Source organism: Pseudomonas sp. B21-047, from assembly GCF_024748775.1.
Lineage (GTDB): Bacteria > Pseudomonadota > Gammaproteobacteria > Pseudomonadales > Pseudomonadaceae > Aquipseudomonas > Aquipseudomonas capeferrum.
On sequence record NZ_CP087169.1, the window covers coordinates 3,757,806 to 3,988,491 of the forward strand.

At 62.5% G+C, this 230,686-nt stretch carries 199 protein-coding genes, 6 tRNA genes, 7 pseudogenes and 1 riboswitch (1 of these 213 running past the window's edge); of the genes and pseudogenes, 99 read left to right on the plus strand and 113 right to left on the minus strand.

The features are described from left to right. Window positions 1-1,632: the 3' portion of a TonB-dependent receptor gene (locus LOY26_RS17090; protein ID WP_258713914.1), read on the plus strand. The gene continues 798 nt to the left of window position 1, outside the view; only the last 1,632 of its 2,430 coding nucleotides appear in the window; its start codon lies beyond the left edge, outside the window; it ends in the stop codon at window positions 1,630-1,632. A 24-nt stretch (window positions 1,633-1,656) separates the two neighbouring features. Here LOY26_RS17090 and thpR read toward each other — a convergent pair whose 3' ends face one another. Beyond that, a complete protein-coding gene (gene thpR / locus LOY26_RS17095; RefSeq protein ID WP_186654877.1) occupies window positions 1,657-2,202 on the minus strand; it encodes an RNA 2',3'-cyclic phosphodiesterase in 546 nt (181 codons plus the stop codon). Between the two features lie 157 nt (window positions 2,203-2,359). Between thpR and lpxO the strand changes: the two genes are divergently transcribed. The 3 genes from lpxO (at window position 2,360) to LOY26_RS17110 (ending at window position 4,462) form a co-directional block, all read left to right on the plus strand. After that, entirely contained in the window at window positions 2,360-3,259 is a 900-nt protein-coding gene (lpxO, locus tag LOY26_RS17100; RefSeq protein ID WP_033698934.1) for a lipid A hydroxylase LpxO, read from the plus strand. A gap of 212 nt (window positions 3,260-3,471) precedes the next feature. Continuing rightward, the gene (locus LOY26_RS17105; RefSeq protein WP_033698936.1) at window positions 3,472-3,816 is read left to right on the plus strand and encodes a carboxymuconolactone decarboxylase family protein; all 345 of its coding nucleotides are present in this window, start codon (window positions 3,472-3,474) and stop codon (window positions 3,814-3,816) included. Window positions 3,817-3,892: 76 nt separating this feature from the next. Next, window positions 3,893-4,462 carry a GNAT family N-acetyltransferase gene (locus LOY26_RS17110; protein WP_186654880.1) on the plus strand — a complete coding sequence of 190 codons (570 nt, stop codon included), beginning with the start codon at window positions 3,893-3,895 and terminating at the stop codon, window positions 4,460-4,462. A gap of 69 nt (window positions 4,463-4,531) precedes the next feature. Here the strand turns inward: LOY26_RS17110 and LOY26_RS17115 are convergent, their stop codons facing one another. After that, window positions 4,532-5,278, minus strand: coding sequence for a porin family protein (locus tag LOY26_RS17115; RefSeq protein WP_258713915.1), 747 nt, complete (start codon window positions 5,276-5,278; stop codon window positions 4,532-4,534). Window positions 5,279-5,535: 257 nt separating this feature from the next. Here LOY26_RS17115 and LOY26_RS17120 point away from each other — a divergent pair, with 257 nt between their 5' ends. From LOY26_RS17120 to LOY26_RS17145, 6 genes are all read left to right on the plus strand, one after another. Continuing rightward, window positions 5,536-6,702: a DUF1624 domain-containing protein gene (locus tag LOY26_RS17120; protein ID WP_258713916.1), complete on the plus strand. Its 1,167-nt coding sequence runs from the start codon at window positions 5,536-5,538 to the stop codon at window positions 6,700-6,702. Window positions 6,703-6,730: 28 nt separating this feature from the next. Continuing rightward, window positions 6,731-6,924: riboswitch (cobalamin riboswitch) on the plus strand. 127 nt (window positions 6,925-7,051) lie between these two features. Beyond that, window positions 7,052-8,059 (plus strand): ABC transporter substrate-binding protein, encoded by a 1,008-nt coding sequence (locus LOY26_RS17125; protein WP_047581045.1) that lies wholly within the window; start codon window positions 7,052-7,054, stop codon window positions 8,057-8,059. After that, complete coding sequence (locus LOY26_RS17130; RefSeq protein ID WP_033698945.1) at window positions 8,059-9,075, plus strand: iron ABC transporter permease; 1,017 nt, start codon at window positions 8,059-8,061, stop codon at window positions 9,073-9,075. The genes LOY26_RS17125 and LOY26_RS17130 overlap by 1 nt, the downstream gene beginning before the upstream one ends. Continuing rightward, window positions 9,072-9,860 carry an ABC transporter ATP-binding protein gene (locus LOY26_RS17135; RefSeq protein ID WP_258713917.1) on the plus strand — a complete coding sequence of 263 codons (789 nt, stop codon included), beginning with the start codon at window positions 9,072-9,074 and terminating at the stop codon, window positions 9,858-9,860. The genes LOY26_RS17130 and LOY26_RS17135 overlap by 4 nt, the downstream gene beginning before the upstream one ends. Window positions 9,861-9,877: 17 nt before the next feature. Beyond that, on the plus strand, window positions 9,878-10,312 hold the full coding sequence (locus LOY26_RS17140; protein WP_186654897.1) for a pseudoazurin: 435 nt from the start codon (window positions 9,878-9,880) through the stop codon (window positions 10,310-10,312). Next, entirely contained in the window at window positions 10,309-11,646 is a 1,338-nt protein-coding gene (locus LOY26_RS17145) for an OprD family porin (RefSeq protein WP_186654900.1), read from the plus strand. Before LOY26_RS17140 ends, LOY26_RS17145 begins: the two co-directional genes overlap by 4 nt. Window positions 11,647-11,670: 24 nt before the next feature. Here the strand turns inward: LOY26_RS17145 and LOY26_RS17150 are convergent, their stop codons facing one another. Together LOY26_RS17150 and LOY26_RS17155 are read right to left on the minus strand one after the other, a co-directional pair. Beyond that, window positions 11,671-11,994, minus strand: coding sequence for a hypothetical protein (locus tag LOY26_RS17150; protein ID WP_033698953.1), 324 nt, complete (start codon window positions 11,992-11,994; stop codon window positions 11,671-11,673). 132 nt (window positions 11,995-12,126) lie between these two features. Next, entirely contained in the window at window positions 12,127-12,624 is a 498-nt protein-coding gene (locus LOY26_RS17155) for a GNAT family N-acetyltransferase (protein WP_186663161.1), read from the minus strand. A 130-nt stretch (window positions 12,625-12,754) separates the two neighbouring features. On the opposite strand from LOY26_RS17155, the gene LOY26_RS17160 reads away from it, so the two are divergent. The 7 genes from LOY26_RS17160 to LOY26_RS17190 all read left to right on the plus strand — a co-directional run bounded on the left by LOY26_RS17160 (window position 12,755) and on the right by LOY26_RS17190 (window position 21,034). Beyond that, the gene (locus LOY26_RS17160; RefSeq protein WP_186654908.1) at window positions 12,755-13,240 is read left to right on the plus strand and encodes a hypothetical protein; all 486 of its coding nucleotides are present in this window, start codon (window positions 12,755-12,757) and stop codon (window positions 13,238-13,240) included. Window positions 13,241-13,327: 87 nt separating this feature from the next. Then, window positions 13,328-14,905 carry a diguanylate cyclase gene (locus LOY26_RS17165; protein WP_186663162.1) on the plus strand — a complete coding sequence of 526 codons (1,578 nt, stop codon included), beginning with the start codon at window positions 13,328-13,330 and terminating at the stop codon, window positions 14,903-14,905. Window positions 14,906-15,027: 122 nt separating this feature from the next. Next, window positions 15,028-15,804: a ParA family protein gene (locus tag LOY26_RS17170; RefSeq protein ID WP_033698961.1), complete on the plus strand. Its 777-nt coding sequence runs from the start codon at window positions 15,028-15,030 to the stop codon at window positions 15,802-15,804. 125 nt (window positions 15,805-15,929) lie between these two features. After that, on the plus strand, window positions 15,930-16,337 hold the full coding sequence (locus LOY26_RS17175) for a DUF2946 domain-containing protein (protein ID WP_258713918.1): 408 nt from the start codon (window positions 15,930-15,932) through the stop codon (window positions 16,335-16,337). Window positions 16,338-16,405: 68 nt separating this feature from the next. Then, the gene (locus LOY26_RS17180; protein ID WP_258713919.1) at window positions 16,406-18,556 is read left to right on the plus strand and encodes a TonB-dependent siderophore receptor; all 2,151 of its coding nucleotides are present in this window, start codon (window positions 16,406-16,408) and stop codon (window positions 18,554-18,556) included. 117 nt (window positions 18,557-18,673) lie between these two features. Further along, the gene (locus LOY26_RS17185) at window positions 18,674-19,441 is read left to right on the plus strand and encodes a hypothetical protein (RefSeq protein ID WP_186654924.1); all 768 of its coding nucleotides are present in this window, start codon (window positions 18,674-18,676) and stop codon (window positions 19,439-19,441) included. Between the two features lie 255 nt (window positions 19,442-19,696). Continuing rightward, window positions 19,697-21,034, plus strand: a complete 1,338-nt coding sequence (locus LOY26_RS17190) for an MFS transporter (protein ID WP_258713920.1) — start codon at window positions 19,697-19,699, stop codon at window positions 21,032-21,034. A 32-nt stretch (window positions 21,035-21,066) separates the two neighbouring features. On the opposite strand, the gene LOY26_RS17195 is transcribed toward LOY26_RS17190, so the two are convergent. From LOY26_RS17195 to LOY26_RS17205, 3 genes are read right to left on the minus strand one after another with little or no spacing between them, the layout of a single operon-like run. Then, window positions 21,067-24,213 (minus strand): CusA/CzcA family heavy metal efflux RND transporter, encoded by a 3,147-nt coding sequence (locus LOY26_RS17195; protein WP_258713921.1) that lies wholly within the window; start codon window positions 24,211-24,213, stop codon window positions 21,067-21,069. Window positions 24,214-24,229: 16 nt separating this feature from the next. Beyond that, on the minus strand, window positions 24,230-25,429 hold the full coding sequence (locus tag LOY26_RS17200; RefSeq protein ID WP_258713922.1) for an efflux RND transporter periplasmic adaptor subunit: 1,200 nt from the start codon (window positions 25,427-25,429) through the stop codon (window positions 24,230-24,232). 30 nt (window positions 25,430-25,459) lie between these two features. Beyond that, entirely contained in the window at window positions 25,460-26,695 is a 1,236-nt protein-coding gene (locus LOY26_RS17205) for a TolC family protein (RefSeq protein ID WP_408980741.1), read from the minus strand. 224 nt (window positions 26,696-26,919) lie between these two features. On the opposite strand from LOY26_RS17205, the gene aroQ reads away from it, so the two are divergent. Then, complete coding sequence (aroQ, locus tag LOY26_RS17210; protein WP_186654935.1) at window positions 26,920-27,369, plus strand: type II 3-dehydroquinate dehydratase; 450 nt, start codon at window positions 26,920-26,922, stop codon at window positions 27,367-27,369. Then, window positions 27,366-28,214, plus strand: a complete 849-nt coding sequence (locus LOY26_RS17215; protein ID WP_047581061.1) for a shikimate dehydrogenase — start codon at window positions 27,366-27,368, stop codon at window positions 28,212-28,214. The genes aroQ and LOY26_RS17215 overlap by 4 nt, the downstream gene beginning before the upstream one ends. Before the next feature lie 54 nt (window positions 28,215-28,268). Here the strand turns inward: LOY26_RS17215 and LOY26_RS17220 are convergent, their stop codons facing one another. Both LOY26_RS17220 and LOY26_RS17225 read right to left on the minus strand, forming a co-directional pair. After that, window positions 28,269-28,805 (minus strand): thioredoxin family protein, encoded by a 537-nt coding sequence (locus LOY26_RS17220; protein WP_033698975.1) that lies wholly within the window; start codon window positions 28,803-28,805, stop codon window positions 28,269-28,271. After that, window positions 28,795-29,070, minus strand: coding sequence for a DUF2790 domain-containing protein (locus tag LOY26_RS17225; protein ID WP_186654937.1), 276 nt, complete (start codon window positions 29,068-29,070; stop codon window positions 28,795-28,797). Before LOY26_RS17225 ends, LOY26_RS17220 begins: the two co-directional genes overlap by 11 nt. 219 nt (window positions 29,071-29,289) lie before the next feature. Between LOY26_RS17225 and LOY26_RS17230 the strand changes: the two genes are divergently transcribed. From LOY26_RS17230 to LOY26_RS17240, 3 genes are all read left to right on the plus strand, one after another. Then, window positions 29,290-30,030 carry a response regulator gene (locus tag LOY26_RS17230; RefSeq protein WP_033698977.1) on the plus strand — a complete coding sequence of 247 codons (741 nt, stop codon included), beginning with the start codon at window positions 29,290-29,292 and terminating at the stop codon, window positions 30,028-30,030. Beyond that, window positions 30,027-31,313, plus strand: coding sequence for a HAMP domain-containing sensor histidine kinase (locus LOY26_RS17235; protein ID WP_258713923.1), 1,287 nt, complete (start codon window positions 30,027-30,029; stop codon window positions 31,311-31,313). Before LOY26_RS17230 ends, LOY26_RS17235 begins: the two co-directional genes overlap by 4 nt. Window positions 31,314-31,461: 148 nt before the next feature. Continuing rightward, window positions 31,462-31,956, plus strand: coding sequence for a DoxX family protein (locus tag LOY26_RS17240; RefSeq protein WP_258714920.1), 495 nt, complete (start codon window positions 31,462-31,464; stop codon window positions 31,954-31,956). A 60-nt stretch (window positions 31,957-32,016) separates the two neighbouring features. Here LOY26_RS17240 and LOY26_RS17245 read toward each other — a convergent pair whose 3' ends face one another. The 7 genes and pseudogenes from LOY26_RS17245 to LOY26_RS17275 form a co-directional block, all read right to left on the minus strand. Next, window positions 32,017-32,727 (minus strand): DUF2063 domain-containing protein, encoded by a 711-nt coding sequence (locus LOY26_RS17245; RefSeq protein ID WP_258713924.1) that lies wholly within the window; start codon window positions 32,725-32,727, stop codon window positions 32,017-32,019. After that, the gene (locus LOY26_RS17250) at window positions 32,708-33,544 is read right to left on the minus strand and encodes a DUF692 domain-containing protein (protein WP_186654954.1); all 837 of its coding nucleotides are present in this window, start codon (window positions 33,542-33,544) and stop codon (window positions 32,708-32,710) included. The genes LOY26_RS17245 and LOY26_RS17250 overlap by 20 nt, the downstream gene beginning before the upstream one ends. A gap of 105 nt (window positions 33,545-33,649) precedes the next feature. Further along, window positions 33,650-33,919, minus strand: a pseudogene (locus LOY26_RS17255) (EF-hand domain-containing protein); the annotation flags it as partial. 165 nt (window positions 33,920-34,084) lie between these two features. Continuing rightward, window positions 34,085-34,636, minus strand: coding sequence for a DUF4174 domain-containing protein (locus tag LOY26_RS17260; protein WP_186663171.1), 552 nt, complete (start codon window positions 34,634-34,636; stop codon window positions 34,085-34,087). 225 nt (window positions 34,637-34,861) lie between these two features. Beyond that, entirely contained in the window at window positions 34,862-39,385 is a 4,524-nt protein-coding gene (locus LOY26_RS17265; RefSeq protein WP_258713925.1) for an NEL-type E3 ubiquitin ligase domain-containing protein, read from the minus strand. Window positions 39,386-39,465: 80 nt separating this feature from the next. Continuing rightward, entirely contained in the window at window positions 39,466-41,826 is a 2,361-nt protein-coding gene (locus LOY26_RS17270) for a DNA polymerase II (RefSeq protein ID WP_258713926.1), read from the minus strand. A 103-nt stretch (window positions 41,827-41,929) separates the two neighbouring features. Further along, window positions 41,930-43,120, minus strand: a complete 1,191-nt coding sequence (locus tag LOY26_RS17275) for an MFS transporter (RefSeq protein WP_186654964.1) — start codon at window positions 43,118-43,120, stop codon at window positions 41,930-41,932. Between the two features lie 119 nt (window positions 43,121-43,239). Here LOY26_RS17275 and LOY26_RS17280 point away from each other — a divergent pair, with 119 nt between their 5' ends. Next, on the plus strand, window positions 43,240-44,145 hold the full coding sequence (locus LOY26_RS17280; protein WP_186654966.1) for a LysR family transcriptional regulator: 906 nt from the start codon (window positions 43,240-43,242) through the stop codon (window positions 44,143-44,145). Here LOY26_RS17280 and LOY26_RS17285 read toward each other — a convergent pair. Then, window positions 44,130-45,050 carry a LysR substrate-binding domain-containing protein gene (locus tag LOY26_RS17285; protein ID WP_033698993.1) on the minus strand — a complete coding sequence of 307 codons (921 nt, stop codon included), beginning with the start codon at window positions 45,048-45,050 and terminating at the stop codon, window positions 44,130-44,132. The genes LOY26_RS17280 and LOY26_RS17285 overlap by 16 nt on opposite strands. A 159-nt stretch (window positions 45,051-45,209) precedes the next feature. On the opposite strand from LOY26_RS17285, the gene LOY26_RS17290 reads away from it, so the two are divergent. The 8 genes from LOY26_RS17290 to LOY26_RS17325 all read left to right on the plus strand — a co-directional run bounded on the left by LOY26_RS17290 (window position 45,210) and on the right by LOY26_RS17325 (window position 50,835). After that, window positions 45,210-45,986, plus strand: a complete 777-nt coding sequence (locus tag LOY26_RS17290; protein WP_033698995.1) for a YqcI/YcgG family protein — start codon at window positions 45,210-45,212, stop codon at window positions 45,984-45,986. A 2-nt stretch (window positions 45,987-45,988) separates the two neighbouring features. Next, complete coding sequence (locus LOY26_RS17295) at window positions 45,989-46,615, plus strand: LysE family translocator (protein ID WP_033698997.1); 627 nt, start codon at window positions 45,989-45,991, stop codon at window positions 46,613-46,615. Window positions 46,616-46,641: 26 nt separating this feature from the next. Continuing rightward, window positions 46,642-47,736, plus strand: a complete 1,095-nt coding sequence (locus LOY26_RS17300) for a hypothetical protein (RefSeq protein ID WP_258713927.1) — start codon at window positions 46,642-46,644, stop codon at window positions 47,734-47,736. 150 nt (window positions 47,737-47,886) lie between these two features. Continuing rightward, window positions 47,887-48,588, plus strand: a complete 702-nt coding sequence (locus tag LOY26_RS17305; RefSeq protein WP_033699001.1) for a hypothetical protein — start codon at window positions 47,887-47,889, stop codon at window positions 48,586-48,588. A gap of 102 nt (window positions 48,589-48,690) precedes the next feature. Continuing rightward, on the plus strand, window positions 48,691-49,392 hold the full coding sequence (locus LOY26_RS17310) for an AzlC family ABC transporter permease (RefSeq protein ID WP_186663174.1): 702 nt from the start codon (window positions 48,691-48,693) through the stop codon (window positions 49,390-49,392). Next, window positions 49,389-49,703: an AzlD domain-containing protein gene (locus tag LOY26_RS17315; protein ID WP_047581077.1), complete on the plus strand. Its 315-nt coding sequence runs from the start codon at window positions 49,389-49,391 to the stop codon at window positions 49,701-49,703. The genes LOY26_RS17310 and LOY26_RS17315 overlap by 4 nt, the downstream gene beginning before the upstream one ends. After that, window positions 49,700-50,533 carry an AraC family transcriptional regulator gene (locus tag LOY26_RS17320; protein ID WP_186654976.1) on the plus strand — a complete coding sequence of 278 codons (834 nt, stop codon included), beginning with the start codon at window positions 49,700-49,702 and terminating at the stop codon, window positions 50,531-50,533. Before LOY26_RS17315 ends, LOY26_RS17320 begins: the two co-directional genes overlap by 4 nt. 74 nt (window positions 50,534-50,607) lie before the next feature. Then, entirely contained in the window at window positions 50,608-50,835 is a 228-nt protein-coding gene (locus LOY26_RS17325) for a hypothetical protein (protein ID WP_033699008.1), read from the plus strand. A gap of 33 nt (window positions 50,836-50,868) precedes the next feature. Here LOY26_RS17325 and LOY26_RS17330 read toward each other — a convergent pair whose 3' ends face one another. From LOY26_RS17330 to LOY26_RS17350, 5 genes are all read right to left on the minus strand, one after another. Then, complete coding sequence (locus LOY26_RS17330) at window positions 50,869-51,357, minus strand: copper chaperone PCu(A)C (protein WP_186663176.1); 489 nt, start codon at window positions 51,355-51,357, stop codon at window positions 50,869-50,871. Further along, window positions 51,357-51,965, minus strand: coding sequence for an SCO family protein (locus tag LOY26_RS17335; RefSeq protein ID WP_033699010.1), 609 nt, complete (start codon window positions 51,963-51,965; stop codon window positions 51,357-51,359). The genes LOY26_RS17330 and LOY26_RS17335 overlap by 1 nt, the downstream gene beginning before the upstream one ends. Window positions 51,966-52,171: 206 nt before the next feature. After that, a complete protein-coding gene (nfuA, locus tag LOY26_RS17340; protein ID WP_012271640.1) occupies window positions 52,172-52,756 on the minus strand; it encodes a Fe-S biogenesis protein NfuA in 585 nt (194 codons plus the stop codon). A gap of 58 nt (window positions 52,757-52,814) precedes the next feature. After that, window positions 52,815-53,849, minus strand: coding sequence for an acyltransferase (locus tag LOY26_RS17345; protein ID WP_258713928.1), 1,035 nt, complete (start codon window positions 53,847-53,849; stop codon window positions 52,815-52,817). Between the two features lie 153 nt (window positions 53,850-54,002). Then, on the minus strand, window positions 54,003-56,303 hold the full coding sequence (locus LOY26_RS17350; protein ID WP_047581147.1) for a fatty acid cis/trans isomerase: 2,301 nt from the start codon (window positions 56,301-56,303) through the stop codon (window positions 54,003-54,005). Window positions 56,304-56,468: 165 nt separating this feature from the next. Here LOY26_RS17350 and metH point away from each other — a divergent pair, with 165 nt between their 5' ends. Beyond that, window positions 56,469-60,176 carry a methionine synthase gene (gene metH, locus LOY26_RS17355; RefSeq protein ID WP_186663177.1) on the plus strand — a complete coding sequence of 1,236 codons (3,708 nt, stop codon included), beginning with the start codon at window positions 56,469-56,471 and terminating at the stop codon, window positions 60,174-60,176. Window positions 60,177-60,283: 107 nt separating this feature from the next. Then, window positions 60,284-60,502 carry a DUF2970 domain-containing protein gene (locus LOY26_RS17360; protein WP_033699015.1) on the plus strand — a complete coding sequence of 73 codons (219 nt, stop codon included), beginning with the start codon at window positions 60,284-60,286 and terminating at the stop codon, window positions 60,500-60,502. A 297-nt stretch (window positions 60,503-60,799) separates the two neighbouring features. Here the strand turns inward: LOY26_RS17360 and LOY26_RS17365 are convergent, their stop codons facing one another. Continuing rightward, window positions 60,800-61,876, minus strand: a complete 1,077-nt coding sequence (locus LOY26_RS17365; protein WP_033699017.1) for an ABC transporter substrate-binding protein — start codon at window positions 61,874-61,876, stop codon at window positions 60,800-60,802. A gap of 215 nt (window positions 61,877-62,091) precedes the next feature. Here LOY26_RS17365 and LOY26_RS17370 point away from each other — a divergent pair, with 215 nt between their 5' ends. Both LOY26_RS17370 and LOY26_RS17375 read left to right on the plus strand, forming a co-directional pair. Further along, entirely contained in the window at window positions 62,092-63,744 is a 1,653-nt protein-coding gene (locus tag LOY26_RS17370; protein WP_047581084.1) for a nitrite/sulfite reductase, read from the plus strand. Further along, complete coding sequence (locus LOY26_RS17375; RefSeq protein ID WP_033699021.1) at window positions 63,728-64,222, plus strand: DUF934 domain-containing protein; 495 nt, start codon at window positions 63,728-63,730, stop codon at window positions 64,220-64,222. The genes LOY26_RS17370 and LOY26_RS17375 overlap by 17 nt, the downstream gene beginning before the upstream one ends. A 72-nt stretch (window positions 64,223-64,294) precedes the next feature. Here the strand turns inward: LOY26_RS17375 and LOY26_RS17380 are convergent, their stop codons facing one another. Then, window positions 64,295-69,532, minus strand: coding sequence for an NEL-type E3 ubiquitin ligase domain-containing protein (locus LOY26_RS17380; protein ID WP_258713929.1), 5,238 nt, complete (start codon window positions 69,530-69,532; stop codon window positions 64,295-64,297). A 100-nt stretch (window positions 69,533-69,632) separates the two neighbouring features. Further along, window positions 69,633-73,682, minus strand: a complete 4,050-nt coding sequence (locus LOY26_RS17385; protein WP_258713930.1) for a leucine-rich repeat domain-containing protein — start codon at window positions 73,680-73,682, stop codon at window positions 69,633-69,635. A 238-nt stretch (window positions 73,683-73,920) separates the two neighbouring features. Between LOY26_RS17385 and dkgB the strand changes: the two genes are divergently transcribed. Both dkgB and LOY26_RS17395 read left to right on the plus strand, forming a co-directional pair. Continuing rightward, window positions 73,921-74,724 carry a 2,5-didehydrogluconate reductase DkgB gene (gene dkgB, locus LOY26_RS17390; RefSeq protein ID WP_186654992.1) on the plus strand — a complete coding sequence of 268 codons (804 nt, stop codon included), beginning with the start codon at window positions 73,921-73,923 and terminating at the stop codon, window positions 74,722-74,724. 162 nt (window positions 74,725-74,886) lie between these two features. Further along, the gene (locus tag LOY26_RS17395) at window positions 74,887-75,351 is read left to right on the plus strand and encodes a DUF1348 family protein (protein ID WP_033699026.1); all 465 of its coding nucleotides are present in this window, start codon (window positions 74,887-74,889) and stop codon (window positions 75,349-75,351) included. A 14-nt stretch (window positions 75,352-75,365) separates the two neighbouring features. Here LOY26_RS17395 and LOY26_RS17400 read toward each other — a convergent pair whose 3' ends face one another. Both LOY26_RS17400 and LOY26_RS17405 read right to left on the minus strand, forming a co-directional pair. Next, window positions 75,366-76,721 carry an ATP-binding protein gene (locus LOY26_RS17400; RefSeq protein WP_186654997.1) on the minus strand — a complete coding sequence of 452 codons (1,356 nt, stop codon included), beginning with the start codon at window positions 76,719-76,721 and terminating at the stop codon, window positions 75,366-75,368. Continuing rightward, window positions 76,718-77,428 (minus strand): response regulator, encoded by a 711-nt coding sequence (locus LOY26_RS17405; protein ID WP_186655011.1) that lies wholly within the window; start codon window positions 77,426-77,428, stop codon window positions 76,718-76,720. The genes LOY26_RS17400 and LOY26_RS17405 overlap by 4 nt, the downstream gene beginning before the upstream one ends. A gap of 168 nt (window positions 77,429-77,596) precedes the next feature. On the opposite strand from LOY26_RS17405, the gene LOY26_RS17410 reads away from it, so the two are divergent. The 3 genes from LOY26_RS17410 to LOY26_RS17420 are packed head-to-tail and all read left to right on the plus strand — an operon-like array spanning window position 77,597 to window position 79,803. Further along, complete coding sequence (locus LOY26_RS17410; RefSeq protein WP_258713931.1) at window positions 77,597-78,364, plus strand: VacJ family lipoprotein; 768 nt, start codon at window positions 77,597-77,599, stop codon at window positions 78,362-78,364. Further along, window positions 78,357-78,599 (plus strand): hypothetical protein, encoded by a 243-nt coding sequence (locus LOY26_RS17415; RefSeq protein WP_258713932.1) that lies wholly within the window; start codon window positions 78,357-78,359, stop codon window positions 78,597-78,599. Before LOY26_RS17410 ends, LOY26_RS17415 begins: the two co-directional genes overlap by 8 nt. A gap of 55 nt (window positions 78,600-78,654) precedes the next feature. Continuing rightward, window positions 78,655-79,803, plus strand: a complete 1,149-nt coding sequence (locus LOY26_RS17420) for a M14-type cytosolic carboxypeptidase (RefSeq protein ID WP_258713933.1) — start codon at window positions 78,655-78,657, stop codon at window positions 79,801-79,803. 16 nt (window positions 79,804-79,819) lie between these two features. Here the strand turns inward: LOY26_RS17420 and LOY26_RS17425 are convergent, their stop codons facing one another. From LOY26_RS17425 to LOY26_RS17455, 7 genes are all read right to left on the minus strand, one after another. Further along, window positions 79,820-80,788 (minus strand): spore coat U domain-containing protein, encoded by a 969-nt coding sequence (locus LOY26_RS17425; protein ID WP_186655022.1) that lies wholly within the window; start codon window positions 80,786-80,788, stop codon window positions 79,820-79,822. Further along, window positions 80,785-83,082 carry a fimbria/pilus outer membrane usher protein gene (locus LOY26_RS17430; protein ID WP_258714921.1) on the minus strand — a complete coding sequence of 766 codons (2,298 nt, stop codon included), beginning with the start codon at window positions 83,080-83,082 and terminating at the stop codon, window positions 80,785-80,787. The genes LOY26_RS17425 and LOY26_RS17430 overlap by 4 nt, the downstream gene beginning before the upstream one ends. A gap of 108 nt (window positions 83,083-83,190) precedes the next feature. Beyond that, window positions 83,191-83,967 (minus strand): molecular chaperone, encoded by a 777-nt coding sequence (locus LOY26_RS17435; protein ID WP_186663184.1) that lies wholly within the window; start codon window positions 83,965-83,967, stop codon window positions 83,191-83,193. Between the two features lie 39 nt (window positions 83,968-84,006). Continuing rightward, the gene (locus tag LOY26_RS17440) at window positions 84,007-84,510 is read right to left on the minus strand and encodes a spore coat U domain-containing protein (protein WP_186655027.1); all 504 of its coding nucleotides are present in this window, start codon (window positions 84,508-84,510) and stop codon (window positions 84,007-84,009) included. 3 nt (window positions 84,511-84,513) lie between these two features. Continuing rightward, on the minus strand, window positions 84,514-85,047 hold the full coding sequence (locus LOY26_RS17445; RefSeq protein WP_186655029.1) for a spore coat protein U domain-containing protein: 534 nt from the start codon (window positions 85,045-85,047) through the stop codon (window positions 84,514-84,516). Window positions 85,048-85,065: 18 nt separating this feature from the next. Continuing rightward, window positions 85,066-85,602: a spore coat U domain-containing protein gene (locus LOY26_RS17450; RefSeq protein ID WP_258713934.1), complete on the minus strand. Its 537-nt coding sequence runs from the start codon at window positions 85,600-85,602 to the stop codon at window positions 85,066-85,068. A 30-nt stretch (window positions 85,603-85,632) separates the two neighbouring features. Continuing rightward, a complete protein-coding gene (locus tag LOY26_RS17455) occupies window positions 85,633-86,160 on the minus strand; it encodes a spore coat U domain-containing protein (protein WP_258713935.1) in 528 nt (175 codons plus the stop codon). Between the two features lie 295 nt (window positions 86,161-86,455). Between LOY26_RS17455 and LOY26_RS17460 the strand changes: the two genes are divergently transcribed. From LOY26_RS17460 to LOY26_RS17470, 3 genes are read left to right on the plus strand one after another with little or no spacing between them, the layout of a single operon-like run. Further along, window positions 86,456-88,705, plus strand: a complete 2,250-nt coding sequence (locus tag LOY26_RS17460; protein WP_258713936.1) for an ATP-binding protein — start codon at window positions 86,456-86,458, stop codon at window positions 88,703-88,705. A 15-nt stretch (window positions 88,706-88,720) separates the two neighbouring features. Beyond that, a complete protein-coding gene (locus tag LOY26_RS17465; RefSeq protein WP_186655050.1) occupies window positions 88,721-89,182 on the plus strand; it encodes a response regulator in 462 nt (153 codons plus the stop codon). Between the two features lie 13 nt (window positions 89,183-89,195). Further along, entirely contained in the window at window positions 89,196-91,583 is a 2,388-nt protein-coding gene (locus LOY26_RS17470; RefSeq protein WP_258713937.1) for a hybrid sensor histidine kinase/response regulator, read from the plus strand. 126 nt (window positions 91,584-91,709) lie between these two features. Here LOY26_RS17470 and LOY26_RS17475 read toward each other — a convergent pair. Beyond that, window positions 91,710-91,784: transfer RNA gene (locus tag LOY26_RS17475), tRNA-Gln, on the minus strand. A gap of 272 nt (window positions 91,785-92,056) precedes the next feature. On the opposite strand from LOY26_RS17475, the gene LOY26_RS17480 reads away from it, so the two are divergent. Both LOY26_RS17480 and zapE read left to right on the plus strand, forming a co-directional pair. After that, the gene (locus LOY26_RS17480) at window positions 92,057-92,299 is read left to right on the plus strand and encodes a hypothetical protein (protein ID WP_186655053.1); all 243 of its coding nucleotides are present in this window, start codon (window positions 92,057-92,059) and stop codon (window positions 92,297-92,299) included. Between the two features lie 114 nt (window positions 92,300-92,413). Beyond that, the gene (gene zapE, locus LOY26_RS17485; protein WP_047581101.1) at window positions 92,414-93,487 is read left to right on the plus strand and encodes a cell division protein ZapE; all 1,074 of its coding nucleotides are present in this window, start codon (window positions 92,414-92,416) and stop codon (window positions 93,485-93,487) included. A 34-nt stretch (window positions 93,488-93,521) separates the two neighbouring features. Here the strand turns inward: zapE and LOY26_RS17490 are convergent, their stop codons facing one another. Continuing rightward, on the minus strand, window positions 93,522-95,411 hold the full coding sequence (locus tag LOY26_RS17490; protein ID WP_186655072.1) for a propionyl-CoA synthetase: 1,890 nt from the start codon (window positions 95,409-95,411) through the stop codon (window positions 93,522-93,524). A 180-nt stretch (window positions 95,412-95,591) separates the two neighbouring features. Here LOY26_RS17490 and LOY26_RS17495 point away from each other — a divergent pair, with 180 nt between their 5' ends. Beyond that, the gene (locus LOY26_RS17495; RefSeq protein WP_186655077.1) at window positions 95,592-96,458 is read left to right on the plus strand and encodes a LysR family transcriptional regulator; all 867 of its coding nucleotides are present in this window, start codon (window positions 95,592-95,594) and stop codon (window positions 96,456-96,458) included. Here the strand turns inward: LOY26_RS17495 and LOY26_RS17500 are convergent. From LOY26_RS17500 to LOY26_RS17520, 5 genes are all read right to left on the minus strand, one after another. Next, window positions 96,432-97,589 (minus strand): HPP family protein, encoded by a 1,158-nt coding sequence (locus LOY26_RS17500; protein ID WP_258713938.1) that lies wholly within the window; start codon window positions 97,587-97,589, stop codon window positions 96,432-96,434. The genes LOY26_RS17495 and LOY26_RS17500 overlap by 27 nt on opposite strands. A 225-nt stretch (window positions 97,590-97,814) precedes the next feature. Further along, window positions 97,815-99,134, minus strand: coding sequence for a sensor histidine kinase (locus LOY26_RS17505; protein WP_186655083.1), 1,320 nt, complete (start codon window positions 99,132-99,134; stop codon window positions 97,815-97,817). Further along, window positions 99,131-99,799, minus strand: coding sequence for a response regulator transcription factor (locus LOY26_RS17510; protein WP_033699056.1), 669 nt, complete (start codon window positions 99,797-99,799; stop codon window positions 99,131-99,133). Before LOY26_RS17510 ends, LOY26_RS17505 begins: the two co-directional genes overlap by 4 nt. Further along, window positions 99,800-100,114 carry a PepSY domain-containing protein gene (locus LOY26_RS17515; RefSeq protein ID WP_186655086.1) on the minus strand — a complete coding sequence of 105 codons (315 nt, stop codon included), beginning with the start codon at window positions 100,112-100,114 and terminating at the stop codon, window positions 99,800-99,802. Continuing rightward, entirely contained in the window at window positions 100,114-100,419 is a 306-nt protein-coding gene (locus LOY26_RS17520; protein ID WP_186655089.1) for a PepSY domain-containing protein, read from the minus strand. The genes LOY26_RS17515 and LOY26_RS17520 overlap by 1 nt, the downstream gene beginning before the upstream one ends. Before the next feature lie 132 nt (window positions 100,420-100,551). Between LOY26_RS17520 and queD the strand changes: the two genes are divergently transcribed. Continuing rightward, complete coding sequence (queD, locus tag LOY26_RS17525; protein ID WP_033699061.1) at window positions 100,552-100,908, plus strand: 6-carboxytetrahydropterin synthase QueD; 357 nt, start codon at window positions 100,552-100,554, stop codon at window positions 100,906-100,908. Window positions 100,909-100,970: 62 nt separating this feature from the next. Here the strand turns inward: queD and LOY26_RS17530 are convergent, their stop codons facing one another. After that, on the minus strand, window positions 100,971-101,450 hold the full coding sequence (locus LOY26_RS17530; protein ID WP_186655091.1) for a DUF1289 domain-containing protein: 480 nt from the start codon (window positions 101,448-101,450) through the stop codon (window positions 100,971-100,973). A 404-nt stretch (window positions 101,451-101,854) separates the two neighbouring features. On the opposite strand from LOY26_RS17530, the gene acnB reads away from it, so the two are divergent. After that, the gene (gene acnB / locus LOY26_RS17535) at window positions 101,855-104,464 is read left to right on the plus strand and encodes a bifunctional aconitate hydratase 2/2-methylisocitrate dehydratase (protein WP_033699063.1); all 2,610 of its coding nucleotides are present in this window, start codon (window positions 101,855-101,857) and stop codon (window positions 104,462-104,464) included. A 128-nt stretch (window positions 104,465-104,592) separates the two neighbouring features. Here acnB and prpD read toward each other — a convergent pair whose 3' ends face one another. The 6 genes and pseudogenes from prpD to LOY26_RS17565 all read right to left on the minus strand — a co-directional run bounded on the left by prpD (window position 104,593) and on the right by LOY26_RS17565 (window position 112,905). Next, on the minus strand, window positions 104,593-106,077 hold the full coding sequence (gene prpD / locus LOY26_RS17540) for a 2-methylcitrate dehydratase (RefSeq protein WP_258713939.1): 1,485 nt from the start codon (window positions 106,075-106,077) through the stop codon (window positions 104,593-104,595). A 68-nt stretch (window positions 106,078-106,145) separates the two neighbouring features. Then, on the minus strand, window positions 106,146-107,336 hold the full coding sequence (prpF, locus tag LOY26_RS17545; protein ID WP_186655095.1) for a 2-methylaconitate cis-trans isomerase PrpF: 1,191 nt from the start codon (window positions 107,334-107,336) through the stop codon (window positions 106,146-106,148). Window positions 107,337-107,396: 60 nt separating this feature from the next. Continuing rightward, window positions 107,397-109,986: pseudogene (gene acnD / locus LOY26_RS17550) on the minus strand (Fe/S-dependent 2-methylisocitrate dehydratase AcnD). A gap of 77 nt (window positions 109,987-110,063) precedes the next feature. After that, window positions 110,064-111,191: a 2-methylcitrate synthase gene (prpC, locus tag LOY26_RS17555; RefSeq protein WP_033699070.1), complete on the minus strand. Its 1,128-nt coding sequence runs from the start codon at window positions 111,189-111,191 to the stop codon at window positions 110,064-110,066. A gap of 110 nt (window positions 111,192-111,301) precedes the next feature. After that, the gene (prpB, locus tag LOY26_RS17560) at window positions 111,302-112,192 is read right to left on the minus strand and encodes a methylisocitrate lyase (protein ID WP_033699071.1); all 891 of its coding nucleotides are present in this window, start codon (window positions 112,190-112,192) and stop codon (window positions 111,302-111,304) included. Next, a complete protein-coding gene (locus LOY26_RS17565) occupies window positions 112,189-112,905 on the minus strand; it encodes a GntR family transcriptional regulator (protein ID WP_050506083.1) in 717 nt (238 codons plus the stop codon). The genes prpB and LOY26_RS17565 overlap by 4 nt, the downstream gene beginning before the upstream one ends. Before the next feature lie 293 nt (window positions 112,906-113,198). On the opposite strand from LOY26_RS17565, the gene LOY26_RS17570 reads away from it, so the two are divergent. The 5 genes from LOY26_RS17570 (at window position 113,199) to LOY26_RS17590 (ending at window position 118,596) form a co-directional block, all read left to right on the plus strand. Next, window positions 113,199-113,735 (plus strand): ATP-dependent zinc protease, encoded by a 537-nt coding sequence (locus tag LOY26_RS17570; protein WP_033699072.1) that lies wholly within the window; start codon window positions 113,199-113,201, stop codon window positions 113,733-113,735. A gap of 5 nt (window positions 113,736-113,740) precedes the next feature. Continuing rightward, a complete protein-coding gene (locus LOY26_RS17575) occupies window positions 113,741-115,276 on the plus strand; it encodes an inactive transglutaminase family protein (RefSeq protein ID WP_033699073.1) in 1,536 nt (511 codons plus the stop codon). Further along, entirely contained in the window at window positions 115,276-116,256 is a 981-nt protein-coding gene (locus tag LOY26_RS17580; RefSeq protein WP_033699074.1) for an alpha-L-glutamate ligase-like protein, read from the plus strand. The genes LOY26_RS17575 and LOY26_RS17580 overlap by 1 nt, the downstream gene beginning before the upstream one ends. Window positions 116,257-116,414: 158 nt before the next feature. Next, window positions 116,415-117,758 (plus strand): aminodeoxychorismate synthase component I, encoded by a 1,344-nt coding sequence (pabB, locus tag LOY26_RS17585; RefSeq protein WP_258713940.1) that lies wholly within the window; start codon window positions 116,415-116,417, stop codon window positions 117,756-117,758. Window positions 117,759-117,861: 103 nt separating this feature from the next. Further along, complete coding sequence (locus tag LOY26_RS17590; RefSeq protein WP_033699077.1) at window positions 117,862-118,596, plus strand: phosphoadenylyl-sulfate reductase; 735 nt, start codon at window positions 117,862-117,864, stop codon at window positions 118,594-118,596. A gap of 39 nt (window positions 118,597-118,635) precedes the next feature. On the opposite strand, the gene cysB is transcribed toward LOY26_RS17590, so the two are convergent. From cysB to LOY26_RS17605, 3 genes are all read right to left on the minus strand, one after another. Then, complete coding sequence (cysB, locus tag LOY26_RS17595; protein WP_033699078.1) at window positions 118,636-119,610, minus strand: HTH-type transcriptional regulator CysB; 975 nt, start codon at window positions 119,608-119,610, stop codon at window positions 118,636-118,638. Between the two features lie 128 nt (window positions 119,611-119,738). Further along, the gene (locus tag LOY26_RS17600; protein ID WP_033699079.1) at window positions 119,739-120,236 is read right to left on the minus strand and encodes a universal stress protein; all 498 of its coding nucleotides are present in this window, start codon (window positions 120,234-120,236) and stop codon (window positions 119,739-119,741) included. Between the two features lie 104 nt (window positions 120,237-120,340). Further along, the gene (locus LOY26_RS17605; protein WP_186663193.1) at window positions 120,341-121,288 is read right to left on the minus strand and encodes a putative 2-dehydropantoate 2-reductase; all 948 of its coding nucleotides are present in this window, start codon (window positions 121,286-121,288) and stop codon (window positions 120,341-120,343) included. A gap of 234 nt (window positions 121,289-121,522) precedes the next feature. Between LOY26_RS17605 and LOY26_RS17610 the strand changes: the two genes are divergently transcribed. Next, the gene (locus LOY26_RS17610) at window positions 121,523-122,599 is read left to right on the plus strand and encodes a 3-deoxy-7-phosphoheptulonate synthase (protein ID WP_033699083.1); all 1,077 of its coding nucleotides are present in this window, start codon (window positions 121,523-121,525) and stop codon (window positions 122,597-122,599) included. A gap of 52 nt (window positions 122,600-122,651) precedes the next feature. On the opposite strand, the gene LOY26_RS17615 is transcribed toward LOY26_RS17610, so the two are convergent. After that, entirely contained in the window at window positions 122,652-122,933 is a 282-nt protein-coding gene (locus LOY26_RS17615; RefSeq protein ID WP_033699084.1) for a GNAT family N-acetyltransferase, read from the minus strand. A 504-nt stretch (window positions 122,934-123,437) separates the two neighbouring features. On the opposite strand from LOY26_RS17615, the gene oprI reads away from it, so the two are divergent. Then, window positions 123,438-123,689, plus strand: a complete 252-nt coding sequence (gene oprI, locus LOY26_RS17620) for an outer membrane lipoprotei OprI (RefSeq protein WP_003259780.1) — start codon at window positions 123,438-123,440, stop codon at window positions 123,687-123,689. 123 nt (window positions 123,690-123,812) lie between these two features. Here oprI and LOY26_RS17625 read toward each other — a convergent pair whose 3' ends face one another. The 3 genes from LOY26_RS17625 to LOY26_RS17635 all read right to left on the minus strand — a co-directional run bounded on the left by LOY26_RS17625 (window position 123,813) and on the right by LOY26_RS17635 (window position 125,855). Next, entirely contained in the window at window positions 123,813-124,790 is a 978-nt protein-coding gene (locus LOY26_RS17625; RefSeq protein ID WP_186655126.1) for a L,D-transpeptidase family protein, read from the minus strand. Between the two features lie 119 nt (window positions 124,791-124,909). Further along, window positions 124,910-125,191, minus strand: coding sequence for a hypothetical protein (locus tag LOY26_RS17630; protein WP_033699086.1), 282 nt, complete (start codon window positions 125,189-125,191; stop codon window positions 124,910-124,912). Between the two features lie 58 nt (window positions 125,192-125,249). Continuing rightward, window positions 125,250-125,855: an arylesterase gene (locus LOY26_RS17635; RefSeq protein WP_186663194.1), complete on the minus strand. Its 606-nt coding sequence runs from the start codon at window positions 125,853-125,855 to the stop codon at window positions 125,250-125,252. Between the two features lie 10 nt (window positions 125,856-125,865). Between LOY26_RS17635 and LOY26_RS17640 the strand changes: the two genes are divergently transcribed. Both LOY26_RS17640 and LOY26_RS17645 read left to right on the plus strand, forming a co-directional pair. Then, window positions 125,866-126,549 (plus strand): ABC transporter ATP-binding protein, encoded by a 684-nt coding sequence (locus LOY26_RS17640; RefSeq protein WP_258713941.1) that lies wholly within the window; start codon window positions 125,866-125,868, stop codon window positions 126,547-126,549. A gap of 5 nt (window positions 126,550-126,554) precedes the next feature. After that, window positions 126,555-129,062 (plus strand): ABC transporter permease, encoded by a 2,508-nt coding sequence (locus LOY26_RS17645; protein WP_186663195.1) that lies wholly within the window; start codon window positions 126,555-126,557, stop codon window positions 129,060-129,062. A gap of 36 nt (window positions 129,063-129,098) precedes the next feature. Here the strand turns inward: LOY26_RS17645 and greB are convergent, their stop codons facing one another. From greB to LOY26_RS17660, 3 genes are all read right to left on the minus strand, one after another. Next, window positions 129,099-129,572 (minus strand): transcription elongation factor GreB, encoded by a 474-nt coding sequence (greB, locus tag LOY26_RS17650; RefSeq protein ID WP_258713942.1) that lies wholly within the window; start codon window positions 129,570-129,572, stop codon window positions 129,099-129,101. Window positions 129,573-129,583: 11 nt separating this feature from the next. Continuing rightward, on the minus strand, window positions 129,584-129,892 hold the full coding sequence (locus LOY26_RS17655) for a hypothetical protein (protein ID WP_095063653.1): 309 nt from the start codon (window positions 129,890-129,892) through the stop codon (window positions 129,584-129,586). A 183-nt stretch (window positions 129,893-130,075) separates the two neighbouring features. Next, complete coding sequence (locus LOY26_RS17660; protein ID WP_258713943.1) at window positions 130,076-131,482, minus strand: transglycosylase SLT domain-containing protein; 1,407 nt, start codon at window positions 131,480-131,482, stop codon at window positions 130,076-130,078. A gap of 158 nt (window positions 131,483-131,640) precedes the next feature. On the opposite strand from LOY26_RS17660, the gene LOY26_RS17665 reads away from it, so the two are divergent. The 3 genes from LOY26_RS17665 (at window position 131,641) to LOY26_RS17675 (ending at window position 134,508) form a co-directional block, all read left to right on the plus strand. Then, entirely contained in the window at window positions 131,641-132,438 is a 798-nt protein-coding gene (locus LOY26_RS17665; protein ID WP_258713944.1) for a TatD family hydrolase, read from the plus strand. Window positions 132,439-132,572: 134 nt separating this feature from the next. Then, entirely contained in the window at window positions 132,573-134,051 is a 1,479-nt protein-coding gene (locus LOY26_RS17670) for a methyl-accepting chemotaxis protein (protein ID WP_186663200.1), read from the plus strand. 88 nt (window positions 134,052-134,139) lie between these two features. After that, window positions 134,140-134,508: an Mpo1-like protein gene (locus LOY26_RS17675; protein ID WP_047581122.1), complete on the plus strand. Its 369-nt coding sequence runs from the start codon at window positions 134,140-134,142 to the stop codon at window positions 134,506-134,508. A gap of 18 nt (window positions 134,509-134,526) precedes the next feature. Here LOY26_RS17675 and LOY26_RS17680 read toward each other — a convergent pair whose 3' ends face one another. From LOY26_RS17680 to LOY26_RS17690, 3 genes are all read right to left on the minus strand, one after another. After that, window positions 134,527-135,324 (minus strand): acyl-CoA thioesterase II, encoded by a 798-nt coding sequence (locus tag LOY26_RS17680; protein ID WP_186655154.1) that lies wholly within the window; start codon window positions 135,322-135,324, stop codon window positions 134,527-134,529. Between the two features lie 116 nt (window positions 135,325-135,440). Continuing rightward, a complete protein-coding gene (locus LOY26_RS17685; protein ID WP_095063659.1) occupies window positions 135,441-136,208 on the minus strand; it encodes a CHAD domain-containing protein in 768 nt (255 codons plus the stop codon). 14 nt (window positions 136,209-136,222) lie between these two features. Beyond that, window positions 136,223-136,501 carry a hypothetical protein gene (locus LOY26_RS17690; protein ID WP_027593946.1) on the minus strand — a complete coding sequence of 93 codons (279 nt, stop codon included), beginning with the start codon at window positions 136,499-136,501 and terminating at the stop codon, window positions 136,223-136,225. Between the two features lie 162 nt (window positions 136,502-136,663). Here LOY26_RS17690 and LOY26_RS17695 point away from each other — a divergent pair, with 162 nt between their 5' ends. Further along, a complete protein-coding gene (locus tag LOY26_RS17695; RefSeq protein ID WP_033699102.1) occupies window positions 136,664-137,704 on the plus strand; it encodes a patatin-like phospholipase family protein in 1,041 nt (346 codons plus the stop codon). Window positions 137,705-137,770: 66 nt separating this feature from the next. Here LOY26_RS17695 and LOY26_RS17700 read toward each other — a convergent pair whose 3' ends face one another. The 11 genes from LOY26_RS17700 to LOY26_RS17750 form a co-directional block, all read right to left on the minus strand. Then, complete coding sequence (locus LOY26_RS17700) at window positions 137,771-139,642, minus strand: SurA N-terminal domain-containing protein (RefSeq protein ID WP_186655158.1); 1,872 nt, start codon at window positions 139,640-139,642, stop codon at window positions 137,771-137,773. 181 nt (window positions 139,643-139,823) lie between these two features. Next, entirely contained in the window at window positions 139,824-140,096 is a 273-nt protein-coding gene (locus LOY26_RS17705; protein WP_016485887.1) for an HU family DNA-binding protein, read from the minus strand. Between the two features lie 152 nt (window positions 140,097-140,248). After that, window positions 140,249-142,645 (minus strand): endopeptidase La, encoded by a 2,397-nt coding sequence (gene lon, locus LOY26_RS17710; protein WP_258713945.1) that lies wholly within the window; start codon window positions 142,643-142,645, stop codon window positions 140,249-140,251. 169 nt (window positions 142,646-142,814) lie between these two features. Then, window positions 142,815-144,098 (minus strand): ATP-dependent Clp protease ATP-binding subunit ClpX, encoded by a 1,284-nt coding sequence (gene clpX / locus LOY26_RS17715; RefSeq protein WP_033699106.1) that lies wholly within the window; start codon window positions 144,096-144,098, stop codon window positions 142,815-142,817. Between the two features lie 108 nt (window positions 144,099-144,206). Beyond that, a complete protein-coding gene (gene clpP, locus LOY26_RS17720) occupies window positions 144,207-144,848 on the minus strand; it encodes an ATP-dependent Clp endopeptidase proteolytic subunit ClpP (protein WP_186655164.1) in 642 nt (213 codons plus the stop codon). Window positions 144,849-144,939: 91 nt separating this feature from the next. Then, window positions 144,940-146,253 carry a trigger factor gene (gene tig / locus LOY26_RS17725; protein ID WP_033699108.1) on the minus strand — a complete coding sequence of 438 codons (1,314 nt, stop codon included), beginning with the start codon at window positions 146,251-146,253 and terminating at the stop codon, window positions 144,940-144,942. Between the two features lie 247 nt (window positions 146,254-146,500). After that, a complete protein-coding gene (locus LOY26_RS17730) occupies window positions 146,501-146,800 on the minus strand; it encodes a DUF6388 family protein (RefSeq protein ID WP_033699109.1) in 300 nt (99 codons plus the stop codon). Window positions 146,801-147,034: 234 nt separating this feature from the next. Then, window positions 147,035-147,110: transfer RNA gene (locus LOY26_RS17735), tRNA-His, on the minus strand. 49 nt (window positions 147,111-147,159) lie between these two features. Then, window positions 147,160-147,244, minus strand: a tRNA-Leu gene (locus tag LOY26_RS17740). 55 nt (window positions 147,245-147,299) lie between these two features. Then, window positions 147,300-147,375 (minus strand) — tRNA-His (locus LOY26_RS17745). Window positions 147,376-147,415: 40 nt separating this feature from the next. Then, window positions 147,416-147,492, minus strand: a tRNA-Arg gene (locus tag LOY26_RS17750). A 270-nt stretch (window positions 147,493-147,762) separates the two neighbouring features. Between LOY26_RS17750 and folD the strand changes: the two genes are divergently transcribed. Then, the gene (folD, locus tag LOY26_RS17755; protein ID WP_258713946.1) at window positions 147,763-148,617 is read left to right on the plus strand and encodes a bifunctional methylenetetrahydrofolate dehydrogenase/methenyltetrahydrofolate cyclohydrolase FolD; all 855 of its coding nucleotides are present in this window, start codon (window positions 147,763-147,765) and stop codon (window positions 148,615-148,617) included. A 97-nt stretch (window positions 148,618-148,714) separates the two neighbouring features. Here folD and LOY26_RS17760 read toward each other — a convergent pair whose 3' ends face one another. Genes LOY26_RS17760 through LOY26_RS17785 form a run of 6 tightly spaced genes read right to left on the minus strand, consistent with a single transcriptional unit; the run spans window position 148,715 to window position 154,632 of the window. Next, complete coding sequence (locus LOY26_RS17760) at window positions 148,715-150,454, minus strand: ABC transporter substrate-binding protein (RefSeq protein ID WP_033699112.1); 1,740 nt, start codon at window positions 150,452-150,454, stop codon at window positions 148,715-148,717. Window positions 150,455-150,491: 37 nt separating this feature from the next. Further along, window positions 150,492-150,764 carry a DUF2160 domain-containing protein gene (locus tag LOY26_RS17765; RefSeq protein ID WP_047581170.1) on the minus strand — a complete coding sequence of 91 codons (273 nt, stop codon included), beginning with the start codon at window positions 150,762-150,764 and terminating at the stop codon, window positions 150,492-150,494. A 12-nt stretch (window positions 150,765-150,776) separates the two neighbouring features. Continuing rightward, the gene (locus LOY26_RS17770; protein ID WP_033699115.1) at window positions 150,777-151,577 is read right to left on the minus strand and encodes a carbohydrate ABC transporter permease; all 801 of its coding nucleotides are present in this window, start codon (window positions 151,575-151,577) and stop codon (window positions 150,777-150,779) included. 3 nt (window positions 151,578-151,580) lie between these two features. Beyond that, window positions 151,581-152,444, minus strand: a complete 864-nt coding sequence (locus LOY26_RS17775; RefSeq protein ID WP_033699117.1) for a carbohydrate ABC transporter permease — start codon at window positions 152,442-152,444, stop codon at window positions 151,581-151,583. Next, window positions 152,441-153,538, minus strand: a complete 1,098-nt coding sequence (locus LOY26_RS17780) for an ABC transporter ATP-binding protein (RefSeq protein ID WP_258713947.1) — start codon at window positions 153,536-153,538, stop codon at window positions 152,441-152,443. The genes LOY26_RS17775 and LOY26_RS17780 overlap by 4 nt, the downstream gene beginning before the upstream one ends. Beyond that, window positions 153,538-154,632, minus strand: a complete 1,095-nt coding sequence (locus tag LOY26_RS17785) for an ABC transporter ATP-binding protein (RefSeq protein WP_186655173.1) — start codon at window positions 154,630-154,632, stop codon at window positions 153,538-153,540. Before LOY26_RS17785 ends, LOY26_RS17780 begins: the two co-directional genes overlap by 1 nt. A 223-nt stretch (window positions 154,633-154,855) precedes the next feature. Here LOY26_RS17785 and LOY26_RS17790 point away from each other — a divergent pair, with 223 nt between their 5' ends. Further along, window positions 154,856-156,643, plus strand: coding sequence for a sigma-54-dependent Fis family transcriptional regulator (locus LOY26_RS17790; RefSeq protein ID WP_227696249.1), 1,788 nt, complete (start codon window positions 154,856-154,858; stop codon window positions 156,641-156,643). Between the two features lie 22 nt (window positions 156,644-156,665). Here LOY26_RS17790 and LOY26_RS17795 read toward each other — a convergent pair whose 3' ends face one another. The 3 genes and pseudogenes from LOY26_RS17795 to LOY26_RS27110 all read right to left on the minus strand — a co-directional run. Then, window positions 156,666-158,354: a bifunctional diguanylate cyclase/phosphodiesterase gene (locus LOY26_RS17795; protein WP_033699123.1), complete on the minus strand. Its 1,689-nt coding sequence runs from the start codon at window positions 158,352-158,354 to the stop codon at window positions 156,666-156,668. Window positions 158,355-158,366: 12 nt separating this feature from the next. After that, window positions 158,367-159,365 (minus strand): methyl-accepting chemotaxis protein, encoded by a 999-nt coding sequence (locus LOY26_RS27105; RefSeq protein ID WP_371856383.1) that lies wholly within the window; start codon window positions 159,363-159,365, stop codon window positions 158,367-158,369. Window positions 159,366-159,602: 237 nt separating this feature from the next. Then, window positions 159,603-159,998, minus strand: a pseudogene (locus LOY26_RS27110) (PAS domain-containing protein); the annotation flags it as partial. A 200-nt stretch (window positions 159,999-160,198) separates the two neighbouring features. On the opposite strand from LOY26_RS27110, the gene LOY26_RS17805 reads away from it, so the two are divergent. The 5 genes from LOY26_RS17805 (at window position 160,199) to LOY26_RS17825 (ending at window position 164,647) form a co-directional block, all read left to right on the plus strand. Further along, on the plus strand, window positions 160,199-160,513 hold the full coding sequence (locus tag LOY26_RS17805; RefSeq protein WP_033699126.1) for a helix-turn-helix domain-containing protein: 315 nt from the start codon (window positions 160,199-160,201) through the stop codon (window positions 160,511-160,513). A gap of 249 nt (window positions 160,514-160,762) precedes the next feature. Next, on the plus strand, window positions 160,763-162,073 hold the full coding sequence (locus LOY26_RS17810; RefSeq protein WP_033699127.1) for a C4-dicarboxylate transporter DctA: 1,311 nt from the start codon (window positions 160,763-160,765) through the stop codon (window positions 162,071-162,073). 45 nt (window positions 162,074-162,118) lie between these two features. Beyond that, the gene (locus LOY26_RS17815) at window positions 162,119-162,823 is read left to right on the plus strand and encodes a FadR/GntR family transcriptional regulator (RefSeq protein WP_033699128.1); all 705 of its coding nucleotides are present in this window, start codon (window positions 162,119-162,121) and stop codon (window positions 162,821-162,823) included. 16 nt (window positions 162,824-162,839) lie between these two features. After that, window positions 162,840-163,520, plus strand: coding sequence for a GntR family transcriptional regulator (locus tag LOY26_RS17820; RefSeq protein WP_033699129.1), 681 nt, complete (start codon window positions 162,840-162,842; stop codon window positions 163,518-163,520). A gap of 77 nt (window positions 163,521-163,597) precedes the next feature. Next, window positions 163,598-164,647: a hypothetical protein gene (locus LOY26_RS17825; protein WP_371856384.1), complete on the plus strand. Its 1,050-nt coding sequence runs from the start codon at window positions 163,598-163,600 to the stop codon at window positions 164,645-164,647. Between the two features lie 18 nt (window positions 164,648-164,665). On the opposite strand, the gene LOY26_RS17830 is transcribed toward LOY26_RS17825, so the two are convergent. After that, window positions 164,666-165,094, minus strand: coding sequence for a PACE efflux transporter (locus tag LOY26_RS17830; RefSeq protein ID WP_033699132.1), 429 nt, complete (start codon window positions 165,092-165,094; stop codon window positions 164,666-164,668). A 104-nt stretch (window positions 165,095-165,198) separates the two neighbouring features. Here LOY26_RS17830 and LOY26_RS17835 point away from each other — a divergent pair, with 104 nt between their 5' ends. Then, window positions 165,199-166,077, plus strand: a complete 879-nt coding sequence (locus tag LOY26_RS17835; protein ID WP_033699134.1) for a LysR family transcriptional regulator — start codon at window positions 165,199-165,201, stop codon at window positions 166,075-166,077. A 139-nt stretch (window positions 166,078-166,216) separates the two neighbouring features. Further along, window positions 166,217-168,103: a methyl-accepting chemotaxis protein McpA gene (gene mcpA, locus LOY26_RS17840; RefSeq protein ID WP_258713948.1), complete on the plus strand. Its 1,887-nt coding sequence runs from the start codon at window positions 166,217-166,219 to the stop codon at window positions 168,101-168,103. Between the two features lie 68 nt (window positions 168,104-168,171). On the opposite strand, the gene LOY26_RS17845 is transcribed toward mcpA, so the two are convergent. The 3 genes from LOY26_RS17845 to LOY26_RS17855 form a co-directional block, all read right to left on the minus strand. Next, entirely contained in the window at window positions 168,172-169,236 is a 1,065-nt protein-coding gene (locus LOY26_RS17845) for a hypothetical protein (RefSeq protein WP_258713949.1), read from the minus strand. A gap of 82 nt (window positions 169,237-169,318) precedes the next feature. After that, window positions 169,319-169,693, minus strand: a complete 375-nt coding sequence (locus tag LOY26_RS17850) for a RidA family protein (RefSeq protein ID WP_186655217.1) — start codon at window positions 169,691-169,693, stop codon at window positions 169,319-169,321. A gap of 12 nt (window positions 169,694-169,705) precedes the next feature. Next, window positions 169,706-170,842 carry an FAD-binding oxidoreductase gene (locus LOY26_RS17855; RefSeq protein WP_186663215.1) on the minus strand — a complete coding sequence of 379 codons (1,137 nt, stop codon included), beginning with the start codon at window positions 170,840-170,842 and terminating at the stop codon, window positions 169,706-169,708. Between the two features lie 115 nt (window positions 170,843-170,957). Between LOY26_RS17855 and LOY26_RS17860 the strand changes: the two genes are divergently transcribed. Next, window positions 170,958-171,563, plus strand: a complete 606-nt coding sequence (locus LOY26_RS17860; RefSeq protein WP_033699140.1) for a helix-turn-helix domain-containing protein — start codon at window positions 170,958-170,960, stop codon at window positions 171,561-171,563. 132 nt (window positions 171,564-171,695) lie between these two features. Further along, window positions 171,696-172,481 carry a sulfite exporter TauE/SafE family protein gene (locus tag LOY26_RS17865; RefSeq protein WP_186655227.1) on the plus strand — a complete coding sequence of 262 codons (786 nt, stop codon included), beginning with the start codon at window positions 171,696-171,698 and terminating at the stop codon, window positions 172,479-172,481. Between the two features lie 16 nt (window positions 172,482-172,497). On the opposite strand, the gene LOY26_RS17870 is transcribed toward LOY26_RS17865, so the two are convergent. Continuing rightward, complete coding sequence (locus LOY26_RS17870; protein ID WP_258713950.1) at window positions 172,498-173,046, minus strand: histidine phosphatase family protein; 549 nt, start codon at window positions 173,044-173,046, stop codon at window positions 172,498-172,500. Between the two features lie 382 nt (window positions 173,047-173,428). On the opposite strand from LOY26_RS17870, the gene LOY26_RS17875 reads away from it, so the two are divergent. Beyond that, window positions 173,429-173,722 carry an aminotransferase class I/II-fold pyridoxal phosphate-dependent enzyme gene (locus LOY26_RS17875; protein ID WP_258713951.1) on the plus strand — a complete coding sequence of 98 codons (294 nt, stop codon included), beginning with the start codon at window positions 173,429-173,431 and terminating at the stop codon, window positions 173,720-173,722. A 569-nt stretch (window positions 173,723-174,291) separates the two neighbouring features. Here LOY26_RS17875 and LOY26_RS27115 read toward each other — a convergent pair. The 9 genes from LOY26_RS27115 to LOY26_RS17915 all read right to left on the minus strand — a co-directional run bounded on the left by LOY26_RS27115 (window position 174,292) and on the right by LOY26_RS17915 (window position 181,502). Further along, window positions 174,292-174,483, minus strand: coding sequence for a rubredoxin (locus LOY26_RS27115; protein ID WP_186657488.1), 192 nt, complete (start codon window positions 174,481-174,483; stop codon window positions 174,292-174,294). A gap of 30 nt (window positions 174,484-174,513) precedes the next feature. Further along, complete coding sequence (locus LOY26_RS17880; RefSeq protein ID WP_186657487.1) at window positions 174,514-175,464, minus strand: LysR family transcriptional regulator; 951 nt, start codon at window positions 175,462-175,464, stop codon at window positions 174,514-174,516. An 86-nt stretch (window positions 175,465-175,550) separates the two neighbouring features. Continuing rightward, complete coding sequence (locus LOY26_RS17885) at window positions 175,551-176,414, minus strand: DMT family transporter (RefSeq protein WP_186663220.1); 864 nt, start codon at window positions 176,412-176,414, stop codon at window positions 175,551-175,553. A gap of 40 nt (window positions 176,415-176,454) precedes the next feature. Continuing rightward, on the minus strand, window positions 176,455-177,678 hold the full coding sequence (locus LOY26_RS17890; RefSeq protein WP_258713952.1) for a cation:proton antiporter: 1,224 nt from the start codon (window positions 177,676-177,678) through the stop codon (window positions 176,455-176,457). Window positions 177,679-177,723: 45 nt separating this feature from the next. Next, complete coding sequence (locus LOY26_RS17895) at window positions 177,724-178,956, minus strand: ATP-grasp domain-containing protein (RefSeq protein WP_186663222.1); 1,233 nt, start codon at window positions 178,954-178,956, stop codon at window positions 177,724-177,726. After that, a complete protein-coding gene (locus LOY26_RS17900) occupies window positions 178,953-179,831 on the minus strand; it encodes an iron-containing redox enzyme family protein (protein ID WP_186663224.1) in 879 nt (292 codons plus the stop codon). Before LOY26_RS17900 ends, LOY26_RS17895 begins: the two co-directional genes overlap by 4 nt. 9 nt (window positions 179,832-179,840) lie before the next feature. After that, the gene (locus LOY26_RS17905) at window positions 179,841-180,287 is read right to left on the minus strand and encodes a DUF3291 domain-containing protein (RefSeq protein ID WP_186657462.1); all 447 of its coding nucleotides are present in this window, start codon (window positions 180,285-180,287) and stop codon (window positions 179,841-179,843) included. Next, a complete protein-coding gene (locus LOY26_RS17910; protein WP_186657460.1) occupies window positions 180,287-180,742 on the minus strand; it encodes a VOC family protein in 456 nt (151 codons plus the stop codon). The genes LOY26_RS17905 and LOY26_RS17910 overlap by 1 nt, the downstream gene beginning before the upstream one ends. 13 nt (window positions 180,743-180,755) lie before the next feature. Then, complete coding sequence (locus tag LOY26_RS17915; protein WP_186657446.1) at window positions 180,756-181,502, minus strand: ArpA protein; 747 nt, start codon at window positions 181,500-181,502, stop codon at window positions 180,756-180,758. Between the two features lie 330 nt (window positions 181,503-181,832). Between LOY26_RS17915 and LOY26_RS17920 the strand changes: the two are divergent. Both LOY26_RS17920 and LOY26_RS17925 read left to right on the plus strand, forming a co-directional pair. Then, window positions 181,833-182,025, plus strand: a pseudogene (locus LOY26_RS17920) (transposase); the annotation flags it as partial. A gap of 75 nt (window positions 182,026-182,100) precedes the next feature. Further along, window positions 182,101-183,444, plus strand: a pseudogene (locus LOY26_RS17925) (IS3 family transposase); the annotation flags it as partial. A 362-nt stretch (window positions 183,445-183,806) separates the two neighbouring features. On the opposite strand, the gene LOY26_RS17930 reads toward LOY26_RS17925, so the two are convergent. The 7 genes from LOY26_RS17930 to LOY26_RS17960 form a co-directional block, all read right to left on the minus strand. Then, window positions 183,807-183,882, minus strand: a tRNA-Gly gene (locus LOY26_RS17930). Between the two features lie 64 nt (window positions 183,883-183,946). Then, window positions 183,947-184,507, minus strand: coding sequence for a CDP-diacylglycerol--glycerol-3-phosphate 3-phosphatidyltransferase (gene pgsA / locus LOY26_RS17935; RefSeq protein WP_033699146.1), 561 nt, complete (start codon window positions 184,505-184,507; stop codon window positions 183,947-183,949). Between the two features lie 33 nt (window positions 184,508-184,540). Beyond that, entirely contained in the window at window positions 184,541-186,364 is a 1,824-nt protein-coding gene (gene uvrC, locus LOY26_RS17940) for an excinuclease ABC subunit UvrC (protein ID WP_047581216.1), read from the minus strand. Window positions 186,365-186,369: 5 nt separating this feature from the next. Further along, complete coding sequence (gene uvrY, locus LOY26_RS17945; RefSeq protein WP_027916239.1) at window positions 186,370-187,008, minus strand: UvrY/SirA/GacA family response regulator transcription factor; 639 nt, start codon at window positions 187,006-187,008, stop codon at window positions 186,370-186,372. Window positions 187,009-187,071: 63 nt separating this feature from the next. Beyond that, entirely contained in the window at window positions 187,072-187,461 is a 390-nt protein-coding gene (locus LOY26_RS17950; protein WP_186657444.1) for a helix-turn-helix domain-containing protein, read from the minus strand. A 121-nt stretch (window positions 187,462-187,582) separates the two neighbouring features. After that, window positions 187,583-188,008: a GNAT family N-acetyltransferase gene (locus LOY26_RS17955; protein ID WP_258713953.1), complete on the minus strand. Its 426-nt coding sequence runs from the start codon at window positions 188,006-188,008 to the stop codon at window positions 187,583-187,585. A gap of 19 nt (window positions 188,009-188,027) precedes the next feature. Then, a complete protein-coding gene (locus tag LOY26_RS17960; protein WP_258713954.1) occupies window positions 188,028-188,414 on the minus strand; it encodes a DUF488 domain-containing protein in 387 nt (128 codons plus the stop codon). A gap of 128 nt (window positions 188,415-188,542) precedes the next feature. On the opposite strand from LOY26_RS17960, the gene LOY26_RS17965 reads away from it, so the two are divergent. Further along, window positions 188,543-190,159 carry an inorganic phosphate transporter gene (locus LOY26_RS17965; RefSeq protein ID WP_186657434.1) on the plus strand — a complete coding sequence of 539 codons (1,617 nt, stop codon included), beginning with the start codon at window positions 188,543-188,545 and terminating at the stop codon, window positions 190,157-190,159. Between the two features lie 51 nt (window positions 190,160-190,210). Here the strand turns inward: LOY26_RS17965 and LOY26_RS17970 are convergent, their stop codons facing one another. From LOY26_RS17970 to LOY26_RS17980, 3 genes are all read right to left on the minus strand, one after another. After that, on the minus strand, window positions 190,211-190,906 hold the full coding sequence (locus tag LOY26_RS17970) for a glutathione S-transferase N-terminal domain-containing protein (protein ID WP_258713955.1): 696 nt from the start codon (window positions 190,904-190,906) through the stop codon (window positions 190,211-190,213). 87 nt (window positions 190,907-190,993) lie between these two features. Next, the gene (locus tag LOY26_RS17975; protein ID WP_186657428.1) at window positions 190,994-191,491 is read right to left on the minus strand and encodes a PaaI family thioesterase; all 498 of its coding nucleotides are present in this window, start codon (window positions 191,489-191,491) and stop codon (window positions 190,994-190,996) included. 199 nt (window positions 191,492-191,690) lie between these two features. Next, on the minus strand, window positions 191,691-193,073 hold the full coding sequence (locus tag LOY26_RS17980) for an amino acid permease (protein WP_033699163.1): 1,383 nt from the start codon (window positions 193,071-193,073) through the stop codon (window positions 191,691-191,693). A 257-nt stretch (window positions 193,074-193,330) separates the two neighbouring features. On the opposite strand from LOY26_RS17980, the gene gcvA reads away from it, so the two are divergent. Further along, window positions 193,331-194,227: a transcriptional regulator GcvA gene (gene gcvA, locus LOY26_RS17985; protein ID WP_033699165.1), complete on the plus strand. Its 897-nt coding sequence runs from the start codon at window positions 193,331-193,333 to the stop codon at window positions 194,225-194,227. Between the two features lie 133 nt (window positions 194,228-194,360). Next, window positions 194,361-195,605 (plus strand): aspartate aminotransferase family protein, encoded by a 1,245-nt coding sequence (locus LOY26_RS17990; protein WP_258713956.1) that lies wholly within the window; start codon window positions 194,361-194,363, stop codon window positions 195,603-195,605. 3 nt (window positions 195,606-195,608) lie between these two features. On the opposite strand, the gene LOY26_RS17995 is transcribed toward LOY26_RS17990, so the two are convergent. After that, on the minus strand, window positions 195,609-195,911 hold the full coding sequence (locus LOY26_RS17995; RefSeq protein ID WP_033699169.1) for a hypothetical protein: 303 nt from the start codon (window positions 195,909-195,911) through the stop codon (window positions 195,609-195,611). Between the two features lie 183 nt (window positions 195,912-196,094). On the opposite strand from LOY26_RS17995, the gene LOY26_RS18000 reads away from it, so the two are divergent. After that, window positions 196,095-196,520 (plus strand): hypothetical protein, encoded by a 426-nt coding sequence (locus LOY26_RS18000; RefSeq protein ID WP_033699172.1) that lies wholly within the window; start codon window positions 196,095-196,097, stop codon window positions 196,518-196,520. A 73-nt stretch (window positions 196,521-196,593) separates the two neighbouring features. Next, window positions 196,594-198,705 (plus strand): elongation factor G, encoded by a 2,112-nt coding sequence (fusA, locus tag LOY26_RS18005; protein ID WP_258713957.1) that lies wholly within the window; start codon window positions 196,594-196,596, stop codon window positions 198,703-198,705. Window positions 198,706-198,876: 171 nt separating this feature from the next. Here fusA and LOY26_RS18010 read toward each other — a convergent pair whose 3' ends face one another. Then, entirely contained in the window at window positions 198,877-200,319 is a 1,443-nt protein-coding gene (locus LOY26_RS18010; protein WP_258713958.1) for a SulP family inorganic anion transporter, read from the minus strand. Window positions 200,320-200,403: 84 nt separating this feature from the next. Continuing rightward, entirely contained in the window at window positions 200,404-202,125 is a 1,722-nt protein-coding gene (locus LOY26_RS18015; protein ID WP_258713959.1) for a S8/S53 family peptidase, read from the minus strand. Between the two features lie 146 nt (window positions 202,126-202,271). Here LOY26_RS18015 and LOY26_RS18020 point away from each other — a divergent pair, with 146 nt between their 5' ends. The 16 genes from LOY26_RS18020 (at window position 202,272) to LOY26_RS18095 (ending at window position 222,695) form a co-directional block, all read left to right on the plus strand. Then, on the plus strand, window positions 202,272-203,006 hold the full coding sequence (locus LOY26_RS18020) for a secretin N-terminal domain-containing protein (protein ID WP_033700171.1): 735 nt from the start codon (window positions 202,272-202,274) through the stop codon (window positions 203,004-203,006). Between the two features lie 490 nt (window positions 203,007-203,496). Next, window positions 203,497-204,822, plus strand: coding sequence for an isocitrate lyase (gene aceA / locus LOY26_RS18025; protein WP_033699180.1), 1,326 nt, complete (start codon window positions 203,497-203,499; stop codon window positions 204,820-204,822). 721 nt (window positions 204,823-205,543) lie between these two features. Next, window positions 205,544-205,957, plus strand: coding sequence for an NADH-quinone oxidoreductase subunit A (locus LOY26_RS18030; RefSeq protein ID WP_003251427.1), 414 nt, complete (start codon window positions 205,544-205,546; stop codon window positions 205,955-205,957). Window positions 205,958-205,967: 10 nt separating this feature from the next. Further along, window positions 205,968-206,645, plus strand: coding sequence for an NADH-quinone oxidoreductase subunit B family protein (locus tag LOY26_RS18035; RefSeq protein ID WP_012313769.1), 678 nt, complete (start codon window positions 205,968-205,970; stop codon window positions 206,643-206,645). 79 nt (window positions 206,646-206,724) lie between these two features. Next, entirely contained in the window at window positions 206,725-208,506 is a 1,782-nt protein-coding gene (gene nuoC / locus LOY26_RS18040; RefSeq protein WP_033699182.1) for an NADH-quinone oxidoreductase subunit C/D, read from the plus strand. 2 nt (window positions 208,507-208,508) lie between these two features. Beyond that, a complete protein-coding gene (gene nuoE / locus LOY26_RS18045) occupies window positions 208,509-209,006 on the plus strand; it encodes an NADH-quinone oxidoreductase subunit NuoE (protein ID WP_027592810.1) in 498 nt (165 codons plus the stop codon). Further along, window positions 209,003-210,382: an NADH-quinone oxidoreductase subunit NuoF gene (gene nuoF, locus LOY26_RS18050; RefSeq protein ID WP_033699184.1), complete on the plus strand. Its 1,380-nt coding sequence runs from the start codon at window positions 209,003-209,005 to the stop codon at window positions 210,380-210,382. The genes nuoE and nuoF overlap by 4 nt, the downstream gene beginning before the upstream one ends. Window positions 210,383-210,514: 132 nt before the next feature. Then, window positions 210,515-213,229 carry an NADH-quinone oxidoreductase subunit NuoG gene (nuoG, locus tag LOY26_RS18055; RefSeq protein WP_186657397.1) on the plus strand — a complete coding sequence of 905 codons (2,715 nt, stop codon included), beginning with the start codon at window positions 210,515-210,517 and terminating at the stop codon, window positions 213,227-213,229. Beyond that, entirely contained in the window at window positions 213,226-214,233 is a 1,008-nt protein-coding gene (gene nuoH, locus LOY26_RS18060) for an NADH-quinone oxidoreductase subunit NuoH (RefSeq protein WP_186657391.1), read from the plus strand. The genes nuoG and nuoH overlap by 4 nt, the downstream gene beginning before the upstream one ends. A gap of 11 nt (window positions 214,234-214,244) precedes the next feature. Then, complete coding sequence (gene nuoI / locus LOY26_RS18065; protein ID WP_027592814.1) at window positions 214,245-214,793, plus strand: NADH-quinone oxidoreductase subunit NuoI; 549 nt, start codon at window positions 214,245-214,247, stop codon at window positions 214,791-214,793. A gap of 10 nt (window positions 214,794-214,803) precedes the next feature. Further along, window positions 214,804-215,304 (plus strand): NADH-quinone oxidoreductase subunit J, encoded by a 501-nt coding sequence (gene nuoJ, locus LOY26_RS18070; RefSeq protein ID WP_012313764.1) that lies wholly within the window; start codon window positions 214,804-214,806, stop codon window positions 215,302-215,304. Window positions 215,305-215,307: 3 nt separating this feature from the next. Next, on the plus strand, window positions 215,308-215,616 hold the full coding sequence (gene nuoK, locus LOY26_RS18075) for an NADH-quinone oxidoreductase subunit NuoK (RefSeq protein ID WP_003251446.1): 309 nt from the start codon (window positions 215,308-215,310) through the stop codon (window positions 215,614-215,616). After that, window positions 215,613-217,466 (plus strand): NADH-quinone oxidoreductase subunit L, encoded by a 1,854-nt coding sequence (gene nuoL / locus LOY26_RS18080; RefSeq protein WP_258713960.1) that lies wholly within the window; start codon window positions 215,613-215,615, stop codon window positions 217,464-217,466. The genes nuoK and nuoL overlap by 4 nt, the downstream gene beginning before the upstream one ends. A gap of 40 nt (window positions 217,467-217,506) precedes the next feature. Then, window positions 217,507-219,039 (plus strand): NADH-quinone oxidoreductase subunit M, encoded by a 1,533-nt coding sequence (gene nuoM, locus LOY26_RS18085; RefSeq protein ID WP_033699192.1) that lies wholly within the window; start codon window positions 217,507-217,509, stop codon window positions 219,037-219,039. A gap of 7 nt (window positions 219,040-219,046) precedes the next feature. Beyond that, window positions 219,047-220,516 (plus strand): NADH-quinone oxidoreductase subunit NuoN, encoded by a 1,470-nt coding sequence (gene nuoN, locus LOY26_RS18090; protein ID WP_033699194.1) that lies wholly within the window; start codon window positions 219,047-219,049, stop codon window positions 220,514-220,516. Between the two features lie 127 nt (window positions 220,517-220,643). Beyond that, on the plus strand, window positions 220,644-222,695 hold the full coding sequence (locus tag LOY26_RS18095) for a TonB-dependent receptor domain-containing protein (RefSeq protein WP_258713961.1): 2,052 nt from the start codon (window positions 220,644-220,646) through the stop codon (window positions 222,693-222,695). A 37-nt stretch (window positions 222,696-222,732) separates the two neighbouring features. Here LOY26_RS18095 and LOY26_RS18100 read toward each other — a convergent pair whose 3' ends face one another. After that, window positions 222,733-223,290 (minus strand): NADPH-dependent FMN reductase, encoded by a 558-nt coding sequence (locus tag LOY26_RS18100; protein ID WP_033699197.1) that lies wholly within the window; start codon window positions 223,288-223,290, stop codon window positions 222,733-222,735. Window positions 223,291-223,446: 156 nt separating this feature from the next. Between LOY26_RS18100 and LOY26_RS18105 the strand changes: the two genes are divergently transcribed. Further along, on the plus strand, window positions 223,447-223,665 hold the full coding sequence (locus LOY26_RS18105) for a hypothetical protein (RefSeq protein WP_033699199.1): 219 nt from the start codon (window positions 223,447-223,449) through the stop codon (window positions 223,663-223,665). Here LOY26_RS18105 and LOY26_RS18110 read toward each other — a convergent pair. The 4 genes and pseudogenes from LOY26_RS18110 to LOY26_RS18125 form a co-directional block, all read right to left on the minus strand. Beyond that, window positions 223,649-225,898: an Orn/Lys/Arg decarboxylase N-terminal domain-containing protein gene (locus LOY26_RS18110; protein WP_033699201.1), complete on the minus strand. Its 2,250-nt coding sequence runs from the start codon at window positions 225,896-225,898 to the stop codon at window positions 223,649-223,651. The genes LOY26_RS18105 and LOY26_RS18110 overlap by 17 nt on opposite strands. 185 nt (window positions 225,899-226,083) lie before the next feature. Then, window positions 226,084-226,842: a DNA polymerase III subunit epsilon gene (gene dnaQ, locus LOY26_RS18115; protein WP_186657382.1), complete on the minus strand. Its 759-nt coding sequence runs from the start codon at window positions 226,840-226,842 to the stop codon at window positions 226,084-226,086. Between the two features lie 51 nt (window positions 226,843-226,893). Continuing rightward, window positions 226,894-227,340 carry a ribonuclease HI gene (rnhA, locus tag LOY26_RS18120; protein ID WP_033699205.1) on the minus strand — a complete coding sequence of 149 codons (447 nt, stop codon included), beginning with the start codon at window positions 227,338-227,340 and terminating at the stop codon, window positions 226,894-226,896. Window positions 227,341-227,353: 13 nt separating this feature from the next. Further along, window positions 227,354-228,128, minus strand: a pseudogene (locus tag LOY26_RS18125) (class I SAM-dependent methyltransferase). Window positions 228,129-228,214: 86 nt separating this feature from the next. Here LOY26_RS18125 and gloB point away from each other — a divergent pair. After that, a pseudogene (gene gloB, locus LOY26_RS18130) lies at window positions 228,215-229,000 on the plus strand (hydroxyacylglutathione hydrolase). A gap of 100 nt (window positions 229,001-229,100) precedes the next feature. Further along, on the plus strand, window positions 229,101-230,531 hold the full coding sequence (locus tag LOY26_RS18135) for a lytic transglycosylase domain-containing protein (protein WP_186657368.1): 1,431 nt from the start codon (window positions 229,101-229,103) through the stop codon (window positions 230,529-230,531). Window positions 230,532-230,686: the final 155 nt, after the last annotated feature.

Below are 230,686 nucleotides of genomic sequence, written 5' to 3' on the forward strand. Positions count from 1 at the left end.
TCCTGGGACCACTATGGCCTGCAACTGGACGCAGGCGGCCCATTGACCGCCGATGGGCGTGTGCGCGGTCGGTTTGTCGCCGACGAGGACCAGAGCGACAGTTTCATCGACTACCAGTGGAGCAAATCGCACTCGCTGTATGGCGCACTGGACATCGACCTGAACGACGCCACCACCGTGGGTGCCGGCATCAGCTACAACCGCCAGCAGTCGCGGCCGATGCTGCGTGGCATCCCTCGCTATGCCACCGGTGAACCGGTTGACCTGCCACGCTCGACCTTCACCGGCGCCCGCTGGAACCGGGCGCAGACTGACGTCACCACCTACTACCTGGACCTTGAGCACCGCTTCGACGACGATTGGACCTTCAAGGCTGCAGCCCTGCGTATGGGCGAAACCAACACGTCCACCCATCAACGGACGCAAACGGTGCTGGAAGGCCTGGAGCCTGACGGCAGTGGCCTCGAATATGCCGACTGGATCACAGACTTCCACTCAACCAAACTGGGCCTGGACATGAACCTGGTGGGGCACTTCGACACCGGCCCCCTGGCCCACGAGGTGACCCTCGGTGGCAACTACTCCAAGCTGACCACCGATGATGGTTACTGGCGCACCTTTGGTGGCAATGACAACATTTTCGACATCGACCATGATCGCCCCGAGCCCAGCCGCGACAGCTTGCTTGCAACCCCCTTCGGGCGTTCCGAACGCAGCGCCTATGATATTCGCCAAAAAGGCTTGTACGGTGCCTGGCGGGTCAAGCCGACTGACCGTTTGACGCTGATTCTGGGGGCGCGTGTCAGTTGGTTCGACTACAGCTATGCCACTACCACTTACCGCGGCCTCAACCCAGGCCAGGTCAACCCCACCAGCCACATGACCGAAACAGGGGAAGTGACACCGTATGCAGGATTTGTCTACGACCTGACCCGCGAATGGGCCTGGTACGCCAGCTACACCGATGTCTTCGTCCCGCAGACCGAGCGCGCCCTCGGCAATGCCCCTCTCAAGCCGGTGATCGGCAGCAACTACGAAACGGGCCTGAAGGGCGAGTTGCTGGACGGCCGCGTCAACGCCTCGCTGGCGCTGTTCCGCTACGACCAGGAAAACCGCGCGGTTACCGACGTGGCCTCGGGCTTTGCCTGTGATGGCGGGTACTGCTCCACCGCAGCGGGCAAGGTGCGCAGCCAGGGCATCGAGGCCGAGATCAGCGGCGAGGTGCTCAGCGGCCTGCAACTGTTCGCAGGTTATACCTACAACACCACCAAGTTCCTCGACGACCCAGATAACGAAGGCCGCGTATTCAGCCAGTGGACCCCCAAGCACATGCTGCGCGCCTGGGCCGACTACACCCTGCCGCTGGACGGCCAGCGCTGGAGCACCGGCCTGGGCTTCACCAGCCAAAGCCACACCTTGGGCTACGAGCGCACCTACACCGTGCCCGGCTACACCGTATGGAGCGCGCGCCTGGCCTACCAGCTGACGCCGGAAGTGAACCTGGCAGTGAACGCCAACAACCTGTTCGACAAGAAGTACTGGGTCGCCGGCTTCAACCAGCTCAATGGCAGCAACAACTACGGCGAACCGCGCAACTTCATGCTGACGGTCAAGTACACCCCTGAGTTTTAAGCAGCAGAACGTTCCGAGCAGGCGTCAGTCGGCCATCGGCCATTGCGCAAGCGGCCAGTAAACGCCCTTGCGCGACTCGTACAGGGTGAAATGCCGCGCGGCCAGGAAGAACTCCGGGGCGCTGGCGGCCTCTGGCGGCTGGCCGCGATAGTCCCTGGACAAGGTCAGGTGCGGGCGGTACTCGCGGCTCGCCGCCTCCAGGCCCAAGGGCAGCAGCGCCTGCTGCAAGCCATAGACCAGCTGCAACAAGGCCGGCGGCGTTTGTTGCGGCTCAAGCACCAGGGCGCCGGCGCGCGGCCACACCTGCAAGCGGTCAAGCAACAGGCGCGGCGGCGCAGCCGGGCGCTTGAGCACGTCGACCGCAGCGCAGATCGCCGGCACCAGGGCAGTGTCCACATCCCCCAAAAACAGCAGCGTCACATGGAAGTTGTCGGCCGGTACCGGCTTGCCGCTGCGCAGGTTCAAGCCGCGCCGCCACTGGGCCAGGGCACGGCGCTGGACATCGCTGACCGGCAAGGCGAAAAACAGCCGTTTGAAGGGGGCGCCACTGGCGCGAGCGTCCTGAACCATTTGATCTCCTTGGCGTGAATCGTTTGCGCAAGCGCTAGGCCATTACACCTAAGTCGCGCGGTAGTCACGTAACAATAAGTACAAACTGCCCCCATGATTGTTTATGCTGGCGAGCTTATGCCATGGCGCATGGCCATTTTTCGACAAGTAAACGTCCATGAAAATTGCACTCGTACTCCTTTTCGTTCTCTCGATCGCCTATGTTCACCTGCGCGGTCGGGTTCGTCACAAGCTGACTCGCCAACTGGGCGACCACTCCAGCTTCCTGGCGCCGGTCAACAGCTTCCTTTACCTGTTTTCCAAGCACCCGGCCAAACCTTACCTGCCGGTCGAGGCCTTCCCTGAACTGCAACCGCTGCAGGATCACTGGCAGGAAATCCGTGCCGAGGCTCAGCAGTTGCTGCACGTGGGCGAAATCAAGAAGTCCGAGAATTATGACGACGTGGGCTTCAACTCGTTCTTCAAGACCGGCTGGAAGCGCTTCTACCTGAAGTGGTACGGCGAAAGCCACCCGTCTGCCATGGCCCTGTGCCCGCGTACCACCGAGTTGCTGCAAGGTATCGGCACGGTCAAGGCGGCGATGTTCGCCACCCTGCCACCGGGCGCCAAGCTGGTGCGCCACCGCGACCCGTATGCCGGGTCCTACCGCTACCACCTGGGCCTGGACACGCCGAACGACGACGGCTGCTACATCGATGTGGACGGCGAGAAGTATTCGTGGCGCGACGGTGAGGGGGTGATCTTCGATGAAACCTACATCCACTACGCCGCCAACACCACCGAGCACAACCGCATCATTCTGTTCTGCGATGTCGAGCGCCCGCTCAAGTACCGCTGGGCAACCGCATTCAACCGATGGTTCAGCCGCAACGTCATGGCTGCCGCTGCCGCGCCCAACGATGCCAACGACAAGACCGGCGGCATCAACCGGCTGTTCACCCGCATCTACAAGATCCGCGAGCGCGGCAAGGCGCTGAAAAAGCGCAACCGCATGCGCTACTACCTGGAGAAGTGGGCGGTGGTGGCAGCGCTGGTACTGGTGTTTATCTACATCTGACGCTTCGCCGTGGGTGCTGTCATTGTAGGAGCGGCCTTGCGTCGCGAACGGGCTGCGTAGCGGCCCCTGGGTACTTGCGTGACGCTGAAATACAGGGGCCGCTACGCAGCCCGTTCGCGACGCAAGGCCGCTCCTACACAGACAGCACACAGGCATCCCTAACATCGACTAGCCTGAAAGCTCCACTCGCAACCCTTCCCAAGGTGAAGACGATGAGCATGATGGACTGGGACGCCTACCGTAAGCAGTTGATGGCCGGCATCGGCGACCTCAAGCAGTTGTCCCCCGACACCGTGGCCGGCTACATGACCGCCAGCGGTGCGGGCGCCAAGACCAACCACCTGGACGCCAAGACCCGTGAGCTGATCTCCCTGGCAGTGGCCGTGACCACCCGCTGCGACGGCTGTATCGCCGTGCACTCGCAACAAGCGGTGAAACACGGCGCCAGCCGTGAAGAGATCGCCGAGGCCCTCGGTGTGGCCGTGGCGATGAATGCCGGGGCCGCACTGGTCTACTCGGCCCGCGCCATGGATGCAGTGGGCAAGGCCACCGGCTGAGCCCACGCGGCGCATCGCCCTTGCGCGATGGCGCCGCGCCACCCAGACTTGGCGGCCAGCCATTGCAGGATCCACCATGAGCCACATCCGCCCCATGACGCTTGAGGACTTCGAGCGCTTCTGGCCCACCTTCCAGGCCATTGTCCAGGCCCGCGAAACCTACGCCTTCGACCCCGCCTTGAGCGTCGAACAGGCCCGGCACTTGTGGCTGGAGCTACCCCTGCATACGTGGGTGCTTGAGGACGCCGGTGAGCTGCTGGGCTCGTACTACCTCAAAGCCAATGCCGCCGGCCCCGGTGCCCATGTGGGCAACTGTGGCTACATGGTGTGCGAGGCCGCACGCGGCCGTGGCGTGGCCCGTGCTATGTGCGAGCATTCGCAGAAGCTGGCGCGTCAGGAAGGGTTTCTTGCGTTGCAGTTCAATTCGGTCGTGGCCAGCAACGAAGTGGCCGTGGCGCTGTGGCACAAGCTTGGCTTCGACACCGTCGGCCGCCTGCCCAAGGCATTCCGCCACGCCCGCCTGGGCCTGGTGGATTGCCTGGTGATGTACAAGTGGCTGGCGGATGAGCCCGTGGTGGAAAAACCCGCCTTGCTGATCGGGCGCAAGAATATCGAGGCCCGGGTGTCGCGGCGGCGCGGGCGTTAATCGCCAACCCCGGGGTAGGAGCACGCTTGCGCGGCTCCTACACGTACCACGGCGTTGGCCAATCGCGGCTTAGAACGCCAAGCCGACCTTGAAACCAAACTCGTCACGCTTGAGCTTGGTGTTGTCCGCCACGGGCGAGTCGCCATCGAGCTTGTATTCAGTGCGGGTGTAGTAGACCCCGGCCTGCACCGGCATGCCGCCCTGCTGGTTCATCAGCAGCGTTACCTCGGCATAAGGGTTGGTGCGGTCCTTGAGGTCCACGCTGTCACTGCCAAAATCATCCACCTTCAGGCGCGCCCGGCCATCGAGGGTATGCCGTGCCCCCACTTCCACGCGCAGGGTCGAGGCGTCGAACTGGTGGTTGTAGCCCAGCGCGGCCTTGGCGAAGGGCGATTTGACCGTGAGCTTGGTATCCAGGTCGTTGATTTCGGGCTCGAAGCGCGACCAGCTGTAACCACCGCCCACGGTCACGTCGACGAAGTTGCGGGCATCCAGCGCCGCACGCCAGCCGAGGTCGAGATCGGCCTGGGCTTCCTTGAGTTTGTTGTCGTTCTTCTTGCCGTACTTGGCCTCGGCGCCGACCTGATAGATGAAGCCGGATTCGGCGGTCATCTTGTTGCCGAAGGTAGCGAACACACCGCCCTGGCCCAGGTGTTCCTTGTCGGTTTCGCTGCCCCCTTCGAACTTGAAGTTGTCGTAGGCACCCAGCAGGCCGAAGGTGAACAGAGGGTCGGTGCTGGGCGCGGCGGTGGCCGCCAGGGGCGATGCCATAAGGGCAAGCAGGCAGGTGTGACGCAGCAGATGACGAGCGGACATGCGTGGAGTCTCCATGACTTGTGAATAAATGATGAACGATCGGTTCGAGACACACGCTGTCGAGAAAGTTCGAAAAGAAATCAGTTAGAACGCGCAATGCCATGTTTTTAAAAGGTATTTCTGGGGCGCCAAAAATTGACGCGCAAGGTAGTTGGTGGGGTGTATGCCTGAATTCCTAAACCGTCATTGCCGGAAACCCGAATAAAGATATAAGATAACATTTCATAACAACACTTCATTCCTACCAGCGACCCCTCATGACCAGCGCCAGCGCAACCCCCACTCTCCTCACCCAGCGCCTGCAGAGCATCGATGCCCTGCGCGGCCTGGTGATCCTGTTCATGCTCCTGGACCACGTCCGCGAGACCTTTTTCCTCCATCGCCAGGTCAGCGACCCGATGGCCATCGACGCCACCGACCCATCGCTGTTCTTCAGCCGCACCCTGGCCCACCTGTGTGCGCCGGTGTTCGTCCTGCTGACTGGCTTGTCGGCCTGGTTGTATGGCGAGAAGTATCAGGGCCGCAGCGACGTCTGCGCCTTCCTGTTCAAACGCGGGCTATTTCTGGTGGTGCTGGAGTTCACCTTGGTCAACTTCGCCTGGACCTTCCAGCTGCCCCCGAGCGTGGTCTACCTGCAGGTGATCTGGGCTATCGGCGTGAGCATGATCGCGCTGTCGCTGCTGGTGTGGTTGCCACGTGCGGCGCTGATCGCCCTGGGTGCAATCATCGTCGGCGGCCACAACCTGCTCGACCACCTGCACTTCGGCGCAGAGTCGGCCATGCACGTGCCGTGGGCGATCCTGCATGATCGCGGCTGGCTGGCGTTTTCCGACAACCTGCGCCTGCGCACCTCGTACCCTGTGCTGCCCTGGATCGGCGTGATCGCCCTGGGCTACGGCCTCGGCCCCTGGTTCGCCCGCAACAGCGATGCAGGTCAACGCCAACACCGGCTGTTGCTGGCCGGGGCGATCGCGCTGCTCGGCTTTATCGTGCTGCGCATGCTCAACGGCTATGGCGAAGCCCCCTGGAGCGGGTACCCGACGTTGACGCAGACACTGATGAGCTTCTTCAACATCACCAAGTACCCGCCCAGCTTGCTGTTCCTCGCCCTCACCCTGGGCTGCGGCCTGCTGCTGTTGCGCGGCTTCGAGCGCGTCGGCCAGGCGCGCTGGATCAGCGCCCTTGCGGTGTACGGCGCAGCACCGATGTTTTTCTACCTGCTGCACCTGTATGTGCTGAAGCTGTTGTACCTGGCCTGCGTCGCCCTGTTCGGTCACAACCAGGGTGATTATTTCGGCTTCGACGGCATCACCGCGGTGTGGCTGAGTGCCGCGTTGCTGGCCGTGTCGCTGTACCTGCCGGTACGCGGGTTCGCCCGTATGAAGGCGCGGCGGCGTGACATCACCTGGCTGAAGTACTTCTGAAAAGCGTTTTCACCCGGTTGCCTGATGGTCTACCATGCGGGCCGCCGGTTTCCACCACGGAATCAATAGGGAATCCCAGGCCCGTCACCGGGCCAAACGGAACTGCCCCCGCAACTGTAGGTGCCGAGCCTGCTCCATCAATGCCACTGGATCAATCCGGGAAGGCTGGAGCCGGGCCATGACGCACCAGTCAGGAGACCTGCCGGCGAAAATCCACCAACCGGCGGGGTGTCCGGGATGGCCATCTCCACCCGTTTGCGGGTGCTGCCCCCTGCCCTGCGCAAGGGGCATTGGCGATGCCTGTCCGTGCGTTCATGCCGTGAACCATTCGATAGGAGATCGCCCCACCATGCTGCCCCGTATTGCCGCCCTGATCGCTGGCCTCGGCCTCACTGGCCTGGCCCAGGCTGCCACCCACTACCCGCTCACGGTCGACAACTGCGGCATGCCACAGACCTTCGCCCACGCCCCCGAGCGTGCGGTCACCATCGGCCAGGCCGGCACCGAAATCCTCTATGCACTGGGCCTGGGCCACACGCTGGCCGGCACGTCGCTGTGGTTCAACAACGTGCTGCCCGAGTTCAAGGCCATGAACGACAAGGTCGAGCGCCTGGCCGACAACGACCCGAGCTTCGAGGCTGTGGTGGGCAAGCGTCCGCAGCTGGTGGCGGTGCAATTCGAGTGGATGGTCGGCGCTCAAGGCGTGGTGGGTACCCGCGAACAGTTCGACGAGTTGAAGATCCCGACCTACCTGTTGCCCTCGGACTGCGAAGGCAAGGACAACCTGGTGGGTGCCGATGGCACCCGCCTGCAGGCATTCCAGGTCGACAGCATCTATAAAAGCGTCAGCCAGCTGGCGGAGATCTTCGACGTGCAAGACCGCGGTGCGACGTTGAACGCCGACCTCAAGGGCCGCCTGGACAGCGCCACGGCGCAACTGGCCGGCAAGGACCTGTCCAACACCTCGGCACTATTCTGGTTCTCCAGCGCCGACCTGGATATCGACCCCTATGTGGCTGGCCGCCAAGGCGTCGCCGACTTCATGCTGCGCACCCTGGGCGTACGCAACGTGGTCGAGTCCACCGAAGAATGGCCGACCGTGGGCTGGGAAACCCTGGCCAAGGCCAACCCGACCTGGCTGATCATCGCCCGCATGGACCGCCGCCGCTTCCCCGCAGACGACTACCAGAAAAAACTCGAGTTCCTGCACAACGACCCGGTAACCCGCAACATGGACGCGGTGAAGCACGACCGCATCATCGTCCTTGACGCCGACGCCATGCAGGCCGGCATCCGCCTGTTCCGAGGCCTGCAGACCCTGTCTGCGGCGTTCGCCAGCGGTAAAGCGGCACAGTGATGAGCCGCTTGTTGCCTTACAGCGTCCTGGCCTTGGCAGCCCTGTGCGCCGCGCTGCTGGCCGGTACCGCGATCGGCGAGAGCGACCTGGCGCCGAACGTGGTCTACCAGGTGCTGGCCAATCACCTGTGGCAGGCCGGTTACCCGGTCGACCCGATCGACGCCGGGATCGTCTGGAACTACCGCCTGACCCGCACCCTGGTGGCGGCCGCCTGCGGCGCCGGGCTGGCCACGTGCGGGGTGATCCTGCAGGCGCTGCTGCGCAACCCGCTGGCCGAACCCTACCTGCTGGGGTTGTCCGCTGGCGCCTCGACCGGCGCGGTGCTGGTCGGCCTACTGGGACTGGGCAGCGTGGCCCTGAGCATGTCAGGCGGTGCCTTCATCGGCGCGCTGGCGGCTTTCACGCTGGTGCTGGTGCTAGCCCGCGCTGCCGGGCCGAGCAACAACAATGCTCAGGTGATCCTTGCCGGCATTGCCGGCTCGCAGCTGTTCACCGCCCTTACCGCCTTTCTCATCACCAAGTCGGCCACCGCCGAGCAAGCACGCGGCATTCTGTTCTGGCTGCTGGGCAACCTCAGCGGCGTGCGCTGGCCGTCGGTGTGGCTGGCATTGCCGGTGGCGCTGTTCGGGCTGGTGGTGTGCCTGTGGCATCGCCGCGCACTGGATGCCTTTACCTTCGGCACCGATTCGGCGGCATCCCTGGGGATCCCGGTGCGGCGTACCCAATTGCTGTTGATCAGTTGCGCCGCGCTGGTGACCGCAGTGATGGTGTCCATCGTCGGCGCCATCGGCTTTGTCGGGCTGGTAATTCCCCACGCCCTGCGCCTGCTGCTCGGCCCCGGGCATAGCCGCCTGCTGCCGGCCAGCGCACTGGGTGGAGCATTGTTTCTGATCACTGCGGATATCCTGTCGCGCACGCTGATCCCAGGCCAGGTGATCCCGGTGGGCGTGGTCACCGCGCTGATCGGCGCTCCGGTGTTCGCGCTGATACTGGTCAGCCGACGGGGGCGCCCATGACCGTCATGGCCAACCTGCAGATCGCCCCGCTTGCCTGCCAGGGCCTGGGCTTGCAGCTGGGCGGCAGGAGCGTGCTGCGCGACATCGACCTGGCCGCTATCCAGGGCGAAACGCTGGCCATCGTCGGCCCTAACGGCTCTGGCAAATCGTCCCTGCTAAAACTGCTGGCGGGCTTGCGCAAGCCTGGCAGTGGCCGTGTCGACCTGCTGGGTGAGCCCCTGGCGCAGCTGCCACGCCGGCGCATTGCCCAGGCCCTGGCACTGGTCGAGCAGCAGGCGGACACAGCTGATGCGATCAGCGTATACGACGCGGTTGCCCTGGGCCGTACCCCCTGGCTGTCGGCCCTGGCGCCGTTCGCCAGCCAGGACCGTGCCATCGTCGAGCAGGCCTTGGCCGACCTTGACGCCCTGCACCTGCGCACGCGCCTGTGGCATTCGCTTTCAGGTGGCGAACGCCAGCGTGTGCACATTGCCCGCGCCCTGGCCCAACGCCCGCAGGTGCTATTGCTCGACGAGCCAACCAACCACCTGGACATCCAGCACCAGTTGAGCCTGCTGCAACAGGTCCAGGCGCTGTCGGTCACCACCCTGGTGGCCCTGCACGACCTCAACCAGGCGCTGACCTGCGACCGCGTCGCGGTGCTCGACCAAGGCCGCCTGGTCGCCCTCGGCAAGCCGTTCGACGTGCTCACCCCCGAGCGCCTGCTGAGTACCTTCGGCGTGCGCGCCCACTACCTCACCGACCCCTTCGACGGCGCGCGCATTCTGCGTTTTCGCGCCCCCTGAACCAGGAAGTTCCCACCATGCTGTTGCGCCCTGTCGCCCTGCTGCTCGCCAGTACCCTGTTTGCCCCTGCCGTGCTGGCAGAGGTGCACGAAGTGAAGATGCTCAACCGTGGCACGCAGGGTGCGATGGTCTACGAGCCCGATCACCTGCACATCGCAACCGGTGACACGGTGCGCTTTCTACCGACCATGAGTGGGCATAACGCTGCCAGCGTGCCAGGGTTGCTGCCACAGGGGGCGCAGGCGTTCAAGAGCAAACTGAACCAGCCTTACGAGCACCAGTTCAGCGTGCCGGGCGTGTACGGCATCCAGTGCATTCCGCACTTGGCGATGGGTATGGTGATGGTCATTCAGGTGGGTGACGCGGCGCCTGCCGAATTGCCTGCCAACCTACCTGCACGGGCGCAAGCCCGCTTTGCTGCGCAACTGCAGAAGCTGGGGGCTGGGCAATGAAGCGCCTGTTGTTGGCGCTTCCACTGGTGGGGCTTACTCCTTTCGCGACGGCTGACTCTGCCCAGTCCAACAGCAAGGGCTTCATTGAAGACGGCAGTTGGAGCCTGCTTAATCGCAGCGTATTCGACCAGCGCGATTACCGGCACGGCGGGCGCAACAGCAGTGGCCGCAATGCCTACAAGCCCCGAAGCGAACGCAGCGGCAAGGCTGAGGAATGGGCTTACGGGCTGATGGGCACGTTCCAGTCCGGCTTCACCCAGGGCCTGGTTGGCGTCGGTGTCGATGCCCATGCCTACCTGGGCGTACAGCTCGACAGTGGCGGTGGCCGTGTCGGCAAGGCGCGTCTGCTGGGTGTCGACAACGATGGGCACCCAAAAAACGAATACAGCCGAGCGGGCGCTGCGCTGAAGGTGCGGGTGTCAAACACGGTGCTGTCCTACGGCGAGCAGCGGGTAAAGACCCCGGTGTTCAGTTCGTCCGACAGCCGTTTGCTGCCCGAGACCGCCACCGGCTTTTTCCTCAACAGTAGCGAGATCGACACGCTCCGGCTGGTCGCCGGCCACTTCAACGAAAGCACCGACCGCAACGCCTCAAGCCATGATCAGGGGTTCGTGGTGAACTACTCCAATGGCCGCCAGGGCAATAGCTTCGACCTGGCCGGCGTGGTCTGGAACCCCGGCGCGGCCTTCAACGCCAGCCTGTATACCTCACGTTACGAGGACAGCTGGAACCAGCACTACCTGGGCAGCACCCTCACCCACGCCTTGGACGAGCGCCGCAGCCTGAGCCTGGACCTCAACCTGTACCGCACCACCGACACCGGCAAGGCGCTGTCCGGGCGCATCGACAACACCACCTGGAGCCTGGTCTCGCGTTACAACCAGGGGCCGCACGGTTTCAGCCTGGGCTGGCAGCAGGTGGACGGCAATACGCCTTTCGACTATGTGACGCGCGGCGCGATCTTCATTGCCAACGCCGTGCAGATGTCGGACTTCAACGCGCCAAACGAGAAATCATGGCAGGCGCGGTATGACCTGAACATGGGCGCCTACGGGGTGCCGGGTTTGAACCTGACGGCGCTGTATGTGCGCGGGTTCGATATCGATGGCACGCATGTCGACCCCGCTGGCGGCTATGCGTACCTGGGCTACGGCAAGGGCGGCAAGCATTGGGAGCGCGACCTTGAGGCGCGGTACGTGGTGCAAAGTGGCAAGGCCAAGGGCACCACGTTCTCGATTCGCCATAATGCACACCGGGGCAACACGGCGCAGGCGGAGCTCGACGGTGATCAGATTCGCCTGGCAGTCGAGTGGCCGCTGGGGGGCGGGTTCTGACACGCCCTGAAGCAGGTCCCAGGGTCAAGGTGCCGCAGCGGATTGCGCCTGCAACCCCCACTCGGCCTTTTCCTGCGCCGTCATCGACACAAGCACTTCGGCAAACGTCTGGCCCAACTCTGCGCTGACATTGCCGAATGCCTTGTAGTTGGTCAGCAGGTAGCGCTTCACGGTCCTGGGCCAACGCCCTTCCTTGTGCGCCGTATTGATGATGCCCTTGGCGTCGTGGCGCGTGGCGCCCCGCCACAAGTCCATCAGCCTGTTTTCGAAGTGGCCGAATGACCATAGGTCCCTACGGTCTTCGAATTCATCGAGCAGTTTGAGCTTGTACAAGGCCATGTGTGGCATCGGCGATTCTCCCGCTTGTGCATGGTTCGAGCTGTGAGCGGGAAGGTAAGCAAGCTGGCGTGCTTTTGAAATGAACGCGTTGAGCACAGCAGAACGCCAGCTGTAGGGGGTTTCTGAACGGTTACGCGCAGCTCATGCCAGTTGCAATTGCATATGGGTGGTTTGCCACACCGGGTCCTGCTCCACATCGATCACCGCGAACCCTTGGCGCTGCCAGAACGTAATCGCTCCCGGCAGAAACGGGTGCGTGTGCAGGTACAGGCACTCGACGCCCGCCTGCTCGGCCGCCTGGCGCAACGCGGCGAACAACGCCGCGGCCAGCCCATGTCGGCGATACGCCGGCAAGACGAACAGGCGCACCACCTCGACCACGTGCATGCGCTGATACGCAAGCTGGGCAAAGCGATGGTCATAGGGGACATAGCCAATCACCGCCACCAGCCGGCCCTGATCGCGGGCTTCGAGGAACACGCCTTCGCCGTCCAGGTAGGTCTCGGCAAAACGAGCCAGGTCATGGGGCAACGGTGCAGCGGCGAGCAGGGGGAAGAGCTCGCGGCGGGCGCTGTCGACGAAAGCCACGACTTCGTCGATGGCTGCCTGCGGGACGGCTTGGATGATCCAGTTCGGCATGGGGGCAAAGGCTTTGGGAGTGAGGGCAAAGGTTCTACCGCAGCGGGCCGCCCCTGGCAAATTCAGGGGTCGTCGCGGTCTGGCCGACCTCGCTATAATCCGAGGTCTTGACCGCCCACCAGGCCATTCCATGCCCCGCTTCCAGACGTTGCTGCTGCCACTGCTACTGACCGCGGCCCTCGCCGCCTGCGACCAGAAACCCTCTCGCGAACAACAGATACTGGCGCAACTGCCACTGCAGGACGCCTATGAGCACAACATCGACCGCATGGCGGCGCTGCTGTCACGCCGCTACCCGCAAGTGCCTGAAGCGAGCATCCGGGATGTCCTGCGCAAGCACCTGACGGTCGACGACCAGCGCCAGGACTTGTTCAAGCTCTACAGCGAGAAGAACTTCAGCGACGCCGAATTCGCCAGCATCGTCGAAGCCATGCAGGACCCGGCCAAGGCCCGCGCCATGGAAGACACCGAGGCTGGCAAACGCCTGAGCGAGAAGCTGACCGCCCTGATGCGCGAAACCGCCCGTGACGCGAAGGTACAGGCACTGGTCGAGCAGCGCATGCAAGATGTCGAGAATGAGCTGGATGCACTGGCAAAGGAAAAGTCAGGTTCCTGATCGACGTTGCACGCGGCTGCGGCGACAATAGCCCACTACACCTATAAAAAGCAGGGTTACTCCCTTTTCGTACCAGCGAGGTCAGGATTGACACACACCAAGCATGGATTGCGCCTGGATCTACGCTCGCTCATTCTGGTTCTTTGCGCCCTGACCGCCTTGGTCATGCTCTGCGCCAGTTATTTCGCCAGCTATCGAGTTCAGCGCCAGTTGCTGATCGACCACGCCCTGGAGGCCAACCGGGTGTACGCAGCAAAACTGGCCTCGATCACTGAGACCTTCATCGCCAGCGCCTTGCGGCAGTTGGCGTTCAGCGCCGGGGTACAAGCCAACCAATTGGCCGATGCCGACGCCCTGCAGGCAGAAACCGATCGCGTGTTGCACCAAGGCATGGCCTTCAACTCGACCTTCGTGGTCGATGCCCAAGGCATCCTGCGGGCCATATCCCCTGCTACATTGCGCCACTACCTGAACACCAAGGTGCAGTCACCCGGTGTTCAGGAAGCCTTGCATGAGCGCAGGGCGCTGGTTTCGACACCCTACCTGTCAGCCGCCAACAACCTGGTGGTGGCACTGTCGCAACCCATCTTCGATAGCAATGGCCGCTACCTGGGGTACGTCGGCGGCAGCCTGTACCTGCGCGAGCGCAACATCCTCAACAGCCTGCTGGGCGAGCACTTCTACAAGGATGGCTCGTACCTCTATGTGGTCGACCGCAATCGCCGCCTGCTCTATCACCCGGACAGCCAGCGAGTAGGCACGGTGGTGGAAGGCAACGCGCTGATCGATCAACTGGCGACACTGGACAGCGGTACCCGCCAGCTTACCAACAGCCAGGGCGTGCCCATGCTGGCAGGCTTCGCCACGGTGCCGAGCGCTCGCTGGGGGGTGGTGGCGCAGCAACCGCTGGAACAGACCGTGGCACCGCTGAGCCGCCTTGTGCTCAACGTGGTGGGCACCTCCGCGCCGCTGGCACTGGTCGGCAGCCTGGTGCTGTGGTGGCTGGCAATGACCATCGCCCGGCCACTCTGGCAACTGGCGGCCGGGGCCAGGTCGATGGACCGCGCGGGCACCGCCGAGCGCCTGCATCGGGTGCCGGCCTGGTACTTCGAGGCGGCCGAACTCAAACGTGCGCTGCTATTCGGGCTCAACCTGCTGCAAGAGCGCATCGGCCGGCTGAACCGCGATGCCCAGACCGACCCGCTGACCGGGCTGGGCAACCGCCGCAGCCTGGATTTCAGCCTGTCGCTGCTGGAGGCCGAAGGGCGGGCATTTTCGGCCATCGTGCTGGATATCGACCACTTCAAGCGGGTCAATGATGGGCATGGGCATGAGGTCGGCGACCAGGTGCTGCAGCGGCTAGCCGAGCTCATGCGGCGTTGTTGCCGCGAAGGCGACCTGCTGTGTCGCACCGGCGGCGAGGAGTTTCTCATGCTGCTGCCGGGGGCCAGCCTGGAGGTTGCCGCAGCGGTGGCGCAGCGGCTGCGGGCGGCGGTGCAGGATACGCCGGTGGAACCGGTGGGGGCAGTAACCGTGTCGCTGGGCGTGGCGCATTGGCCTGGCCATGCAGGCAGCGAGCCTGGCGATGCATTGAGCAAGGCAGACCGGGCGCTTTACAGCGCAAAACAACAGGGGCGCAATCGGGTGTGCGTCGAGGGTTTATAGCGCTGAACCCATACAGCCCGCTCGCCCCCTGAGTTGTTACAAGCCTTGTCATAAAACTGTCGTGTTTCAGTCATAGGATTGACCCCAACCTGACATTTTCACTCTTCATGGATGAGCGTCTCATGCGTCGTGTGGTTTTCAATCAGAAAGGTGGCGTGGGCAAATCAAGCATTGCCTGCAACCTGGCGGCCGCCAGTGCCGCTGAAGGCTATCGCACCTTGCTCGTCGACCTCGACCCGCAGGCCAATGCCACCTACTACCTGACCGGGCTGGTCAATGACGCCATCCCCTCGGGCATTGCCGATTTCTTCCGCCAGACGTTGTCCCCCGCCACCGCGCACGGCAAGAAGCACCGCGTGGCCATCACCGAGACCCGCTACAGCAACTTGCACCTGATCACCGCCAGCCCTGACCTTACCGACCTGCAAAGCAAGCTGGAGAGCAAGTTCAAGATCAACAAGCTGCGCAAGCTGCTGGTGGAACTGGCCGAAGACTACGAGCGGATCTATATCGACACGCCACCGGCGCTGAACTTTTACACCTTCAGCGCGCTGGTGGCTGCCGAACGCCTGCTGATCCCGTTCGATTGCGACAGCTTCTCGCGCCAGGCGCTGCACAGCGTCATGGCCGAGGTGGAAGAACTGCGTCAGGACCATAACCCGACGCTGCAGGTGGAAGGGATTGTCGTCAACCAGTTCGCCGGGCGCACTGCACTGCATCAGACCCTGGTCGATCAATTGCGGGGGGAAGGCGTGCCGGTGCTGCCGGTGTACTTGAGCAGCTCTATCAAGATGCGCGAGTCGCATCAGGTGTCGGTGCCGTTGGTGCATCTGGCGCCGCGGCACAAGTTGACGCTGGAATTTGCCGACCTGCTGGATGTGCTGGAGCGGGCGGCTTGAGCGGACCTGGAACACACCCTACCTCGTTGCTTTAGTAGAGGACAGTGTGGGCAATTGCCTACAGACCCAGCATTTTGGGTGATCAGGGCTACCCGATCACTCATCCGGGTGATAGATTCGCCGCCATGAAAACCACCCGGCAGACCCGCACGCTGACCGCATGGACGCTCTATGCCAGCGTCCTGTTCAGCCTGTTGCTGTGCGGCCTGCACCACGGCCAGATGGGCGGCCTGCGCCTGGCTGGCCTGGAAGGTGGTTTCTGCTCGATCAGCACTGAGCATGGCCCGGCCATCGACCTGGATCACGCCGGTGGTGACCAGCACATGGCCCAGCTCGACTGCCCGGTATGCTCCTCGTTCGGCCTGGCAGTACCGCTTGCCCACACCAGCTGGGCGTTCATGCCCACCCAGGCCGGGGCCAACTCACCCATCGTCGTGCGCAGCTGGGCCCAACCGCCGCCACGCTACCTACGCCCCGCCCTCAACCCCCGCGCCTCCCCCGCTGTGCTTCACGCCGCCCTTCAGTTCGCCTGACCTCGACCCGGCGCGCCTCAGTGCGCGCGGGTGGTCAGCCATGACCTTTGCGTGGAAGACACGACAACATGATCCGCAATACCTCCCTGGTGCTCCTCATGGGCACTTGCACTTTCGCCTGGGCCGAAACCGCCCCGCTCGAACTCAACGCCACCACCATCGATGGCGAACGCGACACCCCCTCCGGCGTGCAACTGGACGAGCCGATCCGCACCGGCTCGCGCCTGGGCCTCAGCGCGCGGGAAACCCCCGCGTCGGTCAGCGTCTCGGACCGCCGCCTGATCGAGGCGCGCGACGCCAAGGACAGCCAGGACGTGATCAACGCCATGACTGGCGTCAACGCCTCGGCCAACCCAGGTTACGGCGGCTTCGTCGCCTACCGGGGTTTCACCCAGAACCAGGTTACCCAGCTCTACAACGGCATCAACCTGGGCTACAGCAGTGCCACCCGGCCCGTGGATGCCTGGGTGCTCGACCGGGTCGAGCTGATTGGCGGGCCGTCATCCTTCCTGCACGGCGCAGGTGCCGTGGGCGGCTCGATCAACTACATCACCAAGCTTGCCAGCCGTGACCAGCAGACCCTCGACGGGCGCGTACGCTATGGCAGTTACGATGACTCGGAGGTGGCCTTCGGCATCAATCAGGCACTGGCCAGCAACCCCGCCGATGCCCGCCACTTCATGCGCCTGGATTTCAGCCGGGGCCAGGGCAATGGCTACATCGACCGCAACCAGCGACACAGCGACAGCCTGGCATTCTCGCTGCTCAGCGACCTGGCGCCCAACCTGACCCACACCCTGGCGCTGGAGTATCAGGAAGACCGCGAGGACAGCCCCTACTGGGGCTCGCAGATCCTGCCCGGGCGCAGCACGATGAAAATCGACAAAAGCCGCCGCTTTGAAAACTACAACGTCGCTGACGGTCGCTACGAACAGCGGGTACGCTGGCTGCGCTCGATCCTCGACTACCAGCTCAGCGACAGCACCAGCGTGCAAAATACGCTGTACCACTACAATGCCCAGCGCGACTACCGCAACGTCGAACGCTACAGCTACACCCCTGATGGCAAGGTGCAGCGCAGCAGCCCCTACCTGCAAAGCCACGACCAGAACCTGCTGGGCGATCGCATCGAGTTGCGCCATGACAACACGCTGTTCGGCTTCGCCAGCCAGTGGTCGCTGGGGCTGGAGTACTCGCGCATGCGCCAGACCCTCTACCCGACGTCGAGCAGTTGGAGCGACGTCGTCGACGCCGACCATTTCGACCCCGGCAGTTTCGACGATATCCCAGGGGTAAATGCCGGGCTGACCAAACAGCGCCGCCACGAAGTCACCAACCGCGCGGTGTTCGCCGAAAACCGCCTGCAACTGACCGATCGCCTGGCTTTGCTGACTGCCCTGCGCTACGACTACCTGGACATGCAAGTGACCAACTATGGCGCGGTCTCGCCGACTTCGCCGGCGTTCTTCGAGCGCCGCTGGGAGCCGCTTTCCGGGCGCATCGGCCTGACCTACGCGCTGACCCCCACCGCCAGCGTATACGCCCAGTACAGCAGCTCTGCGGATTTGCCGGCCGGTTCGCTGGCGGCGGCGACCTATTCCAACGTGGGCTTGTTCGACTTGTCCAAAGGCGAGCAATGGGAAGTCGGCAGCAAGTTCGACTTCCTCGACGGCCGCGCCGCCGCCACCCTGGCGCTGTACCAGATCGTGCGCAAGGACTTTGCCGTGCGCGACTCCAACGATGCCAACCTGACGGTGCAGGCCGGCCAGCAGACCTCGCGCGGTGTCGAGCTGTCCGGGCGGTTGCAGGTCACGCCCAAGCTGCTAGCCGAGGCCAACTACGCCTACGTCGATGCGCAGTACGATGCGTTCAACGAAGCAGTCAACGGGGTATCGGTATCGCGCAAGGGCAATGCCCCGGTCAATGTCCCGGCCAACGTCGGCAACCTGTGGCTGACCTACAGCTTCACCCAGGCGTGGTCGGCAGGGGTCGATGGGCGCTACGTGGGCTCGGTCTATGCCGACAACGCCAACACCCTCAAGGCACCGGCCTACACACTGTTCGGCGCTTTCGCGCGCTACCGGCTGGATGAGTACACTACGGTCACCGGGCGGGTGCGCAACATGACCGACGAGGTGTATGCCAAGCAGGCCTACAGCAGCCAGTACTACATGGGTGCCCCGCGCACCTTCGAGCTGGCGCTGGATATGCGCTTCTGACCAACCGGCTCTGGCGCGGGGGTTACCTCGCGACAGGGCCGCCAGTGATAAGCTTCCACCTTCATGATCAGCCGGCTCACGAAGACACCCGGCTACCGCTTCAGCAAGGACGTTCACGTGTACAAGACACTGCCCCCCGCGCTTCTCGGCGCGGCCCTGATTACCCTGATTGGCTGCCAATCGTCCCCTTCCGCCGACCGACCGGCAGACGTCGATCCGCAAGCCCTGAAAACGTTCACCGTCAACACGCAGCAAGCCTTGCAGCGGAGCATCGCCCTGGCCCCAACCGGCGAGCAGATGGGCGCCGTTACGCTAAAGGTCACCTTCGACCGGCAAAGCGCGCCGGTCGCCTGCAAGGCCGAAAAAGCCCCGTTCAAGTATGGCGCGCTGCTGCCTGCCGATGTAACGCCCACCGACCATCAGGCGCTGGCGAACCTGGTCGAAGCCCTGTGCTGGAAGACCATCTACCCCGTCGTGCCGGCGGCGTTGTACAACGACGATGAAACCGTCGAAGTGCGGGCGCCGATCATCGTCCAGCTACCTCGCGCGGTTCAGGCCCCCGGCACCGCCCGCTACCGGGCCATTGCCCAACGCGAGTACTTCTGGCAACAACTGCTGCGCGATCTGCCGGTCACCAGCATCGGCAAGGCCTCGGTGTTCTACCAGGCCAACGCACAAGGCAAGGTCGACGGCTGCCTGGTGCAGCTTTCCCCCAACCCGCTGCGCGAGGACGCCTTCCGCCTGGACGGCAACCTGCAGGCGCAACTCAACAGCCGTTGCATGAAGCTCGACCTGAGCAAGATGCCAGGCTTCAGCAGCAACGAGCAGGGCAAGGCCGAAGGCTACAGCGAAGTCGACTATGCCCCGTGGATGGTGGGTTTGTAGGAGCGGCCTTGCGTCGCGAAAGGGTCGCGCAGCGGCCCCAGGTTGTGTGGCGCAGCAAAAATCGCCGGGGCCGCTTCGCAGCCCTTTCGCGACGCAAGGCCGCTCCTACAGAACGGTTGAAACAGGTATCCCGATGTCGCCCTCGACGAAGCACCCGCAGGCGCTCGCCGCTCTACTGGACAGCACAACAATGATGACGCGGCCCGACCGTGTCACGTTCATTCAGGCTGCCAATGGAAACCGGAGAGCATCCGCATGTCCACACCTCATGAGGTATCCCCCGCCACCCTGCGCCGGGTGATCGCCGCCTCGGCCATCGGCAACTTCGTCGAGTGGTTCGACTTCGCCGTCTATGGCTTTCTCGCAACCCTTATCGCCAGCCAGTTCTTCGCCAGTGAAGATGCCAGCGTGGCCTTGCTCAAGACCTTCGCCGTGTTTGCCGTGGCGTTTGCCCTGCGCCCGCTGGGCGGGATCGTGTTCGGCGCGCTGGGCGACCGCCTTGGGCGCAAGCGCATTCTGTCGTTGACCATCTTGTTGATGGCCGGCTCCACCACCTTGATCGGTTTGCTGCCGACCTATGCCAGCATTGGCCTGGCGGCCCCTGTCCTGCTAACCCTGGCCCGTTGCCTGCAAGGCTTCTCGGCAGGCGGCGAGTATGCCGGTGCCTGCGCCTACCTGATGGAACATGCGCCAAACGACAAGCGCGCGTTCTACGGCAGCTTCGTGCCGGTCTCGACCTTTTCCGCCTTTGCTTGCGCGGCGGTGATCGCCTATGGCCTGGAAGCAAGCCTGACGGCCGAGGCCATGAGCAGCTGGGGCTGGCGCGTGCCATTCCTGATCGCCGCCCCGCTGGGGTTGGTGGGCCTGTACCTGCGCTGGCGCATGGAGGAAACCCCGGCGTTCCGCGAAGCCGTGGCACAGGGCAAAGAACATGAGCATTCACCGCTCAAGGAGACCCTGCGCAACCATGGCCGGGCCATCCGCAACCTGGGGGCGTTCATCTCGCTGACGGCGCTGTCGTTCTATATGTTCACCACCTACTTTGCCACCTACCTGCAGCTGGTCGGCAACCTGACCCGCGCCCAGTCGCTGCTGGTAACCACCGTGGCCTTGCTGTTCGCCGCCGTCGGCTGCCCGCTGGCTGGGGCGTTTTCCGACCGGGTGGGGCGGCGCAAGACCATTGGCTTTACCTGCCTGTGGGTGATGATCTGCGTGTTCCCTGCGTATTGGCTGGCCAGTTCCGGTTCGCTGTTCGGGGCGCTGCTGGGGGTGATTCTGCTGGCGGTGGGTGCGTTGTGCAGTGGCGTGGTGACCGCGGCATTACTGTCGGAAAGCTTCCCGACGCGGACCCGCTACACCGCCTCGGCGATCACCTACAACGTCGCGTATACGCTGTTTGGCGGCACTGCGCCATTGGTCGCTACCTGGTTGATCGGGCAGACCGGCAGCAGCCTGGCACCGGCATTCTACCTGGTGGTGATTGCACTGGTGGCGCTGGTGGGCGGGTTGGCGCTGCCGGAGACGTCGCGGATTTCTCTGCATGATGAGGCAGGCGTCGACGGCGTGCAGGTTACAGCGCGTAGTAACGTTTGAGCGTATGGGGCCGCCTTGCGGCCCCGGCATTCTCAGCCTTCTTGCTCCTCATCGCGCCGATACGCCCACTGGTACAACGCCGGCAGCACCAGTAACGTCAACGCCGTCGACGACAGGATCCCGCCAATCACCACGGTCGCCAGCGGCCGCTGCACTTCTGCTCCGGTCCCGGTCGCCAACGCCATCGGAATGAACCCCAGCGATGCCACCAGCGCGGTCATCAGCACCGGCCGCAAGCGCGTCAGCGCGCCCTCTTCGACCGCCGTGCGCAAGGGACGCCCTTCCTCGCGCAGGCTGCGGATAAAGGCGATCATCACCAGGCCATTGAGCACCGCCACCCCCGACAGGGCGATAAAGCCCACCCCGGCCGAAATGGACATCGGGATATCCCGCAGCCACAACGCCAGTACCCCCCCGGTCAAGGCAAACGGGATACCGGTGAACACCAGCAAGCCATCCTTGAGGTTGTTGAACATCATCAGCAGCAGCGCCAGCACCAGCAGCAAGGCCACCGGCACCACCACCTGCAGACGCTCGGCCGCCGACTGCAACTGCTCGAACTGGCCACCCCAGCGCGTCCAGTAACCGGGCGGGATCTGTACCTGCTCGATCAGGGCTTGTTCGGCCTGGCGCACAAACGATCCAAGGTCGCGCCCGCGCACGTTGGCACTGACCACCACCACGCGCTTGCCATCCTCACGGCTGACCTGGTTCGGCCCCAACTGCAGGTTCAGTGACGCCACCTGCGACAGCGGGATGAAGCCGATCTGGGCAGCACCGGCTGCGCTGCTGGCCGGTACCGGAATCAACAGGCCAGAAAGCCCGTCGACATCGGTGCGCAAGGCCTCGGACAGCCGCACCACCATGTCGAAACGCCGGTCGCCCTCATACAACGTGCCGGCCGTGCGCCCGCCCACGGCAATGGCGATGGCGTCCTGCACGTCGCCCACGTTCAGGCCATACCGGGCAGCCTTGTCGCGGTCGATGTCAATGGTCAGCACCGGCAAGCCCGTGGTCTGCTCGACCTTCACCTCAGAAGCACCTGGTACGTTCTGCAGGCTGCTGGCGACCGCTGCGGCGGTACGGTTAAGCACGTCCATGTCATCGCCGAAGATCTTCACCGCCACATCACTGCGCACGCCCGAAATCAGTTCGTTGAAGCGCAACTGGATCGGTTGCGACAACTCGTAGTTGCTGCCCGGCACACTGGCGGCGGCGCGCTGCACCTCGGCAATCAATGCTTCACGCGATTTACCCGGGTCAGCCCATTGCGCATGCGGGCGCAACATGACGTAGGCATCGGAGATGTTCGGCGGCATCGGGTCGGAGGCGATTTCGGCGGTACCGGTACGGGCAAACACGCGCTCCACCTCCGGGACCTGGGCAATGATCGCCCGTTCCAGGCGCTGCTGCATGTCCACCGACTGCGTCAGGCTGGTGCCTGGCACACGCAGGGCTTGCAGGGCGAAGTCGCCCTCGCTGAGGCTGGGGATGAACTCGCTGCCCATGCGGCTGGCCATCACCCCGGACAACAGCACCAGCACCGCCGCCGCACTGAACGCCAGCTTGCGGCGGCCCAGTACCCAGCCCAGCACCGGTGCATAGCGCTGGCGCGCGGTGCGCATGACCAGGCCTTCTTCTTCCTTGACCTTGCCGGTCACGAACAGCGCAATTGCTGCGGGCACGAAGGTCACCGAAAGGATCATCGCGCCCAATAGGGCAATGACCACGGTGAAGGCCATAGGGTGGAACATCTTGCCTTCGACCCCGGTTAGGGCAAAGATCGGCAGGTACACCACCATGATGATCAACTGCCCGTAGATCAGCGGGCGGCGTGCTTCACGGGCGGCGGCGAACACCTCGTGGAAGCGCTCGGCACGGGTCAGCATGCGGCCATGGCGTTGCTGCGCGTGGGCCAGCCGGCGAATGGCGTTTTCGACGATCACTACCGCGCCATCGACGATGATGCCGAAGTCCAGCGCGCCAAGGCTCATGAGGTTGGCGCTGACCTTGTTGCTGAACATGCCGGTGAAGGTGAACAGCATCGACAACGGGATGACCATGGCGGTAATCAGCGCGGCGCGGATGTTGCCCAGGAACAGAAACAACACGGCGATGACCAGGATCGCGCCTTCGATGAGGTTTTTCTTCACCGTGGCGATGGCTTTTTCGACCAGGTTGGTACGGTCGTACACGGTGACCGCAACCACCCCCTTGGGCAGGTTGCGGTTGATCTCGACCAATTTGGCCGCAACCGCCTGGGAGACCGTGCGGCTGTTCTCGCCGATCAGCATGAACACCGTGCCCAATACCACCTCCCGGCCATTTTCGGTCGCCGCCCCGGCGCGTAGCTCTTGGCCGAGGCCAACCTGGGCGACATGGCTGACGCGTATGGGGGTGCCATCGACGCTGGAAATAACGATGTTGGCGATGTCTTCGGCGGAGTCCACCTGGCCCGGTGCGCGAATCAGCAACTGCTCGCCATTGCGCTCGATATACCCAGCACCGACGTTGGCATTGTTGCGCTCCAGCGCCGCGATCAGGTCATTGAGGGTGAGCTTGTAGGCGGCCAGGCGCTTGAGCTCGGGCGCGATCAGGTACTGCTTGGCATGGCCACCGATGCTGTTGACCTCGGCCACCCCGGGCACGTTGCGCAACTGCGGCTTGATGATCCAGTCCTGGATGACGCGCAGATCGGTCTGGGTGTAGGGCGTACCGTCGTCCTTGAGCGCGCCCTCCTCGGCCTCGACGGTCCACAGGAAGATCTCCCCCAATCCGGTGGAAATCGGCCCCATGCCCGCCTCGATGCCCTCGGGCAACTGCTCCCGCGCCACTTGCAGGCGCTCATTGACCAGTTGCCGGGCGAAGAACAGGTCGGTGTCGTCAGCGAAGATCACCGTGACCTGGGACAAACCCGAACGTGACAACGAACGGGTCTGCTTCAGGCCAGGCAGGCCGGCCATGGCCGCCTCGATGGCGAAAGTGATGCGCTGCTCGGTCTCAAGCGGTGAGTAGCCGGGCGCGGCGGTATTGATCTGCACCTGGACGTTGGTGATGTCCGGGACTGCATCGATCGGCAGTTGCTGGTAGCTGTGAATACCCACTGCGGCCATCAACAGCACGGCAAGCATCACCACCAGGCGCTGCTCGATGGCGAATTGGATCAGACGTTCGAACATGGGTGCGTTCCCGGTTTCAATGGCTGTGCTCGGCAGAACCTTTGCCAAGCTCCGACTTGAGGACGAAGCTGCCGGCGGTGGCAACCTGGGTGCCTGCCGCCAGCCCGGCGGTGACTTCCACCTGGCCTGCGTCGCGGCGGCCGGTCTGCACCGGGCGCGCTTCGAAGCCTTGCTCGGTGCGGACAAACACCACGGTCTGCGCTTCCCAGGTCTGCAGAGCGCTTTCCGGCACCACCACGGCGGCGCCGGCGCGCTCGACGCTGACCGCGATGTTCACGAACAGCCCAGGGCGCCAGGCGCCATTGGGGTTGGCCAGGGTGGCACGCACGGTGGCGGCGCGGTTCTGCTCACCGAGCAGGCTGCCGACATAGTTGACCTTGCCCTCGACCTCGGCCCCCAGGTCCGGTGCACTGACCGTGACGCTGCGGCCGGTGACCACTCTGTTCAAATCGCGCGGGGCCACGGCGAACGTCGCCCAGACACGGCTGAGGTCGGACAAGGTGAACGCATTGCTGGTCTCGTCGACCACCTCGCCCACGGTCAGGTGCTTTTCCACCACCACCGCATCGAAGGGGGCACGCAGCTCATAGCGGTTGCCGGCGCCGGCCGGGCCGACTGCCGCGACCTTCTGCCGGGCGTTTGCCAAGGCGATCTCGGCCTCTTGCAACGCCTGTCGAGCCTGCAGGTAATCTTGTTCGGCACTGATGCGTTCCTGCCACAGCTGTTGTTCGCGCTGGAAGGTCAGGCTTGCCAGCTCCAGGCGGCGCTGCGCGGCCTGTTGTTCGCTGCGCAGGTCGGAAATCTGCTGGCTGGCGATCACCGCCAGCACCTGGCCGCGCTTTACCGCCTGGCCAAGGTCAGCCTGCACCGACTCCACCACGCCAGGTACACGGGGTACGACGTGGGCGGTGCGGTCTTCATCGAAGCGAATTTCACCCGGGAAGTTGATGGCGGTGCCCAGCTCACGAGGGCCGGCCGCCGCCAACTGCACGCCTGCCGCCTCGATCTGGGCGCCGGACAGGTGCAGTTGGCCCACCTCGTCTTCGTGGTCTTCGCCGGCCTGTTCATCAGCGTGGCCGTGGCTATCTTCGCCAAGCGCGTCGTGTTGGGCTTCGCCGCTGCTGGCCTGGCCGAGGTTGCCGGTCCAGGCCAGGCCACCGAGGCCGAGCACGGCCAAGGCGACAGCCAGCATGGCAATCTTGCGTGGGTTATCCATTGTTGCTCCTGCTGTAGGATTTTTTGCGAATCACAAACTGCCTTCGAGGTCGCCATAGACCCGCTCGAGCTGGGCCCGCGCATCGGTCGCCGCGGCCAATGCAGCCAGATACAACCCGCGCGCCTCAATCAACGTGCGCTGGGCATCGAGCACATCGAGGAAGGCGAACTTGCCCATCTCGAAGCCGCGGGTGGCGGTGTCCACCGCCTGCTGCGCCGAGGGCAGGATGGTGCGGTCGTAGGCCTGCACCTCCTGCATGGCCGTGGCCCACTGGCTGAGGGCGCTGCGGGTTTCACTGCGCAAGCGCAGCTCGACAGCATTGCGCAGGTCACGTGCCTGGTCGGCCCGGCGCGCGGCCACCAGCACGTTGCCCTGGTTGCGGTCGAACAACGGCAGGGGCATGGACAGCCCGACCACATTGACCCGCTCGCGGTCCTCGCGGCTGTACTGGCTGCCAAGGCTGACGGTGAGGTCGGGGATGCGTTGGGCCTTTTCCGAACCCAGCGACGCTTCGCCGCGTTCGACCTGCGCCGCTGCCAGGCGCCACTCGGCGGTTTGCTCGACCTTGTCGAGCAGGGCCTCGGCCGTGGGCGCGGCACCCGGCGACAGCTTGGCGGCTTGCAGGTGGTCGAAGGTCGCCAGCGGGCTACCTGTCAGCCGCGCCAAGGCCTGGTAGGCCACGCTGCGCTGCGAAGCCGCGCGGCCTACCTCAGACTGTGCCTGGGCCAGTTGCACCTGGGCGCGCGTAGCCTCCACCGGCGAAGCCTGGCCGGCCGTAACACGCCCTTGCACCACACGCAGCCCACGCTCGGTCAGCGCCTGCGACTGCTGCGCGAGTTCCAGCGCCGTTTGCGCACGCAACGCCGTGTGGAAGGCCTGTACCACATCGGCGCGCAAGCCATTGCGCTGTCGCTCCAGTTCAAGCTGGGCGATGGCCTGCCCGATGGTGGCCACGGCGACGCGCGCCCCGCGCTTGCCACCCAGTTCAAATGGCTGGCTCAGGGTGACGGTGGTAGTGCGGGTATCGCGGCGAGTGTCCTCGGCCTCCCAGGACAGTTCCGGGTTGGGCAGCAAACCCGCCTGGTGCCGCTCGCCCTCGGCGACACCCACTTCACGGCCGGCGGCGGCGAGTTCCGGGTTATGCGCAAAAGCGGCGGCCAGCGCTTCAGGTAGGCTCAGGCCGGCATTGGCCTGGGCACTGCCGATGGCCGCCAATAGCAGGCTGAGCAAGGCGATCTTGCGGGGGATGGCATGGGTGCGGGGCACGAAACAGGTCCTCGTCGGCGAGCGTTGGCGAGGGACTGTAGGGTGGCGTGCTTATCGGGGTGGTGGCGGCAACATTACAATTCTGTCATCCGAAGAATGCCGGCCATGGCGCAAAACGTCCGGTTATCGCCCACTATCCGGCCACAGCGGCTCCATGCAATTGACGAAACTAACCAGGTGGTACAAATATAAGCGCAACCAAAAACAACAAAGCGATGCCTGTCATGAAGCCCCTTATTCTTGTGCTGAACGGCCCTAACCTGAACATGCTGGGCACCCGCGAGCCTACCCAGTATGGTCGCGAAACCCTCGCCGACCTCGCCCAGGGCTGCGCCGACAGCGCCCACACCCTGGGCCTGGATATCGAATTTCGCCAGACCAACCACGAGGGCGAACTGATCGATTGGATCCACGCGGCCCGTGGCCGCTGCGCCGGTATCCTGATCAACCCCGGCGCCTGGACCCACACCTCGGTGGCCATCCGCGACGCCCTGGTTGCCAGTGAACTGCCGGTCATCGAGGTGCACCTGTCGAACGTGCACAAACGCGAACCCTTCCGCCACCTGTCGTTCGTCTCGTCGATTGCCGTTGGCGTGATCTGCGGCCTCGGCAGCCATGGCTACCGCCTGGCCCTGAGCCATTTCGCAGACATGCTGCGGGAGCAGGCAGCATGAGCAAACAAGCCATCCTCGCCGGCCTGATCGGCCGTGGCATCCAGCTGTCACGCACCCCGGCGCTGCACGAGCACGAAGGCGACGCTCAAGCGCTGCGCTACCTTTATCGCCTGATCGATGCCGATCAGTTGCAGTTGGACGACAGCGCCCTGCCCGGCCTGCTCGATGCCGCACAGCACACCGGCTTCACCGGGCTCAACATCACCTACCCGTTCAAGCAGGCGATTCTGCCGCTGCTCGACGACCTGTCGGATGAAGCGCGCGGGATCGGCGCGGTGAACACCGTGGTGCTCAAGGACGGCAAGCGGGTTGGCCACAATACCGACTGCCTGGGTTTTGCCGAAGGCATGCGCCGCGGCTTGCCAGATGTGGCACGCCGGCAGGTGGTGCAGATGGGAGCTGGCGGCGCCGGTTCAGCGGTGGCCCATGCCCTGTTGGGTGGCGGCGTGGAACAGCTGGTGCTGTTCGAGGTGGACACTGCGCGGGCGCAAGCACTGGTCGACAACCTCAACGCGCACTTCGGCGCAGGCCGAGCAGTGGTCGGTACAGACTTGAGCGCGGCAGTGGCCGAGGCAGACGGGTTGGTCAATACCACGCCAGTGGGCATGGCCAAGCTGCCGGGGACGCCGTTGCCGGTGGCGCTGCTGCACGCACGTTTATGGGTGGCGGAGATCATCTACTTCCCGCTGGAAACCGAACTGTTGCGGGCAGCGCGAGCGCTGGGCTGCCGTACGCTGGACGGCAGCAACATGGCGGTGTTCCAGGCGGTCAAGGCGTTCGAACTGTTCAGCGGGCGCGAGGCCGATGCGGGGCGGATGCAGGCCCACTTTGCCAGTTTCAGCTGAACCGGCATCGGCAATTTCGCGGGTTTGCCCCGCGAAAGTGCCGGCACAGGCCGATCAAGCCTTTTCATCCAGCAATGCCTGTATCACCTGTTCCTGCGCGCCATAGTCCCCCTCGCCAAAATGCACATGGCGTACCTGCCCTTTGCGGTCGACAAAATAATGCGCCGGCCAGAACTGGTTGCCCCAGGCATTCCACACCTGATGGTCGTTGTCCACTGCCACGGGGTAAGCGATCCCCAGCATGGCCACCTTGTCGCGCAAGGTTGCAACATCATGCTCGTAATCGTATTCAGGCGTATGCACGCCGACCACGACCAGGCCCTGGTCGGCGTAGCGCCGTGCCCAGTCATTCACATGCGGCAGGCTGCGCTGGCAGTTGATGCAGTCCCAGGTCCAGAAGTCCACCAGCACCACCTTGCCTTTGAGTGCCGGCGCATCCAGTGGCGGGGAGTTCAGCCACTGGCTGGCGCCCACCAGCGAAGGCATGGCGCCGTAACTGTCGCCTGCATTCAGGTAACCGGCCAGGCCCAGGCTTGTCAGCGCCAGCGCCAGGCCGCCCACCTTCAGCGCCAGGCGCCGATCAATTCTCATGGCAGCCGCCGGTGGCGTAGGAGCGGTATTGCACGCTCCGCTGCTGCCCTTTGGAGTCGAGATAGTCCATGCGGGTGTTGACCAGGCCGCAGGTGTTGCTTTGATCATCCTGCACCGACAAGACTTTCTTCACATCCAGGTGATCACCGTAACGGTACTGCATGACACTGGCATCGTTCATCGGCGCCATGGCGGCCTGGGCGGTCAAGGCGCCGAAGCTGAGCACGGCAAGCAGGCTGGCGCTGGCGATGGATTTGAGGTTCATGGCAACTCTCCTGTGGAACGCTGGGGGTGGGGAGGATTGCTCCCCGGTCGAGAGCCATTACACGTCCGCCAGGTATCCCGTATGTGTCACCTGAGCCTGTGATCTGCTTCCTCCTGTATCTGTACCCGCAGCAGATACACTGCAATACAAAGCCCCGCAGGCAAGCCCGATAACGCTCGGTACACTGCGCCCACCCCCTTCCACACAGGAACGCTGCGCATGGAACACGTCGATCACATCCTGATCGTCGACGACGACCGCGAGATCCGCGAACTGGTCGGCAACTACCTGAAGAAGAACGGCCTGCGCACCAGCATCGTCGCCGATGGCCGGCAGATGCGCGCCTTTCTCGAAGCCAACAGCGTCGACCTGATCGTCCTCGACATCATGATGCCCGGCGACGATGGCCTGTTGCTGTGCCGTGAACTGCGCGCCAGCAAGCACCGCAACACGCCGGTGCTGATGCTGACTGCGCGCAACGATGAAACCGACCGCATCATCGGCCTGGAGATGGGCGCCGACGACTACCTGACCAAACCGTTCTCCGCACGCGAACTGCTGGCCCGCATCAATGCCGTGCTGCGCCGCACGCGCATGCTGCCGCCCAACCTGACCATCAGTGAAAGCAGCCGCCTGCTTGCCTTCGGCCCGTGGCGCCTGGACACCACCGCACGCCACCTGCTCGACAGCGAAGATACCCTGGTGGCCCTGAGCGGCGCCGAGTACCGGCTGTTGCGGGTATTCCTCGACCACCCGCAGCGGGTACTCAGCCGCGAACAACTGCTCAACCTGACCCAGGGCCGCGAGGCGGACATCTTCGACCGCTCCATCGACCTGCTGGTCAGCCGCCTGCGCCAGCGCCTGGGGGACGACGCCCGCGAACCTGCCTGCATCAAGACCGTGCGCAGCGAGGGCTATGTGTTCTCACTGCCGGTGCAACTGCTCGAGTCGCCCTCATGAAATGGCCACGTACCCTGGCCTCGCGCCTGGCGCTGATCTTCTTCACGGGCCTGGTGCTGGCCTATGGGCTTTCGTTCGGCCTGCAAGCCTATGAGCGCTACATCAGCAGCCGTTCGATGATGCTCAGCAACCTGGAGCAGGACGTCGCCACGTCGGTGGCCATCCTCGACCGCCTGCCCGCAGCCGAACGCGCTGCCTGGCTGCCACGCCTGGAACGGCGCACCTACCGCTACCACCTTGACCAGGGCCTGCAAGGCCAGGCGATGCCGACCAGCGACCCGCCCATGGCCGCTGAGTCGATCGTCAAGGCCATCGGCGACGACTATCGCCTTACGTTCCAGGAGATCCCAGGCCCGAATGCGCACTTTCAGGTGCACTTGACCCTGGCCGACGGCGCCCCCCTGACCCTCGACGTCACCCCGGCAAGCGTACCGGTGGCCCGCTGGCTGCCTGTGGTGCTGCTGATCCAGCTGGCCTTGCTGTTGCTGTGCACCTGGCTGGCAGTGCGCCTGGCCATCGGCCCGCTCACCCGCCTGTCGCAGGCGGTGGACAACCTCGACCCGGACAAGCCCGGTGTACAACTGGACGAAAGCGGCCCACGCGAAGTGAAGTACGCCGCCGTCGCCTTCAATGCTTTGCAAGCGCGCATCGCGGCCTACCTCAAGGAGCGCATGCAGCTGCTGGCAGCGATTTCCCACGACCTGCAAACCCCCATCACCCGCATGAAGCTGCGCGTCGAAGTGATGGACGAGGGGGTCGAGAAAGACAAGCTGTGGCATGACCTGAGCGCCATGGAGCACCTGGTACGCGAAGGTGTGGCGTATGCCCGCAGCATGGACATCAACACCGAGGCCCCGTGCCGGATCAACCTCGGCGCGTTCCTCGACAGCCTGGTGTTCGATTACCAGGACAGCGGCGCCCAGGTCGAACGCCACGGCAACGCCGATGGCCTGTTGGAAACCCGCCCACATGCACTGCGCAGGGTGCTGGTCAATCTGGTGGACAATGCCCTCAAGTTCGCTGGCAAAGCACAACTGGAGGTCAGCCGTGAACAGGGCTGCACCCGAATTCGGGTACTCGATGACGGCCCCGGTATCCCGGACGATGAGCTCAATGAGGTGCTCAAGCCCTTTTACCGGGTAGAAAGCTCGCGCAACCGCAGTACCGGGGGCACAGGGCTGGGGTTGGCGATCGCTCAGCAATTGACCCAGGCCATGGGCGGGCGCTTGACCCTGAGCAATCGCCAGGGCGGCGGACTGTGTGCAGAAATCGAGCTGCGGTGAGTTCAGGCCCTACTCCTGGCTTACACAATCGATAGCTACAGTCCGATACACACTGACGCATCCACCGACACACTGCCGATACGCCACCGCTACACACTCCTGGCCACACAATGGCACACCAGGAGTTACAGCGATGAAACCGCTAAGCATGACGGCAATCACCCACGCGTGCACCCGTATCGACCGTATCGGCAGCTGGAGCGCCGACCTGCCGCTGCGGCTGTTTCTGGCCTGGGAGTTTTTCGAGTCTGGCTGGGAGAAATTCACCGGCTACAACTGGTTCGGTCACCTGCAGTCGAACTTGCCGTTTCCCTTCAGCGCACTGCCGGCAGAACTGAACTGGCAACTCTCGATGTGGGCCGAATTGGTGCTGCCTGTGCTTCTGCTGCTTGGCCTGGGTACGCGGCTGGCCTCGGCGGGGCTCATGGTCGTTACTGTGGTGGCCATCGCGGCGGTGCACTGGCCGGCACAGTGGTCGGGCCTTGGGGAGCTGGCACAGGGGTATGCGATCACCGACCAGGGCTTTGGCAACTTCAAGTTGCCAGTGATCTACTTGGTGGCATTGCTGCCACTGCTGCTCCAGGGCGCCGGCCGTCTGAGCCTTGACCATTGGCTCCGGGCACGGCTCGCGGCCAGAGGCTGAATAGCAATGAAATGATTATTCAGGATAGGTTGGTAACCCCAACCCTATCCCCTGCCTGCCTCAGCCTGCCCCGGCAACCGTACCGATAACAACCCCTTGCGCGCGCAAGCTTTCCAGCAGTGCCAAGCCCTGCCCCTGGTCCGCTGCCAGTGCTTGCAGGCGCTCCCGCCCCGTGCCCCCCACCTCGGCCAGCAAGCGATAGGCCATGGGCGCCAGACGGGCGAAGCGCACCTGCAACCCGACATCTCGGTAGACCAGCAGCAACGTGGGCGCCTCAGGCACCGCCTGCGGCTGATAGCCAGGGCCGATACGCTCGACAGGCCAACGGTAAGCCAACACCCTGGCCATGCACGACAGCAGCGGCTCGCCCTGCAGCAGGTCCCCCTGCGGATCATGCGCCGGGTCCTGGGCATCGCTCAGGTACAGCTGGGCTTCGACCCACTCGTAGTGGGCGAGCTCCAGCTGCCACGGAGCATCGAGCTCGACACCCTGGAGGTAGTCGATGAACGTCTCGGCGATTTCGGTGAACAAAGGTGTCTGGCTGCGGTAGTTGGCATAAAAATCACGCACCCGGGCATGCCAGTGCGGCTCGCCCAGGGTTTGCCGCATCACCGGGAAGCTGCCGGCCAACAGACCCTCGATGGTGTCGTAGAACAGTTCACGGTAAACGTTCAAGCGGCGCGCTTCGATGCCAGGCGGTGGGGCATGCCGGGCCGGATCACGCAAATGCCGCGCCAGTGTGTACTGCTGTTCACGCAACACTTCGCGCATGCGCCACCTCCTGCTGCACAGCACGCATGCGGGCGAGTTCGTCGAGCAGTTCGGCCAATGGCGGGTAATTGAAGTCACGCTCAAGCACCGTCGGCTTGGCACCGAAACACTTGCAGGCCATCGCGAACAAGGCCCACACATCTTCTTTTACCGGTGCTCCGTGGGTGTCGACCTTGAGGTCGGGGGCCTCATCGTAGTGACCCGCCACATGCATGCCGATGACCCTCGCCTGTGGCAGCCCCTGAAGGAACGCCTGCGCATCGTAAGCATGGTTGCACGCGTTGACGAACACGTTGTTGACGTCCAGCAGCAGGTCGCAATCAGCCTCGTCGAGCACCGCACGGATGAAATCCAACTCGCTCATCGCCTGGTAAGGCGCTGCGTAGTAGCTGATGTTTTCCACGGCGATGCGCCGCTGCAGGTGGTCCTGGGCCTGTCGGATCCTGGCGGCAACGTGATGTACCGCCTCTTCGGTGAAAGGCATCGGCAACAGGTCATAAAGGTGGCCGTCATCGCTGCAGTAACTCAAGTGTTCGCTGTACAGGCGTACCTGGTAGCGATCGAGGAAGTCACGGGTCTGGTCCAGAAAGCTCCGATCAAGCGGCAGGCTGCCGCCAAGGGACAGGGACAGGCCGTGGCAGGCCAGGGCAAAGCGTTCGGTCAGTTGCGCCAGGCCTCGGCCATAGGCACCGCCGACAGCGATCCAGTTTTCCGGCGCACATTCGAGAAAGTCCACTGCGCCCTCTTCAAGGGTCAACAACTCGGGCATCAGGCCACGGCGCAGGCCAAGGCCTGTAAACAAGCGAGAGGTAGTCATCGATAAGTCTCCGCAACATGCACAACGCCCCACCTGACCAGCAGGCGGGGCGTTGTGGCATTTCAAAGATTGAAGTCAGGACTTACCGGTCACCTTGGCATCACCCGCCTTGCCAGCGGCGCCACATTTACCTTCACCGCATTTACCTTCGCCCTCGCTGGCCTTCTTGTCGCCACCGCATTTGCCTTCACCTTGGCTGGCCTTGTTGCTGCCCCCGCACTTGCCTTCGCCACATTTGCCCTCGCCGGCAACCTTAGCCGAAGCCAGTTGATAACCCTGGGACAGGGGCTCGACAGCGAACGCGCTGCTGCCAAAGGCCATGCTGCCGAGCAGTGCGGCGCCGAGCAGGCCGAGGGTGTTCCGTGCATGAGTCATGATGTTGCTCCACTGTGGTTGGGGTGTGGAGCCATTAGGCCGCGTGGGTGTGTCGGGGATGTATCGCCGATGTCCGAATTTTGTACAGAAATGGGTCTGCAGCCGTGCAGGATACAGTGCGATACAAAGCGCCCGCCCCTGCGGCCAGGGAGCGGGCGAAGGCGATCAGTCCTCCAGCGGTTTGGGCGGTGCAGCTGGCTTGACCGGTTTGGCCGGTTTGCTGTCCTTGCCCTTGGCTTCAGGCGCTGCCGCGACAGGCTCCGGCGCCGTCACGGCCTTCTCGCTCGCCGGCAGTTCATCGACCGCCTTGAGGATGGCCTGCGGGTCGATCGGCTCGCCGGTCGCGTCATCCTTGAGCATGTGCCGTTCACCGTCCTTGCCCACCAGGATCACCTTGGTACCCGCGCTCGCGCCGAGCTTGAGCTCGCGGATCAGGGCCATGGTGGTCTGCTGCTCGAGGTTCTTGTCCTCGCGCTTGCCCACCATTTTGGCCACGCTGTACAGCACCAGGCTGCGCTCCTTGAAGGCCGCCTGAATGGCAGGGTCTTCCAGTGCTTTATTCAACCCGCGCAGTGTCGGGTCGGCTGTACTGGGGGCGATGATCACCAAAGGCCGTGCCTTGCCCAACTCCTTGGCCAAAGGCGCGTCGCTGTCTGCGGCGAACAGTGGGCTGGTGACGGCGAGCAAGGTGGCGAGGGTCAGTGACCGAACGAGCATACACATCTCCTTAATATCTCGATAAACCAATGACTGCAGATCACGGAGAAAAATCCGACCTGGAGCCTAAACCACTTCAAACACTCGGTGTGTCAGGGAAAAGTAACGGGCAATTTCCAGCCATGCGTCAGAACAGGATGACGGCCTTTACCGAACACGCCGCCCTGTCACTGAGCATAGTCCAAAGCCGCTGCAGAGACGGCTGTGCCCTGCCAGTCGGGGCCATTACACATCGATACCCGCATCCGTGGGCCCGGCTTCGAGTGCCGCCAGCGTCATGTCGAGCATCAGCCCCCGCCGTGCTGCGCGCTGTTCGCCAAGAATGGCATCGGACTGTGCCTGTCTGGTCTCGTCGGTCAGCGCCTCATCATCGAGTACGCTGTCGAGCCGGCGCCGGAACGGCCTGTCGACTTGCGCGAAACGTTCCGGGTGAGTGCGTTCCAGGTGCGCCTGCCAGAAGGTCCGGTCCACCAGCGAACGGGCGACCTGCTCTTGCGTCTCGGCCTCAAGCACTTGCGCTTCGACCCGTGCAAGGTGCGCTTCAGTCACCCCTGCCAGTGGCCGAAAACTCATGTCTCCCACTTGAATGGGCAAGCCCAGACGATCACGCAATCCAAGGCGATAGGCGAGCCCCACCTCGCTTTCATCCGGGTTGCCACCGCGATCAAGAATGTCGCGCACGGCAAGGCGGTCGACTTCATCCAGACGCCACAAACGCCGCCCCAACGCCAGCAAGGCATGCTCCGTATTACCTTGCGCATCCGCACGGGCTTGCCACACCAGCACATTCAACTCAAGGTTGCTGAGGCACCAGGTAGCGCCATCCTGACAACCCCACTCGTCGTTGGCGATGTCCAACAATGCCTGACGCAGAGCGGGTTCCTTGGACATCGCCTGCAGCACAGCCAGTACCCGCTGCGAGAGTGCCTGGGGATTGATGTGAAAATCCGCAGACTGCAGCAACTGCTGCAGCACGCGAAAGAAACGCTCTGCAGGCTCGCCTACATCTACCGCCTCCCATGCAGCGATCAGCAGGCCACGGTGCTGCGGACCGATAGCATCCCCCCAAACCTCCCGGCTACGGACAAACTGTTCTCGCAGCAAGGCCTCGTCCAGCGGCACGAGAGGTGCCATGAACGAAGCCTGCAGACGCACCAGCTCGTCGCCTTCCAGCGGATTGCCGGCCAACCGGGTGCGCCGCCGAACCCCGGGCGGCAGTTGATAGAACCAGTGGGGGATCTGGGTAATGCGGTTTTCACGCATATCCATGAGAACCAGGTTTGAACGGCTGGCCATACCATGGGGAAAATGCGTCAGGCCAGTGTTGCGCAAGTTCAACCAGCGCAGCCTAGTCAACCCACTCAGGGTAAAGGTGCGCCCCAATGGGTTGTGGGACAGGTCGATGTACTCCAAGTTTGTGGCGCTTGCCAAGGTAGCCGCCTGGCTGGTGCTCAACACGATTCGGTTGTTGGTCAGGGTAAGCTGACGCAAGTACGGTAGCTGCAACAAGGGCTGCGGCAATTGAGTCAGGAGGTTCCCGCCCAGGTCCAGCATGCTCAGGTGCGAGAAGGCGAGCAGGAAACTCGCAGGAGCGTCTCGAAGTTCCAAGCGCAGCAGGGACAGATCGGAAACATGAGCAAAGCTGACCTGGGCCGGTATTTCCGGCAGCCCTTCAGGGTTCATGTTGTACAAGACCATGCGATAGTTGTGGTCGGTGTTGAGGTGGGTTTGCCCGGCGTCGGTGGTGCGCTGCCAACAATCGATCAGCGTGTCGCGCAAGCAGGCCCGGTCCTCCCTGGTTTCACCTACGGCCTCCCCAACCCATGCGTCCAGGCTGTTGCGCAGCGCCCTGTACTCTGTGCGCAGCGCGGCCAGTACCGCATCCAGCTGCCGACCCGAGCGCCGCACATTGTCGGCCCATACCGCCACCTGCTCATCACTGAACGACGGAAACAGGTCACGCACCATCGCCCCCAGCGCCCGCTCGGGCCGTCCAGGGCCACCCGAGTTGCTGCCGCCCAAGGGGTAGCCCAAACGGCCATCAGCCAAACGCTGCGGTAGCCGGAAAAAGCCCAGGCGCTGTACACCCAGCAGGCCTTCGACTTCAGCGTGCCGTCGCATGGCCTCACGCGCCAGCGTGACCCTCAGGTTATGGGCGAAAGGCTCGTTCACCTGCATGGCCGCGCGCTGATGCGGTGCATAGGCAGCAGTCATCACCTCGAACAACTCGCCGGTCTGACCTTGCGGTACGCCTTGCGAATCGAGCAATTGGAAGGCGCCATGCTGGTGCAAGAGATCGAAACCGTGAGTGCCCTCCTCAACCGATGACAGCAGTGGCCCACCGCGCTGGCCTTCGAAAAGACGCCAGCGTACACCTTGGTCAGCGCCAGGCAGGTACTTGAGCAACCCCAGTACCACTCGTGCCAGGTCGGCGTTCTGTGGGGTATCCAGGGTCAACGCTTCAAGCACTCGAACCCTGCGGATGTCCGAGACACTGCGCCTGGCCGCTTCGGCCAGGTTCAATGGCACGCGACCGCTTTGCATCAACCGCCGCCGATCATCCCCGTTGGCAGCCGCCAGCAGCGCTCGTGCGGCACGCGAATGCAGCCCCGGAAACACCTTGCGCAGCAAGACAGAACCGGGCGTGTCGCTGGGCTGCACGGCCTCATACAAGTGCCCCAGCAAGTGCCTGCGCTGGGCCCATGCCAGTTCGGCCAACGCCTGGTCTGACGCATCGGAGGCACCTTGCAGGCGCCGGGCATGCTGGAGCACGGTGAAATCCTCAACCTGCTCACCCGCGCGCAAATGGCTGACCACCTGGCGGATCCGCCAGTCAAGCCTGGAGCGCTCGGCGCTGTCGAGCATCCCCGGCTCCGGCGCACGCCCGTAAATATGCAGCGCCCGCAGGTGATCGGCGTTGAGCTCATGAAAGCCCAGCACCTGGTCGATCTGCTCGTCACTCATGCTGTCCAGCGGTGCGCCAAGACGGCGGAACATGCGGTAGGTGTCGTCCCATTGCGCGGGCTGCTCGGTCCATACCCGCCAGGCGCCAGCGCCGTTGTGGCGTAGCGCAGGCCCGTTGCCACCGCGTGGGCGAAGTTGCCATTGGCCATCGCCAGCCGGCTCGACCACAGGGTAGTGATGCCCGTCCATTTCGACCCAGGCCTGGCCACCGTAGCGCCGAATACCCAAGGCATCCTGGGCCGCCGCACTGCTCGGCGCGATGCTGCGATACGCTGCCAGGTCCTGCTGCCAGAGCTTGGTGCTACCGTCTTCAAGCCGCGCAGGCACCATCGCATCGACCACCGCCGAACGTGCCCACAGCCGCTTGGTCAGCGAGACGCCCGCCGCCGTGGCCGCGACAATTGCAAGGTCGGTGGCGACGTTGGTCAGGTGATCAAGTGCCTGTTGGGTGTCACCGTCATGCAGGGCCTCGATAGCGTGGTAGACCTCGCCCAGCAACTCCCATACGGTCACCGCGAGCACGACCAGCCCCAAGCCCGGTGCAAAGAACGACGCCAGGTTGAGCAGCGCCCACCCTTCTGCGGCCAGCCGTTCGTCATGGGCACGCTGAAGCTCGCGATCAAGCCGAGCCACCGGCACCGCGATCATCGCTGCGTCCTCCTTGATCTGGCGGATGCGCGCCTGCGCCAGGCTGTTGAACAGCGGTGACGGATACGCCTGCAAATACGGTTTCAGGTCAAAACTGGCCCAGTCTGGAAGGTCGTCAAAAGCCGGCACTACCCTGGCGAAAAATGCCTGGCTGTCGCGCCTGAGCACGAAACGGCTGAAGAACCGTTGATACGTCTTGAGGCGCAGGCGATGGCCCAGCGCGCGGTTAAGGTCATCGAGGCTGTCGAATGCACTCCAGGCCGCCACCGGGTCACCCGGCACATGCATCAACAACCGCCGGGTAGTGTTGAACAGGGGCCCTTGATCGATCACTTCGAGCACCACGACCTGCTCAATGGCGCACCCGAGCAGCCTCAGTTGCCTGGCCACCACCAGGTCACCTGCCAGGCGCAACAGCTTGCCCTCAAGGCACATGCTCACCAACAGTTTCAGGTCGCTGGCATCGAGCACCTCTTCTTGCCTGGCCTTGTACCCGTCCACCAACATGGCATAGCGGATTGCATCGACCAGCAGCGACTCGATGCGTTTTGGGTTCTCGTCGGGCTTGAGGATGGCATCCAGATGACGCTGATAGCCCTCGCCCAGGTCCAGCTCGCGGCACAATGCGGCAAAAGCGATGGCGGTGGGGAGGTTGTGGGTGCCTGCACGCGGTACCAGCAGCCGGTTGCCGACAGGCTGGCCGCCCGTGCTGGCCTGTTCGGCAGTGAAGTTACGCAGTACCACCTCGAGCAATGGTTTTTCTTCGTACACCACCTCGGTGAGGTGGGCCCCAACGGGTTGAGCGTTGATTACCGGCTCACGGCGCCCTTCGAGAAACGTCAGCCGGCGTGGATTGCCCGTGACGCCATAGCGCTCGGTGAGCGCGTTCTGCAGCGCTGATACGACGAAATGATCGATCCCGTCGATGCGCGCCAGCAGCGCGCCCAGTTGCTGACGGCACTCAAGGCTCTTGGCCAGTGCGCGACTGATCTCCGGCAGCTGCTCAACCGGCGCCTGGCGCAGCCAGCGGGGCAAGCGCTGGCCAATGATGTCATCCTGAAACGCCTCGCTGTCGCGCTGCAGCGTGTCCAGATGCGGCAAGCCTGACTCAACATCATTGCCCACGGTAGTGCCCATGCTCAAAGCCTCCTGTTCAGTGAAGAGGCCAGCCTAGGCAGAAGAGGTTGGTCGAGGCATTAGATAGCTAATGCCCGCACTTAGAACAACGCTAACTGGCTGCCCGTCAACGCCGCGAAATCATCACCGACAAAGGGCAGGATGGCATCGGCCACCGGCTGCAGTTGGCGGCTCAGGTAGTGCTCGTAGTCGATGGGCGCCTGCAGGTTCTCCAAGGGTTCAGGGCCGGCAGTGGTGATCAAGTAGCTGATCCAGCCACCGTTCTGGTACTGCCGTGGACGGCCGAGGCGGCTGTTGTACGCGTCGGCCAGGCGCGCCGCACGCACGTGCGGCGGTACGTTTCGCTGGTAGTCGGCCAGCGGGCGGCGCAAGCGCTTGCGGTAGACCATCAGCTCATCCAGTTCACCGGCCAGGGTCTGTTGCACGTACTGGCGCACGTAGTCGCGGTACGGTTGGCCGCGGAAGATACGCCCGTACAGCGCCTGCTGGAACTCCCGCGCCAGCGGCGACCAGTCGGTGCGCACCGACTCCAGGCCCTTGTACACCATCTGTTCACTGCCGTCGGCGCACTGTACCAGGCCGGCGTAACGCTTTTTGCTGCCCTCTTCGGTGCCGCGAATGGTGGGCATCAGGAAGCGTCGGTAATGGGTTTCGAACTGCAACTCCAGGGCGCTGTCCAGCCCCATCGAATCGTGCAGGTGCTGGCGCCACCACAGGTTCACTTCTGCCACCAACTCACGGCCGATGCGCGCGGCGGCGTCTTCGTCATGGGCGCCCTTGAGCCAGACGAAGGTGGAGTCGGTATCGCCGTAGATCACATCAAAACCACGCGCTTCGATCAATTCACGGGTCTGGCGCATGATCTGGTGGCCGCGCAGGGTGATCGACGACGCCAGGCGCGGGTCAAAGAAGCGGCAGCCGCTGGAACCCAGTACACCGTAGAAGGCATTCATGATGATTTTCAGTGCCTGCGACAGCGGCGCGTTACCCGCGCGCTTGGCCGCCTCCCTGCCCTGCCACACACGCTCGACGATGGCTGGCAGGCAGTGCCGGCTACGGGAGAAGCGAGCGCCGCGAAAGCCGGCCACCGAGTGCTGGTCATCGGGCTGGCGCAGGCCTTCGGCCAGGCCGACCGGGTCGATCAGAAAGGTGCGGATGATCGAGGGGTACAGGCTTTTGTAGTCCAGCACCAGCACCGAATCGTAGAGACCGGGGCGTGAGTCCATCACGAAGCCACCGGGGCTGGCCTCGTCGGGGCGGCTGCCGAGGTTAGGCGCGACAAAGCCCAGGCGGTGCATCTGAGGCATGTACAAATGGCAGAACGCCGCCACCGAGCCACCGCTTCGGTCCACGGCCAACCCCGTGACGCTGGCACGCTCAAGCAGGAATTCGAGTAGGCGGGTATGGGCGAAGATGCGCGTGACCAGTTCGCAGTCCTTGAGGTTGTAGCGTGCCAGCGACGGTTTGTCCTCGGCGAACATGCGGTTGATTTCGTCCATGCGCTGATAAGGTGTGCTGATGGCCTTGCCCTCGCCCAGCAGCGTTTGTGCCACGTTTTCCAGGCTGAACGAAGGGAAGCTCCAGGTGGCCGAACGCAAGGCTTCGATACCGTCGATCAGCAGCCGCCCGGGGGCATCGGCGAATACGTGACCGCCGCTGGCGTGAGCGCGCAGGGTCATGGGCGCGCCGTTGCGCCCCAGGGCCAAAGGCACCTGCAATTGCTTGGCGTGTTCGTGCAACAGGCGCAGGTCGAACTGCACCAGGTTCCAGCCGATGATCGCATCCGGATCGTGCCGGGCCATCCATTGGTTGAGGCACGCGAGCAGCGCGGCAGGGTCGTCGCAGTAATGCAGGTCGAAGTCCACGGCGCTGCTGTCGCCGTTTGCCGGGCCAAGCATGTACACCTGGCGCTGGCCGCAGCCTTCGAGGGCAATACTGTAGAGCTCACCGCGCTGGCTGGTTTCGATATCCAGCGACACCAGGCGCAGTGGCGGGCGATAGTCCGGCAGGGGCTTGAGCTGGGCATCGCAGAGCACGCCGTGGCCGTCGGGTTGGCCGGTGAACTGCACGGGGGCGGTAATGAAGCGCTCCATGAGATAGCGCTCGGGTGGGCGGATGTCCGCCTCGTACACCTCAACGCCGGCGTTGCGCAGGCGTTGCTCCACCTGCATCAACTGGCGATGCTGGCGGCAGTACAGGCCCAGCACCGGGCGCTGATCGAAGTCACGCAGTTGCAAGGGTTTGAGCTCGACGCCCGGCTCGTTGGCCAACAGCACGCGAGCATGCTCGGCTTGCGCCTGGGGGAGGAACGCCACCGACACCTGTGGCGCCAGGCGCAATTGCCGCGGCCCCTGATCGGTAGCCAGCCAGAACTCCACGCACGTGCCTTCGGGTGTGTCATGCCAATGCCGGGTCAGGACAAAGCCCTGCTGCAAATCCACCGCGTCGACCTCTGGTTGTCTGTTGTGCCTGAAGTGACGATTCTACCCTTTGCAGGGCAGCCTGTGGCTTTGCATGTCTTGCCGGGGCAACTCAGCGCTGTTTTCAGCGGGAACCGGCGACGAACCCGCTACGCCGCCCTGCCCACGCCAGCAGCCACGCCAAGCCGATCAACAGCAACGCCACTGGCGCAAACCACGCGACACCGGCCCCGGTCAGCAGCAAACCGCCAATAATCCCCCCCAACGCAATCGCACTGTTCCACACCGTCACCAGCATCGATTGCGCCACATCACCGCCCTCGCCCGCCGCATCCGCACAGGCCGTCTGCAACAGCGTTGGCGCGCCGCCGTACGTCACGCCCCACAGCGCAATGCTCAGGTACATCGCCCACGAAGACGCCTGCCCCAGCACCAGCGTGGCCACGGCAAACCCGGCGAGGCTCAGCAGCACCAGCTTGCGCAGATGCCGATCGACCAACAACCCGACCAGCCCGATGCCCGCCAGCGCCGATAGGCCGAACACCATCAACACCTGGCCAATCTCGGCGGCCATCCCCGCCGCCGCCAACAGCGGCACGATGTAGGTATAGAGGATGTTGTGGCCCAGGACCCAGGCCAGGATCACCAGCAGCACCCGCGCCACGCCCGGTGTGCGCAACACCTGCAACGCCGCAGGGCGCTTGCCGGCTACCTGCCCCGGGTAATCCGGAACCGCGCGCAATACCCAGACCACCAGCAACAGCGCCACCAGGGTGACCACGACGAAGGTGGCACGCCACCCCAGCATTGCCCCAAGCCAGGTACCAATAGGCAACCCGAGGGACAACGCTATCGGCTGCCCAAGCATGGCCACGGCCATCGCCCGCCCCTGCAAGGCCACCGGTACCATGCGCCGGGCATGGCCGGCGATCAGCCCCCAGGCCAGGCCGGCAGCGGCACCGGTGAAAAAGCGCAGCACCAGGGTAAGAGCGTTGGACGACGACAACACCGTCAAGCCGTTGAACAGCACAAAGCCGCCGATCGCCAGCAGCAAAGCGCGACGGCGATACCAGCCCTGGGTCAGGGTCACCAAGGGAATGGCAGTCAACAACGAACCGAGTGCATAGGCCGTAACCCATTGCCCGGCCATGGCCTGGCTGATGTGCATGCCACCGGCGATCTGGTCCAGCAAACCGGCAGGCAGGGTTTCGCTGAGGATGGCGATAAAGCCGGTCATGGCCAGCGCCAGCAGGCCACTCAGGGGCAGGCGCTCGGCGCGCTCAACCAATGGCGGTGCGCAAGATATCTGGGACATTGCAGGGTGCCTTGAAGTGGAAATCGAGGGCGACAGTGTGCACGGCGGCGGCATTACGGAAAAAGACGGTTACAATGCCGCTCACCCCGGACATCAATGTCCGCAATCAGGAACATGTCATGGACAGTCTCAGCGGCTTCGTGGTCTTCAACCGGGTTGCCGAAACCCGCAGCTTCGTCGCTGCCGGTCAGTCACTGGGCATCACTGCCTCGGCCGTGGGCAAGCGCGTGGCACGGCTGGAAAGTCGCCTGGGTGTGCGCCTGTTCCATCGCAGCACGCGCAGCATCACCCTGACCGCCGAAGGCACGCTGTTTCTAGAGCGCAGCCGGCGCATCCTGGCGGAAATCGAAGCGACCGAGCAGGCGCTGTCCCAGGCCAGCGAAACCCCGCGCGGCCGCCTGCGCGTGAGCCTGCCCCAGGTCACCGGGCTGGTGATGCCGGCGTTGGCCGAGTTCATGGCGCTGTACCCCCAGGTTGAGCTGGACCTGGAGTTCACCGACCGCATGGTGGATATCGTCGGAGAGGGTTTCGATGTGGTCATGCGGGGTGGCCAGCCGCTGGACTCACGCCTCAATGCCAAATTCCTCGGCCACTTCCAGCACCGCCTGGTGGCATCACCCGAATACTTGCGCGAGCGCGGCACGCCCAGCCACCCGCGTGACTTGAGCACACACGCCTGCCTACACTACCGCTTCCCCAGCAACGGCAAGCTGGAGGTCTGGCCGCTGCGCCAGGAGCACCCCGACCAAGGCTATGACATCCCCATTTCGATGGTGTGCAACCACGTCGAGACGCGCATCTGCTTTGCCCTAAACCACCGCGGCATCACCTGCCTGCCGGACTTCAGCGTGCGCCGCGAATTGGCCGCAGGCACACTGGTGAGCGTGCTCGAGAGTTTCATGGAACGGCGTGGCAGCTTCTACCTGCTGTGGCCGTCGGGGCGCCACGTGCCGCCCAAGCTGCGAGTGTTCATCGACTTCATGCTCGAACGGGTATTGCCTGGCGGCCCTCAGCCATACAAGTAGTTGATGTCCTTGTAGGCCAGCGGCGGTACCTGGCCGAACAGAAAATCACGCAGCTTGTGCATCTGCCGGGCCTTGGGGCTGGATTTGAGCCAGGTCATGTAATAGCCGTCGCCCGTGGCTACCGCGTACTTGAACGGTGTGACCAGGCGCCCTGCCGAAAGATCGGTCGTGGCCAGCACCAGGTCCACCACCGAGATGCCCAACCCTTGCTGAGCCGCCGAGATGCCCTGGTCGAGAGTGTCGAACACCTGCCCTTGGTCGATGCTGATGTCCAGCGCATCCATGCGCGCCAGCCAACGCCGCCAATCGCGTCGGTCCGGGGACGGGTGAAGGAACTCGCATTGGCGCAGGTCGCCCAGGTCGGGCTGCGGTTGTGCCATGTAGTCGGGGTGGCAGACCGGGATCAGCCATTCATCGAACAGTTTGAAGCTCTCGACGTCGGCGGGGAAACGCCCGTTGGCCAGCAGGATGGCGCAGTCGTAGGGTTCGGAATAGAAATCCACGCTGTCGATGTCCATCCACACGCTCGACAGTTGCACGCTGCAGCTGTCGTCGTTCTTCTTGAACCCGTCCAGTGCCCTGAGCAGCCAGCGCATGGTAAGCGTGGACGGGGCCTTGAGGCGCAGGCCGTAGCGGTCCTGACGCAGCAACGCGCAGGCATTCTCGATGATCTTGAAGCCGACCTTGAGCTCCTGGGACAACAGGCGACCGTGCTCGGTCAGGCTCAGTTTCGGGCCACGGCGCTCGAACAGGTCGCAGCCGAACATGGCCTCAAGGGTCTTGATGTGGTGGCTGACTGCCCCTTGGGTCAGTGCCAGCTCCTCCGCCGCACGGGTAAAGGAGCCATAACGAGAGGCCACCTCGAAAGCACGCAAGGCGTGCAGAGCCTGAATCCGTTCCGACATGGCGACGTCCGAAGCATGAGTAAGACTAATAGTAGGTCATAGTTCCACGCGTTTTACAACGTTAAGTCCGTCTCAGAAAATGCATGTAAATAATAAAGATAACCAAGATTCTGCCTGCATATGCCTGGAACGTTACTTAATTGGAAACCTGGGGAAATCATGTTTACGGGTTATGGAAACTGCTATCGCCTGGATGCGCTAGAGCTGGCCACTGAACATGTCCGGAACACGCAGCATTGGACGTACAAAACCATACAGCATTTTCGCGGCATTCTCGCCAGCCCCGACTTTCCGTGCCTGTTCGGGCGCAAGGCGGTCGCCAGCGAGACCTGCCACATCCTCTTCGCCCGCGCCGAGCAGCTGGCCGATGACATCGCTCAGGGCCTGGCCGACTATGTGCGCACCATCGCACCGATTCCGCTCAAGCAGCGCATCGGCAGCCCACTGGTGGTGTTTCTCGAAACCCCTGGCGACTACACCCTCGCCGAGCAACAGGCCTTGGCCTGGAAGGTGCTGCGTGGGGTCCATGCCCGCGACCCACATCCATGGCCGCAGGCCATACCCTCCGACCCGGACGATAACGGCTGGTCGTTCTGCTACGCCGGCATGCCGCTGTTCATCAACATGAACTTCCCGGGCCACCGGCAAATGAAAAGCCGCAACCTGGGCCCGCACATCACCTTCGTCATCAACCCCCGGGAGAACTTCGACGAAGTGGCCAACGCCAGCACTGAAAGTGGCAAGCGTATTCGTGCCCGCATCCGCGAGCGCGTGGCCCACTATAACGACGGCGTCATGCCCGACACCCTTGGCGCTTTCGGCGATGCCGACAACTACGAGTGGAAGCAGTACCAACTGCAGGAGGCAGGTTCGCTCAACCCGTCACGCTGCCCGTTCCACGCCCATGTACCCGCCGACACACTGATCGAGAATTGACCGTGAATACCGCACTGACCGCCACCTATGCACTGACCGTGCTGCTGCTGATCGCCACCCCTGGCCCGGTGGTAGCACTGATCGTCAACACTGCTGCCGCCTCCGGCTCGCGCAAGGCCATGTTCACCGCCGTGGGTACCAACTGGGCGTCCCTGGTACTGATAGGCGCGGCAGCCTGGATCATCCTGACCAGCGCGGCCATCGACAAGGCCTGGCTCAGCGGCATGAGCCTGATGGGCTGCCTGTTCATCGGCTACATCGCCGTGTGCACCCTCAAGGAAGCCCTGCAGGCGCCGGCGTCGGACGCGGCGAACGAGACACAGGGGCCTGGGCGCGGCGGCCTGCTGCAAGGCTTCATGGTGGGCATCTCCAACCCCAAGGACATCATCTTCTTCATCGCCTTTTTCCCCCAGTTCATCCAGATCACCGAGTCGTTCGGCAAGAGCATGGTGGTGCTGTCGCTGCTGTGGGTGGCCATCGATTTCGCCGTGCTCAGCCTGTACATCTTCGCCATCGGCAAGATCGCCTCGCAACGCAGCAACCGCCTGATCAGCCTGGCTTCGGGCGTCGCCCTGTTGCTGATCGCAGCGGGCGGCCTGCTTTACAACCTCAAGGAACTGGCGGCCTGAGCCAGCAACAACGCGAAGGAGTGCCCATGAGATCGACCGACACCAGCACGCCTGTCCCGGGCCCTCCTTCGCCGCTGCAACAGGACTACCAGCGCTTTCTGTTACTCGGCAACCACCGTGCGCCACACACCCTGCAGGTGCACGAGCGCGGTTATCGCTCCGGCACTATCAACACCGATGCCCTTGGCCTGCGCTACAGCCATTGTGCGGGCAAGCGTTTCTCGGCGGCCGAGCGCGGCGCGGCGCCGCGCATCAACTTGCTGGTGGGGGGCTCTACCGCCTTGGGTATCGGCGCCAGCTGCGACGAACATACGGTGGCTTCACATTTGTCGATGCTGACCGGGGAAGTCTGGCTGAACCTGGCCGGCTGCGGGCTCAATGCCGGCCAGGAGCTGCTGCTGTTCCTCACCCACCAGCATCGGCTCGGCCAATTGGGCCATGTGGTGGTGCTCAGCGGCCTCAATACACTGGCCCATGAAGCCCTTGGCGAAGTCCTCGCCAGCCCCCACGACCCGCTTCACGCCACGGCCCTGCGCGACACGCTGAACAGCTACAGCGACGGCATGCCGCCTGCTGTGGCCCCGCGCCCGCAATCGCTCTGGCGACGGCTTGGCCAAGCCTTGACCACGCGCCCGCCCGTAGCGCCTGTCGCCAGGCCATTATCGCCCCCTGAAAAGCGACTGGCCCGCGCGGCCGACACCATCGGCCGCACCTTGCGCCAATGGGAGCGTCTGCTGGCAGACAGCCATGCCACCCTCACCTTCATACTCCAGCCACTGCTGCCCTGGTGCCGCGAAACCCTGCCTGAGGGTGAGCAGGCCATGCTGACGGCGCTGGAGCAACAGCCGGCCAACTTCGACCGCCTGCTCGACGGGGTCTTTGACAGCCAGTTGCACATGGCCTTCTTTCGCCGCATCAAAAGCCAGGCCGACCCGGTACCCTGTTACGACATGAACAGCATGCTCAGCAGCTCGCCGGTATTCGGCGCCGACCTGTTCGTCGACCGCCTGCACCTCAACGACCTGGGCAACAATGCCCTGGCCAAGGTCATTACCGCCAAGCTGGGCCTGGCCCAGGAAAAACACGCTCAGCGCAAGGTCACGCCCATCAAGCTCGTCTGACAGTTGCCTGCTGGTCTTTCGGCGAGGGCCCTTGGGTGGCTAGAATACGTCGTCGTTCCGATCCGCCTGAGGCGCACCTGTACCTGTCATGAACATCGAAGCCGTCCATCAACAACTGGCCGCCTGCCGTGACTGCGCTTTTCACGAGGCATGCCTGTGAGTCGCGCGGTCATCCTGCCCCCGCTGTTGATCGCCCTGATGCCGTTGGCTGCGCAAGCGCTTGACGTGCGCATCGACCCTCATGCCGACCTGCTCTACCGCCAGGCCCTGCCGCTGCTGGAACAGGCCGACAGCCAAGATGACAGCGCCAGTTCACTGCGCACTGCCCTGGGCAGCGACCCGGAACTCACCCGTCAGGGCCAGGCCCTTGCCCACACGTTGCCTACCGCCGTGGCACTGCTGAAAAAGTCAGTGGCGCTGGGCCACCCGGTGGCGCAGTACCGGCTGGCGCTCTACTACATGACCTATTTGCCCGCCGGGCAGATCCCCGACGCGGCCTGCCCTTTGCTGGTAGCCAGCCTCAAGCAAGGCTTCGCGGCTCCGGCACCGGCCATCGCCACCTGGTGCCCGCCCTACAACGCCAGCGTGGAGTATCGCGCTGCACTGGAGGCGATCCCGAGCATGGCCACCCAGTACGCCCCCTACTACCCGCAACCTGCCACGCGACTGGCCTGTAGCCGCAGCCAGCCGCAGGGCCTGGAAATGCAGTGGGGGCGTCAGCGCGACTACCAGGCCGAGGTGTACCGGCTGCTGGCAGACCTGGACTCGCAACAGCGTCAGACCTTGCTGCAGAAGGCCGTGGACATCAACGGGTGCGTGACAGCGCAACACGGATTGGCCAGCCATCGCTAACGCCCTTGAGCCCGAACAGGGCCCAAACCAGCAAGATCGTTCAAGCCATCGCCATTACCACTCTGGCATGCTGCGCAACCGAGTACACGCGTTGCAGCCACCATGCCCCACAGCCCACACATTGCCCGCCAAGCCTTTCTGCGTGGCGCCATCGCCATCCTCCCGCTGTCCCTGGCCGTGGCCCCCTGGGGCCTTTTGGCCGGGTCCATGGCCATTGAAGCCAACCTCAGTGCCTGGGAAGGTCAGGGCCTGTCGGCTATCGTCTTTGCCGGTGCCGCGCAACTGGTGGCGATTGGCATGCTCAAGGGCGGCGCCAACCTGGCGTCGATCCTGCTCACCACCTTGCTGCTGACCTCGCAGCACCTGTTGTACGGCCTGTCCATGCGCCCCGTGCTGTCGAACCAGCCACTGCGCTGGCGGTTGGGCCTGGGCTTTTTGCTGACCGACGAATTCTTTGCCCTGACCAGCCATTACGACCAGCAACAGTTCAACCGCTGGTACGCGCTGGGCGTGGGCCTGACCTTCTATGTCGCCTGGAACCTGTTTACCCTGGCCGGCATCGTCCTTGGCCAGAACATTCCGCACCTCGATCAGTTGGGCCTGGACTTTTCCATTGTCGCCACCTTCGTCGCCCTGATCGCGCCCCTGGTGCGCAACCTCGCAACGGTAGTGTGTGTGGCCGTTTCGCTGTTCTGCTCGGTGCTGTTCAGTGCCTGGCACTGGGAAACCGCCTTGGTGGCGGCAGGCCTGCTCGGCATGAGCGCCGGTTTCGTTTGCCAGAAGTGCTTTGGAGGCCGTGCATGACTTGGTTACTGATATTCGCCATGGGCGCCATCGTGTTCCTCAACCGCTATGCGTTTCTCGAACCGCGCCTGCCTTTGCGCCTGAGCTCCAACGCCCGGCAGTTTCTCGGGTTTGCGGTGCCGGGCATGCTCACCGCCATCTGCGGGCCGATCATCTTCATGCCTGACCATCACCTGAACCTGAGCCTGCTCAACCCGTATCTGCTGGGCTCAGTGGTGGCCGTCGCCCTGGTGCTGTTGACCCGCAGCGTGTTGCTGAGCATGTTGGTGAGCATGTTGATCTTCTTCCTCCTGCGCAGCTGGCTGGCATGACCACGCCCCTGCGTGAACAGACACACCTGTGGCAGGCGCCGGCGCTGGGCGACGTCGAGATGCTGCACGCGCGGTACTTTCAGCAACGCTTCGCCCCGCACGTGCACGAAGGCTATGTGTTCACCGTGATCGAGTCCGGCGCCCAGCGCTTCTGGCATCGTGGCAGCGAGCACCTGGCCCCGGTCGGCAGCATGGTGCTGATCAACCCCGACGAGCTGCACACCGGCGCCACTGCCCATGAAGCCGGTTGGCGCTATCGCGGCTTCTACCCGGAACATGAACGGGTCACCGGCGTGCTGGAGGAGCTGGAGCTCGGCCGGCACGGCATGCCCAGCTTCAAGGACAGTGTGATCCAGGACCCGGCCCTGGCGCTGGCCTTCAGCCAGTTGCACCAGCTGTCCGAATCGGCTGCCAGTGCGTTGGAGCAGCAGACCGCCTGGCGCCATGCCGTGCTGGCCTTGGTGCAACGCCACGGGCAGTGCGCCGAGCCATCAGCACCCGGCCTCGAGCCCCTGGCGGTGGCGCGTGCGCGCGAATTGCTGGAGAGCCAATTGGCCGACCCGCCCTCGCTTGAAGCCCTGGCGGCTGCGGTCAACCTGTCGCCCTTCCACTTCGCCCGGGTGTTTCGCCAGGCCACCGGCTTGCCGCCGCATGCCTGGCTCAAGCAACGGCGCCTGGCCCGAGCCCGGGAATTCTTGAAAAGCGGCCTGGCGGCGTCCGAGGTGGCATTCAGCCTGGGCTTCGCTGACCAAAGCCACCTGAGCCGGCAGTTCAAGCAGGCCTATGGCGTGACGCCGGGGGCCTATCGACAGGCCTGCCTGCACAGCTAGGCAGGCCGCGGAACTGGCCGGGCAAACGGGTCAGGCACTGCTACACTGACAGGGCTGAATTGGAGGATCCTGCCATGTCCGAAAGAGAGCTCACCACCCTCATATCGCTGATGAACCAGCGTCAGGCCTGCCTGAGCAGTGCTTGCAAGGAGATCGCCGACTGGATCGACCGGCAGGGCGATGTGCCCGTCGCCGGCAAGATTCGCGCGAGCCTCAAGGCCCTGGAGGCCGACGAAGCCCAGGTACGCAAGACCTTGACCTCGCTGACCCTGGACAGGCCGCTGCCACGCTTTCGCAGCTGAATGAACTGGGGCCGCTATGCGGCCCCCGGTATTTCAGTGGTTCATGTGCATGTGGTCATGCCCACCGCCAGCCTCGGCGTTGAGCGGGCGCACCGGCGCCTGCACCTGCAGCGTTTGCTTGCCACCCTTGGCGTCTTCGATGAGCAGGGTCAGAGGCACCTGTTCACCCTCCTTCACCTGCTGCTTCAAGCCCATCAGCATGACGTGCAAGCCATTCGGGTCCAGGGTTACCGCCTTGCCAGCCGGCAACTCGACCGCCTTGACCTCACGCATGCCCATCACATCACCGTTCATGGTCATTTCATGCACCTGCACGGTCTTGGCCACTGGCGACTCGACCCCTACCAGCTTGCTGTCGCTGCTGGCAGTCAAGGTCATGAAGGCACCGGTGGACTGCTGGTGCGGCACGCTGGCACGGACCCAGGCATCACTCACGGTGGTCTCGGCCAACGCTGGCAGGGCAAGCCCCAGCAGGGCGATAGCGGCCAGGCCGCGCTTGAACGGTTGCAGTGAAACAGCCATTAGCAAATCTCCATCAGGGTGACCAGGTCTTCGGCGCATTCCTTGGCGTTCAGGGAATGGCCCAGGCTCAGGCGCAGAGTGCCACGTGTGTCGTAGACGTAGCTGGTGGACGAATGAGAGATGGTGTAGGTGTCACCGGCCGGGACCTTCTCGTAGAACACCTTGAATTCCTTGGCCACCTCGGCGATTTCCTCAGGGGTACCGGTCAGGGCGGTGAACGACGGGTCGAACGCCTTGACGTAGGCATCGAGCACTTCGGGGGTGTCGCGCTCCGGGTCCAGGGTGATGAACACCACCTGGAACAGGTCACGGTCACGGCCCTTGAGCATTTGCCTGATTTGCGCCGCGCGCGCCAGCGTGGTCGGGCAGACCGCCGGGCACTGGGTGAAGCCGAAGAAGATCATCGGCATGCTGCCGTAGAAGCTCGACAGGGTACGCGGGTTGCCTTGGGGGTCCTTGAGGTTGAACTTGCGCCCAAGGATTTCGTTGCTCATGTTCTTGCCGTACTTGAACTCGAGACCCCGGGCCGGGCTGCAGCCGGCCAGCAGGCCAAGCCCGAGAACGCCCATCCCAGCGACAACCGCGCGCCGGGTATACAGATCATTCATGGAACCATCCTTTACAGGCCATCCTTCACAGGAAAGGTGCCGACCCAGGGAGGGGCCGGTCGAAAAACCGGGGCATTCTTACATGACACCCCAAGTGCTTCTACCCGATGAAGGCGGTGTTGGCCTGCAGCCCTTTGAATACGGGCTGCGGCCTGTTGTCGCAGGGGTTGAATCCGTAACAGTTTGTTGCTAAGGACGCGTACTCGTCAGTAGTACGCGTTTTCCTTCTGGGTGTGGTCAGTCACGTCACGCACACCTTTGAGCTCGGGAATGCGCTCGAGCAGGGTGCGCTCGATGCCTTCCTTCAACGTCACGTCAGCCTGGCCGCAGCCTTGGCAACCGCCGCCGAACTGCAGCACGGCAATGCCGTCGTCGACCACGTCCACCAGGCTCACCTGGCCGCCATGGCTGGCCAGACCGGGGTTGATCTCGGTCTGCAGGTAGTAGTTGATACGCTCGTTGATCGGGCTGTCCTCGTTGACCATCGGCACCTTGGCGTTTGGCGCCTTGATGGTCAGCTGGCCGCCCATGCGGTCGGTGGCGTAGTCGACCAGCGCGTCTTCAAGGAAGGGCACGCTGACCGCATCGAGGTAAGCGGTGAAGCTCTTCAGACCCACGGCGGTGTCGTCGGGCTTCTCTTCGCCCGGCTTGCAGTAGGCAATGCACGTCTCTGCGTACTGGGTGCCTGGCTGGGTGATGAAAATGCGAATGCCGATGCCGGGCGTATTCTGCTTGGAGAGCAGATCGGCCAGGTAATCATGGGCGGCGTCGGTAATGGTTATAGCGCTCATGTAAGTTCCTCACAGACTTGCGGCCAAGTGTACGCCAACCTGGCCCCGGCACAAAGTCCTAGTATTTGACTCGGGAAAGCACGTAAGCCGGGGCCTGCCCCCGTGGGGCCGCCAGCCAGGCCTGCATTCGCCGGTACAAGCCACGCTCCAGCCACTGGTAGCTGAACCAGGACATTAGTCCAATGGACGGCACGCACAGGGCAAACACCAGATACGGGTTCAAGTGCAGCCGCTGGCTGGCAAACCAGCCGGCATACAGCACCAGCACGTGGATCAGGTACACCGAATACGAGCAGTCGCCCAGTGCCTTGAGCACCTGGTTACCCTTGAAGCAAGGTTCCAGGGCAATGAAGGCCAGCACCACCAAGGCGCTGGGCACGCCCCAGTGCAACAGACGTTGGGAAGCGTCCAGGTGATAGAGGGCGTACCCCGCCACCCCGAGCAACGCCAGCGGCATCCACACGCCCTCGCGAATCAGGCCCCGGCGATACAGCACACCCAGGCCGATGCCGAGCAGGAATTCATAGATGATGTCGTTGTTGTAGAAATGGCTGAGCACGCCCAGCCGGCCCAGCACTTCACTGACCAGCAACAGCGCCGCGCTCACCAGCCACAGGTGATGGCGCTGGCGCACCAGGAACGCCAGGCCGAACAGCAGGTAGAAGAACATCTCGAAATTCAGCGTCCAGCCCACGTTCAAGGTCGGGTAGAGCCCGTACCCCCCAGGGTTTTCCGCTGGCACGAACAGCAACGACAGCAACAGGTGGTGCCAGTCGAACTGCTGGTGCGGCATCCAGCGGCTGGCCGCCAGCAGCAGGCCCGCCATGAGCAAGCTGTAGAACCAATACGCCGGCACGATGCGCAGCACCCGGTTGAGCAGGAACTGACGCGGTTCGATGGTTTTGTCACGGGTCGACAGGTAGATCACCAGCCCACTGATGACGAAGAAGATATCGACGCCCACGGCGCCCCGGTCGGTAAGCAGTTGGCCGATCGGGCCGCTGGCGTGGAAGTCGAAGAAAATCTGCATGAAATGGTGGCAAACCACCACCCAGGCGGCGAACGCCCGCAGTGCCTGAAGCGAATACAGCATGGAATACCCTGCGATTGCCGGTGCATTGAGGCCGGTGACCGAGCGCAGAGGGGGCAATACCCGCGAAAGGCTGCCCAGCAGCCCCCCCTGCAGTCGATCAGGACCACCCACCGTTTCCGACCGCAGCTACCCCGGAAAGGTCAGGCCAACCGATCAGAGGTTCTCGTAGCGGTTCATGTCCAGCACACCCGCTTCCACCGGCTGGGTCTCCTTGATGTAGCTGTTCAGGTCATGGAAGTACTGCCAGAACTGCGGATGGCTACGGCGCACGCCCCAGCGCATGACGATGCGCTCGAACTTGCTCGGGTCATCACGCGCATACTCCATGTCTTCGACAAATTCCGGCACATCCTGGGTCGGTATGTTGAAGATGAAATTCGGGTAGCTGCTGAGTACGCCCGGGTACAAGGTCAGTGTGTCCAGCCCTGGCTGATAGCGGGAAGCCTCGCCCAGCAGGAAGGCGACGTTGCTGTGCGCACGGTTGCGCAGCAGGCTGTACACCTGGCGCTGACCGCCCTGCCCTTCGATGCGCAGCATGCTTGCCTCAGGCAGCTGGTTGATGACCTTGAGCCCCGCCGCCGGGCGCGACACCAGGCGGCTGAGCGACTGCTCGGCATTGCGGAACTCTTCGCTCATTTGCGGCCGTGAGCAGTAGGCACCCTGGCAACGGTTGATCGGGTCGGGCGCCGCATTCAGGCTGCCGGTGCGCTGCAACAGCTTGAGGCCGAAGTCGCGCTTGGGGTTGCCAGGGTCGAGCTTGATGCCGCTCGGGGTATCGGTGTCGATGTCTTCATAGTCGAGCCACATCTTCACTTTGCCGCTGGTCTGGTACCAGTCGCTGAGGATCGCACCGCGCTGATCGGCCGGCATCAGGCGCAAGAAATTGACCTCGGCACCGTTGCGGATCAGGTCGAAGTACAGGCGTGTCTGCAACTGGTGCGAGACGTTGCCGAACACATCGAAGTTGACCGCCAACTGGTAATAGGTGCGCTCCAGCAACGGGTAGTCGAACAGCCACACCGTGAGCGGCACATCGCCGACCAGGCCTTTGCTCACCGAGGCGCTGTCGAAGTGGCGGAAAATGCTCAGCAGCGCATTGTCGTTACCCGCCCACAACGTCGACCAGCCCGGCGCCGGCATTTCGGCATAGGCTTCGCGGCGCAGTTTTTCGTACTCGTTGCGCTTGTCGCGGTAGGCGTGCCAGAGGCTCAGCACACTGCCCACGTCATCGATCTGCCCCGGCATGGCCAGCAACGGGGTGGCGGCGCCGCGGTACTGGGCATCGGTGATGTAGCGATCATGGGCCGGCTCCTGGAACAGCGCCCAGAAGTTGTCGCGAATCACGTCGGTCGCAATCTGCCCACGGCACACCGGGCCGCGGATGAAGGTGCGCACGAAGTACTCGGCGTTGTCCAGCATGAACTGGTAGCGCGCCACCGCCGGGATCGCCTCGAAGGTCTCGAACGGGTTGGCCCGATGACGCGGGCCATAGCCGGGCAGCGCCGCAGCGTGCCAGTCACCGGCGTAAAACAGTTGCTTCACCCGCTTGAGCTTTTGTGGGCCCATTGGGTAGGTGATGTGCGTCTTGTGCACGATCACGCCTTGCACCGGAATCAGCCGGTAATAGAAGTCGGTGCCCGGTGGATCGTTGGGGCGACGGGTAGCGATCAGGTCGACCGGCTGGCCGCTGGGCGTGCGCGAACGCACCCATTGGAAGAAGTGGCCCTGCTCCCCGCCAACGAAGTAGATGTGCGCAAGGAACAGGTGCTCGTACAGCCAACGCCCGACCAGGGCTTCGGTGGAGCCCGGGCGGTTGAGCAGCTCTTCCCAGTCGGCAATCTGCCTGGCCTCGGCCGGGTTCGGCTGGACCGGCTGGTACTCTACCGGCGCCCCCGTGGCCAGCCAGCGTTGCAGCGTGCTGTACTCCTGGTCGGTCAGGCCGGTGACCGCCAGCGGCATGCCTTCCCTGGGGTGCGCGCCGGCGTAGGCGTCGAACTCATGGGGCAACGGGCACATGTTGTTGCGGCTAATCCCCAGGACGATGTCCTCGGGCAACTTGGCATTGGGCGTGAGCGGTGTCTTGTGCCCAAGTTCGAGCATGCGCGCCATCAGCGCCGCCTGGCTGCCCTGGCTGTCGAGCACCGAGTAGAAGCCCTTCTTGCGCCACTCGCCCTCGCTGTGGGCGTCGTAGAACAGCCGCGTGGTGGGCACCGCCTTGCTTCGGTCGCCCTGGTACACCGGTACCTTGGTGGCCCCGCGCACGGCCCCTTCGGGGCTTTCCAGCTTGAGCTGGCAGGCCGCATCGTTACAAGCGTGGCAGGCCACGCATTTCTCGGTGAAGATCGGCTGAATGTCCCGGGTGTAGGAAATGGCCGGACTCGACTGGGGGGCTTGCCCGAACGCCACGCCGCTGATGAGCAAGGCGAAGACGCCGGCAAGAATACGTTGCAGCATGTGCGAAAAGTCCTGGTTCCTGAAAGCCATCACGATTGCCTGGTCGCGCCTGGGTGCTTGTGCGCCAACATGAGCAAAATTCATGCAAATGGGCGATGCGCCTAAAAACCGCGCAGCTTTGTTATGATTCGGCACCTTCTGATATCGCCCGACCAGGTAGTTCCTATGTCCGACCGCAGCGCTCGTCTCCAAGCACTCCAGCACGCACTCAAAGAGCGCATCCTGATCCTCGACGGCGGCATGGGTACTATGATCCAAAGTTATCGCCTCGAGGAACACGACTATCGTGGCACGCGCTTTGCCGATTGGCCAAGCGATGTAAAGGGTAACAACGATCTGTTGCTGCTCAGCCGCCCCGATGTCATCGCCGCCATCGAAAAAGCCTACCTGGATGCTGGCGCCGATATTCTCGAAACCAACACCTTCAACGCCACGCAGATTTCCCAGGCCGACTACGCCATGGAGTCGCTGGTTTACGAGCTGAACGTCGAAGGCGCGCGCATCGCCCGCCAGGTCGCCGATGCCAAGACCCTGGAGACGCCCGACAAACCGCGCTTCGTCGCCGGCGTGCTTGGCCCGACCAGCCGCACCTGCTCGATTTCCCCGGACGTCAACGACCCCAGCTACCGCAACGTCACCTTCGACGAGCTGGTGGAAAACTACGTCGAGGCCACCCGCGGCCTGATCGAGGGCGGTGCCGACCTGATCCTGATCGAAACCATTTTCGATACCCTGAACGCCAAGGCGGCGATCTTCGCCGTGCAGCAGGTGTTCGAGGATGACCAGGTCGAATTGCCGATCATGATCTCCGGCACCATCACCGACGCCTCCGGCCGGACCTTGTCCGGGCAGACCACCGAAGCCTTCTGGAACTCGGTGCGCCATGCCAAGCCGATTTCCGTGGGCCTGAACTGCGCCCTGGGCGCCAAGGACCTGCGCCCGTACCTGGAAGAGTTGTCGACCAAGGCCGACACCCATGTCTCGGCGCACCCCAACGCCGGCCTGCCCAACGCCTTCGGCGAGTACGACGAAACCCCGGCCGAGATGGCCGCAGTGGTTGAGGAGTTCGCCGCCAGCGGCTTCCTCAACATCATCGGCGGCTGCTGCGGCACCACCCCGGGCCACATCCAGGCCATCGCCGAAGCCGTGGCCAAGTACAAACCTCGCGAGATCCCGGAAATCGCCAAGGCCTGCCGCCTGTCGGGCCTGGAACCGTTCACCATCGATCGTGAGTCGCTGTTCGTCAACGTTGGCGAGCGCACCAACATCACCGGCTCGGCCAAGTTCGCCCGGCTGATCCGTGAAGAGAACTACACCGAAGCCCTGGAAGTGGCCCTGCAGCAGGTCGAGGCCGGCGCCCAGGTGATCGATATCAACATGGACGAAGGGATGCTCGACTCCCAGGCCGCCATGGTCCGCTTCCTCAACATGATCGCGGGTGAGCCGGATATCTCCCGGGTACCGATCATGATCGACTCCTCCAAATGGGAAGTGATCGAGGCGGGCCTGAAGTGCATCCAAGGCAAGGGCATCGTCAACTCGATCTCCATGAAAGAAGGCGTCGAGCAGTTCAAGCACCACGCCCGCCTGTGCAAACGCTACGGCGCCGCCGTGGTGGTGATGGCCTTCGACGAGGTCGGCCAGGCCGACACCGCCGCGCGCAAGAAAGAAATCTGCAAGCGCAGCTACGACATCCTGGTCAACGAAGTGGGCTTCCCGCCGGAAGACATCATCTTCGACCCGAACATCTTCGCCGTCGCCACCGGCATCGAAGAGCACAACAACTATGCCGTCGACTTCATCGAAGCCTGCGCCTACATCCGTGACCACCTGCCGCACGCGCTGAGCTCGGGCGGGGTGTCCAACGTGTCGTTCTCGTTCCGCGGCAACAACCCGGTGCGTGAAGCGATCCACTCGGTGTTCCTGTTCCACGCCATCCGCAACGGCCTGACCATGGGTATCGTCAACGCCGGCCAGTTGGAGATCTACGACGAGATCCCGGCCGACCTGCGCAACAAGGTCGAGGACGTGGTGCTCAACCGCACCCCGGAAGGCACCGATGCACTGCTGGCCATTGCCGACGACTACAAAGGCGGCGGCGCCACCAAGGAAGTCGAGAACGAGGCCTGGCGCTCACTGCCGGTGGGCAAGCGCCTGGAACACGCCCTGGTCAAAGGCATCACTGCGCACATCGTCGAAGACACCGAAGAATGCCGCCAGCAATGCGCGCGGCCCATCGAGGTCATCGAAGGCCCGCTGATGAGCGGCATGAACGTGGTCGGCGACCTGTTCGGTGCCGGCAAGATGTTCCTGCCCCAGGTGGTCAAGTCGGCACGCGTGATGAAGCAGGCCGTAGCCCACCTGATCCCGTTCATCGAAGCCGAAAAAGGCGACAAGCCCGAGGCCAAGGGCAAAATCTTGATGGCCACGGTCAAGGGCGACGTGCACGACATCGGCAAGAACATCGTCGGCGTGGTCCTGGGCTGTAACGGTTACGACATCGTCGACCTCGGCGTGATGGTGCCGGCAGAGAAGATTCTGCAAACCGCACGCGACGAGAAATGCGACATCATCGGCCTGTCCGGCCTGATTACCCCGTCGCTGGACGAGATGGTCCACGTTGCCCGCGAAATGCAGCGCCAGGGCTTCAACCTGCCGCTGATGATCGGTGGTGCAACCACGTCCAAGGCGCACACGGCCGTGAAGATCGAGCCCAAGTACAGCAACGACGCGGTGATCTACGTCACCGACGCTTCGCGCGCCGTCGGCGTAGCGACCCAGCTGCTGTCCAAGGAGCTCAAACCCGGCTTCGTCGAAAAGACCCGCCTGGACTACGTCGATGTCCGCGAGCGCACGGCCAACCGCAGTGCCCGTACCGAGCGCCTGAGCTACGCCAAGGCGATTGCCGCCAAGCCGCAATACGACTGGGCCGGCTACCAGCCCGCAGTGCCCTCCTTCACCGGCGTCAAGGTGCTGCAGGACATCGACCTGCGGACCCTGGCCGAGTACATCGACTGGACCCCCTTCTTCATCTCCTGGGACCTGGCCGGCAAGTTCCCGCGCATCCTCACCGACGAAGTGGTCGGCGAAGCGGCCACAGCGCTGTACAAAGATGCCCGCGAGATGCTCGACAAGTTGATCGACGAGAAGCTGATCAGTGCCCGCGCAGTGTTCGGCTTCTGGCCGGCCAATCAGGTCGCCGATGACGATATCGAGGTGTATGGCGACGACGGCCAGCCGCTGGCGACCCTGCACCACCTACGCCAGCAGACCATCAAGCCCGACGGCAAGCCGAACTGGTCGTTGGCCGACTTCGTCGCGCCGAAGGGCAGCGGTGTCACCGACTACGTCGGCGGCTTCATCACCACCGCCGGCATCGGCGCCGAGGAAGTGGCCAAGGCGTATCAGGACAAGGGCGACGACTACAGCTCGATCATGGTCAAGGCCTTGGCCGACCGCCTGGCCGAAGCCTGCGCCGAGTGGCTGCACGAACAGGTGCGTAAAGAGCACTGGGGTTACGCCCGTGACGAACACCTGGACAACGAGGCGTTGATCAAGGAGCAGTACAGCGGCATCCGCCCTGCCCCAGGCTACCCGGCCTGCCCGGACCACACCGAGAAAGAAACCTTGTTCCGCCTGCTCGATGGCACGGCCATTGGCGAGACCGGCGCAAGCGGCGTGTTCCTGACCGAACACTTCGCGATGTTCCCGGCGGCGGCGGTCAGTGGCTGGTATTTTGCCCACCCACAGGCGCAGTACTTTGCCGTGGGCAAGGTAGACAAGGACCAGATCGAGCGCTACAGCGCGCGCAAGGGCCAGGAAGTGAGCGTGAGCGAGCGTTGGTTGGCACCTAACCTCGGGTACGACAACTAAGACTCTGCTGGCCCTTTCGCGGGTTCAACCGCGAAAGGGCCAGCAAAGCCAACTACCCTGGCATTGCCTACACTGTCCCTGATTGCCTCCGAAACCCAGGAGCCACCATGGACGACTCAAGCCAAGGCAAGCCCCCCACCTTCTGGCAAATGCTGCACAGCATCCTCGCCGCCGCCTTCGGCGTGCAAAGCGGCAAGAACCGCGCGCGCGACTTCACCCACGGCAAGGCCAGCCACTTCATTGCCATGGGCACGGTGTTCACCCTGCTGTTCATTCTGCTGCTGATCGGGTTGGTGCAACTGGCCATGCACCTGACGGCACGCTGACGTTCAGCCTGAATGAAAACGCCTGCGGGCATCCACCCCGCAGGCGCTCAGGCTGCATCACGGTCTGACGGGAAGTCTACTGGTGGCTGACCCAATACACGGCGGTAACGACCACCAGCACGATCAAGCACAGAATCGCCCAGGCATCGACACTGCTGTCAGCTTTGCGGACCTTGGTTGAGTTTCCCATTGCATTGCCTCTTGTAGTGGTTATGGGAATGCACTTCACCCAAAGCAGTAAAGACGAGCAATGCCCTTCCCTCAAGCAGGGTTTTTCGCCAGTCGCAGCCAGGCAGATCAATAGTCCACAGGGGATGTCAGGAAGGGGTACTGAAAATCGGATGGACGGCCTTCAGCGCTGTAGCGTCGAAAGTCGACGCCGTAGTCGTCACGTCCGAGCAGCTTGAGCCAGCGTCGGGCCTTGTCCGGGTCAATCGACTGCAGCACCGGCACACTGTGCTCACGCCGCCCGTCCCGATTGATCGGCAGCCCCTGCGCATCGTCATTGAGCATGACCATGGCCCAACCACCCAAGGTGAAATGCCCGCCCATGAGCACGCCCAGACGCCCGTCGATGCGCGCACGCAGCGCTTGCGGCGAGCTGTTGACGGCGCTGAATACCGCATCCCGCCCCGGTATTCGCCCGGCAGCCTCGAACGCCTGCATGGCGCCGAAGGCCATCTCGTCGTTGGCCGACCACACCAGGCGTGTGCCCGGGTAGCGCTGCAACAGCAGTTGCGCCTGCTCGAATGCACGCTGCCGGTTCCAGCCGCCATACACCACCTGGCGCAAGCGCACCTGGGGGAAGTCGGCCAAGGCGCGGCGCATGCCCGCTTCACGCAACTGCGAGGCGGGGGTGGTCTTGACCCCGGCAAACGCCACGAGGTCCACCGGCTCGTTGCTCGGCGGCAGCAGGGCGACCATCTCGTGCAGCATCTGGTAACCGGCTTGCTCGTCGTTGGTGATCAACGTGCCCAGTACCTGGGCATACTTCTCGGGCTGGGCCTCGATGCTCTGCGCCTGGCTGGCGGTCAGGCCGTTATTGACCAGAAACAGCTTGACCCCGGTGCCCTGGGACAGCCGGATGATTTCCGGCGCCACGTACTGCTCGTTGACCAGCACCAGGTAGTCCGGGCGCTGCGGGCCTTTGAGCAGCGCCCGTGCCTGGTTCAGCGCACGTTCGGCGCTGCGTTCGCTGTATTCCACCCGCAGCGTCAGGCCCAGGTCGTCGGCCGCCGCCTGCATGAAGCGCGAATAGCCAACCCAGAATGTCTCGTTCGAAAGGCCCGGGTTAAGGAACACGACTGAAGCAGCCTGCGCATTGGCTGCCAACGGCAGGCTCAGGCACAAGCTTTGGCACAGCGCCTTGAGCATGCGGTTACACCCCTTGCAACAAACCCGCGAGTATAAACCTACGACCCGCGTTGACGAACAAATGCCAGTCAGTCTCACTTAGTTCGTTTGGTTCTTTTCATATGCAAAAACATCACTTTAGCGCATAAACACACTCTGATATCGTTTCCCAGCTCCGAACCGGAGTGCGCGGCCGTGCGCGCGAATAGCTGCATGCAGCCTGAGACAGGACTTTTATGTACGTATACGACGAGTACGATCAGCGGATCATCGAGGACCGCGTCAAGCAGTTCCGTGATCAGACCCGCCGCTACCTGGCCGGTGAGCTGAGCGAAGAAGAATTCCGCCCTCTGCGCCTGCAGAACGGCCTGTATATCCAACGTTTCGCGCCGATGCTGCGCGTCGCCGTGCCTTATGGCCAGCTGAACGCCCGCCAGGTCCGCACACTGGCCAAGATCGCTCGCGACTACGACAAGGGCTACGCCCACATTTCCACCCGCCAGAACGTGCAGTACAACTGGCCGGCGCTGGAAGACATCCCGGACATCCTTGCCGAGCTGGCCACCGTGCAGATGCACGCGATCCAGACCAGCGGCAACTGCCTGCGCAACACCACCACCGACCAGTTCGCCGGTGTCGCCGCAGATGAGCTGATCGACCCGCGCCCGTGGTGCGAGATCGTCCGTCAGTGGACCACCTTCCACCCGGAATTCGCCTACCTGCCGCGCAAGTTCAAGATTGCCATCAACGGCTCGAAGGAAGACCGCGCTGCCATCGAAGTGCACGATATCGGCCTGGAGCCGGTGCGCAACGAAGCCGGCGAGCTTGGCTTCCGCGTGCTGGTGGGCGGCGGCCTGGGCCGTACCCCGGTGGTCGGCTCGTTCATCAACGAGTTCCTGCCCTGGCAGGACCTGATCAGCTACCTGGACGCCATCCTGCGCGTGTACAACCGTTACGGTCGCCGTGACAACAAGTACAAGGCGCGGATCAAGATTCTGGTCAAGGCGCTGACGCCTGAAGTGTTCGCCGAAAAGGTCGAGGCCGAAATGGTCCACCTGCGTGGCGGCAGCAGCACCCTGACCGAAGATGAAGTCCAGCGCGTGTCGCGCCACTTCGTCGACCCGGACTACCTGGCCCTCGACAACGTCGATTACAGTGCCCTGGACGCCGAATACCCAGGTTTCGCTCGCTGGCGCTCGCGCAACACCCGCGCCCACAAGCGCCCTGGCTACGTGGCCGTGACCTTGTCGCTGAAGCCCACCGGCGTTGCCCCTGGCGACCTGACCGACAAGCAGCTGGACGCCGTGGCGGACCTCGCCGAGCGCTACAGCTTTGGCTTCCTGCGCACCTCGCACGAGCAGAACATCATCCTCGCCGACGTCGAGCAGCGCCAGCTGCACGCCCTGTGGCAGGAGCTGCGTGAAGGTGGCTTCGCCACGCCGAACATCGGCCTGTTGACCGACATCATCTGCTGCCCGGGGGGTGACTACTGCTCGCTGGCCAACGCCAAGTCGATCCCGATCGCCGAATCCATCCAGCGCCGTTTCGACGACCTGGACTACCTGTTCGACATCGGCGAGATCGACCTCAACATCTCTGGCTGCATGAACGCCTGCGGCCACCACCACGTGGGCCACATCGGCATCCTCGGCGTGGACAAGAAAGGCGAGGAGTTCTACCAGGTGTCCCTGGGCGGCAACGCTGCGCGTGACGCGAGCCTGGGCAAGATCCTCGGCCCATCCTTCGCCCAGGACGCCATGGCCGACGTGATTGAAAAGCTGATCGCCGTGTACGTCGAACAACGTACCGAGGAAGAGCGCTTCATCGACACCTACCAGCGTATCGGCATCGACCCCTTCAAGGAACGCGTCTATGCAGCGAATCATTAAGAACAACCAGATCGTCGACGAAACCTGGCACCTGCTGCCCAAGGAAACCACCCTCGACGAGCTGAGCAACTGCGACGATTACATCGTCCCGCTGCAACTGTGGCGTGACCATGCCCACGTGCTCAAGGCCCGCGACGGCGGCCTGGGCGTGTGGCTGGACAGCGACGAGGAAGCGGAAGAGATCGGCGAGGACGTGCAGCACTTCCAGGTCATCGCCCTGAACTTCCCGGCCTTCACTGATGGGCGCAACTACTCCAACGCGCGCCTGCTGCGTGACCGCTACCAGTTCAAAGGCGAGCTGCGCGCCATCGGCGACGTTCTGCGCGACCAGCTGTTTTTCATGGCCCGTTGCGGTTTCGATGCGTTTGCCATCCGTGCCGACAAGGACCCGGAAGATGCACTGGAAGGTCTGAAAGACTTCTCGGTGACCTATCAGGGCGCCACCGATCAACCGCTGCCGCTGTTCCGCCGCCGCTGACCGCTGCAAGTACGGCCCACCACCCGGCGGGCCGTACCCTTTCTTCTACCGCAACCCACGCAACACCGCTTTTCAGCCTCTGCGGCCCCGGGGTTTCCTGCTCGCAGTGGCTTGCTGCTGCTCTAGCGCCCTGGCCCATTCGGCCTGCACCCGTGCCAGCGCCTCGCGTATTCGCTGCATGACCTCTTCGTTCAGCTGATTGTGTTCGAGATTGATCGTTTCCGGGTGGGCTTCGATCCAGTTCAACGCGTCCTCGCCAAGCGTCGCAATGCGGTTACCACGCAGGTCCACGACCAGGTCCGGGTAGCGCTGCATCAACGCCAGCGGAACACTGCGCAAGCCCGTTGCACGCAACGACACGTACTGCAGGTGAACGTTGTAGCGCAACTGAGGGGCCACACCCAACGGGTTTCCATCAAAGTCCAGGACTTCCAACCGGGAGAACCACTCCAGGCGCAACTGGCTTGCTGCATCGAGGGTTATCACATTGTCGTGCAGGTACAGCTGGGTCAGCCTGCCCAGATGATTCAAATGCTCCGGGACAGTGGCAAAGCGGTTCGCGCCAAGGTTGAGAATATTCAGTTGGGCAAGGTTGCCAAGGCTGCTGGGCACACTGCTCAGCAGGTTACCGCTCAACTGCAGGTTCTCAAGACTTGCCAACTGCCCGATGCGCTCATCGAGTACGTTGAGCCGATTGAACGAAAGGTCCAGGCTGGCCAATTGGGCCAACTGCTCGACTCCGGCCGGCAGTTGCTCCAGGTGGTTGCCACTGAGGTCCAGATCGGTCAGGAGGGTCAGGTGCTGCAACCCTGTCACCGTCTCAAGCAGATTTCCGCCAAGGTCCAAGCTGCGCAACTGCGGCAGGTGTTCCAGCCCGCCAAGCTCGGTCAGTCGGTTGCCAGACAGCTGCAAGACCTCCAGATTGGGGAAATGACGCAGGAAATCAGGCTCGATGGTCGAAAGCTGATGATTGCCCAGAGACAAGCCTCGTAGCCGGTCGAACATGATGCCGCCGGGCAGCACTGGCAAAGAACTGATGGTCATTCCCGTGCGGGTTGTGCCCAGGGACGGCCCGTCTTCGCGATAATTCGACTGCCAGAACGTGCGCAGTACATCCGCGACATGGGACCGCGCTGCATGCTCTGGCTCGCCCGGCAAACCGCGCCATAGCGCCAGGCTTGTTTCAAGCCGCCTCGACAGGTGCGCAAACGCCCGGGTGCCAGGCCCCTGGGGAGGGTGGAGCCGATACCATGTCCAGTAACTGCCGCGGGCCAGTGTCAGCGTCAGTGCCTGCTCCTCCTCCCGGCGCTGTTCGGTGATGCGCGCCAACGCTTCTGGCGCCCCCTGATCGTGGCCTTGGTCTGCGGCAAGTGCGGCTTGTCGTTCAGCGTAGGCCTGACGGATGACGGCAAACTGATCGTCGTAAGCAACCCGAACGTGATCTTCCCAGAACGCCTGCTGCGCCAGGAACTGGCTGAGCGCCTCGGACGTCTCGGCCTCGTACACAGCTGCTTCGGCCCCGACAAGATCATCTGGCGTCACATGCTCGATGTGCCTGAAACTCAAGTACGTCGGCTGGCCATAAATGCCCAACTGCTCTGCGAGCTGTGCCCGAAATGCCAGGTAGATCTCACTCGGGTTGAATGACACGGCGCGCAGACGCAGGCCGTCCATATGACGTGCAGCAAAGCGGTTCACCTGATCGAGCCTGAACAGTTCACGCCCAAGGCTACGCAGCTCACGCTCGATACGCCGGCCGTGCACCCCATCGGTACGCAATGCAACCTGCAACCTGATGATGAGGGCATCAAGGTCGACGCTGCTGCGAGGCACAGCCGCTTGCAGGAAAATTGCCTGTCGAATGTGAGCATGGTGGTACATGGCGCTTATCAACTCGCCTACCCGACGCCGCATCTCTGCGGGTTCAAGCGCAAACTTCTCGCTAGCCAGCAACGCATCGAGAAATGCGAAGAACCCGCCGCTGCCAGCCTCATGCTCTAGCGCCCGCCACTGGCTGCGATGCAGTGCCGCTTCGTGCTCGCTCACCCCTTCGAACCAGCGCTCACTGCTTCCTGCGCCCTGCTCGAGTGGTACTGCAGGCGCCCCCAGCGCCAGCCGCTCGCGTGCTACTGCCGATAGCGGATTACCCAGCAAATGCACCCGTTCGGGGTTGGCGCGCAGCGCGTTCGCCTGCGCTTCGCTGATGTGAACGATGAGGTTGTCGCGCAGATCAATCTGCCGAAGCTGCGTCAATGCGGCAGTTTCGGGTATCGATGCCAACCGGTTAGACGACAAATCCAGACGATGCACATTGGGAAAGCGGGCGAGAAAAGCCGAGTCGACAGTTGTCAGATCCAGGCTACGCAGGGTAAGCGTGGTCACATGATCAAAACGCACCGTTTCTGGCAGTTCCGGCAGGGTGCCCAGGCGCGTGCCTTCCAACGTCAGTGCTGGATGCCCTTCAACATCGTGCACGCGTCGTTGCCAGGCATGACGAATCCGCCGTGCCATACGCACCCGTCTGAGCAACTGGATCGGCCCGGACGATTGTCGCCGCCACAGGCCCAATGCCTGATCCAGGGCACGCAGCTCTTCACACAGGCGCAGGTAGTAGTTCCAAGGGGTCAGCCCAAGCGCGCGGGCGTCTTGCGCGAAGCGTGCCATCGTACTTGAGTCAATGTCGGGGAACAGCCGTTGGATACCGCGCCGCAACGCACGATCGCTGCTCTCGCCACGCCCGCTCAGCGGGTAGCCCAGGCGACCATCGCCGAGCCGTACCGGTGGCCTGAAACCACGTCCGATCGGCGCCATGCCCAACAGCGCTGCGGCATGATCGCGCTGCTCACCGGCCCACAGCGACAGCGCCTCAGCCAGCGCCTCAGGTGAGTCGCCAGCGTTACCCAAAGCCCGCTTCTGCCAAGGGTCAAGTTGCAGCAACAGGGCCTGGAACAAAGAGTCTTCGGCCGTTGCCGATGGCAGTGGGATACCATGCGCATCCAACGCCTGATAGCCATGGGCAGTTCTGACTACGCTACGGACTTCACTAGCCTCTTGCGCACCGGCCCAGGCAGACCGTGCGCCCAAGTGCGTATCGCCGCGCACCTCGATACGCACGCCGCGCCAAGGAGCACGGTCAGCGATCAGGCCCAGCGCCAGTTGCTCGGTATCACGATTGATCGCTGCGGCTTGCAGCAGCCCCGCGCAAGCGCGGTCCAGGCGCGTATCGCGCAAGTACCAGCGCGCGTGCTCGGCCAAGGCCAGCGGTACACGCTGGTGTGCCTGCAACTGCTCGACCAGGTCTTCACCAGCGTGTGCGATGATCTCCCGCGCGCCCAGCACCGACAACCCGGGGAAATCCCGACGCAGCAGGGTTTCGGCCTCGGACGGCCAGGGCTGCTGCGCCAGCAACTGCAGCTCGAAGCCCTCGCCTTGCAGCCCTGGCAACTGCGTGTGCAACTGTTGCCGCTGCAGCGCATCCAACACGCGGGCCGGGGGCGAGGCGTGTTCCACATGCAATCGGCGCAACAGGTCTTCATTGAGCCCTGTGGCCCGCATCACGTTATGTATGGCCTGCTCGTCGAGGTTCGCCCAATCTGCAGCGAGGTCCTTGAACAGCTGAACACTGCCGTGCCATTCATGTGGGGTCTCAAGTTCATGCTGCCAGCCACCGGCATCGTTGCCTTCAAGCAACGGTGCGTAGGCATTGCTGCGCGTGGGGTGCCGGATACGGCGCTGCTGGGTTTCGCCGTCTGCTGAGGTCACATGGCTGGCCAGGGGGGTACGCACCACTTCTGCGCCTTGCACCGTGACCACCGTGCCGACGGTGCCTTGGTGTTGAACGGCATACCCTGGCAAGTCGAGGTCGCACAACTTCACCGTGCCATCAACCGCATGCACCGGCACCAACGTTTCGACCCGTACGTTACGCGCCAGCCGGTGCGATGCTGCGCCTGCACCAGCATTCACAGCGGTCATGGCCACGGTTTCTGCAACCGCATACACATGTTCCAGAGCGCCCTGGCGGTCCCCCAGTTGCCAATCGGCATAACCCTCGTAGACCTCATCCGCCACCTGCAGCGCAGTGATGCCCAGCAACGGCAAAGCCAGCACGGGCAGCGCGAAACTTGCCAGGCCCAACGCATCAAGGGCAAAACTCAGGTAGAAATGCAGGCGCCTGTCGCGTACCTGCGCATCCACTTCTGCAGTGGGCACGCCGTGCACCTTGGCGTTGTCCAGCAGGGTGTCGATCTGCTGCGTGCGCAAATGCTCGAACAGCGGCAGCTCGATTGCTTCATGACGCCCGTCAAGCTCGACCGGCACATCCCGGTCGGTGGCTTTCAGCGCGTTATCCAGGGCGCGCACGTAGGCTTGCAGGTCACGTGCACCGATGAACCGCTGAAAGAACTCGACGTACCCAGGCAAGCGAAACTGCTTGCCCAGGGTCAAGTACAAGGCATCCCAGGACGGGTACCAGGTCAAGGGGCCTTGAGGGTCATCGGGGATCCAGCACAATATCCCCTCGAATACCTCACCAGTGGCCTCCTGATGAGTGATTTCAAACGCCACCGCACCGCGTACCCGCTGACCGAATACCCGCAGTTGCATGGGCCGCAGCCCTGAAGCCGAAAACGCCTCGGATGAAAACAGCGCAACCAGCGCAGCACAATGTTCATAAGCGTGCTGCGCAATTTCCCCGTTGGCCAGCGATAACCGCAACGCCGCCTCCAGGTTTGCACGCAAGCCCTCCTCGATCAGTGCTTCGAGTTGCCGACCGGCCTCCCCTGCTGGTGTCAGGTGCGCCTGGAGGTACGACTGGTACTGGCCACCGAGGTCGAGCGAGCGGCACAGCCTGAAGAATGCCTTGGGAGCAAGCGAACAAGGCTGCCCGGTTGCATCCAGCACCGCGGTCCCCTGCATGATTGCGCTGGCGAATGTTTCGCCCTCGGTGAAGTTATGCAAGGCCGATTGCAGCAAGCTGTGTTCATAAACCTGTTCTTTGACCCCATCTGGCACGTGCGCAATGTGCGAGGGGAAGCGCTGCAAGGTTCTGCGTCGCAATCTGGCCTGACGCACATCGAGCGTCAGCTGATGCTGCGCTTGCAGTGCGTGTTGCAGCAATGGAGCGGCGAACACGTCCAGCGGTGCGATCTGCGCCAGCAGGTCGTGCAGTAGCTGTTGTACCTGCTGTTGACGGCGCTGGCTTTCGTGTAACGCGTAAAGGGTATCGAGTGGGGCCTCGGTCAGCCAGGCAGGCAAGCGACTGGCAAGCAAGGCATCTGTTGACGCTTCGGGAAATGGCGGGGTCTGCATCACAGGCTCCTTATGGCGAGAGCTGCGATTGCACCACTGCCAAGCGGGGGGCTGGCGGTAACTATTGCAAACCGCCCCACTGGCAGCGGCAGCCCTTGAATCAACCGCGCTGGCTTAGCGTGTCGAACTGCACCCGCGCGGCACGCCAACGTGCCAGCACCTGCTCATCAAGGGGATTGTTGTTGATGTTGAGCCGGTTCGGGTGCTGGCGAATCCAGATCAAGGCCCGCTCGCTCAATTCGACGATCAGATTATCGGCAAGGTCCACATACAGCTGCGGATGATGCTCCAGAAAAGCCAATGGAAATTCCCTCAGGCCTGTCGAGCGCAGCGACAGATGGGCCAGGTGGTCGAGGTTACGCAGTGGCGGGATCATGCCGATCGGGTTGCCATTCAAGGTGAAGGTTCGCAACGCGCTGAACGCTTCCAGGCGTTGGCCGCCTGAGACATCGATGACGATCTGGTTATCGCCCAGGTACAGTTCGGTCAGCTGTCTCAGCCGTTCCAGGCCCTCGGGTATCGCGGTGAGCTGGTTGCCGCGCAAATTGAGGATTTTAAGGCTGGTCAGGTTACCAATGGCCGCCGGGACATTCACTAGCCTGTTCTCGGCCACGTGCAGCTGCAACAACCGGCTCAGCCCGCCTAACGCCTCCGGCAGTTGGTCAAGGCGATTGCCGGCAAGGTTCAACTTGGTCAACCCGACCATGCGCTCGACACCCGCTGGCACCGACGCGAACTGGTTATTGCTCAGGTTCAGATACTGTAGCCGGATCAAGCTGTGAATCTGATCGGGAAGGCCAGTCAACAGGTTGTCACTCAGGTCCAACTGAGTCAGCAGCGTCAGGCCCTCCACCCCCCCAAGCGCAGTCAGCCGGTTGCGCCGCAGATCCAGACGGGTGAGTCTGGTTAGCGTTGCCAACCCAGGCACCTCACTGACCTCGTTGTCATTCAAGATCAGTTGCGTCAGCGACGACATATGCTGAACCCCATCGACGGTGGTCAAGCGGTTGTGCTGCAGGTCCAGGCTGATCAAACGGCGCAGGCCGCTCAAGCCAGGCACCGCAGTCAGTTTGTTGCCACTCAATCGCAGGCTCCGCAACTGGGTGAAACGGCCAAGGAAATCATCCTCCAGCGAGGTCAACCTGAGATTGCTCAAGCACAGTCGGTGCAGGTTCGCGAACTGGATATCAGCTGGCAGCAGGGGCAGGCCCTCGACTGGCTCATTGCGTACTACCAACTCCTCCACACCGCCGGGTCCATAGAAATCAGGCTCCCACGCCTCACGAATCAGTTGCCCGACGCGCTGGCGGCGATGGTAATTTTCCGGTGTGGCTTGCCCCCGCCAACCACGCAGGCTGAGGTCTAGCCGCTCGACCTGCCTGGCCAGGTCACTGAACGCTGTCCAGACCGTGCGGCCCGGCCTCTGCTCCAGTTGCATCGCCAACCACATCACATCCCTTGCCGAGCGGTGTGTGAACAACTGGTGCAGCCCAGTGCGAATGGACCGGCGGGCACGCAGGTCTGCCGTGGTGAATACCTGACCGCGCAGTGGGCGCGAGGCATCGCCACCACTCAGCGGGTAGCCCAGTCGACCATCGCCAAGGCGCACTGGCGGGCGTGCAGCCCCCTCTGCCGGCGCCATGCCAAGCAACGTTGCCGCGCGCTCCCGTGGTTCGCCAGCGCGAATGGCCAAGGTATGGCCAAGCTGCTCAGCCGTAGCTACACCCTCGCCAAGCACCTGCTTCTGCGCCTCATCGAGGTGCCACCATAGCGCCTGGCAGAGGCTGTCATTTTCGCTCGCCGACGGCAGTGGCGCCCCCGATTCATGCAGAGCCTGGTAACCCTGGCCACGCCTGACGATGTACCTCACTTGGCTGGCATCCTGTGCACCGCACTGGGCGAGCAGATCGCCGTCCAGGCGCTCGCTGCGCAGCTCGACCCGCACGGTTTGCGGCCACGGTGCCGCCTCTGCGATCAGGCCCAGCGCCAACCGCTCGGTGTCAGCATTCACCGCTGCCGCCTGATAGAACCCTGCGCAGGCACGATCCAAGCGGCAATCATGCAACAGCCAGCGTGCTTCGGTGGCCAAGGCAAGCGGCACGCGTTGGCTGCTGTTCATGGCTTCGATCACTTCGGGCCCCGCACGCTGGGTAATCTCCCGCGCGCCACGCGGCGTCAGGCCGGGGAAGTCGCGCCTCAACACCCGCTCGGCGGGTTCTGCAGGGGCCTGCAGCCCACTCAGGTGCAGCTCGAAAGCGTCACCGTGCAACGCGGGATGCTGTGCATGCAACTGGTAGCGCTGCACAGCATCCTGCAACCGTGCAGGCGCTGGCGCATGCTCAAGGTGCAAGCGGCGCAGACGCGCTTCATCGAAGCCTGTAATGCGCATGACATGCTCGGCAGTCAGTGGCTCGAGCGCCGCCCAGGCACTGTTCAAGCGTTGCATCAGTTGCGTAGAACCCTGCCAATGCTGTGGGGTTTCCAACTGATGGCGCCAACCGCCCTCGCCATTGCCGTCGAGCAACGGCGAGTAGGCCTGCGCCCTGCTGGGGTGGCGGATGCGCAAGCCCGCCCCTTTAGCATCCTCGACCACCTGGTAGGTCGCCAGGTGGGTACGCAAGCGCATCTGCCCCACCACCTCGGCCCGCTCGCCAACGGCCAGCCTTCCATCTGGCAGCGCGTAGCCTGGCAGAGCTGCATCGATCAGGCGCAACCCATGGTTTTCGGTCAACACCGGCATCAATGCGTCCACGTAGGCAGACCGTTCGATCAGGCGCCCTGCTACCAAACCGATCGACGCCAATGCCACCCCTGCGGCCAGGTTTTCGGCAACGCCCCACAGGTGATTCAGCGCGCCTTCCCGGTCCCCTAGCTGCCAGTCGGCATACCCTTCATAAACCTCATGGCTGGCCTGCACCGCAGCGATACCCAACAACGGCAGGCCAAGCACGGGGACGAACAGGCTGGCCAGCCCCAACAGGTCAAGACCTGCACTGGCATAGTCGCCCATGCGCCGCTCGCGCTCTGCCTGGTTGGCCATGGCAGTGGGTGTGGCCAGCACGCACGCATCGTCAAGCAGCGTATCGATACGCACCTGGCGTACATGCTGAAACAGCTGCCCTTCGATCGCCTGGCTGCGGCCATCGAGCTGGACTGTCTGGCTGTTGGTATGGGTCTGCAACAAACGTTGCAGTGTCTGGCTGAAGGCGCACCGGTCGCGCTCGCTGACGAAGCGCTGAATGAAGGCAGGATAGCCGTCCTGCCGGCACCTTTGGCCCAGGGCCTGCCACAGGTCATCCCAGCAATCATAGCGTTGCAACGCACCATGAACATCATCCGGCACCCACAGCACCACCCCCTCGAGCGGTGCGCTCGGCAGCCCCTCCTGGCGCGCTTCGAACGCCACCATCCCGCGCATCAACTTGCCCAGCAAGCGCAGCTCGAAGGGCAGCAAACGGGTTGGGTCGGACGCCACCACGGCAACTTCCGCGATGACCGGCAGGCATTGCAAGTACGTGCGCTCATCGATCTCGCCTTTGGCTGCCGCCAGGCGCACGTCGGCCTCCAGGTTGGCGCGGGCGCTTTCTTCGAGCAATGCGGCTACCTGCGTACCCGGCACGCCCGGCGCCAGCAGTATGGATTCAAGATGCCCCTGGTACTGCCCCCCGACATCCACGCTTCGGCATAGCGCAACGTAGGTTTGCGGGTCAAGCGCCTGCACCGTGCCTTCAGCGTCAACGATCACCTGGGTCTGCAGCGAGCCTGCGGGCGCGGCTTCCTGTTCGGCGAAGTTGTGCAGCGCAGCAACCAGCAACGTCACCTCGCTGACCTCGGTCTGCGACTGGCCCAACCCGCCAGGTACCGTAGACGAACCAGGAAGGATGGTGGTGCGCCGCAACTTGACCTGCCGCACATCAAGCCCAGGCAACTGTCGATCGCTCAATGCCTGGTCAAGCAACGCTTCGGCGAAGGCATCCAATGGGGTTACACGGGAAAACAGCGTCGCCAGCCTGTGCTGGGTGCGCTGCTGGTGCTGCAGGCTTGTCCGCAATTTGCCCAGGTGATCGAGTGAGGCCGTGCTGAGCCAGGTGGGTAATAGGCTGGCGATGAGGGTGTCGGTGAGATTGAGTTGCTGCGATGGCGTGGTCATGGGCGGCATTTTCCGGTTGGAGGTTCAGCCCGCAGCTAAACAGCGGTGCGCCGGGCAGCCGCACTACTTAAGTCAACCAGCGCGGCAATCGATGGATTGCCTGCGACTTGATCACGGTCACCCCCGCCATTCGTGACTACAAGTCAAATGACCTTCGCCCAGACCCGCCTTAATCATTTCACCTGAACCCCGCACACTGCTGCCCACTCGAACAGTCTCACTCAACAGGAGCACTTCCATGAGCATTCCCTCTTTCGGCCTGGGCACCTTCCGCCTCAACGGCCAAGCCGTCATCGACTCGGTCAGCTCGGCACTGCAACTGGGCTACCGCGCCATCGACACCGCACAGATCTACAAGAACGAAGCCGACGTGGGCCAGGCCATTGCCGAAAGCGGCGTGGCGCGCAGCGAGCTGTTCATCACCACCAAGATCTGGGTCGACAACTATGCAGCCGACAAACTGATCCCCAGCCTGCGCGAAAGCCTGGCCAAACTGCGCACCGACTATGTCGACCTGTTGCTGATCCACTGGCCCGCACCGGGCAATGGCATCGAGCTGCCCGAATACATGACTGCACTGGCTGAGGCCAAGGCGCTGGGCCTGACCCGCCAGATCGGTGTGTCCAACTTCAACATCGACCTGGCCCGCCAGGCCATCGAAGTGGTGGGCAAGGGCGAAATCGCCACCAACCAGATCGAGCTCAGCCCTTATCTGCAAAACAGCGCGCTGAGCGCTTTCCTCAAGGAACAGGGCATCACCGTCACCTCCTACATGACCCTGGCCTATGGCAAGGTCCTGAAGGACCCGCTGCTGGCCGAAATCGCCGCCAAGCACAAAGCCACCGTCGCGCAGGTCGCGCTGGCCTGGGCCCTGCAACTGGGTTATGCGGTAATCCCGTCTTCCACCAAGCGCGAAAACCTGGCCAGCAACCTGCTCGCCCGTGACCTGCACCTGGATACCGACGACATGGCGCGCATTGCCACCCTCGAGCGCAATGGCCGCGAAGTCAGCCCCGACGGCCTGGCGCCGCACTGGGACTGAGCCGGCTGAACCTGGGTTGCGCTACGGTGCCAGAACTCGATATTACCCCGTACAGCGCATTGTTCCGCAGCCCGCAACTATGAAGTGTCAAACGCACCCATTCTCCTCACCAGACTCGGTGACTACTCTGAACAGGTGCAAATCACCTCAGGAGTGCCTACGATGCCCCGCCCACCGCTGCCCCCCTTCACCCGCGAAACCGCCATCGAAAAAGTCCGCCTCGCCGAAGACGGCTGGAACAGCCGCGACGCGGCCAAGGTGGCACTCGCCTACACGCCCGATACGGTGTGGCGTAACCGCGTCGAGTTCCCCCGTGGCCGGGCCGAGGTGCAGGCCTTTCTGACACGCAAGTGGAACCATGAGCTGGAGTATCGCCTGATCAAGGAGCTGTGGGCCTTCACCGGCAACCGCATTGCCGTGCGTTACGCCTACGAGTACCACGATGACAGCGGCCAATGGTTCCGCGCGTATGGTAACGAGAACTGGGAGTTCGCCGACGATGGCCTGATGCACAACCGCCATTCGAGTATCAATGAGCAACCCATAGCCGAAGCGGATCGCAAGTTCCACTGGCCCCTGGGCCGGCGCCCGGACGATCACCCTGGCCTCAGTGACCTGGGGCTCTGAGCACGGCGGCCCGGTCAACCGACCGGCAGTGTGACCCTGACCTCAAGCCCGCCGCCCTGGCGGTTGCTCAGGGTCACGCTGCCGCCCTGCTCCAGCACGATGGCGCGTGCCGCCGGCAAGCCAAGGCCCACCCCGCCGGTGTCCTTGTTGCGCGAGCCTTCGATGCGGTAGAAAGGCTCGAAAACGCGCGCCTGGAGCGGCTCAGCAATGCCCGGCCCTCGGTCAAGCACCGCAATGACGAGGTGCTCGTCAGCAACGTGCAACTGCACGGTCGGCTCACAGCCGTACTTCACTGCGTTGTCGATCAGGTTCACCACCACCCGTTTGATGCCGATGGGCCGGCCCGCATAGACGCAGCGGCGCGGGCCGCTGAGGCGGATGTCCAGGCCTGCATCCCTGAAGTCATCCACCACCGTCGACAGCAATTCACCCAGGTCAAACGCCGTGCTCGGCTCCAGCCGCGCATCGTCACGGAAGAACTGCAGTGCGGCGTCGACCATCGCCTGCATCTCGTCCACGTCCTTGAACAACTTGGCCTGCAGTTCACTGTCCTCGATGAACTCGGCGCGCAGGCGCATGCGGGTCAGCGGGGCGCGCAGGTCATGGGAGATGGCGGCGAGCATTTGCGTGCGGTCATCGAGAAAGTGCTTGAGCTGGGCCTGCGTGGCGTTGAAGGCAAGGATGGCCCGGCGCAGGTCGTAAGGGCCGACTACCGGTATCGGCGGCGCGTTGAAGTCCTTGCCAAAGCGCCGCGCCCCTTCGGCGAAACGCTCCAGAGGCTGGGCGAGGTAACGCGTGGCGAGCAGCGCCAAGGCCAGGCTGGAGGCAATCATCAACGCCAGAATGATCAGGTTGCGCGGCAGTTCATCCAGCCCCCAGCTGCGGTCGCTGGCGCGATACAGCAGCCACGACTTGTCCGACAGTTCGATCAGCAGGGCATACCCACGCTGCTGCGCCTGCGCGGGCAGATCCTGCGGTCCGAAGACCTCGATCTGCGCATCCGGGCGCTTCAACAGCGCACGCAAGGTCGGCGCGCCTTCGCGAAATTCGCTATCGGCCAGGGTCGGCAACCCAGCGTCGGCATGCCGCCGCAGCCATTGCACGCTGTAGGCCGCATCACCCGCTGCGCTGGCCAGGGCCGGCCGCTGCGCCGCAGGCGCGGCGTCGATCATGCGGGCGACCGAGGCAACCTTGTCGATCAGGCCGCTTTCCAGCAACGGCGGTTGCGCCCACACACTGAGCAGCACACTGAACAGCCACTTGAGCAGCAGCAGGCTAAGCATGGCAGCCAGGGTGGTGAGTGCAATCCAGCGGGCGATGGTGACCCGCGGTCGCGGCAGCGCCTTGCGCACCCAGGCGAGCGGGCTCATCGTTTGTTCACGCTGGCGCTGAACAGGTAGCCGACGTTGCGCAAGGTGCGGATCAGCGGCTCGCAGTCGTCATCGCGCTCAAGCTTGCGCCGCAGCCGGCTCACCTGCACATCGATGCTTCGATCATAGGCTTCGTGCGCTTTACCCCGCGCCAGGTCCAGCAATTGCTGGCGGCTGAGCACGCGCCTGGGGTGCTCGGCAAACACCAGCAGCAGTTCGAATTCGCCCGTGGACAAGGGGATCAGCACGCCCTCTGGCGAGCGCAACTCACGGCGCAGTACCTCCAGTTGCCAGCCCGAGAACTCAAGTACCGTACGCACGTCAGCGGGTGGGCTGCTCGCGCTTTCGCCTGCACGGCGCAGCACCGCCCGCACCCTGGCCAACAGCTCACGGGCAGCGAACGGCTTGGTCAGGTAGTCGTCCGCGCCCAGCTCCAGCCCGACCACACGGTCGCTCAGCTCGCCCATGGCGGTGAGCATGATCACCGCTACCTTGTATTCGGCACGCAAGCGCTGGCACAGCACCAGGCCGCTGTCGCCCGGCAGCATCACATCAAGAATGACTAGGTCTGGCACCCGCCGTTCGAGCGCCTGCCAAAGGCCTTTGCCATCACTGGCCACATCGACTTCGTAACCATGCTGACGGAGAAACTTCTGCAGCAGGTCGAGTACTTCGACATCATCGTCGACAATCAGCAAATGGCTCACACCGGGGCACCGCGAACAGGGACAGTAAAGGCTTACTGTACGGCCATCGCGCAGCTGCCGTCATATATTTCAACCCAGAAACAAAGTGACAACCGCGAAGCAATCCGGACATTCCCAGGCAATCAATCGGCCACACCATCGGCGCCAGTTCTTGTCAGGAATGCGCCCATGCCCACCCTCCCCCATGCCTGGTCTTCAGCCCGCAATGCCCTACTCGCCCTGTCACTGCTCGCCGCCGCGGGCTGCAGTCAGCGGCCGCCTGCCAGTGCCTGCGGGCCTGTGGCCTATCAACTCAGCGACCCCGCCGAACCCGCCAACCGCGCCGTGTTCGCCTTCAACCGAAGTGTCGATGACTACCTGCTGGCACCCATCGCCCGTGGCTATAGCGCATTGCCTGATTTCACCCAGCAGGGCGTGCACAACTTCGTCGCCAACTTCGGCGAGCCCAAGGTCTTTCTCAACGACCTGCTGCAAGGCAATGGCGAGCGGGCAATGACCAGCCTTGCACGCTTCACCTTCAACACGACCCTGGGCGTGGCAGGCCTGGTCGATGTGTCCGGGAAGATGGGGCTGGCCCGACACACCTCGGACTTTGGCCAGACCTTCGGTGTGTGGAACATTGCCGATGGCCCGATCGTCGAACTGCCGTTGCTCGGCACGCACAACCTGCGCGATGCAACCGGCAGGGTGCTAGGCATTGCAGTCGCGCCGTTTGGCGACAACAGCGACACGGTCGACACCCTGGGCAACGCGGCAACGGCAGGTGGGCTGGTGGATGGCCGCGCCGACGTGCTGCCGCTGACCGACAGGCTGCGCACTCAGCCAGACTACTATCAGGCCGTGCGCGACTACACTGCCCAGCAGCGTGCCGAGCGGGTGGCCGAGGGCAAAGCTGACCAGCCAGCGCGCTGCCAGGGGGTGCCGGCCGATGCGTGATGCACAACCACCCGTGGTACTGTTCAGGCGCCTGGAGAGCAACGCGCGGCAACAGTTGCTACACGAACTGGAGGCCCGGGTCTCCGAGGATGGCCGGGACCTGATCATCAGCCGCTATCGCGAACGCTCTGGCGAGGCAGCTGCGCAGCAGCGGCAAGAAGTGCACCGCCGCGTGCCCATCGCAACGCTGTTGAAGTGGATGGCCAGGGAAGGCGCAGAAGGCGAGCCATGCTGATGGCGTTTTTCGGTGTACAGTAACCCCACAACAAAGCCCGTCAAGGAGCCCGGCGATGACCGTGACGCTGTCCCCCCTGCAGATCGACTGCGATTTCGATTCCGGCAACATCCAGGTACTGGATGCCAGCAACCCTGCCCAGGTGCACCTGGCCATCCGCCCGGACACCCACAGCGGCCACTTCCAGTGGTTTCACTTCAAGGTCAGCGGGCTGACACCGGGGCAGGTCCATCGCTTCAGCCTGGATAACGCCTCCGAATCGTCGTACAAGCAGGCCTGGGCCGGCTACAACGCGGTGGCCTCCTACGACCAGCAGGCCTGGTTCCGCGTACCCAGCCAGTTCGATGGCAAGGCCTTGTCGTTCGAGCTGAACGCTGAGCACGAACAGGTCTGGTTCGCCTACTTCCAACCTTACCCTCGCGCCCGCCACAACCAACTGATCGAACGCGCACGGCAAATTCCGGGGGTCGAGCTGCTGGCATGCGGCCGCAGCGTGCAGGGCCGTGACATCCCTTTGCTGCGTGCCGGCAACGGCGCACCCGGCAAACGCAAGCTGTGGCTGATCGCCCAACAGCACCCGGGCGAACACATGGCCGAGTGGTTCATGGAGGGCGTGATCGACCGCCTGCAAGCAAACGATGACAAGGTGCGGCAACTCCTGGAAAAAGCCGACCTGTACCTGATCCCCAACATGAACCCGGACGGTGCCTTCCTCGGGCATCTGCGCACCAATTTCAAAGGCAAGGACCTCAACCGCGCCTGGCAGGACGCCAGCGTCGAACTCAGCCCCGAGGTATTCTTTGCCCAGGCGCAGATGAAGCAGTACGGCGTGGATGCATTCATCGATGTGCATGGGGATGAAGAAATCCCCCACGTGTTCACCGCAGCGTGTGAAGGCAACCCCGGTTACACGCCACGCCTGGCGACGCTGGAGGAACAGTTCCGTAGCACGCTGTGCAGCGTGACGCCTGACTTCCAGACCGTGCATGGCTACACGCGCGATGAGCCTGGGCAGGCCAATACCACGCTGGCGTGCAATGCCGTGGGGATGTCCCATGACTGCCTGTCACTGACGCTGGAGATGCCGTTCAAGGACCATGACGATGCGCCTGATCCGGTTGCCGGGTGGTCGGGGGCGCGGTCGAAGGCATTGGCCGGGGCTGTGCTGGAGACGTTGCTGAAAATGGTTGACGACCTGCGTTGATCGCAAGGGCCGACCGCTAAAACTGCACATCCAGCGTCACATTGTCGGTATAGGTGGCCGCCGGCGGTGTGGCCTGGTCGGTGTACACCTTGGCGTTGTAGTTGAACACCTGGCTGCCCGTGCCGGTGCCAGCCCCCGGGTTGATGTCGGCGTCACTGCTCGAACGCCGGTCACCGGTGACCGAGCCCCAGCGCACCGCGCTGGCGCTCTTGAAAATATCGTAGGCCAGGTAGTTGTTGGCTGCAGATTTCATCCTGCGCCGCCCGCCAGACACGTTCTGCCCGTCATCCAGCCCCACCGTGTAGCTGGTACCCTTGGTGCATGTCAGGCTTACGCCCTGGTTCACCGTGGCAAACCCCGATACCACGGGTGCACTGCCGAAACTGATGGCGGGGGTGGTGATCTGGCAGTCGTTGCTCACCGTCAGGCTGACCGTGAGCGGCTGGGTGCCAGAACTGTTGTCGCGCCCAATGCACAAGCCGCCAATGCCGATGCCGTCGCAATAGTTCCAGGCCCAGCCGACGCTCAGCGTTTCCTGATAAAGCCCCGCCGCAACGTTACTGCCGATCTGGGTCCGCATGTAGATCGGTACCGCCTTGGGCGTACCATTGAGCAACCCGAGCAGGTCGAGAATGCCGTTGCGGGCGAAATCGAAGGCCACGCCCCGGGTGATCGGGTAGTTGGTGCTGCTGTCGGCATACAACGTGTAGGGGATGACGTCGCCTGTGGGGCCGACCAAGCCACCTGTGGCCGGAAGTATGGTCGCTTTGAAGGTATCGCCGCTGCCGAGCACGCTGAGCACCGAGCCGTTGCACTGCAACCCCGAATTGCTGCTGAAAGCGGTCTGTACCGTGCTGCGCACCAAGGTCGAACTGATGGTGCCAAATGTCGCGGGCACCGTTGGCACTGACGTGCATTTGCCCCATGCCACACCTGCCGGCAGCAGCAGCGCGCTGGCCCATAACCTTCGCTGCCAGGCCTTCATCGGCACACCAATGGGCCAATCAAGGGGATCGACCCTGCACTTTCAGGCAGGTCGAATTCAACCTGGCAATGCCCGCCCCCCTCCAGCGCAACTTGCAGGCGGTTGTGCGGCGACAGGTTCTCCAGGTAGACCAACCCATCCCAGCCAACCACGGCCTGGCTGCCACTTTCCTCATGGGTCACGCGGCTGCCGAGTTTGATCACCTGCTGGTTGCCATCCACCAGTTCAATGCTCGCCGCCAGCACACGATTGATCGGGAACTCCAGCAAGTAACCACTGCCCCGACGGACCGCCACGCGTTGCTCCACTTCCGGCGCCAGGATGTCGGGCGGCAGGTCCATCGGGTCGATTTCATACTTGCCCCGGTAGTAGCCGCTGCTGTAAGGCACCAGCAGATGGCCATTGCTGTCGGTGCGGCCGATCTGCTGATTTTCGTAGCGCACCGGCACATCGGCATAGCCATTGGTGCTGACTACTACGAAGGCGTCGTCGATGCGGTTGGCGGCGAACACCCCGGCGTCCATCCACACCAGTGAGCCACTGGCATCAGCCCAACGGGTCATCTCGCCACTGCTGCCATACACACCGGCCTGCAACTGCACCGACTGCAGGCGCCAGGTGACATCGGCCTGGCGGTAGGCATCGCGGTTGCCACCGGTGGCGTAACCCAGGTTGTAGCCGACACCACCGCCCACCGGCACCGCACGGCTGTAATTGACCCGCTGCAGGTCCTCGCCTTCCTTGCTGCGCTCCACACTCATGGCCAAGGTGCCATTGAAGTCGAACGGAATCACCAGTTGCGCCTGCACGGCCCACTGGCTGTCACCAACCTCGCGGTTGCCCGACAGGTAGATGCTGGTGTTGCCCCATAGCGACTTGCTCCAGCTGAGGTTGATCAGCCGGGTGCGCGAACCGTCCCCGGCCCGGACATCGAAATAGCCGGCGCCGAGGCTGCCGTATTCGTTGAGGTTGAAGCTGACAGTGGCCTGCTCGCTGCGTTGGCTCAGCTGCATGTCCGGGCTGTCGACCCGTGACAGGTCGGCATAGTCGCCATAGCGCTGCAGGCGTTGGTAGCTGAAGCCGATGCGCTGGCTGTTGTACTGGTAGCCGAGGGCGACCTGATGGCCCTTCTCGCCCTCGAACTGGCTCTGCGCCAAGGCCGCGTTGAGCACCCCGAAGTTGCCCACTCGCATGTTGCCACCCAGCCCGCCCAGCAAAAGCGATTCAGAGGTTTCGATGTGGCTTTCGAGGGTAAAGCTGTCACTCAGGCCATAGCGCAAGCTGCCCGAGGCGACGCCTGGGCCGTAGCTGAAGTCGCGCACCGCGTAGTCGCGGCGCAGGCTACCGGCAGCTACCGAAAAGTCCGACAGACCTTTTTGCAGCAGGCTGCTGGTGACATAGAACGGCAGCGTGGTCGACACCTGCCGGCCAAGGGCGTCGGTGGTCACCACCACTGCCTCGCCGGCGCCGTTGATGAACGGCACGTTGGTCAGGGTGTAAGGGCCCGGCTGCAGCTCGGTAGTACTGGACTTGTAGCCGTTGATGAACAGGTCGAGCGAGGTCGGCACCGCCGCCTCTCCGGCGAATGCAGGCAGTGGGTAGGTGACCAGGTCGGGACGGGCGCCGAAGTCTCGCGACAGTTGCAGGCCGCCGACCCGCACCGAGCTGGTCCAGGGCAAAGCACCGGTGACGAAATCACCGGCTTCGTAACTGAGCAGGCGTTGTTCATCCGTGAAGCGCCAGGTGCTGTCGTAACGCAGGAAGCCCTGGCGCGTCTGGTCGGCCTGCGCACCATTGAACGACTGACGCCACTGACCGGTGCTGGAGAAGGTTCCCCAGCTATCGAACAGGCGCACTTCATTCCAGGCCGCCAGGTAGGTGCCGCCTTCATCGGTATCGTTGAGGTACAGGTCGTAGTTGAACAACACGCCGAAGCTGCTGCGTGCATCGCTGGCCGGGTACAGGCTGCGGTCGCCGACCTGTTGGCCCGGCAGCCAGGCGGGCGGTACTTGCAACAGCAGGCGTTGGTTCGCGCTGTCGTAGTCGGTGTGCAGGCCTGGCACCGCATCCAGGGCCAGTTCGCCCTGGGGCTCGCCCGGCAGGCTGATACCGGCAGCCCGCAACACATCGCTGCCCAGGTACAGGCGCCCGGCCCGTTGTTGCACGGGCACCAGCTCAGCCTTGGGCATCTGGTTCACCAGCAGGTCGAGGTACAGCGTGGCATCGGCGGTGGCGGACATCTCCGTTGGCGGTGGCGGCAGGTCGTTGGCCAGCACCAGGCAGGGGCCGAACATGGTCAGCCCCAGGCACCAGCGGCGCGTTGTCGCCGACAGCCAGTTCACACACGGTTTCCAACCATTGCCGGGTCCTCCCTGGCCCCTGCCCTTCATTCAATTGCTGGCTCATTGCCCTTGGCGGATGGCATCCGCCGCGCTCTGGCCATTGACCCGCCCCTTGAGCACGCTGCCGGCGCTCGGCGCCAGTGGTGCAGGCCAGCGCATGCTGGCACCGGGCAGCACATAGCCCAGCAGGCCTTCGGCCAATGGTTTGCTTTGGCTGCCCTGCTGCACCACCATGTCGGTCAGGCGCGCATGCACCGGGCCGGTGTTGCGCAGTTCCACGTAGGGCTTGCCCTGCACCGTCACCGCGCGCCAGCTCAATTGCGGCTTGCCCACGCCCTCGGCGTTGCGCTTGCCCTCGGGATCGGCCTTGCCCCACAAGCCTTCGCCGTAGACGAACAGCGGCACCGAGTAGCGCATCTGCAGGCGGATGGCGGCCGTGGCGCCCTGGCTGGCGGGGTCGGCCGGTATCGCCGGGGGGATTTCATCGATGATGATGCGATAGGCCTGCTCCTGGCCGGCGGGCGAGCTGCCGGTGCGGGTCAGGCGAATCAGCTGCTTCTGCCCGGGGGCGATGTTGGCCACTGGCGGGCTGCCAATGATGTCTCGCTGCGGCTGAAACTGCTCCTGGTAATCCCCCTGGCGCCAGGCGAACACCCGCACCTGCAAGTTGGCCGGGGCGCTGCCGCGGTTTTCCAGCCACAGCGCACCGGCCTTCTGGTCGGCCTCCAGCACCGGATCAATCGGCCAGATCAGCACCGAGGTGGCGGCCCCCGCCGGCAGGCTTGCCAGCAGCAACAACCCGATCAAACCATGCGCCCACTTCGCGCCTGCCCCCATGCCACTCTCCTTAGATTGCTGTCATTGGTGCCGGCTGTTTCACCAGGTCACCGTCACTTGCACTACATCGGTGTAGGTCCCTGCCGGCAGCGTGCCGGTCAACTGGGTTCGGCCATACACCGGCAACTTGATCGCCATGGGGTCGGTGTAACTGACCGCCACGCTCTGGCCGATGCCAAAGGCTTGGCTGTAGGCCGCGTCGCGGTACAACTGGTAGGCCAGCACTTGCGTGCCGCCCGTGCGTTTGAGGTTGCGGGTGCCGCTGGCGTTGTTCTGCCCGCCGTCCAGGCTCATGCTCAAGGCCACGCCTGGGGTGCACTGGAAGGTCACCGTGCTGCCCCCCAGCGAGGTGCTCAGGGTACCGCTGGCCAGCGCCGACTCGGTGCCGAAGTTGAGGGCCCCGTAATTGCTCACGCCCCCGACCACCAGGCAGCCGGCGACGATCTGTGCAGACACCTGGAACGTGCTGGTGGGCGCCGCACCCAGGGGCGTCGCCAGCAGCACAGCGATACCCGTGAGGCCACCTGCCAGCCAGGCGCGCATGGCTCAGAACGTCAGCTCGACCGCCACGGTGTCGGTGTACACCCCCGCCGGCAGCCCCGCCTTGCCGCGTGCCTGGCCGTACAGGTTGACGGTCTGCGCCACGCCGGTGCTGGTCGGCAAGGTGATGGTGCCGTCGATATCCAGCACCTGAGTGCGCCCGGTGTCGGTGTAGAAGTCATACGGCACGAAGTTGCCGGCACCGTCGGCGAGCGCACGCGTGCCGCCGCTGGACTGGCCATCGTTGGTACCGGCCCGCACGCGGATCGCCGGTATGGTGCCCGCCGAGCACAGGATGCTCATGGCGCCACCGCTACCGCCAAGCACCTGTGCGTTGGCGGTGCCGAACAGAGCATCCTGGGTACCGAAGTCGAGGGCACCGAAGTTCAACCCTGAACTCGCGGAACTGCCGTTGACCTGGCAGGCCGAGATCAGTGTCAGCGTCGAGGTGATGTTGCCGGTCACCGTGGCGGCCTGGGCCTGGGAAGCCAAGGCCAAACCGAGGCCGGCGAGGATGCAGTGGGTAAGGTTCGTTCGCATCGGAGTCTCCTTGCGTGGTTACCAGTCCAGGGTCACTCTCAGGGTGTCGCGGTACAGCCCGGCAGGCAGCGCGCGCGGTTGCGCCACCACCACACCGTAAATCGGAATCGGAATCTGCTGGGTGCTGCTGATGGTGAAGGCGCGCGCCTGGCCGATGCCGTAGCGGCTGTTGCCGCCTGGGTCTACCGCCAGTTGATAAGGGATCAGTTCACGGCCGTTGCTCAGGCGTCGCACACCGTCGCTGCCATTCAAGCCGCCATTGATCCGCACATTGAAGGCCCGCACCTCGGGCGTGCAGCTGATCTGCAAGCTGCCTTCACCAGCCACTTCGTCGACCCGGCTGCGCAGTGGCTGGTCCCAGTTCGGGCCGCGTTCACCGAAGTCCATCAGGCCGGGGTTGCCCAGAGTCGCGGGTTGATCGGTGCCGCTGCTGATCTGGCAGGCCGCGCTGATCACCAACCGTGCCTGGATGAAACCGGTGGTGGTGCCATGGGCCATACCGCCGGGCAACAGCAGTGGGCCAAAGGTAAGCAGCAGGATCGAGGTGCGGTTCATGGCGTCGCGTCCTTGTGCATGGTGGCGTCCCTACCAGGTGACCGTGATCTTGAGCAGGTCGCCATACAGGCCTGCCCGTGGTACCCAGGCCAGTTTGTCGATACGGGCGTATAACGGCAGTTCAATGGACCCGCTGTCCGGCACCCGTGCCGAATGCGCCACATCGACCGCAACCGGTTCGCGCCAGGCAGCGTCGCGGTACAAGCGATAAGGAATGGGCCGGGCCTTGGCGTCGTCGTTGGCCAGAAAGCGCAGCTCACCTGCGCCACCATGCTGGCCGCCATCGACCCGCACCTGGTAGGGCGTGTCAGGGTTGCATTCAAGGCGTGGCGGCCGTTGGTTGAGGAGTACACCGCTCAAGGGCGCATCAGGGCCATCCAGACGCGCAGCGCTACCCAGTTCGATCCGACCCAACGCTTGTGCGCCAGCGTCGCGCGTCTGGTTGACGAGCATGCAGCCGCGCTGCACCAGCACCCGTACTTCCACGAGAAAGTCAGCCGCTACGGCACTGCCGCTCAACATCAGGCCCAACAACGCGGCCACAAAGCGTTCCGTCACTTGATAATCCTTGTCGCTGTGTGCTCACCTGAGCGTAGCAGCGCGTTGGAATATCATTGATGGCTTCAAGCCATTTTTTGGTATTAGCGAGAAAGCGATAGCGCGTGTTCAAGGCCACTCCTCGACAGCCGTCAGGAAAAAATCTTCTTCATCAGCGAACCCCTCGTCGCACAGTGCCTCCAATGGCCATGAGCCGGCAAATCAGCCGACATTCTGGTACGGTGCATGGCTACTCTCATCCCGTGCCAGACAGATGCGGCATGCACGGACAGGCATGACAGGAGCGTTTTCATTGATGACTGCAGACAACCCATTCGCCGAGGCCGCAGAGCGCTGTGCCCAGGAGCCTATCCAGGTGCCTGGCAGCATCCAGCCCCACGGGTTTCTGCTGGTGCTGGACGAAACCGACCTGCGCATCCTCCAGGCCAGCGAGAACACCGAGCGCTGGCTCGGCTTGCCGGCCAGGGAACTGCTGGGCCGCACGGTTGCCGACCTGGTCAGTGACGCCTTCGATGTACGGGCGCACCTGGCGCGCCTGCCCGACGACGAGGCCTTTCCTTTCCATATAGGCGATGTACGCCTGCGCCAGGGCGCCCCCTGCACCGAGCCATTGCGCGTAATGGCCCACCGTCACGACCAGGTGCTGATCGTTGAGTTCGAGCCGGTGCGCAGGCTGGCGAACGCAGCCGAGCAAGGTGATTACTACCCACTGGTGCGCAGCTTTGTCGGTAACCTGCACCTGGCTGCCAGCCTTGAGGAGTTGCTGCAGCAGTCGGTGCAACAGCTCAAGCGCATCACCGGTTTTGGCCGGGTCAAGGCGTACCGTTTCGACAGCGAAGGCAACGGTCAGGTGCTGGCCGAGGTGGCCGACCCAGGCTACCCCAGCTACCTGGGCCTGTGCTTCCCCGCTTCGGACATCCCGCGCCAGGCCCGCGAGCTGTATCGGGTCAACCGTATCCGCGTGATCGAAGACGCCAACTACCAGCCCTCGCCGCTGGTGCCTGCCGCCAACCCGCGTACCGGCAAGGCACTGGACATGAGCTTCGCTGCGCTGCGCAGCGTGTCGCCGGTGCACCTGCAATACATGCGCAACATGGGCACCCTGGCGTCGATGTCGCTGTCGATCGTGGTCGACGGGCAGCTGTGGGGGCTGGTGTCCTGTCACCACGATCAGCCGCGCCCGGTGGGCCTGCCTACTCGCACCGCCTGCGAGCTGCTGGCCAGCGTGCTGTCGCTGCAGATCGAATCGCGCGAGTCCCACGCCAGCACGCGCAAACTGCTCGACCTGCGCCAGCACATCGTGCGCATGATTTCGTCGATGGCCGACCATGACAGCGTCAGTGACGGCCTGCGCGACCTGCCCGAGGTCTTGCTGGAGTTCGCCGACGCCTGCGGCGCTGCGGTGATCTCGGCCGACCGCTGCGACCTGATCGGCAAGACGCCACCGCAAGCGCAAGTCACGGCGCTGGTGCATTGGTTGGCCCAGCGCGGTGAAGACACGGTATTCCACAGCGACAACGTACGCCGCGACATCGACGAGTTGCCTGAGCTGGCGGCCCATGCCGGCGGTGTGCTGGCGGTGGCCATCTCACAAATCCATTCGCACTACCTGGTGTGGTTCCGCCCTGAACAAGTGCGCACGGTGAACTGGGCCGGGCAGCCTGCGAAACAGCTCGGCCCGCAAGGCCAGCTGGACCCGCGGCACAGCTTCGAACGCTGGCAGGAGGACGTGCGCGGTTATTGCCAACCCTGGGACCCTTTGATCGTCGAAGGTGTGGTTGAACTGCGCACCGCCGTGCTGGGCATCGTCCTGCGCAAGGCCGAAGAGCTGGCGCAACTGGCAGGCGAGCTGCGCCGTTCGAACAAGGAACTCGAAGCCTTTTCCTACAGCGTGTCCCACGACCTGCGAGCGCCCTTGCGGCATATCGCCGGCTACACCGAGCTGCTGGGCGAGATCGAGGGCCAGGGCCTGAGCGAACGCGGTCGACGTTTTTTGCAGCATATAGAAGAAGCGGCGCATTTTGCCGGCAGCCTGGTGGACAACCTGCTGAACTTCTCGCAGATGGGCCGCTCGGCCCTGCGCCTGTCGGATGTCGACCTCAATGCCCTGGTCGACGCCATTCGCACCGAGCTGGCCCCGGACTACCAGGGCCGCGAAATCGTCTGGGATATCGCCACGCTGCCGAAGGTGATTGCCGACCCGGCGTTCATCAACCTGGCGCTGCAGAACCTCATTGGCAACGCCATCAAGTACACCCGCGGGCGTGACCCGGCGCGTATCGAAATCAGCGCCCAGGTGCATCAGGGCGAAGTCGAGGTGTGCATCCGCGACAATGGCGTGGGGTTCGACATGGCCTACGCCAACAAGCTGTTCGGCGTATTCCAGCGCCTGCACCGTATGGAAGACTTCGAAGGCACTGGGATCGGCCTGGCAAGCGTACGCCGCATCATCGAGCGCCATGACGGCCGCGTCTGGGCGCAAGGCCAGATCGACCAGGGCGCCAGTTTTCACTTCACCCTCCCGCGGCCCGCCGCGACTACATGAGGCCCCTGTACCATCATGCTCAAACCCATCCTGCTGGTAGAAGACAACCCCCGGGACCTGGAGCTCACCCTGCTGGCCCTGGAGCGCAGCCAGTTGGCCAACGAAGTCATCGTGCTGCGTGACGGCGCCGATGCCCTGGACTACCTGCTGCGCCGCAACGCCTATGCTGCACGCGACGACGGCAACCCCGCCGTGCTGTTGCTGGACCTCAAGCTGCCCAAGGTCGATGGCCTGGAAGTGCTCAAGGAAGTCCGTTCCACGCCTGACCTGCGCAGTATCCCGACGGTGATGCTGACCTCGTCTCGAGAGGAGCCCGACCTGCTGCGCGCCTACGAGCTGGGGGTTAATGCCTACGTGGTCAAGCCCGTGGAATTCAAAGAGTTCGTCGCCGCCATCTCCGACCTCGGGATATTCTGGGCCGTGCTCAACGAACCGCCACCCGGCTCGCTGCGCCTAAACCGCCGCAGCAGCAATTGAGGCCACCGCAAAGATGCTGCCAACGCCGCTGAAACTGTTGATGGTCGAAGACAGCTCGATGGACGCCGAGCTGACCCTGCTGCGCCTGGAGCGCAGCGGGCTGCACGTTGAGTCGCAGCTGGTGTTCGACCATATAGGGGTCGAGCACGCGCTGCGTGAGGCTCATTACGACCTGATCCTCTGCGACTGCGTGCTGCCCGGCTCGTCCGGCACCGACGTGCTGGCCATTGCCCAGCGCCTGGCACCGGACACCCCGTTCATCTTCCTTTCCGGCATCTACGGTGAAGAGCACGCGGTGGAGATGATCCGCCTGGGTGCCACCGACTATGTGCTGAAGAAAAACCTGCCCCTGCTACCCAAGGCCGTGCGGCGGGCCCTGACCGAGGTACAGGAGCGCCAGCGCCGGCGCCGCGCCGAAGAAGCGCTGGCAGATGTCGAAGCGCGCGCACGCATCGCCATCGACGCCGCCGGCATGGGCACCTGGGACCTGCGCCCACAAGAAGGCCTGTTGCTGTGGGACGACCGCTGCAAAACCTTGTTCGGGTTGCCCACCAGCACCGAGATGAGCATGGAGGTGTTCCTGGCCGGCATCTACCCCGATGACGTCGCCATGGTCCGTGACGCCGTGCAGCATGCCATGCGCTCCGAGAGCGACGGCCACTACCGGGTCGAATTCCGTAGCGCGCTACTCGACGGCCTGGAACCGCGCTGGCTGCTCAGCAGCGGCCAGACCCAGTTCGTCGACGGCCAGTGCGTGCGCTTTTCCGGCGTGCTGCAGGACATCCATACCCAGCGCCAGGCCACCCAAGCCCTCAAGCAACTCAACGAGATGCTCGGTGAACGGGTCGAGCGCCGCACCCGTGAACGCGACCGTGCCTGGGAGCTGTCGCAGGACTTGCTGGCGGTGTTGAACAAAGACCTCACCCCGGTCGCGCTCAACCCGGCCTGGGAGGCGAGCCTGGGCCTTTCCCGCGAGCGGCTGAGCCAGGCGTCGCTGCTGCACCTGTTACCCGAACCCGATCAAGAACTGTTGCTCACCGAACTGGCCGCCCTCGCCCACGGGCGCACCAGCGCGCGCTTCGTCGGGCGCATCCTGCATGCCGGCGGCCAGCAGCGCTGGCTGTCCTGGGTGGTGGTACCGGAAGACACCCTGCTGTATGTGGTGGCCCGCGACATCACCAGCGAGCGCGAGGCCGCCCTGGGGCTGGCCGAGGCCAACACCCGCCTGCGTGAGCAAATCACCGAGCGCGAGCGCATCGAGGCCGCGTTGCAACAGATGCAGCGCCTGGAAGCGGTCGGCCAACTGACCGCTGGCGTGGCGCACGACTTCAACAACCTGCTGACAGTAATCCTCACCGGTGCCAGCTTCCTTGAGCGCGACCTGAACAAGGCCGACCTGAACAAGGCACGCACCCGCCTCACGCATATTCGCGAAGCGGGCGAACGGGGTGCCAAGCTGACCTCGCAGTTGCTGGCCTTCTCCCGACGCCAGCGCCTGGAGCCGGTGCCACTGAACCTGAACCGGACCCTGGCCGGCCTTGAGGAGTTGCTGCGCCGCACCCTTGGCGGCAACGTGTCGGTGCGCCTGGACCTGGACCCGAACCTGTGGCAGGCACTGACCGACCCGACCCAGACCGAGATGATCATCCTCAACCTGGCGATCAATGCCCGGGATGCCATGCCGGACGGCGGCCAACTGGCCCTCTCGACCCGCAACACCCACATCGAGGCCCGCCCTCAGCGCCCGGAAGACCCCGACCCCGGCGAGTACGTGATGCTGAGCATCCGCGACACCGGCTGCGGCATGAGCGAAGACGTGCTGGCCAAGGTGTTCGAGCCCTTCTTCACCACCAAGGACATCGGCAAGGGCTCGGGCCTGGGACTGGCCCAGGTATTCGGCTTTGCCAAGCAGTCGGGCGGTGGCGTGCGCATCGACACCGAGCCTGGTCGCGGCACTCAGGTGGCAGTGTACCTGCCGGCGGTAAAGGATCACGTGCAGAGCGAACCGGTGGCCCCACTGCTTGCCCAGCCGACCAGTGCAAGTGGCCACAACCGCACGGTGCTGCTGGTGGATGACGACCACCTGGTACGCGACATGCTCGGCGATGTGCTGCGCCAGTACGGCTATCAGGTGCGTCAGGCGCACAGCGGTGAGCAGGCCCTGGCCTTGCTCGATGACGAGATTGACCTGTTGCTGACCGACTTTGCCATGCCCGAATTCAACGGCGCGCAGTTGGCGCTGGCGGCGCGCGAACGGCACCCGCATTTGCCGGTGGTGTTTCTGACCGGTTATGCAGAGCTGGAGGGGTTGGAGTTGCCAGGTAGCCTGGTGATGCAGAAGCCTGTGCAGGCCGATGAACTGGCGCGTGCGCTGAGTGAACTGCTGCGCACCTCGCCGTAGTTTGCACCCCCTGCCCATGTCGCCGGCTTACCGGCGACATGGGCAGGTACAAACGCCGGAAACGACAAAACCCGGCGCTTGTCTTGCTAAGCACCGAGAAAAGAATAGGTAATGTGAAACAGAAAATGGCAGGGGCGGCTGGATTCGAACCAACGCATGGCAGGATCAAAACCTGCTGCCTTACCGCTTGGCGACGCCCCTGTATCGGATGCAGCAATTGCTGCTTTGACAATTCCAACTGCCTGACAACTGGGTTGTTGTCGTGGAATGCGCGGCACTTTAACAACATTCTTTAGAGCTGTGAACCCCCTTTATGAAAAAAAATGCTTTAAAACAGCAAGTTACTCTTCGTCACCGGCGCGAAGCGCCCATCCCCGGCAACCACCCGTCGCTTTCCCCCTGCCCCGCGTCAACACAATCGTATTTCACCCTTCCAATCAGATAAGCGCACTGCATTGACCAAGGAGGCACCCATGCCTGTCTCACACGACCTTTACCAGGACTTGCACTACCCCCGCGAAATCGTCCAGCAACGTCGCCAGCAGGACAGGGCCCTGGACCGGCTCTTGGACGAGTACATGGACATCGACAACCAAGTGCTGGCCGCCGAGTCGATCTCCGCTGGCAATTTCGTCGACGAAGACCTGCGCCACCTCAAGGAACGCCGCCTGGCGGTGAAGTACATGATCGAGCGCCAACTGGAACGTAAAGGCTGAGGGCCGCGCGAACCTATCTCGTCTGGCGATCATTGCCCACTGCTTTCTCTATTGGTCAAAATGGCGGCCTTCGCGCAAGCTGCGCCCCGCCCCCTCGACCAAGGAGCTATCGATTTGCCTGCCTGGATCCCTACACCGCTGCGTCAGCTCGGCCAGCGCCTGCGCGCAAGCGCTGCCCCTCAGAGCGAATTGCTGGCCTGGTTCGAGGACAAGGCCAGCAGCCGTGGCTACCAGCTCAGCGAGGGTCAGCGTCGGGTCATCCAGTGCATGGCCGAGCAGGTGGCACAGCTGGAAAACGGACAACCACGCAGCCTCTACCTGCATGGCTCAGTGGGCCGGGGCAAAAGCTGGCTGCTCGACGGTTTTTTCCAGGCTGTGCCGGTTGCGACCAAGCGGCGCCTGCACTTCCATGATTTCTTTGCCCGACTGCACCAGGGTATGCACCGCCACCGGGCGCTGGACGATGCCCTCGGGGCGACCCTGGACGAGCTGCTCGGCGCGTGTCGAGTGCTGTGTTTCGACGAATTCCATGTGCATGACATTGGCGATGCCATGCTGCTCACCCGGCTGTTCACCGCGCTGTTCGAGCGTGGGATATGGCTATTGGTAACGTCGAACTACGCACCGGAAGGGCTGTTGCCCAACCCGCTTTACCACGAACGTTTTCTGCCGGTGATCCGCCTGATCAACGGCCGAATGCAGGTGCTGGAAGTCGGCGGCGACACCGATTTTCGCAGCCTGCCAGCCAACCGCGAGCACCAGCGGTTTACCCAAGGTCACTATGTGTGGCCCGGCACCGCCGAGCAGCGCCAGGCACTGAACGTGCCGGGCGCGCAGCCTGCCACGCTGGATATCAACAAACGCAGCCTGCGCGCACTGGCCCATCAAGGTCGGCAGGTGATGTTTGCCTTCGACGACCTGTGCGAGCAGCCTACTGCGGTGATCGATTACCTGGCGCTGGCGGCGCAGTACGATGCGTGGGTCATCGATGGGCTGGGCGATTTGTCCGACTGCTCATTGGCCGCGCAGCAGCGATTCGTGAACCTGGTGGATGTGCTATATGACCAGGACAAGCAGCTGACGGTGATCGGGCAGCGTCCGCTGGATGAGAGCCTGGGTGGCGCGATTACCGACCTGATGCGCACGCGCAGCCGGCTGGGGCAGTTGCATCAGGTGGGGCCTGATTGATGCCGGGGCTGCCATGCAGCCCCAGCATCCCGCCTCAACCCGCCCGCGGCAGGTCCGCCAGCACCGCCTCGATTTCCCCCAGCACAGCGGGGTCATCCAGGGTCGAAGGCGGCACATAGTCCTGGCCATCGGCAATCTTGCGCAGCACCGCCCGCAAGATCTTCCCTGAGCGGGTCTTGGGCAACCGCTTCACCAGCCGCACCCGGTTGAAACACGCCAGTGCCCCGATTTCCTCGCGCACGTTGCCCACCAATTCGACCAACAACTGCGACTCGGCAATGCCTTCGCCATCCTTGAGCACCACCAGTGCCAAAGGCACCTGCCCCTTGATATCGTCATGCACGCCGATCACCGCGCATTCGGCGACCGCCGGGTGACGCGCCACCAGGTCCTCCATCTCGCCGGTAGACAGACGATGCCCGGAGACGTTTATCACGTCGTCCGTGCGCCCCATGATGTACACGAAACCGTCATCATCGAGATAACCGCCGTCGCCTGTGTGGTAGTAGCCGGGGTAGGTGCGCAGGTAGGCCTGCAGGTAGCGCTCGTGGTCGCCCCACAGCGTCTGGCTGCACCCGGGCGGCAACGGCAGCGCGATGACGATCGAGCCCTGGTGGTTGGGCCCCAGCAAATGGCCTTCATCGTCCAGCACACGTACGTTGTAGCCCGGCACGGCGCGGTTGCTCGAGCCCGCTCGCGCGGCGCTGCCGTCCAGCCCAACGCAAGGTGCGGTGACCGGCCAGCCGGTCTCGGTTTGCCACCAATGGTCGTGCACCGGTTTGCCAGTGACCCGCTCCAGCCATTCATGGGTGCTGGAGTCGAGCTTCTCCCCAGCCAGAAACAGCTGACGCAGCGAGCTCAGGTCATGCCCTTTGATCAACGCGCCGTCCGGGTCTTCCTTGCGGATTGCACGCATGGCGGTCGGCGCGCAGAACAAGGCGTTGACCTTGTATTGCTCGACCACCCGCCAATACGCCGAGGCGTCCGGGGTGCGTATCGGTTTGCCCTCATAAAACACCGTGGTGCAACCGCTCATCAACGGGCCATACACAATCAGCGAATGGCCGACCACCCAGCCCACATCGGAAATCCCCCACCACACGTCACCGGCCTGCATACCGTAGATGTGGCGCATGGCATAGCACAGCGCTACCGCGTTGCCGCCGTTTTCCCGCACGATGCCCTTGGGCTTCCCGGTGGTACCGGAGGTGTACATGATGTACAGCGGGTCACCTGCATCCAGCTCGACAGGGGCGACCGGCTCGGCCATTGCCAGCGCTTGCTGCCAATCGAGGTCGCGGCCAGGCTGCAACGGGGCGCGGGCCTGGGGCCGCTGCAATACCAGCACATTGCGCGGCTGGTGGCGGGCCAGTTGCAGGGCGCGATCGACCAACGGCTTGTATTCGATCACCCGGTCGAACTCCAGGCCACAGGACGCCGTCAGCAGCAACGCGGGCCGGGCATCATCGATGCGCAAGGCCAGTTCGTTGGCGGCAAAACCGCCGAACACCACCGAATGCACCGCACCGATCCGCGCGCAGGCCAGCATGGCCATGGCCGCCTGGGGCACCATGGGCATGTAGATGATCACCCCGTCCCCCTTGTTGACCCCCAGCTGGCGCAGCAAGCCCGCCAGGCGTGCCACCTCGTCGCGCAACTGACGATAGGTATACGCCTGTTGCACGCCTGTCACAGGCGAGTCGTAGATCAGCGCCAACTGCTCGCCGCGACCTTGTTCGATCTGGTGGTCGAGGGCAAGGTGGCAGCTGTTCAGGCGGCCGTCGGCAAACCAGCGGTGGGTACCGTCCGGGTTGTCCTGCAAGGTGAGGGAAGGCGTGCGGTGCCAGGCCAGGTGCGCGGCCTGTTCGGCCCAGAATGCGGCAGGGTCGGCAATGGAATGGGCGTAGCTGTGCTGATAGCTCATGGCGTAGAAAACCCGGTACTTGTTGTTATTGAAGGGCGAAACTTGAGTATGGACCGCCACACCGGGGCCGCCATGGGACTAAAGTCACAACCGACCTGCAAATTTGCAGACAACGCCAATACGCCCCATAACGGTGCAAATTCTCTAGAATAGGCCTCCCCTTCCGCCACTGAGCACCCCATGGATATCGAACAGGCCCGTACCTTTCTGGAAATCGTGCGTTGCGGCAGCCTGGTCGCCGCCGCTGAGCGCCTGTTCGTGTCGCAGACCGCGATCACTGCACGGGTGCAGCGCCTGGAGCAGCAACTGGGCTGCCAGTTGTTCGTACGCAGCCGCAACGGCGCCAGCTTGACCAGCGATGGCGAGGCCTTCGTCAGCTATGCCAACCAGCTGGTGCAGACGTGGGAGGCAGCGCGCCGCGACCTGCCGCTGCCTGAAGGGTGCCAGCAGGTGCTGCATGTGGGCGGCGAAGTGAGCCTGGGCAACCCGATGATGCTCGACTGGGTCAGCGCCCTGCACCGCGAACTGCCCAGCCATGCCATCCGCAGCGAGGTGAGCGATGGCGAGTCGCTGCTGCGCAAGGTGGAGATGGGCCTGCTGGACGCCGCGCTGGTGTATCAGCCGACCTACGGGCCGGGCCTGCAGGTGGAGCAATTGATGGAAGAGAAGTTGATCCGCGTGCGCCGGGTTGACCAGCCAGACCCGTACATCTACATCGACTGGGGGGAGGCATTCCGCCGCCAGCACGACGCTGCCCTGCCCGACTGCGCGCGCCCGGCACTGAGCTTCAACCTCGGGCCCCTGGCTCTGCAGTTCATCCTCGACCAGGGCGGCAGCGGCTACTTCCGTACCCGCGTAGTGCAGGCCTATCTGGACAGCGGGGTGTTCGAGCGGGTACCCCAGGCACCAGAATTCACCTACCCGACATTTCTGGTGTACCCGCGCAAGCGCGACAGCGAGGCCCTGCAACAGGCATTCGCGATACTGCGCCGGCTGGTGGCCGCCGGCGCCAGCGACTGGTCACAGCGCTGGGACCCGGTGATCTGAAGCAGTGCCTGCGGCGCTGAGCAACTGGCGTTTGAGGCCGGCGATCAGGTCGGTCTGGGTGACCACCCCGACCAATTGGCCAGCGTCGATTACCGGCAAGCAGTGCAGCCCTTGTTCACACAGCAAGGGCAACAGGCGCTCCAGCGGGTGCTGGCTGCTGACACTGATCACCCGCCGGCTCATCACCTGCGCCATGCGCACCGCCTTGCGCCCGAACAGGCCGCGCCAACGGAACTGCCCCCGCTGCATGGCCGGCCCGACCAGGTCGCTGAGGCTGACGATGCCTACCAACTTGCCGTGCTGCAGCACCGGCAGGGTTTTCAGGTGGTGACTGGCCAGCATCGTCCACGCCTGCTCCAGGGTGGTGTCGGGTGACGCGAACTGCACATCCCGGGACATCACCGATGCCGCCGTGATACCGCCAAGGCTGCGTTGCAGGGCATGTTGCTCGGTGGCAAGGATGATGCGTTCCAGCTCGTCGCGGGTGACGTCTACGAACTCGCCCAACTCTTCAAGCGCCTGGTCCAGATCGGCGCCGCTGACCCCCACGCGCTCACTGGGCAATGGGTCATGGGTGTGATGCAGCTCTTTGCGCGGGGCATTGCCCTTGGGGTAGCGCACGCCGGTCAAACGGTTGTAGAGCACCGCGACTGCCACCAGGATCAGCGCATTGAGCAGCACCGGCTCCAGCAGATGGTCACCCAGGGCCGTAAGCCCCGAATCGGCCAGCACTGCACTCACCGCCACCCCACCGCCCGGCGGGTGCAGGCAGCGCAGCAGGCACATCGACAGCACCGAGATCGCCAGGGCTGCGGCAGCCACCCACAGCTCAGGCCCGAAGCCCTGGCGCATGGCCAGGCCGACAGCGCCCGCCAGGGCGTAACTGCCCAGCACTGGCCAAGGCTGGGCCAAAGGGCCGGAATGCACGGCAAATACCAGCACTGCCGAGGCAGCCAAGGGGCCTAGAAGGTGCAAGGCGATGCCAGGGCCGTAGGCCAGGCTGGTCAGCCAGCCGGCGAGGAACAGGCCGAGCAGTGCACCGGCTCCAGCACGCAGCCATTCTTTAGGGGATGTATTGAGGGGCGCAGGCAACAGCCGCTGCAGACGACTTTCGGAACGCGAGGCAGGCATTGGAATAATCGGGATCGTAGTTTTTCTGGTGAAAAAGAAAGCCCAGCCGAGCTGGCCTGGGCCCTGTATTGCCAAAGCAATAGCGCAAGGGGCTCCGTCCGTGGAGAGATGGAAACTGGGAAGTTTCGTGAGGGGATTGTGCCGGGCGGGGCTTACAAGGGCCAATTCAAAAAAATGCGGCTGTACTGCAATATTTTTGCAGTGGTGATCTGGCAGGCCCCGGCGTTATCGAGCCCGGCGCGGCAACTCGATATTCACCCGCAACCCGCCCAAAGGGCTTTCGAGCAACACCAGGCGCCCGCCCCAGGCCTCAACGATGTCGCGCACGATGCCCAGCCCCAGGCCATGTCCATCGACCTGTTCATCCAGCCGCGAACCGCGCTCCAGCACCTGCAGACGCTGGCCTTCAGGGATGCCCGGGCCGTCATCGTCAACCCACAGCTGATAACCCCCTTCACGCGGCGCAATCCCCAGGCGCACCTCGCTGTCGGCCCACTTGCAGGCGTTGTCCAGCAGATTGCCCAGCAGCTCCAGCACGTCTTCGCGATCCCAGGGCAGCAACAGCCCAGGCGGTACGTCCCGCTCAAGCACCAGGCCTTCACCGTGGATCATCCCCAAGGTACCCAACAGCCCTGGCAATTCGGCATCGCAGTCGAACTGGGCACCCGGCAAGGCATCGCCCGCCAGGCGAGCCCGGTTGAGTTCGCGCACCAGGCGCTGCTGAATCTGCTCAAGCTGTGCGCGCATCTGCTCACGCACGTCGGGCAGCCCCTGCAAGCGCTCGCTGGACGCCAGGCTCAGCAGCACCGCCAACGGCGTCTTCAGCGCATGGCCCAGGTTGCCCAGGGCATTGCGCGAGCGGCGCAGGCTGTCTTCGGTGTGGCTCAGCAAATGGTTGATCTGCCCCACCAACGGTGCCAGTTCCACAGGCACTTCGGCATCCAGCTGGGAGCGCTGGCCCTGTTGCAACTGGGCGATCTGTTGACGGGCTCGCTCCAGTGGGCGCAACGAGCGCTTCACCGTGATGCGCTGCAGTACCAGCACCAGTATCAAGGCCACCAGCCCCATGCCCAGGCCGATCTGCTGCATGCGCCGGAAGCCTTCGCGCACCGGTGAGTAATCCTGCGCCACACTGATCGAGATATCCTGGCCAAGGCGTCGATAGTCAGCGCGCAGCGCCAGCAATTGCTGGCCCTCAGGGCCTAGCTCGTGGCTATCGGAAAGGCCGGGCGCAGCAGGCTTGGGCATGTCAAGGTCCCACAGCGAGCGCGAACGCCAGGTACCTTGGTCAAAATCGATGCGAAAGTAATAACCGGAAAACGGCCGCTGGTAAGCGCCGGAAATACGCCGCTCATCCAGCTGCAACCCCGAAGGGCCACGCACCAGTGCCACCAACAGGTTCTCGCTTTCCTTGCGCAGGCCGTTTTCCAGGTAGCGCTGCAGGCCCGCCTCGAACAACCACAGGGTGAGCTGCGCCAGCACCACGCCCACCACCACCAGCACCGCCACCAGCCCCAGGCTCAGGCGCGCCTGGATCGACTTCACGCGACGTTCCCGGCGTAGATGTAGCCTTGCCCGCGACGGGTTTCGATCACACTGCGGCCCAACTTGCGACGCAGGTGATTGACGTGCACTTCAAGCACATTGGAGTCGCGCTCGGTCTCGCCATCGTAGAGGTGTTCGGCCAAGTGGCTTTTGGAGAGGATCTGCTGCGGATGCAGCATGAAATAGCGCAGCAGCCGAAACTCGGCGGCGGTCAATTGGATATCGGCCCCATCGCGGCTCACGCACTGTCGGCTTTCATCCAGGTGCAAGCCGGCAGCTTCCAGGGTGGGCTGATTGGCCAGGCCGCGGGCACGGCGCAGCAATGCCTGGATGCGCAACTGCAACTCTTCCGGGTGGAAGGGTTTGCTCATGTAATCGTCGGCCCCAGCCTTCAGGCCCTCGATACGTTCGGCCCAGGAGCCGCGCGCGGTCAACACCAGCACCGGCGTGGCCAGGCCGCCGGCGCGCCACTGGGCCAGCACATCGAGCCCCGGCAAGCCCGGCAGGCCGAGGTCGAGGACAATCAGGTCGTAGGGTTCGCTCTGGCCCTGGTACACCGCATCACGGCCGTCGGCCAGCCAGTCCACGGCATAGCCCTGGCGTTGCAGGCCGGCGATCAGTTCATCGGCCAGCGGCACATTGTCCTCGACAAGCAACAGGCGCATTCAGTCGTCTTCCTCGTCTTTGAGCAGCACGCCGCTGCGGGCATCCAGCTTGATCTCGCGCACCACCCCGGCAGGGGTCAGCAGCTCGACCTCGTATTCGTAGCGGCCGTGTTTTTCTTCCAGCTCTGCCTCCAGCAGACGCGCCCCGGGGTAACGCCCCAGGGCTGAGTCAAGCAATTGCTCAAGCGGCAGGATGACGCCCTTTTGCCGCAGCTCAAGGGCTTCATCCTGATCGAGGTCACGGGCAACCGCCAGCGAACAGACAGCCATCAGCGCGAGGGCCAGGTAGCGAGCCTTGCGCGGTAACGCTTTCATCAGGTGTCCTGTTTGTCCTTCAGTACTTCACCCGTCTTGGCGTCCAGATCGACGTCCCACTCGACGTTTTGCGCATCACGCAGTTCGACCTTGAGGATGTAACGGCCGTACTCGTTCTCGAGCTCCGAATCGGTGATGGTAGAGCCCGGGTGTTTTGCCTTGGCCGTTTCAGCCAGTTTCTGCAGGGACTGAACGGTACCGGCTTTTTCCAGGCCGCTGATTTCGTGAGCCGGCACATCGGCCAGGGCAACGTTGGCACCAACAGCCAGAGCAGCGGCAGCGAACAGGGCAGTCAAAGTCTTCATGAGGTTCTCTCCTGAGAGATGTTCAAGTTGTCTACGGGGTTAAGATTACCCAGCGGTCCTTAATTCAACCTGAAAACAGCTGGCGCCATGATAAACTGCGCGCATTATTGATTCATACAGAGTTTTGAAAGCGTGGAAATCTTCAAGGAATTTACATTCGAATCGGCCCACCGCCTGCCCCACGTCCCTGCCGGCCACAAGTGCGGCCGGCTGCATGGTCACTCGTTCAAGGTTGGCCTGCACCTTACCGGCCCGCTCGACCCGCATACCGGCTGGATCCGCGATTTTTCCGAGATCAAGGCGATCTTCAAGCCGATCTACGAGCAACTGGACCACAACTACCTGAACGACATCCCAGGCCTGGAAAACCCCACCAGCGAAGTCATCGCCAAGTGGATCTGGGAGCAGGTAAAGCCGTTACTGCCGGAGCTGTCCAAAGTGCGTATCCACGAGACCTGCACCAGCGGATGTGAATACACCGGGGATTGATCCCAGAGGTTGCCGGCTGCCTCGCAAGGCAAACTCGCGAAGCAGCCGGATCACTTACCGCGTCAGCCCTGCCTTTGCTCGAGGGCATCGCGCAAGAAGCACGGGGCGATGTAACGCTGGTAATGCGCCTCGGAAAGCAAAAAGAACTCCCGGTCGATCGCGTCGCGCAATTGCGGCAGATCCCAGCCACGGAATTCGGGCAACAGCACCATGCCATAGGCCTCCAGGTCGCGAATCATCCGCGCCCCACGGGCGATCAACTGGTAAGCCCAGCAGTATTCCGACTGATGTTCGACAAAACGGATGGCACGCTGCTCCAGTTGCTGGCGCAGCAGGCTTTTGTCGAAGACTTCCAGCTTGGCCATCATCACCTGCACCAGCAACTGCTCCAGACGCAACCACACGGCGCGCTTCTGCGCGTCGTCGTAGCCGTTCCAGTTGATCACTTCATGGTGAAAACGCTTGCAGCCACGGCATACCGTGTCTCCGTACACCGTGGAGCACAGGCCGACGCAAGGGGTCTTGATGGACTTGTTGGACATGAAAAACAACGGCTTTGCGGAGGAATACGAGCCCATGTTAGCCCTTTGTCTAACCGGGGTCACTCGTTAAAGTCATGTTCGCCGCCTTACCTTCGGGCTTTTTTTGCCGTAGAATCATCCCGCCTTTTCAAGGCAACAATGTCCGTTGGAAGCTGTTTTCAAAGCGTCACGAGCACAGTTAATCCGGTAGAACGGCGTTGGCCCGGGCCATGCACCCTCGCATGCCCGCGCCAGCCCTCATCAGCTCCCCGTTCTGCAGGCGTAAAACTTTGAAAGCAGCTTCTGTAAGGATTCTCTGCGACCCTGGCTGGGCGGCCCAAGAAGCCGTGATTGCGCATGGGTGCATGGAATGCTGGATGAGCGTCCCGGACTCCCTTTAGGGACCACTGATGAGGGTAATAACTGTGCTTGAAGCCTACCGCAAACACATCGAAGAGCGTGCCGCCCTGGGTATCGTGCCCCAGCCGCTGAACGCCGAACAAACTGCAGGCCTGGTCGAGCTGCTGAAAAACCCGCCGGCCGGCGAAGAAGCCTTCCTCGTAGACCTGATCACCAACCGCGTACCGCCAGGGGTCGACGAAGCTGCCTACGTCAAGGCCGCTTTCCTCTCCGCCGTGGCCAAGGGCGAAGCCAAGTCGCCACTGATCGACCGCAAGCACGCCACCGAGCTGCTGGGCACCATGCAGGGCGGCTACAACATCGAAACGCTGGTCGCGCTGCTGGATGACGCCGAACTGGGCGCCGTCGCGGCCGAACAGCTCAAGCATACCCTGCTGATGTTCGATGCCTTCCACGACGTGGCCGAAAAAGCCAAGTCGGGCAACGCCCACGCCAAGGCCGTGCTGGAGTCCTGGGCTGCCGGCGAGTGGTTCACCACGCGCCCGGCCATCGCCGACAAGTACACCCTGACCGTGTTCAAGGTGCCTGGCGAAACCAACACCGACGACCTGTCCCCTGCCCCGGATGCCTGGTCGCGCCCAGACATCCCGCTGCACGCCCTGGCCATGCTGAAAATGGCCCGCGACGGTATCGAGCCTCAGCAGCCAGGTTCGGTCGGCCCGCTGGCGCAGATCGAAGCGGTCAAGGCCAAAGGCTTCCCGGTCGCCTACGTCGGTGACGTCGTCGGTACCGGTTCTTCGCGTAAATCCGCCACCAACTCGGTGCTGTGGTTCTTCGGCGACGACATCCCGTACGTGCCGAACAAGCGCGCCGGTGGTTTCTGCTTCGGCACCAAGATCGCCCCGATCTTCTACAACACCATGGAAGACGCCGGCGCCCTGCCGATCGAGTTCGACTGCACCAACCTGGGCATGGGCGACGTCATCGACGTATACCCATACAAAGGTGAAGTACGCCGTCACGACAGCGACGAACTGGTCACCAACTTCGCCCTGAAAACCGAAGTACTGCTGGACGAAGTCCGTGCTGGCGGCCGTATCCCGTTGATCGTTGGCCGTGGCCTGACCGAAAAAGCCCGCGCCGAACTGGGCCTGGGTGCGTCCGACCTGTTCAAGAAACCAGAGCAGCCTGCCGAATCCAACAAGGGCTTCACCCTGGCGCAGAAAATGGTCGGCCGCGCGTGCGGCCTGCCAGAAGGCCAAGGCGTGCGCCCAGGTGCATACTGCGAGCCGAAGATGACCACCGTCGGCTCCCAGGACACCACTGGCCCGATGACCCGCGACGAGCTGAAAGACCTGGCGTGCCTGGGCTTCTCCGCTGACCTGGTGATGCAGTCGTTCTGCCACACCGCGGCTTACCCCAAGCCGATCGACGTCACCACCCACCACACCCTGCCAGACTTCATCCGCACCCGTGGCGGCGTGTCGCTGCGCCCAGGCGACGGCATCATCCACAGCTGGCTGAACCGCATGCTGATGCCTGACACCGTCGGCACCGGTGGCGACTCGCACACCCGCTTCCCGATCGGCATCTCGTTCCCGGCCGGCTCCGGCCTGGTGGCCTTCGCCGCCGCCACCGGCGTCATGCCGCTGGACATGCCAGAGTCGATCCTGGTGCGCTTCAAGGGCAAACTGCAACCCGGCATCACCCTGCGTGACCTGGTGCATGCCATCCCTTACTACGCCATCCAGAACGGCCTGCTGACCGTCGAGAAGAAGGGCAAGAAAAACGCCTTCTCCGGCCGCATCCTGGAAATCGAAGGCCTGGACGAACTGACCGTCGAGCAAGCGTTCGAGCTGTCCGACGCCTCGGCCGAGCGTTCCGCTGCCGGCTGCACCATCAAGCTGCCGGAAAAGGCCATCGCCGAGTACCTGAAGTCCAACATCACCCTGCTGCGCTGGATGATCGGCGAAGGCTACGGCGACCCACGTACCCTGGAGCGTCGCGCCCAGGCCATGGAAGCCTGGCTGGCCAACCCTGAGCTGCTGTCGGCCGACGCCGATGCCGAGTACGCCGAAATCATCGAAATCGACCTGGCCGACGTCAAGGAGCCTGTGCTCTGCGCGCCGAACGACCCGGACGATGCCCGCCTGCTGTCTTCGGTGCAGGGCGAGAAGATCGACGAAGTGTTCATCGGTTCGTGCATGACCAACATCGGCCACTTCCGCGCTGCCGGCAAGTTGCTGGAGAAGGTCAAGGGTGGCATCCCTACCCGTCTGTGGCTGGCTCCGCCAACCAAGATGGACGCTCACCAGCTGACCGAAGAAGGCTACTACGGCATCTACGGCAAGGCCGGTGCGCGCATGGAAATGCCAGGCTGCTCGCTGTGCATGGGTAACCAGGCGCGCGTGCAGACCGGTTCGACCGTGGTCTCCACCTCGACCCGTAACTTCCCGAACCGTCTGGGCGACGCGACCAACGTGTACCTGGCATCGGCCGAGCTGGCTGCTGTCGCTTCGATCATCGGCAAACTGCCGACCGTCGAAGAGTACATGCAGTACGCCAAAGACATCGACAGCATGGCTGCCGACGTCTACCGCTACCTGAGCTTCGACCAGATTGCCGAGTTCCGCGAGGCTGCGGCCAACGCCAAGATCCCGGTGGTTCAGGCGTAATCAGCGGTAAGCAGTAACAAAAAACCCGGCAGAAGTGCCGGGGTTTTTTATTGAGCGCTCGGCCCTCAGGGACGACTCCCTACCAGTGGGAGCGGGCTTGCCCCGCGAAGAGGCCCGCAAAGGCAACCTCAGATCACGAACAGGTCGACAAACCTGTGCACCGCCGTCGATTCCAGCTTCTGCTGGTCCTCGCACAGCTCGAAAATCGCCTCACAACGCTGCCGCGCAAACCGGGTCGCCAGGTTTTCCCTGAACTTCGCCTCCAGCAAGGGTATGCCCTCCCCGCGCCTGCGCCGGTGCCCGACCGGATACTCGACCACCACCTGCTCGGTGCTGCTGCCATCCTTGAAGAACACCTGCAGGGCGTTGGCGATGGAGCGCTTGTCAGCTTCCAGGTATTCACGCGTGAAACGCGGGTCCTCGACCACCTCCATTTTCTCGCGCAGGCGGTCGATGCTCGGATGCGCAGCGTGGAAGGTATCCTCGTAATGCTCGGCCACCAGATGGCCGAAAATCAGCGGCACTGCCACCATGTACTGCAAGCAGTGGTCGCGGTCGGCGGCATTGGCCAGCGGGCCGCCCTTGGAGATGATGCGTATCGCCGATTCCTGGGTGGTGATGACGATGCGGTCTACCTCATGCAGGCGATTACGCACCTGCGGGTACAGGCTCACCGCCGCCTCACAGGCGGTCTGCGCGTGGAACTCGGCCGGGAAACTGACCTTGAACAGCACGTTCTCCATCACATAGCTGGCCAGCGGCTGCGGCACGCGCAGCTCCTGCTGGGCGCTGGGTTTAAGCGCCAGGTCCTTGTTGGTATGGCTGAACGACACGTCGTAAAAGCCCCATTGCGGCGCAGTCAGCACACCCGGCACGCCCATCTCGCCACGCAGCGCGATATCGGCCAGGCGCACCCCACGACTGGAAGCATCGCCCGCCGCCCAGGACTTGCGCGAACCGGCGTTGGGCGCATGACGGTAGGTACGCAGTGCCTGGCCGTCGACGAAAGCATGGGACAACGCCGAGAGCAGTTGCTCCCGGGTGGCGCCCATCAGCTTTGCGCACACGGCCGTGGAGGCCACCTTGACCAGTATCACGTGGTCGAGGCCAACGCGGTTGAAGGAATTTTCCAGCGCCAGCACACCCTGGATCTCGTGAGCCATGACCATGGCTTCTAGCACTTCGCGCATGAGCAGTGGGCTTTCACCCTTTGCCACGTGTTTTTGCGACAGGTGATCGGCCACGGCCAGGATGCCGCCAAGGTTGTCCGAGGGGTGCGCCCACTCGGCGGCCAGCCAGGTGTCGTTGTAGTCCAGCCAGCGCACGATGCAGCCGATATCCCAAGCGGCCTTGACCGGGTCCAGCCGGTACGCGGTGCCGGGCACACGGGCGCCGTTGGGCACCACGGTGCCTTCCACCAGCGGGCCGAGGTGCTTGGTGCATTCAGGGAAGCGCAGGGCCAGCAGGCCGCAGCCCAGGGTGTCCATCAGGCAGTTGCGCGCGGTGTCCAGCGCCTCGGGGGATTCGACCCGGTAGGTCAGGACATAGTCGGCGAGGGTTTGCAGCACCCGGTCGTAGTCCGGGCGCTGGTTGAGGTCTACGTTGGCGCTCATCATCTGCTCCCTTCAGAAGTACAGGGGCTGCTGTGCAGCCCCGCTTGAAGCCGAGCGCCAATGGTGCGTCAGAAGCTATCGCCGGGCACCCTCACCCAGCCTTCCATCAGCACGCGAGCACTGCGGCTCATGATTGCCTTGGTCACCGTCCACTCGCCCTTCACCTGACGCGCTTCGGCGCCCACCCGCAAGGTGCCCGAGGGGTGACCGAAACGCACGGCACTGCGCTCACCCCCGCCTGCGGCGAGGTTGACCAGCGTGCCCGGAATGGCAGCAGCGGTACCGATGGCCACTGCGGCAGTGCCCATCATTGCGTGATGCAGCTTGCCCATGGACAACGCACGCACCAGCAGGTCGATGTCAGCCGCCGCGACAACCTTGCCACTGGACGCAGTGTAGGTGGTCGGCGGGGCGACGAAGGCCACTTTCGGTGTGTGCTGACGCCCGGCCGCCTGGTCGACATGCTCAATCAGGCCCATGCGCACGGCGCCATAGGCGCGAAGGGTCTCGAACCGCAGCAGCGCTTGCGGATCGCCGTTGATCGCGTCCTGCAGCTCGGTACCGGTGTAGCCGATATCGCCCGCATTGATGAAGATGGTCGGGATCCCTGCATTGATCAGGGTCGCTTTGAAGGTACCAACACCGGGCACTTCCAGGTCGTCCACCAGATTGCCGGTGGGAAACATCGAGCCGCCGTCGCCGTCTTCATCAGCAGCCGGGTCGAGGAACTCCAACTGCACCTCGGCGGCCGGAAAGGTCACGCCATCAAGCTCGAAATCGCCCGTTTCCTGAACTTCACCTTCGGTAATCGGTACATGGGCGACGATGGTCTTGCCGATGTTGGCCTGCCAGATCCGCACGGTGGCCATGCCGTTGCGCGGCAGGCGCGACGAATCCACCAGGCCGCTGCTGATGGCGAACGAGCCGACAGCGGCAGACAGGTTGCCGCAGTTACCGCTCCAGTCGACGAAAGCCTTGTCGATGCTGACCTGGCCGAACAGGTAGTCGACATCGTGCTCGGGCTTGATGCTGCGCGAAAGGATCACCGTCTTGCTGGTGCTCGAAGTGGCGCCGCCCATGCCATCGATTTGCTTGCCGTAAGGGTCGGGGCTGCCGATAACCCGCAACAGCAGCGCATCACGGGCTGGGCCCGGGACCTGCGCCTGCTCGGGCAGGTCTTGCAGGCGGAAGAATACGCCCTTGCTGGTGCCGCCACGGATGTAGGTGGCAGGAATCTTGATTTGTGCTGCATGTGCCATTGCTGTGCCGTCCTGTCTGAAAATGCAATAACCCTTGGGGCCGCTGCGCGGCCCCAGCCGTCAAGCGGAGGCTTCGAGGAAGTCCTGGGCAAAGCGCTGCAGCACCCCACCCGCCTCGTAGATCGACACTTCCTCGGCAGTATCCAGGCGGCAAGTCACCGGCACCTCGACCCGCTCACCGTTGCGACGCGTCACCACCAGGGTCAGGGTCGCGCGTGGCGTGCGCTGACCCAGCACATCGTAGGTCTCGCTGCCATCGAGCGCCAAGGTATTGCGGTCGGTCCCCGGCTTGAACTCCAGCGGCAGCACGCCCATGCCCACCAGGTTGGTACGATGGATCCGCTCGAAGCCTTCGGCAACGATCGCCTCGACCCCGGCCAGGCGCACGCCCTTGGCCGCCCAGTCACGCGACGAACCCTGACCGTAGTCGGCACCGGCAACAATGATCAGCGGCTGCTTGCGCTCCATGTAGGTTTCGATCGCCTCCCACATGCGGGTCACCTTGCCTTCAGGCTCCAGACGCGTCAGCGAGCCTTGCTTCACGCTGCCATCTTCCTTGCGCACCATTTCGTTGAACAGCTTGGGGTTGGCGAAGGTGGCGCGCTGCGCAGTCAGGTGGTCGCCACGGTGAGTGGCGTAGGAGTTGAAGTCCTCTTCCGGCAGGCCCATCTTCGCCAGGTATTCACCCGCCGCACTGTCCAGCATGATGGCGTTGGACGGCGACAAGTGATCGGTGGTGATGTTGTCCGGCAGCACCGCCAACGGGCGCATGCCACGCAGGCTGCGCTCACCGGCCAGGGCACCTTCCCAGTACGGCGGACGGCGGATGTAGGTGCTCATCGGGCGCCACTCATACAGCGGCGCAACCTTCGGCCCGCGGTCCTCCTCAATGGCGAACATCGGGATGTAGACCTTGCGGAACTGCTCCGGCTTGACCGCCGCACGCACCACGGCATCGATCTCTTCATCGCTCGGCCAGATATCCTTGAGGCGGATTTCCTTGCCGTCGACCACCCCCAGCACGTCTTTTTCGATGTCGAAGCGGATAGTACCGGCGATGGCATAGGCCACCACGAGCGGCGGCGAGGCCAGGAAGGCCTGCTTGGCGTAAGGGTGGATGCGCCCGTCGAAGTTGCGGTTGCCCGACAGCACGGCAGTGGCATACAGGTCGCGGTCGACGATCTCCTGCTGAATCACCGGGTCCAATGCACCGGACATGCCGTTGCAGGTGGTGCAGGCGAAAGCGACGATGCCAAAGCCCATCTGCTCCAGCTCTTTCTCCAGCCCCGCTTCTTCCAGGTACAGCTGCACCGCCTTGGAGCCTGGCGCCAGCGAGGACTTGACCCAAGGTTTGCGCGCCAGGCCGAGCTTGTTGGCATTGCGTGCCAGAAGGCCTGCGGCTATCACGTTGCGCGGGTTGCTGGTGTTGGTGCAACTGGTGATGGCGGCGATGATGACCGCGCCGTCCGGCATTTGCCCCGGCACTTCCTCCCAGGCCCCGGCGATGCCCTTGGCCGCCAGCTCGCTGGTGGCAACGCGGGCGTGCGGGTTGGACGGGCCGGCCATGTTGCGCACCACGCTCGACAGGTCGAAGCTCAGGGTGCGCTCGTAGACGGCGCCGCCCAGGCTGTCGGCCCACAGGCCGGTGGCCTTGGCGTAGGTTTCTACCAGCTTGACCTGCTGATCCTCGCGGCCGGTCAGCCTCAGGTAGTCGATGGTCTGCTGGTCGATGGCGAACATCGCTGCAGTGGCGCCATATTCCGGGGCCATGTTGGAGATGGTCGCACGGTCGCCCAGGGTCAGGGCGCGGGCGCCCTCGCCGTGGAACTCCAGATAGGCACCGACGACTTTCTGTTTACGCAGGAATTCGGTCAGGGCCAGCACCAGGTCGGTGGCGGTGATGTTCGGCGCCAGCTTGCCGGTCAGCTCGACGCCGACGATTTCCGGCAGGCGCATCCACGAGGCACGGCCGAGCATCACGTTCTCGGCTTCCAGGCCGCCGACACCGATGGCGATCACGCCCAGGGCGTCGACATGCGGGGTGTGGCTGTCGGTGCCGACACAGGTGTCCGGGTAGGCCACGCCGCGGTCGCTGTGGATCACCGGCGACATCTTCTCCAGGTTGATCTGGTGCATGATGCCGTTGCCCGGCTGGATCACATCGACGTTCTTGAACGCCTTCTTGGTCCAGTTGATGAAATGGAAACGGTCTTCGTTGCGGCGGTCTTCGATGGCGCGGTTTTTCTCGAACGCCTGCGGGTCGAAAACCACCACACTCGACGGCCAAGGAGTGGTCGACGATCAGTTGCACCGGCACCACCGGGTTGACCTGAGCCGGGTCACCACCTCTGTCGGCAATGGCGTCACGCAGGCCGGCCAGGTCGACCAGGGCAGTCTGGCCGAGGATGTCGTGGCACACCACACGGGCCGGGAACCAGGGGAAGTCGAGATCGCGCTTGCGCTCGATCAACTGAGCCAGGGAGGCGTCGAGGGTGCTCGGGTCGCAGCGGCGCACCAGGTTTTCGGCGAGCACGCGGGAGGTGTACGGCAGGCCGTCGTAGGCGCCGGGCTTGATCGCCTCGACCGCCGCGCGGGCATCGAAGTAGTCCAGGTCGGTGCCTGGCAGATTCTTGCGGTATGCGGTGTTCATATAGTTATCAGGCTCGGTCACGGTAGTCGGTAGGTCTGGCCGTCGGGGCTGCGTTACAGCCCGCAACGGCCTTCAACTCAACGCTGTTCGATCGGCACGAACTGGCGCTGTTCGACGCCGACATACTCGGCGCTCGGGCGGATGATGCGGTTGTTGGCACGCTGTTCGAAGACATGCGCCGCCCAGCCGGTCAGGCGCGAGCAAACGAAGATCGGGGTAAACAGCTTGGTCGGGATGCCCATGAAGTGGTACGCCGACGCGTGGTAGAAGTCAGCATTGGGGAACAGGCGTTTCTGCTCCCACATGGTCTTGTCGATGGCTTCGGAAACCGGGTACAGCACCTTGTCGCCGACCTCGTCGGCCAGTTGCTTCGACCAGCCCTTGATCACCTCGTTGCGCGGGTCGGACTCTTTGTAGATGGCATGGCCAAAGCCCATGATCTTGTCCTTGCGCTCCAGCATCCTCAGCAGTTCGGCCGTCGCGTCCTGCGGGCTCTGGAAGCGCTCGATCAGCTCCATCGCCGCTTCGTTGGCACCGCCATGCAGTGGGCCGCGCAGCGAGCCAATGGCAGCGGTAATGCAGGAGTACAGGTCGGACAGGGTCGAAGCGCACACGCGCGCGGTAAAGGTCGATGCGTTGAACTCGTGCTCGGCGTAGAGGATCAGCGACACGTTCATCACTTTGACGTGCAATTCGCTGGGCTTCTTGCCGTGCAGCAGGTGCAGGAAATGCCCGCCCAGGGTGTCTTCATCGCTGGTGCAGTCGATGCGCACACCATGGTGGGTGAAGCGGTACCAGTAGCACATGACCGCCGGGAACAGCGCCAGCAGGCGGTCGGTCTTGTCGTGCTGAGCGTCGAAGGTCAGTTCCGGCTCCAGGGTACCCAGCAGCGAACAGCCAGTGCGCATCACGTCCATCGGGTGGGCGTCGCGCGGGATGCGCTCGAGCACTTCCTTGAGGGCTTGCGGCAGGTCACGCAGGCCCTTGAGCTTGTGCTTGTACTCGGCCAGCTCGGCGCTGCTTGGCAGTTCGCCGTACAACAGCAGATAGGCCACTTCCTCGAACTCGGCACCGGCCGCCAGGTCACGGACATCGTAGCCGCGGTAAGTCAGGCCGGCACCGGCCTGGCCAACGGTCGACAACGCGGTCTGGCCGGCCACCTGGCCACGCAGGCCTGCGCCACTGAGTACTTTTGCTTCGGCCATGGTGTTTCTCCTTTCTTGAATTTGTTATGGATTGCTTTCTGGCTAATTCGGCGTGCCTTGCCGGCCTCTTCGCGGCTAAAGCCGCTGCCAAAGGGGGCCGGCGCCATCGCTTACCCTTTCTTCTGCGCAAACAACGCATCGAGGCTCTGCTCGAAGGCGTGATAACCAATGGCGTCATAGAGCTCCATGCGGGTTTGCATGGTATCGATCACGTTCTTCTGGGTGCCGTCGCGACGCAGCGCGGTGTACACATTTTCGGCCGCCTTGTTCATGGCCCGGAAGGCCGACAGCGGGTACAGCACCAGCGACACGTCGACCGACGCCAGCTCTTCGGTGGTGTAAAGCGGCGTGGCACCGAATTCGGTGATGTTGGCCAGAATCGGCGCCTTCACACGGTCAGCGAAGGTCTTGTACATCGAAAGCTCGGTGATGGCCTCCGGGAAGATCATGTCGGCGCCCGCCTCGACGCAGGCAGCGGCGCGGTCCAGGGCAGCGTTCAGGCCTTCGACGGCCAGGGCGTCGGTACGCGCCATGATCACGAAGCTGTCATCGGTACGCGCATCGACGGCGGCCTTGATCCGGTCGACCATCTCCTGCTGGGTGACGATTTCCTTGTTCGGGCGATGGCCGCAGCGCTTGGCACCGACCTGGTCCTCGATATGGATGGCGGCAGCGCCGAACTTGCACATCGAACGCACCGTACGTGCCACGTTGAACGCCGAGGCGCCAAAACCGGTATCGACATCCACCAGCAGCGGCAGGTCGCAGACATCGGTGATGCGGCGCACGTCGGTGAGCACATCGTCCAGGCCACTGATACCCAGGTCCGGCAGGCCGAGCGAGCCTGCCGCAACACCGCCACCGGACAGGTAAATGGCCTTGAAACCGGCGCGCTTGGCCAGCAGGGCATGGTTGGCGTTGATCGCGCCGACCACCTGCAAGGGATGTTCGGCGGCAACCGCGTCGCGGAAACGTTGGCCGGGCGTGCTCTTCACAGTCATGAATCACCTCGTGGGCTGTTGTCGTTGGCGTCCAGGTAGTGACGCTCGATGTTGCGTTTGGACGCGCCGATGTGGCGGCGCATCAGGAGTTCGGCCAGTTCACCGTCACGGTCGGCGATGGCATCGAGGATCCGGTGGTGCTCGGCAAACGCCTGGCGCGGCCGATTGGGCGTGGCGGAGAACTGGATGCGGTACATGCGCACCAGTTGGTACAGCTCGCCGCAGAGCATCTTGACCAGGGTCTGGTTGCCGCTGCCCTGGATGATCCGGTAATGGAAGTCGTAGTCGCCTTCCTGCTGGTAGTAGCCGACACCGGCCTGGAACGCCGCATCGCGCTCATGGGTGTCGAGCACCCGGCGCAGCTCGTCGATATCGGCCTGGCTCATGCGCTCGGCGGCCAGGCGGCAGGCCATGCCTTCGAGCGATTCGCGGATTTCGTACAGCTCGATCAGCTCGGCGTGGTTGAGCGACACCACCCGCGCCCCGACATGCGGCACGCGCACCAGCAGGCGCTGGCCTTCGAGCCGGTGGATGGCTTCGCGCAGCGGCCCGCGGCTGATGCCGTAGGTACGCGCCAGCTCCGGCTCGGAGATCTTGCTGCCCGGGGCGATCTCGCCCTTGACGATGGCCGCCTGGATTCGCCGAAAGACGTTTTCGGACAAGGTTTCCGTTTCGTCTGCCAACGCGGGGCTGGAAGTGGAAAGGTCCAGCATATTGTCGACACCCTGATAATCACATGGCCAGAAATTAGCTAATTAAGCGCTATCAGTCAAAGACAAAATCAACATTGTCGACAATCGTCTAAGAACGAACTAACCCTGCCCAGCCGCTGTCAGATCGCGACGCGCTGGCGTCAAGACGTCGGCGTGATAGAATGCCGCGCCTCCGACGGAGTATGGATAGCGTGTCTGTCATCTATTCATGTTGTTGACAGATGAACGAGGAAGCTTGCGCAGTCGTTGCCAGTCGCCTTGCCCCGAACCCTGCACAGTACCGCGCCAGGACTATGAGACTTACACCCGTTTTATTGCTGCTATGCCTCACCCTGCTGCCGGCCATCGGCCAAGCGGCGGGCAAGACCGTGTACGGTCTCAACGAATACGCACAGTTGGGCGACCTTGACCTGGAAGTGGCCGCCAAGCTCGACACCGGCGCCAAGACCGCCTCGCTCAGTGCCCGAGACATCAAGCGCTTCAAGCGCAACGGCGAGAGCTGGGTACGCTTCTACCTGGCCATCGATGCCGCCCACTCGCACCCGATCGAGCGCCCCCTTGCGCGCGTCAGCAAGATCAAGCGACGAGCAGGCGACTACGATGCCGAATCGGGCAAGGCCTATACCGCGCGCCCGGTCATCGAACTCGAAATCTGCATGGGCCAGGCCCTGCGCACCATCGAAGTCAACCTCACCGACCGCAGCGCGTTCCAGTTCCCGCTGCTGATCGGCTCCGAGGCGCTCAAGCACTTCGACGCGCTGGTCGACCCAAGCCTTAAATACGCGGCCGGCAAACCTGCCTGTGCCACCGACGCTCCCAAAGCAGAGTAATCCCGATGCGCTCTCTTACCCTCCATCTGAAAGTCCTGATCACCGTGCTGGTGTTGCTGGGCGTGGCGGTCACGGCTTATCAGATCTTCTTCCTCGGCATCCCGGTGACCGAGGATGAAACCGACGACCTGTGGAACATCGACGCCAAGGTCGAGTTCGTGGCCAGCACCAAAGACCCGGTCAAGGTGCAGATGTTCGTGCCGCCGCTGAACCGCGACTACGTGAGCCTCAACGAGAGCTTCATCTCCAACAACTACGGGGTGAGCGTCAACCGTGCCGACGGCAACCGCAAGGTGACCTGGTCGGCACGCCGCGCCAGCGGCAACCAGACCCTCTACTACCGCCTGGTGCTGACCAAGCGCTACAGCAACGAGAAGACCACCGTCAAAGGCCCGACCTTCCGTGACAGCCTGGCTGTCGAAGGCCCCGAAAAAATCGCCGCCGAGGCCCTGATGGCGCCGATCCGCCAGCATTCGGCCGACGTCGAGACCTTCGTCAGCGAGACCATCAAGCGGGTCAACAATCTCAACGACGACAACGTCAAGCTGCTGCTGGCCGGCGACACCTCGGCCATGAAAAAAGCCCAGATCATCGACCTGCTGCTGTCCATTGCCCACGTGCCGATGGAAAAGGTCCACACCATCCGCCTGGTCGCCGACACCCCGCAGACCCCGGAGCTGTGGCTGCGCAGCTTCAACGGCAACGACTGGCTGTACTTCAACCCGGACACCGGCGAGCAGGGCCTGCCCAGCGACCGCCTGCTGTGGTGGACCGGTGACGACAACCTGATCAGCGTCGATGGCGGCAAGAAAGCCAACGTCACCTTCAGCATGAACAACAGCGAGATGAACGCCATCCGCCTGGCCAAGCTGACCGACGAGAACACCGACGCCGACTTCCTCGAATACTCGCTGTACAGCCTGCCGCTGCAGACCCAGCAGACCTTCATGATCATGGTGATGATCCCGATCGGCGTGCTGGTGATTCTGGTCCTGCGCAACCTGATCGGCCTGCAGACCCTGGGTACCTTCACCCCGGTACTGATCGCCCTGGCCTTCCGTGAAACCCAGTTGGGCTTCGGCATCGTGCTGTTCACGGTGATCACGGCACTGGGCCTGTCACTGCGCTCGTACCTCGAACACCTCAAGCTGCAGATGCTGCCACGCCTGTCGGTGGTGCTGACCTTCGTGGTGGTGCTGATCGCCGCTATCAGCCTGTTCAGTCACAAGCTGGGCCTGGAGCGCGGGCTGTCGGTGGCGCTGTTCCCGATGGTGATTCTGACCATGACCATCGAACGTCTGTCGATCACCTGGGAAGAGCGCGGCGGCGGCCATGCCATGAAAGTGGCCATCGGCACCCTGTTCGCAGCCTCCGTGGCGCACCTGTTGATGATGGTGCCGGAGCTGGTGTACTTCGTCTTCACCTTCCCAGCGGTGCTGCTGATCCTGGTGGGCTTCATGCTGGCGATGGGCCGCTACCGCGGCTACCGCCTGACCGAGCTCGTTCGCTTCAAAGCGTTCCTGAAGAAGGCTGACGCCTGATGTTCGGACTGATCAAGACCTGGAAAGCCCTGGAGGCCCGGGGCATCATGGGTATCAACCGGCGCAACGCGGACTATGTCCTGAAGTACAACAAGCGCCACCTGTACCCGATCGTCGACGACAAGATCATCACCAAGGAGCGCGCACTCGCAGCGGGCATCCATGTGCCGGAAATGTACGGCGTCATCGAGACCGAGAAAGAGATCGAGAAGCTCGACCAGATCATTGGCGGGCGCAGTGATTTCGTCATCAAGCCGGCGCAAGGCGCCGGCGGTGACGGCATCCTGGTGATCGCCGATCGCTTCGAGGACCGTTACCGCACGGTGTCGGGCAAGATCATCAGCCACGAAGAGATCGAGCACCAGGTCTCGAGCATCCTGACCGGCCTGTATTCACTCGGCGGCCACCGTGACCGTGCGCTGATCGAATACCGGGTGACACCGGACCAGATCTTCAAGAGCATCAGCTACGAAGGCGTACCGGACATCCGCATCATCGTGCTGATGGGCTACCCGGTCATGGCCATGCTGCGCCTGCCGACCCGCCAGTCCGGCGGCAAGGCCAACCTGCACCAGGGCGCCATCGGCGTAGGTGTCGACCTGGCAACCGGCGTGACGCTGCGTGGTACCTGGCTGAACAACATCATCAGCAAGCACCCGGACACCACCAATGCGGTGGACGGCGTGCAGCTGCCCAACTGGGACGGCTTCATGAAGCTCGCAGCCGGCTGCTACGAGCTGTGCGGCCTGGGCTACATCGGTGTCGACATGGTGCTGGACCAGGAGAAGGGGCCGCTGATCCTGGAACTCAATGCCCGCCCGGGCTTGAACATCCAGATTGCCAACGACTGCGGGCTGACCCAGCGCACCCATGCCATCGAGGCGCACATTGAAGCACTGGCCAAGGATGGCCTGACCGAAGATGCCGAACAGCGTGTTCGCGTATCGCAAGGGCTGTTCGGGCACGTGCATCCGCACTGACAGCCTGCCGCTATCCAGACCTTCGCGGGTTCACCTGCGAAAGTCTGGATAGCGGCACCGGCACGCAATCGAACGGTTTAATGTCGCGCCCAGCGCTAGGCGCTTTTCCTACACAGGTCTACAATCGCCCCCTCGCTTTTACATCGCCGTCCACACTGATGCCGACCTGTACGCTCTACCCCCTGCCCTACCAGCCCGATCCCGCTGCCTATTTCGCCCGCCTGCGCCAGGCACCCGGCGCGATCCTGCTCGACAGTGCCCGCCCCGGCGCCGAACGCGGGCGCTATGACCTGTTGAGCGCCTGGCCCGTGCACTATCTGCAAGCGCAAGCAGACGAGGACGGCCGCGCGTTCCTCCAACGCCTGCGTGCAGGGCTGGCGCAACTCGGCCACGCCGAATTGCCCAATGGGGTGCAACTGCCGTTTGCCGGCGGCCTGATCGGCTACCTCAGCTACGACTTCGGCCGCCGCCTGGAGCAACTGCCCAGCCTCGCCGCAGACGACCTCAGCCTGCCCGATGCCCAGCTGGGGCTGTATGACTGGGCGCTGGTGACCGATCACCAGCTAGGCACCAGCCAACTGGTGTTCCACCCCCACCTTGCAGCTGACGAGCGCGAGCGCCTGATCACCCTGTTCCACGCAGCGGATACCCCCGCGGGTGGCAAGTTCCACCTACTCGCCGCCATGAAGGGCGATTTGCAACCCGCGCAATACGAGGCAGCGTTCAACCAGGTACAGCGGTATATCCAGGCCGGCGATTGCTACCAGATCAACCTGACACAACGTTTCCGCGCCCCCTGCGAAGGCGACCCGTGGCACGCCTATAAGGCGCTACGCAAGGCGTGCCCAACGCCGTTCTCCGGCTACCAGCAACTGGCCGACGGCAGCGCACTGCTGAGCTTTTCCCCGGAACGCTTCATCCGCGTCAGCCAGGGGCTGGTCGAGACCCGCCCGATCAAAGGCACCCGCCCGCGCGCAAGCGACCCGGACGAAGACGCCCGCAATGCCGAAGAACTGCTGCACAGCGCCAAGGACCGCTCGGAAAACCTGATGATCGTCGACCTGCTGCGCAACGACCTGGGCCGCACCTGCCAGATCGGTTCGGTCAAGGTGCCCGAGCTGTTCAGCCTGGAAAGCTACCCCAACGTGCATCACCTGGTCAGCAGCATCACCGGGCAACTGGCCAGCAACAAGGATGCCCTGGACCTGATCGGCGATAGCTTCCCGGGCGGCTCGATCACCGGCGCGCCCAAGATTCGTGCCATGCAGATCATCGACGAGCTGGAGCCTACCCGCCGAGCCCTGTATTGCGGCTCGCTGCTGTACATCGACGTACGCGGCGAAATGGACAGCTCGATCGCCATTCGCAGCTTGCTGGTCAAGGATGGGCACGTGAGCTGCTGGGGAGGTGGCGCGGTGGTGGCAGATTCGAACTGGGCGGCGGAGTATGAAGAATCGATTGCCAAGGTACGGGTGCTGATGCAAACCCTGCAACAGCTCTGACCCGGCGCCACAAGCCTCTATGCCGGGCGTCTAACCCCGTATTTTTTGTTACCATCACCCTATTACGAGCGCACAGCGCCACAGCCAAGATGGAAACCGCCTGATGAGCCAACCCTTCGACGTCGCCGCCCTTGCCGCGACCTATGCCAACAAGTCCCCGCAGGACATCCTCAAGCTCGCCTTCGAACACTTCGGCGACGACTTGTGGATCTCTTTCAGCGGCGCCGAAGACGTGGTACTGGTCGACATGGCCTGGAAGCTGAACAAGCAGGTCAAGGTGTTCAGCCTCGACACCGGCCGCCTGCACCCGGAAACCTACCGGTTCATCGACCAGGTCCGCGAGCAGTACAACCTGCCGATCGAACTGCTCAGCCCCGATCGCAGCAAGCTCGACCCGTTCGTCAAGGAAAAGGGCCTGTTCAGCTTCTACAAGGATGGCCATGGCGAGTGCTGCGGCATCCGCAAGATCGAGCCTTTGCGACGCAAACTGGCCACGGTAAGTGCCTGGGCCACCGGTCAACGCCGAGACCAGAGCCCGGGCACCCGCAGCCAGGTGGCGGCATTGGAAATCGACGGCGCCTTCTCGACCCCCGAGCGTACGCTGTACAAGTTCAACCCGCTGGCACAGATGAGCAGTGAGGAAGTCTGGGGCTACATTCGCATGCTCGAACTGCCTTACAACAGCCTGCACGAGCGCGGCTTCATCAGTATTGGCTGCGAGCCGTGCACACGCCCGGTGCTGCCGAACCAGCATGAGCGCGAAGGCCGCTGGTGGTGGGAAGAGTCGACCCAGAAGGAATGCGGGCTGCACGCTGGCAACCTGATCAGCAAGGCATAAATGAATGGGGCCGCTTTTGCGGCCCCTTACATTTCAGGATCAGTGCACCGGCAGCTCGACGCCGTCGAACAGCTCTTCGAGCTCCTGCTTGTTATGGCATTGAATGGCCTTGGCCATCACTTCACGGGTCAGGTGCGGGGCAAACTTCTCGATGAAGTCGCACATGAACCCACGCAGGAAGGTGCCACGGCGGAAGCCGATCTTGGTGATGCTGGCCTCGAACAACTCGCTGGCATCCAGGGCCACCAGGTCGCTGTCGAGCTTGGTGTCTACTGCCATCTTGGCGACGATACCGACACCCAACCCCAGGCGCACGTAAGTCTTGATCACGTCGGCATCCGCTGCGGTGAACACGACCTTCGGCGTCAGGCCGCGATGGTTGAAAGCCTCGTCCAGCTTCGAACGGCCAGTGAAGCCGAACACGTAGGTAACGATAGGGTATTCGGCGACCGCTTCCAGGGTCAGCTTCGGCAGCTTGGTCAGCGGGTGCCCCTGTGGTACCACGACGCAGCGGTTCCACTTGTAGCACGGCATCATGATCAGGTCGCCGAACAGCTCCAGCGCCTCGGTGGCAATCGCGAAGTCGACAGTGCCATCAGCGGCCATCTCGGCAATCTGCATGGGCGAGCCCTGGTGCATGTGCAGGGCCACTTCCGGATACTGCTTGATGAAGCTGCTGATCACCGGCGGCAGCGCATAGCGTGCCTGGGTGTGGGTGGTGGCGATGGACAGGGTGCCCTTCTTCTCGTTGGAGAATTCCTGGGCGATCTGCTTGATGCTCTCGACCTTGCGCAGGATCTCGCCAGCGGTATTGATGATGCGCTCACCGGCCGGGGTGACGCGGGTCAGGTGCTTGCCGCTGCGGGCAAAGACTTCAACACCCAGCTCATCCTCGAGCAGGCGGATCTGCTTGCTGATACCTGGCTGGGAGGTATACAGGCTCTGCGCCGTCGCGGAGACGTTGAGGTCGTGGTGCGCCACTTCCCAGATGTAGCGCAGTTGTTGAAGCTTCATAGGTTTCCCTCGGTTCAGCGGTGAGTCAGCGGCAGCAGGCAGCGACGATATATAACTATATTAGTGGTTCTGGAAATTAATCTAGAACTATTTTGTTACACGCGCCCCGTATAAGCCTACAGCCAGCTTCACGTTTTCCTACGCCCCAAATGCTGTGCAAGCGGCACCATATATACCGGCACAGGCGACAGCTGAAGCAATCGCACCGCCGTTCGCCCAAGCGGTACATCAACCCCCGCACCTGCACTGTGGCTCCCAAAAATCAGCAGATCGACACTCAGGCGCTGGGCCTGGTCGAGGATCACCTGGGCAGGGTCACCCTGGCGCACACGCACCGCCTTGATGACAGCCAGGTCTGCCTCTTCACCCAGTTCATCGCGAAAGTTTTCCAGCACGCGTTGTTCGATATTGGCCATGACGGTGGTGACGCCCTGGCTGTGCAACTGGTCCAGCGTCTGTTCATCCAGGTAGCTTTGCAGGAGCGATTCGGCAAACTGCCCCATGGGTTCTACCGCGTGGATCACATACAGCTCTGCATTGAACGTCCGCGCCAGGGCCAGGGCGTGCTGCATGACAAAAGGGGCGTAGACACCGAGGTCGGTGGCGTACAGCATGGAGCGGATCATTCGACCTCCTCGACTGCCGCTGCGGCAGAGCAAGCTTCAGCTTAGCAGCGCGCCGCACGCACGCTTTGCCGTCCGGCGTGCTGCCGGCGCGGGCTGTGCAGGCTTCAGGGGTGCCGGCCAGCGCGGTCGATGAACGACAGTGCCTGGTAAAGCATCTGCATGCGCGGCAAGTTGCAACCTGCCGCTCGCGCCTGCGCCAACGGCTCGGCATAGATAGCCTGAAGCTCCAGCGGGCGCTGCTGCGCGTGGTCGTGGTACATGCTTGGCCAATAGTCGGGCATCCGCTCGGTGATCTGGAACAGATGCTCGGCATAGCCCTCGGGCAGTACGTGGCCGCAGGCAGCGGCACCCTGGACCACCTCGGCCATCAACGCCTGGACCAGCGCCCGGCTGTGCGGGTCGGCCATCAACGGTGTGGTGCTGGCGCCGAGCAACACCGAAAGCCCGTTATAAGGCACGTTCCACACCAGCTTTTGCCAACGCGCCTGGCTCAGGTTATCCATGGCCTGGGAATCGATGCCCGCCGCCTGGAACAACCCCGCCCCCTCCTTAACCAGCGCGGCACCGCCATCGCGGGCAGGCCCGCTGTGATAGCCAAGATTGACCGCCCCCAGCGCCTGATGGCGAATTACCCCAGGCGCCTGGCGGTTGACACAAATGAAACACAAGCCGCCGAGCAAGTGCATGTCATCGCGCAAGGCCGGACGCAACTGTGCCTCTACACCCAGGCCGTTCTGCAGCAATACCACCCGCGCATCGGGCGCGGCGGCCTGGACGATCAGCGGCGCCAACTGCTCGTTACTGGTGGCCTTGGCCCCCACCAACAGCCAGTCGCATTGCGGCATGTCGGCAGCGCTGACATAAGCCTGAACCTTCATCTGCAAGGTGCCATGCACTGCGCTTTCAAGCATCAGCCCCTGGTCGCGCACCACTTCATACTCACTGCGCAACAGGAAATGCACATCGAAACCGGCCCGTGCCAGCATCAACCCATAAAAGCCGCCGATAGCACCACTGCCGATGATGCCGATACGTGGTTTGCGCGGATGCATGCCAATCTCCAGGTAAATGTCCGTGCGCTTTTTTACACCGGTTGCTGCACCCTGGGCACCCCAATCGCACCACACCACCGCCAGCGTGGGGAAAATCCCTGGGTTGACGGGGTCAAGCCCATTGTCGCGCCCCCTGTAACGCGCTAAGGTTCGGCTCCCCGCTGCGAACATTCTTGCTGCTGGGCCGCACGGGGATTGCTGGCGGCCGGCACCCGTGACCTGACGAGTAACACGATGGCTGATTTACCGATCGACGACTTAAACGTTGCTTCCAACGAGACCCTGATCACCCCCGATCAGCTCAAGAAGGAAATCCCTCTCAGCGCCAAGGCTCTGCAGACCGTGACTGCCGGCCGCGAAGTGGTGCGCAATATCCTCGACGGCAAGGACCATCGCCTGTTCGTCGTGGTCGGCCCCTGCTCCATCCACGATATCAAGGCTGCCCACGAGTATGCCGAACGCCTGAAGGTACTGGCCGCAGAAGTGTCCGACACGCTGTACCTGGTCATGCGCGTGTACTTCGAAAAGCCGCGCACGACGGTCGGCTGGAAAGGCCTGATCAACGATCCGTACCTGGATGACTCGTTCAAGATCCAGGACGGCCTGCACATTGGTCGCCAACTGCTGCTGGACCTGGCTGAAATGGGCCTGCCGACGGCCACCGAAGCGCTTGACCCGATTTCCCCGCAGTACCTGCAGGACCTGATCAGCTGGTCGGCCATCGGCGCCCGCACCACCGAATCCCAGACCCACCGGGAAATGGCCTCGGGCCTGTCTTCGGCAGTCGGCTTCAAGAACGGCACCGATGGCGGCCTGACCGTAGCGATCAACGCCCTGCAGTCGGTATCCAAACCGCACCGGTTCCTGGGCATCAACCAGGAAGGCGGCGTATCGATCGTCACCACCAAGGGCAACCCTTACGGTCACGTGGTATTGCGCGGCGGCAATGGCAAGCCGAACTACGATTCGGTCAGCGTCGCCCTGTGCGAACAAGACCTGGCCAAGGCCAAGATCAAGGCCAACATCATGGTCGATTGCAGCCACGCCAACTCCAACAAGGACCCGGCCCTGCAGCCGCTGGTGATGGAAAACGTCGCCAACCAGATCCTCGAAGGCAACCAATCGATCATAGGCCTGATGGTCGAGAGCCATTTGAACTGGGGTTGCCAGTCGATCCCCAAAGACCTGAACGAACTGCAATATGGTGTTTCGGTCACCGATGCCTGCATCGACTGGTCCGCCACCGAGAAGACCCTGCGCAGCATGCACGCCAAGCTCAAGGATGTATTGCCACAGCGCCAGCGCGGCTGAGCAAAGACGAAAAAAGGGGCCGCGAACGGCCCCTTTTCTTTTATCTAATAGTTCAAGCCTTGCTGGAGTGACGCTGCTGGCGCTCCATGTAGCGTTCTACATAAGAGCACGACGGTATCACCGTGTAACCCATCTGCTCGGCATACTCCAAGGCCCGCTCGGTCAGTGCTGCGGCAATCCCACGCCCGCGCAGGGCGTTGGGCACGAAGGTGCGATAGATGTCCAGCGTCTGCTTGCCCAGGTCCATGTACGTCAGATAGGCACGATGACCGTCCACGCTGGTCTCGAACTGATGACCGGCCTGGTCATGGTGGATGGTCAGCGCTTCGCTCATCACAACTCCTCGCAGGTCTTCTCGGCAGACCCATACCTTAACCGATGGTGGTTGATCCGGCATAGAACCTCTACGCCACCTGTTGCCCCTTGGACCGCAAGGCGCTTGCAATGGTTCTGCACCCGGCACTCACAAGATAGTAGGCGCGGCAGGCGGGATTGCTCAAGGTGGCAGCGGTTAAAAATGGCGAGAAACGGGGTTAAATCGACTCTTCCCGGTACGCCAACAGAAGCCGGATGTTCTAGCCCTTAAGACGCTGAAGGACAGCCAAAGTCACCGTTAGTTCAACAAAAAAGTTACCGTACTACAACCGCTTGCGCGCCTTGGCCGTTTTTTCCAGAAAAGCGTCGCAATGCGTGTCGGCGTGAGCTGGCGCAACATTTTTTTTGCAGTTCTTGCGCTCAGTCAGTTTACTTACTACAAGTAATGGGTACTATGTACGCCGGCCAGTTTCTCTATTCCGAGAGATGGCTCTTTAATAGAAAGTCCTTGAAGGGGAACACGATGAACAACGTTCTGAAATTCTCTGCTCTGGCTCTGGCCGCAGTTCTGGCTACCGGTTGCAGCAGCGTATCCAAAGAAACCGAAGCTCGTCTGACTGCGACTGAAGACGCAGCAGCTCGCGCTCAAGCTCGTGCTGACGAAGCCTACCGTAAGGCTGACGACGCACTGGCAGCCGCTCAGAAGGCTCAGCAGACCGCTGACGAAGCCAACGAGCGTGCTCTGCGTATGCTGGACAAAGCCAGCCGCAAGTAATAGTCCTCACGGATTGTTATGAAGCCGACCCACTTGTGGGTCGGCTTTTTTATTGCCGCTCAACACGCAGCGCACATACGAAAAGGCCTGCACTAAGGCAGGCCCTGGGCAGGTCGCGAAACCTTACTGCAATTCGGGCGGAATGCTCGTCACCATCGGTGCAGTACCCTGATTATCGACCGGCACGGCGATCTCGACAGGCATGCCATCTTCGGCGGCGACCACGTCGCGCACCATGTCCCAGTTCATCCGCAGGTTGTTCGCCAGGTCTTCACGCTTGAGCAAGGCATTGATGACCGCAGTGTGTTTGTCCACGACTGACGGGTTGCCCTGATCGTCCAGCGGAGTGTGCGCTTCGAGATAGACCTTGCCGGCACTGATACCGAACTTGTAGGGCTCGTTGATGATGCGTACCGGCGTACCGACCGGGACCATTTTCGACAGTTCGAGTACGTTGTTGTTGAGCATGCGGAAGCACCCATGGCTGGTACGCATGCCAATACCAAACTTCTTGTTCGAACCGTGAATCAGGTAACCCGGTACACCCAGGGTGAACTTGAAAGGCCCCAGCGGGTTGTCTGGGCCGGCAGGCACCACTGTCGGCAAGATATCGCCGTCGGCAGCATGCTCGGCACGGATAGAGGCCGGCGGGGTCCAGGTCGGATTCGGGGTCTTGGCGGTAATCTTGGTGTTGGCGATCGGCGAACCCCACCCTTCACGACCAATACCCAACGGGAAGGTATGCACCACGCTCTCCCCTTTCGGGAAGTAGTACAGGCGGTACTCGGCAAGGTTGATGACGATACCTTCGCGCGGGCCGGGCGGCAGCACATAGCGGGTCGGCAGGATGATCTCGGTGCCGGCGCCCGGTAACCAGGGGTCGACACCCGGGTTGGCGGCGATCATTTCCAGGTAACCAAGGTCGTTGGCGGTACCGATGTCGGCGAACGTGTCTTCGTACTTGGCCTTGATCACCTGCACCTGGCCGATAATGTCTTCACCAGGGGGTGGCAGTGGCAGTTCCAGCGCAGCAGCGGGGCCCGCTACCAGCAGGGCGGCCAGGGACAGGCTACGGGTGACGGCAGGAAAGCGCGGCAACATCCGGTAAATCCTTCGAAAGGTGGGTCAAGAGGATCGATTGTACACCCGCACCGATGCAAGCGGGAGGCATTGGCGGTATGCAAGCGTTTCAGATGATGAAAGGTGTGACAGTTTGCCCGTCAAAGCTGCGGCCACACCGGCCGCATGCCGCGCCGCTGGGCGTCGAGAATGGCACGGCACAGCGCGCACAGACGGTTGTCGCGGTAGATCGAGCGCTGCACGCCCGACCAGCGCGGCTGCGCGGGCAGCAGGCCGCCACACAGGGTACGGTCGACCGGCACGCCAAGCTCAAGCTGGCGAGCGGCCAGGTGGACGCGGATTTCCTGGCAGGCAAACAGGTCGAGCTGTTCGTCAGGCTCGATCAGTTGGTAGGCATAAAGGGACCAGGCAGGGCGCGGCATCGGGGGCTCTCGAAACGGGGGGCGCAACCTTAGCCGAAACCCGCCCCCGTTTAAAGCGTCACAGCAAGGGTTTTATCTTCGGCCAGGCATTTTCCAGCAAGCGCTGCTGGGCACCTTGCGCCGGATGGATGCCATCGGCCTGCATCAGCTCCGGCACGCCACCCACGCCCTCAAGGAAAAAAGGCACTAATGGCACCTGTTTTTCTGCCGCCAACTGCTCATACACCTGGGCAAACGCCGTGGTGTAGCGCACACCATAATTGGGCGGCAGGCGCATACCCAGCAGCAGCACCTTGGCACCCGCTTGCCGAGCGCTCTCGATCATCGAAGCAAGATTTTGTTGCAATTGCTGCGGCGGCTGCCCGCGCAGCCCGTCATTGCCGCCCAACTCCAGCACCACCACGGCCGGCTTGTGCGCTGCAAGCAGCGCCGGCAGCCGCGCCTGGCCTCCGGCGCTGGTGTCACCACTGATCGAGGCATTGACCACCTGATCATCGAAACCTTCGTCCTTGAGCCGGGTCTGCAACAAAGAGACCCACCCCTGGCGGCTATCCAGGCCAAAACCGGCGCTGATACTATCGCCAACCACCAGCACCGTTCCCGCCGTGGCGCTCTGGGCCAGGCAATACAAGGCCAGACCGGCACTCAACCACCACATTCGCATTGGATTCTCCATGGGCCCCAGCATTCTCGTTGCGCAGAACCTTAGCAAAGTGGTCCCCAGCGCGGAAGGCGACCTGACCATCCTCCACGCACTTTCTCTCGACCTCGCCCAGGGCGACAGCCTGGCCATCGTCGGCGCTTCGGGCTCAGGCAAGTCGACCTTGCTCGGCTTGCTGGCCGGCCTCGACCGCCCCAGCGCCGGCAAGGTCATCCTCGCCGGGCACGACCTGGGACCACTGGACGAAGACCAACGCGCCCGTGTGCGCGCCGAGCATGTCGGGTTCGTGTTCCAGTCGTTCCAACTGCTCGACAGCCTTAACGCACTGGAGAATGTCATGCTGCCGTTGGAGCTCGACGGGCGCCGCGATGCCCGCGAGCAGGCCCGCACCCTGCTCGAACGGGTTGGCCTGGGCAAGCGCCTGAGCCACACACCGCGCCAGCTGTCCGGCGGTGAACAACAGCGGGTGGCCATCGCCCGCGCCTTCGCCGCACAACCTGCCGTGCTGTTCGCCGACGAGCCCACCGGCAACCTCGACAGCCATACCGGCGAGCGCATCAGCGACCTGCTGTTCGAATTGAACAAGGAGCGTGGCACCACCCTGGTACTGGTCACCCATGACGAGCGCCTGGCCCGCCGCTGCCGGCGCCTGATCCGCCTGGACGCGGGGCGCCTGATAGCCCCCGTGGAGGTCTGAGCCCGATGACCAGCATGCCCTTCTCCCGACTGTGCGGCCTGGCATTACGCCAGTTGCTGCGCGACATCCGCGCCAGCGAAGTGCGCGTGCTGTTCTTTGCCCTGCTGGTAGCCGTAGCCGCCAGCACCGCAATCGGTTACTTCGGCGCCCGCCTCAACGGCGCCATGCAACTGCGCGCCAGCGAGTTCCTCGGCGCCGACCTGGTGCTGCAGGGCAGCTCACCGGCCCGCGACGAGCAGATCAGTGCAGGCACATCACTCGGTTTGCGCCACGCACAGCTGGTCGAGTTCACCAGTGTGGTGGGCGGCGATAGCGGCATCCAGTTGTCCAGCGTCAAGGCCGCCGACGGCGCCTACCCCTTGCGCGGGCAAGTCCGCAGCGCCGCAGCACCCTATGCCGAAGAAACCCCCGGCGGTGGCCCGGCGCCCGGCGAGGCCTGGGTAGAACCGAGGTTGCTGGCCGCGCTGGGGCTGTCGATCGGCGACAGCATCGATGTGGGCATGAAAACCCTGCGCATGAGCCGTGTACTGACCTACGAACCGGACCGCGCCAATAATTTCTACAGCCTGACCCCTCGGGTAATGATGAACCTCACGGACCTGCAGGCGACCGGGGTGATTCAGCCCGGCAGCCGGGTGACCTACCGTGACCTGTGGCGCGGCGACATCGACGCACTGGCCCAGTATCGCCAGGCCGTGGAAAAAGACCTGGCGGCCAGCCAGCGCCTGCGCGACACCCGCGATGGCAACCGGCAGATCGGTGGCGCCTTGAGCAAGGCCGAGCGCTATCTGAACATGGCCAGCCTGGTAGCGGTACTGCTGGCCGGCGTTGCCGTGGCCATGTCGGCCAGCCGCTACGCCGCACGGCGCCTGGATGCCAGTGCGCTGCTACGCTGCCTTGGCCTGTCCCGGCGGCAAGCGCTGGGCCTGTACTGCCTGCAACTGGCCATGCTTGGCCTGGTGGCAGCCGTGGCAGGCGCCCTGCTCGGCTGGCTGGCACAGCTGGGCCTGTTCCGGCTGCTGCATGGCCTGCTGCCGAGTGTGGTGCCACCGGGCGGCATCTTGCCGGCGCTCGCCGGTATGGGCACCGGGCTGGTGGCCCTTGCTGGCTTCGCCTTGCCGCCGCTCGCCGCCCTCGGCCAGGTGCCGCCGCTGCGCGTGTTGCGCCGCGACCTGCTGCCGGTGCCGCCCAGCAGTTGGCTGGTGTATGGCGCTGCGTTGCTGGCCCTGGGCCTGATCATGTGGCGCCTGAGCCTCGACCTGCTGCTGACGTTCGCACTGCTGGGCGGCGGCCTGGTCGCCGCAGTGGTACTCGGCGGCCTGTTGCTGCTCGGGCTCCGCAGCCTGCGCCAACTGCTGGTCGGCGCACCGCTGGCCTGGCGCCTGGGGCTGGGGCAGCTGTTACGTCACCCCTTGGCGGCCGCTGGCCAGGCCCTGGCGTTTGGCCTGATCCTGCTGGCCATGGCGCTGGTTGCACTGCTGCGCGCCGAACTGCTCGACACCTGGCAGGCGCAACTGCCCAAGGACGCGCCGAATCACTTTGCCCTGAACATCCTGCCAGATGATCGCGAACCGTTCGCCCAGCGCCTGCGGCAGGTCAATGCGGCCTCGGCGCCGCTATACCCGGTGACACCCGGCCGCCTGATCCAGATCAACCAGCAACCGGTGCAACAGGTCGTCAGCAAGGACTCTGCCGGCGAGCGGGCCGTACAACGCGACCTCAGCCTGACCTGGGCCGCCGAGCTACCCGACGGCAACGCGCTGACGGCGGGCAACTGGTGGCAGGCACTGCCTTCCGGCGATGAGGTGCCCGGTGTATCGGTCGAGGCAGAACTGGCCACCAGCCTGAAGCTGCAACTGGGCGACCTGCTGACCTTCGACATCGGTGGCCAGCAACGCCAGGCCCGGGTCAGCAGCCTGCGCAGCGTGCACTGGGACAGTTTCCAGCCGAACTTCTACATGATCTTCCAGCCTGGAACGCTGCAGGGGTTACCCACCACTTACCTCACCAGTTTCTACCTGGCCCCAGGTCATGACCTGGATGTGGTCGCCCTGTCCCGGGCCTTCCCGGCAGTGACCATCCTTCAGGTCGACGCCTTGCTTGATCAACTGCGCAGCATCCTCGCCCAAGTCACCCTGGCGGTCGAGTATGTACTGTTGTTCGTGTTGGCGGCGGGGCTGGCCGTGCTGTTTGCCGGCTTGCAGGCAACGCTCGACGAACGCATCCGCCAGGGCGCCTTGCTGCGTGCGCTGGGTGCGGCGCGGCCGTTGCTGGTCAAGGCGCGGCGTATCGAGTTTGGCCTTCTGGGCGCGGCCAGCGGGTTACTGGCCGCACTCGGTTGCGAGCTGATCACGCTGGTGCTGTACCGCTACGCCTTCGACCTGCAGTGGCACCCGCACCCATGGCTGCTGGTACTGCCACTGGTGGGGGCGGTGCTGGTGGGTGGCGCTGGGGTGCTGGGCACACGGCGGGCGCTCAATGCCAGCCCGTTGACGGTGTTGCGGGAGGGGTAAGAAACACCGTGAATGGCCGCTACAGGCAATCGCCGATCATTGCCCGTAGCGGATGCTGTTCACGTACCACGCCGCATCCCCGGTCGGGGTCTTCACCACCACTTCATCGCCCTCCTCCTTCTTGAGCAAGGCCCGGGCCATGGGGGAGTCGATCGAGATGTAGTCGTTGCGCCCATAGATTTCGTCATACCCGACAATGCGAAACTTCTTGGTCTCACCCTCGTCGTTCTCGATCTCGACCCAAGCGCCGAAAAACACCTTGCCCTCCTGCTCCGGCGAATAAGCCACCACCTTTACATCTTCAAGGCGTTTGCGCAGGTACCGCACCCGACGGTCGATCTCGCGCAACAGCTTCTTGTTGTACTGGTAGTCGGCATTCTCGCTGCGATCGCCAAGCGAAGCCGCCCAGGCGACCTTCTGGGTGATCTCGGGGCGGTACACGCGCCACAGGTGATCCAGCTCCTTCTTCAGGGCCTCATGACCTTCGGTGGTGATGATATTGGTGCTCAACAGCACTCTCCTCAACGGCGGGTAATCAGGCCTTGGCGAGCAATGCGGGTGAGATGGCCGATGACTTCGGCGGCCTCGGCAGAGGCCGGCGCCTGTATCACCGCCAGGTCGAAACGGTCGTTGCCGTACTGCGCAAGGTGGCAGCAGGTTTCGCTGAACTGGATGAGAAAGGCACGGGCCTGGCCTTTACGACGCGAAAGCCCTTCAAGGTGACGCAAAAGAGTGGGTTGATGCTGGCCACCGAGCAGGATACGCGGTGTGCGGGAAGCCTGGTTGGCAGGCAAAGGGCTCAAACAGACACTGGTACGTGGGCAACTCATGGCGCTTCTCTCAGCCTCGCGATTCCCGCTGGGCAGCGGTGGGAGGCGTCACCGAACCAGCGCTTTAGCGGTATTTCGGATGACCGGAGGGCCTTTCCTGCGCCCCGCAAGTAGCTGTTTAAATCGGCGCAGGCGGTATGCTAGAGCTACAAGCGCGAAGTTACAAGCCTCAAGCTGCATTGCTCAGCGCTTGGCTACCCGCTCCAGCACGGCACGCTCGCGGTTGAACGCCAGGAAGTACTTGTTGACGCTGTTGACGAAATTGACCGGGCCCATGCCGACCTGCTCCATGGCAATACGCTCGGTTTGGAAAAACCACTGGTTGCCGTTGAGCCCACGCCGACGCGCTTCGGCACGCATCGCCTGGACCCGCTCGGGCCCCAGGTTGTAAGCCGCCAGCACGAACGCCATACGCTCGCGCTCGTTGATCTGTGGGCTGGCAAAGAACTTGCGCCGGATCAACGCCAGGTAGCGGGCACTGGCCTGCACATTGCCGTCCACCGTGGCGGTATTGCTCACCCCTACCCGCTGGGCGGCCGAAGGGGTGATCTGCATCAGGCCGTGGGCCCCGCCTGTGCCGCGCGCAGCGGGGTTGAGTGTCGACTCCTTGAAGGCCAGCGCCGCCAGGTTGAGCCAGTCGATCTGCTGGGCCTGGCCATGCTTCTGCAGCACCGCACGTACCGCACTGAGGCGTTGGCGATCCTTGCTCGCCAAGGGGTTGTGTACCCGGTACTGGCGGCGGTAGATACGCTCGAATGCGGCGTCCTGGTTGTCCGGCGCGCGATAACCCTGAAGGAAGCGATCGACCGTGGCCAGCAATTGCGGCGCATCGCGCCCTACATACCAGCGCATGGCTTGCGGCGAGCCCAGGTGCACACGGCTGTCCAGGCGCAGACGCGGCATCACCCTGGCCCACCGCCGGGCAATCGGGCGCTCTACCACGGTCAGGTGGTAGATGCCGGCCTGCACCATCTCCAAGACATCCTCCACCGCCAGGGTCGAATCGACCCACTCCACCTTGATCGGCGCGCGCTTGCGCAGGGCCAGCTGCTGGTTCACCTGCTGGATCACCGGACCGGCAGCACTGGCACTGGTCAAGGCCACGGTGCGCCCGGACAACTGCTCGACATGGCTGAAGCTGCGCTCCCCCTTGCGCCCGACCAGCAACAAGGGCACTTGGTCCAGCACCGGCGCGCTGCTGCTGACACCGCGCACCACCACCGGGTCGAGCAGTTCACCGGGCGCCGCCAGGTCGCCCTCGCCGCGCTGCAACGCACCCAGCAACTGCTCCTTGGCCCGAGGGATAAGCTTCAGCTGAATCTGCTGCCCGTCACCTGCGCGGGCATTCAGGTAATGCTCGAGCGCACGCAGGCGGTAGTATTCGATGCCGACCGGCTCGCCCTTGACCTCGCCAGAGCTGTTGCGGCTTTGATTGACCAGCACCCGCAACACCTTGCTCGCCCGAACCTGCTGCAGGTCACGCAGCTTGCTGGGCGGGATGTTCTGCTGCGGCCCCGGCAGGCGCGCCTGGGCAGCACCGGCCATGGTCAGCCCAAGCATCAGCAGGAAGGTCAGCAGGTATCGCAGCATGCGAAAACGAGTCCGAGGTCGGTGGGCGGCACTCATGTGGCATGGCCGCCTAGTGATAAATGACGGCAGAAGACCACGGCAACCGCATGAAGTTCTTGGATTTTTCCGAGAAACGCGGATTTTGCTATGCTGGCCGCCCCGCGGCACGAGGTAGCACCATGCAACTGATCGATATCGGCGTCAACCTGACCAACAGCAGTTTCCACGACCAGCAGGCCGCCATTGTCGAGCGCGCCATCGAGGCTGGCGTGGCGCAGATGGTGCTGACCGGCACCAGCCTTGCGGTCAGCGAACAGGCACTGGAGCTGTGCCAGCAGCTGGATGCGGCCGCTGAACACCTGTTCGCCACGGCGGGCGTCCACCCCCACGATGCCAAGTCCTGGGACGCTGGCAGCGAGCGGCAACTGCGCCAATTGTTGAATGAGCAACGGGTGCGCGCAGTGGGTGAGTGCGGCCTGGACTTCAACCGCGACTTCTCCCCTCGCCCTCAGCAGGAAAAGGCCTTGGAGGCACAGCTGACGCTCGCGGCCGAACTGGGCTTGCCCGTGTTTCTGCACGAACGCGACGCCAGCGAGCGCTTGCTGGCCATCCTCAAGGACTACAGGGACCACTTGACCGGCGCTGTGGTGCATTGCTTCACCGGCGAGCGCGAGGCGTTGTTCGCCTACCTGGACCTGGACCTGCACATCGGCATCACCGGCTGGATTTGTGACGAACGTCGTGGGACGCACCTGCACCCGCTGGTCGGTAATATCCCTGGAGGGCGCCTGATGCTGGAGAGCGATGCGCCTTACCTGCTGCCACGCAGCCTGAGGCCCAAGCCGAAAAATGGCCGTAACGAACCGGCGTTTCTGCTGGAAGTACTGAGGGAGGTGGCGCTGCACCGGGGCGAGTCGATGGAACACACGGCAACCCATACCACCGCGGCGGCACGGGCATTCTTTCGGCTGAGCTAAGCCTGCATCGGGCCCCGTCGATACAGGCACCTCGGTTTTTTCTTGATACATATCAAGAACGGCTCTGGCAGGCGCAGGCACAATGATGGCACCTTGCCAATATTGTTTCCGCTCAACTCAGAGAAGACCTGCCCATGGGTGCCTGGCTTAGCAATATTTCCCTGAAGTACAAATTCTGGGCCGTCAACGCGGTGGCCTTTGTCACGACCCTTTTGCTGGTGCTGTACGCCGTGCATCTGGAGCAGCGCGCCCGTGCGGACGCCGCCCAGGCCCAAGCGGCGGCACAGGCCCAGCTGTTGGCAGCATGGCCCGTCGGGCAAACGCTGCCCCGCCAGGCCAATGTCATCACCTGGCTGCCAGGCCAGACCCCGACCTTTGCCGGCGAACCGCTGGAGGCCCTGCGCGATGCCCAGGGCTGGGTCGAACTGCCCGCTGCCTGGCTGCTTGGCGATAACCCCCTGCGCGGCGCCCAGGTGCTGCGCAACGGCGATCAGCAACTGGCCGTGCTGGCCCAGTCGCCGAGCGTACGCCAGGTGTTCTTCGAACGTTTCACCAACTATGCCGTGTGCGTGCTGATACTGATGCTGGCCATGCTTGGCGCCTCGCAGTTGCTGATCCGCTTTCTGCTCAGCCAGCTCAACACCCTCAAGGACGTCATGCTCCATGTGGAGAAGACCGGCGACCTGTCGGCACGCGTACCCCTGGCGTGCGGCGACGAAGTCGGCCAGATGGCGGGCGCCTTCAACGCCATGCAAGGCACCTATCACCGCGTGGTCAGCACTGTGGCCCACACCGCCGCACAGCTCGACGCCGGCGCCGCACGCCTGGCGGCGAGCATGAATGACGTACGCCACGGTATGCTCGGCCAGCAGAGCGAGACCGACCAGGCCGCCACGGCCATCAACCAGATGTCGGCCACGGTGCACCATATCGCCCAGCATGCCGGCGCCACACGCGACCTGTCGCAGACCGCCGATACCCTCGCCGGCAGCGGCCAGGAGGTCGTCAGCCGCGTTCAGGACTCGATTTCCGGGCTGTCCAGCGGCGTGCAGCAGACCGCCGAGATGATCCGCCAACTGGCCGAGGACAGCCAGAAGATCAATGGCGTGGTCGGGGTGATCCACAGCATTGCCGAACAAACCAACCTGCTGGCACTCAATGCCGCCATCGAAGCAGCCCGTGCCGGTGACTTGGGCCGCGGCTTCGCAGTGGTCGCCGATGAGGTACGCAACTTGGCCAAGCGCGTGCAGACGTCCACGGACGAAATCACCACCATGGTCTCGGCGCTTCAGTCCGGCACCCGCGATGCAGTCGAGTTCATGCAGGAGAGCTCGTACAAGGCTGACGATTGCGTCCGGCAGGCCCAGGCAGCCGGTGCAGCGCTGGCCGAGATCACCGGTGCGGTCGCGCAGATGCGCGAAAGCAACACCCAGATCGCCGTGGCTGCCGAACAGCAGAGCCAGGTGGCCGAAGAAATGAACCGGGCAGTGGTGAGTATCCGCGACGTCACCGAACACACCGTGCAACAGACCGTCGGCTCGGCCACCACCAGCAACGAACTGGCGACGCTGGCCGGTGAGCTGAACAAGGTGATAGGCCAGCTCAAGCTATAGCCCCCATTTACAGTCACGATAGCCAGCCTCGATTGGCCCCCTTCCGGGGGCCGCACTAAGCTTTGGACATGACCGAGAGGACCTGCCCATGAGCAAACGCCTACCCAACCTGCCCGCCTGGCAATGGCGCGGCTACCACCATAATCACCGTCACCCGGCCAACCTGGTACTGCACCTGATCGCCGTGCCGCTGTTCATTCTCGGCGCATTGCTGGTGCTGTCCGGCCTATTCGCCCTGGACCTGGGGCAGATCGCCGTTGGCGTCATCTCCCTGATTGCCGGCCTGGGCCTGCAGCGCCACGGGCATCGCCTCGAAACCGAACAACCGGAGCCATTCGCCAACCGCAAAGACGCCGTGCAGCGCCTGCTGACCGAGCAGTTCATCACCTTTCCACGCTTTGTGCTGAGCGGCGCCTGGTGGCGTGCCTGGCGCGAGCGGCACAAGCATCGCCGTTGACCCTGCCGCCCATTACGGCTAAGCGAAAACCGTCACCGTCTGCCGGCTCAATGCCAGCAACTCGCCCTCTGCGGACCACAGCGCGGCGGCGGCATGCCCATAACCCTCACGAGCGTGCTCGGTCTCGACGCAATAGCGGCACCAGTCCAGTGTCGACAACTGCGGTATGGGCTGGATGAATTCGATGGTCCAGGTCAGTGTGCTACCCGCCGCCGGCCGCTTCAGGTACGGCAACAGGCTGGGCGGCCAGGCATCTACCAGTGCCAGCAGATGAGCCTCGTTCAACGGCTCGTCAGCGATGTCCCGCAAGCGTACCCAGCCCCCCATCTGCCGCGAATCGTTGCCACTGAACGGCAGCCCACCAACCGCCCAACGCAGGGCTACATGGCGCATGAACTCTGGGGTCACACCTTTGATGTAGGGAAGCTCAGGGGCAGCCTGCTCCAGCGGCTTCATGGCAACCGCAGCCTTGGCCGGGACCTCGACCTCCGAGGAGCGACCCGCACCGAAATTGCCCTGCACCAGGGTGACGACCTGCCCCTCCTGCACCGCGCGGCCAAGCAAGGTACTGACCGCTTTGCCCTCACGCAGCACGTCGACCTCGAAACGGATCGGCACGTCAGCCGCAGCAGGCGCCACGAAACTGATCGCCAAAGAGCGCACAGGCCGATCATCGGCAAGCTTCAGGCGCATCGCTTCATAGACCATGGCGGCCATGAGCCCACCGAAGGCCGCGCGGCCCTGGGCCCATGACGCCGGTACCGAAACCGATTCAGGGTTGGCTCGAACGGCTTCGAGCAATTGGGTGAAGTTCATGGCAGGTGGGCTCCTGTGCCGTGGCGATCCGGGGCACGCCCTTCACGTGCCCTGCGTCGGGACATACTAACCAGCCACTCGGCTCCGTTCAGCCCGCATATCGGTCATTTGCCGGGCTATCGCTGTTTCAACGCCACCTGCAAGGCATCCAGCGTGACATCGGATTTGCCCTCGGCCTCCTGCAACTGCTGCTGCCAATCGAGCGTGCACACTGCCAGATCGGCGTCCTTGCGCGCTTGCAACAACCACTGCAGACGGTCATGCCACGTACCCAGGTCGCTCTGTGCCTTCTTCAACAGACGTTGCAGTTTTTTCCCGGCATGTTCAAGTTGCGGGTAGGCCTCATCGCCATAGCGTGCCCGCTTGATCAACAACCGTAGCCGATGCCGATCATGGGCGGGGTCCGCCAATGCCTTGCGCAGCTTGCGCCATTGCTTGCCGAGGCGTTTGTCGATGCGCTTGGCCAGCGCATCTACCAGGCCTTCGCGATCAGCCGCGCGCAGGAACAACGGAAATGCATCGACGATCGCCAGCAGACGGGCCAGCTGTGCGCAGCTCGCGACACTGGCAAAGGTACTGCCCCGCCCCGCCAACCGTCGCTGCGCCGCCTCATTCAAGCCCCGCCCGGACAATTCGGCCGCCAGCACCTCGCGGTCACGCAGCGGCGTCGTCAACGCCCCCAGGGCCTTGGCTGCGCCTTCCAGCTGTTCGACCCCCGGCAACCCCTGCAGCGGCCGCAGAAGGCTGCGCAAACGCCGTACAGCGATGCGCAGGTCATGCAATGCCTCGCTGTCGGTATCGGCAGCGAGGCGCTCACGGCAGGCCAGCAGGCGCACCTGCAAGGCCAGTATCTGTGACACCACGTGATCGACCATGGCAGACATGGGAAGCTCCTCGGTCAGCGGCCAGCGCGCGACTCACGAATGTAGAATCGCGCCTTCTCGGCCTTCTTGGTGCAACCTTCAAACCCCTCGAACTGCTGCTGGGTCTTGGCGCCGGTCAGCAGCGACAAGGCCTTGGAGTAACTGACAGTACCGGCGAAACCCTCGGCCTTGGCCAGGTCGAGCTCCTTCCAGGCGGCATCCAGCTGGGTTGCGCAGCTGTCACGGTAGGCCGTCTTGCCCGCACAGCCAGCAAGGGCCAGCGCAATCAGTGGAAGGCAGATCCAGGCTTTCATCGGTAATTCCTCAAAGTGAAAAGAGTGGCTGTTCGACGCACCTGCAATAGAAAAGTGCCCGCCAAGGCGCTTTGCTTAGCGTAGATCAGCGCGGTGTACATTGAAGCACAGGCAGCAATGGGTGCATTGTTAAACCATGGTTGCACAGGCTGAGGGAAAATCATGAGTAAACGCGTTGCGCTGGTACTGGGATCGGGGGGTGCCCGAGGGTATGCACACATCGGTGTGATCGAAGAAATCGAACGACGCGGCTACGACATCGCCTGCGTCGCCGGCTGCTCCATGGGGGCGGTGGTGGGTGGCATCTATGCCGCCGGCAAACTCGAAGAGTATCGCAACTGGATCGAAAGCCTCGACTACCTGGACGTCCTGCGCCTGGTCGATGTCAGCTTCCGCCTTGGCGCGATCCGCGGTGACAAGGTGTTCGGCCAGATCCGCAAGATCGTCGGCGAGATCAACATCGAGCAGTTGCGCATCCCCTACACCGCAGTGGCCACCGACCTTACCAACCAACAGGAAATCTGGTTCCAGGAAGGGTGCCTGCACCAGGCCATGCGCGCGTCTGCAGCAATCCCCAGCCTGTTCACACCGGTGATGCAAGGCAACCGCATGCTGGTCGACGGTGGCATTCTCAACCCGCTGCCGATCGTGCCGGTGGTGTCCAGCCACTGCGACTTGATCATTGCGGTCAACCTCAACGCTACCAACCAGAAGCAGTACCAATTGCCGGTGATCGAACGCCCGGCGGCATTCAAGATGCGCTTCGATTCGCTGCTCAGCTCGCTGGGTTCACGCCTGCCCTTCCGGCGCAAGCCGGCGGAAGAGCTGATACGTATCGAACAGGAAATCGTCGCCGAAGGGCTGGCGCCGCCCAGCCCGTGGCTGGCAGGTACTGCAGACCCGGAAGGCCAGCAGCCTGCGGCGGCCCCCGAACGTGAAGGCGCACCCAAGTCTGCTACCGGGTCATTCATCATCGACAACGTGGGGCCTGCGTCGCTGCTGGACCTGATCAACCAGAGCTTCGAAGTGATGCAGACGTCGTTGGCGCAATACAAGATTGCAGGGTACCCGCCCGATGTACTGATCAACGTACCCAAGCGCGTGTGCCGGTTCTTCGAGTTCTACAAAGCACCGGAGCTGATCGCTCTGGGTCGGGAGATTGCGCGGGATACGCTGGATAACTATGAAGGGGTGAAGCGCTAGAGGGCCGCTCAGGCCAGAAACAAGACAGGCCGCATTACGCGGCCTGTCTTGTCATGCAACGATCACTCAGTAACGGGTGATATCAGCATTGGCTTCCAACTGCTTGCGGTAGGCAGCGAAGTCCTGCTGGCCGGCACGCGAAGCGAGGTAGCGGCGAATCTGCTGCTTCTCTTCGTCGGTGGCCGCAGCGCCTTCGTTGACCCCTTTGAGCTGCAAGACCACCAGGCTGCCGTCGCCCAGCACCACACTGGTGTAGACCGGCTTGTCCTTGGCCTGCGGCTTGCCCAGGCGGAACACTGCCTGCAGCTCGGCCGGGTCGATGCCGTCCTCACCACGGGTCACTGCCTCGTAGGTTTTCCAGCCCTGCCCCTCATGGACGCTGTCAGCGGCAATGGAGCCATCACGCAGGCCGGCAATCAGCTTGTCCGCCTTGGTCTTGAGTTCGGCTGTCGCCTTCTCCTTGGCCAGGTGTTCGCTGATGTTCTTGGCCACGGCTTCCAACGGCAGCTGTTCCGGCTTGCGGTGCTCCTTGACGCGCAGCACCACGGTGGTTTCCGGATCGAGTTCGATGGCGGTGCTGTTGGCAGCCTCCTCCAGCACTTCCTCCGAGAACGCCGCCTGAACCACCGCACGGTTGGCAGTGATACCTTCGCCACCCTCACGGCCGAACGCGGCGGAGGTGTGCACCTTCAGGTTCAGGTCCTGGGCAGGCTGAGCCAGGTCGGAAGCCTCGTAGGCGGCATCCTGCAACTGCTTGCTGGCGTCGACGTAGCGCTGTTCGACCAGCGGGGTCTTCAAGTCACGGGTCAGCTTGTCCTTCAGGCTGGCGAAGCTTGGCACCTGCGGCGCCTCGACACCCAGCAGCTTGATCAGGTGGTAACCGAACTCGGTGCGCACCGGGGCCGATACCTGGCCATCTTTCAACTGGTACAAGGCATCTTCAAAGGCCGGGTCGTACACGCCAGGGCCGGCGAAGCCGAGGTCACCACCCGTAGTGGCCGAACCTGGGTCCTGGGAGAACTCCTTGGCCAGTGCGGCGAAGTCTTCACCCTTGGCCAGGCGCTGTTCGATCTCTTCGGCACGGGCCTTGGCCTGGGCATCGGTGACCTTGTCGTTGACCTCGATCAGAATGTGCGCGGCATGGCGCTGTTCGGCGAGGTTGGCGATTTCTTTCTCGTACTGGGCCTTGAGCTCGTCATCACTGACCTTGACCTGGTCAAAGAACACCGACTTCTTCAGCTCGATGTAATCGATGACAACCTGGTCAGGCGACATGAATTCCTTGGCGTGCTGGTCGTAGTGCGCCTTGACCTCTGCTTCGCTGACCTTGACCGCGGCCGGGTCGGCCTTGAAGGTCAGGGAGGCGAAATCGCGGGTCTGCTTCTCCAGGCGCGCGAACGCCTCGACCTGCTTGTCAGTGACGAAGCTGCTGCCGGCAAGGCCGGTACGCAGTTGGCCGATGAGCATTTCCTCGGCAAGCATGTCGCGGAATTGCAGGCGGCCATAACCCATCTGGCGAATGACCTGGTCGAAACGATCGGCGTTGAATTTGCCGTCAACCTGGAATTCCGGAGTCTGCAGGATCACTTGATCCAGCGCAGCCTCGGAGAAGGCGAACTTGGCGTCTTCGGCGCCCTGCAACAGCAGCTTGCGAGTGATCAGGCCCTTGAGCGCCTCATCACGCAGCAGCTTGTCATCCAGCAGCGCAGGGTCGAAATCCTTGCCCAACTGTTGGATCAGCTGGCGGCGCTGCATGTCGGTCGCCTGGCTCAGCTCGTTCTGGCTGATGGTCTGGCCGTTCACCTTGGCGGCGTCCTGGCTATGGCTGGCAGCCTGGAAAATGGCCTCGAAGCCGGTCAACGCCATCAACACGACGATAAGGCCGATGATGGTCTTGGCAATCCAACCTTGTGAATTGTCCCTGATATTTTGCAGCATGCGTCCCCCAGAAACGGCTGTACCACTGCGTCGACAACCGCGGAGCGTGGGTAGAATCCTGATAAAAGAAAGGCGCATCCGAGGATGCGCCTTTTCTTAGCAAACGTGTCAGGCGGGAACGTTTGCGACCCGCCTCACGTGCTCGAACCTGGCCAGGCCGGGTCCGGCTGAAAGAGACGACTTAGTTGACGGCGTCTTTCAGGCCTTTGCCAGCCTTGAAGCCTGGAACCTTGGCGGCTTCGATCTTGATAGCCTTGCCAGTTTGAGGGTTACGGCCAGTACGCTCGGCGCGATCCTTGACCGAGAAGGTACCGAAGCCAACCAGAACGACGTCGTCGCCTGCTTTCAGGGCACCCGTTACGGAGTCGATCACAGCATCCAGAGCCTTACCTGCGGTAGCTTTGGAAATGTCAGCCGATGCAGCGATAGCGTCAATCAGTTCCGACTTGTTCACTCTAAGTCCCCTTATTTCTCTAATGAGTTTGTTTCTAAGTATGTAATGAAAAGCGTATGTAACGTGCGCTGGGTGGCCTGATAACAATAGCGTGCCGCTTTATAGCAAGGCCCCGAAAAAACTGTCAAGGAAAGCCCCCCAGCTAAAAACTACTAATGCGTGCTGATTCTTTCCTTAGCATCGCTGTCGCGCTTCTCATCCTTTGCGACAATCTCCGGAGCCACATCTGGCAAGGGCTCCGGGGCGTATTGCAGCGCAATTTGCAGGACTTCGTCAATCCATTTGACCGGTTTGATCTGAAGATCCTGTTTGATATTTTCCGGAATCTCCTTCAGATCGCGAACATTCTCCTCGGGAATGATCACCGTCTTGATGCCGCCACGGTGTGCCGCCAGCAGTTTTTCCTTCAACCCACCAATGGCCAGGACCTGACCACGCAAGGTGATCTCGCCGGTCATGGCCACGTCGGCACGTACCGGAATCTGCGTCAGCGCCGACACCAGCGCGGTGCACATGCCGATACCGGCACTTGGGCCGTCCTTGGGCGTGGCGCCCTCGGGCATGTGGATATGCACATCGTGCTTCTCGTGGAAGTCAGCGGCGATGCCCAGGCTGCGGGCGCGGCTGCGCACCACGGTCTGCGCGGCAGTGATCGACTCGACCATGACATCGCCCAGGGAACCGGTCTTGATCAGCTGGCCCTTGCCGGGGATCACTACCGCCTCGATGGTCAGCAATTCGCCACCCACCTGGGTCCACGCCAGGCCGGTTACCTGACCGATCTGGTCCTGTTGCTCGGCTAGGCCGTAACGGAACTTGCGCACGCCCAGCAGGTGTTCGAGCTGCTCGCTGGACACCTTTACCTTGACCTGCTTCTGCCCGGTATGTTCCTTGACCACCTTGCGGCAGACCTTGGCAATCTGCCGCTCCAGGCCCCGCACGCCGGCTTCGCGGGTGTAGTAACGGATGATGTCGCGGATCGCCGAGACATCGATCTCGAGCTCTTCCTTCTTCAGGCCGTTGGCCTTGACCTGCTTGGGCACCAGGTACTTGACCGCGATGTTGATCTTCTCGTCTTCGGTGTAGCCCGGCAGACGGATGACTTCCATGCGGTCCAGCAACGCTGGCGGGATGTTCATCGAGTTGGAGGTGCAGAGGAACATCACGTCCGAGAGGTCGTAGTCGACTTCCAGGTAGTGGTCGTTGAAGTTGTGGTTCTGCTCGGGGTCGAGTACTTCGAGCAATGCCGAGGCCGGGTCGCCACGCATGTCGCTGCCCATCTTGTCGATCTCGTCGAGCAGGAACAGCGGGTTGCGCACGCCCACCTTGGTCATCTTCTGGATCAGACGGCCCGGCATGGAGCCGATGTAGGTGCGACGGTGGCCACGAATCTCGGCCTCGTCACGCACGCCACCCAGGGCCATGCGCACGAACTTGCGGTTGGTGGCGGCAGCGATCGACTCGGCCAGCGAGGTCTTACCGACGCCAGGCGGGCCGACCAGGCACAGCACCGGGCCGCGGATCTTCTTCACGCGCTTCTGCACGGCAAGGTATTCAAGGATGCGTTCCTTGACCTCTTCCAGGCCATAGTGGTCGGCATCAAGGATTTCCTCGGCCTTGGCCAGGTCCAGGCGTACCTTGCTCTGGGCCTTCCACGGCACCTGGACGAGCCAGTCGAGGTAGGAGCGAACCACCGTCGCTTCAGCCGACATCGGCGACATCTGCTTGAGCTTGTTCAGCTCGGCCTGGGCCTTGGCCAGGGCATCCTTGGGCAGGCCAGCGGCTTCGATGCGCTTTTTCAGCTCTTCGACTTCGTTATGGCCTTCGTCGCCATCACCGAGCTCTTTCTGAATGGCCTTCATCTGCTCATTCAGGTAGTACTCGCGCTGGCTGCGCTCCATTTGCTTTTTGACCCGACCACGGATGCGCTTCTCGACCTGCAACAGGTCGATCTCGGCATCCAGCAGCGCCAGCACGTGCTCGACGCGGGCCGTCAGGTCGACGATCTCGAGGATTTCCTGCTTCTGCTCGATCTTCAGCGCCATGTGCGCGGCCATGGTATCGACCAGGCGCCCAGGCTCTTCGATGCTGTTCAGCGACGACAGTACTTCGGCGGGCACTTTCTTGCCCAACTGCACGTACTGCTCGAATTGCGACAGCAGCGTGCGCACGAAGACTTCCGACTCGCGCTCGGCGGCATCGACTTCATCGATCAGGGAAACTTCGGCACGGATGTGCCCTTCTACTTCGGTGAAGCGCTCGACCGCACCGCGCTGCTCGCCCTCGACCAGCACCTTGACGGTGCCATCGGGCAGTTTCAGCAATTGCAACACGGTGGCAACGGTACCGACACGGTACAGGGCGTCTTCGCCTGGATCGTCATCGGCCGGGTTCTTCTGGGCCAGCAGCAGAATCTGCTTCTCGCCCGTCATCGCTGCCTCAAGGGCTTCGATGGATTTTTCGCGCCCCACGAACAGCGGGATGACCATGTGCGGGTAAACAACGACATCGCGCAATGGCAAAAGAGGCAAGTCGAGGGTGGTCTTCATGATTTCGCCTCTACAGCGGCCTTTATGGCCGGAAACCGGTGGAAATGATGCTTGGACCTAATGTGGGGGCACGCCTGGGAAATTACAAGCGCTTGCGCAGGAAAAGCAGAAAGGGGCCCGTAGGCCCCTTTCATTCTTGCTTGCAACCACCACCTGGTTATCGCCTGGATCAGGCGTCAGGTGCGGCCTTGGCTTGCGGCTCGCTGTTCTCGTAGATCATCAGCGGCTGCGAAGTACCCTCGATGACGCTCTCATCGATCACCACCTTGCTGACATCCTTCTGCGAAGGGATCTCGTACATGGTGTCGAGCAGCACACCTTCGAGGATCGAACGCAGGCCACGGGCACCGGTTTTGCGCTCCAAGGCCTTGCGAGCAACGGCCTTGAGTGCATCGCTGCGGAACTCGAGGTCGACGCTTTCCATCTCGAACAGCTTGGCATACTGCTTGGTCAGCGCGTTCTTCGGCTCGGTGAGAATCTGCATCAAAGCAGCCTCATCCAGCTCATCGAGCGTCGCCAGTACAGGCAGACGGCCGACGAACTCGGGGATCAGGCCAAACTTGACCAGGTCGTCCGGCTCGACTTCACGCAGGGACTCGCCAACTTTCTTGCCTTCTTCCTTGCTACGTACTTCTGCGCTGAAACCAATGCCACCCTTGGTGGAGCGGTTCTGGATGACCTTTTCCAGGCCCGAGAACGCGCCACCGCAAATGAACAGGATATTGCGGGTATCAACCTGCAGGAATTCCTGTTGCGGGTGCTTGCGCCCACCTTGCGGCGGAACCGAAGCAACGGTGCCTTCGATCAGTTTCAACAGCGCCTGCTGCACGCCTTCGCCCGATACGTCACGGGTGATGGACGGGTTGTCCGACTTGCGCGAAATCTTGTCGATTTCGTCGATGTAGACAATGCCCATCTGGGCCTTTTCCACGTCGTAGTCGCACTTCTGCAGCAGTTTCTGAATGATGTTCTCGACGTCCTCACCCACATAACCGGCTTCGGTCAGGGTGGTGGCGTCAGCAATGGTGAACGGTACGTTCAGCAGACGTGCAAGGGTTTCGGCGAGCAGGGTCTTGCCCGAGCCGGTAGGCCCGATGAGCAGGATGTTGCTCTTGCCGAGTTCGACTTCGTCGCCCTTCTTGTCACGCTGGTTAAGGCGCTTGTAGTGGTTGTACACCGCTACGGCCAGCACCTTCTTCGCGCGCTCCTGACCAATCACATACTGGTCCAGGATGCCGCTGATTTCTTTCGGCGAAGGCAATTTGTGCGCGCTGCTCTCGGCCTGGGCTTCCTGCACCTCCTCACGGATGATGTCATTGCACAGGTCGACGCACTCGTCGCAGATAAATACCGAGGGCCCGGCAATCAATTTGCGCACTTCGTGCTGGCTTTTGCCGCAGAAGGAGCAATAGAGCAATTTGCCGCTGTCCTCGCCGTTACGGGTGTCAGTCATTCGATCGATCCAATCCGGTAGGCTTGCAACACAAGATGAAGGCAATTGCGGGCTTTTTCAAGTCCGCAGGTAGGCGCTTTCGGCGCCCACCTGCTCTGGCCCCTGGGATCAGGAGGCCAGTTGCCGCTTGTCGTATACCGAGTCGATCAGGCCGTACTCGGCCGCGCGCGTGGCGCTCATGAAGTTGTCACGCTCGGTGTCGCGCTTGATGGTCTCCAGATCCTGGCCAGTGTGGTAGGCCAGCAACTCGTTCAGACGCGCCTTGATATTGAGGATTTCCTGGGCGTGGATCTCGATATCGGTAGCCTGGCCCTGGAAGCCGCCCAGCGGCTGGTGAATCATCACACGCGAGTTAGGCAGGCAGTGACGCTTGCCTTTGGCGCCGGCAGTCAGCAGGAAGGCGCCCATGCTGCAGGCTTGGCCGATGCAGATGGTCGAGACGTCCGGCTTGATGAACTGCATGGTGTCGTAGATCGACATGCCGGCGGTGACAGAGCCACCCGGCGAGTTGATGTACAGATGGATATCCTTGTCCGGGTTTTCCGCTTCGAGGAACAACATCTGCGCCACGACGAGGTTGGCCATGTAGTCTTCTACAGGGCCCACCAGGAAAATCACTCGCTCCTTCAACAAACGCGAGTAGATGTCGTAAGCGCGTTCGCCACGGGCGGACTGCTCGATAACCATCGGGACCAGGCCGCCTGCGGCCTGGATGTCAGAGCTCTGCTGAATATAAGAATTGCGGGACATGTCCTGCGCTCACTCCCAAATAGTCATGGCTTGAATACGCACAAGCCAGCGCGAAGGCTGGCTTGTGGGGGTTTCCTACGAGAGTAGCGTATTACTCGGCTTCGGCAGGTGCCTCAGCGGGTTTTACGGCTTCTTCGTACGAGACCGATTTGTCGGTCACAGTCGCTTTCTGCAGAACAGTATCTACAACTTGCTCTTCCAGCACAACCGAACGGACTTCGTTCAGTTGCTGGTCGTTCTTGTAGTACCAGGAGATGACCTGCTCTGGCTCTTGGTAAGCCGAGGCCATTTCTTCGATCATCTCGCGAACCTTGCCTTCGTCCGGCTTCAGTTCGAACTGCTTGACCACTTCAGCGACGATCAGGCCCAGGACCACACGGCGCTTGGCTTGTTCGGTGAACAGCTCGGCCGGCAGTTGCTCAGGCTTGATGTTGCCGCCGAACTGTTGAACAGCCTGCACGCGCAGACGGTTGACTTCGTTCTCCAGCAGGGCTTTTGGCACTTCGATCGGGTTGGCGGCCAGCAGACCGTCCATGACCTGGTTCTTGACCTTGGCCTTGATCGCCTGACGCAGCTCACGCTCCATGTTCTTGCGAACTTCGGTGCGGAAGCCTTCCAGGGTCGATTCCTTGATGCCGAACTGGGCGAAGAATTCTTCGTTCAGCTCAGGCAGCGCAGGTGCCGAAACGCTGTTGACGGTGATGGTGAACTCGGCGGCCTTGCCGGCCAGGTCCAGGTTCTGATAGTCCTCTGGGAAGGTCACGTTGACAACGCGCTCTTCGCCAGCCTTGGCGCCTACCAGGCCATCTTCGAAGCCCGGGATCATGCGGCCGGAGCCCAGCACCAGCTGAGTGCCCTTGGCCGAACCGCCAGCGAACACTTCACCGTCTACCTTGCCGACGAAGTCGATGTTGACTTGGTCGTCGTTCTGCGCAGCGCGTTCAACGGTTTCGAAGCGGGTGTTCTGCTTGCGCAGCACTTCCAGCATGTTGTCCAGGTCGGCGTCAGCCACTTCGGCGCTCAGGCGCTCGACGTTGATCGACTCGAGGCCGGCAACGGTGAACTCAGGGAACACTTCGAAGATAGCGACGAATTCCAGGTCCTTGCCTTTTTCGAAGGACTTCGGCTCGACAGCCGGAGCGCCAGCCGGGTTCAGCTTCTGCTCGACCACAGCTTCGTAGAAGGAGGACTGGACCAGATCACCGAACACTTCCTGACGGGCGTCAGCTTCGAAACGCTGACGGATCACGCTCATCGGTACTTTGCCAGGACGGAAGCCTGCAACCTTGGCGCGACGGGCAGTCTGCTGCAGACGCTTGTTGACTTCGGTCTCGACGCGATCGGCCGGGACGGCGATGGTCATGCGGCGCTCGAGAGCGGAAGTGTTTTCAACAGAAACTTGCATGGATATTCCTCGTTGCACAGACGTTAGCCGGCGTTAGCCCGACTCCAGAATCAAGGGCAAGCATTCTAGTGAGTCGCGCAGCAGAAGTCACCCCACTCGGGACGACGGGAAACCACGCCGGTCGATTAACTTGCAGGGCACGTACGGCGTACCGTCGAGCCCGATTCACTTGGGGCTGCGCGCCACCTCGGGCGACCCACAGCCGAAATACCTTGTCAAACAACTGCAGCCAACGAATTCGCCTTCTTTATTGAGGGTCGATTTCGTTGAACTGGCAGTACTCTTCCCAGGCCATGCCCAGCGCCTCAGCGACCTCGCGGTGCGTCTCCAGGCGCATGGCCTGCAGCTGCTCCGGGCTTTCGGCGATCAATTGCAGCGCCAGCTCCCAAGGTTCTATACCTTGCTCCTCGGCCGCATCTTCGAAGGCCCATTCGATCTGCTGGGCTTGCTCATGCGCATCCAGCTCGCGGATTTCTTCGAGCAGTTGCGGGTTGGCGTCGGCGAAGCGCTGCAGCGCCATGGCCTGACGGGCTTCTTTTGCAATCATGGGGTCTTTCCTCTGCCGACCGCAGGGCCGGTGCTTCAACCGGCTGAAATCTATCAGCTTTTATTGGGGCGCCACCAGAGGATTACAAGGGGGATCAGGTGGATTGCCAAACACTTTTTCGCCGCGCACAAAAAAAGCCGCAATCAGCGGCTTTTCTCGACACCCCACCACGCCCGCGTGGTGCAGACAAAACAAAGGCGCCTGATTTTACAATCAAGGCGCCTTCGAAAAATATGGGGTGGACGATGGGAATCGAACCCACGACAACTGGAATCACAATCCAGCGCTCTACCAACTGAGCTACGCCCACCATATTGCGGTCTTGCGGTATGCTGCAAATGCAGGGTGTTACAGAAGCATGGTGCGGACGAAGAGACTCGAACTCTTACAGCTTGCGCCGCTGGAACCTAAATCCAGTGTGTCTACCAATTTCACCACGTCCGCGTAACGCTTAAAACAAAGGCGCCGGATCGTACAATCAAGGCGCCCCTGTAAAATATGGGGTGGACGATGGGAATCGAACCCACGACAACTGGAATCACAATCCAGCGCTCTACCAACTGAGCTACGCCCACCATATTGCGGTACAACTACTTGCTTGCCTAAGCTGCCTGATGGCGCACCCGGCAGGACTCGAACCTGCGACCATCCGCTTAGAAGGCGGATGCTCTATCCAGCTGAGCTACGGGCGCATAAGCGATCAGCCTAACCGAACGATGACTCAACAGCGAACTGCCAAACCACTCATTCTGCCCGACTTTGCCAACCAGTGCTAGGCAGTGCCCGACAAGTGCGGCGAATGTTATAGCCGAGCCGCTAGGTCGTCAACATCTTTTTCTAAAAAATTTAAATTATTTAAGGGGTTAGGGGATTTGCCCGACCACCCGCCTTTGCCCTCGGGCCGTGTCGTGCGAGAATGTGCGCTCTTTATTGTTTCCTTCTCGATGGTTAATCACGCGTCTATGACTGCACACCTAATCGATGGCAAGGCGATCGCCGCCAGCCTGCGCCAGCAGATCGCTCAACGTGTCGTGGAGCGTCGCCAGCAAGGCCTGCGCACCCCGGGCCTGGCTGTGATCCTGGTCGGCACCGACCCCGCCTCCCAAGTCTATGTCTCGCACAAGCGCAAGGACTGTGAAGAGGTCGGCTTCATTTCCCAGGCGTTCGACCTGCCCAGCGAAACCACGCAGCAAGCCCTGACCGAGCTGATCGACAGCCTCAATGACGACCCGGCCGTCGACGGCATCCTGCTGCAACTGCCGCTGCCCGCTCACCTGGACGCCTCGCTGCTGCTTGAGCGCATCCGCCCGGACAAAGATGTCGACGGCTTCCATCCGTACAACGTCGGCCGCCTGGCCCAGCGTATTCCGCTGCTGCGTCCCTGCACGCCGAAAGGCATCATGACCCTGCTCGAAAGCACCGGTCAGGACCTGTACGGCATGAACGCGGTCATCGTCGGCGCCTCCAATATCGTCGGCCGCCCCATGGCCATGGAGCTGTTGCTGGCCGGCTGCACCGTCACGGTCTGCCACCGCTTCACCAAAGACCTGGCCGGCCACGTCGGCCGTGCCGACCTGGTGGTCGTGGCCGCCGGCAAGCCGGGGCTGGTCAAGGGTGAGTGGGTCAAGGAAGGCGCCATCGTCATCGACGTGGGCATCAACCGCCAGGAAGATGGCAAGCTGGTTGGCGACGTGGTCTACGAGACTGCCTTGCCACGCGCGGGCTGGATCACCCCAGTGCCGGGTGGCGTCGGCCCGATGACCCGGGCTTGCTTGCTGGAAAACACGCTGTATGCAGCTGAAGAGCTGCATAAGTAAGAAAGCGTGATAAAAAACGGCACCGATTGCAGGTGCCGTTTTTTTTGCCTGCGGTTTATCGGCTGACTGTACCGACCTTTGCGCGGTCGTTAGCCGATCACTTGCGCGCCGCCTCCCACGACTTCAGCAGCTCGTTGTAGCTCACCGTCTCGCCCTTGGGCTTTTCGTTGGCCAGCTTAGGCTTCGGCGCGCCCGGCTGGTCGTACCAGTATTGGGCGTCCCGTTCCGGGTTGAGCTTCGGCGCACAGGTTGCCTGGGCATTGGAACGCTGCAGCCGCTCCATCATCCGGTCCTGATCACGGGCCAGGCCATCCAGCGCCTCCTGCGGGGTCTTCTCGCCGCTGGCCACTTCGGCGATATGGCTCCACCACAATTGCGCCAGCCGCGGGTAATCAGGCACGTTGGTGCCGGTGGGCGTCCATTGCACCCGTGCCGGGCTGCGGTAGAACTCCACCAGCCCGCCCAGCTTGGGCGCAAGGTCGGTCATCGCCTGGGAGTTGATGTCCGACTCGCGAATCGGCGTCAGACCGACGATGGTCTTTTTCAGCGACACCGTCTTGGATGTCACGAACTGCGCATACAGCCAGGCAGCCAGGCGCTGCTTCTCGGGGGTGGACTTGAAGAACGTCCAGGAGCCGGTGTCCTGATAGCCCAGCTTCATCCCCTCCTCCCAGTACGGCCCCTTGGGCGATGGCGCCATGCGCCACTTCGGCGTGCCATCGGCGTTGACCACCGGCAGCCCGGGCTTGGTCATGTCGGCGGTAAAGGCGGTGTACCAGAAGATCTGCTGGGCAATGTTGCCCTGCGCCGGCACCGGGCCTGCCTCGGAGAAGGTCATGCCCTGGGCTTCCTTGGGCGCGTAGGCGCGCATCCAGTCCACGTACTTCTGTGTTGCGTACACGGCCGCCGGGCCATTGGTATCACCGCCGCGGGTAACGCTGGAACCCACCGGATGGCAGTCCTCCACGCGGATACCCCACTCGTCCACCGGCAGGCCATTGGGCAGGCCCTTGTCGCCACCGCCGGCCATCGAGAACCAGGCATCGGTAAAGCGCCACCCCAGCGACGGGTCCTTCTTGCCGTAGTCCATGTGGCCATAGACACGCTTGCCGTCGATTTCCTTGACGTCCTCGCTGAAGAATTGGGCGATGTCCTCGTAGGCCGACCAGTTCACCGGCACGCCCAGCTCATAGCCGTACTTCTCCTTGAACCTGGCTTTGAGCGCTGGCCGCTCGAACCAGTCGGCACGAAACCAGTAAAGGTTGGCGAACTGCTGGTCAGGCAACTGGTAGACCTTGCCATCCGGCGCGGTGGTAAACGAGATGCCGATGAAATCCTTGAGGTCGAGGGTCGGCGAAGTGTAGGCCTTGCCCTCGTTGGCCATCAGGTCGGTGATCGATTCGACCTTGCCATAGCGAAAATGCGTACCGATCAGGTCCGAATCGTTGACCCAGCCGTCATAGATGTTCTTGTCCGATTGCATCTGGGTCTGCAGCTTCTCGACCACGTCACCTTCCTGCAGCAGGTCGTGGGTCAGCTGGATGCCGGTGATCTCACTGAAGGCCTTGGCCAGCACCTTGGATTCGTACTCATGGGTGGTGATGGTTTCCGACACCACATTGATCTTCATCCCACGAAACGGTTCGGCGGCCTTGATGAACCACTTGAGTTCGGCCAACTGCTGCTCAGGTGTCAGGGTCGAAGGCTTGAACTCGCTGCCGATCCACCGCGATGCCGCATCCTCGTACTGGTCGGCCCACGCCGCGCCCGGCACGCTGGCCAGCACGAGCAACGCGGCCAGGGTCAAATGTCGCCTTTTGTCATTGTCATGGAACATTGTGATCTCCCGATTGAGTTATTCCCGGAGCCGTCGCTCAGCCCCAACGCAGCACCACCACAAGCCAGCCCAGCGACAGCAGCGAGGCCACCCACAACGGCCAGTCGCTGACCCCGACTACCAACAAGTGCAGGTAGGCGCTGACCAGCAAGCCAACGAACAACCGGTCGCCACGGCTGGTGACGATCGGCAGAAAGCCGCGCCGCTCCACACAGGGGTGGCGCAGTTCGAGCAGGGTCATGCACACCAGCAGCACACCGACGGCAGCGAAGAACAGCGCTGTCGGCAGGGTCCAGGCCATCCATTCCATGCGTTGCCCTCCTTACACCCGGCCAAGGGCAAAGCCCTTGGCCACATGGTTGCGGACAAACCAGATCACCAGCATGCCCGGCAAGATGGTCAGCACGCCGGCAGCGGCCAGCACGCCCCAGTCGATACCGGAAGCCGAAACGGTACGTGTCATCACCGCCGCTATCGGCTTGGCATTGACTGAGGTGAGGGTGCGCGCCAGCAGCAGTTCGACCCACGAAAACATGAAGCAGAAAAACGCCGTCACGCCGATGCCGGAGCCAATCAGCGGGATGAAGATCTTCACGAAGAAACGCGGGAAGCTGTAACCGTCGATGTAAGCCGTTTCGTCGATCTCCTTCGGCACCCCCGACATGAAGCCCTCAAGGATCCACACCGCCAGCGGCACGTTGAACAAGCAATGGGCCAGCGCCACGGCAATGTGCGTGTCGAACAGGCCGATCGAGGAATACAGCTGAAAAAACGGCAACAGGAACACCGCTGGCGGCGCCATGCGGTTGGTCAGCAACCAGAAGAACAGGTGGCGGTCGCCAAGAAAGCGATAGCGTGAGAAGGCATAGGCCGCCGGCAACGCCACCGCCAGCGAAATAAGCGTGTTCAGGCACACGTAGTACAGCGAGTTGATATAGCCGCTGTACCAGCTGGCATCGGTGAAAATCACCCGGTAATTGTCGAGCGTGAATGCCTGTGGCCACAGGGTCAGGCCGCCAAGGATCTCGGTGTTGCTCTTGAACGACATGTTCAGCAGCCAGTAGATCGGCACCAGCAGGAAGAAGAAGTACAACAGCAGGGGCAATGCCTTGCGCGCGCTCATGGCCTAGTCCTTGTCGGCGTGCGTCATGGCGGTGTAGAACAGCCACGACACCAGCAGGATGATCAGGAAGTACACCAGCGAAAATGCCGCAGCCGGCCCCAGGTCGAACTGCCCTACCGCCATGCGCGTGAGGGTCTGGCTAAGGAACGTGGTGGCATTGCCGGGCCCGCCACCGGTCAGCACGAACGGCTCGGTGTAGATCATGAAGCTGTCCATGAAACGCAGCATCACTGCGATCAACAGCACGTTCTTGAGCTTCGGCAGCTGGATGTGGCGGAACACCGCCCAGGCCGACGCCCGATCGATGCGGGCAGCCTGGTAATAGACATCGGGTATGGCCCGCAAGCCCGAATAACACAGCAGCGCCACCAGCGACGTCCAGTGCCAGACATCCATCACCAACACCGTGAGCCAGGCGTCGAACGGGTCACTGGCATAGTTGTAGTTGACCCCGAGCTTGGCCAACGCGGCGCCCATCAGGCCAATGTCGGCACGGCCGAAGATCTGCCAGATGGTGCCGACCACGTTCCACGGGATCAGCAGCGGAATGGCCATCACGATCAAGCAGATCGACGCCATGCGGCCCTTGGTCGGCATCGTCAGGGCGATGGCGATCCCCAGCGGAATCTCGATCAGCAGCACGCAGCCTGAATAGATGAACTGGCGCAGCAGGGCATCGTGCAGGGCAGGGTCACGCAGTACCTGGCGGTACCAGTCGGCCCCCACAAAATAGCGATTGGACTGATCGAAGATGTCCTGCACCGAATAGTTGACCACGGTCATCATCGGCACCACCGCGCTGAACGCCACCAGCGTGAACACCGGCAGCACCAGCCACCAGGCCTTGTTGTTGCGCACCTTGTTCATGGCCCGGGCTCCAGCAGTACATCATCGACGTAGAGCATCAGCCATTGGCTGGGCAGGCTCACCCAGGCCTGGCCCACCGGCAGTGGGCGGTCCTCGCCCAGGCGCGCCTTGAGCGTGGCACCGCCGAGCGTGAAGGTGACGATGCGGTAGGTGCCCAGGTCTTCGACATCCAGCACCTGCACCGCAAAGGCGTGGTCGAGCGGGGTGTCCCAGAGCTGCACGAACTCCGGCCGTATCCCTACTTGCAGGCGCCCACCTCCCGTTGCCGCCAAGCGTTCGCGCAAGCCATCGGGCAATGCCAGGTGCAGGCCGCCGAAGCTCACCCCATCGGCTTCGGCGTGCACGTCGATGAAGTTCATGCCCGGGCTGCCAATGAAATAGCCGACAAAGGTATGACGTGGCCGCTCGAACAACTCGCGCGGGGTTGCGAACTGGACGATGCGCCCAGCGTGCATCACCGCGATCTTGTCGGCGAAGGTCGAGGCCTCCAGCTGATCGTGGGTGACGTAGATCATGGTGATGTTGAACTGCTCATGGATCTGCTTGAGCTTGCGCCGCAGCTTCCACTTCAGGTGCGGGTCGATCACCGTCAAAGGCTCGTCGAAGAGGATCGCCGAGACGTCTTCGCGTACCAGGCCACGGCCCATCGAGACTTTCTGCTTCTCGTCGGCGCTGAGGTTGCGCGCCTTCTTTTTCAGCACGGCGGACAGGTCGAGCACCTCGGCGATCTCCTCCACCCGTGCTCGCACCCTGCCCTCGTCCACCCCCTGGTTGCGTAACGGGAACGCCAGGTTGTCGAAGACCGTCATGGTGTCGTACACCACTGGAAACTGGAACACCTGGGCAATGTTGCGCGCCTGCGGCGACAGCGCGTTGACCGGCTTGCCGTCGAACAGCACTTCGCCGTGAGAAGGCGTAAGCAGCCCCGAGATGATGTTGAGCAAGGTCGACTTGCCGCAACCCGAAGGCCCGAGCAAGGCATAGGCACCCCCTTGCTCCCACACGTGCTCCAGCGCGTGCAAGGCGTAGTCTGCCTCCGAGGCCGGCTGGCGGCTGTAGCTGTGCGCCAGCTGGCGCAGACGGATCTCGGCCATCAACGACGCCTTGCCTGGCGCAGGCCCGGGGCCTGTACCAAGGCCCCGGCATTGTCGAAGACAAACAGCTTGTGCGTGGGGATGAACACCCTGATCGGCGTGTCCACCTGGTACTCGTGCACGCCCGGCAAGTGCAGGGTCATCCGCCAGTGCTCATTGCGCACATGGAGGAAGGTTTCCGAGCCACTGATCTCGGCCAGCTCCACCAGTACCGCCAGCTCCAGGTCATCGTCATGGGTCGGCACCAGGGTGATGTGGCTGGGGCGCACACCAAAGCGGTAGTCACCTTCGCCTAGGCGTTGCAGGTCGGCGTTGCGGGCAAAGTGCACCGCCTGCGCCAGGCTCACCTCATTGCCCGCGATGCGCCCGGGTATCAGGTTGATGGGGGGTTCGGAAAACAGCTCGGCGGCCAGCACGCTGCTGGGCTGCTGATAGACCGCCGTGGTTGGGCCGCTCTGCACAATGCGCCCCTGGTGCAAGAGCGTTGTGGTACCGCCCAGCGCCAGCGCTTCATTGGGCTCGGTGGTGGCATAGACGGCAATGCAGTTGCGCTGGGCGAACAACGCCCGCAGCTCTTGGCGCAGGCCTTCGCGCAGCTTGTAATCGAGGTTGACCAACGGCTCGTCGAACAGGATCAACGAAGCATCCTTGACCAGCGCCCGGGCCATCGCCGTGCGTTGCTGCTGGCCACCGGACAACTCCAGCGGCAAGCGCTGCAGGTAAGCCTCGATGCGCAGCATTTCGGCGGTTTCCTGTACCCGTCGGCGCACCTCTGCCTCGGCCAGGCGTGCCTGGCGCAGGGGTGAAGCGATGTTCTCGTACACGCTCAGGGTCGGGTAATTGATGAACTGCTGATACACCATCGACACGTTGCGCTGGCGCACCGGCACCCCGGTGACATCGCTGCCGGCCATCAGCACGCGGCCCCGGTCCGGTCGGTCAAGCCCCGCCATCAGGCGCATCAGGCTGGTCTTGCCGGCCAAGGTGCGGCCCAGCAGCACGTTGAACGACCCCGGCTCGAAACGCAGGGACGCATCGACGATGCAAGCCTGGTTGTCGACACTGCGGCTGACCTGCTCCAGCACCAGGGACATGGCGTGGCCTTTTCTTGATTGTTGTGCGCAGGGCACAGCCAGTTTCGTGCCAGCCCTGCCTGATCGCTCTGGCCCGCGCCTTAACCTGCCAGGGCCTGCCATTGCCCGTTCACACCTGAACACCTGCCCTGAACAGCTGAACAGGCGTGGGTTTGACAATGAACAACCGTGGACGACACTGAACAGCGGTCGACTGATAACAACAAACACACAGGACAGGCCCATGGCCGCATCCGCTTCGCCCCATGCCCAACTGATCCAGGCGTCCTGGGCGCGATGCCGCGAGCATGGCCTGCAACCTCAGCGTGCACCCGACTTCGATTGCCTGACCGTAACCGAACTGAACAGCCTGCTGGAGCGGCGCCATGCGCTGTTGCGGCTGACCCGTGATGAAGTGCTGCCACACTATGCACACCTGCTGGGCAACGCCAGCTACCTGGTGATGCTGGCCGACGCCAGTGGTTGCCTGCTTGACACCTGGGGTTCGCAACGCTTCGTCGACCCGCGTCAACGCCATGGTTTCAGCGCAGGCGCCCATTGGCTCGAACGCGGCGTGGGCACCAATGCCCTGGGTACTGCGCTGGTCTGCGCCGAAGCGATCCACGTTGGCCAGGATGAACACTTTCTGCAGCAGAACCGCTACCTGTGCAGCGCCGCTGCGCCGGTGTTCGATGCCGAGCGGCAACTGGTCGGCGCGCTCGATGTGGCCAGCGACGGCTACCTGCCCGCCAGCCAGACGCTCGGCCTGGTGCGCATGATGGGCCAGAGTCTGGAGAACCGGTTGATCCTGGCGCAGCATGGCGACCATCACGCCCAGCTGCTGTTCAACAGCGCCTGCGACAACCTCGACAGCCCTTGGGCGGGCTTGCTGGTATTCGATGAGCGCGGCCAGGTGCTCGCGGCCAATCACCGGGCCGACAGCCTGCTCGGCGGCAACCCGCTGCGGCAGAACCTCGAACAATTGTTCCAAACCCCCTTGCAGCAGTTGCTGGCCCAGCCCCAGCAACAGCCGTTTGCCCTGCAGGCGGCCGGCCGCCACCGTTTCCACTGCCAATGGCAACCGCCCCGCCACGGCCCCACACCCACGTCACCCGGTCACGGTGACCCGCGCCTGGGCAAAGCCTTGGACCAAGCCAGCCTGCTACTGGAAAAGGACATCCCGGTATTGATCCAGGGTGAAACTGGGGTGGGCAAGGAAGTCTTCGTCGAGGCCCTGCACCGCGCCAGCAGCCGCGCCGGCCAGCCGCTGATCGCCGTCAACTGCGCGGCAATCCCCGCCGAGCTGGTCGAGTCGGAGCTGTTCGGCTATGACAAAGGCGCCTTCACCGGCGCTCATCACAAGGGCAACCCCGGGCTGATCCGCAAGGCCGATCACGGCATTCTGTTTCTCGACGAAATCGGCGACATGCCACTGCCGACCCAGGCCCGACTGCTGCGCGTACTGCAATCACGCAGCATTCAGCCCCTGGGCAGCGGCGAGCCAGTGACCGTAGACATCCGCGTGGTATCGGCGAGCAATCGCGACCTGGCCGACGCCGTGCGTACCGGTCGATTTCGCGAAGACCTTTACTACCGGGTAGCCGGGCTGACCCTCAGCTTGCCGGCCTTGCGCGAACGCAGTGATCGGCGCGCGCTGATCGAGCAGGTGCACGCCCGGCATCTCGCCCCCGGGCAACCACGGCAATTACCCCCCAACACCCTTGAACTGTTGTTGCACCATCCCTGGCCGGGCAACCTGCGCCAACTCAACAGCGTACTGCAGGTAGCCCTGGCCCTGGCCGGCACGCAGCCAATCGGCATCGAGCACTTTTCAGCGTGCTTCCTTGCCCAGGCCAGAGCACTCACGCCAAGCCCGCAGGTCGCAGCGACGCAAACGCCCGCCACTGACCTGGCCCACCTGCTGAACACCTGCGACGGCAACATTTCTGCGCTGGCGCGCTTGCTGGGCATCAGCCGCACCACCCTGTACAAACGCCTGCGCGAACAGGGGCTGGAACCCTCCCACCTGTAAGCCTGTATCGGCCTCTCAACCATCAACCGCCGCGCCAGGCCTCGGGCTGCCGATAGCCTTGCGCCCACGCCACCACCTCGCTCGCCGGCATCGGCCGGGCAATGCAATAGCCCTGCGCCAGCTCACAGCCCAGCGCCATCAACACCCGCCCGTGCTCGACACTCTCCAGGCCTTCGGCAATCACCTCGCGGCCAAACGCCCGCGCCAGCCCGATCACCGCCCCGGTCAGGGCCAGGTCGTCCTGGTCATGAAGGATGTCGCGCACGAATGACTTGTCGATCTTGATGGTTTGGGTGGGCAAGCGCTTGAGGTAGCTGAGCGACGAATAACCGGTGCCGAAATCGTCCAGCGAAAAGCGCACGCCCAGGGCCCGGCAAGCATCCAGGCAGCGGCTGACATGCTGCAGGTTGTCGATGGCCACCGACTCGACGATTTCCAGGTCCAGCCGCGTCGGGTCAACCCCCGCATGCGCTGCCAGCAACTGCTCCAGGCGCTCGACGAAATCATTGCGCTGCAGATGCCGCGCCGCGATGTTGACACTCAGCGACCAAGGCTGCCCCAGTCGTTGCCAGGCCTGCAGCTGGCTCAACGCCTGGTCGATCACCCATTCGCCAATCTCGATGATCAAGTCGGTCTGCTCCACCCAGGGCAGGAACTCACCGGGAGGCACCAGGCCACGACCCGGCCTTTGCCAACGCAACAAACCCTCGAACCCCAGCACCTGGCCGCTGCGCAAATTGACCTTGGGCTGGTAGTGGAGGCACAGCTCACTATTGCGCAGTGCCCGACGTACCCGCGCCACAGTCTGGTGGGTGGCCTTGAGCTCCTGCTCCTGGGACACATCGAACAGGTGATAGCGGTTGCGCCCCCGCTGCTTGGCCACGTACATGGCCTGGTCAGCGTGGCGCACCAGTGTATCGGCATCCTCATCGTCGAGCGGGTAGAGCGTGACGCCGATACTGGCGCTTAGCGAAAGGGTGTGTTCACGTACCACATACGGGGTCGACAGCGCGCGCAACACACGGCGCAGGGCCGCATCCAGCTGACGGTCGTCACCGACATTGCGCAGGATCAACACGAACTCGTCACCCGATAACCGGGCGACGGCATCCCCACCGCGCAAGATACCTTTCAGGCGCTGCGCCACTTCGACCAGCAACAGGTCACCCGTGGCATGCCCGTAACCATCGTTGACCGCCTTGAAGCCATCCAGGTCGAGCATGCACACGGCCAGCGGTATGTCCTCGCGACGCGAAAAAGCCAACGCCTGGTTGAGCAAGTCGGACAGGAAGGCGCGGTTGGGCAGGCCCGTCAGCACATCGTGGCCCACCCGCCACTGCAGGGTATGCAGCAGCTGGCGCTTCTCGGTGACATCGAAACGTATCGACACATACTTGCGTACCTTCCCAGTCGCGGGGTCGACCAGCGGCACCATGGTACTGTCCACCCAGTACAGCGAACCGTCCTTGGCACGGTTGCAGATCTCGCCCTTCCACACCTTGCCGGCGGCCAGTGCCCGCCACATGCCCTCGAAGAACTCCGGCTCATGCAGGCCGGAGTTCAGAATGCGATGGTTGGCGCCCAGCAGTTCGTCCCGGCTGTAACCCGAGATGCTGCAAAACTGCTGGTTGACATAGGTAATGCAGCCACGCAGGTCGGTTTCGGAAAAGATCGCGGCCGCGTCCACGGCCGCACGGTAGTTATCGTCCATAAGCATCCTGCCCTAGCGGTTGAAGCGCTCCACGAGGGCGCGTAATCCTGCGCACACCTCTTCCAGCTCGGCACCGCGCGAGGCGGCGGCGTTGGCACTGTGGGCGCTGTGTTGGGCAATACCCGCCACACCGTTGATCTGCCGCGACACCTCTTCGGCCACGGCAGACTGCTGCTGCGAGGCCGTGGCCATCTGCTGGCTCATGTCACTGATACGCTGCACCGCTGCACGAATACCGTGCAGTGCCTGCTGTGCTTCCTGCACCTGGGCTACGCCCTGTTCGGCACCCTGGATACCTTGACTGGCAATGGCCACGGCGTCCTCGGCGCCGCTGCGCAGGCCGTCGATGATGGCCTGGATATGCAACGTCGACTGCCGGGTCTTGTCGGCCAACGCCCTTACTTCATCGGCTACCACGGCAAAGCCGCGGCCCTGCTCGCCGGCACGGGCGGCCTCGATGGCGGCATTGAGGGCCAGCAGGTTGGTCTGTTCGGCAATGCCACGGATCATCCCGGCAGCCTCGGCGATGGCACCGGTCTGGCCGGCCAGGTGGGTGACCGCCTGATTGATCTGGTCCACCGTGCCGGCCAAGGCGCGAATGGCCGTGCCGCTGGCGTCGGCCACGCGGCTGCCCTGCTCGGCCAGCAGGTGCGCGGTTTGCGCCTCGGCTGCGGTGAGCTGCACATGGTTGACCACCTCACCGATCGATGCAGTCATCTGGGTCATGGCGGTTGCGCTCAGGTCGGTTTCGGCGCGCTGTTCCAGCAGCGCCGTTTCAGTGCCGCGCGACAACCGCCCGGCATCGTGGGCGGCCACCGCCATCTGCGTGGCGAGATCGCTGAGGCGGGTCAACGCGGTCTTCAGGCGGGCTTCTTCACCGATCAGGATCAGTTGCAGTTGCCCAGCCGCACCGGGCAAGTCGCTGTAGGTCAAGGCGGCGGTCGGGTCGGCGAAGGTCCCTTCAGCGCCCCGGATCACCCGCCGCAGTTGGCGGCCCAGGTCGTTGCGCATCCACAGGCCGTAGGCGGCGAACAAGGCCAGGGTCACGCCCTGCCCTGGCCAGCCCGGCAAGAGCTGGTTGGCGCCCACCGCCAACACCCCGCCCAGCAGTGGCAACGCCAAGGCCTGGGCCAGCAGCGCCAGGCGGCGGGCGTTCGACAGCGGCGCCTGGCCTTGGCGCAAGCGCGCATACAATGCCTCGGCACGACGCACCTGCTCGCGGGTCGGGCAGACCCGCACCGACTCGTAGCCAATGACCCGGCCCCCTTCAAGGATCGGCGTGACATAGGCATTGACCCAGTAGTAGTCACCGTTGCGGCAGCGGTTCTTGACGATACCCATCCAGCTTTTGCCGGCTTTCAGGTGGCGCCACATCAAGGCATACACCGCTGCGGGCATGTCCGGGTGGCGCACCAGGTTGTGCGGGCTGCCGATCAGTTCGGCCTCGCTGTAGCCGCTGATGGCGGCAAACTCTGGGTTGCAGTAGGTAATCAGGCTGGTGGTGTCGGTGGCGGAAATAAGCCGCTGACCCGAGGGGAAACGTTGCTCGACCGGGGTTACCGGGAGATTGAGGCGCACGATGAGACTCCATTCACTGACGAACCGGCACTCTGCCCATCGATGGCCATCGGAACCGATCCGCATCGATCCGCTCAAATGTGCACATGTGCTTCCAGCCACACCGGCATGAGGCCGAATGACACTGGAGACTCGATGATGACTGTCCGGTCAAGTGGCGAATTCTACGAAATCCATCACATAAATCCAACAAAGGTGATCAATCATGGCGTTGCGCCATGCGGATAGATATCGTTAAGTTCTTGATTCTAAATGGGAATTAAGTGATGACGAGATCAGCTCTGGGGTTTGCCCTGCGTCGCTACCGCAAGCTGGCGGGTCTGACCCAGGCACAATTCGCCGAGCGAACCGGCTTCGACCCCAAGACTATCAGCCGTTTCGAGACCGGCACCTATACCCCCAGCGTTGATGCGCTCATGGCGTTCGCCGGCGTGCTGGGCGTCAAACCCAAGGACTTCTTCGCCGAACCGGACGACGAAGAGGAGCAGCGCGCCTACCTGTTCGGTGTCATCCACAACGCCCCACCCAAAGACCTTGGCAAGCTGATTGCAGCAGTGGACGAGGTATTGGCCAAACCCTGATCTGATTCTTCCCTTTCTTGGGGCGAACTGTGCAGCCCCGACCAAATGGCAACGCACCGAATTAGAGCCTGGCAGGGCCGATTGCACCACAACTGGTCAGACCGGTAAGGCCAAAAACCCTTGCAATGTAGGATTTTTCGCGCTTTTATGGCCTCGCGCTGAACAAACCGGTAAGACCACAATAATTAAGTCCTGCGCTCTTTGACCCTCGCGGCATCGAAGCAAGGACACCGATCAGAGATCACTCCCATGCTCAAATGGTGCTCGCGTTCGATCTTCCTGCAAGTTGTGCTGGGCCTTGCCCTCGGCATTGCCTGCGGCCTCAGCTTCCCCGACCTCTCCCTGCAACTCAAACCCCTCGGCGACGGCTTCATCAAGCTGATCAAGATGCTCATCGGCCTGATCGTGTTCTGTGTCGTGGTCAGTGGTATTTCCGGTGCGGGCGACCTCAAGAAAGTCGGGCGAATCGGCCTGAAGTCGGTCATCTACTTCGAAGTGCTGACCACCATCGCCTTGGTGATCGGCCTGGTATTCGCCTTCAGCAGCGGCATCGGTAGCGGCGCCAACATCCACCTGGACCAGTTGTCCAGCGCCGATGCCAACGGCCTGGCCGAGCGCGGCCAGCACATCCACGGTGCCACCGCGTTCTTCATGGACCTGATCCCGACCTCGGTAGTCGGTGCCTTCGCTGACAACAACATCCTGCAGGTGCTGCTGTTCTCGGTGCTGTTCGGCAGCGCGCTGAACCTGGTGGGCGACTCGGCGGCGGGCATTTCGCGGCTGATCAACGAACTCAGCCACGTGATCTTCCGCATCATGGGCATGATCGTGCGCCTGGCGCCGATCGGTGTGTTCGGCGCCATCGCCTTCACCACCAGCAAATATGGCCTGGAATCGCTGCAACACCTGGGTGGCTTGGTCGCGTTGTTCTACCTGACCTGCGCCGGCTTCGTGCTGGTCGTGCTGGGCACTGTCATGCGCGTGTCGGGCCTGAAACTGCTGCCCCTGATCAAATACCTGCGCGAAGAACTGACCATCGTTCTTGGTACCGCCTCGTCCGACGCCGTGCTGCCACAGATCATGCGCAAGCTCGAGCACCTGGGCATTGGCAGCTCCACCGTCGGCCTGGTCATCCCGACCGGGTACTCGTTCAACCTCGACGGCTTCTCCATCTACCTGACCCTGGCCATCGTGTTCATCGCCAATGCCACCGGCACGCCACTGGAGATGACCGACCTGCTGACCATCCTGCTGGTATCGCTGGTGACTTCCAAGGGTGCTCATGGCATCCCAGGCTCGGCGTTGGTGATCCTCGCCGCCACCCTGACCGCTGTGCCGGCCATCCCGGTAGTAGGCCTGGTGCTGGTGCTGGCCGTGGACTGGTTCATGGGGATCGGGCGGGCACTGACCAACCTGATCGGCAACTGCGTGGCCACCGTGGCCATCGCGCGCTGGGAAAAGGACATCGACCTGGAACGCGCGCAGAACGTGCTCGCTGGCAAACCTGGTTTTGCCCACACACCCCGCAAGCAGCCCAACGCCCATCAACAGGAATTCTGATCGAACAAGGCCGGCGTTGGACGCCGGCCCTTCCAGGAGCGAACCGTGATCAGCTCATCAACCGTCGTCACCTCTGTGGTGGAAAAACTGCGCCAGGCCCTGGCCCGCGGCCAATGGCGTTCTGGCGACATGCTGCCGGGCCAGCGCGAACTGGCCGAACAACTGGGCATCAGCCGCCCCAGCCTGCGCGAGGCCGTCACCGTGCTGGAAACCTTGGGCCTGGTGCGCGCCCTACCGGGTAAAGGCGTACTGGTATTGGATGCCGACGCCGCCCTGCCGGAGCCGGGCATCGACACCAGCGCGTCGGCCAGCCTGGCCGATGTGCTGGAGCTGCGCTACACCCTCGAACCCTTCATCGTCGGCCTGGTGGCGCAGTCGGCCAACAGCCACGACATCGGCCAACTGCGCCTGACGCTGATGGACATGCGCGAAGCACTGGACGCCGATGACAGCGAAGCCGGAGTAAAAGCCTACATCGCGCTGCATGAGGCGCTGTTCGCCCTGACCACCAACCCGATCTTCCAGAGCGTGGTGCAACAGACCAGCAATGCCCTCAAGCAAAGCGCCGACATGCTGCGCAATTCGCCCGAGCACCTGGCCGCGCGGCTGAAGGAAAGCAATGCCGTGGTGCGCGCCATCCGCGAACGCAACAGCGCCGAGGCCAGTGCCCAGATGCGTCAGCACATCCTTGCCGAAGGCCAGCGCATGGGCATCCAGCTGAACATCCCGGACGAACACCCACGCCCTTGACCCCAGGAGAGCGACCATGACCGCCAGCGCCCACGCCGCCCCCCACCTGCCTGCCCTGCTCGTCGCTGGCGAAACTCGCCTGTCGGCCGACCAGATCTACCCACGGCTATTCGACGCGATCCTCGAACAGCGCCTGCCACCCGGCGCCCTGCTGCCCGAGCAAGCCCTGGGGCATGCCTTTGGGGTAAGCCGCACGGTGATCCGTCGGGTGCTCGGCCGCCTGTCGGACCAGCAGGTGGTGGTCCAGCGCCCCAGCCACACTGCGCACCTGGCCGCCCCCGACCCAGACCAGGCGCGCCAGGTGCTCAGTGCCAGGCGCCTGGCCGAAACCACCTTGATTACCCTGGCTGCGCAGCGCGCGCGGCCGGCACAGATCCGCCAGCTGCGCCTGTTGGTCGAGCGCGAGCGCCAGCACCATGAAAGTGGTGAGCGCTGCGCGGCCATCCGCCTGGGCGGCGAGTTTCACCTGAAGCTCGCGCAGGTCGCCGCCAACGCGCCACTGGCGCGGTTCCTCAACGGCTTGGTGCCGATGACTTCGCTGATCATTGCCCGCTACGAATCACCTTGCTGCGACCACTGCGCCTGGGAAGAGCATGCGGCGATCATCGATGCGGTGGAAGCCGGGGATGCGGCGGCGGCGCTGGCATTGATGCATGAGCATCTTGACCGGCTGCAAGACAAACTCGACCTGGGCTGAGGTTTTTTTCAAGGCCGCCCTATACTCGAGAAACCACCCCAGCCTCTACCCAGGGAGGCGGCCGCGTGAGCTCGCGTATGCCGTTACTGCTGCTTTGCCTGCTGTTGGCCCTCGGCGGCTGCGCGGGCAAGCGTCCGCCTGCCCCGCCACCTGCCGCGGTGCTGACCCCGGCCACGTGGCAGCGCATCGATCAGGACCTGATCGATGCCTCGGTGGGCGCTGCAGGTTCTGCCAACGACTATGCCCGACGCTCCATGCGGGTGTGGAAGGACCAGGTGCAGCAACGTACCGAAAGTGAGTTCATCCCATGGTTCACCGGTTATTGGACCCAGCAATGGCTGACCCTCAAGGTGGCCTGGTACAAGCTCGACAGCGGTGAAGGCCGCGAGCCTGCGCAAAAACGCCTGGCGCTGTACCTTCAGGAGCAGTACCACGAGCGGGTGATCGAGCCGGTGGCCGAGCAGATCAACCCGGAGGGCATCCGCGACCGTGCCTGTGAGCTGTATGTGCAGTTGCTCGGCCAGCAACTGCCGGCCATCATCGCCCGCTACAACGCGCCGCCCGAGCAACTCAGCCAACGCCTCAATCGCATACCCGCCATCGCCCTGGGCCCACCCGATGCGCGCAACGCCAGCCTCTATCAACTGCTGCGCGCCAAGTCGCTGGACCAGCAACCGGCCTGGCAAGCCATGCGCCAGCATCTGCACGAGCAAGCCAGCAAAGGGCCTGGGCAGACCGACGTGGGGCTGTCATCGGTGGCCACGCGGGCCAGCGAGAAACTCGGTGCCACCCTGGCCCCGCGCGGCATTGCCAGCGCCGTGGCTTCGGCGGTGGGCAAGGTGGCCGGGGCGATGATCTCGGTGGCGGCGGCAGGCTACGGCATGATCACCCACGACCGTGAGCAACCGCAGATGGTCGAGCAGTTGCGGGTGATCCTCAATGTCGCGCTGAACCAGGAATGGCAGGAGCTGATGGAAAACCGCCAGAGCGGGGCGATGGCCGGCGTCTATTACCTGTCAGGGCAGGTCGAGGACAACCTGCTGGCCAGCGCGCCGCGGCCGGTGGAGCCCGTGGAGCCGCAGGCAGAACAGAAGCAGACGCCACTGTTGATACGCCTGCCGCCGTAGCGGTTAGCGGTACCGGCCTCAGGCAGTGGCCAGCGCCGAGCGGGGCAAACCGAAAATCCGGTCGAACGCCCAGTTGTAGGCAAAGGTGTAGCACGGCACCAGAATGATGAATGCCAGGTCCACCACAAACGCCTCCACCAGGCTCATGCCCAGCCACCAGGCAATCAGCGGAATCAAGTACACCACCAAGGTCAGCTGAAACCCGATGGCATGTGCCACACGCCGCCCCACGCTGCGCCCGCGCTTGGCCTGGCGGCTCTCCCAGCGCTCGAACAGCGTGTTGTAGATCAGGTTCCAGAGCATGGCGATGGTGGTGATCATCACGGCCAGTGGCCCGGTGTGGGACGCCTCAGTGTCTGACAGATACGCCAGCCCGAGGGTCGACATGCACAGCCCGATCAATTCATAAAACGTCACGTAGACCAATTTGCGTTTAACGCCCTGCACCCCGTTTTACCTCTATTTGACTAACAACGATGGGGCGGGAGAATGCTTCAATCTTCTTGACAGTAAAAGTCAGCAGCTGTCAGATCAACTGACAGGAGGCTGCCATGAACTTTTCCAGCGACAATATCCAGCTGTTTCTCGCCGTGCTCGATCGCGGCTCGTTCTCTGCGGCCGCGCGCGCGTTGCACCGCGTGCCCTCGGCGGTGAGCATGGCCATCGGCAACCTGGAGGCAGAGCTCGGCTACAGCCTGTTTGAACGTGGCCCGCGCGAAGTCCGCGCGACCGCCCAAGCCTTGGCCCTGGAGCCCCATGCCAGGCTGATCGCCGAACAGCTCGGGCTGTTGCAAGTACATGCCCTGGAGCTGTCCCAAGGGCTTGAGAGCAGCCTGACCATCGCCGTGATCCCGGACATCGACCATCGCCCGCTGCTGGCCGCCATCGCCCAGCTTGGTGAGCGCTACCCGTTGCTCGACATCGCACTGCTCAGCGCCCCGCAGGAAGACGCACTGCACCTGCTCGACAGTGGCCGCGCCGACCTCTGCGTGGCCTTCGCCGGCCTGCAGGTGGATGCCCGTCGCGGCTTTCAGCACATCGGCATGGAATCGCTGGTGGCAACGCTGTCACCCGCGCACCCGGCCGTGCTCGAAGACCGCGTTCACTACCTCGAAGACCTGATCAACGTGCGCCAGATCCTGGTGCGCAGCCGCGACCTGCCGCTGACTGACCCGCGCGCCCTGATTGGTGCCACGCACTGGTCCACCGACAGCTTCGATGTCGCCCTGCAGATGGTCGAGGCCGGCCTCGGCTGGGGGGACCTGCCACTCTCGCGCATCGCACCGCTGCTAGCGGCCGGGCGCCTGGTGCGGCTGGGCTTTCGCAATACCCGCAACGAGTTGCAGTTACCCGTGCACCTTTTGTGGCGCAAGCAGCAGCCGCTGCAGCAGGCGGCGCGTTTGTTGATTGAGCAGCTGTCCATGCGTTGAACGCCGTTCGTCGAAACGTCCTAAAGAAATTTCGCCAAGTGTTTCAATTTTTTAACCCGCAAGCCGATAGCCAATCGACAGGGCGCAGCGCGTCATGAGCGCGCTACGCCCTCCCCTCATTGGCCCAAGGTCTCGAAACATGAACCTGAAATTTCGCCACAAGATCCTGCTCAGCGCCTGCGGCGTCGTGGTCCTGGCTTTTGCCCTGTTCACGCTCTACAACGACTACCTGCAACGCAACACCATTCGCCAGAACATCGAGTCTTCGGTGCAGCAATCCGGTGAGCTAACCGCCAGCAGCGTGCAGAACTGGATGAGCGGGCGCATCCTGGTGCTGGAAAACCTGGCCCAGGACATCGGCCAGCAAGGTGCCGGTGACACCCTGGCCGGGTTTATCGAGCAGCCTTCTTACACGCGCAATTTCTTGTTCACCTACCTGGGCCAGGCCAACGGCGCATTCACCCAGCGCCCCGACGCGCAGATGCCCGCCGGTTACGACCCCCGCCAGCGCCCGTGGTACAGCACCGCGGCGAGCGCCGGGCAAACCGTGTTGACCCCGCCCTACCAAGGCGCCGTCGGCGGCCTGGTGGTGACCATTGCCACCCCTGTGAAAAGCAAGGCCAATGGCGAGCTGATCGGCGTGGTAGGCGGTGACGTCACCCTCGATACCCTGGTAGAGATCATCAACTCGGTCGATTTCGGCGGCATCGGCCACGCCTTCCTTGCCGACAGCAATGGCCAGGTAATCGTCAGCCCCGATAAAGACCAGGTGATGAAAAACCTCAAGGACATCTACCCTGGCAGTGGCTTGCGCGTCGTGTCGGGCATGCAAGATGTCACCCTCAACGGCCAGCAGCGCCTCATCTCCTTCGCGCCGGTTTCCGGCCTGCCTTCCGCACAGTGGTACATCGGCCTGTCGATCGACAAGGACAAGGCCTACGCCGCCCTTGACCAGTTCCGCACGTCGGCAATCATCGCCATGCTCATCGCCGTAGCGGCCATCGCCGGCCTGTTGGGCTTGCTGATCCCGGTGCTGATGCAACCGCTGACCACCATGGGCCGTGCCATGCGCGACATCGCCGAAGGCGAAGGCGACCTGACCCGCCGCCTGGCCGTGCAGAACAAGGACGAGTTCGGCGAACTGGCCACCTCGTTCAACCGCTTCGTCGAACGCATCCATGCCTCGATCAGCGAAGTGTCCTCGGCCACCCGCCTGGTGCATGACCTGTCGGAAAAGGTCGTCAGTGCCTCCAACGCTTCGATCACCGGCTCCGAAGAACAGAGCATGCGCACCAACAGCGTGGCGGCGGCGATCAACGAGCTGGGCGCCGCCACCCAGGAGATCGCCCGCAACGCGGCCGACGCCTCGCAGCATGCCAGCGGTGCCAGCGAGCAGGCCCATGGCGGCCGCGAAGTGGTCGAGGAAGCGATCAGTGCCATGACCGCCCTGTCGCAGCGCATCAGCGAGTCCTGCGCGCAGATCGAAACGCTCAATGCCAGCACTGATGAGATCGGCAAGATCCTCGATGTGATCAAGGGCATCTCGCAGCAGACCAACTTGCTGGCGCTCAACGCTGCCATCGAGGCAGCCCGTGCCGGTGAGGCCGGCCGAGGCTTTGCCGTGGTCGCCGACGAGGTACGCAACCTGGCGCACCGCACCCAGGAATCGGCCGAAGAAATCCACCGCATGATCACCAGCCTGCAGGTGGGTTCACGCGAGGCGGTGCATACCATGAACACCAGCCAGGTCTCCAGCGAGCAGACCGTGCAGGTGGCCAACCAGGCCGGCGTGCGCCTGGCCAGCGTGACCCAGCGTATCGGTGAGATCGACGGCATGAACCAGTCAGTGGCCACTGCCACCGAAGAACAGACCGCCGTGGTCGAGAGCCTCAACCTGGACATTACCCAGATCAACGCCCTCAACCAGCAAGGCGTCGAGAACCTGAACGAAACATTGCTGCACTGCGATCAACTGGCCCAACAGGCTGGCCGCTTGAAGCAGCTGGTAGGCAGCTTCAGAATCTGAGTGCCGCTGTAACGCAAGGCCGCTCCTGTAGGAGCGGCCTTGCGTCGCGATGGGCTGCAAAGCAGCCCCTACACCACCACCACCTTCGCAGCCTTACCCCGCCGCACCCAAGCCACCAACACCGCCGCCATCAGCACAAACCCCAGGTACCCAAACAGCGGATACACCTCGCCCACCAAGCTGATGAACCCCACCAGGCTGCAGCCGAACGCCACCACCCCGGTCACCACCGAGCCCCAGCGAAACTTCGCCGTACCCGCCGGCACCAGCCGCGACAGTAACGAGAACATCGTCCCCACCGCCGTGTTGACGATCATGCCGAAGATGATCAGGCACATCACCACCCCCAACACCGGCGACACCTCATTAGCGATCGACAGCATCGGCATCGGCAGGTCGGCGACACTGTCCAGGCGTGACAACAGCCCGGCGGTCATCACCAGCATCAAGCCGCCCAGCGCCGCGCCCCCCAGCAAGCCACCCCATACCGCCGTCTTCTCGCCTTTGGCCGAGCCCCCCAGAATGGCCAGGATCGGCGCACCGGCAACGATGTTGTAGGACACATACAGAAACGCGCCCAGCAGCCAATGGCGCGTGCCTGCCTGCTGCTGGCTGGCCAGGTGGTCGAGGTCGGCGAAACTCTGTTCACGGGTGAACACGGCATACAGTGCAATCGCCGAAGCCACCAGAATCAGCAACGGGGTGATCGCGCCGATGGCCAGGATCACCTTGCGCACGTCCAGGCACACGATGCCCACCACCACGAGCGTTACCAGCACACTGCCGGTCAATGCCGGGATGCCGAACTGCTGCTCCAGCAAAGCACCGCCACCGGCCAGCATGACCACGGTGACGGCGAACATGAAGAAGGTGATCAGCCAATCGACGAACAGGCCCAGGTGACGGCCACAGATGGCCTGGATCACATCTTTGTGCGACGTGGCCCGCTGGCGGTTGCCCAACCCCGCCAGGGCCATGCCGAGGAAAGTGAACAAGGCGGCGCTGACCATCGCGCCAACCAACCCCCAGACCCCGAAATCGACAAAGAACAACAGCAGTTCCCGCCCCGAAGCAAAGCCCGCCCCTACGATCACGCCGACAAAGGCGCCGGCGATTTTCAGCTGCTCTTGCATGTGAACCTCTGTATTTATTGTTGTTAGGTGTGTTTGAGCGCCACGCATTCCTGTACAGAAGCGGCCTTGCCAGGGCGACCTGTCACTCCCCGATAAACGCCTGCACTTCGATTTCTACATCGACCCCCAGTGCCAATGCCGAGGCCACCGTCGAGCGCACAGGCAACGCGGCGCCGAAGTACGCTTTGTAAACCTCGTTGAAACCCGCAAAGTGGCTCATGTCCGAAAGCCACACCGTGGCCTTCACCACCTGGTCGAAACTCGCCCCACAGGCCGCCAGGCTTTCGCCGATGCGCTCGCAGGCAGCGCGGGTCTGGGTCTGAATATCCCCCCGTACCACTTCACCGCCGGCACTCATCGGCACCTGCCCGGACAGGAACAGAAAACCGCCCGCCTTCACCGCACGCGAAAACGGAAACGGCAAGCTGCTGGGGAAACGCTGGATGTCATTGCTCATGAGTAGCTCCTTTCAAGGTTGCTGGAAACGTGCCGGGGACAAGCGCTCGGGCGCCACCCCCTGGCGGACAAGGCTAGGGCACAGCGGCTGACCGAGCAGCAGGTCGGCCGCCAGGCGTGAAGCCCCTGCGGCCGACTGGATGCCATAACCACCTTGTGCCGCCAGCCAGAAGAACGCGGGGCTGCGCGCATCGAAACCGATCACCAGGTCGCCATCGGCTACGAATGAACGTAAACCGGCCCAGCTGTGGCTCGGGCGGCGGATACTTAGCGTGGTCATGGCTTCGATGTTGTAGATGCCCAGTGCCACATCGAGCTCCTCGGGCGCAGCGTCCTGGGGTTCGACCGGGTCGGCGTTGGCCGGCGAACCAAGCAGCTGGCCGGCGTCGGGCTTGAAGTAGAAGCTCTCGTCAACGCCGATCACCGCCGGCCAGCGGGCGAAGTCCTGGTCTGCCGGGCCTGGGAAGGTGAAGGCGCTGCGCCGGCACGGTTGCAGGCCGATGGGGCCAACGCCGCACTGCTCGGCGACACGGTCGGCCCAGGCACCGGCGGCATTGACCAGTCGACGTGCCTGGAGATGGCTGCCATCGCTCAGTTGCACCTGCCATACCCCGTCGAGGTAGCAGGCCTGGGCCAACTCGGCATTGCAGCGAAGCTCGCCGCCGGCAGCGCGATAGCCGCGCAAAAAACCCTGGTGCAGCGCGTGCACGTCCAGGTCCATGGCGCCCGGCTCCAGCACCGCGCCCGCCAGTACTTCAGCGCGCAAGTTCGGCACCAGGGCCAGGGCCGCATCGCGGTCGAGCAGGCTGACGTCGGTGCCGTTGGCCAAGTTCTGCGCGTGGGCCTGTTCGAGCAGTTGCCGTTGCTCGACGCTGGCGACATAGAGACAGCCGCGCGGTTCAAGCAGGGGGTGTTCGCAGAAGCCTTGTGGCGGCGTTTCATAGAACGCGCGGCTGGCGCGGGTCAGGGCTTGGATCTGCGGGGTGCCGTAGGCCTCCATGAACATCGCGGCCGAGCGCCCCGTCGAGTGGTAGCCCGGTTGCGACTCGCGCTCGAGCAGCAGCACCCGTTGCTGGCCCGCCAGGCGATAGCCCAGCGAGGCGCCGGCGATTCCGGCGCCAATGATCAAGGTGTCGTAGATCGTGGTCATGCGCGCTCCTGCCCCTATAATTATCATTTATGAGAATTCTAATATATGAGAATTTAGAGATGCGCAAGTGTCCAAGGTAATATGCCCGACCAACGCCGTATGCCGAGTGCACCGAATGCCCGATGACCGCCCCGATGCTTTGCCCCTGCTAGACCGCGCCGCCGTAGGCAGGCGCCTGCGCCAGGTGCGCAAGGCCCGCCAGCTGACCCTCAAGCAGTTGTCAGAAGCCAGCGGCGTGCCGGTGTCGACGTTGTCGAAAATGGAGCTCGCCCAAGTCTCGGTCAGTTACGAAAAACTGGCCGCCGCCGCCCGCGCCCTGAATGTCGATATCGCCCAGTTGTTTCGTGCCAGCGGCACGGCCGATACGCCAGTACCGGTGACGGTGGTGGTTGATTCACTGGCGGCCGTTGCGGGCTACGCGACCGGCACCTACGACTATCACCCGATTGCCGGCGCCTTCCCCGAGCGCCGCATGACCCCGGCCTATGCCCGCATCATCGCCCGCGAACGCGGGCAGTTCGACGATTTTATCCGCCATCCTGGCCAGGAGTTCGCCTTGGTCATCTGCGGGCGTGTGCGTATCGAGTTCGAGACCGGGGAAGCGGTCAGCATCGGCCCGCAGGAGACCGCGTACTTCAACAGCCAGGTGGGGCATATCTATCTGTCGGAAAGCGAGGATGGCGGGGATGCGCATGTGATGGTGGTCATGACAGACCGTTAAGGCGCGCTTTCACGCACCTGTGCAGACGCCACGCGGTTATAACCTAATAACGAACAAGTCTATTTGGCTATAAAAAATTCTATATGCTGGCTTCTATCCGATAACGGGCAAAGTTGGGCAGTCGAGTAGCGTATGGATGTAGGTTCTTTCGGTTTCACCCTTGCCGGGCTGGTTGTAGGTTTCATCGTCGGCATGACCGGCGTGGGTGGCGGCTCGCTGATGACCCCTATCCTCTTGTGGTTTGGCATCAACCCGGCCACCGCTGTCGGCACCGACCTGCTGTATGCCGCCATCACCAAGGCCAGTGGCGTCTGGGTGCATGCCCGCAACAAGAACATCGACTGGAAAATCACTGGCCTGCTGAGCCTGGGCAGCGTACCCGCCGCCGCCATCACCCTGTGGTTCCTCAGCACCCTGCACACGGACACCTCGGCGCTCAACGCCATCATCAAACAGGGCCTGGCGGTGGTGTTGATCCTCACTGCACTGGCCATTCTGTTCAAGTCGCGCCTGCAGGCCTTCGCCAGCCGCCATGCCGGTGATCACTACCACCTCAGCGACCGCAGCCTGAACACGCTTACCGTGCTCACTGGCGTGGTGCTGGGTGTCATGGTCACCCTCACCTCCATCGGCGCCGGTGCCTTGGGCACCGTGGCACTGTTCCTGCTGTACCCGTTCCTGGTCACCCGCCGCCTGGTCGGCACCGAAATCGCCCATGCTGTGCCGCTGACCCTGGTCGCGGGCCTGGGCCACGCCGGCATGGGCAACATGGACTGGTCGTTGCTGGGTTACCTGCTGCTCGGCTCGCTGCCGGGTATCTACATGGGCAGCCACCTCACCGGGCGCATTTCCGACCGCGTATTGCGCCCTTGCCTGGCGGCGATGCTGCTGATGATCGGCTACAAGCTGGCGTTCTGAACCACGCTTGCCGCCGCTAGGCGCCCAGACGCAGCCGCCACTGCCCGGTAAAGCTGAGTTCAAGGCGCGATAGCGGCAGCACATCGATGCGCTGGTGGGTGCTCAACGGGCACCCCAACAGCTGTACCAGCACGGCACGGATGACCATAGGGTGGGTCACTGCCAACCATTCGCCCGGCGTGTCGAACGCCGCCAGCCAGGCCGCCACGCGCTGGCACAGTTGTGCAAAAGACTCCCCGCCATGGGGCGCGCTGTGCGGATCGCCCAACCATTCGCACAGCGCCTGCGCTTGCTCCACCTGCAACTGCTTGAGCGACAGCCCCTGCCACTGCCCCAAGTCGCAATCTGCCAACGCAGGCTCAACACGCGCCTGTGTCTGCGCCGATAACCAAGCCGCCGTCTCGCAAGCTCGGCGCTCCGGCGCTGTCAGTACCTGCATAGCAGGCCCGATTGCCACAGGCGGCTGCACCAGCGCCAGCATGCCGTCTTTGGGCGTGGGCAAGCGCCCGGTCTTCTGGGCTTGAGTCAGGGCATGACAAACAAGGGTCAGGCGAATGGCTTTCACCGGTGCTTCCTTCATGGCAGGCGGGGGCGAATGGTTTAGTATGCGATGATGTTTTTTTCTGCAACAAGATGCACCACCTAGGCTATTTGCCACTAGTAAGTGCCTTTCAGACGGATCTTCCCCTGCTGTACCCTTAGAAAACAAAGAAGTTGCTGCATGACCGATATGACACGTCGATCGTTGGTAGGCCTGTGCATGTCCCTACCGCTGCTCGGCTAGCTAAGTTGGGCCAGTGAAGCCCCAACGGCTGCCAGCCCTCGCCCGGTATGTATCAACTACAACGAAAGCCCGTTGGCCCCAAACTCGGCAGCCCGCCAGGCGATGAGCGAGGGTATCAGCCTGTACAGATGCTATCCTTACTACGCACTGTATCGACTGATTGATGTATTCGCCGGCTAGCATGGGCCTGGACGAGGAGCAGGGGTTCTGTGGCTCCAAACTGGCCCAGCAGCATGCGGTGATGGTATTTACCGGGACGCGCAGCCTGGTGGTGGCCGAACCGTCTTATGAAGCGACGGCGCAAGCCGCCGAAGGTCGTGGTACCACTGTGCACAGCATCAACCTGAACTCCAGCCACGCTCACGACATAGACGCTATGCTCGCGGCCGACCGCTCACCGGGGCTAATCTGCCTGTGCAACCCCAACAACCCAACTGGTAGTTTGACACCACGCTAGGCCATCGAACGATTGCTCACGCATAAACCGGTCGGCAGCGTGGTATGTAGCGGACTAGGCCTAACTTTATTTCAACGACGCCCAGATCTGCATCGGCGCGATCAAGGAATAGCCTGAGCTACTGGTACTGCAGACCTTCTGCAAACTCTATGGCATGGCAGGTGCGGCCTGAGTCTGGCCATTGCTCAGCCGCCGCTGCTGAAACGTCTTGAAGTCCACGACGGCCAGAATCTATCCGCTGCCCCCACGCTGATGGCAGACCTGGCCAGCCTGTAAGACCGCCAGTTGGTCCCCCAACGCAAGGCCGAAAACGCCCGCCTGGGTGAACAGACGATCACCTGGCTGGGCGAACGTGGCTTATGTGTGAGCGTTGGGACATACAGCGGTTCGCGAGGCGTTTGCCAAGGTGATGCTGGGAACAAAAAACTCACTACAGATCTCACCCCCCTAAAACATCCAATAATTTCAAGTTTCAACCTGCAACATATTAGAAAGAAAACCGAGAAGCAAGGTAGCCACAGCAACAGATTGACCAGGCATCTCTAACCATACGTTAAATAGAGCTTGATCTATCCACTCTCTCCACTCGTATCAACCATACATTTAGAAAAGTACGCTTTGTTTACTCCGCAATCCGGACACACCCAGTCACCAGGGAGATCCATAAAATCTATTTCAACCCAAACGCCTGACTCTTGGCACACCTGAACCCCTTCATATTCATACCAACACTTGTGACAAATATATCGTCCTTCCTTCATATTTTCACAACCCCGCTAAAGAAGAAAGATTCATAAGCGTGTTTTTTTCCAACCCTGACTAGCGGCTGCGAGCTCACTCAAAAGATATGAAACCATGACTTTAACTCGTTTCGACAGAAACTTTCCAGATTGATAAACGACCCATGCAGTACCCTGTGGTTCCCCTTTAAAAACCCAATCAGGCAGCAAAACCTGCAACCTATTGTCTCCAATTGCCTCTGCAGCCAAGCACACAGGCAAACACGAGATACCAACACCCGAAAGTGTGGCAGTTAACGTAGCCTCAGGACACTCTGACAAATATCTACCTGGAATTACTACATCACAGCTTTCTGAGACCGATGAGAATCTCCAACATTGTTTATCAGGGTCCCCCACGAAAGGAATACAGCTATGCGAGGTCAAGTCTGAAGGATGATTAGGCCTACTAGATTCCCTGAAATAATTTTCAGCCGCACAAATCACAAAGTCAATCTCGCAGAGCTTGCGCGCGATCATGCCCTCCGGAGGTCTATCAGTTATTATTATTCCCAGATCAATGCCATCTGATATAAAGTCAAACCTTTCACCACACAGCATTTGGACATCCACTTCTCTGTATCGAGACAAAAAAGCAGGAATCAACTTACTACACGCCGCATACAATGATTTTGTCACTGCAATGCGTAACAAGCCCTGGGGGTTATCTGTAAGCTTATCCTTTAATCTAAAAACATTAGCTGACGATTCAAGCACACTTTTGCAGTACCCATAAACCTCCTCTCCCTCCGGGTTTAATTTCAAGTTTCGCGTCGTTCGCTCTAGCAGCCTCAAAGATAATACGCTCTCCAACTTTGTAATTTGCTTACTAATTGAAGAGGCAGTGACACCCAGCCTGACGGAAGCTTCGACAAAACTCCCACTTTCAACAACCACAGCAAATGTCGCCATGCAGGGTAAAATATCAACATGACTTTTTGGTAGGTAGCCTTTAGATTCCATTTCTTGACCACTCACTTTTATGTAAATGTGGCGCTACTGCATCGCACCGCCTTCACCTCTAATTTACAAACCCCAAGACCCAGCCATTAAACCAAATGCAACACTACCGCACCAGCTAAGACCAAGACAATACCCAGCCATTGCAACAAAGTTAATCTATCCCTATAAAATATGTAACCAAGAACAGCAGCCACCCCTCCTGAAAGCGTACTAATTACTGTCACAATCGCAACAGACCCGCTGAGCGCTCCATATGAAAAAGCTGTAAACCCCCCTAAATTAAATAGACTAGCGCCACCTAGCGCCCCATAAGAACTCAACCCAATACTTTTTTTAGTCTTCACACTGAAAACCAGTGGCATCAGAAGCAAAGCTCCAACCAAGTAACTCATCCACAACATATTCACGGCACCGACAGCAGGCAACGCGTAGTTTCCTTGGACCCAGAAACTGCTCCCATAAAGAATGGCAGCTATCAGAGCAAAGCAGATTGCACCTCCCTCCTTCCTATTGCCCATAAACCCATGAGACTTATGCCCCAACCCTACAAGCATTACACCGAACGCGCACACACCTAACCCAAGAATCTGGTAAAAGGTCAGATTCTCCCCACTCATCCACGCCAATAATGTCGTAAAAATACCGTACGACGTTACCAACGGAGCAATTATTGCGATTCTTCCATGCTCGAAGGCTCTAGTAAGTGAAACGGCACCAATTAAGGTTAGAATTGCGGCCGATGCACATATAAGGACAACATCCAGAGGCAATCTAATGATGAATGAGAACCCACTGCTGGAGATGAATACGAAACCACTCAGCATGAGAAACCCTATCAACTGACTGAAGAATACAGAATATTTCACACCAAAGGTTCGCGCATTCACTCCTACTAGATAATCAGTAACCCCCCAACACAAAGCGGCCACAAGCCCCATTATCACATCCATTTTTCGACCTTCTTAAGTTGCGCCAAAAGGCGAATTATCGTCACCCCTTTGGACATCCGCCATGCTGCCCAAAATAACTATTTAAGAAGGTCAACATTGGAACTGTCAACATCATGGATGCGACAGAAAGGATCAATAGCACAGTATAGGAATCGTCTGACAAGAGCCCCTCTCGATATCCTACAGCCAGCACAACCAACTCAGCAGTACCTTTCGTACTCATTAATATCCCGAGCTGCATTGACGCACGCTGCCTCATGCCTACAAGTAATCCCGCAATATAGCAGCTGATAATTTTGCTAATTGTGGCCCCCAATAAAAATACGAATAACCAGAACCAAATATGCACCTGTGAAAGGCCACTTACAGAAATCATCCCCCCAGAAGCTATAAAAAACATAGGAATAACAAGCTGCCTGATACCAAACAGGTACTTATCCCAAGCACCTTTGACCCCAGCTACATCACCCACCACATAAGCAGCTAATAAAGCGCCAACTGAGCTATGAACCCCAAAAAATTCTGTCAACTGCGAGGAGCCAAGCACAATTATAACTGTCACCACCACCTTCACACCATCACCAAGCCCAGCCACTAACTGGGACTTCATTATTATCGGCCTCACTACAAGCAGCATAGTCGCGACATAAATAAGCCCAACCCCAAAATTTAATGCAATGCCGCCTCCTACCCCAGCGCCCAACACAATTGAAATAACAGCCAACGCACACCAGACAAAAACATCTGTATACACTGCTGCAACAACAGCAACGCGCCCTGCTTTAGCCTCAACTATCGCAATATCATCCAGAAGCAAAACCAGAACAGGGAGCGCAGTAACTGAGAATGCAATACCACAAAACAAAATATAACCAAGCAGGGTATGCTGCAACCCCATATCCTCACTAGAATAGAAGGCCAAAACCCCACCAACAGCAAAAGACGTTACAACACCAAAGAATGCAACCAAAGCAATTTTACTATTACTGAGATCTCCTTCTCTTCGAGAAATACCGTGCCAGCATATCTCTACTAAGATTATTATCAAGCCGAGCTCACCAAGGGCATTCAACAGCCCCCTAGTTTCAGGTAAGCCTATGCGGAATGAGATGCTTGGTAGATAGGCGTCAAATATAGCCGGCCCCATAAGCATACCTGTAACTATATCACCAAGCACTCTAGGTTGTCCGAGCGCTACTACCGCCCTTCTACAGACCACGCACACAAACAATAAAACCAACATTACAACTATCAACTTAGACATAATAACACCGTGCTGATCACCTCCAAAAAAACAAACCTCGTTAACTCAGTCGCAAATCAGCGCAAGTGTTTTATGTACAAAGTCAGAGTCTCTAGCCAATACCTCCTGACTTTCATGAACAAGGTAAACCATGCCCCAAGATGATAGAAAATCTCGCGTCCGCCCTACAACTTCGCCCTCCGCTACTGACAGTTCCAACATATAAAATGAGTCAAGGCCTTCCACCTTCTCCAATCCGGTTATATTTTTTACCACTCCAGACACATTGCAAATCAAGCAGCAAATACAAAAGTGCCTGCTAAACTCCACCGATTCAAGCGCGCTCGAAAATCCACCCTGAAAGATATCTATATTTAGCTCATAGCAATTCACACCAGAACAAGCCTCTATCAACCTCGGAACATTCGCCCCAGGCAATCGGCCATTCTGCTCAATAATCAGCGGCCCATTCGAGCCGATCTTTAACTCGATATCATTAATACCCCAAAAAAATTCAAGAGCGCTATTAACCTCTGACGCATATGAGAATGCGAGAAGCGCCCGACAATCATTAAGAGAAAGTGAGCGTATATTTTTATAGATACTTGGATTGCCATCTGCCTCGACCTTCTCGTACCTAGCAAAGCACAGCATTATCTTATGCCCACTCAGACCGCAATTCGCAGTCACAACAAAATACTCATCACCCGCCAAGTATTTTTCGACCAGCGCATAAAGCTCGCCATCAGATTGGATTTCTCTATTTTTTTCGACAGCCTGAACTGCCGCGTACAACTCTCGATGATTGCGGCAAACTTTGACATTGCGGCTACCCGTGCCCTGAGCCGGCTTCACGACTAACGGGTAGTCATTTTTCTTAAATGTATCAATCTTAAGCTCCTCTAGCCTGACTCCACGAGCCCAAGTAGCCGGTACGCCTGCAGCAATTAACTTTTTTTTCAACTCTAATTTATTTAGTCGGGTCTGGGAGCTTTCGACGGGATTACCAAGTAAACCATACATACTACTGAGCGCATCGGAAAACTTAATACCTACGTCAGACCCCGGGATAACTGCACGAATACTGTACCGAGAAAGCGCTTGCATTGCTTCATCAAGGTCATCTGCATAAACAATAGATTCAAACTCATTTAGGTTTTGTAGACGACGAACCGCTTCAGACAACCGCTTTACGCTGATTAAAGCTATACTCAAGTAGCCGTGCTTTTGAATCTCCGCACCGTAATAACACGCAGAACTTATCGGATCCACAACAACCACAGCTGAAAGCTTAGTCATTGAGAGATACTCCGCATCATCTGGTACATGTGATGATAATAACGCAGCGCCACGTTATAACGAATGCTAACACCCAGCGCTAGTTCTCGGACAACCTCCTCCCCACTACCGGCATAATAATCCAGAACAACCTCTAGCCACGCATTACTATGCCGGGTATCGATACTAATATGAGACTGGTGATACGCTATTACTTTTTTCGGCACCTGTAGCCGTTCAAGAGCTTCTGTAGTTGCCCGAAAACGGACAGGGGCCGAACCTTCAATGATCCCTATAGCACCGATCAGTCTTACATTGTATTCCCGCCTCAGCGCCCACATCAACAGAACATTACCATTCATAAGGCACTCTAACGTTGGTTGCTCTGCTGTTATGTTTGCCTGCCGCAGGATATCTCGCATGAAGATAGAGGAATCTTTGAACATCACAGTGTGGACCGCAGCGGCATTGCCACCCCCCATTTCATCCCAATAGTTCTCCGCCGCCACCATCTTCGGCTTTAGTGGCATCCCCAGCTGCACCATAGCCATTAAATCATCGAATGCCCCATCCACTAGCTCTTCCATGCATATGTAATAGGCTATTTGCTCTAAACTTGCTTTCCGCCTCAAAAACTCGATGAAGAATCGGATATCGGAATTCATCCTCCGTTCCATAACCAAATACCAGTTAATGAACTCTGCCTTGACCTTAGGCAGTCCAGCCAAGTCAATACAACCCTCTTCAACCGCATTCCAATTATTTTCCAATGAATATACTGAACGCCTCAGCGTTTCAGCATCCCTGCCAAGACCGATTATGCTTTCGGGCGCACCAAATGCCTTTTTGTAATATACAGCAAGCTGTTTTTGATCCTCATAAACCAGAGCACCCATAGTTCCCTCTCAATAAATGGAAATTGGCCCATAAGAATTTTTCAGATCGAATGCTTTGTAAGAAGCACCTTTTTCAAACAACCAAGTCAATCGTTCATGTGCTTCCAAAAGACTAGGGACATGCCCCCTCCTCACCCACCACAAGACCATCCTAGGGTGCATAATTTTGTGGAACCATTCATGGCCTTTACTCAGCATTTGAGCATGTGGCGTGTGATAGAGAAATTTCTTCAGAGACGCAACATCATCCCAAACTGATAGCGTATATAGATATCCTTCGCCCCATAAAGCTTGAAGCCCTTCCTGATCCTCGTTAGTTTCTCTCCAAATAAAACCATCTGAACTCTCTGCAATGCTATTGATGCGATCAACATTCGCATAAAACCCTGCCATCTCCACTGATTCTTTTGGAAATCTCGGCTTCACCAAATCAAATTGCGCCAATACCTTACTCATCAATCCTCCCAGCTTTGGATTTCAATGATATTTCTATCAGGATCCCGAACATACACAAAAGTACATACTCCGACCCCCTCAACCGGGAGCTTTGCCAACCGCCCCAGCATCGTCCCACCATAACGAACTACATTTGCGCACACAGAATCAAGATCTGTAACTTCAAATGCTAAATGCGTGATGCCACGAGTATTTGCGTGCTTTAAGGGTTGCCGAATGTGCCTGCTGTATTGGAATATTTCCAGTGTAGGTCCATCGCTCCCAAATCCTGGTAAGCGTAAATGCAATCCTTCGATCTGTGGCCTTGAAACTCCAGTGCCTTCAGCAACGGAGCACCCCGATAGCTGCCTAACTGGACCAGACGGCACACAGTGGAATACGTCAATATAGAACTGAGATAGCTTCTTCCAGTCTGGAGTAATCAGATTTGTGTGTGAGAACTTAATAGCACTCATGCTCACTCACCCATCAATCTCGAAAGACGAATGTTTCATGTTCCACGTGACGATCCTTATCTCGTGCACGCTCCCATGTCGTATTCAGAATAATCCTTCGTACATTTTTAGTAAGGGGCTTCACTCGATGCAATGTCGTATCAGCTTTCAGTAGATAGACATCTCCTGATGAATGAAAATACGAGTCTATTTTATTTTCGAGCAAGAGATTTTCCACTCGTGGATTACTTTTATCCCAGCGAGTGTGAGGCACACATTCCAATAGTCCTCCGCACTCGATATCGGGCGCTTCTACCACCCAAATAATAGTGTACGGGTAGTCGCCCCAGTGCCAACCGTGAGTATCACCGACCTTATGCTGGCTATTGATGATATAGTTATCCCATTTCCAGGGAGTCGGAATCACATCCTCCTTAACTATACCACTGATCAAACCCGCCAAATAATTAGACCTATACGCCCTCGGAATATATCTACCCTCCTGCTCTATGGTCTCTTGGGGGACATTACTCAAATATCGAGGGGTATTCCCGGTTGATTCAATAAGAAAATCTCTCCGCTTTGCGAAGTTCGAGAGGAGATACTTAACATCGCTGGTGATTTCTTGATTGACCTCACTGTCTATCAAGTGATTTATCTTAAGATATCCATCACGCTCAAAACGGTGCTGCTCCCAAAAAAAGTCACGCCCAGCAAATGGATTTTCCTTTAGCAGATCGCTTGTTTTTACATGTTCAAATTTATCTGATTGATCTGACATATTCATCGCTCCCTTTTGATTGCTGAATGCCTCAGCGACATTGAACGAATCCTACAATCGACAGAGCAAATCAATAAAGTGGCTGCGCGGCAGTTTACAATTTCCAAAAACACTGGAATTGACGCGCAAAACCCAAAGGGAATTTTGAGTTATATTTACTCACCCAATTCCACTAGACACATCAAGAAAGGCGAGCTAAGGACGACTGATAAACCGCTTACGATTCCGGATCGGAGCATAGGTAATTTGAGGGATCCGCATGATCGAATAAGGGTTCACGTATTCCTACATACCTCCATGCCTAATAATGAGGCCCAAATAGGAGGTAACATGAGCCCTCACCGCTACCCCAAAGAATTCAAGAGTTTATCGGTCAAGTAAGTGCCGATAGAGGAAAACCTGCTATCGATTTTGCCCAGCGCCTGGGCGTATCCGTTCACAGCCTCGACTCCAAGATAAAGCTCTACAGCAAGCCCCAAGAACAGCGGCGACAAGCGATGATCAGCAGGCTGAGCTTTGCAAGCCCCCGGTGTCAGGATAGTTGTCGCCTCTCCGATTTTTCCTAACAAAACACATCGGGGGCGGAAAGAGACGGATCGTGCCGTACTATTCACCTGAACGCAGAGCCGCATTACTCAAGATGCTGCTTCCCCCGCTGAACCTGTCGATGGCCGAGGTTTCCCGGCGCAAGGGGTCAGCGAAATGTCTTTGTCCAACTGGCGCAAGCAGCTCAGTTCTGAAGGAAGTGCAGTGTCCGAAAACAAGTCATCGGCCGAGAGCTAGCCAGCCGAAACCAAATTTGCCGTCGTTCTCGAAGCGGCCGGCTTGTCCGAGATCGACCTGGGCGAGTATTGCCGTCGTAAAGGCCTTTACCCCGAGCAAATCACGGCTTGGCGGCAAGCCTTCATCGCCGGCCAGAAGTCGGAGAAGGCTCAGCAAAAAGAAGATCGGGAGCAGTCGCACAAAGACAAGAAACGTATCCATGAACTTAAGCGCGAACTGCGCCGCAAAGACAAGGCGCTCGCTGAAACAGCCGCGTTGTTGGTGCTGCGAAAAAAGCTCAACGACTACTGGGGGGCAACTGACTTCTTTGCCGCAACGGCAGTTGTTTATTGACTGGCTGAGCGAAGCCGTCGCGGCGGGAGCCAGAAAAATCACGGCCTGCCGGGAGGTTGGCCTGTCGCTGCGTACCCTGCAACGCTGGACTGGCCCCGAGATCGTTCAGGCCGATGGGCGAACGACTATCGCGCGACCAGCGCCGTGTAATGCGCTGAGTGAGGTCGAGCGACAGGCAATTGTGACGCTGTGCAACAGCGCTGATTATGCTCACTTGCCACCCAGCCAGATCGTGCCGCGCCTGGCCGATCAAGGGCGTTATCTGGCGTCGGAGGCGACGTTTTATCGCGTCTTGCGCATGACGGGTCAACAGCATCATCGAGGTCGCAGTCAGCGCCCCAGGCGGCAGGCGGCGCCGACGACACATGCGGCAAAAGGGCCGAATCAGGTGTGGTCATGGGACATCACGTATCTACCGTCGCCGATACGCGGCAAGTATTACTGCCTCTATCTGATCGAGGATATCTACAGTCGCAAGGCCGTGGGCTGGGAGGTCTACGACGTGGAAAGCGGCGAGAAAGCCGCCGAGCTGCTGCAACGCAGCGTGATCGGTGAGCAATGTCTACGCGAACCGCTGGTGCTGCACTCGGACAACGGAGCGCCGATGAAATCGGTGACGCTGCTGAGCAAGATGTACGAACTGGGGATCACGCCCTCGCGAGACCGACCGCGGGTCAGCAACGACAATCCCTACTCGGAGTCGCTGTTTAGAACGCTGAAATACTGCCCGCAATGGCCGCAGAATGGTTTTGCCAGTCTGGACGCCGCACGAGCATGGGTGAGGGACTTCATGCGTTGGTACAACAACGAGCACCACAGGTCGAGAAGAGAGCGGCATAGTTAGACGGTTGACGCGACAACTACCTTGAAAAACGCCGGCAGTCACTCACCTAGAGAGAACAATCAATTCCCACAGCCCTCTGCTCAAGGAACTGCTGAACAAGTGACACCGAGGACGGATATCCATCTCACTTGCGGCGAGCGACGCTTCGCGAGAATGAAGCACCTCACATTCGAGACCGACACGGCAACTTTGCAGCCGATCACAGCGGTTCGGCGCCTCGACGCGCCAGCACCTACAGGTACAGCGCGAATACCAAAGTTCGGCACACACCAAATTCCAGGCACAAAAAAAGAGGCCCTAAGGCCTCTTTTTTGTGATCCCAGCGACGCACTGAGGATCGAATTTGGAGCGGGAAACGAGACTCGAACTCGCGACCCCGACCTTGGCAAGGTCGTGCTCTACCAACTGAGCTATTCCCGCGTCGTGATGGGTGCCATTCTAGCAATATCTAAAACGGCGTCAACCCCTTGATTCAAAAAAGTTTTTATTTCTGCTCCGAGCCTTCGCGCAGGTGTGGCCAGGCGGCCAGCAGATAATGCGCCATCGACCACAGGGTCAAGCCTGCCGCCACCAGCAGCAGCCCATAACCCAGAATGACCCAGAAGGTCACACCCGGCGGGTTGGCCAGCAGGATCACCAGCGCAAGCATTTGCGCCGCAGTTTTCCACTTGCCAAGGTTGGACACTGCCACATGCGCCCTCGCCCCCAGTTCGGCCATCCACTCGCGCAGCGCCGACACCACGATCTCGCGGCCGATGATCACCGCCGCCGGCAAGGTCAGCCAGAAGTTCGCGTGCACCTGCACCAGCAACACCAGGGCCACGGCGACCATCAGCTTGTCGGCCACCGGGTCCAGGAAGGCACCGAACGGTGTGCTCTGCTGCAGGCGGCGCGCCAGGTAGCCGTCCAGCCAGTCAGTGGCGGCGGCGACGGCGAACACGCTGCTGGCGGCCATGTAGCTCCAGTGATAGGGCACATAGAACAGCAGGATGAAGATCGGGATGAGCAGGACGCGTAGAACGGTGAGCAGGTTTGGAATATTCATCGGTACGACTGGCTGCGGGTTGAGCCAGGCATTCTACTCGCTATGCAGGCTGGCATAAATCGACTCGGCAAGCTTTTTACTGATACCAGGGGCTTTGGCGATTTCATCGACACTGGCGCGGTTGAGCTCTTGCAGGCCGCCGAAGTGTTTCAGCAGGTCGCGACGGCGCTTGGGGCCGACCCCGGCTACGTCTTCCAGGCTGGACACGCGACGGGCTTTGCCGCGCCGGGCGCGGTGGCCGGTGATGGCGAAACGGTGGGCTTCGTCGCGGATCTGCTGGATCAGGTGCAGGGCCGGTGAGTCGCCCTTGAGGGTGAACTCGTGGTGCACGTCGTTGAGGTACAGGGTCTCGAAACCGGCCTTGCGGGTCACGCCCTTGGCAACGCCCAGCAGGGTCAGGTCAGTGAAGGCCAGCTCCTGCATGACGTCGCGGGCCATGTTCAACTGGCCCTTGCCGCCGTCCACCAGCAACACGTCGGGCAGCTTGCCCTCGCCGTCCTTGATGCGCCCGTAGCGGCGGGTCAGGGCCTGGTGCATGGCCGCATAGTCGTCGCCGGCGGTCACGCCTTCGATGTTGAAACGGCGGTAATCGGACTTGATCGGGCCTTCCGGGCCGAACACCACGCAGCTGGCCACGGTGGCCTCACCGCTGGAGTGGCTGATGTCATAGCACTCCAGGCGCTGCGGTACTTCGTCCAGGCCAAGCACCTGGGCCAGGGCCTCGAAACGGGCGGCCATGTGCTGGCGGTTGGCCAGGCGGGCGTTGAGGGCCTGCTCGGCGTTGGTCACTGCCAACTGCTGCCAGCGTGCCCGGGTGCCGCGCACCCGGTGGGTGATGGTCAGCTCGCGGCCGCGCAGGGTTTGCAGGGCTTCACGGATGGCTTCGAAGTCTTCGTGCACCACGTTGACGATGAGCTCACCGGGCAGTTCGCGTTCGGCATTGCCCACGTAGTACTGGGACAGGAACGCAGCCATGACCTCGGCCACCTCCTCCTCGATGCCCACCTGGGGGAAGAAGTTCTTGCTGCCCAGCACCCGCCCGCCGCGCACGCTGATCAGGTGCACGCAGGCGCCACCGGGGTTGACGAAGGCGGCGATCACATCGACGTCACCGGTACCGCCCTCGATGTACTGCTGGTCCTGCACGCGGCGCAGCAAGGCGATCTGGTCGCGCAGCTCGGCGGCCTTCTCGAAATTGAGGGCCATGGCGGCCTTTTCCATCTCGGCATTGAGCTCGTTGCCCAACTGCTGGCTGCGGCCTTCGAGGAACATCACCGAGTGGCGAATATCGTCGGCGTACTCGTCTTTGTCGACCAGGCCGACGCACGGCCCCTTGCAGCGCTTGATCTGGTACTGCAGGCAGGGCCGGGTGCGGTTGGCGTAGTAGCTGTCTTCGCACTGGCGCACCGAAAAGGCCTTTTGCAACAGGCTGAGGCTTTCGCGAATGGCACCGGCGCTGGGGTATGGGCCGAAGTATCGGCCCTTGGCCTTTTTCGCACCGCGGTGGATGCCCAGGCGCGGGAAGTCGCCGTCAGACATAAACACGTAGGGGTAGGATTTATCGTCGCGCAGCAGGATGTTGTACGGCGGCCGCCATTCCTTGATCAGGTTCTGCTCCAGCAGCAGCGCCTCGGTCTCGTTGGCGGTGATGGTGGTCTCGACCTGGGCGATGCGGCCCACCAGCGCAGCGGTCTTGGGCGCCAGGCCGGTTTTGCGGAAATAGCTGGCCAGGCGCTTCTTGAGGTTTTTGGCCTTGCCCACATAGAGCAGCCGCGCCTCGGCGTCGAACATACGATAAACGCCCGGGCGACCGCTGCAGGTCGCCAGAAACGCGCTGGCATCAAAAGCTTGGGACATGAGGTTTACAGGCTTGCGTCAACCATACCGTGGCGAACGGCCAGCAAGGTCAGTTCGACGTCGCTGGTGACCGAGAGTTTTTCAAAGATCCGATAACGGTAAGTATTGACGGTCTTGGGCGAGAGACACAACTTGTCGGAGATGATCTGCACTTTCTGGCAGCCGACGATCATCAAGGCGATCTGGATTTCGCGCTCTGACAACGCATCGAACGGCGAGCCTTGTGGCTGGAACGACTTGAGTGCCAGTTGCTGGGCGATCTGCGGGCTGATGTAGCGCTGGCCGGCAAAGGCCAGGCGGATGGCCTGGACCATTTCGTCGAGCCCGGCGCCCTTGGTCAGGTAACCGGCAGCACCGGCTTGCAGCAGGCGCGTGGGGAACGGATCTTCCTCGCACACGGTGACCGCGACCACTTTGATGTCGGGATGGCTGCGCAACAGTTTGCGGGTGGCCTCCAGGCCGCCGATGCCGGGCATTTTCACATCCATCAGGACGACGTCGGGTTTGAGTTCCCGCGCCAGCTTGAGCGCCGACTCCCCCGAATCCCCCTCACCCACCACTTGCAGGCCATCGATGTCGGCCAGCATGCGGGTAATACCGGTTCGTACCAGATCGTGATCATCGACCACTAAGACCCTAATCAAGCACACACCTCGTCTGCAGGGCGATTGGATCCCGCCACCTTAACAAAATTTTTCATGGCGGGCCTAACGCAAAACTTCTGTCAGATACGCCTGACGGCCAAGTGTGAAAGGCCTCACTGTTTCACGGCTTTTGGCCTCACCTGACAAACGCCCAAGCAAGTGCCAGAGCGCGGCTTGATCGTCGACCGGCAGTTGCCGAAAAGCGCCCAGCAAGTCGGCCTCGTCCTGGGTCAGGTTGCCCAGCGGTGCCGGGGTGCGCACACCGCTAAGCACATAGAGCGCGTCCATGCCCTGGGCGGCCAGTGCTGCGAGGTAATCGGCGCGGGGCGTGCGCTCACCGCTCTCGTACTTACCTTGGGCATTGGGCTCGACCCCACCGATGTCACCAAACACCCGTTGGGTCATGCCCAGCCGTTCGCGCTCTTCGCGCAGTCGCGGACCGAATCCATTCATCTCACGTTTCTCCTTTGTCCTTGAACATCATCCAACGCCGCCCACCGTCCTGTAAGCAGCGGTAAATTTCAGACCCCACTATGCCCATGGTCACCAGCCGCGACAAGCCATCACTGCGCTATCAGTCGATGACGCGCTGCATGCGCACGAAGCATTCATCCTCGCCCACCTCCGCAAAGCCCCTGCGTTGATACAACAACCGAGCCGGGTTGCTGCGAAACACCATCAAGCGCAGCAGTGGCAAACGCCGCTGTTTCGCCCAGCCGGCGAGGGCCTCCAGCACCCGGCCGCCGATGCCGCGCCCGCGGTGCTCAGGCAGCAGGTGCAGCTCTCGAATGAACAATGCCTGGCGGTCCTGGCTGAGGCTGCAGTAGCCCAGCACCTGTTCACCCTCCATCACCAGCCACTGCTCGCGCCAGGCCCAGGCCTGGTCAAAGGCTTCTTCGATCCACAGCAGGTCGAATTCGCGGTAGTACGGCAGCATGGCCCGGCGCGTGAGGTCGCGGGCGAAACTGCGGTGGGCATCGGTGGCGGGTATGAGCTTCATGCCGTTATTGTGCACCGCTTTAGGTGGCATAGCACACGGGCGAACTGCCCGGGCCATGGCGCTCCAACTCATCTTCCAGCCATTGGGCGAGTACCTGGGCGTTGTTGTGCTCGGTGTCCTTGGCGGCATAGAGCAAGGTCAGCGTGCCCTTGGCGGCCAGGCCCAGCAGCGGGTACCAGTACTCGGGGTGTGCGGTCAGCTCCTGCCGGTAGCGTTGGGTGAAACCGGCAAAATCCACCTCGCCCTGGTGAAATGCCTTGCGCAAACCCTGCGAGGGCGCCACCTCGCGCAGCCATTGGCCATGCAGGTCATCCTTGCGCTTGTTGCGCGGCCACAGGCGGTCGACCAGCACACGCTGGCCGTCTTCCTCGGCGAGCGCTTCGTAGACACGTTTGCAGCGGATCATGGGCTTCTCCGGCCATTGCCGTCTGTCTTGAGCCTAGATAATTCATTGACCGAGGTCACGGGCCAGTAACGAATTGTTTCTATGCTCACAGCCTTCGGCACCTTCGCCCGACGCCAATCGGAGCCCCCATGGCAACCCCGTCCCTGGCCAGCCAGCCGCACCTGGCCCAACGCGATGCGCGCCCGCAGCTGTCTCACAAGCCCGGCCGCGCCACCGTGGTTCTGTTCTTCGGCCTGCTGCTGGCCGGCCTCGCCTATACCGCCTGGAGCCTGAAACAGGACGTCAGCGCCAGCGGCACGGTAATCACCACCGTCACGCCGTTCCTGCTGCTGGGCCTGGCGTTGCTGATTGCCCTGGGTTTCGAATTCGTCAATGGCTTCCACGACACCGCCAACGCCGTGGCCACAGTCATCTATACCCACTCGTTGCCGGCACCGGTTGCCGTGGTCTGGTCGGGTTTGTGCAACTTCCTCGGCGTGCTGTTCTCCAGCGGTGCGGTGGCGTTCGGCATCATCGCCTTGCTGCCGGTAGAGCTGATTTTGCAAGTCGGCTCTTCGGCCGGTTTCGCCATGGTCTTTGCCTTGCTGCTAGCCGCGATCATCTGGAACCTGGGCACCTGGTGGCTGGGCCTGCCGGCCTCGTCTTCGCACACGCTGATCGGCTCGATCATCGGCGTAGGGGTGGCTAATGCGCTGATGCACGGGCGCGACGGCACCAGCGGAGTGGACTGGGGTCAGGCCAGCAAGGTGGGCTACGCGCTGCTGTTTTCGCCGCTGATCGGCTTTGCCTGCGCCGCCCTGTTGCTGCTAGCCCTGCGCGCACTGGTCAAGCGCAAGGCGCTGTACCAGGCACCCGAAGGCCAGACTCCGCCGCCGTGGTGGATCCGCGGCGTGCTGATCCTGACCTGCACCGGGGTGTCCTTTGCCCACGGCTCCAACGATGGCCAGAAAGGCATGGGGCTGATCATGCTGATTCTGGTCGGCACGCTGCCGATGGCGTATGCCCTGAACAAGACCATGCCCAGCGAGCAGTCCTTGCAGTTTTCGGCCGTTGCCGAGGTGACGCGCCAGGCGCTGGTGCGCAGCGATCCGCAACCGGTGCCGGCAGACCCTCGCCAGGTGCTGACCCTGTTCATCACCGAGCCCAAGCCCACCCCGCAACTGGTGCCCGCACTCGCGGCACTGACCGGCATGATCGGCGAAGAAGTCAAAGGCTATGGCTCGCTCAAGCGCGTGCCGGCCGAGGCCATGGCCAACGTGCGCAACGACATGTACTTGACCAGCGAAGCCATCCGCCTGATCGAGAAAAACCAGCTGGTAACCTTTGATGCCGACACCCGCAGCCATGTGCAACTGTTCAAGACCCAATTGGACGACGCCACGCGCTACATCCCGTTGTGGGTCAAGGTGGCCGTGGCCATCGCCCTGGGGCTGGGCACCCTGGTCGGCTGGCGGCGCATCGTGGTGACGGTGGGCGAGAAGATTGGCAAGACCCACCTGAGCTACGCCCAGGGCGCCTCGGCCGAGGTGGTGGCGATGTGCACCATCGGCGCGGCGGACATGTTCGGGCTGCCTGTGTCGACCACCCATGTGCTGAGCTCTGGTGTGGCCGGGACCATGGTCGCCAATGGCTCGGGGATCCAGAAGCGCACGCTGATCAATCTGCTGATGGCGTGGGTGCTGACCCTGCCAGCGGCGATGCTGCTGGCGGGTAGCCTGTACTGGGTGTTGAATCAGATTTTCTAGTCTGCAAGATGAGGCTGTGGGAACAAGCCCCACAGGTTAAGTACCTGGCGTTCAGCCCGGGATTTTCAGGCCCCGCTGAACGGCAGGGCGTTCGAGGAAGTTGGCCAGCACCCGCTGCACTTCCTTGAACGCATCGAAGCCCACCAGCTCACGGGCGTTGTAGCGCTCCACCAGGTTGCGCACCCAAGGGAAGATGGCGATATCGGCGATGCTGTACGTGTCGACCATCCACTCCCGCCCTTCAAGGTGCCGATCCAGCACGCCCAGCAGGCGCTTCGATTCGTTGACATAGCGATCGCGCGGGCGCTTGTCTTCGTATTCCTTGCCTGCAAAGAAGTGGAAGAACCCGACCTGGCCAAACATCGGGCCGATGCCGCCCATCTGGAACATCAACCACTGCAGGGTCTGGTAACGGACGGCAGGGTCCTGGCTGAGCAACTGGCCACTTTTCTCGGCCAGGTACTGCAGGATCGCGCCCGACTCGAACAGCGCCAGCGGCTGGCCGCCAGGGCCGTTCGGGTCGAGGATGGCGGGGATCTTGTTGTTGGCGCTGAGGGAGATGAACTCAGGGCTCATCTGGTCATCGGTGTCGAAGCTGACCTTGTGCGGCTCGTACGCCAGGCCGATCTCTTCCAGCATGATCGACACCTTGACGCCGTTGGGCGTGGGCAGCGAATACAGCTGCAGGCGCTCGGGGTGCTGGGCGGGCCATTTGCGGGTGATGGGGAATGCGCTCAGATCGGTCATGGTCAACCTTGCCTGGGGGATGGGCTTGTCACTCTAGTGACATCCCCGCCCGCTGACCATCACCGACCACTCATCGGCACTGGCTGATCACGCCTGGCCATGGGCCTTGAGCTTGAGCTTTTCGGTGTCGACCCGCACGAATACCGAGTCGGCAGTCACCGTCAGCACATCGTCCGCCCAGACCTCGCAGATGACCCGGCTCTTGCGCCCTACTTCGCCTTCTACGCGCGCCTTGAGCAGCAGCTCGACCCCCATGGGCGTCGGTTTCAGGTAGCTGAGGTTGAGCGTGCCGGTGACGCAATCGATGCGCGGCAAGCTGCCCGCTTCGCGGCCTTCGTTGCGGTAGTGGTAGGCCATGGCGGTCCAGTTGGAATGGCAGTCGACCAACATCGCCAGCAAGCCGCCGTAGACCAGGCCGGGCCAGCCGATGAAGCTGCTATCGGGCGAGTGTCGGCACAACAGGTGAATGCCATCGGCGTCCCAGTGGCTTTGCAGGTGCAGGCCGCTGGGGTGGGCACAGCCACAGCCGTAGCAGCTGCCTTCTGGCGCGGCGAGTTGCTGGAGGGAAAGGGTTTGCTCGTTCATACGCTTCCTGTGCTTGTTGGAATGGGAAGGGATGCAAGCGTCGATGGTAGCGCCGCGATTTGCCAGCGCCAATGAGAATGCCGGGGCTGCGTTGCAGCCCATCGCGGCATAAGGCCGCTCCCAGCAGTCTGTACACGACAGCACAGTACCTGTGGGAGCGGCCTTGTGCCGCGAATGGGGCGCAAAGCGCCCCCAAGGATCACGCGGTCTGCGCAACCACCTTGCCGCGCCGCTGGGTCAGCGACACCAGCAGGATGAACAGCGTCACCCCCGCCGTCATCAGCGTCTCGTAACGGTAGGCATCGCTGAACAGCATGTAGCCCAACACCATGACAATGGTGCCGATCACCAGCCAGGTCAGCCAGGGGAACAACCACATCTTCAGCTCCAGCGGTGTGCCTTCACGTTCGGCACGTGCCCGCATGCGCAGCTGGGACACGGCGATCACCAGGTACACCAGCAAGGCGATGGCACCGGTGGTGGACAGCAGGAACCCGAACACCTTGCCGGGGAACACATAGTTGACCAGGCAACCGGCAAAGCCTGCCAAGGTCGAGAAGATGACCGCGACCGTCGGCACGCCAGCACCGGAGATACGCTTGGTCATGCTCAACGCCTGGCCACGGGCACCCAGGGAGTAGAGCATCCGCGACGCGGTGTAGAGGCCGGAGTTCATGCAACTGGTCACCGCCACCAGCACCACCAGGTCGACCAGCAGCTTGGCGCCCGGCACGTTCAGTACTTCCAGTACCCGCTGGAACGAGCCCACGGCTTTCAGGGCCGGGTCGTTCCAGGCCACCAGCGACACCACCAGGAAGATCGAGGCCAGGTAGAAGATGGCGATGCGGTACACCACCAGGTTGGTGGCGCGGCGAATCTTGTCTTTCGGGTTTGCCGTTTCGTCAGCGGCAATGGTGACGATTTCGGCGCCGAAGAACGAGAAGATGGTGATCAGCACGCCGCCCAACACGGTGCCGAAGCCATTGGGCATGAAGCCGCCGTTGTCCCACAGCCGGCTCACACCCGACACCTCGGCCAGCGGCCAGAAGCCGAATACGGCCAGGCTGCAGACAACGATGAAGGCAATGATGGCAATCACCTTGACCAGTGCGAACCAGTACTCGAAGGCACCGAAGTTCTTCACGCTGATCAGGTTGGTACCCGACAGCAAGACCATGATCAGGAAGGCGAACAGCCACGATGGCACAGCGGGGAAGTAGGTATGCAGGATGTCTGCGCCAGCGATGGCCTCGACCGGGATGATCAGTACCCAGAACCACCAGTACAACCACCCGATGGTGAAGCCTGCCCATGGGCCGATGGCCTCGGAAGCGTAGGTGGAGAACGACCCGCTGTTGGGGTTGGCGATGGCCATTTCGCCCAGCATGCGCATCACCAGCAGCACCAGCAGGCCGGTCATGGCATAGGAAATGAGAATGGCCGGGCCGGCGGTGGCAATCGCGTTGGAGGAGCCGATGAACAGGCCGGCACCGATGATGCCGGCGATGGAGATCATGGACACCTGACGGGACGTCAGGCCGTGCTGCAAGGAACGCTGTTTCTTGTTGTCTAGCGAAGCCATGGAGAACCCTCGAATGGGTCGCCGCGCGGGGGCGGCTAAAAATTGGAGCAGAATTCTTATCAATTTCTGATGTTGGTTTTTTTGTTGTTCTGAAGATGCCGGTACTGGCTACTTCCCTCCTCTTCGCACGACCGGTTGTAATCGTTGATCCAGGTCAGTATTAATCTATAGGTCTGGGTCAACAAACGACCTTTTCGAAGCACATGATTCCGATTTGGAATGAACTTCATCCTTTTTTTGCTCGGTACGCGCCTGTCATGTCCAAACGCCTGATGCCCTCGACCACCGCCCTCCAGTGCTTCGAAGCGGCTGCCCGCCACCTCAGCTTCACCCGCGCGGCGCAAGAGCTGCACCTGACCCAGAGCGCGGTCAGCAAACAGGTCGCGCAACTTGAAGAGATGCTGTCGCACTCGTTGTTCCAGCGCATTCGCCGGCGCCTGCACCTGACCCCGGCCGGTGCGCTGTACCTGACCGAGGTGAACAAGATCCTCACCCAGATCGACATTTCCAGCCGCTACATCCTCAGCTATGGCGACGAGACCGAAGTGCTGCGCATCGCCACCCAGCCGACCTTCGGCGCCCGCTGGCTGGTGCCCAGGCTCAAGGGTTTTGGCGATCGCTACCCGCGCATCCACCTGGATATTCGCAACGAACTGGAACCCTTCGACCTGGTGCAGGCCAAGGCCGACATCGCCTTTTTCTTCGGCCAGGGCACTTGGCCCGGGGCGACCTGCATCGAACTGTTCAGCGAAGAAGTGCTGCCGGTGTGCGCCCCGGAGCTACTGGCCAGCCACCACTTCAGCAGCGCCGAGGCGCTGACCGAACACCGCCTGCTGCAGTGCGTGTCCCGCCCGGAGGCCTGGCATGAATGGTTTCTGGGGCTGGGGCTGCACAGCCAGAACAGCTACCACGGGCCGCGCTTTGACACGTTCTACCTGTGCATCCGCGCCGCCATCGCCGGTTGCGGCATTGCCCTGATCCCTCGCTACCTGGTGGCCGAAGAGCTGAGCGAAGGCAAGCTGGTGGTGGCCTGGGACCACCCGGTGCCGAGCAACGGCCGGCACTTCATCGCCCATGCCGAGCATGCGGCCGAGGTGCCGAAGATCAGAGCGTTCGTGCAGTGGATTCGCGAGCGGGTGGCCGAGGGCGATTGAGGTTGCCCGTCCAAACCCTAAAAACTGGCCAGATCATGAATCCAGGGAATGACCGCAATCGAATAATTCGTTTGCGGAATAACCCGCCGGCACGCTTGGATAATAAGAAACTCGAACAAGGTCCGCGTGCCCCATGAATCAGGAAAGTATCAGCCAGTCCATTGCCATCGTTCACCCCATCACACTTTCCCATGGCAAGAATGCGGAAGTCTGGGACACCGACGGTAAACGTTATATCGACTTCGTCGGCGGCATCGGCGTACTCAACCTGGGGCATTGCAACCCTGCCGTGGTCGAGGCGATCCAAACCCAGGCCACCCGCCTGACCCACTATGCCTTCAACGCCGCGCCCCATGGCCCGTACCTTGAGCTGATGGAACGCCTCAGCCAGTTCGTCCCCGTCAGCTACCCGCTGGCCGGCATGCTGACCAACAGCGGCGCGGAAGCGGCGGAAAACGCCCTGAAAGTAGCCCGCGGTGCCACCGGCAAGCGCGCCATCATCGCCTTCGACGGGGGTTTCCATGGCCGCACCCTGGCCACCCTGAACCTCAACGGCAAGGTCGCCCCCTACAAACAACGGGTCGGCGAGCTACCCGGCCCGGTCTACCACCTGCCCTACCCCAGCGCCGACACCGGCGTCACCTGCGAGCAGGCGCTCAAGGCCATGGACCGGCTGTTCAGCGTCGAGCTGGCGGTCGAAGACGTGGCAGCGTTCATCCTTGAACCGGTGCAAGGCGAAGGTGGCTTCCTCGCCCTCGACCCGGCATTCGCCCAGGCACTGCGCCGCTTCTGCGACCAACACGGGATTTTGATCATCATCGACGAGATCCAGTCGGGCTTTGGTCGTACCGGCCAGCGTTTCGCCTTCCCTCGCCTGGGTATCGAGCCAGACCTGCTGCTGCTGGCCAAAAGTATCGCTGGCGGCATGCCACTGGGTGCGGTAGTCGGGCGTCAGCCCTTGATGGCGGCGCTGCCCAAGGGCGGCCTGGGCGGCACTTACTCGGGCAACCCGATTGCCTGCGCGGCGGCGCTGGCAAGCTTGGCGCAGATGACTGACGAAAACGTCGCCACCTGGGGCGAGCGCCAGGAGCAGGCCATCGTCAGCCGCGTGGAGCGCTGGAAAAAACAGCACCCCTTCATCGGCCGCCTGACCGGCGTCGGTGCAATGCGCGGCATCGAGTTCGTCAATGCCGACGGCAGCCCAGCCCCCGCGCAACTGGCCAAGGTGATGGAAACGGCGCGGGCCAAGGGTTTGCTGCTGATGCCCAGCGGCAAGGCGCGGCACATCATTCGCCTGCTGGCACCACTGACCATCGAAGCCAATGTGCTCGAAGAAGGGCTGGATATCCTCGAGCAATGCCTGGCCGAGCTGAACTGAGGGTTACAGGCCCAGTTCTTCGGGGGTGAGCATGTCGGACTCGAAGGCGATCCAGCCGCCTTCGAGTTCGGCGTGGCCGTTGACGATCGGGCCGTAGTAGGTCAGGCCGTTTTCCAGGGTGACGCAGATGTGCGTGGCGGGCTTTTCGGGGGCCGCGAGCGCGCCGACGAAGTGCACCTTTTTCAGGGTTTCAGTCACCGCTTCAAGGCCAACACGGATGTTGGCGTTCTCCGATGCCTCGACATCGCCCCCACGGTCTTCGGTGCTGACGGTCACGGTGGCGATGTACGGGTACTTGCTGCTCAAGCGGGTTACCTCAATAGGATAGGTAGGCGTGTGGGCGCGTAGAGTACGGCAGCCTTTCGTTGTTGTCTCTACTGGCCTGATCGCGGGCAACTCGGATCGCCGCACCGCCGCCAACAGGTGATCTGAATGCCCCGATCTGTTAGGGTGCCCGCCGATGCACGCCACACCACACGAGGATCCCGAGTGAGCGCCGAAGAACCCCTGATCGCCGACCTGTTCGAGGTCGACAAACGCCTGTCCCTCAAGCCCGTCGTGGACTTCAACAACTACCTGCGCAACGCGTTCGCCGAAGGCCCGTGCCAGTGCCACCGCTGCCGTGACGGTGGCGACCAGAACAGCTACAGCCATCAGCACAACTTCACCCTCGAAGGCCGAGCGCTCAACCGCCGCTTCGCCACCACCGCAGGCAGCGACGTGCTGCTGGTGCTGAAAAAAGCCTGGCTGTCGTACCACAAGGAAGACCTGAACCTGGTCGGCGCACTGGACCTGGCCAAGCTCAAGACCTTTACCGACGCCGCCCTGCACGAGCGCCTGCTGGCCCTGTTGCCTGCCAGCGGCCTGGCCCGCGAAGTGGACGGCCAATGGCTGCTGCAAGCCCAGGCCGACTGACGGCCCGGCGGTAAAGCAGGATTCTTCCGGTCTGCTACCTTGGGAGAATCCGCATCCCCGCAGGTAGTCCGCCATGGCCCGTACAACGCCCATCGAGCTGTATCGCAATATCGGCATCGTCGCCCACGTGGATGCCGGCAAGACCACCACCACCGAACGCATCCTGTTCTACACCGGGGTCAACCACAAGATGGGCGAGGTGCACGATGGTGCCGCGACCATGGACTGGATGGCCCAGGAACAGGAGCGCGGCATCACCATCACCTCGGCGGCGACCACAGCCTTCTGGCAAGGCTCGACCAAGCAGTTTGCCGACAAGTACCGCTTCAACATCATCGATACCCCAGGCCACGTCGACTTCACCATTGAAGTGGAGCGCTCGCTGCGCGTGCTCGATGGTGCCGTGGTGGTGTTCAGCGGTGCCGACGGGGTCGAACCGCAATCGGAAACCGTCTGGCGCCAGGCCAACAAGTACCATGTGCCGCGCTTGGCCTACATCAACAAGATGGACCGCCAGGGCGCCGACTTCCTGCGTGTGGTCAAGCAGATCGACCAGCGCCTGGGGCATCATCCGGTACCGATCCAGCTGGCGATCGGCAGCGAAGAGCACTTTATCGGCCAGATCGACTTGGTGAAGATGAAGGCCATCTACTGGAACGACGCCGACCAGGGCACCACCTATCGGGAAGAAGAGATCCCTGCCCAGCTTCGGCCGCTCGCCGACGAATGGCGCGCACACCTGGTCGAGGCGGCCGCCGATGCCAATGATGAACTGACCCAGAAATATCTCGACGGCGAAGAACTGACCATCGACGAGATCAAGGCCGCCTTGCGTCAACGCACCATCGCCAACCAGATCGTGCCGACGATTCTGGGCTCCTCGTTCAAGAACAAGGGCGTGCCGCTGATGCTCGATGCGGTGATCGACTACCTGCCCGCGCCCTCCGAGATCCCTGCCATCAAGGGCACCGACCCAGACGATGAAGAAAAACACCTGGAACGCCACGCCGACGACAACGAGCCGTTCTCGGCCCTGGCCTTCAAGATTGCCACCGACCCGTTCGTCGGCACCCTGACCTTCGCCCGGGTGTACTCCGGCGTACTCAGTTCTGGCCATGCCGTGCTCAATTCGGTCAAGGGCAAGAAGGAGCGCATCGGCCGCATGGTGCAGATGCATGCCAACCAACGCGCCGAGATCAAGGACGTCTGCGCCGGCGACATCGCCGCGCTGATCGGCATGAAGGACGTGACCACCGGCGACACGTTGTGTGACATGGACAAGCCGATCATCCTCGAACGCATGGACTTCCCCGACCCGGTCATCTCCGTGGCGGTAGAGCCCAAGACCAAGGCCGACCAGGAGAAAATGGGCGTTGCCCTGGGCAAGCTGGCCCAGGAAGACCCGTCATTCCGGGTACGCACCGACGAAGAGACCGGCCAGACGATCATCTCTGGCATGGGTGAGTTGCACCTGGACATCATCGTCGACCGCATGCGCCGCGAGTTCAACGTCGAGGCCAACATCGGCAAGCCGCAGGTGGCGTACCGCGAGAAGATCCGCAACACCTGCGAGATCGAAGGCCGCTTCGTCCGCCAGTCCGGCGGGCGCGGCCAGTATGGCCACTGCTGGATCCGCTTCGCCCCTGGCGACGAAGGCCAGGAGGGCTTGGAGTTTATCAACGAGATCGTCGGCGGCGTGGTGCCACGCGAGTACATCCCGGCCATCCAGAAGGGCATCGAGGAGCAGATGAAGAACGGCGTGCTCGCCGGTTATCCGCTGATCAGCCTGAAGGCGGCGGTGTTCGACGGCTCCTACCACGACGTCGACTCCAACGAGATGGCCTACAAGATCGCCGCCTCCATGGCCACCAAGCAACTCTCGCAAAAAGGCGGGGCGGTGCTGCTGGAGCCGGTCATGAAGGTTGAGGTGGTGACGCCGGAGGAATACCAGGGCGACATCATGGGCGACCTGAGCCGACGCCGCGGGATGATTCAGGATGGCGACGAGACGCCAGCCGGCAAGGTGATTCGTGCCGAGGTGCCGCTGGGTGAGATGTTCGGCTATGCCACGTCGATGCGCTCGATGACCCAGGGGCGGGCCAGCTATTCGATGGAGTTCACCCGCTATGCCGAGGCGCCGGCCAGCATCGCCGACGGCATAGTGAAGAAAAACCGCGGCGAATGATCGTGCGCCCAGTGCCAGCAACTGCCTTGCTCAGATGCCCAAAGCCGGCGTGATCTCAGTGGGAGCGGGCTTGCCCCGCGAACAGGCCGGCCCAGACACTGCCGCTGCCTGGCACCGGCTGCGCCGGTATTCGCGGGGCGAGCCCGCTGCCACCACGGATCATGACAACGCTCAGTGCTGTTCGCCGGCCCGTTTCAGCAGCTTCTTGCAGCGCTCGGACAGGTGCACCACCCGCAACTGCTTGCCCGCCTTGGCATAGCGCTCGCGCAAGGTCTTCAACGCCGCAATTGCCGAGTAGTCGACAAAGCTCAGGTGCTGGCAATCCAGGGTGACCTTGGCCGGGTCGCCCGCCGCATCGAACTGGTTGAGAAACGGCGTGACCGAGGCAAAGAACAGCGTGCCATGCACCTGGTAGCGCTTGCCCCCCTCGCCGTCCTCGTGGCTGTCGGCATACAACTCCCGGGCATGCTGCCAGGCAAAGTTCACCGCCGCGATGACGATACCGAACAGCACGGCCATGGCCAGGTCGGTGAACACCGTGACGACGGTCACCGCAATGATCGCCAGCACATCGCTGACCGGCACCTTGTGCAACACGCGCAACGAGGCCCAGGCAAAGGTCTGCTGGGCAACCACGAACATCACCCCTACCAGGGCCGCCAGCGGGATGCGCTCGATCAGCGGCGACAGGAACAGCACGAACAGCAAGATCATCACCCCAGCGACCACCCCAGACAGCCGACCACGGCCGTTGGAGCTGAGGTTGATCACCGTCTGCCCGATCATCGCGCAGCCGCCCATGCCGCCACATAGCCCGGAGACCATGTTGGCCGCCCCCAGGGCCACGCACTCGCGGTCCGGGAAGCCACGGCTCTCGGTGATCTCGTCGGTGAGGTTGAGTGTCAGCAGGGTTTCCAGCAAGCCGACCATGGCCATCAGCACTGCGTACGGGGCAATGATCTGAAGCGTTTCAAGGTTCCATGGCACACTCGGCAGTGCCAGTTCCGGCAAGCCGCCGGCGATATGCGCCATGTCGCCGAGGGTACGGGTCGGTAAACCGAGCAGGTACACCAGCAGGCCTACCCCGAGGATGGCCACCAGCGCGGGCGGCACGGCGCGGGTCAGCTTCGGCAGTACGTAGACCACCAGCATGGTCAACACCACCAGGCCGATCATCAGGTACAGCGGTGCACCACTGAGCCAGTGATCGCCCTGCTTGAAGTGCTCCAGCTGGGCCAGGGCGATGACGATCGCCAGGCCGTTGACGAAGCCGAGCATCACCGGGTACGGCACCAGGCGCACCAGTTTGCCCAGGCGCAGCACGCCAAACAGAATCATCACCACCCCGCCCAGCAGCACCGTGGCCAGCAAGTACTGCACCCCGTGTTGCACCACCAGCGCGACGATCACCACCGCCATCGAGCCGGCAGCGCCAGAGATCATGCCGGGGCGGCCGCCAAACAGCGCGGTCAGGGTGCAGATGATGAAGGCGCCATACAGGCCCATCAACGGGTTGAGGTGCGCCACCAGGGCAAAGGCGATGCACTCGGGCACCAAGGCGAACGAAGTGGTGAGGCCGGCGAGCACGTCGGCGCGGAGTCGGGCGGGTTTCATGGCGTTCCTGTGAGGCGGTCCAGGCGGACGGGCTGGCAAGCAAGGGGCGCAATGTTACGGAATTTGTCTAACAGCGGCCACCACTCAACGCACCCGGTCAAGGCTCTGTACCGCCAGGTCCAGCGCACGCTGCATGTCCAGGCGCGCCGAGCGGCCCAGGTCCGGGTGGTTCAGCCGGCCGCCCCGCTCAGACGGCAAAATCGGCGCAGTCAGGTCCTCGGCATCCATGGCTTCGAAGTCCTGCTCGGTACCCAAGGTCAATGCACTGCGCCGCAACAACATGCGGACCTGCTCGGGTGTCAGTGCCGGGTTGATCGACAACATCGCCGCCACCGTCGCGCTCACCAGCGGCGTGGCATACGAGGTGCCACAGTGTGGCCTCTTGGCACCCGCGGGGCGGATGCAGGCCGCGGCGCTGACATCGACGCGCATGTCGATGTTCGAGCTGCGGCGCTTGCGCACATGCTGCGGGTCCTCGACCGGCACCGCCTTGTCGCTGCGCTGGTGGCCGCCCACCACCAGCAATTGCTCGGTAATGAACGACGATGGCAAACGGTATTCGTCAGTGCCGGACCACGAGGCGCCGTTGCCCGCCGAGTTGATGACCACCACGTCTGGGTGCTCGGCCCGCAACCAGAGGAAGAACTCTTCCAGCAGCTCCTCATACCCGCTCATCGCCAGGCCCGAGCGGACCAACGAATCGACTTCATCACCCGCGACATTTTTCGCGCCCACCCGATGGATGCCCCAGCTCCAGTTCAGAACGCGCACGCCGTCTTCGACAAGGTTGACCGAAGCCGCGATGTTGGCGGTGATACCGGCATCCGAATTGCGTTCGACAATAACCTCGAAGCCCGGGCTGGGTTTGCCCAACCCCGGCAGAAACCCGCCTTCCACGCCTTTACCCTGAGCCGCGAGAATGCCGGCGACATGGCTGCCGTGGCTGTCGGCACGGTTGCCATCCCGGCCATACAGGCAGGTATTGCCCTTCGCACAGGCGCCGCGATAGCCGATGAATCCCGGTGCGTCGAAATCCACATCGCGCTCGATCACCCCGACGCGAATGCTCTGTACCGCCACCTTGGAAGCAGGGATGCGCCGCTGGTAGAAATACAGCGCATCCATGAAGCGGTTGGCCGCCCACTCGTCTGCCTGGTCCATGGCCTGGCGGCTGCGACCGCCACCTTCCTCTGCACGTTCGGGGACGGACTCTTCGACAATCACGGCATCGACGCTGACTTCACTGCCCATGCGCAGGATCATCGCGTCGCGCTGCACCAGGTCGTGCACCGGCAAGCGCAGTTGATAGACGTTGAGTGGTGGGATGGCGCCGACCACCTTGGCGCCAAACTTGTCGGCGATACGCTGTGCTTCTTTGCGGCCGTCGTGTTTTTCTTCGATCAACAGGCTTACCAGGTCGAGGTACGTGGTCAGCCCATCCATGTTCTTCGCCACTTCCCCGGGGCCAGCGGCGAGCACATGGCTGCCCTGGCGGCTGAGCCAGACGGGGTTGCTCTTGCGCCCAGCGGCCTCGATCCACAGCGGCGCGCTGCGCTGGGCGGTACTGTGCAAGGTCAGCTTGAGGTTATCGCCTTGCCGCTCGATATCGGCCTGCGGCAATTGCGCGTCGCCGAGCCAGACCGCAGGCACCTGCGGCCCCAGCCCTTCGCTGCGCAAGCACCATTGCAGGCGCCTGGCATCGAGCAGGTCACCGCAACGCTGAAGTTGCTTGATGCGCAGCGTGTCCCCGGCCGCACCGGCAACGCTGGCGAACAGGCACAACAACAACGTGGCACAGCGCTTCATGCGGTCACTCCCGGCGGCGTCTGAGGTTGCGACTGCCAGGGCAAATCAAAGGTTCAGCCGCAGCCCGATGTCAGTCGTTGATGTGCAGCCTGCACAACCTGAGCAAATTTGCCATCATGTTGATTCCCCCTGCGGAGATCATGGACATGCCGCTACGCCCCTTTTTCGCCTCGCTGCTGCTGGCGGCGAGCCTGAGCGCTCAAGCCGCCACCGAAGTCATGCCGCTGCAGTACCGCAGCAGTGCCGAGTTGCTGCCCGCCGCGCAATCGTTCATCGGCAAGGACGGCACCGTCAGCGCCTTCGAGAACAAGCTGATCGTCAATGCCAGCCCCGAGCGCATCGACGACCTGCGCAGCCTGCTGCAACAGCTCGACACCGCGCCCAAGCGCCTGCTGATCAGCGTCGACAACAACGACAGCAACTTCCAGGACAACCGCGGCAACGCCCATGTCATCCGCTACGGCACCAGCAACCGTGAAGGCGGCCTGCAACAGGTGCAGGCCAGCGAAGGCCAGGCGGCGCTGATCCAGGTGGGCCAGAGCATACCGGTGACCAGTACCAGCACCGACGGTTACGGGCGCATCCAGAGCAACACCGAATACCGCAATGTGACCCAAGGTTTCTACGTCACCCCAAGCTTGAGCGGCGAGACGGTTCGTCTGCAAATAAGCACCAATAATGACCGTATCAGCCAGGAACGTGCCGATGTAGTGAAAGTGCAAAGCACCGACACGACCGTCACCGGCAAGCTCGGCGAGTGGATCACCCTGGCGGGGTTCAATCAGCAGAGCCAAGCCGATCGAAGCGCATCCAGCCACACCTACAGCACACAGCGCGGCGAAAACATGACTTTACGGGTAAAAGTCGACCTTCTGGACTGATCCCAGGCAATTCAAGGCCTCGACCAAAGGCCTTGAAACTGACTGCCGAGTCGTATTAGACCAAAGATGTAGTAACTTAAAAAAGTCACTACAAAACATTTGACAGGCACTTTTTCCCAAGGGCATGATGGCCTCGCTCCCGCTAATCAGGGGCCCTGGCAAGGGCCTTCGAGGCGTGCTCCTCCCACCCCTGGAGGCGCCTCGTGTCTATACGGCCCACAAGGCGGTTCGACGGGATTGCGACTGCAACGAAGAAGTTGTCCCGAGGGACGGAAGCGCATCACCGCAGTTCTGGCAATCGCGTCGCACCGCAGCAAGGCAACCACGAGCCGACCTGCAGGGCACACCTTCGCCTGGCCTGCCCCTCCTTCCCCTTCGAGCCTTCGCGTTCGCCGCCGCACTCCCCCGGACAGGACAGCCGTCAGGCCTCTGATCTGCACCCGAGCATCAGCACAATTACCCCAAGATCGATGCGACGAGGTTTATTTCCATGGCACTGACACGCGAACAGCAAATTGCAGCCCTCGAGAAAGACTGGGCCGAGAACCCGCGCTGGAAAGGCGTGACCCGTACCTACACCGCCGCTGATGTCGTTCGCCTGCGTGGCTCCCTGCAGCCGGAGCACACCCTGGCTCGCCAGGGCGCAGAAAAACTGTGGAAGCTGGTCACCCAAGGTGCCCACCCGTCCTTCCGCCCAGAAAAAGATTTCGTCAACTGCATGGGCGCCCTGACCGGCGGCCAGGCAGTGCAGCAGGTCAAGGCCGGCATCCAGGCCATCTATCTGTCTGGCTGGCAGGTTGCCGCCGACAACAACTCGGCCGAGTCCATGTACCCCGACCAGTCGCTGTACCCGGTCGACTCGGTACCGACCGTGGTCAAGCGCATCAACAACTCGTTCCGCCGCGCTGACCAGATCCAGTGGAAAGCCGGCAAGAACCCAGGCGACGACGGTTACATCGACTACTTTGCGCCCATCGTGGCTGACGCCGAAGCCGGTTTCGGCGGCGTGCTGAACGCCTACGAGCTGATGAAGAACATGATTGAAGCGGGCGCCGCCGGCGTGCACTTCGAAGACCAGCTGGCCTCGGTTAAAAAATGTGGCCACATGGGTGGCAAGGTACTGGTACCGACCCAGGAAGCCGTACAGAAGCTGGTTGCCGCGCGCCTGGCAGCTGACGTCTCGGGCGTGCCGACCATCATTCTGGCCCGCACCGACGCCAACGCCGCCGACCTGCTGACCAGCGACTGCGACCCGTACGACCAACCGTTCGTGATCGGCGAGCGTACCCGTGAAGGCTTCTACAAGGTGCGCGCCGGCCTCGACCAGGCGATCTCCCGCGGCTTGGCCTACGCTCCGTACGCCGACCTGATCTGGTGCGAAACCGCCAAGCCAGACCTGGACGAAGCCCGCCGCTTCGCCGAAGCGATCAAGAAGGAGTACCCGGACCAGATCCTGTCGTACAACTGCTCGCCTTCCTTCAACTGGAAGAAGAACCTGGACGACGCCACCATTGCCAAGTTCCAGCGCGAGCTGTCGGCCATGGGCTACAAGCACCAGTTCATCACCCTGGCCGGCATCCACAACATGTGGCACGGCATGTTCAACCTGGCGCACGACTACGCCCGCAACGACATGACCGCCTACGTGAAGCTGCAGGAGCAGGAATTCGCCGATGCCAGCAAGGGCTACACCTTCGTGGCGCACCAGCAGGAAGTGGGCACTGGCTACTTCGATGACATGACCACCGTGATTCAGGGTGGGGCTTCGTCGGTGACTGCACTGACTGGTTCGACCGAGGAAGAGCAGTTCCACTGATAGCAGTGGGCTGGTGAAGCGAGGCCCGGGGTTCGTGAGGACCCCGGGCTTTTTATTGTAGAAGGGCTTGCCACGATATTTTCAGCGCCTATGAGATCGAGCGCCGCGCGGGCGGCGCTCGATCTCATAGCCACCCCCCCCCTCACGCCAAGCACCTGCCAACCCCACCCCCTCGCCAAGGCAGGTAAAAGCAAAACGCAGAATCCGGACTATGCTTGGGGCAGCCCAGTAGCAGCCGCCACCCGCCCCCCCCATGCCCTCTCAATCACTTCGTCAGCCCACAATGGCTCAACCGATAAAGTATTGACCCAGAGCGGTGCGCGAGGGCTTGGAAGCTGCTAGAACGAGAGTTTTTCTCATTTGCAAGTAGCGCTGCAGCCCGATGAACTTGCAAGGCTCACTAAAGGAGAATTTCAACGCATCAAATTTAATGCGATTAATTATCATTACGAACTTACGAATTCGTTACGCCGCGCAAGAAACATAATTAACAAAAGCGCACGCAATGCCCGAATTTCAAGGCTTTCAGCCAGTTACGAAAGAGTTTTGTTCTTAATCCTACGAATAAATTTGCCACAGAAATTTTACTTGCACCGGGTTTACCCATAAAATCAGCGCGATTGATTCAGCTGCGACATTTGGTCACTGCATGTGCGACACCAAGTCGCCGCTCTACTTATTTCAGACTGCAGAGCTGGGTCTCTGTATAAGGATCTCTAGCATGTCCGATTCGGCAGGACTCATCGCCCACAACTGGGGCTTTGCCATCTTCCTTTTGGGTGTCGTCGGCCTGTGTGCCTTCATGCTCGGCCTGTCCAGCCTGCTCGGTAGCAAGGCCTGGGGCCGCGCCAAGAACGAACCCTTCGAATCCGGCATGCTGCCCGTCGGCAGCGCCCGCCTGCGCCTGTCCGCCAAATTCTATCTGGTCGCGATGCTGTTCGTGATCTTCGATATCGAAGCCCTCTTTCTCTTTGCATGGTCTGTGTCCGTCCGCGAAAGCGGCTGGACCGGGTTCGTCGAAGCGCTCGTTTTCATAGCAATTCTGTTGGCAGGTCTTGTCTACCTTTGGCGCGTCGGGGCACTTGATTGGGCTCCCGAAGGTCGCCGCAAGCGGCAAGCGAAGCTGAAACAATGAGGCTTTGGCAATGCAATACAATCTCACCAGAATCGATCCGGATGCGCCCAACGAGCAGTACCCGGTCGGTGAACGGGAAACCGTCACCGATCAGCTGCTAGAGGACCAGGTCCACAAGAACATCTACATGGGGAAACTCGAAGATGTGCTGCGTGGCGCGGTCAACTGGGGTCGCAAGAACTCCCTGTGGCCGTACAACTTCGGCCTGTCCTGCTGCTACGTGGAAATGACCACGGCCTTCACGGCGCCCCACGACATCGCCCGCTTCGGCGCCGAAGTCATCCGGGCCTCGCCGCGTCAGGCCGACTTCATGGTCATCGCCGGTACCTGCTTCATCAAGATGGCGCCGATCATTCAGCGCCTGTACGAGCAGATGCTCGAGCCGAAGTGGGTCATCTCCATGGGTTCGTGTGCCAACTCCGGTGGCATGTACGACATCTACTCGGTCGTTCAGGGGGTCGACAAGTTCCTCCCCGTGGATGTCTATGTGCCTGGCTGCCCGCCACGCCCTGAGGCTTTCCTGCAAGGCTTGATGCTGCTGCAGGAGTCGATCGGCCAAGAACGACGCCCGCTTTCCTGGGTTGTTGGTGATCAAGGTATTTACCGTGCCGAGATGCCAGCCCAGAAAGACCTGCGTCGTGAGCAGCGCATTGCAGTAACCAACCTGCGCAGCCCCGACGAAGTCTGATCCAGCGACCTGCCGCCCGCTCCCCAAGGAGCCGGCGGCCTGGCTTCATTCTTAACGTTGACCCAAAGCGACCGAGACCATGACAGCGGACAACGCTATTTTCATTCCGCCCTACAAGGCTGACGACCAGGATGTGGTCGTCGAACTGAACAACCGTTTTGGCGCCGAAGCATTCGTCGCCCAGGAGACTCGCACCGGCATGCCCGTGCTGTGGGTCAAGCGTGCGCAGCTCAAAGAGGTGCTCAGCTTCCTGCGCGGCGTAGCCAAGCCCTACAGCATGTTGTACGACCTGCACGGTGTCGACGAGCGCCTGCGCACACAGCGCCGTGGCCTGCCCGCCGCCGATTTCAGCGTGTTCTACCACCTGCTGTCGGTCGAACGTAACAGCGACGTGATGATCAAGGTGTCGCTCAGCGAAGGCGACCTGAACCTGCCGACCGTGACCGGCATCTGGCCAAACGCCAACTGGTACGAGCGCGAAGTCTGGGACATGTTCGGCATCGACTTTGCCGGCCACCCACACCTGAGCCGCATCATGATGCCGCCCACCTGGGAAGGTCACCCGCTGCGCAAGGACTACCCAGCCCGTGCCACCGAGTTCGACCCCTACAGCCTGACCCTGGCCAAGCAGCAGCTTGAAGAGGAATCGGCACGCTTCAACCCGGAAGCCTGGGGCATGAAGCGTCAGGGCGCCAACGAGGACTACATGTTCCTCAACCTGGGCCCCAACCACCCGTCTGCCCACGGTGCGTTCCGTATCGTCCTGCAGCTGGACGGTGAAGAGATCGTCGACTGCGTGCCGGACATCGGTTACCACCACCGTGGTGCCGAAAAGATGGCCGAGCGCCAGTCCTGGCACAGCTTCATCCCCTACACCGACCGTATCGACTACCTCGGCGGGGTGATGAACAACCTGCCGTATGTCCTGGCGGTGGAAAAGCTGGCCGGCATCAAGGTGCCGCAGAAGGTCGACGTGATTCGCATCATGCTCGCCGAGTTCTTCCGCATCACCAGCCACCTGCTGTTCCTGGGTACCTACATCCAGGACGTCGGCGCCATGACCCCGGTGTTCTTCACCTTCACCGACCGCCAGCGCGCCTACACCGTGATCGAAGCGATCACCGGTTTCCGCCTGCACCCGGCCTGGTACCGCATCGGTGGCGTCGCCCACGACCTGCCGCGCGGCTGGGACAAGCTGGTCAAGGACTTCGTCGATTGGCTGCCAAAGCGCCTCGACGAGTACACCAAGGCTGCCCTGCAGAACAGTATCCTCAAGGGCCGTACCGTCGGCGTTGCCGCGTACAACACCAAGGAAGCTCTGGAATGGGGCACTACCGGTGCCGGCCTGCGTTCCACCGGTTGCGACTTCGACCTGCGTAAAGCGCGCCCTTACTCCGGCTACGAGAACTTCGAGTTCGAAGTGCCGCTGGCCCACAACGGCGATGCCTACGATCGCTGCATGGTCCGTGTCGAAGAGATGCGCCAGAGTATCCGCATCATCGACCAGTGCCTGCGCAACATGCCGGAAGGCCCGTACAAGGCGGATCACCCGCTGACCACGCCGCCGCCGAAAGAGCGCACCCTGCAGCACATCGAAACCTTGATCACGCACTTCCTGCAAGTCTCGTGGGGCCCGGTCATGCCGGCCAACGAGTCGTTCCAGATGATCGAAGCGACCAAGGGCATCAACAGTTACTACCTGACGAGCGATGGCGGCACCATGAGCTACCGCACCCGGATCCGTACCCCGAGCTACCCGCACCTGCAGCAGATCCCTTCGGTGATCAAAGGCAGCATGGTCGCCGACCTCATTGCGTACCTGGGCAGTATCGACTTCGTTATGGCTGACGTGGACCGCTAAGCATGAACAGCACGCTTATCCAGACAGACCGTTTCGCCCTCAGCGAAACCGAGCGCTCGGCCATCGAGCACGAGATGCATCACTACGAGGACCCGCGCGCGGCGTCCATCGAAGCCTTGAAGATCGTCCAGAAGGAACGTGGCTGGGTGCCGGACGGCGCCATTCACGCGATCGGCGAAGTGCTGGGCATCCCTGCCAGTGACGTCGAAGGCGTGGCCACCTTCTACAGCCAGATCTTCCGCCAGCCGGTCGGCCGCCACATCATCCGCGTGTGCGACAGCATGGTCTGCTACATCGGTGGCCACGAGTCCGTGGTCAGCCAGATTCAGAGCGAACTGGGCATCGGCCTCGGCCAGACCACCGCAGACGGGCGTTTCACCCTGCTGCCAGTGTGCTGCCTGGGCAACTGCGACAAGGCCCCGGCACTGATGATCGACGACGACACCTTTGGCGACGTGCAGCCGACTGGCGTTTCCAAACTGCTGGAGGGTTACGTATGACCATTACTTCCTTCGGCCCGGCCAACCGCATCGCGCGTTCGGCCGAAACCCACCCACTGACCTGGCGCCTGCGTGACGACGGCGAGCCGGTATGGCTTGCCGAGTACGAATCCAAGAACGGCTACGCCGCTGCCCGCAAGGCACTGGCGCAGATGTCGCAGGACGACATCGTCCAAGCGGTCAAAGACTCCGGCCTCAAGGGCCGTGGCGGTGCGGGCTTCCCCACTGGTGTGAAGTGGGGCCTGATGCCCAAAGACGAATCCATGAACATCCGCTACCTGCTGTGCAACGCGGATGAAATGGAGCCGAACACCTGGAAGGACCGCATGCTGATGGAGCAACAGCCCCATCTGCTGGTCGAGGGCATGCTGATCAGCGCCCGCGCCCTGAAGGCCTACCGCGGCTACATCTTCCTGCGTGGCGAATACACCACCGCAGCGAAGAACCTCAACCGCGCCATCGACGAAGCCAAGGCCGCAGGCCTGCTGGGCAAGAACATCCTCGGTTCGGGCTTCGACTTCGAGCTGTTCGTGCACACCGGCGCCGGTCGCTACATCTGCGGTGAAGAAACCGCACTGATCAACTCGCTCGAAGGCCGCCGCGCCAACCCACGCTCCAAGCCGCCCTTCCCTGCCGCCGTTGGCGTGTGGGGCAAGCCGACCTGCGTGAACAACGTCGAGACCCTGTGCAACGTCCCGGCCATCGTCGCCAACGGCAACGACTGGTACAAGTCGCTGGCTCGCGAAGGCAGCGAGGACCACGGCACCAAGCTGATGGGCTTCTCCGGCAAGGTGAAGAACCCGGGCCTGTGGGAACTGCCGTTCGGCGTCACCGCCCGCGAGCTGTTCGAAGACTACGCCGGTGGCATGCGCGACGGCTTCAAGCTCAAGTGCTGGCAGCCAGGCGGCGCCGGTACCGGCTTCCTGCTGCCCGAGCACCTCGACGCCCAGATGTACGCCGGCGGCATCGCCAAGGTCGGCACCCGTATGGGTACGGGCCTGGCCATGGCGGTCGACGACAGCGTCAACATGGTCTCGCTGCTGCGCAACATGGAAGAGTTCTTCGCCCGCGAATCGTGCGGCTGGTGCACCCCTTGCCGTGACGGCCTGCCGTGGAGCGTGAAGATGCTGCGCGCGCTGGAAAACGGCCAGGGCCGCGCTGAAGACATCGAGACCCTGCTGGGTCTGGTCAACTTCCTCGGCCCAGGCCGCACCTTCTGTGCTCACGCACCGGGTGCCGTCGAGCCCTTGGGCAGTGCCATCAAATACTTCCGCTCCGAATTCGAGGCCGGTGTCGCCCCAGCCAGTGCTGCCGACACCCTGCGCCCGAACCTGGCCAAGCCAGTGCCGAGCGGGCCGATCGTGGTCGGCGCATAACAAGATGAGCTGCGGGTGGTCCGTGCCACCCGCCAGCCTGCAGGCCGGCCCGAACGATTCGAGGCGGGCCGCAGGCATACAGATTTCCATTAGCCACGCCCGCTCACGCGGGCCAACGAAGAACTTTGAACAATGGCCACTATCCACGTAGACGGCAAAGCGCTCGAAGTCAACGGTGCAGACAACCTGTTACAGGCGTGTCTGTCGCTCGGCCTCGACATCCCTTATTTCTGCTGGCACCCGGCGCTTGGTAGCGTTGGCGCCTGCCGGCAATGTGCGGTCAAGCAGTACACCGACGAGAACGACACCCGTGGTCGTATCGTCATGTCCTGCATGACCCCTGCCTCCGACGGCACCTGGATCTCCATCGAAGATGACGAGTCCAAGGCGTTTCGCGCCAGCGTCGTCGAGTGGCTGATGACCAACCACCCGCACGACTGCCCCGTGTGCGAGGAAGGCGGTCACTGCCACCTGCAGGACATGACGGTAATGACCGGCCACAACGAGCGCCGTTACCGTTTCACCAAGCGTACCCACCAGAACCAGGACCTCGGCCCGTTCATCGCCCACGAGATGAACCGCTGCATCGCCTGCTACCGCTGCGTGCGTTACTACAAGGACTACGCAGGCGGCACCGACCTGGGTGTCTACGGCGCCCACGACAACGTGTACTTCGGCCGCGTTGAAGACGGCGTGCTGGAGAGCGAGTTCTCCGGCAACCTGACCGAGGTCTGCCCGACCGGTGTATTCACCGACAAGACCCACTCCGAGCGCTACAACCGCAAGTGGGACATGCAGTTTGCCCCAAGCATCTGCCACGGTTGCTCCAGCGGCTGCAACATCAGCCCGGGCGAGCGCTACGGTGAACTGCGTCGCATCGAGAACCGCTTCAACGGCTCGGTCAACCAGTACTTCTTGTGCGACCGTGGCCGCTTCGGCTATGGCTACGTCAACCGCACCGACCGCCCACGCCAGCCACGCCTGGCCGATGGCACCAAGCTGAGCCTGGACGCCGCCCTGGACAAGGCCGCCGACCTGCTGCGCGGCCGCACCATCGTCGGCATCGGCTCGCCACGCGCCAGCCTCGAAAGCAACTACGGCCTGCGCGAGCTGGTCGGTGCCGAGTACTTCTACTCCGGCATGGAAGCAGGCGAACTGGCCCGCGTGCGCCTGGCCCTGAACGTGCTGAACAACAGCCCGCTGCCCGTGCCGACCCTGCGCGACATCGAAGACCACGACGCAGTGTTCGTGCTCGGTGAAGACCTGACCCAGACCGCCGCCCGCGTTGCCCTGGCCGTACGCCAGGCCACCAAAGGCAAGGCCGAAGCCATGGCCGAGGCGATGAAAGTGCAGCCTTGGCTGGACGCTGCGGTGAAAAACATCGGCCAGCACGCGCTGTACCCGCTGTTCATCGCGTCCCTGGCTGAAACCAAGCTGGACGACGTTGCCGAAGAATGCGTGCACGCAGCCCCGGCCGACTTGGCCCGCATCGGTTTCGCCGTGGCCCACGCCATCGACCCGAGCGCCCCGGCCGTTGCTGGCTTGGACGACGAAGCCAAGGCCCTGGCCCAGCGCATCGCCGACGCCCTGGTCGCGGCCAAGCGCCCGCTGGTGGTTGCCGGTACTTCGCTGGCCGACCCTGCCCTGATCGAAGCCGCCGCCAACATCGCCAAGGCCCTGAAGCTGCGCGACAAGAACGGTTCGCTGAGCCTGGTTGTGCCTGAGGCCAACAGCCTCGGCCTGGCCATGCTTGGCGGTGAGTCCGTCGATGCCGCGCTGGATGCGGTCATCAGCGGCAAGGCCGACGCCATCGTGATCGTGGAAAACGACCTGTACACCCGCGTAGCGGCCGCCAAGGTCGATGCCGCACTGGCCGCAGCCAAGGTGGTGATCGTCGCCGATCACTCCCACACCGCGACCCTGGAGCGTGCGCACCTGGTGCTGCCAGCGGCCTCGTTCGCCGAAGGCGACGGTACCCTGGTCAGCCAGGAAGGCCGTGCCCAGCGCTTCTTCCAGGTGTTCGACCCGCAGTACCTGGACAGCAGCATCCTGGTCCACGAAGGCTGGCGCTGGATGCACGCCCTGCGTGCCACCCTGCTGAACAAGCCGGTCGACTGGACCCAGCTGGACCACGTCACCAGCGCCTGCGCCGAAGCCGCCCCGCAACTGGCTGGCATCGTCAACGCTGCGCCAAGCGCCGCCTTCCGCATCAAGGGCATGAAGCTTGCCCGTGAGCCGCTGCGCTACTCCGGCCGTACCGCCATGCGCGCCAACATCAGCGTGCACGAGCCACGCACCCCGCAAGACAAGGACACCGCGTTCGCCTTCTCGATGGAAGGCTACTCGGGCTCCGCCGAACCGCGCCAGCAAGTGCCGTTCGCCTGGTCGCCGGGCTGGAACTCGCCGCAAGCCTGGAACAAGTTCCAGGACGAGGTTGGCGGCCACCTGCGTGCCGGTGACCCGGGCGTGCGCCTGATCGAATCGCAAGGCGATCGCCTGAACTGGTTCAACGCCATCCCGGGCGCCTTCAACCCGGCCCGTGGCACCTGGACTGCAGTACCGTTCTTCCACCTGTTCGGCAGCGAAGAAAGCTCCTCGCGCGCCGCCCCGGTGCAAACGCGTATTCCAGCCGCCTATGTCGGCCTGGCCAAGTCCGAAGCCGACCGCCTGGGTGTCAACGAAGGAGCGCTGCTGAGCCTGAACGTGGCTGGCGTGGCCCTGCGCCTGCCGCTGCGTATCAATGAAGAGCTGGGCGCAGGCCTGGTCGCGCTGCCGAAAGGCCTGGCCGGCATTCCGCCTGCCATCTTCGGTGCACCCGTAGAAGGCCTGCAGGAGGCAGCACAATGAGCTGGTTCACCCCCGAAGTGATCGATGTGATCATCCAGGTCGTCAAGGCTATCGTGGTGCTGCTGGCCGTCGTGGTCTGCGGCGCCCTGCTCAGCTTCGTCGAGCGCCGCCTGCTGGGCTGGTGGCAGGATCGCTACGGTCCTAACCGTGTCGGCCCGTTCGGCATGTTCCAGATCGCCGCCGACATGCTGAAGATGTTCTTCAAGGAAGACTGGAACCCGCCCTTCGTCGACAAGATGATTTTCACCCTGGCGCCGGTCGTGGCCATGAGCGCGCTGCTGATCGGCTTCTCGATCATCCCGATCACACCGGGCTGGGTCGTTGCCGACCTGAACATCGGCCTGCTGTTCTTCTTCGCCATGGCTGGCCTGTCGGTATACGCCGTACTGTTCGCCGGTTGGTCGTCGAACAACAAGTACGCCTTGCTGGGCAGCCTGCGGGCGTCGGCACAGACCGTTTCGTACGAGGTGTTCCTGGGCCTGGCGCTGATGGGCGTGGTGGTGCAGGTGGGTTCGTTCAACATGCGCGACATCGTTGAATACCAGGCCCAGAACCTGTGGTTCATCATTCCGCAGTTCTTCGGCTTCTGCACCTTCTTCATCGCTGGCGTCGCCGTGACTCACCGTCACCCGTTCGACCAGCCAGAAGCGGAACAGGAACTGGCCGACGGCTACCACATCGAGTATGCCGGCATGAAATGGGGCATGTTCTTCGTCGGTGAGTACATCGGCATCATCCTCATCTCGGCGCTGCTGGTGACCCTGTTCTTCGGCGGCTGGCACGGCCCGTTCGGTATCCTGCCGCAGGTGCCGTTCCTGTGGTTCGCGCTGAAAACCGCGTTCTTCATCATGCTGTTCATCCTGCTGCGCGCCTCGATCCCGCGCCCACGCTATGACCAGGTGATGGACTTCAGCTGGAAGTTCTGCCTGCCGCTGACCCTGATCAATTTGCTGGTGACCGCTGCGATCGTGCTTTACAACACGCCAGCCGTCGCGGCCCAGTGAGGATTTGACCCATGTTCAAATATATCGGCGACATCGTTAAAGGCACCGGCACTCAGCTGCGCAGCCTGGCAATGGTGTTCTCCCACGGGTTCCGCAAGCGCGACACCCTGCAGTACCCCGAAGAAGCTGTGTACCTGCCGCCGCGCTATCGCGGCCGCATCGTCCTCACCCGCGACCCCGACGGCGAGGAGCGCTGCGTGGCGTGCAACCTCTGCGCGGTGGCCTGCCCGGTCGGCTGCATCTCGCTGCAGAAGGCCGAGACCGAGGACGGCCGTTGGTACCCTGAGTTCTTCCGCATCAACTTCTCGCGTTGCATCTTCTGCGGCCTGTGCGAGGAAGCGTGCCCGACCACCGCGATCCAGCTGACTCCGGATTTCGAAATGGCCGAGTTCAAGCGTCAGGACCTGGTGTACGAGAAAGAAGATCTGCTGATCTCCGGCCCCGGCAAGAACCCTGACTACAACTTCTACCGTGTTGCGGGTATGGCGATCGCTGGCAAGCCGAAGGGCTCTGCGCAGAACGAGGCCGAGCCGATCAACGTGAAGAGCTTGCTCCCATAAGGACAGAAAGATGGAATTCGCTTTCTACTTCGCATCCGGGATCGCCGTGGTCTCCACCCTTCGGGTGGTAACCGGCACCAACCCCGTGCACGCCCTGCTCTACCTGATCATTTCGCTGATTTCCGTGGCAATGATCTTCTTCGCCCTCGGTGCGCCGTTTGCCGGCGCCCTGGAAGTGATCGCCTACGCTGGCGCCATCATGGTGCTGTTCGTGTTCGTGGTGATGATGCTCAACCTGGGGCCGGCCTCAGTCGCCCAGGAACGCGGCTGGCTCAAGCCCGGCATATGGGCGGGGCCGGTGATACTGGGCACCCTGCTGCTGCTTGAGCTGCTGTACGTGCTGTTCGTCACCCCGAGCGGTGCCGGCATCAGCGGTACCACCGTGGGCCCGAAAGAAGTGGGCATCAGCCTGTTCGGCCCGTACCTGCTGGTGGTCGAACTGGCTTCGATGCTGCTGCTCGCCGCAGCCGTCACCGCCTTCCACCTGGGCCGCAACGAGGCGAAGGAGTAAATCATGGGTGCTATCCCTCTCGAGCATGGTCTGGCGGTCGCCGGCATCCTGTTCTGCTTAGGTCTGGTTGGCCTGATGGTCCGCCGCAACATCCTCTTCGTGCTCATGAGCCTGGAAGTCATGATGAACGCCTCTGCCCTGGCGTTCGTCGTCGCCGGTGCCCGTTGGGTCCAGCCCGACGGCCAGGTGATGTTCATTCTGGTGATCAGCCTGGCAGCCGCCGAGGCCAGCATTGGCCTGGCCATCCTGCTGCAGCTGTATCGCCGCTTCCACACTCTCGACATCGATGCTGCCAGTGAGATGCGCGGATGAACCTTCTCTTCCTGACTTTCGTCTTCCCCCTGATCGGCTTCCTGCTGCTGTCGTTCTCGCGCGGGCGGTTCTCGGAGAACCTGTCCGCCCTGATCGGCGTCGGCTCGGTCGGCCTCTCGGCCGCGACGGCCGCCTACGTCATCTGGCAATTCAACGTGGCACCGCCTGAAGGCGGCGCGTACAGCCAGCTGCTGTGGCAGTGGATGTCGGTGGACGGCTTCGCACCGACCTTCACCCTGCACCTGGACGGCCTGTCGGTCACCATGCTCGGCGTGGTCACTGGCGTGGGCTTCCTGATCCACCTGTTCGCGTCCTGGTACATGCGTGGCGAAGCCGGTTACTCGCGCTTCTTCTCGTACACCAACCTGTTCATCGCCAGCATGCTGTTCCTGATCCTGGGCGATAACCTGCTGTTCATCTACTTCGGCTGGGAAGGCGTGGGCCTGTGCTCGTACCTGTTGATCGGTTTCTACTACAGCAACCGCAACAACGGTAACGCGGCACTCAAGGCCTTCATCGTCACCCGTATCGGCGACGTGTTCATGGCCATCGGCCTGTTCATCCTGTTCGCCCAGCTGGGTACCTTGAACGTGCAGGAACTGCTGGTACTGGCACCGCAGAAGTTCCAGGCGGGCGACACCTGGATGGTGCTGGCGACCCTGATGCTGTTGGGTGGCGCGGTCGGTAAATCGGCCCAGTTGCCCTTGCAGACCTGGCTGGCCGACGCGATGGCAGGCCCTACCCCGGTTTCGGCACTGATCCACGCGGCAACCATGGTGACTGCGGGCGTGTACCTGATCGCCCGTACCAACGGCCTGTTCCTGCTGGCCCCGGACATCCTGCACCTGGTGGGTGTGGTCGGTGGTGTGACCCTGGTGCTGGCCGGCTTCGCCGCGCTGGTACAGACCGACATCAAGCGTATCCTCGCCTACTCGACCATGAGCCAGATCGGCTACATGTTCCTGGCGCTGGGCGTGGGTGCCTGGGACGCGGCGATCTTCCACCTGATGACCCACGCCTTCTTCAAGGCCCTGCTGTTCCTTGCGTCCGGTGCGGTGATCGTTGCCTGCCACCACGAGCAGAACATCTTCAAGATGGGCGGCCTGTGGAAGAAGCTGCCGCTGGCCTACGCCAGCTTCGTGGTCGGTGGCGCCGCCCTGGCGGCCCTGCCGATCGTGACGGTGGGTTTCTACTCCAAGGACGAGATCCTCTGGGAAGCCTTCGCCAGCGGCAATACCGGCCTGCTGTACGCCGGCCTGATCGGTGCGTTCATGACCTCGCTGTACACCTTCCGCCTGATCTTCATCGCCTTCCACGGCGAAGCCAAGACCGAAGCCCACGCCGGCCACGGCATCAGCCACTGGCTGCCGCTGGGCGTGCTGATCGTGCTGTCGACCTTCGTCGGCGCCTGGATCACCCCACCGCTGGCAGGCGTGCTGCCTGAAAGCGCCGGCCACGCCGGTGGTGACGCCAAGCACTCGCTGGAGATCGCTTCGGGCGCCATCGCCATCGCCGGTATCCTGCTGTCAGCCCTGCTGTTCCTGGGCAAGCGCCGCTTCGTCAGCGCGATCGCCAACAGCGGCATCGGCCGTGTCCTGTCGGCCTGGTGGTTCGCCGCCTGGGGCTTCGACTGGATCTACGACAAGCTCTTCGTCAAACCTTACCTGCTGATCTGCCACATCCTGCGCAAGGACCCGGTAGACCGCAGCATCGGCCTGATCCCTCGGATGGCGCGTGGCGGCCACGTCGCTATGAGCAAGACCGAGACTGGCCAGCTGCGCTGGTACACCGCCTCGATCGCCGTCGGCGCCGTGCTGGTGCTCGGTGCTGTGGTAGTGGCTGCGGTATGACTATGAATCTTGCGACTTTGCCAAAGGAAACCAACCCGTCATGATTTTGCCTTGGCTGATCCTGATCCCCTTCATCGGCGGCTTCCTGTGCTGGCTGGGTGAGCGCTTCGGCGCCACCCTGCCGCGCTGGATCGCGCTGCTGACCATGTCCCTGTTGCTCGGAATCGGCCTGTACCTGTGGGGCACCGGCGACTACACCCTGGCGCCTGCGCCGGGTGCCGAACCTGCCTGGGCACTCGAATACAAAGTCGAGTGGATCAAGCGCTTCGGCATCAGCATCCACCTGGCCCTCGACGGCCTGTCGCTGCTGATGATCCTGCTCACCGGCCTGCTCGGTGTGCTGTCGGTACTGTGCTCCTGGAAAGAGATCCAGCGCCACGTCGGCTTCTTCCACCTCAACCTGATGTGGATCCTCGGCGGCGTGGTCGGTGTATTCCTGGCCCTGGACCTGTTCCTGTTCTTCTTCTTCTGGGAAATGATGCTGGTGCCGATGTATTTCCTCATCGCGCTCTGGGGTCACAGCTCGGCGGACGGCAAGAAGACCCGGATCTACGCCGCAACCAAGTTCTTCATCTTCACCCAGGCCAGCGGCCTGATCATGCTGGTCGCGATCCTTGGCTTGGTGCTGGTCAACTACAACACCACCGGCGTGCTCACCTTCAACTACAGCGACCTGCTCAAGGCCGAGCTGCCGCCTGGCGTCGAATACGTGCTGATGCTGGGCTTCTTCATCGCCTTCGCGGTCAAGCTGCCAGTGGTGCCGTTCCACTCCTGGCTGCCTGATGCGCACGCCCAGGCGCCAACCGCAGGTTCCGTGGACCTGGCGGGTATCTTGTTGAAGACTGCGGCCTACGGCCTGCTGCGCTTCGCCCTGCCGCTGTTCCCGAACGCTTCGGCAGAGTTTGCGCCGATCGCCATGACCCTGGGCCTGATCGGTATCTTCTACGGTGCCTTCCTGGCCTTCGCGCAAACCGACATCAAGCGCTTGATCGCCTTCTCCAGCGTCTCGCACATGGGCTTCGTGCTGATCGGTATCTACTCCGGCAGCCAGCAAGCCCTGCAAGGCGCGGTGATCCAGATGCTGGCCCACGGCCTGTCGGCCGCCGCACTGTTCATTCTGTCCGGCCAGCTGTACGAGCGCCTGCACACCCGTGACATGCGTCAAATGGGTGGCCTGTGGCACCGCATCGCCTACCTGCCTGCAATCAGCCTGTTCTTCGCCGCCGCATCGCTGGGCCTACCAGGCACCGGCAACTTCGTCGGCGAGTTCCTGATCCTGATCGGCAGCTTCGCCAGCGTGCCATGGATCACCGTGATCGCCACCACCGGCCTGGTCTTCGGCTCGGTCTACTCGCTGATCATGATCCACCGTGCCTACTTCGGCCCAAGCAAGAGCGACACCGTGCTGGCCGGCATGGACGGCCGCGAGCTGATCATGGTGCTGGGCCTGGCGGTGCTGCTGATCGTGCTTGGTGTGTACCCGCAGCCGTTCCTCGACACTTCTGCCGCCACCATGAGCGGTGTGCAGCAGTGGCTTGGCTCCGCTTTCACTCAACTCGCTTCGGCCCGGTAAGAGCGCTATGGAATTCACCACTCAACACTTCATCGCATTGGCGCCGATGCTGATCACCACCATCACCACGGTGGTGGTGATGCTGGCGATCGCCTGGAAGCGCAACCACTCGCAGACCTTCCTGCTGTCCACCGTCGGCCTTAACCTGGCCTTGCTGTCGATTCTGCCGGCCCTCAAGGTTGCACCGCTGGCGGTCACCTCGCTGATCACCATCGACAAGTTCGCCTGCCTGTACATGGCGATCATCCTGGTGGCTACGCTGGCCTGCGTCACCCTCGCCCACGCCTACCTTGGCGAAGGCTCCAAGGGCTTCCCGGGCAACCGCGAAGAACTGTACCTGCTGCTGCTGATGTCGGCCCTCGGTGGCCTGGTGCTGGTCAGCGCCAACCACCTGGCCGGCCTGTTCATCGGCCTGGAGCTGCTGTCGGTACCGGTCTACGGCCTGGTGGCGTACGCCTTCTTCAACAAGCGCTCGCTGGAAGCCGGCATCAAGTACATGGTGCTGTCGGCCGCAGGTTCGGCCTTCCTGCTGTTCGGCATGGCACTGCTGTACGCCGATGCAGGCAGCCTGAGCTTCGACCAGATCGGCAAAGCCCTGGCAGCCACCAACATGCCAAGCCTGGTTGCGCAACTGGGCCTGGGCATGATGCTGGTCGGCCTGGCCTTCAAGCTGTCGCTGGTCCCCTTCCACCTGTGGACCCCGGACGTGTACGAAGGCGCCCCGGCGCCGGTCGCCGCGTTCCTGGCCACCGCGAGCAAGGTGGCGGTGTTCGCCGTGGTCGTGCGCCTGTTCATGCTCTCCCCTGCTGCCAGCAGCGGCGTGCTGAGCACCGTACTGGCGGTGATCGCGGTTGCCTCGATCCTGGTCGGTAACCTGTTGGCACTGACCCAGAGCAACCTCAAGCGCCTGCTCGGTTACTCGTCCATCGCCCACTTCGGCTACCTGGTCATCGCCCTGGTCGCCAGCAAGGGCCTGGCCCTGGAGGCCATGGGCGTGTACCTGGTCACCTACGTGATCACCAGCCTTGGCGCCTTCGGCGTCATCACGCTGATGTCCTCGCCTTACGGCGGCCGTGACGCCGATGCCCTGTACGAGTACCGCGGCCTGTTCTGGCGCCGCCCGTACCTGACTGCGGTACTGACCGTGATGATGCTGTCGCTGGCCGGTATCCCACTGACTGCGGGCTTCATCGGCAAGTTCTACATCATCGCCACCGGCGTCGAGTCGCACCTGTGGTGGCTGGTCGGCGCCCTGGTGATCGGTAGCGCCATCGGCGTTTACTACTACCTGCGCGTCATGGTCACCCTGTACCTGGTCGAGCCGAACCTGCGTCGCCACGACGCCCCGCTGAAGTGGGAACAGCGCACTGGCGGCGTGATGCTGCTGGCTATCGCGATCCTGGCCTTCGTGCTCGGTGTCTACCCGCAACCGCTGCTGGAAATGGTTCAGCAGGCGGGCCTGCAACTGATCGGCTGACCTCCGGCGATCCTGAACAACCCCGCCTCGGCGGGGTTGTTCTTTTTCAGGGCTACAGAACGAAAGCTGTGCTTCGTCTGACACTTGCAGCGTCAGACTCCCGCTTATCGATCTGGAAGCCCTTGCCATGCGCCCTACCCTCCCCCTCTCCTTGCTGGCCCTGTTGGTCTCCAGCGCCACCCAGGCCACAGGCCGCGTCGAACTCGACCAAGTGTTGATCGAAGATCAGCAACAGACCGAACTGGAGGCTGCCGCCGAGCACCTGCGGGAAATCCCTGGCGCCAGCAATCTGGTGGACATGAACCGCGTGGGGCAAGGCCGGGTCGCCAGCAATCAAGATGTGCTGGCCTACCAGCCTGGGGTGTTCGCCCAGTCGGCGGGCAACGATGGCATCAAGCTGTCGATCCGTGGTTCGGGCATCAACCGCGCTCCGGGGGCGCACGGCTCCGGGGTCTACACGATGTTCGACGGCTTGCCGCTGACCGGCCCCGGCGGCACCCCCTATGAACTGTTCGAGCCGCTATGGCTGAGCCGCGCCGAGGTATTGCGCGGGGCCAACGGTTTCGATCAGGGCGCCCTGGCCCTGGGGGGTGCCGTCAACTATGTCACCCACACCGGTTACGATGCCGCGCCACTGCAGGTGCGCTACGAGGTTGGTAGCCGCGGCTACCAACATCGGCACATCAGTTCTGGCCAGGTGCTGGGCAACCTCGATTACTACGTGGCGCTGACCGACTCGGAATACGACGGCTATCAGGCGCACAGCAGTGGCAGCGCCAAGGGTATCGCCGCCAATGTCGGCTACCGGTTCAACCCGAACCTTGAAACACGTTTTTACCTGCGTTATCGCGAAACCGAGAACGACCTGGCCGGGCGCCTGACCAAGGACCAGATCAAGCACGACCCGCGTGCCGCCAACGCGGCGTACCTGGCCCGCGACGACAGCCGGCCGCAACCGGGCAGCACCTGGGTGGCCAACAAGACCACCTTCTACCTTGAGGACGATGCCCGGGTAGAAGCCGGGCTGGTCTATCACGACTTCCCGATGGACCTGCGCGAAGGCCCAATGCGCCTCAAGGTGGCCTACACCGATGTCAGCGGCACCCTGAACTACCTGCGCCGCGATACCCTGCTGGGCCACGAGAGCAAGACCACCGTGGGCTGGCGAACCACCAAACACCTGCCCAACAGCGGTGCCTCGCAATTTGCCCGCACCAGCGGTGACAACTTCGGCGCACGCAGCCGCGACTTCAGCTACCAGGGCTCGGATACCGTGCTGCATGTCGGCAACGATCTGGAACTGATCCCTGATTTGTGGCTGACCACGGGCCTGGCGATGATCTATACCCGACGTGAAAGTGACGTCAGCTACCCTGCCACCGGCGGCAAGGTCAGCCAGCACGACTGGGACTACGCGCCGCGCCTGGGCCTGCGCTATGACATCAACCCGCACCTGCAGGTCTATGGCAACCTGAGCCGGTCCGTCGAGCCACCGCACCCGTGGTCGCTGATCTGGAGCGCCACGGCGGCGACACAACCTGTCGAAATGCAGAACCAGACAGCCACCACGCTTGAACTGGGCGCACGCGGCGACTCTGCGCTGGGGCGCTGGGACCTGGCGTGGTATTACTCGCAAGTGCGCCACGAACTGCTGGCCGTGGAAATCGTGCAGGGCCTGCCGGCCAAAGAATACAATGCCAGCGCCACCGTACACCAAGGTGTCGAGGCGGGCCTGGACAGCACCTTGTGGGAGCAAGCCGGCAGGGGCAAGCTGAGCCTGCGCCAGGCCTACACCTTCAGTGACTTCCACTACCGCGACGACGACACCTTCGCTGACAACCGCCTGCCTGGCATCCCCATGCATTACTACCAGGCCGAGTTGCGCTACGACTGGCCGAGCGGGTTCTATGCCGGGGTCAATACGCAGATGGCCTCCAAGGTGCAGGTCGACTATGCCAACAGTTACCACGCCGATGCCTATGCCTTGCTGGGGGCACGCCTGGGTTGGGACTCACCGAAACAGGACTGGCAGACCTGGCTGGACCTTCGCAACCTGACCAACAAACGCTATGCCGCGACAGTGACGCCGGGTTACAACGATGGCGGGCAGGACATCGCCCGGTCGACGCCGGGCGAAGGGTTTGCGGTCTATGCAGGGGTGTCCTACAGCTTCCGATAAACGGCCGGGGCCGCTGTGCGGCCCATTGCCGTCACCCTCAAACCGCCCTGTTCAACTTCACCCACGAGGCGAACTTGTCGATAAAGGCCTGCAGAAACGGCCGGGTCTTGTCGTTGAGCTTGCCCGAATCCTCGAACAGGTTGGCCGCGCCACCGAGGTACGCCTCAGGCATCTGCATGCAGGGCATGTCAAGAAACACCAGCGACTGGCGCACGGCATGGTTGGCGCCAAAACCGCCAATCGCCCCCGGCGACACACTCACCACCGCAGCCGGTTTGCCGCTCCAGGCGCTTTGACCATAGGGCCGCGAGCCGACGTCGATGGCATTTTTCAAGCAACCCGGCACCGAACGGTTGTACTCCGGCGTGACGAACAGCACCGCATCACTGCCGCGGATCTGCTCGCGAAAGCGCTGCCAGGGCTCAGGTGCGTTGGCCTCGACGTCCTCGTTATACAGGGGCAGGTCGCCAATCTCGACGATCTTCAAGGCAAGGCTGGACGGCGCCAGCTCCGAAAGTGCGCGGGCTACCTTGCGGTTGTAGGAATCCTTGCGCAAGCTGCCGACGACGACCGCTACCGAATACACCTGGCTCATGGCGATTTCCAACCTTTGCTGGCTAAGAGACGTTGTAGTTATAGATGACCGTTTCTCGCCGCTTTGGTTTTTTTTCCACGAGGGGAAAACTTCCGGGTATCTTGTACGGTCTATGTTTGCAGATATTTCCTACGTAATTCAGAGGTTTTCACCCAAATGGCAGCAGTAATGGTCGGCCAATTCCACGCCCGTGACGCCGAAGGCCGCATCTACCCCGTCCACGAGTTCCAGGAGTCCACCCTCCAGGTCGACGGCAGCGCGCTGGGCGCACCGATCACCACCTACCGCCTGGCAATCGGCGACCGCGTCAACCACCTGGGCGAAAACCGTTTCGAGCTGGCACAGACCGGCGTCGAGATCATTCGCATTCCTTGATGCAGTCCACGGTGTAGCGACCGCTTTCGTTCTGCAGGCCATGCACGTCGGCAACGAAACCCGGGAAGCCATCGTTGAAAGCTCGGGCAAACGCCAGGTAGTCGAGTATCGAGCGGGTCGCTTCGGTGAACCGCTCTCCCGGCATTATCAATGGAATGCCGGGCGGATACGGCACCAGCATCACCGCTGCGACACGGCCGAGCAGCGCTTCGATCGGCACCGCCTCCACTTCGCCGCGTACCATCTGGTCATAGGCCCGTGCCGGGCTGACGGCAACCTCCGGCAAGCTTGTGAACAACCGTTTGAGCTGCTTGGCCGTGGCATTGGCGCGGTAGCACTCGTGAAGCTGGTCACACAGCTCGCGCAACCCCATGCCTTGATAACGTGAAGTGTCCGCTGCCACCACACTCGGCAGGCAGGCGCTCAACCGGGTATTGCCGTCATAGTGGCGTTTGAACTCCAGTAGCTCTGTCAGCAAGGTGCTCCACTTGCCCTTGGTGATGCCCATGGAGAACAGCACCAGGAAGCTGTACAGGCCGGTTTTTTCCACCACCAGGCCGCGCTCCCATAGAAACTTGCTGACCACCGCCGCCGGAATGCCCTGCTCGCCCAACACACCCCCTGCGCTCAAGCCGGGCATGACCAAGGTCACCTTCAGCGGGTCGAGCAACACGTAGTTGCCCGCCACTTCACCAAAACCATGCCACTCAGCCCCCGGCTGAAGCTGCCAGTCCTGCGCGGCAAGGTGCTGTATGCCCTCTGCCGCTGGCGGTTGCCAGATGCTGAACCACCAGTCGGCAGCGGCAATATGCTTGCGCAGGTTGGCCAGCGCCCGGCGAAAGCTCAACGCCTCGTCGAACATTTCCTGCAACAGCGAGCGCCCGGCCGGCCCCTCCATCATGGTCGAGGCCACGTCCAGTGACGCTAGGATGCTGTACTGCGGCGACGTCGAGATGTGCATCATGAACGCTTCGTTGAAGCGGTCACGGTCCAGCTGGCGGCTGGCACCCTCCTGCACATGGATCATCGACGCCTGGCTGAAGGCCGCCAACAGCTTGTGCGTGGAGTGGGTGCTGAACACCAGTGGGCTGTCAGCCGCGCAAGCCGTGCCCATGGCATAGCGCCCCTCGAAGAACTCGTGAAACGCCGCGTAGGCGAACCAGGCCTCGTCAAAGTGCAGCACCTCGACACTCGCCCCCAGCGTCTGCTTGATCATCCCGGCGTGGTAGCACAGGCCGTCGTAGGTGGAGTTGGTGACCACTGCCAGCTTGATCCGCTGCCCGCGATCACGCGCCAGGGGGTTGGCCTGGACCTTCGCCTGGATCGATGCGGGGCTGAACTCACTGAGGGGTATCGGGCCGATGATGCCCAGCTCGTTGCGCTCGGGGCACAGGTAAATGGGAATGGCCCCGGTCATGATGATCGCGTGGACCACCGATTTGTGGCAGTTGCGGTCCACCAGCACCAGGTCATCACGGCCGACCATGGCGTGCCAGACGATCTTGTTGGCAGTGGAGGTGCCGTTGATCACGAAAAACGTGTGGTCGGCACCGAAGTTGCGTGCAGCCCTGGCCTCTGCCTGGGCCAAGGGGCCGGTGTGGTCTAGCAGCGAACCCAGCTCCGGCACTGAAACGGACAAATCCGAACGCAGGGTGTTTTCGCCAAAAAACTGGTGAAAGGCCTGGCCCACCGGGCTCTTGTGGTAGGCCACACCGCCGCCGTGCCCCGGTGTGTGCCAGGAGTAGTTGGATTGCGCGGTGTGTTGCACCAAGGCTTTGAAAAACGGCGGCAGCAGGCCGTCAAGGTAGCTGTGGGCGGCGCGTGCCACCTGGCGCGCAAGAAACGGCACGGTGTCTTCGAACAGATAGAGAATGCCGCGCAACTGGTTCAGCTCGCTCATGACCTCGGCGGGGGCGTTCTCCAGGGTGACCTGTTCGCCCAACGCAAAAATCGGCAGGTCAGGTGCGCGCAAACGGGCCAGGCGAATCAGCTCGGCCATGTTCTGTAGCAGGTGAGTGTTCTCGCCCACGCCCTCGGCGGCGATCAGCATGCAGGCCAGGCCGTGGTGGGTGGCCGCGACCAGGCGCGCTTCGGCGTGGTCCGCTGCGGCCAGGATGGCAAAGCCGTCCTGGCGCAACTCCTCGGCGATACCCCGGATGCGGTCACCGGCAACACTGTCGGCCTTGATCGCACGGTGGACGATGAGGATGGGGAACTTGAGGTCCTTGTACATCAGGCAGCTACCTCTGCAGGACGGGGTGTCCTTTTCAGGGTAGTTGTAGGAGCGGCCTTGCGTCGCGAAAGGGTCGCGTAGCGGCCCCAGGTTCTATGTCGCTGCAGAGATTGACGGGGCCGCTACGCGCCCCTTTCCGACCGGTCCGGCGCCCCGGCAAGGCCGCTCCTACAAAGGGCGCATGGTCAAGATGCAGGTGCCTCGCTCAACGCCTGCCACATCGCCGGCGCCCCCGCCGATTTGGCGATCGCCGCCAGCCGTTCGGCATGCGCCTCCAGCTCTTCGGCACTGGCCATGATCACCCGCCCAGGTGCACGGCCGGTAATACGGCGGATCTCGCTGCCGCCACCGCCCTGCCCGTCACTGTCGCCGTCAGCACCTTGCCCGGCTAGCGACAGGCTGGTCTGGCCGCCGGTCATTGCCAGGTAAACGTCGGCCAGCAGTTCCGAGTCGAGCAGTGCGCCGTGCAGCTCGCGGCCCGAGTTGTCGATGTCGTAGCGTTTGCACAACGCGTCGAGGCTGTTGCGCTGCCCCGGGTGACGGGAACGCGCCAGCAGCAGGGTATCGAGGATGGTGCAATGCTGCGCAAGGTCGGCGCGGTCGTGCTGGCCCAGCAGGGCGAACTCGTTGTTGATGAAGCCAACGTCGAACGCCGCGTTGTGGATGACCAGCGTGGCGCCCTGGATGAACTCGAAGAATTCATCCGCAACCTCGGCGAAGCGCGGCTTGCCGATCAGGAAGCTGTCGGTGATGCCGTGAACGCCGATGGCGCCCTCGTCACTCTCGCGGTCCGGTTGCAGGTAGACGTGGAAATGCCGCCCGGTCAGGCGACGGCCCATGACCTCGACACAGCCGATCTCGATGATGCGATGGCCTTCGCTGACCGGCATGCCGGTGGTTTCGGTATCGAGAATGACCAGGCGTTTATCTTGCTGCTGCTCCACGCGGGGGGCTCCAACTTGCATCAGTTACAAAGGACGCGATTGTACCCCAGCTCAACGCTGGGCGCGCACCTCATCGACCCCGCGGTTGGCCAGCTGGTCGGCCCGTTCGTTGCCCGGGTGGCCGATGTGGCCGCGCACCCACTTCCAGCTCACCTTGTGCCGGTTGACCTGTTCGTCGAGCAACTGCCAGAGGTCGGCGTTTTTCACCGGCTCCTTGGCTGCAGTCTTCCAGCCCCGTTTCTTCCAGTTGACCATCCATTCGTTGATGCCTTTCATCACGTACTGCGAGTCGGTGGTCAGCACTACCTCGCATTCACGCTTGAGCGACATCAGGCCCTGGATCGCGGCCATCAGCTCCATGCGGTTGTTGGTGGTCTCGCGTTCGCCGCCCCACAGTTCCTTCTCGACGCCCTTGTAGATCATCAGCACGCCCCAGCCGCCAGGGCCAGGGTTGCCCTTGCAGGCGCCATCGGTAAACATTTCGACGCTATCGCTCATGTACCACTCTTGTTCAGTGCTTTTCAGTATCAGGATTGGCCGCCGTACGGTTGACCTTGGCCAGCGGCAGCGGCAGCAGTTTGCCCATGGGTTCGCGGCGCTCCAGGCGCAACGGCCGCAGGCCGACCACCATCTTGCGCGCCACCAGCAGGTACACGCCGCCGCCGGAAATTTGCCAGCCGCCCGCCACCCGCTCCCAGCCTGCCAGGCGTTGCTGCCAGGCCGGCGAGGCAAGCGGCGGACGATAGCACCCGAAGCGGCGTTTCTCCAGCGCGAAGCCGAGCAGGTTGAGCCAGTCGCCAACCCGCGAAGGCGAGATGCAGCGGGCCTTGCGCAGGGCGCCATGGCTGAACAGGTGGCGCATGCCCCAACTGCTCCAGGGGTTGATGCCGACAATCAGCAGGTGCCCACCCGGGCGAACGGCGCTGGCGGCCTCGCGCAACAAGCCATGGGGGGTGAGGCTGAAGTCCAGGCCATGCTGCAGCACCACCACGTCGGCAGCATGCTCGCTCAATGGCCAGGCCTGCTCTTCACAGACGATTTCCACGCCCGGCAAGGGTGCCCCGAGGCGCACGTTGCGCTGCACCTGGGGCGCGCTGGGCGGTGCTTCGGCACAGGGCCCATAGTGCACCAGGTAACCGCCAAAGAAGCGCCCCAGCTCTTCTTCCAGCAGTTTTTTCCTCTTCTTTGAGCATCAACTGGCCGAGCGGGCCATTGAACCACTCACGGGCCAGGCTGATCAGCTCGACCCAATCGGGGTCGGCCTGGGCAAAGGCTTGGTCGGTCATTGCGTTCTCCCTCGAAGGTTCTCGTGCCACGCCATCGCGGCTAAGATGCCCTCATGTCCCCACGCTTGGCGATACGGATCCGCACCATGATACAGATCGATGCTCTACCCGCTTTCTCCGACAACTACATCTGGTTGTTACAGGATACTGCCCAAACGCCGTTGCGCGGTGGTTGACCCCGGCGACGCCGGCCCAGTGGAACGTTGGCTGGCGGCCAACCCCGACTGGGTATTGAGCGATATCCTCGTGACCCACCATCACAACGACCATGTCGGCGGCGTCGAACGGCTCAAGCAATTGACCGGCGCCAAGGTCTACGGCCCGGCCAACGAGCAGATTCCCCGCCCGCGATGCTGCACTGGCGGACGGCGATGAAATCAGCGTGCTGGGCCTAGCGTTCCAGGTCATCGGCGTACCCGGCCATACGCTGGGGGCATATCGCCTTTTTACACAGCGCAAACCAGCCACACCCCTGCTGTTCAGTGGCGACACGCTGTTCGCCGCCGGTTGCGGGCGCATGTTCGAAGGCACTGCCGAAACAGATGCACCCTTCCCTGCAGCGCCTGGCCGCCCTGCCGGCGCACACCGAGGTGTATTGCGCCCACGAATACACGCTGAGCAACCTGCGCTTTGCCAAGGCGGTGGAGCCACAAAACCCGCACGTTCTGCAGCGCTTCGACGAGGTTACCCGGCTACGCGCCGACAATCGCATCACATTGCCATCAACGATTGGCCTGGAACGGCTTACCAACCCCTTTATTCGCACGACTGAAACATCCGTTAAACAAAAAGCAGACGAATGGAAGGGACATTCAAACACCACGCATGTCGCTGTTTTTGCTGCCTTGAGGTCTTGGAAGGACACCTTCTGATAACCTCAAGATATATCGCATGTGAGGGTCAAAGGTTGACCAGGCCGGTAGCGGTTTCTAGAATCGCCGAAATTTTTCGCCCGGATACCTGTCCCAGCCGATGTCTTCCCGTAGCCGCAGAACCTCTCATTCCGTCGCCCTGACGCGTCTGGCCCAAATCAGTGCGCTGGCCCTGGCCGCCACGTTGGTGGGCTGCCAGAGCACCCGTCAGCTCGACGAATCCGATAGCGTTCGCGCGCACAACTATCAGGCGCGGATCAAGCACAAACCGGCCCCGCTGCTGATCAAGCCGGCCGAGCAGGCGCCGCAGGACGTGTGGGAGCGCATGCGCCAGGGCTTCACCCTGCAGGACAGCATCGACGTCAACCCGCGCATCGAGCAGCAGCGCCTGTGGTTCGCCAGCAACCCGCGCTTCATCGAAAGCGCCGGCGAGCGCGGCAGCCTCTACCTGCATTACATCGTCGAGCGCCTCGAAGAACGCGATATGCCGCTGGAGCTCGCGCTGCTGCCAGCCATCGAAAGCGCCTACAACCCGATGGCCTACTCGCGCGCCCATGCGGCAGGCATGTGGCAGTTCATCCCGTCCACCGGCCGCCACTTCAACCTGCGCCAAACCAACTTCTATGACGGCCGTCGCGACGTGACCGCCTCGACCAACGCCGCGCTGGACTACCTGAGCCGCCTGCACGACATGTTCAACGGCGACTGGCTGCTGGCCCTGGCCGCCTACAATGCCGGTGAAGGCACGGTCAGCCGCGCCATCGAACGCAACGAAAAGCTCGGCCTGCCAACCGATTACTGGAACCTGCCCCTGCCGCAGGAAACCCGCGACTACGTGCCTAAACTGCTGGCCCTGTCGCAGGTGGTGTCCACTCCGGACGCCTATGGCGTCAACTTGAACCCGATTGCCAACGAACCCTACTTCGAGGCGGTCGCCATCAATGATCGCCTCGACCTTTCGCGCGTTGCGGCGTTCGCCGACATCGACGAAGACGAGCTGATCCAGCTCAACCCGGCCTTCAAGAAGCGCATGACTGTAGACGGCCCCCAGCAATTGCTGGTGCCCACCGCCAAGGCGCAACTGCTGTCCGCCAGCCTGTCCAACCTCAAGCCTGAGCAGTTGATCAGCCTGCAGCCGAACAAGGCCGTGTTCGCCCGCGCCGTGGCCGAAGCCAAGGCCCCGGTGGCAGCGCGCAGCTACCGGGTCAAGCGTGGCGACAACCTGGGCAGCATTGCCAAGGCGAATCGCGTATCGGTCAGGGACATCAAGCGCTGGAACCGTATGTCCGGCAACGGCCTCCGGGCCGGCCAGGTACTGGCTCTGCGCGGCGGCAATGCGCCGAGTGCCGCCGGTAACCGGGTGGCGGCGTCCTCGAAACGCTCGACCCAGTACAAAGTACGCAAGGGTGACTCGCTGTACCTGGTGGCCAAGCGTTTCAATGTCGAAATGAAACACCTCAAGCGTTGGAACCCGCGCAGCGGGCATGCGCTCAAGCCAGGGCAGACGCTGACCGTTTACCTCTCTCACTGATGTAATGCCAGGGGCCGCTTTGCGGCCCTTTCGCGACGCAAGGCCGCTCCTGCAGGTTTAGCTTTCCTCAAACGATCAACCGCCTTCAAAACCTCTCTTTTTCCAACCCCACCAAGCTGTTACTGTACTCGATCAAAGCCCAACGCCTCTGGATC

Bases quoted from the DNA above. Each gene is read 5' to 3' on its own strand.
- thpR (WP_186654877.1), bottom strand. From the start codon at position 2,202: ATGGTTCAGGACGCTCGCGCCAGTGGCGCCCCCTTCAAACGGCTGTTT.
- lpxO (WP_033698934.1), top strand. From the start codon at position 2,360: ATGAAAATTGCACTCGTACTCCTTTTCGTTCTCTCGATCGCCTATGTT.
- LOY26_RS17105 (WP_033698936.1), top strand. From the start codon at position 3,472: ATGAGCATGATGGACTGGGACGCCTACCGTAAGCAGTTGATGGCCGGC.
- LOY26_RS17110 (WP_186654880.1), top strand. From the start codon at position 3,893: ATGAGCCACATCCGCCCCATGACGCTTGAGGACTTCGAGCGCTTCTGG.
- LOY26_RS17115 (WP_258713915.1), bottom strand. From the start codon at position 5,278: ATGTCCGCTCGTCATCTGCTGCGTCACACCTGCCTGCTTGCCCTTATG.
- LOY26_RS17120 (WP_258713916.1), top strand. From the start codon at position 5,536: ATGACCAGCGCCAGCGCAACCCCCACTCTCCTCACCCAGCGCCTGCAG.
- LOY26_RS17125 (WP_047581045.1), top strand. From the start codon at position 7,052: ATGCTGCCCCGTATTGCCGCCCTGATCGCTGGCCTCGGCCTCACTGGC.
- LOY26_RS17130 (WP_033698945.1), top strand. From the start codon at position 8,059: ATGAGCCGCTTGTTGCCTTACAGCGTCCTGGCCTTGGCAGCCCTGTGC.
- LOY26_RS17135 (WP_258713917.1), top strand. From the start codon at position 9,072: ATGACCGTCATGGCCAACCTGCAGATCGCCCCGCTTGCCTGCCAGGGC.
- LOY26_RS17140 (WP_186654897.1), top strand. From the start codon at position 9,878: ATGCTGTTGCGCCCTGTCGCCCTGCTGCTCGCCAGTACCCTGTTTGCC.
- LOY26_RS17145 (WP_186654900.1), top strand. From the start codon at position 10,309: ATGAAGCGCCTGTTGTTGGCGCTTCCACTGGTGGGGCTTACTCCTTTC.
- LOY26_RS17150 (WP_033698953.1), bottom strand. From the start codon at position 11,994: ATGCCACACATGGCCTTGTACAAGCTCAAACTGCTCGATGAATTCGAA.
- LOY26_RS17155 (WP_186663161.1), bottom strand. From the start codon at position 12,624: ATGCCGAACTGGATCATCCAAGCCGTCCCGCAGGCAGCCATCGACGAA.
- LOY26_RS17160 (WP_186654908.1), top strand. From the start codon at position 12,755: ATGCCCCGCTTCCAGACGTTGCTGCTGCCACTGCTACTGACCGCGGCC.
- LOY26_RS17170 (WP_033698961.1), top strand. From the start codon at position 15,028: ATGCGTCGTGTGGTTTTCAATCAGAAAGGTGGCGTGGGCAAATCAAGC.
- LOY26_RS17175 (WP_258713918.1), top strand. From the start codon at position 15,930: ATGAAAACCACCCGGCAGACCCGCACGCTGACCGCATGGACGCTCTAT.
- LOY26_RS17180 (WP_258713919.1), top strand. From the start codon at position 16,406: ATGATCCGCAATACCTCCCTGGTGCTCCTCATGGGCACTTGCACTTTC.
- LOY26_RS17190 (WP_258713920.1), top strand. From the start codon at position 19,697: ATGTCCACACCTCATGAGGTATCCCCCGCCACCCTGCGCCGGGTGATC.
- LOY26_RS17195 (WP_258713921.1), bottom strand. From the start codon at position 24,213: ATGTTCGAACGTCTGATCCAATTCGCCATCGAGCAGCGCCTGGTGGTG.
- LOY26_RS17200 (WP_258713922.1), bottom strand. From the start codon at position 25,429: ATGGATAACCCACGCAAGATTGCCATGCTGGCTGTCGCCTTGGCCGTG.
- aroQ (WP_186654935.1), top strand. From the start codon at position 26,920: ATGAAGCCCCTTATTCTTGTGCTGAACGGCCCTAACCTGAACATGCTG.
- LOY26_RS17215 (WP_047581061.1), top strand. From the start codon at position 27,366: ATGAGCAAACAAGCCATCCTCGCCGGCCTGATCGGCCGTGGCATCCAG.
- LOY26_RS17220 (WP_033698975.1), bottom strand. From the start codon at position 28,805: ATGAGAATTGATCGGCGCCTGGCGCTGAAGGTGGGCGGCCTGGCGCTG.
- LOY26_RS17225 (WP_186654937.1), bottom strand. From the start codon at position 29,070: ATGAACCTCAAATCCATCGCCAGCGCCAGCCTGCTTGCCGTGCTCAGC.
- LOY26_RS17230 (WP_033698977.1), top strand. From the start codon at position 29,290: ATGGAACACGTCGATCACATCCTGATCGTCGACGACGACCGCGAGATC.
- LOY26_RS17235 (WP_258713923.1), top strand. From the start codon at position 30,027: ATGAAATGGCCACGTACCCTGGCCTCGCGCCTGGCGCTGATCTTCTTC.
- LOY26_RS17240 (WP_258714920.1), top strand. From the start codon at position 31,462: ATGACGGCAATCACCCACGCGTGCACCCGTATCGACCGTATCGGCAGC.
- LOY26_RS17245 (WP_258713924.1), bottom strand. From the start codon at position 32,727: ATGCGCGAAGTGTTGCGTGAACAGCAGTACACACTGGCGCGGCATTTG.
- LOY26_RS17250 (WP_186654954.1), bottom strand. From the start codon at position 33,544: ATGACTACCTCTCGCTTGTTTACAGGCCTTGGCCTGCGCCGTGGCCTG.
- LOY26_RS17260 (WP_186663171.1), bottom strand. From the start codon at position 34,636: ATGCTCGTTCGGTCACTGACCCTCGCCACCTTGCTCGCCGTCACCAGC.
- LOY26_RS17265 (WP_258713925.1), bottom strand. From the start codon at position 39,385: ATGGGCACTACCGTGGGCAATGATGTTGAGTCAGGCTTGCCGCATCTG.
- LOY26_RS17275 (WP_186654964.1), bottom strand. From the start codon at position 43,120: ATGTCCCAGATATCTTGCGCACCGCCATTGGTTGAGCGCGCCGAGCGC.
- LOY26_RS17280 (WP_186654966.1), top strand. From the start codon at position 43,240: ATGGACAGTCTCAGCGGCTTCGTGGTCTTCAACCGGGTTGCCGAAACC.
- LOY26_RS17285 (WP_033698993.1), bottom strand. From the start codon at position 45,050: ATGTCGGAACGGATTCAGGCTCTGCACGCCTTGCGTGCTTTCGAGGTG.
- LOY26_RS17290 (WP_033698995.1), top strand. From the start codon at position 45,210: ATGTTTACGGGTTATGGAAACTGCTATCGCCTGGATGCGCTAGAGCTG.
- LOY26_RS17300 (WP_258713927.1), top strand. From the start codon at position 46,642: ATGAGATCGACCGACACCAGCACGCCTGTCCCGGGCCCTCCTTCGCCG.
- LOY26_RS17305 (WP_033699001.1), top strand. From the start codon at position 47,887: ATGCCTGTGAGTCGCGCGGTCATCCTGCCCCCGCTGTTGATCGCCCTG.
- LOY26_RS17310 (WP_186663174.1), top strand. From the start codon at position 48,691: ATGCCCCACAGCCCACACATTGCCCGCCAAGCCTTTCTGCGTGGCGCC.
- LOY26_RS17315 (WP_047581077.1), top strand. From the start codon at position 49,389: ATGACTTGGTTACTGATATTCGCCATGGGCGCCATCGTGTTCCTCAAC.
- LOY26_RS17320 (WP_186654976.1), top strand. From the start codon at position 49,700: ATGACCACGCCCCTGCGTGAACAGACACACCTGTGGCAGGCGCCGGCG.
- LOY26_RS17325 (WP_033699008.1), top strand. From the start codon at position 50,608: ATGTCCGAAAGAGAGCTCACCACCCTCATATCGCTGATGAACCAGCGT.
- LOY26_RS17330 (WP_186663176.1), bottom strand. From the start codon at position 51,357: ATGGCTGTTTCACTGCAACCGTTCAAGCGCGGCCTGGCCGCTATCGCC.
- LOY26_RS17335 (WP_033699010.1), bottom strand. From the start codon at position 51,965: ATGAATGATCTGTATACCCGGCGCGCGGTTGTCGCTGGGATGGGCGTT.
- nfuA (WP_012271640.1), bottom strand. From the start codon at position 52,756: ATGAGCGCTATAACCATTACCGACGCCGCCCATGATTACCTGGCCGAT.
- LOY26_RS17345 (WP_258713928.1), bottom strand. From the start codon at position 53,849: ATGCTGTATTCGCTTCAGGCACTGCGGGCGTTCGCCGCCTGGGTGGTG.
- LOY26_RS17350 (WP_047581147.1), bottom strand. From the start codon at position 56,303: ATGCTGCAACGTATTCTTGCCGGCGTCTTCGCCTTGCTCATCAGCGGC.
- metH (WP_186663177.1), top strand. From the start codon at position 56,469: ATGTCCGACCGCAGCGCTCGTCTCCAAGCACTCCAGCACGCACTCAAA.
- LOY26_RS17360 (WP_033699015.1), top strand. From the start codon at position 60,284: ATGGACGACTCAAGCCAAGGCAAGCCCCCCACCTTCTGGCAAATGCTG.
- LOY26_RS17365 (WP_033699017.1), bottom strand. From the start codon at position 61,876: ATGCTCAAGGCGCTGTGCCAAAGCTTGTGCCTGAGCCTGCCGTTGGCA.
- LOY26_RS17370 (WP_047581084.1), top strand. From the start codon at position 62,092: ATGTACGTATACGACGAGTACGATCAGCGGATCATCGAGGACCGCGTC.
- LOY26_RS17375 (WP_033699021.1), top strand. From the start codon at position 63,728: ATGCAGCGAATCATTAAGAACAACCAGATCGTCGACGAAACCTGGCAC.
- LOY26_RS17380 (WP_258713929.1), bottom strand. From the start codon at position 69,532: ATGCAGACCCCGCCATTTCCCGAAGCGTCAACAGATGCCTTGCTTGCC.
- LOY26_RS17385 (WP_258713930.1), bottom strand. From the start codon at position 73,682: ATGACCACGCCATCGCAGCAACTCAATCTCACCGACACCCTCATCGCC.
- dkgB (WP_186654992.1), top strand. From the start codon at position 73,921: ATGAGCATTCCCTCTTTCGGCCTGGGCACCTTCCGCCTCAACGGCCAA.
- LOY26_RS17395 (WP_033699026.1), top strand. From the start codon at position 74,887: ATGCCCCGCCCACCGCTGCCCCCCTTCACCCGCGAAACCGCCATCGAA.
- LOY26_RS17400 (WP_186654997.1), bottom strand. From the start codon at position 76,721: ATGAGCCCGCTCGCCTGGGTGCGCAAGGCGCTGCCGCGACCGCGGGTC.
- LOY26_RS17410 (WP_258713931.1), top strand. From the start codon at position 77,597: ATGCCCACCCTCCCCCATGCCTGGTCTTCAGCCCGCAATGCCCTACTC.
- LOY26_RS17415 (WP_258713932.1), top strand. From the start codon at position 78,357: ATGCGTGATGCACAACCACCCGTGGTACTGTTCAGGCGCCTGGAGAGC.
- LOY26_RS17420 (WP_258713933.1), top strand. From the start codon at position 78,655: ATGACCGTGACGCTGTCCCCCCTGCAGATCGACTGCGATTTCGATTCC.
- LOY26_RS17425 (WP_186655022.1), bottom strand. From the start codon at position 80,788: ATGAAGGCCTGGCAGCGAAGGTTATGGGCCAGCGCGCTGCTGCTGCCG.
- LOY26_RS17430 (WP_258714921.1), bottom strand. From the start codon at position 83,082: ATGTTCGGCCCCTGCCTGGTGCTGGCCAACGACCTGCCGCCACCGCCA.
- LOY26_RS17435 (WP_186663184.1), bottom strand. From the start codon at position 83,967: ATGGGGGCAGGCGCGAAGTGGGCGCATGGTTTGATCGGGTTGTTGCTG.
- LOY26_RS17440 (WP_186655027.1), bottom strand. From the start codon at position 84,510: ATGCGCGCCTGGCTGGCAGGTGGCCTCACGGGTATCGCTGTGCTGCTG.
- LOY26_RS17445 (WP_186655029.1), bottom strand. From the start codon at position 85,047: ATGCGAACGAACCTTACCCACTGCATCCTCGCCGGCCTCGGTTTGGCC.
- LOY26_RS17450 (WP_258713934.1), bottom strand. From the start codon at position 85,602: ATGAACCGCACCTCGATCCTGCTGCTTACCTTTGGCCCACTGCTGTTG.
- LOY26_RS17460 (WP_258713936.1), top strand. From the start codon at position 86,456: ATGACTGCAGACAACCCATTCGCCGAGGCCGCAGAGCGCTGTGCCCAG.
- LOY26_RS17465 (WP_186655050.1), top strand. From the start codon at position 88,721: ATGCTCAAACCCATCCTGCTGGTAGAAGACAACCCCCGGGACCTGGAG.
- LOY26_RS17470 (WP_258713937.1), top strand. From the start codon at position 89,196: ATGCTGCCAACGCCGCTGAAACTGTTGATGGTCGAAGACAGCTCGATG.
- LOY26_RS17480 (WP_186655053.1), top strand. From the start codon at position 92,057: ATGCCTGTCTCACACGACCTTTACCAGGACTTGCACTACCCCCGCGAA.
- LOY26_RS17490 (WP_186655072.1), bottom strand. From the start codon at position 95,411: ATGAGCTATCAGCACAGCTACGCCCATTCCATTGCCGACCCTGCCGCA.
- LOY26_RS17495 (WP_186655077.1), top strand. From the start codon at position 95,592: ATGGATATCGAACAGGCCCGTACCTTTCTGGAAATCGTGCGTTGCGGC.
- LOY26_RS17500 (WP_258713938.1), bottom strand. From the start codon at position 97,589: ATGCCTGCCTCGCGTTCCGAAAGTCGTCTGCAGCGGCTGTTGCCTGCG.
- LOY26_RS17510 (WP_033699056.1), bottom strand. From the start codon at position 99,799: ATGCGCCTGTTGCTTGTCGAGGACAATGTGCCGCTGGCCGATGAACTG.
- LOY26_RS17515 (WP_186655086.1), bottom strand. From the start codon at position 100,114: ATGAAAGCGTTACCGCGCAAGGCTCGCTACCTGGCCCTCGCGCTGATG.
- LOY26_RS17520 (WP_186655089.1), bottom strand. From the start codon at position 100,419: ATGAAGACTTTGACTGCCCTGTTCGCTGCCGCTGCTCTGGCTGTTGGT.
- LOY26_RS17530 (WP_186655091.1), bottom strand. From the start codon at position 101,450: ATGTCCAACAAGTCCATCAAGACCCCTTGCGTCGGCCTGTGCTCCACG.
- prpD (WP_258713939.1), bottom strand. From the start codon at position 106,077: ATGAGCGCCAACGTAGACCTCAACCAGCGCCCGGACTACGACCGGGTG.
- prpF (WP_186655095.1), bottom strand. From the start codon at position 107,336: ATGGCACATGCAGCACAAATCAAGATTCCTGCCACCTACATCCGTGGC.
- prpC (WP_033699070.1), bottom strand. From the start codon at position 111,191: ATGGCCGAAGCAAAAGTACTCAGTGGCGCAGGCCTGCGTGGCCAGGTG.
- prpB (WP_033699071.1), bottom strand. From the start codon at position 112,192: ATGACTGTGAAGAGCACGCCCGGCCAACGTTTCCGCGACGCGGTTGCC.
- LOY26_RS17565 (WP_050506083.1), bottom strand. From the start codon at position 112,905: ATGCTGGACCTTTCCACTTCCAGCCCCGCGTTGGCAGACGAAACGGAA.
- LOY26_RS17570 (WP_033699072.1), top strand. From the start codon at position 113,199: ATGAGACTTACACCCGTTTTATTGCTGCTATGCCTCACCCTGCTGCCG.
- LOY26_RS17575 (WP_033699073.1), top strand. From the start codon at position 113,741: ATGCGCTCTCTTACCCTCCATCTGAAAGTCCTGATCACCGTGCTGGTG.
- LOY26_RS17580 (WP_033699074.1), top strand. From the start codon at position 115,276: ATGTTCGGACTGATCAAGACCTGGAAAGCCCTGGAGGCCCGGGGCATC.
- pabB (WP_258713940.1), top strand. From the start codon at position 116,415: ATGCCGACCTGTACGCTCTACCCCCTGCCCTACCAGCCCGATCCCGCT.
- LOY26_RS17590 (WP_033699077.1), top strand. From the start codon at position 117,862: ATGAGCCAACCCTTCGACGTCGCCGCCCTTGCCGCGACCTATGCCAAC.
- cysB (WP_033699078.1), bottom strand. From the start codon at position 119,610: ATGAAGCTTCAACAACTGCGCTACATCTGGGAAGTGGCGCACCACGAC.
- LOY26_RS17600 (WP_033699079.1), bottom strand. From the start codon at position 120,236: ATGATCCGCTCCATGCTGTACGCCACCGACCTCGGTGTCTACGCCCCT.
- LOY26_RS17605 (WP_186663193.1), bottom strand. From the start codon at position 121,288: ATGCATCCGCGCAAACCACGTATCGGCATCATCGGCAGTGGTGCTATC.
- LOY26_RS17610 (WP_033699083.1), top strand. From the start codon at position 121,523: ATGGCTGATTTACCGATCGACGACTTAAACGTTGCTTCCAACGAGACC.
- LOY26_RS17615 (WP_033699084.1), bottom strand. From the start codon at position 122,933: ATGAGCGAAGCGCTGACCATCCACCATGACCAGGCCGGTCATCAGTTC.
- oprI (WP_003259780.1), top strand. From the start codon at position 123,438: ATGAACAACGTTCTGAAATTCTCTGCTCTGGCTCTGGCCGCAGTTCTG.
- LOY26_RS17625 (WP_186655126.1), bottom strand. From the start codon at position 124,790: ATGTTGCCGCGCTTTCCTGCCGTCACCCGTAGCCTGTCCCTGGCCGCC.
- LOY26_RS17630 (WP_033699086.1), bottom strand. From the start codon at position 125,191: ATGCCGCGCCCTGCCTGGTCCCTTTATGCCTACCAACTGATCGAGCCT.
- LOY26_RS17635 (WP_186663194.1), bottom strand. From the start codon at position 125,855: ATGCGAATGTGGTGGTTGAGTGCCGGTCTGGCCTTGTATTGCCTGGCC.
- LOY26_RS17640 (WP_258713941.1), top strand. From the start codon at position 125,866: ATGGGCCCCAGCATTCTCGTTGCGCAGAACCTTAGCAAAGTGGTCCCC.
- LOY26_RS17645 (WP_186663195.1), top strand. From the start codon at position 126,555: ATGACCAGCATGCCCTTCTCCCGACTGTGCGGCCTGGCATTACGCCAG.
- LOY26_RS17655 (WP_095063653.1), bottom strand. From the start codon at position 129,892: ATGAGTTGCCCACGTACCAGTGTCTGTTTGAGCCCTTTGCCTGCCAAC.
- LOY26_RS17660 (WP_258713943.1), bottom strand. From the start codon at position 131,482: ATGCTGCGATACCTGCTGACCTTCCTGCTGATGCTTGGGCTGACCATG.
- LOY26_RS17665 (WP_258713944.1), top strand. From the start codon at position 131,641: ATGCAACTGATCGATATCGGCGTCAACCTGACCAACAGCAGTTTCCAC.
- LOY26_RS17670 (WP_186663200.1), top strand. From the start codon at position 132,573: ATGGGTGCCTGGCTTAGCAATATTTCCCTGAAGTACAAATTCTGGGCC.
- LOY26_RS17675 (WP_047581122.1), top strand. From the start codon at position 134,140: ATGAGCAAACGCCTACCCAACCTGCCCGCCTGGCAATGGCGCGGCTAC.
- LOY26_RS17680 (WP_186655154.1), bottom strand. From the start codon at position 135,324: ATGAACTTCACCCAATTGCTCGAAGCCGTTCGAGCCAACCCTGAATCG.
- LOY26_RS17685 (WP_095063659.1), bottom strand. From the start codon at position 136,208: ATGTCTGCCATGGTCGATCACGTGGTGTCACAGATACTGGCCTTGCAG.
- LOY26_RS17690 (WP_027593946.1), bottom strand. From the start codon at position 136,501: ATGAAAGCCTGGATCTGCCTTCCACTGATTGCGCTGGCCCTTGCTGGC.
- LOY26_RS17695 (WP_033699102.1), top strand. From the start codon at position 136,664: ATGAGTAAACGCGTTGCGCTGGTACTGGGATCGGGGGGTGCCCGAGGG.
- LOY26_RS17700 (WP_186655158.1), bottom strand. From the start codon at position 139,642: ATGCTGCAAAATATCAGGGACAATTCACAAGGTTGGATTGCCAAGACC.
- lon (WP_258713945.1), bottom strand. From the start codon at position 142,645: ATGAAGACCACCCTCGACTTGCCTCTTTTGCCATTGCGCGATGTCGTT.
- clpX (WP_033699106.1), bottom strand. From the start codon at position 144,098: ATGACTGACACCCGTAACGGCGAGGACAGCGGCAAATTGCTCTATTGC.
- clpP (WP_186655164.1), bottom strand. From the start codon at position 144,848: ATGTCCCGCAATTCTTATATTCAGCAGAGCTCTGACATCCAGGCCGCA.
- tig (WP_033699108.1), bottom strand. From the start codon at position 146,253: ATGCAAGTTTCTGTTGAAAACACTTCCGCTCTCGAGCGCCGCATGACC.
- LOY26_RS17730 (WP_033699109.1), bottom strand. From the start codon at position 146,800: ATGATTGCAAAAGAAGCCCGTCAGGCCATGGCGCTGCAGCGCTTCGCC.
- folD (WP_258713946.1), top strand. From the start codon at position 147,763: ATGACTGCACACCTAATCGATGGCAAGGCGATCGCCGCCAGCCTGCGC.
- LOY26_RS17760 (WP_033699112.1), bottom strand. From the start codon at position 150,454: ATGTTCCATGACAATGACAAAAGGCGACATTTGACCCTGGCCGCGTTG.
- LOY26_RS17765 (WP_047581170.1), bottom strand. From the start codon at position 150,764: ATGGAATGGATGGCCTGGACCCTGCCGACAGCGCTGTTCTTCGCTGCC.
- LOY26_RS17770 (WP_033699115.1), bottom strand. From the start codon at position 151,577: ATGAGCGCGCGCAAGGCATTGCCCCTGCTGTTGTACTTCTTCTTCCTG.
- LOY26_RS17775 (WP_033699117.1), bottom strand. From the start codon at position 152,444: ATGAACAAGGTGCGCAACAACAAGGCCTGGTGGCTGGTGCTGCCGGTG.
- LOY26_RS17780 (WP_258713947.1), bottom strand. From the start codon at position 153,538: ATGGCCGAGATCCGTCTGCGCCAGCTGGCGCACAGCTACAGCCGCCAG.
- LOY26_RS17785 (WP_186655173.1), bottom strand. From the start codon at position 154,632: ATGTCCCTGGTGCTGGAGCAGGTCAGCCGCAGTGTCGACAACCAGGCT.
- LOY26_RS17790 (WP_227696249.1), top strand. From the start codon at position 154,856: ATGGCCGCATCCGCTTCGCCCCATGCCCAACTGATCCAGGCGTCCTGG.
- LOY26_RS17795 (WP_033699123.1), bottom strand. From the start codon at position 158,354: ATGGACGATAACTACCGTGCGGCCGTGGACGCGGCCGCGATCTTTTCC.
- LOY26_RS27105 (WP_371856383.1), bottom strand. From the start codon at position 159,365: ATGCGCAACGACCTGGGCCGCCAACTGCGGCGGGTGATCCGGGGCGCT.
- LOY26_RS17805 (WP_033699126.1), top strand. From the start codon at position 160,199: ATGACGAGATCAGCTCTGGGGTTTGCCCTGCGTCGCTACCGCAAGCTG.
- LOY26_RS17810 (WP_033699127.1), top strand. From the start codon at position 160,763: ATGCTCAAATGGTGCTCGCGTTCGATCTTCCTGCAAGTTGTGCTGGGC.
- LOY26_RS17820 (WP_033699129.1), top strand. From the start codon at position 162,840: ATGACCGCCAGCGCCCACGCCGCCCCCCACCTGCCTGCCCTGCTCGTC.
- LOY26_RS17825 (WP_371856384.1), top strand. From the start codon at position 163,598: ATGCCGTTACTGCTGCTTTGCCTGCTGTTGGCCCTCGGCGGCTGCGCG.
- LOY26_RS17835 (WP_033699134.1), top strand. From the start codon at position 165,199: ATGAACTTTTCCAGCGACAATATCCAGCTGTTTCTCGCCGTGCTCGAT.
- mcpA (WP_258713948.1), top strand. From the start codon at position 166,217: ATGAACCTGAAATTTCGCCACAAGATCCTGCTCAGCGCCTGCGGCGTC.
- LOY26_RS17845 (WP_258713949.1), bottom strand. From the start codon at position 169,236: ATGCAAGAGCAGCTGAAAATCGCCGGCGCCTTTGTCGGCGTGATCGTA.
- LOY26_RS17850 (WP_186655217.1), bottom strand. From the start codon at position 169,693: ATGAGCAATGACATCCAGCGTTTCCCCAGCAGCTTGCCGTTTCCGTTT.
- LOY26_RS17855 (WP_186663215.1), bottom strand. From the start codon at position 170,842: ATGACCACGATCTACGACACCTTGATCATTGGCGCCGGAATCGCCGGC.
- LOY26_RS17860 (WP_033699140.1), top strand. From the start codon at position 170,958: ATGCCCGATGACCGCCCCGATGCTTTGCCCCTGCTAGACCGCGCCGCC.
- LOY26_RS17865 (WP_186655227.1), top strand. From the start codon at position 171,696: ATGGATGTAGGTTCTTTCGGTTTCACCCTTGCCGGGCTGGTTGTAGGT.
- LOY26_RS17875 (WP_258713951.1), top strand. From the start codon at position 173,429: ATGTATTCGCCGGCTAGCATGGGCCTGGACGAGGAGCAGGGGTTCTGT.
- LOY26_RS27115 (WP_186657488.1), bottom strand. From the start codon at position 174,483: ATGAAGGAAGGACGATATATTTGTCACAAGTGTTGGTATGAATATGAA.
- LOY26_RS17880 (WP_186657487.1), bottom strand. From the start codon at position 175,464: ATGGAATCTAAAGGCTACCTACCAAAAAGTCATGTTGATATTTTACCC.
- LOY26_RS17885 (WP_186663220.1), bottom strand. From the start codon at position 176,414: ATGGATGTGATAATGGGGCTTGTGGCCGCTTTGTGTTGGGGGGTTACT.
- LOY26_RS17890 (WP_258713952.1), bottom strand. From the start codon at position 177,678: ATGTCTAAGTTGATAGTTGTAATGTTGGTTTTATTGTTTGTGTGCGTG.
- LOY26_RS17895 (WP_186663222.1), bottom strand. From the start codon at position 178,956: ATGACTAAGCTTTCAGCTGTGGTTGTTGTGGATCCGATAAGTTCTGCG.
- LOY26_RS17900 (WP_186663224.1), bottom strand. From the start codon at position 179,831: ATGGGTGCTCTGGTTTATGAGGATCAAAAACAGCTTGCTGTATATTAC.
- LOY26_RS17905 (WP_186657462.1), bottom strand. From the start codon at position 180,287: ATGAGTAAGGTATTGGCGCAATTTGATTTGGTGAAGCCGAGATTTCCA.
- LOY26_RS17910 (WP_186657460.1), bottom strand. From the start codon at position 180,742: ATGAGTGCTATTAAGTTCTCACACACAAATCTGATTACTCCAGACTGG.
- LOY26_RS17915 (WP_186657446.1), bottom strand. From the start codon at position 181,502: ATGTCAGATCAATCAGATAAATTTGAACATGTAAAAACAAGCGATCTG.
- pgsA (WP_033699146.1), bottom strand. From the start codon at position 184,507: ATGAATATTCCAAACCTGCTCACCGTTCTACGCGTCCTGCTCATCCCG.
- uvrC (WP_047581216.1), bottom strand. From the start codon at position 186,364: ATGTCCCAAGCTTTTGATGCCAGCGCGTTTCTGGCGACCTGCAGCGGT.
- LOY26_RS17950 (WP_186657444.1), bottom strand. From the start codon at position 187,461: ATGAATGGATTCGGTCCGCGACTGCGCGAAGAGCGCGAACGGCTGGGC.
- LOY26_RS17955 (WP_258713953.1), bottom strand. From the start codon at position 188,008: ATGAAGCTCATACCCGCCACCGATGCCCACCGCAGTTTCGCCCGCGAC.
- LOY26_RS17960 (WP_258713954.1), bottom strand. From the start codon at position 188,414: ATGATCCGCTGCAAACGTGTCTACGAAGCGCTCGCCGAGGAAGACGGC.
- LOY26_RS17965 (WP_186657434.1), top strand. From the start codon at position 188,543: ATGGCAACCCCGTCCCTGGCCAGCCAGCCGCACCTGGCCCAACGCGAT.
- LOY26_RS17970 (WP_258713955.1), bottom strand. From the start codon at position 190,906: ATGACCGATCTGAGCGCATTCCCCATCACCCGCAAATGGCCCGCCCAG.
- LOY26_RS17975 (WP_186657428.1), bottom strand. From the start codon at position 191,491: ATGAACGAGCAAACCCTTTCCCTCCAGCAACTCGCCGCGCCAGAAGGC.
- LOY26_RS17980 (WP_033699163.1), bottom strand. From the start codon at position 193,073: ATGGCTTCGCTAGACAACAAGAAACAGCGTTCCTTGCAGCACGGCCTG.
- gcvA (WP_033699165.1), top strand. From the start codon at position 193,331: ATGTCCAAACGCCTGATGCCCTCGACCACCGCCCTCCAGTGCTTCGAA.
- LOY26_RS17990 (WP_258713956.1), top strand. From the start codon at position 194,361: ATGAATCAGGAAAGTATCAGCCAGTCCATTGCCATCGTTCACCCCATC.
- fusA (WP_258713957.1), top strand. From the start codon at position 196,594: ATGGCCCGTACAACGCCCATCGAGCTGTATCGCAATATCGGCATCGTC.
- LOY26_RS18010 (WP_258713958.1), bottom strand. From the start codon at position 200,319: ATGAAACCCGCCCGACTCCGCGCCGACGTGCTCGCCGGCCTCACCACT.
- LOY26_RS18015 (WP_258713959.1), bottom strand. From the start codon at position 202,125: ATGAAGCGCTGTGCCACGTTGTTGTTGTGCCTGTTCGCCAGCGTTGCC.
- LOY26_RS18020 (WP_033700171.1), top strand. From the start codon at position 202,272: ATGCCGCTACGCCCCTTTTTCGCCTCGCTGCTGCTGGCGGCGAGCCTG.
- aceA (WP_033699180.1), top strand. From the start codon at position 203,497: ATGGCACTGACACGCGAACAGCAAATTGCAGCCCTCGAGAAAGACTGG.
- LOY26_RS18030 (WP_003251427.1), top strand. From the start codon at position 205,544: ATGTCCGATTCGGCAGGACTCATCGCCCACAACTGGGGCTTTGCCATC.
- LOY26_RS18035 (WP_012313769.1), top strand. From the start codon at position 205,968: ATGCAATACAATCTCACCAGAATCGATCCGGATGCGCCCAACGAGCAG.
- nuoC (WP_033699182.1), top strand. From the start codon at position 206,725: ATGACAGCGGACAACGCTATTTTCATTCCGCCCTACAAGGCTGACGAC.
- nuoE (WP_027592810.1), top strand. From the start codon at position 208,509: ATGAACAGCACGCTTATCCAGACAGACCGTTTCGCCCTCAGCGAAACC.
- nuoF (WP_033699184.1), top strand. From the start codon at position 209,003: ATGACCATTACTTCCTTCGGCCCGGCCAACCGCATCGCGCGTTCGGCC.
- nuoG (WP_186657397.1), top strand. From the start codon at position 210,515: ATGGCCACTATCCACGTAGACGGCAAAGCGCTCGAAGTCAACGGTGCA.
- nuoH (WP_186657391.1), top strand. From the start codon at position 213,226: ATGAGCTGGTTCACCCCCGAAGTGATCGATGTGATCATCCAGGTCGTC.
- nuoI (WP_027592814.1), top strand. From the start codon at position 214,245: ATGTTCAAATATATCGGCGACATCGTTAAAGGCACCGGCACTCAGCTG.
- nuoJ (WP_012313764.1), top strand. From the start codon at position 214,804: ATGGAATTCGCTTTCTACTTCGCATCCGGGATCGCCGTGGTCTCCACC.
- nuoK (WP_003251446.1), top strand. From the start codon at position 215,308: ATGGGTGCTATCCCTCTCGAGCATGGTCTGGCGGTCGCCGGCATCCTG.
- nuoL (WP_258713960.1), top strand. From the start codon at position 215,613: ATGAACCTTCTCTTCCTGACTTTCGTCTTCCCCCTGATCGGCTTCCTG.
- nuoM (WP_033699192.1), top strand. From the start codon at position 217,507: ATGATTTTGCCTTGGCTGATCCTGATCCCCTTCATCGGCGGCTTCCTG.
- nuoN (WP_033699194.1), top strand. From the start codon at position 219,047: ATGGAATTCACCACTCAACACTTCATCGCATTGGCGCCGATGCTGATC.
- LOY26_RS18095 (WP_258713961.1), top strand. From the start codon at position 220,644: ATGCGCCCTACCCTCCCCCTCTCCTTGCTGGCCCTGTTGGTCTCCAGC.
- LOY26_RS18100 (WP_033699197.1), bottom strand. From the start codon at position 223,290: ATGAGCCAGGTGTATTCGGTAGCGGTCGTCGTCGGCAGCTTGCGCAAG.
- LOY26_RS18105 (WP_033699199.1), top strand. From the start codon at position 223,447: ATGGCAGCAGTAATGGTCGGCCAATTCCACGCCCGTGACGCCGAAGGC.
- LOY26_RS18110 (WP_033699201.1), bottom strand. From the start codon at position 225,898: ATGTACAAGGACCTCAAGTTCCCCATCCTCATCGTCCACCGTGCGATC.
- rnhA (WP_033699205.1), bottom strand. From the start codon at position 227,340: ATGAGCGATAGCGTCGAAATGTTTACCGATGGCGCCTGCAAGGGCAAC.
- LOY26_RS18135 (WP_186657368.1), top strand. From the start codon at position 229,101: ATGTCTTCCCGTAGCCGCAGAACCTCTCATTCCGTCGCCCTGACGCGT.